Consider the following 230,686-nt stretch of genomic DNA (forward strand, 5'->3'; position numbering starts at 1 on the left):
AATTGCAGTCGCTCTGGACGCAAACGCGTTTACCCTTAAAAAGGCAGCGAAAGCCGGGGCAGACCTTCTTATCACCCACCACACCCTGATCTTCCACCCCGTAAGCAAAATCTCAAAACCTCTCTCTGAAGCCCTTCAAATCGCCCTTGAAAACCGAATTTCGCTTTACAGTATGCACACGAACTACGACCGGGCAGAGGGAGGGATCAACGACGCGCTTGCGGAAAGGCTGGGGCTCCGGGAAATAGAGGTGCTTGATATGGGGAGGATAGGAGAAATCGAACCCTGTTCTCCGGCCGAACTGGCAACTCATGTATCCCGCTGCCTGAAAACCCCCGTTACCTACGCCGGTGAAAAGGAAGAAATCAGGCGCATCATGGTCTCAGGAGGTAGCGGTTTTCGACACGAATCCCTGGCTCTTGCCCGGGAAAAGAGGGTGGACGCCTATATCTCGGCCGAGCTGAAGCATGACGTGCTGCGTTCCGCAGAAGACCTCTGCCTGATAGACGCAACCCATTACGCCACAGAAAACCCTGGAATGGAGGCGCTCTGTCCGAGGCTCCGGGACCTGCTTGGAATCGAGGTGGAGTTTATTGACCAGCCCTCGGGGCTTAAAACGGTTCAGACAGAACTTTGAAAAAATGAGTGAGAAAAAACCAGGGAGGGCGCATAGGTATGAAAAATGAAAAAAGTTCCGGAACCAAAAAAACCGAATCAATAGACGACGAAACCCTGGAACAACTGCTCAAAGAACAGATGCAAAATCAGATCCGTTCCGATTACAGGCGTAGCCTTGGAAAAGAACACCAGAGACGGTATATGGAATAATGCAACGGAACTTCGGGTCTATTACCCCGTACAATCATTCAGCCCGAATATAAAATTTATTTATTCTGTTCATCCGGAGCTTTTATAGACGGGACGCTACGTCCCAATATCTTTTTTACCGTTTCGGGACGCATCATGGTCCCCCCAAGCAGGATAACCCAGCCAAGTGGAAAGAGGAATAGTAGAAGACAGTATATAGCAATGAGGGCAAAGATAGATTTCCCTGCGGTATCTATTATTTTATTGTCCATTCCCGCATTCCTCCAATTTTACTATGAACAGAAAGATCAGAGTGTATTTTGACGGTTGTATGCTGTTGACTTGAAGGCTTTTTAGATACACTGCTAAAACCAGTTACATTAATAGTATGGATGCTATGATATATTAAATTTCTTTAAAGGTATCTTTACCCTGTGTGAGTTGGGAAAAAGGAGACGAAAAGGAAGGTAAAATAGAACAAAAATGGGAACAAGGGACAGTATCCCCTGTTTAAAATTTCCCAGTTTTAAAAGTACCTGTGCGCGTTTTCAACAGCTTTTACGATCAGGTCAACACAGGTCTTGACATCGGCCAGGTCCAGCACTTCCACGGGAGAGTGGATATAACGGGTGGCTATGCTCACGGTGCCGGTTGGAATTCCTTCCCGGGTTAGGTGGATGGCCGTGGCATCGGTGGTCCCTCCGGAGCCGACTCCGAGCTGGTAAGGGACCTTGGCGTCCCTGGCGTTTTCTTTGAGCCATCTGAGGACCTGCGGGTGAGCGATTAAGCCCCTTCCGGAAGCGTCCGCAACCGTTATTACAGGACCTTTTCCAATTTCTAGGCAAGAATCGAGCTTTGTGATTCCGGGGTGGTCTCCGGGGATGGTGGTATCAATCGCAAGGGCAATGTCCGGGTTCAAACCAAAAGCCGCGGTTCTGGCTCCTTTTAAGCCCACCTCTTCCTGCACGGTGCCCACGGCGTAGACATTTGCGTCAATTTTGAGTTCTGCAAGCCTTTTCATGACTCCGATAAGGATTACGATTCCTGCCCGGTTATCAAAGGCCTTTGAGGTCACCTTTCCGTTTGCAAGGGGTGCGAATTCCCGGTCCTGGGATATGGGGGTCCCGATTTCAACTCCCAGCTTTTCGGCATCTTCCCGGTCCTTTGCCCCGATGTCAATGAACATGTCCTCATATTTGACCGGTTTTTTCCGGTCCTCATCCTTCATGACGTGAGGGGGCTTGGAGCCGATTACTCCCACAACCGGGCCGCTTGAGCCGTGGACTATCACGCGTTGGTTCAGAAGAGTCTGGTCAAACCAGCCCCCGATCTTGACAAAACGGAGGAAGCCGTCCTCATCGACGTACTTAACCATAAGTCCAATTTCGTCCATGTGAGCCGCCAGCATAACCGAAGGGCCCTTACCTTTTCGGGTCGCGATCAGGTTTCCCATTGTATCGGTCCGGATCTGGTCAACGTAGGGTTCAAGTTCCTTTTCAAGGAGTTTCCGTATCTCGGATTCCGAGCCTGAAATTCCATGGGCATTGCTAAACTTTTCAAGAGATTTTTGAATTACTTCCAATTCCTGAATATTTTCCATCTTTGCTTCTCTCCTGATGAGATTATCTGAATATATTTTCTAAATATTATATAGAGCTCAATTATTATATGAATTTACTATCCCTCATTGTTCCGATTATCGTTTAAACTTTTGTACGGGGTAATTCAAGGAAAAATCAGGAAAAAATCATGGGATATTCAGGGAAAATTCAGGGAAAATTCAGGGAAATTGACTAAGAGCAGAACCTCCTGCAGAGGCTCAGAAAGACAGAAACATTAAAATCCCTTCAGGTAAATTAGATGACAGGTGAAATAACAAATGTCAGCAGAATTACCTCCACAAATCCAGAACCAGATAGCTCAGTTACAGCAGGTGCAGCAGCAGATTCAGGCACTTGTAATGCAGAAGTCTCAGCTTGAGGCTATGCAGAAAGAGTCAAGTATGGCCCTTGAAGAGCTTGAAAAGCTGGCCGAGGACGCGGTTGTTTACCGCAACGTCGGAGAACTGGTAATAAAAACGAACAAGGATGAGTCCATTGTTAAACTGAAGGACAGGCAAGAAACCGTTTCCCTCAGGCTCCAGTCAATTACAAGACAGGAAGAAAGACTTACAAATCGTTTCAAGCAGTTACAGGAACAGATCCAACATGCGATGGGTGGGACTCCGCAGGCGGAATAATTTTTTATTTTGAATTAACGTACATCTGTATAAGCCCTGTATATACAGTATGTACATATACAATATGTGCATATACAGTATGTATATGTACAGAATGTAAGGCTTGATAAATATAGTTTTAGCTTTAACTGACTGTACCTTAACACCTGTATCTTAACTGACCGTATTATACGTTTGGAGTGGGCCTGGACTTTATTATTCAGGCCCATGAACAGTATCGAATGCATGAACGAAAGTGATGGCCAGAGTGGACAATGGAAGTTGACGAAGTAGAGTTTTTTAACCGACTCCTTGACTATCAGGATATTTTATATTTGTGCCACCGGAATGCAGACCCTGATGCAGTTAGCAGTGCCTTTGCCCTTTCCGAAGCCATCGGAGGCACCGTGGGCCTTGTGGACGGCTGCAACAGGGTAGCATCCATTCTGATCTCAAAACTTGGAATAGAGGTAGTGGATAAGCCTGACCCGGCGGATTACGGCCTTACGGTAGTGGTGGACACCTCGACACAGGCCCAGTTGAACGATATAGAGCTCAGAAATTACTCTGTTCTCGATCACCATATGACAACCGCCCTGACCGTAAATGCCGATTTTTTCCTGCGCAGGAACACGACTTCTACGGTTGAAATCGTTTACGATATTCTGAAAGCCATGGGAGCACCCATAACCCAGCGGGTAGGAATTGGGATGCTTACCGGGATTATTACGGACACCGGGCATTTCAAACACGCAACTGTTGATACCTTTCGCACGGTTGCGAACATCATAGAAAACAGCGGTGTGGAGTACGGGGAAGTACTTGAACTGATGGCTGCCACGCCTCAGGACATCTCCATGCGCATCGCTGTCCTGAAAGCCGCAAGCCGCAACCAGATAGAAAGGGTTGGAGAAATGCTGATAGTGACCTCACATGTAAGTTCCTTCGGAGGTTCGGCATCCTCCATGCTCATCAACATCGGAGCGGATGTCTCTTTTGTAGGGACGGCAAAAAACGGCAGCGTCCGGATAAGCGCCCGCGCTAAAAGGGATGCTGTAAACGCAGGGCTCAACCTAGGCCAGCTCATGGAAGACGTGAGTGTCGAATATAAGGGCACCGGAGGCGGGCATTCCGGAGCTGCAGGTCTCGAGGTGATAGGTGACCTGGATGAAGTACTCTGGAAATGCCGGGAAAAAGCAAAAGAGACTCTTAAAGCTTTGATTCCCGCAAAAATCCCTAAAAAAGTCTATTTTAAAGATGAATCATAAATAAATAGAAGCCCCGGGGCTCAAAAAACCGGGTTTTATTTTTTATCGCAGAGTTCAGGAAGAAATACGAATACTTGCCTTTTTTGACATAAAGAACAATTATTTTTTATAGGATAATCTGGCTTCTTTTCTAACGTTATGCCTTCCGGAAGCTCCGGGGATCTGAAAAACGGAGCTCTGGAGGACGTCAACTGCCTCTGAGCTAAAGATACAGGGGTTTTTTGCTATGTATTATACATAAATAACTAAATAAAAAAATAAATAAATATTAAAATTTCAGTGTGAAAAAAAGAGCGTGAGAATATGCCAGAATACTGGGATCCTGAAATTGAAACAATGCCTGTAGATGAATTGATGAAACTGCAGGAAGTAAAACTGAAAGAACTGGTGCATTACGTGTACGAGAACTCTCCTTTTTATAAGCAGAGGTTTGACGAGCACGGTGTTCACCCCGATGACATTCAGACCCTTGAAGACATCACAAAGTTACCTTTTACATTTAAGCAGGATCTCAGAGACACCTACCCCACAGGAATGTTCTGCGTCCCCAATTCAAAGCTCGTCCGTTTCCACGCATCCTCGGGGACAACAGGAAAACCAACGGTAGTGGGTTATACTAAAAATGACATTGAAGAATGGGCCGAATCCCTTGCAAGGGCCTTCACGTCTGTTGGGGTCGGAAAAGAAGATGTCCTGCAGATCAGTTACGGTTACGGTTTATTCACAGGCGGGCTCGGGGTCCACTACGCCAGCGAAAAGGTCGGGGCCAGCGTGCTTCCCACAAGTTCGGGGAACACCGAACGCCAGCTTGATCTTATGAAGGATCTCGGGACAACGGTTATCGCCTGCACTCCTTCATACTTTTCATACATGATCGAAGCTGCCCAAAAAGAAGGGTTCAGCATTAAGGATGATACTAAAATAAAAATAGGGATTTTTGGGGCCGAACCCTGGAGCCAGGAACTCAAGGAAAGAATTGAAAAAGATGCCGGAATAAAAGCCTACGACATCTACGGGACTTCGGAACTGAGCGGTCCGCTTTTCACTGATTGTATAGAACAGTGCGGCATTCACATCTGGGCCGACAAGTACATTGTGGAAATCCTTGACCCGGAAACCGGTAAGCCTGTACCCGATGGGGAGACCGGAGAACTTGTGATTACCACCCTTACAAAAGAAGCCCTTCCGCTCATCAGGTACAGGATAAGGGACCTGACCAAAAAAATCACAGAGCCCTGCAAGTGCGGAAGGACACACCCGAGGATCACCCGGATTACGGGCCGCTCGGACGACATGCTCATCATCCGCGGCATAAACGTCTTCCCGGGTCAGGTCGAGTCCGTGCTTTTGAAGATCCCGGAAGTCGGGAATCACTTCATGATTATCGTGGACAGGAAAGGGGAACTCGACTCTATGAAAGTGGAGATCGAAATGAGCGAATCCGCGTTCAGTGACCGGATGTCGGACATGATGAACCTGGAGAAAAAGGTGGCTGCGGCCCTTAAGAGTGTGCTCAACCTTGCAGTGAAGGTGGAACTTGTTGAGCACGGTTCCCTTCCCCGTTCAACCGGTAAATCGAAGAAGGTCATCGATAAGAGACCAAAGCTCTAAGCGGGTCAATTACCCCTCCCTAAAATCTTAGCCTTTAGGCTAATATTTTAGAGTAAGGGGCTTGCTTCGGTAAGCCCTAGTTGAATAGCCTTTCGTTATACTGGTCATGATATTCGAGGATACTCCACACGTTCTCGGAGATTTCGATCTGGATTAAACATCCCTGAGAGGTAGGGGAAGTGTTCAGGTCATTAACAAGCCAGTATAACAGTGGCGATGTGGACCCACTCCTGCAAAGGAGGACAGAACATAAGGTCACTGTCAAACAACATTAAGGTTCCCTGTTAAACAAAAAATGGGGGCCTTAGTCTCGACGCATTCATCTCCCACCTGCCAGTTCCTCCAAAGTCGGAACTGTCGTGTTAAACCATAGGTTTAACAGGAGTTTCTAATTTTCAATTAGAAACATCGAGGAAGGAATCTTCTGCTGTCTGAGATAAAGTTCCGAACAAAATATATTTTCGGGCCGGGAAAAGTGCAGGGACTCGATAGGTCGGCTGTCCCCAACTAAAATGGTGGGTACCCCTTCACCTCTCCCTCTCTTCTCTGTCCTCCCAATCAGTAAATATACAGGATAACTTATAATACGGGAAAGAACTTTCTCATCTAAGAAAATATCACAGAAAGGGTTGTGTTGGAATGGAAGAAAAGATCATAAAACAGATTTCCCTCTTTGCAGAGAACAAACCTGGCAGGCTTGCAAAGGTTGCCGATAAACTGAGGACCGAAGGTATAAACATCCGGGCCTTTACAATTGCGGAATCAGGAGATTTCGGGATCATACGCATGGTGGTGGACAGGTCAGATGATGCCCACAGGGTCCTGCATGATGCAGGGTTTACGGTTTCCGAGACCGAAGTACTCGGGATCGAGATGGATGACCTTCCCGGTAGCATGTCCATGATTGCGGAGGTGCTCGGAAAAGCAGATATCAATCTGGATTATGCATATGCCTTCATCACCAGGGGTCAGAAAGCCCTCCTTATCATAAGGGTAAACGATATTAAAAATGCCATCCAGCTCCTGCAGGAGCAGAAGGTCCGGCTCATCGGCATGAAGGAGCTTGAAAAGCTCTGATTTTTAAAAAACATTTGATTTTTAAAAAATATCTGATTGTATCTGATTATTAAGGGAAAGGGAAATAAAAAAAGTCAATTCAAAGGCAGTTCATTCCCATTCCCTATCATTCCTTTTTTAAGACTGCCATTGCCTCGCTGTGCTGGAGATCCTGGGATCTTCATGGATTGCCTGACAATTGAAATATAAAAAATAACTGGAAAAATTAACAATTACAATGAATTGCAGAACTGATAATCCTGAGGCCCTCCTTAAAAGTAAACTGGGAGGATCCCACACCACAATCATAGGAGGCCGGGCAGGGAGAAAGCTCGTAAGGCTTGTAAGCCAGCACCCGGAAGTCAAAAAGATAATCCCGGCCGTAATTTCCGTAAAAGGGACAGCCGGGGGAAAACTTTTTGGGAAACTCTTGCGGGCGGATTCCAGGGGGAATTTAAGGTTGCTCCTCTCGGAAGGCCGGAGCGTCCAGGAACTCCGGCTTGTGACCACGGTAGGGACTGCTGTCGAGGGGGAGAGGATTGTGGATGAACTTACAGAAATATTAAAAAATGAACTGTAATAAAACAGGAAGTGAGTCTGCTTGGCGTTTATAGGGATTGACCACGGTACAACAGCAATGCGTTTTGCCTTGCTTGAAGGGAAGATAGTCCGGACATTCGAGTTATCAAGGACGAAGGCCGCAAGTCTTTCCGAGGCCGAAATTTTGAGGGAATTAGAAAAGAACCTTGAAACGTCCCGGGAAAAGATTGAACTTGTCGGGCTGACCTATTCCATGGGCGACGGTTTTTCCAGTATCAAAGACCTCCGGGCCCTGGAGGGAAGAGGGCTTCAAAGTGTGGAAGGAGCCGGGAAAAAGACCGGGGGAGGCACGAAGGTCTTTGAGGCGATCCGGAACTCGGGCATTCCGGCCGTGGCAATCCCGGGGCTTCATACCAACAGTCGCGTGGATCCAAGGATGAAGGTCTTTTCCCACCTCACAAGCCCGGAAAAACTGGGAATTGCCTATCATATCCACTGCCTGGGCTATGAAGACTTCGTGATGGCCGATATAAGCTCGAATACCGTTACCCTTGCCATTGCGGCAGGAAAGGTGCTCGGAGCAATCGATGCCTGCATCTTTGCCCCCGGCGTGCACCACGGCCCCCTTGACCTGCAGGCAATCCGGAACGTGGACGCAGGCTTGATAAGCGCAAACCAGGCCTTCATAGAAGCCGGGACCTTAAAAATGACCCCCTACGGAGACCGGGACGAGCTACTCGCCGCCGCCGAAAAAGGAGAAGAAGCAGCCCTCCTTGCCCTGGACACCATTGCCCTCTTCGCGGCCATGGAGATAGTTTCCCTCGAACTACTGCTCAGGGACTACGGAAAAGAAGGAGATATTTTCCTTGCAGGCTCAATTGCAGAAGTCTCCAGAGTCCGGGAAAAAATCAACAGACACCTTGGCCGGGAGTGCAAAGCCCTCGGAAAATGGCATGCAGCCATAGGCTGTGCCGAGATTGCCAGAGACGTCTTCGGAGGCGCAGAGGAAATCCTCGGCCTTGAAGTAGAATGGACCTGAAAATAATGTCAACTACCCCCACCTAAAACCTTCGCCTAACGGCTCAGGTTTTTGAGGAAGGGGTCTCCGCTGAGGTAAGATGATCAGGGATCAAAAGTCTCTAATTTTTTAATTTTTTTAGTCCGCTTGAGCAGGCAAAAATAGGATTTGAAGTCCACTTGAGCAGGCAAAAATAGGATTTGAAGTCCGCTTGAGCTCGCGCAGCGAGCGAAACGGACCGCGTGCTGTTGCGATTTCATCGCAACTCCCAGGAAACCTTCGATTTCCTGTGATCCCGAAGCGCAACTCGGGAAGTGCAACTCGGGAAGTGCAACTCGGGTGATCAATGCTTTTCCACATTTTCATCGGAGTCTTTCTCGTCTTCTTCCTCCACAAATTCCGAAACCACGATTTCATCTGCGTCGTAGCTCATTCTGTCCTTGCTCATCAGGATTACATAATCTGCAGAATTTCTGAGGGCCGTGGAAAAGCCGGGTTCGACTCCGAAGAGGATCGTCTCCTTGCCGTGTTCGTTTGCCTTGTTCAGGAGAGGTTTGAAGTCCGCGTCCCTTGTTACGATTGCCAGGGTATCGATGTTGGGGTTGTAGACCAGTTCCATACCCTCGACCGCAAGGCGGACGTCCACGTCACTTGAGCAGATAATAGGCTCGAACCCGTGGTTTTCAATTGCTTCGACCAGCTTGTCAGAAGCGTACTGGTTCAGGAAAACTCTCCCTATCTTGACGTTGCCGTAAGCTTTCAACACGTCTCTGATTTCTTCAAGGTTTACGTCAAACTCCTTCCTGAGAATGTTCGGGCCGTCCACTAAAAGTCCGATTTTCCTTCTCCCTACTTCTTTTTTCGAACGAAGGTACTTTGAAATTGAATCGAGTCCGCTTTTTACAGGTTTCATGCATAACATCCTCTATAAATGTGATAAATAAAAAACCGGAACGCAAAGGCCCACTGTCCCCCTGGCCAGATTTGTGATGATTATATTACAGGAACGCAGCAGAAAGCCTCAGGGCTTTAGCGTGTAGTTGACAAGTTAGGGTCTAATATCTATATTTATATTATATATAAAAACAAATTATAATTTATCGGAAAATACCCCTTTTCTTACTTCCCTAACCAGGTAAGACCCCTCTTTCAGTTCAAAGAGGTTTTCCATTTTTCTCCCTGCTTTTCTCCTGCTGTACTGGATCTCTCCACATTTTAGGAGAAATTCATCGTATATTCTTTCAAACTTCTCAAACTCCTCCTCCGAGAGTTCAATAACCCCTTCCCGGCCCCTTAACCAGTCATAGACCCTGAGAAGTGTAACTTCTCTTACACGTTTCAGGCCTTCTGCTTCAGAGAGATCTGACTCTTCCGAATTCGGTACCTCAAAGTAGATGCTTGTTTTAAGTTCGGGGACCCAGGCCCCGTACACACGCTTAAAATCCAGGACCTGGATGGGTATTTTTTCCCCTTCCGAAGGCCTGGGAAAATATCCGGGAAGGATAAACCTCTCGTTTTCCAACCTTTACCACCTGTTCTGGGACTGCCAGTATTTTTCCTGTATTTTTTTGATCCTGTAGCCCATGTAGAGCCCCACGAAAAGCCCGCTCAGGTGGGCGATATGAGCCACCATGTCCATTGAATGGAGCATGAGGAAGTCAACCAGGGCAAAGAGTACAAGGGCATGTTTTATCCGCATGGGGATAAAGTAGACGTAGACACGGAGTTCCGGCTCAAGCACCGCAAGGGCCGCAAAGATCCCGTAGATGGCCCCGCTCGCTCCGATGATAGGGGCGGGAAAAATCCCGAGAAGGGGAATGCTCATGAAGGTATGCCCGATTGCCGAGAGCACTCCCGCCGTGAAGAAAATCCCGAGCATCTGCTTTTTCCCAGCTCTCTGCTCAATCGCAGGCCCGAAGAAGAACAGGACAATCATATTGAATAAGATATGAGTGAAGTCATTATGCAGGAAGATATAAGTCACAAGTGTCCAGGGCCGGCTCAGCAGGTAGGCAGGATTAAACTGAAAGGTCTGGATGTAAAGGTCCCCCAGGTATGGGGACGTATTTTTTAAGAAAATTTGTAGTAAGAAAGAAAGTACACAAATGGCAATAAGTGCCATTGAAGGACTCGTGGACACGGAACGTTTTATTTTATCCATGAGGTTTCCTTCAGATATATATAATGTGTTATGTGGGGTGTTTTTCTGAAACATGTTTTCCTGTTTACCTTTGCGGTTAATATAGTATAAAACTACCTGAAGTATTCTGCTTCTTTCCTGAAAAAGATATTAGACACGCAGGAGGCCTTATGTGAGGCTTAATGGCCCCCAGACTTTTTGAAAATCTTATTAATAGGCACACCTTGTGGCAATATTAAATTAATTAATATGATGAAATGGGCCATATTTTGGGAAATTACGGACTTTTTTGACTATCTAACAAATATTGGGTCAATTATTTGAAAAAAAAGAAGAATCTGTAGAAAAAACAGTGAAAATAATTCATAATGATATATACAAAGAAAACGATAATGATATTGACTATAAAATGCTGAAAGATCTCATATTAAATTAAGTTATTGGAATTCGTTTACAGTGTTTACTGACCCTTTTTTAGGGTTAATCATCCAATATATATAAATTGTGGTCAGCATAATTATATTATATTTAATATATAAAAAAATAAAATGTATCTAATAATATATATATCACAATTTTTACAGTTTATTTTAATTGCATAAGGATTATTATTATATTCCAAAGGAAATTAAATTATGCAAATCAAAAAATAACATTTATTTTGAATATCGTAACATATAATAATATTTAATAAAAATATTGTATGCAATAAAAAAACAAATTAAAAAAAAACAAGAGTCAGTAGACGGGGATGGGCAACTTTGTAAATGATTATTATGCATTATTCCTTTCTGGTATGAAACCTGATCTACCATCCTCTTCTCCTATCGAAACAGTGTACAACAAATTAGAAAATATTATATAGACATGATACGTTAAGTTCACTTAATTAGTATTTATCAACCATCGGAAACGATCTCTGCTTAAACATAGAGATCAAAATCGTTGGGAAAAACGATTTTTTGAAGAAAAAGGCTTTAAAAACAAATTAGGTAACTATTCAGCCATACTTTGAACAAAGGCAATTTTTCCTCGTTTCGAGGAAAAATTGCATATAAAATAACTCTATCTCTTCAGTATCATGCTTACACGTGAAGAGATTCTTGAAATCTATGAAGAAGGCCCTGAAGCAGTCGTTGCTGTAATTCAGAGACTTGAGACTATCATAGAGAAACAGGCTTCTCAAATTGCTGAACTTGAGGAACGTGTAAGGGTTTTAGAGGCTCGTCTAAATCAAAACAGCCAAAACAGCAGTAAACCTCCTTCTACTGACGTTTTTGTGAATGAAAAACCTAAACCTAAGAGTAGCCGCACAAGAAGTGGGAAAAAACCTGGTGGTCAAAAAGGTCATTCTGGAAGTACTTTCGAAATGGTTGGGGATCCTGACCATATAATATTTCATTCCCCTCACTGCTGTGAAAATTGTGGTCATGATCTTGAAGATACTGAAGTTCGGGACTGTGAACGCAGGCAAGAAGCTGATATTCCTCCTGTGAACATCATATTTACCGAACATCGTGCTGAGTCCAAGAAATGCCCTCACTGTGGGAAAATAAACAAAGGTACTTTTCCAGACTCTATAAAATTCCCTATTCAATATGGACCTCGCCTTTTATCCTCTCTTGTATATTTAAGGAACTTTCAATTGATTCCTTATAAACGGATTTGTGATTTGTCAGAGGACTTTTATGGAATACGTATCAGCCCTGCTACCATAAAAAGAGCTGAAAAGGAATTATTCCAGAAATTGGAACCTTTCGAAAAAGCTGTTTTCGAACATCTACGGGTAGCCTATTCTGTACATTGTGATGAAACAGGAATGAGGGTTTTAGGGACAAAATGGTGGCTCCATGTTGTTTCAAACAGTCTGTGGACATACTATTTTGTACATCCAAAAAGAGGATCAGAGGCAATGAATGCTTTGGGTTTTCTTCCAGAATACAAGGGGGTAGTAGTTCATGATGGTTGGGCATCATACAACAAATATGGATGTGAACATGCTCTCTGCAATGCTCATCTTAAGAGGGACCTCACTGGAGTTGAAGAGAATTTTGAGCAGCAATGGGCTAAAAAAGTAAATGAACTTCTGAGTGAAGTAAAAAAATATACCGACGAATGCAGAGAAATGGAAATTCCAATAGATCCAATAAAAGTCAGGGCATTCGAGGAAATATACGATAAAATAATTAAAGAGGGAATTGAAGAAAATCCACCTCCTGACCTCTCAAAACAGGTTAAAAAAAGAGGAAGACCAGCACAAACAAAAGCAAAGAATCTCCTTGATAGGTTCATAAAATACAAGGATAGGATTCTGAAATTCCTCAATGACCTGAGAGTTCCATTTGATAATAATCAAGCAGAGCGAGACATCAGAATGATGAAGCTACAACAGAAGATTTCGGGAACTTTCCGAAGCATCGAAGGAGCGGTAGCTTTCTGCAGAATTCGGGGATACATATCCACTATTAGAAAGAATAGCTTGAATGTCATGGATGCTATTCGAGCGGCGCTCAATGGAGCGCCGCTATTATCCGATAGTTGCAACATTAGCTGAAACTATGCTTTTTTTATCAGTAGGCTGAATAGTTACCAAATTAGTTAAATAGTAGAAGCCTTAAAAATGATTTTCAGTCTGGCAACCCATAAAAAACGTTTATTTGGGGAAAAACGTTCATTCAGGACTTTGATATTTGGAAAAAACGATTTATTAAAAAAAATGTGTCGTTTAAACCCAATAAAAAAAAACGGGAAATCTACGGAATTATATATAATTAATATTCATTAAGGAATGTGCCGGGCAGATTATAATTTACTACCGTTACAAGTAATAAACAAATATCTATTTAGGAGGTAAAGCTCAGATGAGCAAACTAACTACCGGGAGTTTTTCTATAGAAGATCTGCAATCCGTTCAGATCACTATTGAAAATATTGTAGGTGCAGCCAAAGAAGCTGCCAAAGAGGAAGAAGCCCACCTAATGGGTCCAAGCCCCTTCCCTGGTCTTGCAACCTACAGGGATGACTGGAATTTTAAACTACTCGACCGCTATGAGCCTGTAATCACTCCAATGTGTGATCAGTGCTGCTACTGCACATATGGACCATGTGACCTTTCCAACAACAAGAGAGGTGCCTGTGGTATTGACCAGCTGGGACACAACGGCAGGGAATTCTTCCTCCGTGTGATTACCGGTACGGCATGTCACGCAGCCCATGGTCGCCATTTATTCGACCACCTGATCGAGACCTATGGAGAAGACATACCTCTTGACCTCGGGAAATCCGACGTCCTGACCCCGAACATCACAATTACCACAGGAACCCGGCCAAAAACCCTCGGAGAAATCAGGCCTGCACTGGAGTATACCGAAGAACAGCTCACGCAGCTCCTCGCAACCATCCACGCCGGACAGGAAAGTGCAGAGATCGATTACGACTCCAAAGCTCTCTTCAGCGGCAGCCTGGATCACGTGGGGATGGAAATCTCCGATATTGTCCAGATTGCAGCCCTTGACTTCCCAAAGGCTGACCCTGAAGCTCCCCTCATTGAAATGGGTATCGGGACTATTGACAAGGACAAGCCCTTCCTCTGTGTGATCGGACACAATGTGGCCGGTGTCACCTACATGATGGACTACATGGAAGACAACAAACTTACCGACAAGGTAGAACTCGGTGGGCTCTGCTGTACCGCAATCGATCTTACCAGGTATAAGGAAGCCGACAGGAGGCCCCCATACACCAAGGTCGTCGGTTCCATGTCCAAGGAACTTAAGATCATCCGCTCCGGAATGCCTGACGTCATTGTTGTTGACGAACAGTGTGTCCGTGGAGACATCGTACCTGAAGCCCAGAAGCTCCAGATCCCTGTGATTGCATCCAACGCCAAGATCATGTATGGCCTGCCCAACAGGGACGAACAGGACATCGATGCGACCATCGAGGAACTCAAGTCTGGAGCGATTCCAGGTTGTGTGATCCTTAACTATGAGAAACTCGGAGAAATCTCCGTGAGACTCGCTCAGGAAATGCACCCGATCCGCGAAGCAGCAGGAGTCAGGGAAGTCGCATCCGATGAGCAGTTGATGGAATGGGTTGACAAGTGTGCCGACTGTGGTGCCTGCTATATGGCTTGCCCCATTGAGCTCGACATTCCGGAAGCCATGAAGCATGCCAAGGACAGAGACTTCACTTTCCTCGAGGACCTCCACGATGCATGTATCGGCTGCCGCCGCTGCGAACAGGTCTGTAAGAAGGAAATTCCAATCTTGAGCGTCATCGAAAAAGCCTCCCAGAAGATTATCGCTGAGGAAAAAGGCTGGATGAGAGCTGGCAGAGGTCAGGTATCTGATGCGGAAATCCGTTCGGAAGGTCTGAACCTTGTCATGGGTACCACCCCAGGTATCATCGCAATCATCGGTTGTCCAAACTACTCTGACTGCGCCAAGGGTGTTTACTACATCGCAGAAGAATTCCTTAAGAGGAACTACATCGTTGTCGGTACCGGGTGCGGATCCATGGATATGGGTATGTACAAGGACGAGAACGGCGAGACCCTTTATGAGAGATTCCCCGGTGGATTCGTTTCAGGTGGACTGGTTAACATCGGTTCCTGTGTCTCGAACGCCCACATTACCGGAGCAGCTCAGAAAGTCGCCGGTATCTTCGGTGGCAGGACCATGGACGGCAACCTTGCAGAAATCGCCGATTATGTCCTGAACCGTGTTGGTGCCTGTGGCCTTGCATGGGGTGCATTCTCCCAGAAGGCTTCCTCTATCGGAACCGGATGTAACATCTATGGTATCCCCGCAGTGCTCGGAGCCCACAGTTCCAAGTACAGGAGAGCCCTGATCGCAAAGACATATGATGAGTCCAAGTGGAAAGTCTACGACGCCAGAAACGGCGAAGAGATGGCAATCCCACCAGCACCGGAATTCCTCCTGACAACCGCAGAGACCTGGCAGGAAGCAACCCCGATGATGGCAAAGGCCTGCATCCGTCCATCTGACAACAGTTTGGGTAGGTCCATTAAGCTGACCCACTGGATGGAACTCCACGCCAAGTACATTGGTGGAATACCAGATGACTGGTGGAAATTCGTCAGAAGCGAATCCGATATCCCTCTTGCCAAGCGTGCTTCCCTCATGAAGAAACTCGAAGAGGAGCAGGGCTGGGAAATCGACTGGAAGAGAAAGAAAATCATTTCCGGTCCCAAGATCAAGTTCGATGTCTCGGCACAGCCAACTAACCTCAAGAGACTCTGCAAGGAGGCCTGAACATGGTTGACACTACCAAGAACACCAAACTTTTCACGACCTACGGTGTGACCACCTCAAAGGCGATCAACCCTGACATGGCAGCCAAGATGATCTCCAAGGCAAAGAGACCTCTGCTTGTTGTCGGATCAGGGATCCTCAGGCCGGAACTTCTGGACCGTGCAGTTCAGATTGCAAAGAAGGCAAACCTTCCGATCGCAGCTACCGGTAGCTCCCTCAACGGTTTCCTGGACAAAGACGTGGATGCCAAGTACATCAATGTGCACCAGCTCGGGTTCTACTTAACCGACCCCGCATGGCCAGGGCTTGATGGCAACGGCAACTACGACACAGTAATCGTCCTGGAATTCAAGAAGTACTACATCAACCAGGTACTGTCCGGAACCAAGAACTTCTCCAAAGTAAAAGCAATTTCAATCGGTAGGGACTACATCCAGAACGCAACAATGTCCTTCGGGAACCTGAGCAGAGAAGACCACTATACTGCCCTGGATGAATTGATAGGAAATTTATAAATTAAGGAGGCGAAACGTAAATGGCAGAAGAACAAGAATTCCCATTTGATATTTCCCCTATGTACGAGGGTGAAAGAGTAAGGAAAGACGGTATGTTCGTTGAACTCGGCGGTCCCAAATCCATGGGTCTCGAGCTCGTCAGGGCAGCAGACATGGACGCGATTGTAGACGATCAGGTCACAATCATTGGTCCTGACATCAAGGACATGGAAGAAGGCAAGACCTACCCCTGGGCAATGATCTTTAACATCGGCGGAGAACTGGTCGAAGCTGACCTCGAGTCCGTTGTTGAAAGGCGTGTCCACGACTTCGTAAACTACTGCCAGGGTGTCATGCACCTGAACCAGAGGTACGATGTCTGGATGAGAATTTCCAAGGACACCGCTGGAAAGATTGACTCCCTTGAGTCCTTCGGCCAGGCTGTCATGATGCTCTTCAAGACCGAACTTCCCTTCATTGAGAAGATGCAGGCCACCTTCTACACCGAAGAGGCAGCTGTCAAGGAGCAGATGGACATTGCAACAGATATCTTCAAAGTCAGAGACGCCAGGACCAAGGACCTCCACGACGAAGATGTGGACGTCTTCTATGGCTGCACTCTCTGCCAGGCCTTTGCCCCAACCAGTGTTTGTGTGGTCTCCCCTGACAGGATTGCTCTCTGTGGTGCAATCAACTGGTTCGACGGCCGCGCAGCCGCAAAGGTAGACCCAGAAGGCCCACAGTTCGAACTTGAGAAAGGTGAAGTCATCGATGAACTCAGCGGTGAATACGCCGGAGTCAACGCAATCGCCAAGAAGCTTTCAGGCGGCGAATTCGACAGAATCAAACTCCACTCCTTCTTTGAGTTCCCACACACCTCCTGTGGCTGCTTCGAAGTTGTAGGGTTCTACCTCCCTGAAGTCGATGGTATCGGCTGGATTAACAGGGAATTCCAGGGAGACTCCCCTAACGGACTCGGATTCTCAACCATGGCCGGTCAGACCGGTGGTGGGAAGCAGGTCGTTGGTTTCCTCGGTATCGGTGTGAACTACTTCTACTCCCCGAAATTCATCCAGGCCGACGGTGGCTGGAACAGAGTAGTCTGGCTCCCTGCCTCATTCAAGGCAAAGATTGCCGAAGCTATCCCTGCTGACATCATTGACAAGATCGCGACCGAAGTAGATGCTCCGGACATAAACTCCCTCAAGACTTTCCTTCAGGAGAAGAACCACCCCGTAGTCGCTAACTGGGTAGAGGAAGAAGAGGAAGAGGAAGAGGAAGAGGAAGAAGAAGAGACAGCCGTTGCAGCAGCCGCTCCAATGATGATGCCTGCAGGCAGCTTCCAGATGCCCGCAATGCCCATGATGTCCGGCGGATCCGGTGGCGGAATTAAGTTGACCATCAAGAACGCCAAGATCACCATCGGGAAAATGATCATCAGCGAAACAAAGGCAAAGAAGTGAGTGACTAAATAGGTTCCTGGTCAATTACCCCTCCCCAAAACCTTTGTCTGAGGACTCAGGTTTTTGAGGAGGTGGTCTTTTTGTTTAAGATAAAAATTAAATAATAGACCAGGTCCTGAAACAATTCAAAAACAGTCCTAAAAACAATGGGGTATTCTGTGACAAAAATTATCGCAATAACGGGAAAGGGTGGTACAGGTAAAACAGCGGTATCGGCTCTTTTGATCCGCTACCTTTGTAAAAAAGGTCAGTTCTTGCTGGCAGTTGATGCCGATGCGGACACCAATTTACCTGAGACCCTTGGATGTGAAGTTAAGAAAACAATCGGAGATGCAAAAGAGTTTCTGCAAGAAGTTGCAACCAATCCACGGCCGGACCATCCGGACACGAATAAAGAGTCTTTGCTACAAAGCAAGGTCTATGAGATTATCGAGGAGATGCCCGGCTATGACCTCCTGGTCATGGGCAGGCCCGAAGGTGCAGGTTGCTACTGTTACGTAAACAACCTGCTTCGGGGTATCATGGATAAGCTGGTCCAGAACTATGATGTCGTGGTCATGGACACGGAAGCGGGGCTTGAGCACTTCAGCCGGAAGATCGTTCGAGACATCGATTCCCTGATCGTTGTTACGGACGCGTCCCGCAGGGGCTTCCGGACTGCTGAACGGATTCGCGAACTTGTGGATGAACTGGATGCGAACGTAAAGAACGTCTACGTTATTGCGAACAAAGTCACAGATGTAAACAGGGATCAAATCGAAAAACTTGCCGGGGATCTGGGCCTTGACCTTATAGGCATGGTCCCTCTGGACCCGAAAGTAGAGGAGCTGGATATAGGAGGAATACCCCTCTCCGAGCTCCCGGACGATTCAATTGCAGTCAGGGAAGTAGAGAATATTGCAAAGAAGCTGGGCTTATGAGCCCGGTTTTTTTTGCATCCTTCCTACCAGGACCTGATTGAACCTGATTTTACGAATATAAAAAACGTCACTCATAAACCAACATAAGTGGTGAGGTTTACATGGCACAGAAAATGAAGCTTTCAGAAATAACAAACATGTTTGCGGGCATGAATGTAGAAGCCCTCGAAGATGTTGAGATTGAAGGGGACATCGAGATTGATCTCGGTTCTATGGGAGGTGGCTTTGACCCCATGCTCGCTGCCGCATTAGGACAGGAGAGCGCGGTTCTTGCTCAGCACTTCGCAAGACTCGCAGGCATGTTCGGATGTCCTGTCGGAATCGGCGGACCCGCTATGGCTGCGGCCCCCGGAGCTGCCCTTGCAGCCCCAAAATTCAAGAATCTTATCCCAGCCAAATTCGATGTTGCAAACATGGAGGACTGGGCAACCCCAATCCAGGAAGTCCGGATAGGTAACACCTCCGCAGACGGTGGAAGCCGTGGAAATTCAGTAACCGTTGGTGGCGAGAAGGCCCTTCCGTTCTTCTTCGACGCTGAGATGCCTAACAGGAACCAGGTTACCATTGACGTGTTCGACATGCGCATCGGCCTTGCAAAGGCTGTCAAGCAGAACTACGACGAAGTCATGGATAGCCCCGGAGAATGGGCAAAGAAGAACGTTGACCAGTTCAACGCCGACATGATTACAATCCACCTGATTTCAACCGACCCTCTCATCAAGGACACCTCGGCCAAGGAAGCAGCCAAAACAGTAGAAGAAGTGCTGCAGGCCGTAGACGTGCCAATCGCAATCGGTGGATCCGGGAACCCGCAGAAGGACCCCGAAGTCCTCGCAAGAGCAGCAGAAGTTGCAGAAGGCGAGCGCTGCCTCCTTGCATCTGCCAGCCTGAACCTGGACTATGCCACAATCGCAGAGGCCGCATTAAAGTACGACCACGATGTGCTTTCCTGGACCCAGCTGGACATGAACAACCAGAAGGAACTGAACAGGAAGCTCATGAAGCAGTGCAACGTGCCCAGGGAAAGAATCATCATGGACCCGACCACTGCCGCCCTCGGATACGGTCTCGACTACGCTTACACCAACATGGAGCGTATCAGACTTGCAGCCCTTATGGGTGATGACGAACTGACCTTCCCAATGTCCTCAGGTACCACCAACGCATGGGGTGCCCGTGAGTCCTGGATGGTTGGATCACCACTCAAGGAAGATTCCGATTGGGGACCAAGAGAATACAGAGGCCCAATCTGGGAGATTGTCACCGGTCTGTCCCTTGCCCTTGCAGGAAACGACCTCTTCATGATGATGCACCCAACATCGGTTGCTTTCCTGAAGAAGGCCACGCAGACCCTCTTCGGTTCGATCGATGAAGAGCCTGTTGACATTTCCAACTGGATCGCAGCGGAGGTGTAAACAATGAAAATAAACAGCCCGTTACAAGCATACAAGTTCCTGCCCCAGACCAACTGTGGAGAATGTGGGCAACCCACCTGTATGGCATTTGCTTCCACGTTGATCGACAGATCCGGCAAGACTGCAGATTGTCCACCCCTGGTTAAGGAAAAGAAGTTCGCAAAGAAGCTTGCAGAACTCGATAAACTCCTTGCTCCTGAAATCCGTGAAGTAATCATTGGAGTTGGAGAGAAAGCAGCAAAGATCGGTGGGGACGATGTCCTGTACCGCCACAAGCTCACTTTCTTCAACAAGACGAAGATGTTCTTCGATGTGGCAGACACCATGGATGAAGCTGCCATTGTGGAGAGAGTCAACCAGATTGCACACTTTGGGAAGTTCTATATAGGGGCCTACCTGCTCCTTGATGGTATCGCTATCAGGGCCGTCTCCGGTGATCCCGCAAAGTTCGCCGCAGCCGTCAAGAAGGTAGGAGAGACAACAGATCTCCCCATGATCCTTTGTTCCTTCAACCCTGCTGTCCTCAAAGCCGGCCTTGAAGCATCAAAGGGCAAGAACCCACTGCTCTACGCCGCAAACAAGGACAACTGGAAGGAAGTCGGAGAACTCGCTCTCGAGTACAATGTACCTGTTGTAGTCTCGGCCGTGGACGATCTTGATGCCCTCAAGACCCTCGCAAAGACATTTGCCGAAGCAGGCATTCAGGACATTGTCCTTGACCCAGGGACAGTCCCCGTAGGCAAGGGTCTGAAGAAATCCTTCAACAACTTCCTGAAGATCAGGAGAGCAGGAATCGATGGAGACATCGAGATTGCCTACCCGATCATGGCCCTTCCATTCACAGCCTGGATGGCAGGAATCGAGGACCCAATCAGTGCCTCGTATTGGGAAACCGTGATGGCTTCAATGTTCACCATCAGATACGGCGACATAATGATCCTCCACAACATGGAGCCATATGCCGTTCTGCCTGAGATGCACCTGGTAGACACCATCTACACCGATCCAAGGACCCCTGTAGCCGTGGACGGTAAAATGTACAAGGTAGGAACCCCAACAGCAGACTCCCCGGTGTTCTTCACCACCAACTTCGCCCTTACCTACTACACGGTAGAGAGCGACATCGCCTCCAACGGAATCGACTGCTGGTTGCTTGCAGTTGACACCGACGGTATTGGTGTGGAAGCTGCCGTTGCCGGGGGCCAGCTGACCTCCGACAAGGTAAAGGACGCCTTTGACAAGTCCGACTTCGACATTAAGAAGGACGTCAACCACAACACCGTTATCATTCCGGGTCTTTCAGCCCGTCTTCAGGGTGACATTGAGGACTCAGTCGGTGTAAACGTCATGGTAGGTCCAATGGACTCCGGCCGTATCCCCGGCTGGATGGAAAAGAACTGGCCACCTAAAAAATAAGGTTGATTAAGTAAATCAATTATTAATTGAAAAACGGCATCCGTGTCAATTGACACGGACAGTTATTTTTTATTTCCTGCTTTGTTTTAGATCTCCAGTACAGCTTTGGTTCTGCAGCTCGGAATTAAACGCCAGATTCCGGAAGAGAAACTGCTCTGGAAAAAACGAAAATATTTTCCTCCATTTTTATGAAACTCGTTTTTGCTGATTTTTTCTTCATTGAGGATCTTCTTTGCTTCTAAAAGTCAAAAAAAGAGACTATTTTTAAATAGAAGCAAGATACTCTGGTGCTATAATATCTGAAACTCCGGGAGCTATTGACCTTTTAACCATTTATTAGAGATTCCCCTGCTCAAAAACCTGAGCCTTCAGACGAAGGGGGATAGTTGAAGGTTCTTTGTTTTCCTGAATTATTTCTACAAAATATAAAACCAAACAACTCAAATTGATTAAAAGGATTATAATGAATCTCATAACATGCCCAAAATGTGGAGAAGACTGCGATAGACTCTTCGGCAACGTCTGCAGGGCTTGCTTTTTCAAAAATTTTAAGCTTATTGAAGTCCCCCTTGTCCTGCACCTGAGGATCTGTTCCCGCTGCGGGGCATATTACCGTAAGAACCACTGGGAGAAAATGGGTTCCCTTGAAGAAGTGGTTTTAAAGACTGTGGAAGACGCTCTTTCCATCCATGAAATGGCTGAAAATATCGAACTTTACCTTGAACCCAGAAATATTACCCCCTATCGTTTTATGGTCAGGGCCGAGGTGAAGGCCACGGTTATGGGAGAGCCGGTCTATTCCAAATCCGAGGTGGAGGCGGAGGTCAGGGTCAAACGAGAAGCCTGCGACATGTGCAGCAGGGAAGCGGGCGGGTACTTTGAAGCTATCATTCAGATCAGAGCAAATGGCCGTTACCCGACAGAAGACGAAAAGAAGCGCAGTATGGAAATTGCTGGAGAGGTCGTGCGGCAGATGAAAAAGAAAGGAGACCGTATGGCCTTTATCACGCATGAGCTGGAAATCAAAGAGGGCCTGGACTTTTACATGGGCTCCATGAACGCAAGCAAACATATCTGCAGGCAGCTTTCCTCGGAACTCGGAGGCAGTTTTTCCGAGTCTCCTTCCCTTGTGGGGATGAAGGATGGGAAAGATGTCTACAGGATCACATATTCCATGCGCCTGCCCGAGTTCCGGCCCGGGGACGTGGTCTATTTCCGGGAGAAAGTTATCGAAATCAAAAGTTCGAGCAAGAAGATAAACGGGCTAGACCTCACAAACGGAGGTTCCCGCTTCATCGCGAAAGCCGAGGAATTCAAAGGCGCGGAAAAACTGGCCAGGACCGAGGACGCGGTCCAGGCGGTGCTGATCTCGATAGAAGAAAACGCAATCCTTGTGCTTGACCCTGAGACCTACGAGACCGTGACCGTAAGAAAACCGGCATCTTTTACCGCCGAAGCCGGAAGCGAGATAAAGGTTCTGAAGACTTCTTACGGGCTTTTTGCACTTCCTGAATCGAATTTTAACCGGGAAGGGGCAAAAAGTTAATAAAAACAGCATGAGTAATTTATGAAAAATGTTCTGGTAATAGGGTTTGATACCCGCAATATCGTCTGTTCAGCAAAAAGGGCGGGTTATACCGTCCATTCGATTGACGCTTTCCGGGACTTCGACCTGCAAAAATGTGCAGGAAGCTCTGAACGCTATGAGTGCGAGGATCCTCAGGAGTTTAAGGCGATAGCCCCGGGTTTCATTCGGAAACGCCTGGAGACACTGGAGCCGAAAATCGATTTACTGGTCCTTGGCTCGGGACTGGAAGGACTCGAATGTCGGGGCTTTCCCTGCCCTGTGCTCGCAAGCCGACCGGAGGCTGTGAGGGAGGCTTCGGACAAGGCGCACTTTGCAAAAAAGCTCAAAGCCCTTGGGCTTCCTCATCCCCGCACCTATTCTCCCGAAGAAATGGATTCAATCGAGTTTCCTGTCATGGTCAAACCCACCTTCGGGGGAGGAGGAATCCTGAACAGGGTAGCCAGGGAACGGACTGAACTTCAGGTTTTGCTTGAAAAACTGGGGGAAATGGGAATTAAAGGAGAGGACATAATAGTTCAGGAATTCCTGGAGGGCATTCCCGCAAGTGTTTCCGTGCTTTCCACGGAAAAGGAAGCCCTGGCAGTGGCCGTAAACAAGCAGCTTATAGGAACGCCCTGGCTTTCCAGGCTCCCTTTTGCGTACTGCGGAAACATAACCCCTTTCGAGACCCCTTTTGCGGAGGAAATGGAAGCCATATCCGAGGCCCTTGTGCTTGAATACGGGCTGCTTGGGTCTAACGGAGTTGACTTCCTGCTTACGGAAAAGGGGCCGGTTGTGCTTGAGCTCAACCCGAGGTTTCAGGGCAGCCTGGACACGGTGGAACTTGCAACCGGGCTGAACCTTTTCGAGGCCCATGTCCGTTGTTTTTCTGGAGAACTTCCTGAAAAACCCGGGGCAAAACAGTTTGCAGCCCGAGGAGTCCTTTATTCGGATCGTGAACTTTTTATAGACGGGGGACGCATGGGGGTAATCCTCAGGGAAAACACAGTGGACATCCCGAATGCCGGGGATGTGGCCGGACCGGACGGCCCCCTGACGTCTATTCTTGCAGGTGCTTCGAGTAAAGAAGAGGCACTGGATGCCTTAAAGGCGGGGGCGACCCGCATAAAGGCCGCTTTCGGCATGGAAAAAGGTTGCTGAAGGGTCGCGCGAAAGGCAGAGAAAAGGCCTCACAGAGATGAGAGCCTGGATGTAATATTTAATATGTTATGCGTTGTTTTGTATATGGACTCGTGAGGTGATCACAGTTGGTTGATCTAAAGGATAGGGTTGTTCAGGGCTATATTAAAAGCCTTGTAGGGGAAGACGGGCTTAAGATGATTGAAGGTATGCCCGAAGGTGAAGTTACGGATGAGCAGATCGCGGAAAAAACCGAAATTTTGCTAAACACGGTCAGAAGGGCCCTTTTCATATTATATCAAAATAAACTTACAATTTGCCGGAGGGAGCGGGACTCAAACAGCGGCTGGCTCACCTATCTCTGGCACCTGGACTTTTCGGGGATCGAACAGCAGCTCTCCCGTGAAAAGAGAAGACTGACCAGGAACCTTAAGACCCGCCTCGATTTTGAAGAAAACAACCTCTTCTATGTCTGCCCCATGGGCTGCGTCCGCCTCCTTTTTGACGAAGCTACGGAAACCGAGTTTCTCTGTCCCATGTGCGGGGAAGACCTGACTCATTATGATAACTCTCATTTTGTGGATGTCCTGAAAAAGCGTATTGAGAACCTTGATTCTGCATGAGGTACAGGGAAAAGTGACCTCCGAAGCCGAAGCTATAAGGTTGCTGGAAGAAGCTGGCTGTGCCCCGAAGGTGATTGAACACTGCAAGGCGGTTGCAGTCCTGGCAGTTGAAATCGCAAAAAAGATAAAGGGTGCAGGCAAAGAGGTGGATATTGGGCTTGTTGAGGCAGGTGCCCTCCTGCACGACCTGGGACGTTGCCGGACCCATGGGATTGAACATGCCCTGGAAGGCTTCAATCTGGCAAAAAAAATGGAACTGGATCCCCGGTTGGCAGAGATCATAAAGCGGCATATAGGCGCGGGGATTTCAAGGGACGAAGCAAAAAGTTTCGGGTTCCCAGATGATGATTATTTCCCCCGGAGCCTCGAAGAAAAAATCGTGTCCCATGCGGATAACCTTGTCAAAGGGACAAAAAGGATATCCACGGAGGAAAGGCTTGTCCTCATGAAGAAAAAGGGCGTGAGGGATGAGGCCATACGGCGCACAATGCTTCTTGCCAGGGAGATAGAAGAAAGCTTCTGGAAAGCCCCCAAATAAAAATAAAAAAGATAGGGATTAATAAGCAGAGGAAAAGTTATATATATCGAAATTAATAATCAGGTAGTGTACCGTTTAAACCGGCGTGGTTTAAATCTGGAAACATCCATACTAATCAAAATATTTTTTTAAGTATATTTTCTCGTTTTTAAATTGATTATGAGGGTATGTTTATGGATAGTGATAAGTATTTAAAGGGCACAACTACCGTCGGAGTAGTATGCACTGATGGTATCGTGCTCGCAAGTGAACAGAGAGCTACAATGGGGCATTTCATTGCAAGCAAAACCGCAAAGAAGGTCTATCAGATTGATGACCTTGTAGGGATGACCACCGCCGGGTCTGTAGGAGATGCCCAGCAGCTTGTTCGGGTAATAAGCGTGGAATGCAAACTCTACAAAATGAGACGAGATGAGCCCATAACAATCAAAGGGATAAGTACTCTTATGTCCAATGTCTTAAACGGGAACCGTTATTACCCCATGATGGTACAGCTCGTCATCGGAGGCGTTGACAAGAATGGGCCGTCTATTTATTCTCTTGATGCCCTTGGAGGAAGCATTGAAGAGACTAAGATTACAGCAACAGGTTCAGGTTCTCCAATGGCCTACGGTGTGCTTGAAGATCAGTACACGAAAGATATGAGCATCGAAGAAGGTACGAATCTTGCCATCCGGGCAATCCACAATGCCATGAAAAGGGACTCGGCTTCCGGCGATAATATCAACGTGGTGGTTATCACGAAAGATGCATTCACACGTCTGGATCCAGAGGATGTTAAATCAAAGCGAGCGTTATTCAATTAAATATCTATTTATTAATATTTTAAGAAGCTGATTTATTAATATTTTAAGAAGCTGATTTATTAATATTTTAAGAAGGATTTATTAATATTTTAAGAAGCTGATTTATTAATATTTTAAGAAGCTGATTTATTAAAATATAAATTAACTGGATTTTTAAGCGATTGGTTGAAATATAAATAGACCAATATATATTTTAATTGATTATAATCTAAAACTGACTAGAATTTTAATTAATTGATTAATATATTAATCAATTAATTAAATCTGGCTGTTAACTTTTTATTTGCCCTTCGGGGCAATACATTATAAACGCAACATTATTTTTAATACAATTTTTTTGAAATCCAAAATTTTTTGGTTTTTTAATAAAAAGGGAAGTTTACTAATGCCCATAGAAGACGTTCTTTTAGACCTCAAAAGGAAAATTGAGAAAAACTTGCCCAAAGGAGTTTCAATCACAGATGTCGAGTTTGAGGGGCCGCAACTCGTACTCTATACCGAAGAGCCCCGCAAGTTCGCAGATGACGGGAATATCGTCCGGAACCTGGCAAAAGAACTCAGGACGCGGATTGCCATGCGCCCGGACCCCCGTGTACTTGCAACTCCTGAGGACTCAATTTCTGTAATCGAAGAGGTCGTCCCCAAAGAATCCGTAATTTCAAGTTACTATTTTGACCCGGATTCCGGAGAAGTAATCATAGAGGCTGAAAAGCCGGGACTGGTTATAGGTAAACACGGGGCGACCCTTAGAGAGATTACAAAGCAGATTGGCTGGATGCCAAAAGTTGTCCGTACCCCTCCCATCAAGTCCCGGACCGTGAAAAACATCCGGGAATTCATGAGGAATAACCTGAAAGAAAGGAAGGAAATCCTGAAAACCGTGGGCAGGAAGATCCACAGGGAATGCACCTCAAAAGACCAGTGGGTCAGAGTGACCGCACTTGGAGGCTGCAAGGAAGTGGGGAGGAGCTGTTTCCTGCTCTCGACTCCCGAGTCCAGGGTTCTTATTGACTGCGGGGTAAACGTGGGGTCCGATGAAAACATGACCCCTTACCTCTATGTGCCCGAGGTCTTCCCCCTGAACCAGATCGACGCCGTGATCGTAACCCATGCCCATCTGGACCACCAGGGACTCGTCCCCCTTCTTTTCAAATACGGGTACACTGGACCTGTTTATTGCACCCCTCCTACGAGGGACCTGATGGTGCTGCTCCAGCTTGACTATATCGACGTGGCAGCCAAAGAGGGAAAGAAGATACCCTACGAAGCCAGCATGGTCGGAAAAACGCTGAAACATACGATCCCTCTCGATTACGAAGAAGTGACGGATATTGCTCCGGATATCAAACTTACCTTCCACAACGCAGGACATATCCTGGGCTCCGCTATTTCCCACTTCCACATAGGAGACGGATTGCACAACGTGGTCTTTACGGGGGATTACAAATACGAGAAGACCCGCCTCTTCGACCCTGCGGTTAACAGGTTCCCGAGGGTCGAGACCGTTATCACGGAAGCCACCTACGGGAACTCAAACGCTTTTCAGCCTTCCCTAAAGGATTCGGAAAAGCACCTGCAGCGGGTCGTGAAGGAAACTATTGAAAGAGGAGGACTTGTCCTTATCCCGGCCTTCTCAGTCGGGCGAAGCCAGGAAGTCATGATCGTGCTCGAGGAGTCTATCCGGAAAGGGATTATTCCCAATGTCCCGGTCTATCTGGACGGGATGATCTGGGAAGCCACGGCAATCCACGCCACGCATCCCGAATACCTGAACAACGACCTGCGGAAACTGATCTTCCAGAAAGGGCAGAACCCCTTCCTTGCCGAGTGCTTCAAGCCTGTGGACTCCCACGATATGCGGAAGAAAATCACCGAAAACCCGCACCCATGCGTTATCCTCTCCACCTCGGGGATGATGAACGGAGGCCCTGTTATGGAATACTTCAAGACCTTTGCCGAGGACCCCAAAAATACCCTTGTCTTTGTTGGCTACCAGGCTGACGGGACGCTCGGCCGGAGAATCCAGAAAGGCTGGAAGGAAATTCCCATGGCCGGAAAGAACGGAAGCACCGAGGTCGTCAAAATGAATATGGACGTCCAGGTCGTGGATGGGTTTTCAGGACACTCGGATCGCAGACAGCTCATGGACTATGTAAGGAAAATGCAGCCTCGGCCCGAAAGGGTCTTCACCGAGCACGGGGACGAAAAGGCCTGTGTGGACCTGGCAAGTTCGATCTACAAAAAACTGAAAATCGAGACCAGGGCCCTCACAAACCTTGAAACCGTGAGACTTCTCTGATTAACTTTTTTCCGGTGTGTGGTCCCCCGCTTCCCACCCGCCGGGGACCCCCTCAGTGAATTACTTTTTCAAAAAAGGGGGACCTGGCGGGTTAAAAAGGGGATGCTTAAAAAAAGGAATTACGGAGCCCTTTAAGGGCTTTTTAAATATTTTTTGTCAGATCGGCAAACCCCAGCAAGTGTTCCACGAGTTTGCTGTGGTCCTCAAGGATAAGGTCAGCCCTGTCCAGTTCTTTTTGATCTATATAGGTGGGAACCCCTATGCAGTAAAGTTCCGCTCGCTTTGCGGCCTCTACTCCCAGGATTGCATTTTCTATTACTATACATTCTTCTTTTTCGATTTGTAGAAGCTCGACGGCCTTCAGGTAAGGCTCAGGATTGGGTTTTCCGTGTATCACGTCATCCCCCGTAACAACAGCGTCAAAGATTCCAGGATAGAGTTCTTCCAGAATCTCGTGTACGATCACCCGATCGGTGCCTGAGACTACGCAGAGCATAAAGTGCTTTTTCAGGGCGTCAAGGCATTCCCTCATCCCGTCAAAGGTCTTGAGCTGAAAGGTCTTCCGAAACTCCTGCCGGTACTTTTCGGTAATCTCTTCAAAATCAAAGGTATCGGAATCTTTCCCCGCTTTGTTTATAAGCAGGGGCAGGCCTGTCCGGGGGTTTGAACCCTCAATAGCATAGACATCCTCGTCCCGGATAACCATACCCATTTCCAGAAAAGCATGTCTCCAGGCTGCCGCATGAAAGGGCATGGAATCCACAAGGACGCCGTCCATATCAAAAATAAATGCTTTTAACACAGTTTTGACTCCGGAGCTGGAACTATTAACAGTCCAGCATATTGTTTGAAATACCTCTGCTTTTTGTTAAATTTGATCTTTAGCAGAAGTCCAAAAAATGAGATACTTTTGTATCTTCTCCAAATGTAGGGGTGCAAGAATCATTCATAAAATATAATACTTGTTCCATATGTTAATTCACATGAATGAACGAAAGAATGAATGAAAAAATGGAAGAATGAAGTGAAAGACCCGGATCAAGCCGATTCTTTTTCAAACAATTTTTTCAGGTCTGTCAGGTCAATATCAATATCGAAATTCACAAGTTTGAAGAATTTTTTTGCTCTCTGGTCATCGTCCTCAAGCCGCAGATCACTTTCCACAAAACCGGCCTTTTCGAGCCGTTTGAGGTGAAGGTAAAGGACCTGCCTGGAAACATTTAGCTCTTTGGCAAGCTCATAGATATACCACTCCCGTTCGGCCAGCATGTAAATAATTTTGAGACGAAGGGGGTGGGAAATGGCCTCCCCGGTATTTATGATCTGTTGCATTGTTTTTGCCATACTAAAATCTGAAAATCTGTAGCTCAATCATCTTATTAATAAGTTAAAAGGTTTTAGATTTCTTCGAGCTTTTTCTTGATTTCTTCAACCATTTTTTTTGTTTCTTCCAGGTCTTTTTCCATAAGAACGCAACAGGAAACTCCTGAATCTTTAGCTAAGGGGAGGAATGCGTAAACTTCCCGTACTTCCGTCCTTTGAATTAATGTACTTGACCTGGCCCTCAATCGTTTACAGTTTTTCTTTACATTGACGCTATCTGTAATTTTGTTCCCAAATATATCCATGATTGCAAAAAACCCGTTTGATCGCTTCCCTTTAACGAATCCACTGCCTTTTGAAGTCTCTAAGAAGTCAAATTTTCGAATCCCGTATATTTTACCGGTTGGAATCTTCTTTTCAGATCTAACACCATTTGTCTGCCGGTAGTCCCCGGCTGAAACGTGTTTTTTGTGGTAAACCGTATTATCCAGCTTTACAGTTTTCCGGTCCTCGCAGCAGATAGCAACAGCATCATTATAGTGAGATTTAGGGATATTTAAAAACTGCTCTCTCTTAAATTTGGTCTCAAATCCAAAAGTCTCTTCAAAGTTCCAATCTGACTTTTTAAGCTGGCTTTTGATAATACCCATGTCGGTTGCATGTTTGGTTTTTGATCTATTTTTCTTTAGCTCAAACTCTCCGTCATGGAGTGCCTCGTGGCAGGTTTTACATAATGTGATAAGGTTCTCTGGGGTATCCGGCCCCCCCTTGATCCTGAAAATAATATGATGACATTCTAATCTTTTTTCCTTTGATTTTCCTTTGCAGTGCTGGCATGTGTGCCCGTCCCTACTCAATACAAAGGCTTTGACGTTGTAGAAACCCTTTTGTGTACCTTCCTGATACCCAATACCTGAAACTTCCGGGTTCGTTATTTTGTGAATATCAAAGGAAGCCGTTTCTACTTTCCACTTTGTAACCGGTAAGATGGATTCCACAAAGTTCTTTTCTCTAATGTGAGATTCCAGTTTACTCCTTATTGAAGGAGCCAGTCTCCCTTCTCTCCTTGAAGCTGCTCTATTATTGAACCTTGGAGGTCTGTACCGAGTTTTCCGACCTCTCCGAGTTCTTCTGTACATTGCTCTTTGTTCCATCTTTTTAGAAACATCTTGCCTTAACTGAATTTCTGACTGATATAGCACTTTTCCGTTAGCAATGGCAGCACACCCAATAAATTTCGATCCCGAATCTATTCCGGCAATAACTGGCTGAGTGTACCCACTGCTTCCAAAGAGTAATTTAATTGTAAAAGGTGTAGTTCTCAAAACTTTTGCCATCCCTTCACTCAAAAGCTTTCTTGCCTTTGAGGGTTTACAGGGCATTAGCGGGGTTCCGTTATGGTTTTTTACGTAAACTAACATAGAGTTTACCTCCGTTCTTTGGAGTTATGCGTATCTAGTTTTGTGGAGTAAAAACTAGAGGTAAGTAGCCCGGGGGAATTTCACCCCCAGGCCCTCTCAGAACCGGACTTGAGACTCTCACCTCATCCGGCTCCCATTATCCAGCCACTAAAGGCCTTTTTTTTTTTTTTTTTTGTCCATTGGTTCCTCCCTTGTTGCCAAGGTTGACCGCAGTTCAAAACCGGATAATACAATCCCTTTGCTCCATGCCCATTACAGGCACTTCATCACTACTACGAATTGTTCCGCCCCTGTACATTGCATCGATACTTTCGTCCTTGTGGGTCCACCACTTGGAGTTTTCTCTTAACATCAATGTGCAGGTTCCCAAGTTCCACAGAGAAGCCTGTGCTAAGTTCACGCCACCTTCATACCGGTCACCGTCTGGTCAGTAAACAGGGTATCTTCCAGACTCATCCCAGGTTACCGAATCACCCTGGTTTTGATGACATCATAGAGTTTTCGACACGTCAGCAGTGGTTCATTTGCATTCGTCTCCATAGCACATACCTGACGAAGTCAAGCCTCGCCTTTTCCCATAACGCTCACTACCGTGGCTTTTGACCAAAGCAGCTTATGGTGGTTTGGAATCACTACCTGTATAGCGAATCCGAGGGGCCTACCCTCATCTTCTCTGCAGCATAGCTACACTTCATGAGACAGAACTGTCCATGGGTGCGCTTTCGTGGCACACATCCGGCTTCCTCTTGATCTGATACTGAAAGGTTTGTATGATGCAAGCACTGTCCCTACCTCTCAGGACTGTTTAACCAGCATCCTTAGAGCCTGAAACTGAGGCGGCATTCCAGGGTAACTATAATATTCTTTCGTATCGCTTACAGATTTTCTTTACTCCTATCTGTGATCTGGTCAACTAGGGCTTTAGCAAGCTCCTGAGTCTTTAGCTCAGGGGTAGTTGACTCTCGCAAATCTCTCTTCGTTTCTGGCCCCTGTCCCGGCTCCTCCGTAGCCTGACCTGCTAAGGAGCAACATCATGGCCCCAACAATAAGGAGGATCAGGAGGATATTAAAAAAGAGGTTCCAGAACATTCCCATGCCGCTTCCGTATCCCATTATTCCGTTCAAGTATGATACCTCAGAACACTGATAAACATTTTTTGAAACATACAGCAAGTACATGATCTCAGCAGAATCTCCGTTTTAATTATAAAAATATGCAGCCTTCCCTTTTATAAGTCGCCTATCATAAGCAGCATACTTTGCCGGGAAAACAAATCAAGAAAAAGAGAAAGGCGGCCTTCCGTCCTTCGGGAGCCGCCACATATCAGAACAGTATTTTTGATAACCGGGATCGGTTTCAGTTAAGTCAGGATTTTGGAGGGTGGGGGAGAAGGAGAATATGCTTATTATCTCCTCCATCCAGCCCGTTCAGGCAAGTCTGCCGTCGCAAGAGCCTCTCTGGCCTCCGACCCTGGCTCCTCTCTGGTTGCCTGTCGGTGTGATGTCTTCGGTAACCTCGCCTGTGATAGCGTCTATACGGCCATGTTTAAGGGTCTCGTCTTCAGTATAATAAACGACCCAGCACATGCCTCTCTGGTAGATGTCTTCTGCGGTTACATCATTGCCAAAGTTTTCCTTTGCGATTTCCAGGGCCTGGGCCTCGGTTTCAACCGTCAGTTCGGGAAACTCCCCGGTTTCATAGTAGGGGCAGTCTTCCTGGTTTCCATTCCCTGTGCCGGGGCCTGCCTGGTTTCCTGCCCATTGGGAGCACTGGTTGTATTGAGCGTTATTAGCAGCTGCGGATGCGATTCCGGCAATTCCTCCTGCAAGGAGAAAACCGATAAGGAGCATAACTATGGATTTTTTCATTTTTTACACCTCTATGTTGGCTTACCGATGAATGGAATCCGGATATTCATGAAACCATTCTCCGGTATATGTAGTCAATATGTTACATATGTACATCTAACATATAAGGATTTCTCCGGAATGAATGTTGCGGTTTTTTTCGCTACCTTCCTGAAAAGGAAAGGGGATTGTATAAAAAATATATATATGTAAATACTCAATAATAAATGTTAAATTTGTAATTACGAGTCACGCAGAAATAAGAATGGGAGAGGAATTTATGAATCAGAAAAATTCAGACAGGCCGGAAGGCGAAGTTTTGGACAGGCAGCAGCCTCACTGGGAAAACGTGTTTTCAAATAGTAAGGCCCGTTTTGGAGACGAATCGAGTTATCCGGCCCGGAAGGCAGCCGAGCTTTTCAAAAAAGAGGGTGTCAAAAAAATCCTTGAACTCGGAGGAGGCCAGGGGAGAGACAGTTGTTTTTTCGCGGGGCAGGGCTTTGAGGTAACTGTAATCGATTACACGGAAAACGGGGTCCTGACAATAAGGGAAAAAGCCGAATCTCTCGGGTTTTCGGAATCCGTTACGGTCCTTCGGCACGATGTCCGAAATCCTCTACCTTTTGAGGTCGAAAGTTTTGATGCCTGTTATTCTCACATGCTCTACTGCATGGCCCTGACTACAGAAGAACTCAAAGCTCTCTGTGCTGAGGTCAGGGGGGTCCTGAAACCCGGAGGCATAAACCTCTACACGGCCCGGAACACCACCGATGCCCACTACAAAACCGGCATCCACAGGGGAGAGGACATGTACGAGATCAAAGGTGGGTTTATTGTGCACTTCTTCAGCAGGGAAAAGGTGGAAAAGCTGGCCGCAGGATTTGAAAGTTTCGGGTTTGAGGAGTTTGAGGAAGGGGAACTGCCAAGGAAACTGTATCTGGTGAACATGAGAAAATAAGCAGAGGAAGGGTTCCCTCCCTCTGGAGTTATTCCAGTTTTCCTTTACATTCAATATTCATTTTTTCAGAACTTCTCTCATTTTACAATTTCAGCGTCCGGATAAAAATATTTATACACGAATGAACAAAATAATGAATGCCAGTAAATTAGAGAAAGGGGGTTTTCTTATTATTACTAAAGATACTATCAGAGTTGAGGGTATGTCCGGTGACCACTGCGTGATGATGGTCGGGAGAGCCATTGCCTCGGTGAAAGGGGTGCTGGATGTGGACGTAAGCCTTGGAAATAAAGAGGCAACGGTGGAATACGACAGGAATAAAACAGACCTGGAAGAAATCATGGCAGCGGTCAGGGAGGCAGGTTACAGGCCTCTCGGGAAAGTTGAAAAGCCATCGAGTTGAAGATCCGGAGGGATAAGCATTAGGCATACAGTAAAAGTGGAAGGCATGTCCTGCGGGCACTGCGTCATGGCGGTTAAAAAAGCTATTGAGGCTCTGGATGGGGTCAGGAGTGCGGAAGTAGACCTTGGGAATAAGGAGGCAGTGGTGGAATATGAAGGAGAGAAAACAGGCCTGGTAAAAATCAAGGCTGCTGTGAGGGAAGCAGGGTATAAGGCTTGATTTTTATCCTGGACAGGAAGAAAATAGAAGAAAGGAAGGACGGCAGAGAATATCTTCTCTTGCATTCTTTTTTTCTTTTTCTGGTCGCCAATTCCGAATTATTATATAGAAATAAGGCAGAATTTCATCTATAATTTATGACATTCCAGATAATGGTGTTCCAGGGGGTGGAAACATCAGGGAAACTACACTGGTTGTTGACGATATGGTATGCAGGTACTGCAAAGATATGGTTACAAGTCTTGTTAATTCCATTGACGGGGTTTCAAAGGTGAGGGTTGACGTGCCCGAGCACAGGGTTAACGTGCTCTATGACAGCAGGAAAACCGATGCCTATGTCATTAAGATGACCCTGCTTGAGGCGGGTTACAGGCTCGAAATTTCAGGCTCTAATACTAACCGGTTCTAAGTTAAAAGCTCGAATAGTCAACTACCCGCCATTAAAATAGGGAAATCCTGCTGAAGGGTCTTGACTGTTTTAAAAAAGAAAAACAGGAGTTTTCATGGAAACTGTGATTTCCGTCTATGGCATGACCTGTTCCCACTGCAAGAAATGGATAGCTGATGCCATCTCCGTCCTTGAGGGGGTTGAAAAAGTAATTGTAAGTCTCGAAGCCGAAAGTGCTACGGTTAGCTTTGATCCGGAAAAAATAAGCCTGGATCAAATAAAGGAAGCTGTGCGAAAGGCCGGGTATGAGACTGAAAAAAAGGAAGAATCCTCAAAAAAAGTGCTCGAAAAAGTGCCTGAAGAGGAAAAGCCGGGCGAAGGGAAAGAAGCAGTTGAAAAAGAAATTACCCTGCGGGTTTCGGGGATGAGCTGTGCCGCCTGTGCGGCAAACATCGAGCGGGTCCTTAAAAAGCAGGACGGAATCGAGACTGCGGCCGTGAACCTTCAGCTTGAAAAAGCCCGTGTCCGTTTCGAGCCCTCAAAGATTTCCACTGACGAAATCGAAGCCGCCATAGAGTCCATAGGGTACGGAGTGGAAAAGGACAGCGTGGGCCTGCAACTCCGGGGCATGACCTGTACCGCCTGTGCCGCAAATATCGAGCGTGTCCTGCAGAGGACCGAGGGGGTGGTCTCAGCTTCCGTAAATTTTCCGCTTGAAAAGGCGTTTGTGGAATACGACTCTTCCAGGGTCTCGGCCAGGGATATGATTTCCGCAATAGAAGGCATTGGATACGGGGCTTCGGTGGAGGTCGGGACTCCGGAGGCCGGAGACCGGGAAAGAGAGTTCCGGGAAGCCGAGGTCCGCAGGCAAAAGCTCAACCTGCTTACGGCCCTGGCGCTGGGGGCTCCCATCTTTTTCGGGAATATGAGGATGATGCTTCCCTTCTTTTCCTTCGTGCCTGCCTTTCTCTCAAATCCTTACCTCCTTTTCGTGCTTGCAAGTCTGGTCCTCCTCTTTCCAGGCAGGCAGTTTTTCACAGGGACCTACAGGGGTTTCAAACACGGCGTAACCGACATGAACCTCCTGATCGCCGCGGGCACGGGGGCCGCATATCTGATAAGTGCGGCCGCAACCTTCCTCGACCTCGGGCCTGGCTACAACAGCACCTACTACGATACGGTCTCTTTCCTGATCATCTTCATAACCCTCGGCCGCTACCTTGAGGCAAGAGCGAGAGGCCGGACCTCGGAAGCCATCCGAAAATTAATCGGGCTCCAGGCAAAGACCTCAAGGGTCCTGGTGGCCGGAGAGGAGCGGGAGGTTCCGATAGAAGAGGTTGCCGTGGGAGACATCGTGGTCGTCCGACCGGGAGAAAAGATCCCCGTGGACGGGGAAATCCTGGAAGGTAGCTCGGCCGTGGACGAGTCTATGCTTACGGGGGAGAGCATCCCCACGGAAAAGGGGCCTGGAGATTCGGTTATAGGGGCTACCCTGAACAAAACAGGCTCTTTCCACTTCCGGGCGGCCAGAGTGGGGGCCGATACCGCCCTTGCCCAGATCATCAAACTTGTGGAAAACGCCCAGACCGCAAAGCCCCCTATACAGAGGGTGGCCGACGTCTTTGCGGGCAATTTCATTGTGGCCGTGCACATAATCGCCCTGCTCGCTTTCTTCTTCTGGTTTTTCGTCGGCTACTGGCGCTACGGGGTCGGGGAGTCCGAGGCTCTCCGGGGGATCAGTCCTTTCCTTTTTTCCCTGCTCATAGCAATCACCGTGCTTGTGATCTCCTGCCCCTGTGCCGTGGGCCTGGCAACTCCTGCCGCCGTCATGGTGGGGACTGGCAAGGGCGCGGAAAATGGGATTCTGATCAAAGGAGGAGATGCCCTTGAAATGGCTCATAAACTGGACGCCATCGTCTTTGACAAGACCGGGACCCTGACCGAAGGGACACCGCAACTTACCGATGTGGTGGCAGTTCCCGGGAAATCTGAAGGTCGGGTTCTGGCTGCGGCAGCAGCTGTTGAGAAAGGCTCCGAGCACCCTCTTGGAGAAGCTATTGTAAGGGGAGCCGAAGCTCGGGGAATCAGTTTCGGAGCTGCTAAAGATTTCCGTTCGATCCCCGGAAAGGGGGTGGAAGCCTATCTTGAATGGGAAAGAGGGGTGAAAGGAGAAGGAGAAACAGAAGGGATAAGCGAAAGGGTCCTGCTCGGCACCCGTAAGCTCATGCAGGAAAACGGGATTTCTTATGAGGCTCTGGAAGCTGAAATGAGGGTCTTTGAGGAAAACGGGAAAACCGCGATGCTTGTGGCTATTGACTCTGAAGCCGTGGGTCTGGTAGCCGTTGCCGATACCCTGCGGAAGAGCTCAAAAAATGCTGTTGAGACTCTCCGGAAAATGGGTCTCGAGACGGTCATGATCACGGGAGACAACGCCGTGACCGCAAAGGCCATTGCGGCCGAGGTGGGGATTTCGAGGGTGTTTTCCGAAGTCCTGCCCGAAGGAAAAGCCGGGGAAATAAAGAAGCTCCAGGCGGAAGGAAAGCGCGTGGGAATGGTCGGAGACGGGATTAATGACGCTCCGGCCCTGATCCAGTCCGACGTGGGAATTGCCATGGGGGCGGGGACCGACATAGCCATGGAGTCCGCAAAAATAGTGCTCATAAAAAACGACCCTATGGACGTTGTTGCGGCCCTTCGTTTAAGCCGGCTTACCATTCGCAAGATCAAACAGAACCTGCTCTGGGCCTTCGGGTACAATTCCCTGGGGATTCCGCTTGCTGCGGGCATCCTTTATCCCTTCGTGGAAAGGGTGCTTATCACCCCGGAACTTGCTGCGGCCTTTATGGCCCTGAGTTCGGTCTCCGTAACGACTAACTCCTTGCTTATGAAAAGAAGCAGAATTAAATAAGTTCAGGGGATATATTAAATAAGTTCTATTCTTTTGAATAAGAAAAGTCTTTCTTAAAGGCCCATTTTTTTCCGAGGGGACATATACAATATTTTGGCAATTAACTGAAGAGCTATTCATTAAATCAAAAGAGCCCTTGCTTGATAGGTAACAATTATGGTACAGATAGGCCCCAGAGATAAGAGAACAAGGATCGTGCTCCTTGCAAGTTTTGCCACCTCATTCGTGCTTATAAACATCTTCATGTTAGGAGCGCTCTTTACAAACATGGTCCGGGACACACAGGCCTACACCCTGGTGGATATGGCGGCAGGGGTTGTTTTTGTTTTTGTTATAAGTATGATCATCTCCATGTCCCTCTGGCCCAGGATAATGGATAAGCTGGAAGCAAAGGAAATGGGGAAAGAAAAGCTTGGGAAAGAGGCCTGAAAATCAAAGGCCTGAATCTCATATTTGTAAAGAGTACTTTAAAGTGCTGTATTGCTGGCAGTAATTGCTGGACTTGATTGTTAATTGGCTGTAGATTCTGAGAGGGAGGTAATATGAAAAAATCATTCAGGAAGCTGGGGCTCATAGGCGCAGGCCTCTGGGCAATGACCGAAGAGAAGATCGATGAAATGGTAAAGGACCTGGTTGAAAAAGGGGATATCAACAGGGAGGAAGGCAAGAAGCTTGTTATGGATATGCTTGATGAAAGCAAAAAACAGAAGCTTGACCTTGAAAAGAAAATCTCCGAGAAGCTTCAGGACGCCATTTCAAAAGCCGATGTTTTAAACCGAAAGGACGTTCGGGAACTCGAAGACAGGATAAATACCCTGGAAGAAGAAGTCCGGAAAATGAAAAATAAAGAAAAGATGTTTTTCAAATGAAAAACATTTTTTTTATATGTTTTCAATTATTATCTCTTCCTCAAGGCTCATGTCTTCAAGCAGGGCCTCAAGTTCTATCATATCCGATTCAAGTTCCAGGAGTTCGGGGTCCTGGAGGGCATATTCGGAATCTGTAAGAGTTTCAGAAAAAATATCATCAGTTTCTTCTCCCACGTCCTTCATATGTGTTTCCGGGGTGATTTCCTCGATTTCGGAAGCCTCATTCTCCACGCAGCCGGAGCCTATAAGCCATACCATCAAAGCTGACAGAACAAGTAAATGACTGAATTTTATCATCAAATCCCTCCTCCTGTCCCGGCAGTGCTGTTAACAGTGCTGTTGTCCGTGCTGTTATCCGTGCTGTTATCCGTGCTGTTATCCGTGCTGTTATCCGTGCTGTTATCCGTGCTGTTATCCGTGCTGTCTTCCGTGCTGTCTTCCGTGCTGTTGTCCGTGCTGTCTTCCGTGCTGTTATCTGTGCTATCGGACTCTTCTTCATTTGTGGTGCTGTCTTCCATATCCTCGGAGTCGTCAGAGTCGTCTAAGTCTCCGCTTTCTTTAAGTTCAACAAATATTTCTTTCAGGAGCTGGTTTGCCTCGTTAACATCAGCAAGAGCCTCCTTGAGAAGGGCGTTTGCCTCTGTCAGTTCCTCTTCCGTGGGGTTGTCTTTCTGGTAGATCTCGTCCGCACTTCCCTGCTTTTCTTTTGCCTCTTCTATCAGGCTGGCGTATTCGGTAAGTTTTGCGTCAAGTTCCGCGGCTTTGTCTTTGTCTTCAAGTTCCCCGATTTCTGATTCAAGGTGTTCGGAGAGGGTTCCGGACCTTTCCAAGACCTCAGCCATCTTTTCGCTTACGGTCTGGCCTGCCCCGTACATTGTGGTCTTTTTAGCTTCGTTCCAGGTCCCACGCACGGACTTTACAGCAAGCAGGAAATCTTCCTGGCTTTCGGCATTTTCAATGTTTTCCTTTTCTTCTTCAAGCAGGGCTATTTTCTCCTCGATTGCGACAATTCTTTGCTCCACCCCTGCCCCGTTTGAGTTTTCCAGGTTGCTCTTTACGTTTTCGAGGTGGGCTATCATATAAGCAATACTTGAATTGAGGTATTCCCCGGTAGCATTCAGAGCTTCGGGGTCATTTGCGTTAATTTCTCCTGTTCGGACCTGGGCCCTTATTCCCAGAAAACTCTGCTTTGAGTTCTGGTATACTTCTTTCTGGGCCCGGAGGGTTTCCCTTGTCTGTTTTCTTTCTTCCCTGTACTGGGTTACCCTTTCCCGGATTTCGGATGCGTTATGGTCTTTCTGGTTTATCCTGTCCATATCTCGGACCGGGGCTTTTTCAGACCTTTTATTGTTTCCTGAATCCGCATTGTTTCCTGAATCTGCATTGTTTCCTGAATCCGCACTGTTTCCTGAATCCGCATTGTTTCCTGAATCCGCACTGTTTGCCTGTTTTCCGTTTCCCTGTCCGTTGGAACCGGACGCTGCCAGGGCCCCTGTGGAAAAAATACTGAATATTATCAGTATGATGGCCAGGGACGCCATGCATTTAATAGTCGTGTTGTATTTACTCATAATCTTAATTACCTCCCGTTTCAATTATTTGGTCAGTTCTTTTGTCAATTTTTTTCCAGTTGACTTTTCCTACTTTCTTCTAATTCTCTATTGAGGTTGGGAAAATATAAGCATTCTTTCGGGGAAAACTTGATAAAAAACAAAAAATGATTTTTAAAACTTGATAATGGCTTTATTTCAGTTTTCAAGCTTTATAATCCCTTTAAATTGTGTGGTTTCATGAAGTGACGGTAAATGTTTTAAGGAAACAGGCTCTTTTATACAGCGCGTGATTTTTAAAAAGAGATTTGAAAGTATTCTGGCAGCAGGCTTCACTCTTTTTATACTCTTCCTCTTAAGCACTGGAGGGGCTTCGGCCGCCACAGTGCATGGGACCGTGTACGAATGGGACAGTTTCGAGCCGCTTGAAAACGTATTGATCGAAGTTAATTCCACTCCCGCGCAGTACTATGTTGCAGCGGATGCCACCTATGCTTTTAACCTTTCTTCAGGCAATTACCTGATCACGGCCCGCTATTTTGAAGGAGATTCATTGAAATATACCGCCAGGGAATCCGTCATAATTTCGGAGGACGGAGACTACGTGCTTGATATTCTTCTTTTCCCTGACTACGAGGAACTCCTGGAACAGGCCAGCCTTGACGACTTTGGCAAGGCTTTTGAAGAAGAAATTGTGGCAGAAAATAGCTCCGGAAACTCTGTTTATTCTCCTCTGCTCCCTTTGCTCCCTCTGCTCCCTGTCCTTCTTCTTTTTTCTGTCCTCCTATTTTTGGGGGGGTATTTCCTGAAAAAAGGGAAGGGGAACGAAAAAGTAACATTAAAGGAACCCATAAATTCGGTCGAAGTTCCTGGTAAAATCAAAAAGGAGGTCAGCTCTCCGGAAGAAACTTCCGGAAAAGGAGGACCGGAAATCCCTGGAAAAGTTGAAGAAAGCGGGGCTGTTCTAAAAGAAGCTCCGAAAATTGCTTCCGAAGGCCCTGTTTCTGAAGAACCTGTTTCTGAAGAACCTGTCCTGAAAGCCCCGGAAGCCCATCTACCGGAGGATCTGCGGGAGCTGATGGGCTTTATCCGGGCAAACGGCAACCGCATAACCCAGACAGAACTCCGTAAGAAGTCCCCCTACTCCGAATCAAAGGTAAGCCTTATGCTTTCGGACCTTGAGGAACGGGGGCTCGTTGAAAAATTCAAAAAGGGAAGAGGCAATGTTATCCGGATTCCGGACAGGTATATTTGGCCGCCGGAAGAAAAGCCCGGGAAAACGGAAGTTCTGGAAGGTAGAAATACTCTGGAAAGCAGAAAAACTTGAGAATTTGCGTAAAAATGGTCTATCCGGGGCAGAAATCCGGAAAAGAAGTGACTAAACAAAGGGATATGCAGTCAGGCTTGCAGCCAGAAATTCCGGAAATAGCAAATTATATAAGTAAAATCTGCAACTACACAGAAACGAGAGCTGAACGAATCCAAATATTTTTAAGAAATGCATCAAATAATATCTTAAATTTTTGAAAAATATAATTTCCAGTTATCCCATTTACAAACCTTCCTTTATTTTTTCACTCTAATTAAACTCTTACACTTTAATTGAAATTGTTAAATTTTACACTCTGATTGAAATTTCACTGAGGGACGATATGCGAGTTTCCATGGATCTTGAATTAAAAGACGTACCGGGACAGATGCTCCTGGCCTTACAACCCCTTTCGGAGTGCAGGGCTAACCTGATAACGGTGGTTCACCACCACCAGAAACGGACCCCCAGAAACACCATGCCTGTGCAGCTTGTACTCGAAACAAAACATGAAAACCTTAAACTCCTTAAAGCAAAGCTTGAGGAAAACGGGATCAGGGTCGTAAGAGTCGGAGAGCACCGCTTCAGGGAAAGTATTAGCGTGGTCCTGATAGGACACGTTATCCACACCGGAATTCAGGATACCATTAGCAGGATCGACAAGACCGGCTTTGCGGAGGTCGTGGACCTCTCCCTTTCAATGCCGGGAATTGAAATGCCCTCTTCAGCCCTCATAAAAGTAGATGCTGTGGGAAAAGAGGAGATGAAGCAGGCGCTTGCTATCCTCAAGGACGTTTCAGCGAAAAAGGACCTGCTCATGGTTCTGCCGATAGGCATCCAGGCCTGAAAAATGATATATAAGGAGAATTTTGGTATGAAAACAATACGTGCTTCCATAATCGGTTTCGGAGCTATCGGACAGGGTGTCGCTAAAGTGCTCCTTTTGAAAAAAGAATATTTAGAGGGCCTGGAGCTTGATGTCCGGGTAGTCGCGGTAGTGGACTCAAGAGGCGCAACCGTCAATCCTGACGGGGTGGACCTGGCAGACTGTCTTGCCCGCAAACGAGAGACCGGGACCGTTGCCCTGGAAAAAATAAGCGGGCTTGAGCTCATCAAAAGCCTGGACCATGAACTTGTAATCGAGACCACCCCCACAAACATCGAGACCGGGGGTGCCGGACTCCCGAACATGATGGCGGCCTTTGAAACCGGAAAGGATGTGGTAACCTCAAACAAGGGCCCCCTTACCCTGAAGTACCGGGAACTTCATGAGGCCGCAAAGGCTGCCGGCTCGAAGTTCAGGTTCGAGGCGACGGTTGGAGGGTCCATGCCTGTCATAAACCTTGTTAACGAAGTCCTCGCGGGAAACGAGGTCAGGGGTATAAAAGGGATACTGAACGGGACCTGTAACTATATCCTGAGCCGGATGCTTGAGGAAAAGGCAAGTTATACGGATATCCTGGCAGAATCCATGGAACTCGGAATTGCGGAGACCGACCCCAGCTATGATGTTGAGGGTATAGATACCGCCTGTAAACTCGTAATCCTTGCAAATGCCATTTTTGGGCTGGATGCTACATATAAAGACGTTGAAGTCACGGGTATCACGAAAATCACCCCCGACGCCCTGGAAATGGCCCGGGAAAACGGTTATGTGGTAAAACTTATCGGAGAAGTTAGCAGAGAATGGCTTCAAGTGGCCCCGAGGCTTGTGCCCATTAACCACCCCCTGGCCGTGGGCGGGACTCTCAATGTGGCTTCTATTGACACCGAACTTGCGGGAGAAATCACGGTCACCGGAAAAGGGGCCGGGCCCATCGAGACCGCGAGTGCCGTTCTCAGTGACCTTATCTCTATTTATAGGGAATGCTAAATGCCGGACAAGGCGGGCCTTTCCGGCCGGTGGAATTGCAGGCGAATAAAAAATTAGATATAAATAAACTACCTATTCAAAAACTGAAGACCATGACAAGCTTCAACGAATTTGCGGAAACCTGCAAGGCAATTGAAAAGATCTCGGGCACTATTGAGACTACCCGGAGGGTTGCCGAACTGCTCCGGAAGGTGGATGTCGGGGAACTGCCCGTGACAACCCATTTCATCATGAGCGAGGTTTTTCCCGCCTGGAGCGGGAAACAGCTGGGGATCGGGACAAGCCTCCTTTACATGGCGCTTTCTAAAGCTTCAGGGGCTTCGTTAAAGGGCATTGAGGTCCTGGTCCGGACAACCGGGGATATCGGGGAGACCGCGCTCCTTATTTTAAAGGAAAAGCGGAAAAACCAGGCTACGTTTTCCAGTTTTTTCGAAGAAGAACCGGAACTCTCCATAAGCGAAGTCTACGAGCGCTTCAGGACAGCTTCCGGGGTTTCAGGTAAAGGTTCGCAGAACGTGAAGATCAAGAACCTCCAGTACCTTTTCAACTCCTCAAGCCCGAGGGAAGCCAAGTACATCGCAAGGCTTGCCCTTGAGGAACTGCGCGTGGGCGTGGGTGAGGGAGTTGTCAGAGACGCCATCGCAAAGGCCTTTGACGTGAAGGTGGAGGTCGTGGAACATGCCTATATGGTCACAAACGACCTTGGGATAGTGGCCGCGGCCGCAAAGGAAGGGGGGACCGAAGCCCTTGAGAAGCTTGGAATCGAAATCAATCGCCCTATTAAGTTGATGCTCTCCCAGATCAGTCCGGACGTGGACGCCGAGATCCGGGGTATGAAAGAGGCCGCAATCGAATGGAAGTTTGACGGGGCCAGGGTGCAGGTCCACAAGGACGGGGACTCGGTCACGCTTTTTTCAAGGAAACTCGAAAACGTTACAAATTCCCTCCCTGACCTGGTGGACATCGTTCGGAAACATGTGAAGGCCGAATCCGCAATCCTGGACGGAGAAGCCGTCGCAGTGAACGAAAAGGGAAAACCCAGGGCCTTTCAGGAAATCCTCAAACGCTTCCGGCGCAAGCACGGCGTGGAAGAAAAGGTGGTCAGTATTCCCATCCAGCTCAACCTTTTTGATATAATGTATTTAAACGGCAGGACGCTCATTGACCTCCCCCTCCTGGAGCGGCGAAAGGCCCTTCTATCCTGCGTCGAAAATTCGGTGGAAAACTCCCGTTCAATTGCCGTGGACGAACAGGTAATTACCGGGGACCCGGAGCTTGTGGAAAAGATCTATCAGGAAGCCCTGGAGGCCGGGCACGAAGGCATCATGGTCAAAAACCCGAAATCCCTCTACTCCCCCGGAAAACGCGGGAAAAACTGGCTTAAGAAAAAGCCTCTCATGGAGACCCTCGACCTGGTGGTCGTGGGGGCCGAATGGGGGTTCGGGAGGCGGACAAACTTTCTTGGCTCTTACTCCGTGGCCTGCTATGAACCTGAAACCTCCCGGTTTATGGGAATCGGCAAGGTAGGCACGGGCATTAATGACGAGCAATTAAAGGAACTTACGGATATGGTCCTCGAGCTCATGGGCGAGGAAGAGGTCGGTGGGGTCTTTACCGTAAGGCCGGAGATTGTCTTCGAAATCGCCTTCGAAGAAATCCAGAAAAGCTCGAACTATGATTCCGGCTATTCTCTCCGCTTCCCCCGTTTCATCGGCCTCAGGCTTGACAAGTCCCCCGAGGAAGCCGACTCCGTTCAGCGGGTCGAGAGGGTTTACTCTCAGCAGCGGAAGAGGCTTTGATGGTCAAAAATACTTGAAAAGATCGTCGCGTTTCAGTTCGTGCAGCCTGTCCTTGAGCAGGTTTTTGAGGGGTTTTAACTCTCCTTTTTTGGCGCTGATGGGGGCAATAAGATGTTTCCAGTCCTGCCAGGGAGGCGCAAGCCCCAGTTTTTCCGAGATTCCGTCAAGAACCGGGTCCCACTCTTTTTCTTTCACTTTATCCATTTTGTTTATCGCGAGCAGGGTATCGATCCCCACATCCCTCAGGAAATCGAACATCTCTATGTCGATGGGGAGCTGGCCCCGCGCGTCCCAGCGGTCGGTAATTTCCTCAAAGGAAGGCCCTTCTATGACGAGGACTCCGGTCTTGATCCGGTCGGCGTTGCTTTCGATATAGTGCACGACCTGGTCCTTTACTATGTCCTGCTTCCTGTCCTTGACTCCGCTCATGAAGCCGAAACCCGGAAGGTCGGTAATAATCATGTCCGAGCAGTGGTAATGAAAAGGTCGAAGGGTTACACCCGGGCGTTTTCCTATCCTGACATCTGCTCCGAAAAGTTCCTTCATAATGGAAGATTTGCCCACATTGGAGCGGCCCACAAAAAGGATCTCTAATGATACTCCTTCTTCAACGTATTTGCTGACTTTCATGCGTTTTACCTCTCGTTTTCATACTGTTTTTTCCGCGGTATTTCCTGTTGTTTTTTCCGCGGTATTTCCTGTTGTTTTTCCCGTGGCATTTCCTGTTGTTTTTCCTGTGGTATTTCCTGTTGCTTTCCGATCTCCTTATCGAAAGCATGTAGAAAACGTTCCAGCGAATTTTCCGGGATCCTGGCTCCCGCTGCGAGGGGGTGCCCTCCTCCGCTTCCTCCTAATTTGGGGGCAATGACCCTCAGGGCCAGGTTTACGTCAACAGGCCCGTGGGAACGGATGCTGAGGTCGTAGACTTTCTTTTTTTCCCTGTGCTCGGCGGCGATTCCTACATCCTTTCCGCCGTAGGAGGCGGCATAGATCGCTGCCTTTGAGATGGAATTACTTGTATTTACAACATACGCGCTGTGGGTGAGAACTGTCACATTTTTCCTGACAAGGAACCTGAGTTTTTCCTCGTCCTGGGCGGCGTCCCGGGCAAGGTCGAGGAGGCCTGGAATTTCTGAAGGGATGATGTCTCTGGAGAGGGGACCGAGGAGTGTTCGCTTGAACTCATAGTTTCTCCCGGCCCGGAGGACCGCCTGGATCAGACCCCCTGCCTGGAAGTACAGGCCCCTTTTGTCCCAGTTCAGAAGCCAGTTTTTTATATGGGGGGTGCCGTCACAAAAGTCTCCTATGGCCCCGTAGGTGGCAACCCTCTTCAGGTCTTGACTCAGAAGGGATTCAAATACCCTGTAAGTAAGTTCGGAGGCACAGACACGGGTATCGTGGTAAAGCCAGTCAACGGCCGGACACCACGAGGGCAGGGGGTGGTGGTCGATGTAGTAAAGCCTGCATTTGCCTGCGAGCGTTTCGAGCCTGGAGTAAAGTTTCTTGCAGTTCCTCTCATCAATTGCGAGATCGCATATGATGAGGGTCTCGAAATTATCGGCATAATCCAGTTTTTCAAGCAGGTTTACAGGGCTCGTGAAGTAAACATAGGAATCCGGAAATGCGCTTTTAGCAATCGCTCCTGCGCAGATCCCGTCTGAATCTCCATGAGTCAGGATAAGGGTTTTTATGTCGGGTTTTTTTTTGTGAGATTTCATATGATAATTATATACGCTCTCTGGAAAAAATGCATTTTGCTAAATTTTAAGTGAAATCCGGCAGAGGGTGAACAATAATATGAGATTTTTTGGAGATGTAGGGGGGGCCCGGGACCTGGTAACAGGGGGACGCTTTTTCTCTCCGTATAAAACGTTTTTAAAAAATGGGTGGAAAGAAGGCTATTTCACCCTCCTTGCAGGCTCAGCGCAGTTCCTTTCTCCGGAGCCCGACCACTCCGAAGATGGCCAGCCCCGCAAGGATAAGGCCGAAACCAGGAGTATCTTCTTCAACAGGCTGGGCTGTCCCTACATTGCCCGAGGATGCAGAAGCTACGGTTCTGGCCTGTGAGCTCTTTTCCTGTTCGGACCCCGTCACTCCTCCAGGACCTGAATCGCCGGGGTTTGCGTCCACTTCGATGGGGATTCCAACATATACCGGAAGCGGGCCTTCAGAGTAAACCTCTGCCCTGTAGTCCTCAAGGTCCAGGAAGCTTGCTTTTGCAGGGGGCAACTGGACTTTTCCTTTGCTGTGCATCTGCAGCATGTAAGTTACTTTCTTTGATTCTCCTTCTTTAAGGACCTCTCTGAACCCCGTTTCTCCGCTGATAAACTTTGCTTCCGAAGGGACGGTATCGGATACGGTTACACTTGCATCAACGTTTCCTGTGTTCTTCGCAATAAGTGTGACCGTCAGTTTTTCTCCTACTTCGAGCTGCTGATGGTCAACGGTTTTCGTAAGCTCGATATAGGGGCCGTATATGATGTTCTCCTCGGTGTTGGTCGATTCTATCTCTTCATATTGTCCATTCGGAAGCGTGAAGGCCGCAATGGTTTCAGGTAAGGTATATTTCCCTGGCTTTTTGGGCATGAAGGTGTACTTGAAGACATTGGAGGCGGTTTCTCCTGCTTTCAGGGAAAGCGTCTTCTCCAGTTCAACATCTTCTTCAAGTTCCATTTTATCATTTAGAGAGTCTGTGAGCTTAATCCCGTTAATAGGGCAGATGCCGTCGTTTCGGATATTGACTGTTACGTAAACAATTTCTCCCATATGCCTTTCTTCAGTAGCGCTTTTTGAAACGATGATATCCCATTTTTTCTTAATTTCAACGGTTTCGGACTCGTTCCATTCAAACTCTTTTTCCTTGATGTCCTGGCCCGTTACGCTTACATTAATGTAGTAATCGGTATCTTCCCAGGGTTCAGGTATTCCCATAAGGAGATTAATCGTTTCAACAGTTTCTTCTTTTTCGATGGAATAGTAAGAACGTTTCAGTTTGCCGTCCAAAAGTTCAAGCCCGCCCGTGTCAATGAGCACTTCCAGATCTGCCGCTTTCGCTTTTCCTATGTTTTTAAGAGTAATCGTTGCATTAATGTCCCTGTTAGCAAGGGTTTTCGGGTCATAGCTCTCCTTGCCGGTATTGATTGTTATTTCAATATCCGGTTGTCCCCTCAGGAATACATTTATCTGTATAGTGGGATTCCATTCACCGGTTTTGAACCCTTCTTCGATGGTCACATAGTTCGGTTTGACTTCAACAGCATGGATTTTTATCTCGTCATTGTAAATCAGGTCAATACCGTTTGAGAGGGGGCCTCTCTCCAGTTCTTCTCCATCTTTTGAAATTGAAACAAAGGCCAGTTTCTCTTCGTTAAAATCTTCTGCTTTTATCACGTATCCGTCTAATTCTACGGATCCTCCCCAATCAAGTACTTTACCTTCCAATTTTTGGTCCCATTCAATCACCTCTTCCGCAAGGGAAGGCATACAGGAACTTAAAAGAAAGAAAATTGTGAGCAATATGAGGACTACTATTTTTTTAGCCATAATTGACCCTTCCTGAATTTAATGCTGGTATATGGATATATATTGGATAATTTTAATAATTACGTATCTATTCAGGGTAAGGGTGGCACATTTTCAATCGCCGCATGAAGTGAACTTATAGTAGGTATATTATTCTTTATTAGTGTAGATATGTATCCCCTAATTCTAAAGAAAACATCTGCTCCATGGGGTTTCCTAAAATCTCCCGATATTTTTTGCTGAACTGTTATCATTCTGAGATCTCTTTCTGCTTGGTTGTTACTGAAAGGAACTCTTAGATCCGTAGCAAACCTCAAGATTTCTTTTTCATACTTTGAAAGTCTATCAAGGAGATTTTTTGCATCGCTCTGCGCTTTTCTTCCTCTTTTAACCCCATTGTCTTTCGAGATTTCAGGTGGAGGATTGTCCTCAAATCCTTTCATTAGTATTGACTGATACTTTTCTTTAAAGGTCTTGAGCGTATCTTCATCTATTTGTATGCCCTGTTTTCTGGCAAAGTCTGCGCATTTTTTAATTTCATATAGGAGATCAGACATCTCCTCAGCCCACACTTGCTTGAATATGTTATAAATGTCTTTAAGTTCTCTTTGAATGTGGACATTACATGCCGCATGTTCACATTTGTATTTAAAATAGGGTTTCCAGAAATCGTGGACTATAATTCCTCTATATTTAGGCAACACTCCCATTTTATTCATTGCTTTTGATCCTCGACTCCTATTATGGAAATAGTATGTATATTTTTTTGTAGAGATTAAATGGCAGTATTCCCCTTGACCACCAACGTCGATTCCAGTTTCATCACCATGGATGACATTTTCTTTTATCAGTTGCTTCTTGATGTGGTTTGTAGCACCTTTCAACTTGTGAAATAACTTATTTTCTGCCCTAATTATTGTACCAACGCTTATATCAAATCCAAAGGCATCTTTAAATAATTTCTTGATTCGGTCATAGGGAATCAATTGGTAGTTTCGGAGGTAAATTGCAATTGTTAAAACCATATTGCCATATTGGACAGGTTTTGTAATTGATTTCGGAAAAGCAGCTTTGTTTTTGCGGTTACAATAAGGACATTTTTTGATCTCAGCACGATGTTCGGTCACTTTACGCCTTACAATTATTTCAAATTCTTGTCTCTTCTCGTAATTTATAACTTCAATCTTCTCAATGTTACAACCACAATGTTCACATTTATGTAGCTTATAAATGATTGTTTTATCAGGATTTTTAATCATCCTTAATGTAGAACCAGGATGCCCTTTTTGGCCGCCAGGACGTCTAAAACTTCCTTTTTGTGAACCTTTTGATTGAGGTATTTTATCAGTAGAATTGTTAGTAGAGGGAAGTCGATTTCTTTTTTGGTTTTGGTTATTCTTTTTTAGGCGAGATTCTAACTCATTAAGTCTTTCTCGAAGTTCGGTGTTTTCGGATTCAAGATTTTCATATCGAGATTCAAGCTCTTCGTGTCGAGATCCAAGATCTTCATACCGAGATTCAAGCTCTTCGTGTCGAGATCCAAGATCTTCATACCGAGATCCAAGATCTTCATACCGAGACTCAAGATCCTCAATATATGAAACAATGGATTCAGGGTCTGAACGGCATTGAGTAAGAATCTCTTCACATTTCATAAACCTCATTCCAAAATCCGATGATTTTTATATTAATCTATATGAAAAAAGTAATTGTTGAGTTTATACGAAATATAAGTTAGAAACAGAGGTAGCTGAATAGATACATAATTACTTCTTATAATTACTTCTTATAATTACTTCTTATAATTACTTCTAATAATTACTTCTTAGATATCATTACATATTTGGGAACACATCTTTTAAAACAATTTCTATCAAATTATTTTATATTTTATACTGTTCAAAGCAGAAAATTGCTGGATTGCAGGGGCCCAGGGAGGGGCAGGAACTTCAGTATAGAAGGCATCCGGGAATTAAGGTATTAACAATCGGGTAAAAAAGTTATTCCGTAATCCGGGCCTTATAATCCTTTCTGGGGGAAAAATAGGCTTTAAAAGGTATGTTTTCGTGGGCTATTTTCCCGATCCGTATTTCGAAAGTTTTAAGAACCTAATACATTATGTCTTTGTACCCTTGCAGGGTTTCAAAAAACTGGTTGATTCTTGAAAAGTTGATGCTTTCCCAGCCTGTTTATTTTTCATTTAGAACGTGATACTTATGAGTTTACCGTTGAAAGACTGCCGGGCCCGACCTGCCCGAGAATGCCGATTTGATAGTGACAGTTCCGCTACTGGACGTTCCGGTAGTGATAATTCCAATATACGGACCCATCCGACCCTCTGGATTCAGGGGCAAAGAAGCGCTTCCCTCGCCGGAAAGACCGTCGTGCTCGGGGTAACGGGGAGCATTGCTGCGGTCCGGGTCATTGAACTTGCCCGGGAATTGATCCGGAACGGGGCCGAAGTCCATGCGGTCATGAGCGAAGCCGCACAGCGAATTATCCACCCTGATGCCCTCCATTATGCCACAGGGCACCCCGCGATCACGGGCCTTGGGGGGCGGGTCGAGCATGTGGAATTTTGCGGGCTCAAGGGTTGCGCTGACCTTCTTTTAATTGCCCCGGCTACCGCAAATACCATCGGTAAAATCGCAACCGGTATTGACGACACCCCGATAACTTCCTTTGCGACAACGGCGCTTGGCTCAGATGTCCCGCTCCTGATCGTCCCTGCCATGCACGAGTCCATGTACCGGCACCCTGCAGTTGTGGAGAATATCCTGAAACTAAAAGGCTGGGGTATAGGCTTTGTCGGGCCGAAACTTGAAGAGGGGGTTGCAAAGATTGCCTCAAACGCAGACATCGTCCTCGAGGTCGAGAGGGCGCTTGGAAATCGGGAACTGGCAGGCAAAAAGATCATAATCACAAGTGGCTCAACGGCTGAAAGTCTTGATCCCATCCGGGTCCTGACAAATCGGGCCTCGGGAAAAACCGGCAACGAACTGGCTCTTGAAGCCTACCGCCGGGGGGCCGGGGTCACCCTGGTGCACAGGCAGAGGCTCGGCGCGCCGGGCATCCGGGATGTCTTTGTAGAAAGTGCGGGGGAAATGACGGACGCGGTCCTGGAAGAGCTTGAAAGCGGGTATGACGCCCTTATAAGTGCGGCTGCTATTGCGGACTTCACTTTTGACCCTTCTCCTGAAAAGATCAAGTCGGGGGGAGAGCTTGAACTCAAACTCAAACCCACCCGAAAACTGATTAAAGAATGCCGGACTAAATATCCGGCCCTTACAATAGTCGGCTTCAAGGCCGAGACCGGAAAAGAAGAGTTACTAAAGAGGGCGGCAGCTACCCTGAAAGGGTCAAAACTCGACATGATCGCTGCAAACGATGTTAGCGAAGGCGGCATGGGCACCGAGGACAACGAGCTTTACCTGCTCCGGCGGGAAGAAAGTGAGGCGCTCTGCATAAAAGGTAGCAAAAGGGAACTTGCGGCCCTGGTCCTTGAAGAACTTGCAAAGCTCTTTTCGGTTAAATAATAAAATTCCAAATCATCATTTTTATATAATATATCACCTTGAATTTTCCTAGTATCAGGTTCTTTACAAAAAGGCGTTTTCTATGGATGGATATAATGCGGATGCGGCTGATGTTTCGGCTAAGGCTTACGCCCCGGGACACATAACGGGTTTTTTTGAAATTCATGCCGAGGGAAGTGACCCTCGCAGGAAAGGTTCTACAGGCTGCGGGCTTGTCCTGAACAGCGGAGTGACCACGGAGGTCCGAGTAGGGCCACTTGTAGAGAAAACTGAAATTTTCCTGAACGGGAAAAGGGTAAAAGGCAAAACCACCCGGACCGTGCTCGAGGCGATAACGGCCCTGCCTGTCAGGGTTGAGAGCTGGTCGGAAATCCCGGTTGGCTGCGGTTTCGGGGCTTCCGGGGCGGGAGCTCTGGGGGTTGGCTATGCTTTGAACCAGGCTTTATCCCTAAACTTCACGGCGGATGCCCTGACGGAATATGCCCATGTGGCCGAGGTGCTTAACCGGAGCGGGCTTGGGGATGTCGCCGCCCAGTCCAGCGGGGGGCTTGTGATAAGGCTTAAACCAGGGAGTCCGGAATTCGGCAAAATCGACAGGATCCCTGTCCCGGAGGCAAGGGTATTTTGCATCGCGCTCGGGGAAATCTCCACGGGCTCGGTCCTGAGCGACCCCACTGCGGCCCGGGCAATAAACGCTGCCGGAAAAATTGCAATCTCCCAGCTTCTTGAAAAACCCACACTTGAAAACTTCATGCACCAGGCAAAAAAGTTCGCCCGGGAGACAGAGCTTTTGAGCGAAAGGGCAGGAGACATTATAGAAGCTGTGGATGCTGTCGGAGGGCTCGCGTCCCAGGCCATGCTCGGGGATACGGTCTTTGCAATTTCCTCTTCTGGTGCAGAGTTCCGGCTCTATGAGGCCCTTCAGGAGTTTGGAGATGTCCTGGAATACGGGATAAGTACTTGTATTCCGAAGTTGATGTATGCTTAACTCCGGGGGTTTTTTGCTTTCTTTCCGTTTTCTTTCCGTTGCCTTTCCGCCTCCTCTTCGGGATTCTATTCATCCTGTCCAGGGGCCCCCACCGATTTAGAATATAAATCTATTTCAAAGAGCATGACGTTTCTTTTATGAAGGTATCACCATGGTTATCGATGATGAAGAATGGGATGAAAGGTCAAGAGGGCCTAATATTGACCCACTAAGTAAACTATCTTCCTTGGCGGGCCCGCTGCTCCGGACGATAGCGATTATTTTTGCGATTCTTATAATGTTCTCCGTGGCTTTCGGCTCGATTTTCGTATCGGTTGGCGCCGGGGAAGTCGGGGTAAAGTTCAATCAGTTTGGAGGAGTGCAGGCTGACGAGCTTGGGGAAGGGCTCCACATTGTCCCGCCCTGGATCTCGGTTACGAAGTATTCCGTGCAGAGCCAAGTCTATACCATGAGTGCCAAGGCTGATGAAGGAGTGACCATCGGAGACGACCGGATATATACCCTTACAAAGGAAGGGCTTACCCTGGGCCTGGACATCTCGGTCCGTAACCGGCTCATTCCTTCGGAAGCAAGTGAAGTGCACCAGAAACTCGGGATCGACTATTCCGAAAAGATCCTCCGCCCGACCATCAAGTCCGTGATCAGACAAGTGGTTTCCGGACACACGGCAATGGAAGTCTACGGGCCGGAAAGGGCAATTGTCGCGGCCGAGATGCAGAACCAGCTTGAGGCCCAGCTCAATGAAGATGGGATCATTGTGGAAGAGGTCCTGCTCCGGAATGTGGAACTTCCTGCGAAAGTTGCGGATGCAATCGAGCTGAAACTCCAGGCCGACCAGGAAGCCCAGAGGATGGTCTTTGTCAAGCAGAAGGAAGAACTCGAGGCCGAGAGGAAAATTATCGAAGCCGGCGGGACTGCCAACTCCACAATTATACGGGCCCGTGGAGAAGCTGAGTCCCTGCGTATCCTTAATGAAGAAATCCAGAAGAACCCGGACCTTATCCGCTACAAGTACATACAGATGCTCGGGGACCAGGAAATCCAGACCATGATCGTCCCAAGTGATCAGGGGATCATCCTTGACGCCAGCAGCACATAATGAATTGTTGTATGAGATAAAACGAGTCAATCCCCTCTCCCTAAAACCTTTGCCTAACGGTTCAGGTTTTTAAGGAAGGGGTCTTCTGCTGGAGATAAAAGTAAAACTAAAAAATTACAGGAAAAAAGGAAGCGAACGATATGACAGAAATTCCTCCTGACCATCCCAGGTATGAATCCCTCCTTGCCCGGGAAAAGGTCGTTGATGGTGTAAAAAAGGGATTTACCAGTTTGCAGGGCCTGATTTCTCAGGGCCGGGGCGAGAGTTTTGACTATCTCATAGGGGAGCGGAGCCCTGAATCCGCTCTTTATGCAGAAAGGGCGGCTGTTGCGGCCATCCTGCTTGCCGAAAACCCTGTTATTTCCGTAAACGGAAATGCCGTGGCCCTTGCACCTGAAAGGCTTGTAGCCCTTGCGGACCTGACCGGGGCAAAGCTCGAGGTGAATCTTTTCCACAGGACCGAGCAGAGGGTCCACCTTATCATAGACCAGCTCAAAGCCCACGGGGCCGGTGAGGTGCTCGGGAAAAACCCTGATAAGGAACTGGATCTCCCCCACGCCCGGAGGCTGGTTGAGAGTAAAGGGATCTACAGCGCGGATGTTGTGCTCGTGCCTCTTGAGGACGGGGACCGTTGCGAAAAGCTTGTTGAGATGGGGAAGACCGTGATTTCGATTGACCTCAACCCCCTCTCGCGGACCTCTCGGATGGCCACCATTTCCATTGTGGATAACCTGAACAGGGCCCTTGAGAACATGGCGGAGTTTTCCGGAGAAATGAAGCATGACAGGAAGGACGATCTTATGAAGGTGATTTCTTCCTATGACAACAGGAAGGTCCTCGCATCCGCCCTGTCTGAAATCCAGGAACATCTCAAGAACCTGAGCGCCGAGATGGGCTATTGAGTTTGTAAGCCTAAATGAGGAGGCCTGAAATGGAGCTTATAGAAAAAACAAGGACTTTCGTGGCCTCCGTGCTTGCGGACGAGCCGAGTTCTCACGACATGGCCCATATCGAAAGGGTCGAGGCTCTTTGCCTGGAACTGCAAAAGGAGGAAGGTGGGGACTCTCTCGTCCTCCGCCTCGCAGCCCTCCTCCACGATGTGGGGGTCATCCGGGAGCACGAGGAAGGCGGAGACCACGCTCTTTACAGTGCCGAAATCGCTTCCGAATTTTTGGCCCGTGAGGGGCTTTCCCGGGATCTTATTGAAAGGGTTTTGTACTGTATCAGAGCCCACCGTTTCAGCGGGGGACATGTCCCGGAATCTATCGAAGCCCGGATTCTTCAGGACGCGGACAGGCTTGATGCTCTCGGTGCCATCGGGATTTTCCGGGCTGTGCTCTCAATGGGGGCGCTCCGGATGCTCAAGCATACGAACGGGATTGACAAGGGTGAGTCCAAAAAAACCGTGTACATGGCTGACCCCGTGGACGGGTTCAATGAATATATGCAGTACAAACCCTTCAGGATTCCCGGAAAACTGAATACCGGGGCCGCAAAAAAGATTGCTGAGGAAAGGCTGGAAGTCATGCGCTCTTTTCAGGAAGCCCTGAACAGAGAATTCGGCCGTGGTATGGATAGTGAATAAGTAAAAAACTGCCTGGCCCTTATCGGCCTTTCCGGCTTTTTCATCCTTCTTTTTCGGTTTTCCTTTTCATCCTTCTTTCGACTTTTCCTTTCAAATCTTCTTGCTTATTTTTAACCTCTTATCCCAACCTTTTTTAAAGCCTTAAATCCTTTTAGCCTCATCCCGTATACTCAAACTTTTAAATTCCAGTCAGGCAAAGACCAGCTAAACATTCAATAACTCTTACGTTTCATAATCATTAAAATTCTCAGGTGTATCACATGGCTGACATAATCATAAAGAATGCTTACGTTTTGACAATGGACCCGGAGGCCGGCGACCTCAAAAACGGGACTGTCGTAATCGAGGACGGAATAATCACGGAAATCGGTGAAAATACGGTCGAAACCGCCGACACCGTGATTGACGCAAAAGGTTCGGTTGTGATGCCCGGGCTTGTAAACACCCACACCCACGCGGCCATGACACTTTTTCGGGGCTATGCCGACGACCTGCAACTTGCCGAGTGGCTCCAGGAGTATATGTGGCCTGCGGAAGCCCAGCTCCAGGCCTCCGATGTTTATACGGGGACCCTCCTGGCCTGTCTTGAAATGATTAAGTCCGGGACGACCTCTTTTGCCGACATGTACTTTTTTATGGACGAGACCGCAAAGGCCGTTGAAACATCCGGACTTCGGGCGGCTCTTTCCTACGGTATGATCGAACTCGGAGATGAAGAAAAGGGCCGGAATGAACTCAGGGAAGGGAGGCGCTTTGTCCGGGAATGGCAGGGTGCGGCCGGAGGTCGGATTTCCACCATGTACGGGCCCCACGCTCCCAATACCTGTTCCAGGGAGTTTCTGTCAAAGGTCAGGGAAGCTGCAACTGAGGACGGAGCAGGGATCCACATCCATGTGCTCGAGACCGAGGCCGAGCTTAACGCTATGAAAGCGCAGTACGGGATGTGTTCCGTGAACATGCTTGAAGAACTCGGCTTTTTCGGGCCCGATGTGCTTGCGGCTCACTGCGTTTGGCTCTCGGACGGGGATATCGATATCCTGAACAGGAGAGGCGTCAAAGTCTCCCATAACCCTGTAAGCAACATGAAGCTCGCCTCGGGAATCGCACCTGTTCAGAAAATGCTTGCCAGGGGAATGAACGTGGGTCTCGGGACTGATGGCTGCGCCTCGAACAATAATCTGGACCTCTTCGAGGAAATGAAAACCGCGGCTCTGCTCCACAAGGTCAACACCTTTGACCCGACGGTTTTGCCTGCGCGGCAGGTGCTTGAGATGGCCACCGTAAAAGGCGCTCAGGCAATCGAACCTGAGGCCGGGATGCTGAAGGTCGGGAAAAAGGCGGACCTTATCGTGGTGGACATGAAAAAGCCCCATCTGGCCCCGTGCTTTGACAATGTGCCCTCCCATCTCGTGTACGCGGCAGGTGGCTCTGATGTCCGGACCACAATCGTTGACGGGAAAGTCCTGATGGACGATTACAGGGTGCTTGTGCTGGACGAGGAAAAAATTGTTGAAGATACCCAAAAAGCCGCGGAAGCCCTTGTGGGAAGGGTCAATTCCTGAAGGTTAATTATAGATGGTACAGGATATTAACGTTTATAAGAACGCAGCAGAAAACCCCTGAGTCTTTAGCTCAGGTGTAGTTGACACGGTTTAATCGATTATTTGACCGCTTATTTGACCGCTTATTATTAATCGCTTATCTTAAGTAATGGGATTAACATGGACGAAAAAGAACTCATAGAATCCGGAAATATGAAGATGGAATGGGCAAGAAACCATATGCCCGTTCTGGAAATCATTAGAGATAACTTCATAGAGGAACAGCCTCTCAAAGGCCACACCATCGCAATGGCCCTTCACGTGGAAGCAAAAACCGCCGTCCTTGTGGAGACTCTTGCGTTAGGCGGGGCAAAGGTCGCGATTGCGGGCTGCAACCCTCTGAGTACCCAGGACGATGTGGCAATGGCCCTTGACACCCGGGAAAACGTTTCCTGTTTTGCAAAATACGGGTGCAACACCCAGGAGTATTACGATGCTCTTGATGCGGTTCTTGATTTCGAGCCCGATATCACAATTGATGACGGAGCCGACCTTATTTTCAAGTTACATAAGGCAAGGACCGACCTTCTTCCGAACATCATCGGAGGCTGCGAGGAAACCACAACCGGGGTTCACAGGTTGAACTCAATGGAAAAGGATGGGGCTCTTAAAATGCCGGTCATTGCCGTAAACGACGCCATGACCAAGTATCTCTTCGACAACCGCTACGGGACCGGGCAGTCGGCCTGGGACGGGATTAACAGGACTACCAACCTCCTGGTTGCGGGCAAAAATGTCGTTGTTGCAGGCTACGGTTGGTGTGGCCGGGGCGTTGCCATGCGGGCCGATGGCCTCGGGGCAAACGTGCTTGTGACAGAAGTGGACACCATAAGGGCGCTTGAGGCCCGGATGGACGGCTACAGGGTCATGAAGATGAGCGAAGCCGCAAAGCTCGGGGACATCTTTGTTACGACCACCGGAAACCGGGATATCCTGGTTGAGGAACATTTCAAGCTTATGAGAGACGGGGCAATCCTGGCCAACTCCGGGCACTTTAACGTGGAAATCGACATGGAGGCTCTGGCCGCCCTTGCAAATTCCGTAAAGACCGTCCGGAAAAACATCAAGGAATACGATCTCGGAAACAGGCGCATCAACGTCATCGCTGACGGCAGGCTCGTAAACCTGGCTGCAGGAGACGGGCACCCGGCCGAGGTCATGGACATGAGTTTCGCAAACCAGGCTCTCTGCGTCCGCTATATCGCTGAAAACAAGCTTCTTGACGGCGTCCATAAGGTCCCCCTCGACATTGACACCTACGTAGCAAAGCTCAAACTGGAGTCCATGGGCATAACCATAGATGAACTGACCACCAAACAGGAACGCTACATGAACGGCTGGGAGTTCGGGACATAATTCAGTATTGCTCAAGTACGTTCACAAACCCGGACGTTTGAGCCTTCATCGATCAACGAATTTCCAGTAAGAACCGGACACGGATAAACACGGATTGCAGTCATCCGTGTCCATACGTTTATCAGTGGTTCATTCTTCATTTTTGAATGAAACACTAGATAATTTTAAGAATCGCGAATTTTGTGTCTGGAGATAACTATTTGTAGAAAGGTTTCTGGAGAGAAGTATCTTGAGAAATGTCTCTGGAGAAAACTCTCTGAAAAAAGTATATGATTAAGTATCTGAAAACTAATTTTTGGAGGGTGCTTAATTTTCAGCTACTTTTTTCGGTGATTTTTTTGGAGGATGGATATGTGTGGGTTCTTGAGCATGAGGAATACTTTGAATATGTGGAGAACAGTGGGCATGTGAGGTATGGATGCAACTCACCTGTTTTTCCAATTCAATAATAATTATCTTATTGTATTTTTCCTCTTACATTCTAAAAACTCGGAATCTTCGTACTTATAACTTTCCAGTAACTAGGCTACAAATCCTGCATTCTTATACAACATTGCAAATTATTCTATTTTACATATGGTTTTTTTAGGGGACTCCTACCCTCAACCAAAAATTATATATACTATAATTACAATTAGAGCGTTGCACCGGTGTGAGAGGTGCGCCACTCACTGTTCGAGACTCAGGTGAATTTTACCTGGTACAAAGTCTGATTCGAACGGATTCATGTGTGGGCCCGTAGCTCAGTCAGGCAGAGCGACTGGCTTTTAACCAGTCGGCCTAGGGTTCAAATCCCTACGGGCCCGCCATACTATGTGGGCAATCTTTTGGTATACTTTTTGTATACATTGATTTTTTAATATATTTGGGCAATATATTTTTATCATATCTTTATTTTTGGAGGAAAGGATTTGACAAAGTTCAGCTTGCTCGATCATGAGTCAGTTCCCATACATGAAATCATGTCTGAGGCTGAGTTAAAGTCTGTTTTAAGCAAATATTCCAATGAGAAAGAACATTTTCCCAAGATCAGGATGGACGATCCGGTCGTAAAAGAGATCGGCGCTACTATCGGGGATGTTGTAAGAATCAAGCGTAAAAGTTACACTGCAGGGGAGGCAGATTATTACAGGCTCGTCATTGAGTAATCATGAGGGGCATTTTTTAAGCCGTGTCGAATGGCCTGAGTCTTCCAAAGGCAGTTTTCCAAAAACATGTTTTTCAAAGACAGGTTTTCCAGAGACAGGTTTTTCAAAGGTATTTTTTTCAGGACAGGCTTTCTAAAGATGAGTCTTCTAATGGCTGTTGTTTTCCAAATTCAGATTCCTATTATGCTGTATAATAAATACTGCTTAATTATTTAATAATTTTTATTATCGATTTTCACTTCAAATCAAAGAGGGTGCTAGTATCGCGTTAGATAATAGTGTATTGCCGCGGGCTTATTTTACACAGGATAAGATCGTGCAGCACCATATCGATTCTTTTAACAAATTCATCGATAATGGGCTGCAAAAGATCATCGATGAGCAGAATATAATAGAAACAGATATCGAGGGCACGTACATCAAGCTCGGAAAAATCAGGGTTGAGCATCCGGTGGTGAAGGAGGCAGACGGGGCTATTGAGAAACTGTTCCCGAACGAGGGCCGGCTTCGTAACCTCTCATACTCGGGCCCCCTTTATCTGGAGATGAGTGTTGTCGAAGGTGAGGTGGAGAAAGAGGTCCATGAAGCGAAGATCGGGCAGCTCCCCATCATGATTAAGTCCAAGATGTGCAACCTTCTGGGGCTTAGTGACTCTGAAAAGGTCCGCTACGGAGAAGACCCACTGGATCCAGGAGGCTATTTCATAGTCGGTGGGACTGAAAGGGTTGTTATGACCCTTGAAGACCTGGCTCCGAACAAGATCCTCGTTGAGATCGGAGAACGTTACGGGGATAAAATCGAAGTCGCAAAGGTATTCTCTCAGAATAGGGGATACAGAGCGCTCGTAATCGTTGAGCGGGGCCGAAAGTCCCTCCTGGAAGTTTCCTTCCCATCTATTTCCGGAAGGGTGTTTTTCATTACCCTTATGCGGGCCCTCGGTATTGTGACTGATGAGGACATCGTAAACGCGGTTTCAAGCGACCCCGAAATCATCAAGTTCATGCTCGAAAATCTCGAAGAAGCCGAGGTGGATTCCCAGGAAGCGGCTATCGAGAAAATTGGAGCAAGGGTCGCAGCCGGTCAGGCCAAGGAATACCAGATCAAAAGGGCAGATTACGTAATTAACAGGTACCTCTTCCCTCATCTCGGTAACGAAAGTACTGACAGGCTGGCAAAAGCCCATTTCCTTGCCCGGATGGCCGAGTCCTGTTTTGAGCTGGCGCTTAAAAAGCGTACACCAGACGACAAAGACCATTACGCGAACAAACGGCTCAAACTGGCGGGAGACCTGATGGAAGACCTCTTCAGGGTTTCATTTAACAGGCTGGCCAGGGACATCAAGTACCAGCTCGAACGCGCCAACATGAGGAACAGGGAACTCAACGTTGCGACAACCGTCAGGGCCGATGTCCTCACCGACCGTTTGCAGCATCCTCTTGCAACCGGAAACTGGGTTGGAGGCAGGACCGGGGTATCTCAGTTGCTTGACAGGAATGACTATATCTCAACACTTTCGCATCTTCGGCGTGTAATTTCCCCGCTTTCGAGGGCCCAGCCTCACTTCGAGGCCCGGGACCTGCACCCCTCGCAGTGGGGGAGGCTTTGTCCCTCGGAAACCCCCGAAGGCCCTAACTGTGGACTGGTTAAGAACTTCGCCCAGATGGTGGAGCTTTCTACAGGCATGGACGATTCCGAGAGCCTAAAGAAGATCCTCTACGACCTGAATGTGGAACGCCTGATCATAAAATCGCCGGTAATCCTTCAAGTTTCCGATGAAAGCGTTGTGGATCGGGATAAGGAAGACGAGGAAGAACTTTTCGGAGTAGTGGAAGAAATAGATGTTTCCACCGAAGAGCCAAAGTTAAAAGAAGACGATGATTTATTAGGCGAAAGACTGGATGACGGCGGGTCGATGCTAAATGACTAAGGCAAAGGTATTCATAAACGGTGAACTTGTCGGGACACACGACAACCCTGTGGAACTGGTAAAAGAACTCAGGAAAATGAGGCGGCAGAGCCTCATATCCCGACAGGTCAATATAACCCTGAACAACAACACCAGGGAAGTGGTCATTAACTCTGACATGGGGAGAGCTAGAAGACCCGCTGTAATTGTGGAAAACGGGGTTTCCCTCGTAACGGAAGAGCATCTCGAGAAACTTCAGAACGGGGAAATCAACTTCGATGACCTTGTGAACCAGGGTTGTGTCGAGTTCCTTGATGCTGAGGAAGAGGAAAACACCTTTATCGCTCTTTACGAGTCCCATCTGACTCCGGAGCACACCCACCTGGAAATCGACCCCGAACTCATGCTCGGGATCTGTACGGGTATGGTCCCCCATCCGGAACACAACGCATCCCCTCGTAATACCATGGGTGCGGCCATGATCAAACAGTGTATCGGGGTCTCCACAGCCAACCAGAAACTCAGGCCCGATACGAGAGCGCATGTCCTGCATTACCCTCAGAGGGCTCTTTCAAGGACCAGGACATGTGAATCCATCGGCTTTGACGAAAGACCGGCAGGACAGAACTTTGTCGTTGCCGTTCTTTCTTACGAAGGCTATAATATTGAAGATGCTTTGATTTTCAACAACGGTTCGATTGAAAGAGGGCTTGGAAGAAGCCACTTCCTCCGTACTTTTGAAGGGGAAGAGCGCAGGTACCCCGGAGGGCAGGAAGACAAATTTGAAATTCCTGACTCCGAATTCCGCGGGGCCCGCAGTTCCGATTCCTATGCGAACCTGGACATCGACGGGCTTGTCAATCCTGAAACCCGCGTGGGGCCAAACGACGTGCTGATCGGAAAAACCAGTCCCCCAAGGTTCCTGGAAGAACCTTCCGAATTCGGGACGACCGTGGAGCAGAGGCGTGAGAGTTCAATTACCATGCGGTCCAACGAAAAAGGAATCGTGGACACGGTCATACTTACTGAATCCATTAACGGGACCCGGCTTGCCAAGGTCAAGGTAAGAGACGAGAGGATCCCGGATATCGGGGACAAGTTCGCATCAAGGCACGGGCAGAAAGGGGTTATCGGGCTGAAAGTACCAATCGCTGACATGCCCTTTACGGAATCCGGCTTAACCCCGGACCTTATGATCAATCCCCACGCCATCCCGTCCCGTATGACTGTCGGGCATGTGCTGGAAATGATCGGAGGAAAGGTCGGGTCCATGGAAGGCAAAAGGATCAATGCAACCGCTTTTTCGGGAGATACCGAAGAAGGTATGAGGCAGGCTCTTAAAGATCATGGATTTGCACATACCGGAAAGGAAATCTTTTATGATGGGGCAACAGGCAGGATGATCCCGGCCGATGTTTTTGTGGGTGTTATTCTTTACCAGAAACTGCACCATATGGTCACTTCCAAGATGCACGCCCGGTCTCGTGGGCCTGTTCAGGTACTTACTCGCCAGCCCACAGAAGGAAGAGCTAGAGAAGGTGGTCTGAGGTTCGGGGAAATGGAGCGTGACGTGCTTGTGGGGCACGGGGCTGCCATGTGCCTTAAGGAAAGGCTACTGGATGAATCTGACAAGGTTGTTGAACTCGTCTGTTCCCACTGCGGAATGGTCGCAACCTTTGATAAACAGCGCAATATAGCAGTCTGTCCGGCCTGTGGCGCGGACACGGACATTTTCCCTGTGGAGATGAGTTATGCATTTAAGTTGCTGCTGGACGAAATCAAGTCTCTTTGTGTGGCTCCGAGAATGGAACTGCAAGACGCAGTGTGAGGAGGTGAAGGACAATGGCAAACGTTCCCCCTATTCCTAAAAAAATTTCTGCGATCAAGTTCGGGTTAATGTCCCCGAAAGAAATCCGTAAAATGAGCGCAACCTCTATTGATACGGCTGACACTTACGATGATGACGGTTTTCCCATTGACATGGGACTCATGGACACAAAACTCGGGGTAATCGATCCTGGACTCCGTTGCAAGACCTGTCATGGAAGAGCCGGGGAATGCCCGGGACACTTTGGGCATATTAATCTGGTGGCTCCTGTAGTCCATGTGGGCTTTAACAAGATCATCCGGAAACTGCTGCGGGCTACCTGCCGAAAATGCAGTCGTCTGCTTCTGAACGTCCAGCAAAAGGAACATTTCTTAAGCCAGCTTGCGGCCATCGGGGAAATCGGGCACAGGCCTGATGATGTTATAAACGAGGCCTACAAGGAGGCAAGCAAGGTCAAGGTCTGCCCTTACTGTGGGGAAACTCAGCTTGATATCAAGTTTGAAAAGCCCACTGAGTACCTGGAAGACGGGGAAAAGCTGACCGCAACGGAAATCAGGGGCAGGTTCGAAGGCATTCCTGACGAGGACATAAAAGTAATCGGGATGGACCCTGAAAACGCAAGGCCGGAATGGGTTATCCTGACAGTTTTGCCCGTTCCTCCCGTAACGGTCCGCCCTTCCATTACCCTCGAGTCCGGGCAGCGCAGTGAAGACGACCTGACTCACAAGCTTGTGGATATTATAAGGATTAACTACCGTTTCCAGGAAAATCGGGAAGCTGGCGCTCCCCAGTTAATTATTGAGGATCTTTGGGAACTCCTGCAATATCACGTTACCACCTTCTTTGACAACTCCGTATCCGGAATTCCCCCGGCCAGGCACAGGTCCGGCAGGCCTCTAAAGACTCTTTCCCAGCGTCTTAAGGGTAAGGAAGGCCGGTTCAGGGGAAGTCTTTCAGGTAAGCGTGTGAACTTTTCCGCCCGTACGGTTATTTCTCCTGACCCGAACCTCAGTATTAACGAGGTTGGAGTCCCCATTCCCATAGCAAGAATTCTGACCGTACCCATTACCGTAACTCCCAGGAACATCGAGCAGCTCAAGGTCATCATCCGCAATTCAGGGGTGGTCCATCCGGGTGCAAATTACGTATTCAGGCCGGATGGCAGGCGTATTAAGGTCACCGAGAGCAATAAGGAAGACCTTGTCGAGAAACTCGATTTCAACTGGATGGTGGAAAGACAGCTTAATGACGGAGACACTGTACTCTTCAACAGGCAGCCCTCTCTGCATAAGATGAGTATTATGGCTCATTCTGTAAAGGTGCTTCCCGATAAAACCTTCCGGCTGAACCCGGCCGTCTGTCCTCCCTACAACGCTGACTTTGACGGGGACGAGATGAACATGCACGCCCTTCAGACCGAAGAGTCGAGGGCAGAGGCTAAAATCCTCATGCAGGTCCAGGAAAACATCCTCTCCCCGCGTTTCGGTGGGCCCATTATCGGAGGGATTCACGACCATATATCGGGCCTTTTCATCCTGACCCGTTTCGAGAAAAAGATCTCAAAGGCCGATTCGTTTGACCTTCTCCGAAAGACGGATGTGGAAAAGGTGCTTCCCGAACCTTCAAGTTATGGGGATAACGGAGAGCCTTACTGGACAGGAAAGCAGATCTTCAGCCAGCTCCTGCCCAGGGGCCTGAACATGGGTTTCTCGGCTCAGGTCTGTTCCCACTGCGATACCTGTAAGGAAGAGGGTTGTCCTTACGACTCTTATGTGGTGATTGAAGATGGGGAATTGATTAAAGGTACCGTTGACGAGGCATCCATAGGGGCTTTTAAGGGCAAGATTCTGGAACGGATCATCAAAGAGTTCGGAGCCGGCCAGGGAGCTCGCTTTGTGGACAACTTTACCAGACTTGCCATCCGTGCACTAATGAGATCGGGCCTGAGTTTCGGGATTGCGGACGAAGATATTCCGAAGGAAGCCAGTATCCAGATTAACGAGGTTCTCGGCAAGGCTGAAGAAGACGTTCAGAAACTTATTCAGTCTTTTATTAACAAGGAACTCGAACCCCTGCCGGGCCGGACGCTTGATGAAACCATTGAAATGAGCATCATGCAAAAGCTCGGTAAGGCCAGGGATGAGACCGGTAACATTGCGGACAGCCACATGGGGCTTGAAAACCCTGCGGTTATCATGGCCAGATCCGGAGCCAGAGGTTCTATACTGAACCTGACCCAGATGGCGGCTTGTGTGGGCCAGCAGGCGGTCCGTGGTGAACGTATCCAAAGAGGGTATGCGGGCAGGACCCTGCCTCACTTTGCGGTGGGGGACCTGGGTTCGGATGCCCACGGTTTCGTGAAAGCCAGTTACAAGAGTGGACTGAACCCGACCGAATATTTCTTCCACGCAATCGGTGGTAGGGAAGGTCTGGTGGACACGGCTGTGCGTACCTCTCAGTCAGGTTACCTCCAGCGCAGGCTCGTAAACGCCCTTCAGGACCTGGAAGCCCAGTATGACCTGACGGTTCGGGATACCAGAGGGGTGCTCGTACAGTTCAAGTTCGGAGAAGATGGGATCAACCCGACAAAGAGTGATTTCAGCAAGCCTGATGCCATCCGCAGGATTGTCAGTGATGTTGTGAACAGGGAGGTGGAATGATGGCGATCGGTGAATCTACTATTGAGATCATGACCAGAGACATGCCCCTGCCGGCAAATATTATGAAGACCCTCCGGGAAGAGGTTCTCAAGGCCGGAGTCAATAAAAAACAAATGGAAGAGATCATCGCGCAGGTCCTGGATGAATACAAAGTGGCCTGCATCGAGCCCTGTGACGCCGTGGGCGTCGTTGCCGCCCAGTCTATAGGGGAACCGGGTACTCAGATGACGATGCGTACCTTCCACTATGCCGGTGTGGCTGAAATTAATGTTACCCTGGGTTTGCCGCGTCTGGTCGAAATTGTGGACGCAAGGAAAATCCCGAGTACTCCGATGATGACAATCGCCCTTTCCAAGGAAGACCCGGATGACTATGCTTACAACAGGGAAAAGACTCGGATCCTTGCCTGGGAGATTGAGGCTACTAAAATCGATCACATCGCGGACGTTACGACCGACCTTTCCCAGATGAAGCTGATTCTCGATTTGCACGAAAAGGCCATGGACGGCAGGCACATCACAATTGAACAGGTTAAGGAAAAGTTCAACGATGAGCTGAATGTGATGGTTGCCATCTCCCCGGATATCGACAATCAGATCGTCATAACCCCAAATGAGGCTTCCTATAGGGAGCTGCTCCAGCTTGCTAAAAGTATTCATGATGTCACCCTGAAAGGGGTTGAGGGAATCAAAAGGGTCGTGGTCCGAAAGGAAGGGGAAGAATATACCCTATATACCGAAGGCTCGGCCCTCCGGGAAGTGCTCCAGTTCGATGGGGTGGACAGGTCCCGGACGACCACAAACAACATCAATGAAATCTACGAGGTGCTTGGGATCGAAGCTGCCCGGAACTCGATTATCAAGGAAGCTACCGATACCCTCCGTGAACAGGGGCTTACTGTGGATATCCGGCACATCATGCTTGTGGCGGATCTCATGACCTGTGACGGAGAAGTAAAGCAGATCGGAAGGCACGGAATTTCCGGTGAAAAGGCCAGTGTCTTTGCAAGGGCGGCTTTCGAAGTTACGGTGAACCATCTGCTGGATGCAGGAATGCGCGGAGATGTGGACCTGTTGCAGGGTGTGACCGAAAACATCATTGTCGGGCAGCCGATTCGTATGGGTACCGGAGATGTGCACCTTGTCGCTAAAAAGAGACCGAATGCTCTGGCAGCAAAGGATGATTGAGGGCTTTGAAAAGGGATGTTGAAAACTCCCTGAATAAAGGCCCATAAAAATCCGAAACATTCGGTTATTGGGGTTTTTGGGCTCTGGGGTTTTTCCCCGGATGCAGATCTCATAACCAGAAAATAGATATAAGGAATCAGGTATTTAGAGTACCATATATTCACCGTGATCAGGAAATCCCTTTCGATATGGTTATGTTTGCCAATCATTTCTCGGTATAGGATTGAGTATATATTTCAAGTTCGAGAATACAGAGTTGATGAAAATGGATATTAATGTTGACAAGTCACTTATCAAGGTTATGAGAACAGGCTCCGTTATTATCGGAACCAATCTGACCATTAATGCAGCGGAACAGGGTAATGCAAAGCTGGTGGTGCTGGCATCAAACTGTCCGGAAAACGTAATAGCAAAGATCCAGGCAACAGGGACCCCTGTTCTGGTGTACGAAGGAACAAATGTGGATCTGGGCCCGGCATGCGGGAAACCATTTACAATCGCAGCAATGGCAATCATTGATGTAGGGGAATCCGATATCCTGGCGGCAGTCGTCTGAGAATGAAGGAGTTGCAGCATTTTGGGCGAGATTAAACTTACAGCAGAAAGTATGCAGTTTATTGCCTTATTCGAAAATATGACCAGGGCCCATGTTCAGGACTGCATTGCAGAAGAGGACAGGCTTATTTATGTCATAAAGCAGGGGGATATGGGACTTGCCATAGGGCGTAACGCGGAACACATCAGCCGTGTTAAAAATACCCTTGACAGGCCCATTGAACTTGTTGAATACTCAGGCGATCCTGTTACCTTCATAAAAAATGCCTTCGGGCCTGTAAGCATTAGTTCCGTGCACATCGTAAATAAAAATAGCAAGCGTTTAGCTTATGTAGAGGTACCCAATAAAGAAAAGGGGCTTGCCATAGGAAGAAGCGGCAGAAACGTTGATAAGGTAAAAACGCTTGCCCGTCGTCACCATGACATTGACGATGTGATTTTACAGTGATCCCAAAAGCTGGAACGACTCATTCCATGAGTGCCACTGCTCTGATCGCTAAGTATTATATTGATCACTTAAACCAAATTTGATCGCATCAAATGGAGAATTTAAAATGACAAATGGAAAGTATGCAGCCCATATACTTAAACAGACCCGGCAGAGTGCCCGCTGGAAAGACTCCAGATACAACAGGCGTGTCCTTGGTCTGAACGTGAAAGCTGACCCTCTTGGGGGCGCACCCCAGGGTAGAGGCATTGTTCTTGAAAAAGTCGGAGTGGAAGCCAAGCAGCCCAACTCCGCAATCCGAAAATGTGTCCGTATCCAGCTTATCAAGAACGGACGCCAGGTAACTGCTTTCTGTCCAGGGGACGGAGCAGTGAACTTTATCGATGAACACGATGAAGTTACCGTGGAGAGGATCGGAGGAAGAATGGGCGGTGCCATGGGTGATATCCCGGGTGTACGCTTCAAAGTGATTGCCGTAAACAACGTGTGCTTACACGAAATGGTCATCGGCAGAATGGAAAAACCCAGGAGATGATTATTTTTGTATAAAATTTTCGGAAAGTGGGACCCAACAGAGGTCGAGGTCAAGGACCCTGGAATCAAGCGCTACATCAGCCTTGCTCCTGTAATCATCCCTCACTCCAGTGGGAAACACGCCAAACAACAGTTTCATAAATCAGATATCTCAATTGTCGAGCGCCTGGTCAACAACATCATGAGGAACGGCCAGAATACCGGTAAAAAGCAGACCACCCTCAAGATTGTGGAAGAGGCCTTCGACATTGTGAACAAGAAAACCCAGCAGAACCCCATCCAGGTGCTTGTGAACGCCCTCGGCCAGGCAGGTCCCAGGGAAGAGGTTGTCAGGCTTAAGTACGGTGGAATCTCCGTGCCAAAGGCAGTGGATACCGCCCCCCAGAGGCGTGTTGACTCCGCTCTTCGCTACATCAGCATGGGTACCGTAAATGGAGCCTTCAAATCCAAGCGTTCCGCCGCGGAATGCCTGGCCTCCGAAATAATTGGCGCAGCTAACCGCGATTCAAAGTGTTTCTCCATTAACAGGAAAGACGCAAAGGAAAGAGTCGCAAAGGCAGCTCGTTAATCGAGCAGTTTTCCTGTTATCGGGATTTTCCGTTATGGTTTTTCCCTCATAGGAATTCCTTTATTGGGATTTTCCGTTATGGTTTTTCCCTCATAGGAATTCTTTTATCGGGATTTTCCGTTATGGTTTTTCCCTCATAGGAATTCTTTTATCGGGATTTTCCGTTATGGTTTTTCCCTCATAGGAATTCATTGTTTCGCTTATTGAATTCTTAACCTGTACATAGCTAATACAACAAATAAGAATCAATAGGCATTATTATATTATTTTGGGTACGTAAGTCCCCTCTAAAAAAATGCCTTGTGGACGGGCTATCGGTACTTTGCCGATAATCTTCGATAAACAGGCTTGAAGATAGGTATTGAGTTCTTAGAACCAATACCTGGATGATTCAAGTACTCGAAGGAAGCTCTTTCCTCGATGTTTCTAATTGAAAATTAGAAACTCCTGTTAAACCTATGGTTTAACACGACTCCAAAGGAGGCAGGTAGGGGTAGTTCACTTATTGCTTTACAGGCTATTTGTCTTATTGAATATCCGGCTAATCGCTTGTTTTTAATCATAAATTCAAATATTCAAATTTCTAAACTTAAAGGTTCAATTCAAGGTATTATTATGGGACGAAGGAAGAAAATGGTCGAGCGCGTAACCGCACTTATGGCCAACCCCGAAAAGATCCGAAATATCGGTATCGTTGCGCACATTGACCACGGAAAAACCACATTATCTGACAACCTTCTGGCTGGAGCCGGCATGATCTCTAACGAGCTTGCAGGCAGGCAGTTGTTCATGGACTCCGATGAGGAAGAACAGGCTCGTGGAATCACCATTGATTCCTCCAACGTGTCCATGGTTCACACTTATGGGGAAGATGATTTCCTTATCAATCTTATCGACACCCCGGGTCACGTCGACTTTGGTGGAGACGTTACCCGTGCGATGAGAGCTGTGGATGGTGCGGTTGTTGTTGTGGATGCGGTCGAAGGTACCATGCCTCAGACCGAGACTGTGCTCAGGCAGGCTCTCAGAGAGCATGTAAAGCCTGTGCTTTTTGTCAACAAGGTCGATAGGCTTATCAATGAACTTCAGGTGGACTCTCAGGAAATGCAGGTCCGCCTTGGAAAGCTCATTGACCACGTGAACAAGCTCATTAAGAGCATGAACGAGGAGAAGTACAAGGCCGGATGGAGAGTCGATGCCGCAGACGGGACCGTTGCTTTCGGTTCAGCTCTTTACAACTGGGCAATCAGTGTGCCCATGATGCAGAAGACCGGGATTTCTTTCGGGGATATTTATGACCGCTGCCGTGCCGGGGACATGAAGTTCCTTGGCGAAAAATGCCCTCTGCACGAAGCTGTTCTTGACATGGTTATCCACCATCTGCCAAACCCGCTCGAGGCCCAGAAGGACAGGGTTAAAGCTATCTGGCACGGAGATGAGGAGTCCCCTATCGGAAAGTCCATGGCAACGGCGGACGCCAACGGAGACCTCGCATTCATGGTAACGGACATCTCCACAGACCCCCATGCAGGAGAGGTTGCAACCGGAAGACTGTTCAGCGGTTCCTTTTCCAGAGGTATGGAAGTCTACACATCAGGCACTGCCAAGAAGAGCAGGGTCCAGCAGGTCGGTATCTTTATGGGTCCCGAAAGGCTTGAAGTGGAAAGAATCCCTGCCGGAAATATTGCTGCAGTCACAGGGCTAAAGGATGCATTCGTTGGTTCGACCATCACCACCCTCGACGGCATGATTCCCTTTGAGAGCATCAGGCACGTAAGTGAGCCTGTGGTTACCGTGGCTGTCGAGGCAAAGCACACCAAGGACCTGCCAAAGCTTGTTGAGGTTCTGAGACAGGTGGCCAAGGAAGACCCGACCCTCCAGATCACCCTTGACGAAGAAACCGGGGAACACCTCATGGCCGGTATGGGTGAACTGCACCTTGAAGTCATAGGGCATAGGATCGAAAGGGACAAAAATGTGGAAATCATCACAAGTAAGCCCATCGTTGTGTACCGGGAAACCGTCAAGAATAGAATCGACCCGGTTGAAGGGAAGTCCCCCAACAGGCACAACAGATTTTATATCTATGTGGAACCCCTTTCTTCTGAAATTGTCGATCTTGTCAAGGCCGGCGAAATCTCTATGAGAATGCCTGAACTTGAGCGCAGGGAAAAGCTCCTTGCACTCGGTATGGGCAAGGACGAGGCAAAGGCCATCACCGCCATTTACGGGACCAACATATTCCTCGACATGACCAGAGGTATCCAGTACCTCAACGAAACCATGGAACTTGTGATCGACGGTTTCGAAGAAGTCATGAAGGCAGGGCCGCTTACCAGGGAGCCTGTCTCCAACGTCAAAGTCGTGCTTGTGGACGCAAAGCTGCACGAGGACACAATCCACAGGGGTCCGGCTCAGGTCATCCCTGCCGCCAGACAGGCCATACAGGCCGGGATGCTCCTTGCAGAAGACAGTCTGCTTGAGCCTTACCAGAAGGTCTTTGTCCAGGTGCCGCAGCTTAACATGGGCGGCGCAACCAAGGAAATGCAGGGCCGTCGCGGCGTTATCCAGAACATGACAACCGAGGGTGACCTGGCAATTATCGAGTGCAGGGTGCCTGTGGCTGAGATGTTCGGCTTTGCCGGGGAAATCAGGTCCGCAACCGAAGGGCGTGCCATGTGGAGTACGGAGTTCGGCGGCTTTGAAATCGTGCCGGCAAGTCTCCTTGTCGATATCGTTACCAAGATCAGGGAAAGAAAGGGCCTTAAGAAAGACCTGCCCAGGCCTACTGACTTCGTCGGGCTTTGAATTTAATACGTAAAAGAAAAAAGAAAAGCATCAATTCCGGGCAATCAATGGGGAACGGAGGCTTTAAAGCCTTTTTTCCTATTTTTCGGGCTCTCCGGCTTCCTGAATGGCAGGGTTCTGTCTTATTCGGGAAACCGTCAAATTCAAATATATCTATCAGGTTCAGATATATCCCATTAATTCCGGTGCGAAATTTCCGGTTGATTGGAAAACTTTAAACGTAAGATTGTCTATAATGGGGTGAAACAGCCCTAGCCGCTGGAACTCAGGCTGGTTTTTGCCTGTGCGGAAAATATGTGTAAGGGCTCTGACCAAACAGGTCAATATTGAGTATAAAGAACATATAGGCAGAGTTATTTCAATATTGATGTTTGCCCCAATGTTGATATAGTAATTACCTGATATTGGATACATCCGATATCGCTACTCATCCAGAAATAATATAGGAGTATTTAATATGGCATCAGATAAACCACATCTTAACTTAGCAGTCATTGGTCACATTGACCACGGAAAGTCTACCCTCGTAGGTCGCTTAATGTATGAAGCGGGAGCTGTTCCAGCTCACGTTATCGAGAAGTTCAGGGCAGAAGCAAAGGAAAAGGGTAAGGAATCCTTTGCATTTGCATGGGTTATGGATTCTCTTAAGGAAGAACGTGAGAGGGGTATCACCATTGACATCGCTCACAAGAGATTCGACACCGACAAGTACTACTTTACAGTTGTAGACTGCCCGGGCCACCGTGACTTCGTCAAGAACATGATCACCGGTGCTTCTCAGGCTGACGCAGCAATCCTCGTCGTTGCAGCTCCTGATGGTGTAATGGCCCAGACCAAGGAACACATCTTCCTTTCCAGGACCCTCGGTATCAACCAGCTCATCGTTGCTGTGAACAAGATGGACGCAGTCAAATACAGTGAGGACAGGTATAAGGAAGTCATCGAGCAGGTCTCCGGTATCCTTAAGATGATCGGCTTCAAGCCAAAAGATATCTCCTTCATCCCAACCTCTGCTTTCGAGGGCGACAACATCACCAAGTCCAGCGAAAACACACCCTGGTACAAGGGACCTTCCATCATGCAGGCCCTCGATCAGCTCACAGTACCTACAAAGCCGGACACCCTCCCGCTCAGGATCCCTGTGGAAGACGCATACACCATCTCCGGGATCGGAACCGTGCCTGTGGGCAGGGTCGAGACCGGGGTCATGAAGAAGGGCGATAAGATCATCTTCATGCCTACCGGGATAGCCGGAGAAGTCAAGTCCATTGAAATGCACCATGAAGAAATTGCACAGGCTGTTCCCGGCGACAACATTGGCTGGAACGTCCGTGGTGTCGGAAAGAGCGACGTCCGCAGAGGAGATGTCTGTGGCCACACTTCCAACCCACCATCCGTAGCTGATGAGTTCGTTGGCCAGATTGTGGTCCTTCAGCACCCCTCCGCAATCACCGCTGGATACACCCCTGTGTTCCACAGCCACACCTCTCAGGTAGCCTGCCAGTTCATTTCCCTTGACAAGAAGCTCGACCCCAAGACCGGTCAGGTCAAGGAAGAGAACCCGACCTTCATCAAGGCCGGAGACGCTGCAATCGTGACCTTCAAGCCAACAAAGCCAATGGTCATTGAGCCCGTAAAAGAAATTCCACAGCTTGGCAGATTCGCTATCCGTGATATGGGTATGACAATCGCTGCCGGTATGTGCATGAGTGTTAAGCAGAAATAAACACTCTCCATTTTTATTTTTTAACGGGGATACAAATTATGCAAAAAGCTAGAATAAGACTCTCAGGCATCAGTCCAACCGACCTCGATGGGGTATGCAATCAGGTAAAGTCTATCGCGGAAAGAACAGGAGTAAGCATCTCCGGTCCGGTCCCACTCCCAACCAAGAAACTGGTTGTACCCACAAGAAAGAGCCCAAGTGGCGATGGGACAGCAACCTGGGACCACTGGGAAATGCGCGTGCACAAGCGCCTCATCGACATCGCAGCCGATGAAAGGGCTCTGCGCCAGCTCATGAGAATCCAGGTCCCGAAGGACATCAGCATTGAAATTGTGCTTGAAGGATAATTGCATATGGGTTCAGCTTACAGAATAATTCTGTAACTGATCTTGCAAATGGGTTCAGCTTACAGAATAATTCTGTAACTGATCTTGCAAACCCTTTTCTATGCACGACTTATTTTAAATGCTTATTTTGCATCTTTCTAGCTATTTTTAAACTGTCGCGGGCGGGAAACCGTTCCAGACTGTTTTCCGCTTCGGGAGCACGGTGTCCGTTTCGGCACCCGAGTTCCGCTTCGGCACCCGAGTTCCGCTTCGGGAGCACGGTGTCCGTTTCGCTCGCTTCGCTCACTCAAGCAGACTAAAAACATTTTTCTGTTTTTCTCACTCAAGCAGACTAAAACTTTACTTTCAAAGATGCATGTTTTTCCGTTATCAAGCGGCTTTGTTTGTGTGGGCCTAAGGAATGAATAATCCTACTGATGACGTTTTTATTGGGGTGGCAGGTAATTACCCAAGTTCAAGAAAGAAAATAATGATGCTTGCTTTGTACTCATCTCTTCCAGAATAATATTACACTTATTTGATTCTTTATCCTGGATAACTGCCAGCCTAATTTCGGACAAATTTTCAATTAGTCTTCTCATAGAAAGACCATATCTCTTTGTCTCCCAGGCTAAATATCTGTAGAAAAGTAAGCCAATTATAGACAGAAATACGTGAACTTTGATATTTTCATCTTTGTGGTGGTACACCGGTCCCACAGGGACAAGCAGGTGATCATTCAATAGCTTAAAATCATCCTCTATAGCGCCTTTATTGTTGTATGTTTGCACAATTTTTTTAGTGTGCCAACGGTGCTTATCTGTAAATAGTATATTTTTTCCTAATGAATTTTCGCGCTTATTTTTATTCTCTTCGTCAATCCAGAACTTTAACTGAGGTTTTTTCTTACCTTCAGGAGCATCAGTAATTTCATATTTCACCATACTTCTGTATTTTTTGATAATAATGTCTGCAACCTCTTTTTCTACACTGCTCCTGTTTCTTGCTTTTCCTCTGTTGCTTTCCAGTCTCCTCTGTAGGTCTTCCAGATTCTCAGTTATTTTTGACATATTTGACTCACAAGTTCTTTTTTGAAGTTTGTGAGTTCCTTCATTGAAAGTAATTACTGTTGTAAATTCTGTCCCGTAAAACTGATGCTTTGTCCGATAGCCATAAATTTTGTGGCCTTCTGAGCTTTCATATAAAAATTGATATTTAGATAATGGCACTTCAAGAAGATCATCTGCCTGATTTGCTTTTACAGCCCCTACAAAATTCATCTTTGAAGTTGCTTTTTCAATGTTGTCCTTTGAATTGTTTCCCTTATCAAAAACAAGAACAAGGTCTTCCGAACAAATATTCAATTCGGTTAGACGGTTTACTATTTTGTCAACCAGACCTGAAAATTCCTCTGAATCATGCACATTTCCTGGATATGTCTCGTGAATAAAAGGTAAGTTGTAATCATTAGCAGCCAGCGCTACAGATACCTGATTTTTGTCTTTACGATGCTTTTTGTTATACCCTTTATGAAGCAATTCACTTTTTTCATCATAATTGGTAGCATAAGTGAACCAGTTTGATTCATCCACAAACAGTACTGAAGGGGTTAGTCCTTTTTCGATGAGAACTCGGCACAAATCGTCTTCAATATTTTTCATTGTGTCGGAATCAATGTAATTCATATGATTCAAAAAATTCTGACAATTTAATTTATGAGGGAATTTCCACTTAAAAGATAAGGCCGATTTTTTGAACCATTCCCCAATACCGTTTTCACTTAAAACTCCATGAGATTTCCCCACTATATCAAGTAAAAGATACTCTCCGACACTTAAACCATCGATTGATTTTTTCATAGTGTGCTTGTTCACTATGTCAACGAATCCAAGCTCTTCATTCACATGAAGAAGTGCGGCAAGTTTGCCGTACTCAAAAGATTTCAGTTTCATGTAGGGCAATGATTCACTCTGTTTTTTCATTTCAAATATTTTTTCGGCATTGCCTAAATATATCTGAAATATAGTTTTCACTTTTCCATCAATTCTGCCAGTTTTAATAATATACCAGTATTTTTTACCGTTGATTATTTTCTGTTTTAAAAAAACCATGATATAAATTTAGGTTCTACGTATATAAAGATATTTCTTCAAAAAACAGATACAATAGGCTTTTTAAATGTAATTTAGAACTTAGGCCTTACAAATATTTTTTTTAACGGATCTTCCTTGCCACTGATTTTTGTGGCAAATCAAGGCAAAAATAGCTCTTCTTTGAAAGCTGAGTAAAAACATTGTCCTGTTTTTCTCGCTCAAGTGGACTAAAAAAGCTGTTCTGTTTCGCTCGCTCAAGCACTAATAATTGGAAAACTTAAAAAGTGCCAGAGCAACCATAAATAGTATCTTTCCGGCGTTCTTTTTTCCGTGTGTTCCGTGTGTTCCGTGGTTTAAATCTTAGGTCGAGATTAATGGGATATTCTATGATCAGCGGGCCGATCTCAATATTCCGGGTTTATGAATTTAATTTGGAATCGCAGTAGTAGAGGAAAAAGGCTAAGCGAAGTATTGTCTAAACTGAAGAGACAGGTTGTTGGCGTATAATGTCCAATGCAACTATTTTTTTTTAATTGTTTTCCCATGAATGAGGAATTATCCTGTGAACCCGTTTTTGGTACTCCCGGTATTCGTCACCAAATTGTGACACCAGTCTTTTTTCCCAGTGCAGGGACCCCAGATACAGGTATACAGTGGTCAAAATGTATATGACAAGCAGATTGACGGTCATAAAGGGAGTGAGCCAGATTATGATCAGTCCCGTGAGCAGGAAGGGGTCCCTTATCCAGCGGTAAATGCCCCGGATATTCAGGGCCCCTCTTGCTTCGGGAGTTTTTGGGGCAGCAAGTTGTGAGCGTATTTTGAATCTGTGGGGGGCATCCAGCATAGCTTTGGGGGCAATGATTGCCATAATCACCTGTCCTCCGACCATCAGCCAGCGCCAGGGGGAAGGTACTATATAGAGAATAGGCCCCGGATTTTTGTAGAGCAGATAGACGAGTGGCGCTATCGTTAGCACTGCAATGAGGCTGTATACCGGCATATACAATGTTTCTGCCCTGGAACCCACGATTCGTATGATGAAGCGTTTGAAGGGCAGGCTTGCCGTAAGGCTGTGAATAGCTGCAAATGTCACCAGACTAAAAACAAGAATAATTGTTGACAAAACCAATTCCAATAGTCCCCCTCTTCCATTTAAATTACCTGATATTTAGTATTTGTTACGTGAGGGGGCTGTCAGATCTGGTGTTCATCAATTTTGTGATTTTTCTGAGGGTTTCCGCTTTTGTTTTTTGAAAGTAAAAATTGGAATATTGGAATAATAGTTGACATTTTTGGGCTCTGCCCAAAAACGACAGTTTTAAACATGTTATTCTCTTGAAAGCACCTGCGGAAGATCGGTTTTAATATCTTGTTTCAACGGTATAGGAAACGGTCTTTTCTCCGTCTGCCGGGACCGCTACTACCCATTCGGCCGTGAATGCGTCGGTTTTTTCGTATTCGTCAGAGTTCTTTGTAATTTCCCAGTCTCCATAGAAGTGTTCCATGACTGTGACTTTCTGGGCCCCGGTTTTATGGTTCTTGAGTTTTATTTCGTAGCTTTCTCTTCTTACGTCATCGCTGACCCGGCTATAGTCGGTCTGTGTCCTTTCTCCGGTGACGTCGAAGGCGTTTCCGATAACAACCTCAATTTCCTCGTCTTTCGGGGTGTGGTCTATGTTATCTTCTCCGAGGAACTGGAGCTGGCCTTCGGAGTCGGCTTTGTAGACTCTGACCGTGCCTGCGGGCAGAGGCATTCCAAGGCCTTTTTCTTCTGAGTTTTCCAGTTTCAGGTAGACCTGTACCTTATCGCTCTTCCGGGTATCGAAGACCAGTTCTTTTTCCAGGGGAACAGAGTCCGCGGAGAGGAGGGAGATCTGTTTTATCTGTCTGTCCTTGAGGGTTGTGGGCCTTTCAAGGGTGTAGAGGTGGTACTCAAAAAGGGTTTCCTCGGCGAAACTGTCCCTGGCTGCTCCGGCGTACATCATTTCGTTATCTTCCGCCATGGCATATTTGGGCTGGGGGGTTGCGGTCCTGTGGACTTCGCCTGCGACCAGTTTTAGTTTTGCATCTTCGTAGCTTGTTCCTGCCTGGTTTTCGACGCTGACCCAGCCTGTTATGTCAGCTTTTGTATCGTCTGCACTGGCTTTTACAATATAGTCTGCTTCCCATTCCAGGCCCCCGGTCAGGTAGGAGGTCAGAACATTCCGTTTGCCAGCAGTCGGGGAATAGATTTCCCAGACCAGGGTGGGTTTTGTAAGGAGATCCGCCGAGTCCGGAAACTCGACTTTTGAGGGTTTGTCCAGAGCCACAACAGTTCCGTCTTCCTGCCGGAGTACGACGCCCCCGTCCTGGCTTAAGAGGGTGCCTGTGTAGTCCGTGCCCTCCGCATCGGTTACGGTGATCTCTTTTCCGAGGAACTTTTCAAGGAGTTTCGAGCTACTCACGAGGTCGTATTCATAGTTCTGTTCCAGCACAACAGTGTTTTTATCCGTCGGGTCCTCAAACATGACGGATGTCGGGTCAATGCGGGCCGCAACGTCCGTGTATTCGATATGGTTGACCCCGGGTTTGAGTTCAAGTTCTCTTTTCTCCTTTACCAGGGCCAGGTTTCCGTTATAGACCGTAATTTCTGTATCCCCTTCAAGTCCTGCGGCTTTTGCGCTCAGGAAAGCGAGGGGATTGGAAACCCCGGTTCCGGTGATAACACTCGAATGTGATTCTATGCCGTTTACAGCCAGTTCAGGCTGACCTGTCTGCCCGTTTTCCACGGAAATCTGGGGCAAAAGAGCTGAAAATAGGACTATTAATCCCAGAAATAAGGGAATTAGCCATAAGAAGCGATTTCTAGATTCCATAGTAGAGGATATGGAACTGTTTTATTTATATCTGGCTTTAACTGCGAACTTATCCGTAGTTATGCCCAAAATCAGCTTATCATTCCAAAAAACAAAAATTTCTAAACTAAAAAATATTGTCCTGGATAGGGTATCAGGCCCCTCTCCTCTGATTTTTGCGAATATTTTTGAGTTCTGGGTTTTCAAGTTTCTTGATGTACGGGTTCCAGGCTTCTTATTAGCCGCGACGGCCCGTTTCATTACCGGTTTTCAACCGTATAGGTAACATTCTTTTCTCCGTCCGCAGGGATCGTTACCTTCCATTCGGCCGTGAAAGCGTCTGTTTTCTCGTATTCGTCGGAATTCTTGAGGATTTCCCAGTCCCCGTAAAAGTGCTCCACGACTGTAACTTTCTGGGCCCCGGTTTTATGGTTCTTGAGTTTTATTTCGTAGCTTTCTCTTCTTACGTCATCGCTGACTCGGCTATAGTCGGTCTGTGTCCTTTCTCCGGTGACGTCGAAGGCGTTTCCGATAACAACCTCAATTTCCTCGTCTTTCGGGGTGTGGTCTATGTTATCTTCTCCGAGGAACTGGAGTTGTCCTTCGGAATCGGCCTTGTAAACCCTGACCGTGCCTGCGGGCAGAGGCATCCCGAGGCCTTTTGCTTCCGAATTTTCCAGGTTCAGGACGACCTGTATTTTATCACTTTTCCGGGTATCAAAGATCAGTTCCTTTTCCACGGGCACAGAATCTGCGGAAAGGAGGGCGAGTTGCTTGATCTGGTTATTCCTGAGGGTTGCGGGCCGGTCGAGGGTGTAGAGGTGATACTCAAAAAGGGCCTCTTCGGCAAAGCCTTCCTCAGTCGGGGCTACCATGGCCGTTTCTTCTGCAACCGCGTAGTCGTACATCACCTGAGGAGCCTCATAGACTCTGTGGACTTCGCCTGCGACCAGTTTCAGTTTCGCGTCCTCGAAGGTCGTACCTGCCCGGTTATCGAGGCTGACCCAGCCTGTGATATCGGCTTTCGTGTCATCGGCGTTCGCCTTGAAGATGTAGTCCGCCTGCCAGTCCAGGCCTCCGGTCAGGTAGGAGGTCAAAACATCCCTTTTGCCGGCCACAGGAGAATAGATCTCCCAGACCAGGGTGGGCATTGTAAGGAGCCCTGCGGCATCCGGGTACTCGACCTTTGAGATCTCGTTCAGGCTTACCACAGTCCCGTCTTCTTTTTGGAGCACGGCGCCCCCGGAGTAGCTTAGCAGGGTTCCGGTATAGGCATCTCCCTGGGTCTCGGTTATCGTAATCTCTTTTCCAAGGTATTTCTCAAGGAGCTTGTAGGTGCTTACAAGGTCGTACTCATAGTTCTGTTCGAGCACGACCGTGTTTTTGTTTTTGGTATCCTCAAACATTACGGAAGTCGGGTCAATCCGGGAGGCCACGTCCGTATACTCAATATGGTTTACCCCGGTTTCGAGTTCAAGTTCCTTCTTCTCCTTTACCAGGGCCAGGTTCTGGTTATAGACCGTAACCTCGGTGGCTCCCCCAAGTTTTCCAAGATCCGAACTAAAGATATCAATCGGGTTTGCAGGCTGGGCCCTTGCCACCATACTTAAATGAGACTCGATCCCGTTTGACTCGATTCCATTTGTTTCAAAGCCGATCCCGTCCGCAGCCTGGTTTTCGGCGGGGGCCTGGATAAATTCCGCAGAAAAAACCGCTGAAAATACCGCTATCAACCCCAGAAATACGAGACTGAGCCAGATTAAACGCTTATTCCTTCCCATGCTTGAAATTAGGCATCTGTTTTATTTATACGTGTCTTTAACTGCGGTTTTGTCCGTACTTATGCTCTGCCAGGTTTTCGGGAACTGAGGTGAGAAACTTCCTTTATTTTCAAAAGTGAATTTGGAAAATCAGGCCTCCGGCTTCCCGGCAGTTTCCACAAATTAATCCTCTGATTCTCCCTTATTTCGGTCCGGCAGCTGTTCAAATCCCCTTTTTCCTTTTTGCCAGAGCGTAATCAATGTAGATCTGCAAAAATTCTTCATCGGCCGCCAGCAGCACGGTCTCGAACATGGCCACATGGATTTTTTCTTCCCGGGCGATGTCAAGGAGGACCGTTCTCAGTTCCTCACTATTCGAAAGGGCTGCCATTTGCTCATAAATGTTGATTGCATCCAGTTCGGCGATCATGGCGGTCCTGAGTATTTCTTTGTTCAGGTCTTCAGGTCTGGTTTTCTCAAGATTAAATGGTATTTTTGAGAGCAAACTCTCCCCCCCTTTATCAGGGTATATGAGAGGAAGGATAATGTCTTTTCCGATTGCTCTCTATCAACAAAATTTAAATATTTATAGGAGCTTTATATATATTCAGAAGCCTCTTCAAAATACGATTTCTTCTTTTTCATTACCTATTTATCCAATTCTTCTGAGGAGAATACCTTGAAAATAAGAACATTCGCACTTTTTGCACTCATTCTTATGTGTTTATCGGCTAGCATTATCCTGGCTTCCGGGACAGAGCAGGATTATAATTTATCGGTTGACGTTGGAATTCTGGATTCCGAAACTATAACCCCTAATACCACAGCCATGCTGGTGGATGCTCCTCTGAACCCGGATTTTCTGGAATATAGGGAAAGGAATTCAAGGAGAGTTGTTTTTGCTGAAGCAGAGGCGGAAGCTTCCGGTCTGATCCCTTCTCCTGTGGACTTTAGCAGGCTGAATTCGCTTGTTTTCTCAGCTGAACCTGAAATCCCTTCTGCCTATGACCTGCGGGCTGAAGGCCGGATAACTCCTGCAAAAGATCAGGGACTTTCGGGGGCCTGCTGGGCTTTTGCAAGCTTTGCTTCCCTGGAGTCCAATCTCGCTCCCTCCGAGCTCCGGGACTTTTCTGAAAACAACATAAAAAACCTGCTCTCCTCTCAGTATTCGGATGGGTTTGACCGGCTGCACAGTGGAGGCGGAAACGACCTCATGGCAGCCGCCTACCTGGCAAGGTGGAGCGGGCCGGTGGACGAATCCGACGACCCGTTCAATGACTGGTCCGGGGTTTCCTCAGAGGGGTTTCCTGTGCAGAAACATGTCCAGAATATCTTCTTAATGCCCCCGAGGAGCAACTCTCTGGACAATGAAAATATCAAACTGGCGGTCCTGAAATACGGAGCTGTGTACACGACAATTTACTCCGTAGGTCTTAAAGATTCATATTATGATTCAACGCACAACAGCAGTTACTATCCTTCTGGCAGTATCATCGATCACGCAGTCAGCATTGTCGGCTGGAACGATTCCTATCCTGCGGAATATTTTTCCAACAATCCCGGGGGAGATGGGGCCTTTATCATAAAAAATAGCTGGGGAGATGACTGGGGAGAAAATGGATACTGCTACGTCTCCTACTATGATGCCGTGCTTGGAAAGAAAGCCGAAAATTCGGTATTCCTGCCCGAGGACTCCTTGAACTATGACCGCATATACCAGTATGACCCCTTGGGCTGGGTTTCCCAGACTGGCTATAAGGATACTGAAACCGCCTGGCAGGCAAACGTCTTTACAGCGGAGTCTGCCGAGATTCTCAAAGCCGTGAGTTTCTATACCGTAAATTCCAACACTGAATATGAAGTCAGGGTCTACCTGGATCCCGACTCCGGTCCTCTGAACCGGGAAGGGGTCTATGTACTTTCTCAGAACGGGTCGTTTGACTTTTCGGGATACCATACGGTCCTTCTGGAAAATGGGATTAACCTCAGTTCCGGCCAGAGTTTTTCAGTTGTTGTTAAACTGACCACCCCCGGAGAAACAGCTCCTCTTGCAGTCGAAAAACTGGAGTATTACTATAGCAGCCAGGCAGAAGCCGGACCCTTGGAAAGTTATCTGAGCAGTGATGGAGCTTTGTGGGACGACCTGACTACCTTCTCAGGGCATGAAGAATCCAACTTCTGCATAAAGGCGTTCACCTCCACGGTTCCCCTACCGGAAGCCGCTTTCAGTGCAAACCTGACCTCAGGGGTCCGGCCTCTGACCGTCGAGTTTACCGACAGTTCAGTCCATGCCGAAAGCTGGGCCTGGGACGTGGACGGAGATGGAAACCCTGATTACAACACGCAGAACCTGAGCCATACCTACAGCTATCCGGGCATCTACAATGTTTCCCTGACCGTTTCGAGCTCGTGCGGATCGGATACGGTAACTAAATACGGGTACATCAATGTCTTGAACAGTCTTGCAATCGTACAGTATCCCCCTACAGAAAATCTCTCCACTCTGGAAGGAAAACCCACAAACTTCAGCCTTGAGACTGACGAGCTCTGTAACTTTACCTGGAGCATTGACGGAAAACCTGACCTTAAGGAAACGATGTCCATGGCTTCAGTGTATTCGAACAGCACGGCTTCTCCAGGTACTTACGATGTGAGCGTGGCGGCTGATAGCGGATATGAAACTGTCCGGTATGCCTGGAACTGGATCGTTTTTGACTGGAACCCCTGGGATGAGCCGGGGTCTGAGGAAAATGAAACGGTTACGACCACTGAGGTCCAGGAAGCCATCCACTGCTGGTTGAACAATGAAATAGCCCCGGAGACCGGAGCTGAAGTCATGGACGAAAGGCTGGAAGAACTGTTTAAGGCCTGGCTTGAGGATTAACCTGTAAATTTAAGTAAAAAACGAATATGTTATTCTTTGTTCTCTTCGGACTCGCTTCCGAGGGCCTTTCCCACACCCTCTCCGATTTTCACGTTCATAAGGAAATCGTCCACGGTTGCGAGAAGGGACCCGATTTTTTCCGAGCGAAACTGAACTGAAACTTTTTCGTCAGTTATTTCAGTCTGCATACTGCGAAGGTTGTCCGGGGCAAGCGCCTGCAGGACCTTTGCCGCTCTTTCCCTTGATTCAGGGTCAGGAAACTCAATGCTGCCTCTGATTTTCATGCTTTTTTTCCTTTTTTTTCCTTTTCTTTTTTCTTTCCGTTTTTCTCTTTACTTCAAATTTTATTTTGGCCTCTCAGGCCTTTTTTCCTTCGGTGGGTTTTTGGAGTTGTTCCCCTATAATCTGGTCTACTACACTTAAAAATTCGTCTACGGTTCCGAGGGGGATCGAGGCCCCGGACGCGACACTATGCCCGCCTCCACTCCCTCCTACGGAGCCTGCGGCTTCCCGCAGGGCAAAGGAAAGATCAAGTCCTTTCGCGACCAGTTCGCGGGTTCCCCGACCTGAGATTTTCAAAATTCCTTCGGACTCGTTTATGCAGATGAAGGGCAGCTCCGGATGCACATAGCGGACGACTGTGCTTGCAAGGGCCCCGGTGGAGAGGGCTTCTGCGGTGCTTATGTACCAGATATTTTCTCCTTTCCTTATTTTTTCCAGATTGGCTCTTATATCAAGGACCAGTTCCTTCTGGTGTTCTTTTGAAAGAGCCAGGGCTTCTTTTACGGCCTCCTTATCCTTCAGGCAAAGGGCCAGAGCGAGCCCCTGCATTTTTAGTTTCCCGCAGGTATTCATGATGGAGACAAAATCGTAAACATTTGGCACGAGTTCTTTTTCGAGCACGAATACGTCTCCTATGACGGCATCGATAGCTTCCGGGCTTGCTCGCTTCGCCAGTTTCAGGGCGATTGCGCTTGTCAGTTTTTTGATCCCTTCTTCGGAAAGGCCTTCAATCTCTCCGGAAAGCCCGAGGATTTCCAGAAACTTTGTCACCTTCTCAGAGTCTCCCGTGATATCCAGGAAAGGTTCCATGCTGTAGGTAAGAACCTCGGCCAGGTCCCCGTCCCCTACCTTCAAACCTTTTCGGATTGATACGACCCCTGCTTTCAGGGCTTCGTCTAGGATATAGGCGTTGGCTGTCCGGAAGAGCTGTTTATCCCCGATAGCTCCCGCAATGGCAAGTCCTGCCAGGCCAAGGTTTTTCGAGCCTCCCAGTTCCCTTGCCACCAGGTAACTTGTGCCTGAGGCCGAGATGTCCGTGGCCCCGTCGATTCCCACATCATGGGCGTTTACTACCGTTGCGGGAGACTTTCCCACAGGTTTATGGTGGTCGATAACCACTGCATCGTTCCGAAGCCTGGCAAGTAGTTCGGACTGCCCACTGCCCATATCACAGAAAACCACAAGTTCCCCCTCCGAACTGCTTTCATTAATCTGCTCTATTAAACTCTCGTCAAGCTGTCCGGATATGGTAAGCTGGAAACGGATATTTTCCCGAAGCAGGGCCTGGGCCATGATCCCGGCCGAGGTCAGCCCGTCGGCGTCGTTATGGGATATCAGGCGCACAAAGCTGTAGCTCCGGATTTTTTCTGCCACATTTTTCGCAAGTTTTATTAGATTTTCTATTTCATTCAAGGCCCATCACTCGTAAATTTAATAATAAAGTGTGTAACTCTATATATATAATTTCTCTGAAGGTCCGCAGTTTCTGCAATATATATTTTATGTACTATAATAAATAAAGGCAGACCCGCTTATTGGAGAGTTTCTGATAAATATTTTAAAAGATTGGGGGCTGCCATAAAGGCTCTACAGGCTGAAAATTCTTGAAAAATGCATTATCCTTTCCAGAGATTAAATTAATAAATTATAAACTGTTCGTCATTCTTCTCCTTCCCCCATGTAACAGGTATTATCAGGCAAAAAAGGAGCTATCAGAAGTACCGCAAGCAGCAGGAAAAAGGTCCCCCACATCCTTAGCCGGGTTTCAAAAGTCGCATAAAATATGAAAATCCCCAGCATAATATATACTATAAAACTCAACTGAAGTGCAATTTTAACTCTGTATCTAAAAGCTACACTATCCTCCAAAAAAATCCCCTATTCAGGAAGGAGGGCTGAGAATAAATATTTGAGCATTTTAATAAATATTAAAGGTATTTTGTATCTATTCAGGGTAAGGGTGGCACATTTTCAATCGCCGCATGAAGTGAACTTATAGTAGGTATATTATTCTTTATTAGTGTAGATATGTATCCCCTAATTCTAAAGAAAACATCTGCTCCATGGGGTTTCCTAAAATCTCCCGATATTTTTTGCTGAACTGTTATCATTCTGAGATCTCTTTCTGCTTGGTTGTTACTGAAAGGAACTCTTAGATCCGTAGCAAACCTCAAGATTTCTTTTTCATACTTTGAAAGTCTATCAAGGAGATTTTTTGCATCGCTCTGCGCTTTTCTTCCTCTTTTAACCCCATTGTCTTTCGAGATTTCAGGTGGAGGATTGTCCTCAAATCCTTTCATTAGTATTGACTGATACTTTTCTTTAAAGGTCTTGAGCGTATCTTCATCTATTTGTATGCCCTGTTTTCTGGCAAAGTCTGCGCATTTTTTAATTTCATATAGGAGATCAGACATCTCCTCAGCCCACACTTGCTTGAATATGTTATAAATGTCTTTAAGTTCTCTTTGAATGTGGACATTACATGCCGCATGTTCACATTTGTATTTAAAATAGGGTTTCCAGAAATCGTGGACTATAATTCCTCTATATTTAGGCAACACTCCCATTTTATTCATTGCTTTTGATCCTCGACTCCTATTATGGAAATAGTATGTATATTTTTTTGTAGAGATTAAATGGCAGTATTCCCCTTGACCACCAACGTCGATTCCAGTTTCATCACCATGGATGACATTTTCTTTTATCAGTTGCTTCTTGATGTGGTTTGTAGCACCTTTCAACTTGTGAAATAACTTATTTTCTGCCCTAATTATTGTACCAACGCTTATATCAAATCCAAAGGCATCTTTAAATAATTTCTTGATTCGGTCATAGGGAATCAATTGGTAGTTTCGGAGGTAAATTGCAATTGTTAAAACCATATTGCCATATTGGACAGGTTTTGTAATTGATTTCGGAAAAGCAGCTTTGTTTTTGCGGTTACAATAAGGACATTTTTTGATCTCAGCACGATGTTCGGTCACTTTACGCCTTACAATTATTTCAAATTCTTGTCTCTTCTCGTAATTTATAACTTCAATCTTCTCAATGTTACAACCACAATGTTCACATTTATGTAGCTTATAAATGATTGTTTTATCAGGATTTTTAATCATCCTTAATGTAGAACCAGGATGCCCTTTTTGGCCGCCAGGACGTCTAAAACTTCCTTTTTGTGAACCTTTTGATTGAGGTATTTTATCAGTAGAATTGTTAGTAGAGGGAAGTCGATTTCTTTTTTGGTTTTGGTTATTCTTTTTTAGGCGAGATTCTAACTCATTAAGTCTTTCTCGAAGTTCGGTGTTTTCGGATTCAAGATTTTCATATCGAGATTCAAGCTCTTCGTGTCGAGATCCAAGATCTTCATACCGAGATTCAAGCTCTTCGTGTCGAGATCCAAGATCTTCATACCGAGATCCAAGATCTTCATACCGAGACTCAAGATCCTCAATATATGAAACAATGGATTCAGGGTCTGAACGGCATTGAGTAAGAATCTCTTCACATTTCATAAACCTCATTCCAAAATCCGATGATTTTTATATTAATCTATATGAAAAAAGTAATTGTTGAGTTTATACGAAATATAAGTTAGAAACAGAGGTAGCTGAATAGATACGGTATTTTTTTAATTTTTTCTATTCATTCCCACCCCATTTCCCTAGCAAAGAAATTCAAAAGGGAACTCCAAAGAAATCTAGAAGGATACTCCAAAGAAATCCCCGACAAAGAATGTGGGGGAAGCGGGAAGAGTGAGTTAAAAATTTCCGTTTCCCGTCAAATCCAGATTCTCCTCAAACCTCGATATACCTGAGAAGTTTTTCGCCTTCCTTTACCCTCCTGATAAAATCTTCTTCATCGGCATACGGAACTCCGGAAGCTATTGCGTCTGCGTCTCTCTTTCCTATTCCGGGAAGTTCCCGCAGGAGAGCCGGCGGAGCGGAATTTACCTGCAGAGGATGGGGAATTCCGGTTATCGAACGCATCCCCTGTCCTGTCACGGTCACGTCCGTAAATTGCCGCAGGGGGAGAGGAGCCGGGATTCCTACCAGAAGGGGGTAAGAACCTAACTGGCGTCCGAAAGTAATCCCGTTTTCCCGGACCTCGCACATCACGTCCCTGAGAATTGTACCTGCCGGCACCACGCGCCGGAGCATGGGGAGGTCGATATTTTTCCGGACCTCGGCCTTGTATTTCAAAAAGAGTTTTTTATGCTTTCTCACCAGCCCGTCCTGCCCCCACATGGGTGTTTCCGGAAAGGTCATGACCTGTCGGATATTGATTCTCCTGAGCAGCAGGCCGGAATCAAGCACCTTCTGGAGAAAGTCATAGTTAAGCCTGAATGTATGTTTTGTCTCCCCCATCAACCCATGCACGAAGTTCAGGCCGGGCAAAAACTCCGGCATTCCGTTCGTCCCCCTTCCGGCTCCCAGCCGGTTCAGGAGTTTTATCGCCTCAAAGACCTCTTCAGGGCTTGCTTTCAGCTTATTTGCAGAAATGACCCCGGGGTCCGCGGTCTCCATCCCGAAGGCTGCAACGTCTCCGGGGGTATGGTACTTTATGATCGTCTTTATGATCTCTTCGGCTTCCTCCGGGTAAGTGGCCAGTGTGATGGGGTTTGCGTTGTCCATGTGCAGCACTTTGAGGTCCGGGGCGGCGTTTCTGATTCCCCGGTAGAGCCTTTCGAGAACAGAGGGGTCGGGTTTCGGGATCGGCCCTCCCACATCCTTCCCGTGGTAGGAGAACAGGTCGGGTTGTCTTCCAATTCTGAAATATCCGGCTCCGTGGGAGGCCAGGGCCGAGACTTCCAGTACCACGTCTTCCACGGGCCGGTAATCCGAGGCTCCATAGAAGGATTCGGTGCAGAAAGAGCAGTGGACCTCACGCCCACAGCCCCTGTAGGTCTCAAGTTCACACATGCAGTAAGGAAAATCCGGGTGCTGCCGGACCAGGAAAGCCCCTTTCGGCCCCCAGCGCCCTATCTCGGCCGTTGTCCTGAAGCGGTGGTCCACGGCCTCAGGGGCTTTCAGGCGAAGTTTTCTTCTCTCGGCCCCGGCTTCAAACAGGTCATAGACAAAAGCTTCGAGGTCCAGTCTGGCAAGTATGGCTTCTCCGAGAACAGGGCCGGCCCCGAGGCCCTTTGCCGCTTTTCCGCCTTCTGTCCCAAACCCGAGCCGGATAGGGCCTCCGATGACCTTCAGGCCTCCTGCGCTTCGGAAAATGGTTTCGATTTCTCCTGCGGTGATGGGGGAAGCCCGCAGGTATTTTCCGGGTACGGTCATGCCCGCAATCACGACCAGGAGTTCGGCTTTCCTGACCAGTTCCCCGGCTCCGGGAGGGTTTTCCCGCAGCTGGTCAATGGTAAGGTAGTGTATGTCCTTTTCCGGAAACCCCCGTTCCCGGAGGGCTCCTGCTATGTACCTCGGATAAGGGGAAAGATAAGGAGGAACCCCGAGGCAGGCAGGTTCGTCCACATAACCGTCGATTATAAGCGCTTTCATGGTATCTTTTTGCCAGTTATTTTTCGCAGCTTATTTTAACTCTCCGGCAGGAAGCCCCATTTTCGACTTGAAGGGGGAAGAAGATCGTCCCCTTTAGTTTGAGATAAACGGCAAAATCAAAACAAAACAGGAAAACAGGCCGCAAAAACAAAAGCCTTAGCAAAAAAAAGAAATACAAAAGCCTGAGACAATATGGAAAAAATAAGGAAAAAATGAGCGCAGCATGAATTAGCTGCGATCAATTCTATCTCATTGTTTTCTTCTCAGTACGCAGTACACTGCCCCGATGATTCCAACGGAGAGTATGGCCTCAAAGCCAGGCATGCCTGAGGGCTCCTCTTCTTCAGAAATTTTTTCGGGTTCTGCGGCAGGACTGTTTTCTTCTCCAGTGGCAGATTCCAGGGGTAGAATTTCAGAGCCCTCATCAATCTGTTGCGCTGTTTCTCCTTTCGCAATGATTGCAAAGGGGGAGAGACCAGGTGTACCGGCCTTGAAGTAGACATGGGTGTCATCTTCCCCGGTTTTTTGGGTTTCAAGCTCTTCCCAGCTGTCCGCATAGTGCCAGATAGCAATATCTGACGCCTCAAATCCATTTTCCTTAAGCCAGGCCTTCTCGACCTTGAATCCGATAGCTGGTTTCTCTATATTTTCAGAGCTTGCGAATCCCCCACTTCCTACCCAGAGGTTCACGCTTTTATAGACCGTGCCTGCAGGCATATCGGAGACGAGTCCGGATTGACCTTTCAGCATCTCAGCGATTGCGGTGATCTTCCCGGCAGTTTTCAGGGCGTCAAATTCTACATACTGAATGCAGGTGACTCCCTGTGAAAACTCAAACTTCACGTGTTTCCCGTTGGAAACGAAAGCCCGGGAAAGTTCTTTGACCTCGACATTGCTCTGGGCTTCGGGAGAACCTCCGGCTCCGCCGCCGCCACCACTGGAGCTGTGGCCTCCTCCACTGCTGGATTTAACCGTGATAGAGGAATCAGGAATGGATAAGTTATCTGTTATATTGTACCTCAGTATACCCACGAACTTATACGTGGTCTTAGTTGTCGGGGCTTTTACGATGTAGTTGATGCTGCTCTCGTCAAGGAGGGTGAATGAAATTACGTCTCCTTCAGCACCGGTTAGCACATCATAATAGGGGTGGGTGGTACTAACTAAAGTGAAGCCAGAAGGGATCTTCTCCAGAACCTGGCCACCTGCTCCGTAACCGGCGACGTTGATTGTTACCTGTAAGTTGCTTCCCGGAGAAATCGAAGCCGAAAGCACCCTTCCCGCACTGGCATCCGCGGAAGCCGGCACTGCGGTTATGACCAGGGCCATCAACACTAGAAGGATCTTAATACCTGTTATTTTCTTCATGCTAACATCTCCCCGGTCAATCTACCAGCCCCAGTAGAGCCAGAGCATCGTTATATGTTGTCGGGTAAGCCGCTTCGACGACTGCCGCTGCCACAGCAGCTGAAACGTTTCCGTCCCTGTACTTATCCATCACTTCTTCGACCTCTCCATGCGTTACGTTACCATCTCCGCTGGTATAGTCCCCAACGAAATCATCCTCAGTCCTAACCGTGACATTGACAGTATCAAAGTCAGACTTGCCGGCATCGTTCGTTGCAGTGACGATGAACTCGAATTCACCCGTCAGATTCGTCGTTATGCCATACATGTACTTCAGGCCGTCAGAACTGCTCATCTCCACCCCGGAATCTCCTCCGATTGAAGTGAGGTTAATGGTCACGTTCGTTATCCCCGTTTCTGATGGGTCCGTAACATTCAAGCCGATAATCGACGTGTCGACCGAGTTGTTAAGGATAGACACCGGGACAGCTTTAAGGTCTTCCAGAACAGGAGCAAGGTCTTCCAGAACAGGAGCTGCCATATCGAGATTCACCGTGACATTCTTTGCTGCCTCTCTGTTGCCCGCATTGTCTTCGGTGTAATAGTATATTTTGTAGACTCCATCATCCTCGATATGGATGGAATTTCTAGCATTCCATTCTGCATATCCTTCGAACCTGTAGAATGTATCATTAATGCCGGAAGAAGGATCTGCATCAGTTGCGGTGAAGTTCACCCAGAATGGAGCAAGCTGTCTGCCTTCAGGGGCATCATCACTGGTCACAGGGGTAACGGTGTCAAGCTTGGCGTAAACGGTCTTTGCAGTCTCCACATTTCCCGCAAGGTCATCTGAGTAATATGTGATACTGTGGTTTCCGTCCTCGTTTATCTCGACTGAATTTCCGATTTCAAATGGGCCTTCATCAAGCTTGAAGAAGGTGGCGTTCAAGAAAGAATCCCCGGTATTGTCAATGGCACTGAGCGTTACCGTGAAACTTGAATTTTGCCAGCCTTCTGGGACATCGATTGTTGTTTCCAGGGCGCTGGTGTCCAGTTTTGCGTATACGGTCTTTTCAGTCTCCACATTTCCTGCAAGGTCGTCCGAGTAATATGTTATACTGTGGTTTCCGTCCTCGTTTATCTCGACTGAATTTCCTATTTCAAATGGACCTTCATCAAGCTTGAAGAATGTAGTTTTTGGAGTAAGGTCATCCACATAAAACGTTACTGTGAAACTGGATGTTTGCCAGCCATCAGGAACGTCATCACTGCTTACAGGGGCAACAGTATCAAGTTTTGCGTATACGGTTTTTGCGGCTTCGACATTTCCCGCAAGATAATCGGAGTAATATGTTATACTGTGGTTTCCGTCCTCGTTTATTTCGACTGAATCTCCTATTTCAAATGGACCTTCATCAAGCTTGAAGAAGGTAGCATTCAAAACATAATCCCCGGTATTGTTACTGGCACTGAGCGTTACCGTGAAACTGGAATTCTGCCAGTCCTCGGGAGCATTGGCAGTCGTTTCCGGAGCCTCGTTGTCTACAATTGTTAAATCTAGTTTACGAGGAGAAGTTTCATGATAGTAAACTTGAGTTTCAGTTGCTGTGAGGTTACCTACCATGAAAGTGATGAGTTTTCCTTCATCAGTGCTGGCACCTCTGACAAGAAGCCCGTATTCGCCTGCACCCTCAACAAGTGCAGAACCAGCTAATATACTTCCTATATAAGCCTGAACTTCTATTCCTATGGGGGCATTCTCCTCATTGATTTTTACCGTTCCGGTAAAAATGTTTGGTATAGAGGGAGGATTATTGTCTGCTGTCGCAGGAGGGACAAAAGACATACCCAAAAGGAGGATCATCAGGCATATCAAAATGTGTAAATACTTATTAATCATGAGATCACCATCAATTATTTCAAATTGAAACTGAGGTAAACCTTTTTTTAATTCTCATTTGGTCTTATCGCAGTTTTTTCCTACCTGACATGAAACAAATAAAAATCATGCCCACAAGCGCATAAGCAAAATTAAATCCTGGAGTCCTTGTATCCGTAAGGTCCTGAGGCAGCTCGTCTGAAGAGGTTTTTTCTAGCTCTTCACTGGCTTCTTCTTTTATATTCGCATTTTCGTTGTGTTCATTTGAGGGTGCTGCTTCCACCCCTTCATTCGACTGTGCTATTTTGCCATCGGAACCAGATATTTCCTTGTCCGAACTTACGAATGAAGTCTTTGAAGCTGAGCCTGACGATTTCTTTATTGGTTTGGTTGATCCCTCAACCGCAAGATCCAGTGAATAATCATCAGAATTCAAGGATTTGGATTCAGGAACTTTTATTCCATTTACATAAATGGAAGTTGCTTTTCCCAAATCTTCAGCCTCACCTAAAATGACAAGGGTATATTCTCCTGAGGCCGAGACGGGATCTTCATCAACACAATTCCCATTGATGAAAGCTTCAACGATGGTACCTTCGGGTGCAATCTCCCCATTAATTGTAGCAACGCCGTGGATGGTTATAGGAATGGAAGGTGGTCCAGCCATAACGATCTGGGATGCAAGCACGATGAAAAGAGTGGTCAGAGCTACGCCAGAAACAACACATGCAATTTTTTTACTCATAGGTTTACCTCCTTGCTACTGCCGATGATTAAAAATAATTGTTCAGCCAGTGGCTGAACAGTTACATTTACAGGCATCTGAAATTCATTTTTTAATTCAAGGTTCCTACTCAGTAGTTGTCTACGGATACGTATTTGTCATTATTCTCCATGTGTATCCAGTAGCCCTGGCCAGCTGTCATATTGAAGCTATCCCAGTTCTTGAGTACGGAGTCCCAGCCTACACCCGGCGTTGCATCGTAGCTGAGCAGATTAGAATATCCGTTTTCAATGCTTTTCAGGACATTTGAGTGCTTCATTTCAGTTGTGGAGGTATGGCCGATCATGTTCCAGCCCGACACAAGATCCACAGAAAGTGGAAGTTCACCTACGCCTCCCAGTGGCATTGGTTCAAAAGTGAGTGTAATATCATCTGCAGAGCTGGAGTCTACCCAGTAACCTTTACAGGGTTCGATTACATCCACAAAGTCATAATCCCCGGATGTTGTGTTGTAGTAAAGAACCATGCAGCTTCCAAAGACCTCTACCTTACCTGGATCAAGCAGCCTCTTTGGCACAGATACAAGGTTCCAGCCTTTTTCAACACTGAGGGCCATTTCTTCGTAAGACTTTACAGGTTCGGCCCATTCCAACGTATTATTGTAGTTGCCCACTTCGTCCCTGGTGACTACTGCCACATAATAGTCCAGGCCATTATAGTCCACATTAAGGAAAGTAGAATTCACATCTTTGGACAAAATTATGGACTCAGACTCAACGTCATCAGGTAATTCGGAAACATTTTTGATGGCGTTTGAGGTGCTAAAGTAAACGATATAGTTTTTAAGGTCTTCAGCCTCACTTTCATTCCATTTTACAGTGAGATTTCGGCTCTCGTATTGAGTATCTTTAATGACCAGACCTGTGACATGTTCCGGTGCCTTTGAGTCAATTTTGAACTTATTCGCATTGGGTTGAGCACTGCGACCTGCATAATCAGTGACGTTAACGGTCCAGTTGTAAACAACCCCGTCTCCTTCAGGGAGGTTATCAACCGTTATCGTAACGTTATCTTTTCCCACATTTGCCTTTGTGTCATAAATCGTGCCATTTTTCCACTCAAGCCCGTTGATTAAAAGTTTATAGTTAAGAGGCAAACCAGAGTCGCTGTCACTATAATTGAATTTGAAATCCCCGGAATTTCCAAAGCATTCGGCTTCACTCAATGGCTTCACTAACTCAACTGTTGGTCCATGGGTATCAACGGTGAAATTCGCAGACCTCTTAAGTTCATTGTTTGCATTATCTTTGATTGATACGGTCCAGTTATGAGCCCCATCTGCTATGAAAATATCAACAGTCTGTGGAGCTCCAAGCCCAGTTATTTCACCTGAATCTTCCAATATGGAATCAACATACAGCTCGTAAGTCAGTTTTAACCCATATTCATAGCTAAGACTGTCATTGGCTGTGAAATTGAAAGAAAGGGTATTACTTGTCTTATTCAGGGCCCCCTCTTCAGGATAATTGAGAGCCAGCAGGTTAGGAACTTCCGTGTCTACGTAGAACCCAATATTATTAGGTTTTTTCTCGTTTCCAGCGGCATCCGTAACAATAACTTTCCATTTGTACTTTCCATCAGAAAGAGCCGCGTCATCCTTCAATGTAAGGAGAGTATATTTATCGTTTTCACCGGCTTTAGACTCTGTATAGTTGGCTTTGTTAACAAGTGTATTATCTATATACAGATCATAATTCCAACCCAGAATCGATTCCCAGTTGTCTGAAGCGGTGAAGTTAAAGGTAGGGGTTGAGGTAGCGACGTACTTGTTTGAATTTTTTGGATATTTTAGTGAAGCCTCTGGATTTATGTTATCAATGACAAATGCATCATAATCGATTTCAGGAGTAAATGAATTTGAGGCAAGATCTTTTCCTGTGAAGCTTATGTCTACCGAGCAATTTTCAGTTGAGTTAGGAGAATATATGTAATACCATTCATTGTCTTCCCCTTCTATCATATCCTGATTTAACACAGCAATATTGCCTATAGTGTTAATAACAGCTTCATTGCTACCCGTATCGCTGATGGTGAGCTTGACCTCAGACATGTTTTCCGGGAAGGTTACATTGATCATTACAAAGTCATTCTCATTAAGTGAAAAAGGACTGGTATGGTTGTAGACAGGCCCTGAAATTATCGGAACCGTCGTATCAGCGATCCATACTAAATTTGAATTAAGTTCTTCGGCAATTGGGGAATTAGAGTTGAATGTGAAGGTGTTTTTACCGGCTCCCATATATATTGAGATTGCATCGGCGTCGGTTCCACCGTTATCAGACCAGCTGGAATCAGTCTTCATTTTGATAATAAATTCAGTGCCAGCAGATGAAACGGCATATCCATCAATGTTAAAGATTATAGACTGACCGAGATCAATATTTGTATCATTAACAACGATTTTTCCAGTATCATTAAAAATCGCAATTTCTTTAATATCGTTTCCAGTCACACTTGAGCTAGCTTCATTAAACTTAATTTTGACAGTTTGCAGTAACTCGCCGGCAGTAGCTTTTAATGTGAAGTTTGCCATGTCTATATAGTCACTGTTTGCTTTAACAGTTTGATTTTGCTCAATCATTACAGCTGGTTGCTTTTCTATTGTTACTGCTGCGCTTGCTGATCCTACCAAAAAGAACAGAACGAGCAGTGAACCGACCATTAATTTTATCTTGTTCATAATCTTATCACCGTTTGGGAATTAACCCGATCGTTGAATTATATATAACATTTTATATAATTTATAAGTTAAAAATATGCAACGAAGTCCCCTTCATCAATTAAACATAATTCAGCCTTCCGTCCCAAAATATTGTAATGAAATAGCACCAAAATATATTAATTAAATAATAATGTTTGGCACATACATACCATAGATTACCCCACTGTTTTTGGACACCCCTCCAATATTTGATTAAAATAACCCTTCCCTGTGCAGATCAGCAAATAGCAACCGTATTCCCCAAAATCCCCGTTTTTAAGAGAAACGTTATACAATTATTAGTTGCAAATACCAATCCGTTTTTTAATATATATTGCAAATCAGCAAATTTGCGAATATTATCATTATTCTTTAATAATATCGTTGAACAGATAAGGTATCTAAAGTTATAGAAAGATAAGATATAAATCTTTCTGAAAAATGTTACATATCCGGTTAATTTGTTTATAATGAGTATATTTGCAATAAAAAAATATAAAAAGAAAAAATAACAAATTATATTGTTATTGGAAAAATAGGCATGAGGGAGTCTAGATTAAATATTTTTTATTATTACTTTTAGAGCGTGTAGGGTCACGAATACCCCGTCCTTAAGGTCGGGAATGAAATGAACCCTCGTAAATTTTTTGCGCCCCTCTCAGAGAAATCTGAAAGCAGAGTTTCAATCATAGATTGAAGTTATCCAAACAATTGAGACTCAACAATTTCTGAGTATTCGCGAAACCGAGCATGCGGCCCGAAGCCTACTCTGTTTTTTACAGGCTGTTCGACAATTTCAATTTCAGGGCAAAAAATGATAAAAATAGGTATTTAAAGCCTTTAAATCAAAAAAACGATTTCCTTTATTGTGTTCAGTATAATTTTTTTATTGTCCAGAGGGCCGCTTTTCTGAACATACCTTCACATTCCACGGAAAGGGACCCATCGTTCATGTAGTTGACAGCTTCCTTGAAAGGTTCTTCCGAATCCATAATTTTTCTTACCGTTGCTTCATCCGTTTCCACGACTGCTGAAGCTCCTAACTTCAATTTAGGGTCTTTAAGTGTGTCATAGCTGTAAAAATCCATTACCTTTGCCCCTCTCATTGATAGGGTAATGTTGAGCATTGTGCCGTTTTCCAGTTTGATCTGGCCTGCAATATCCTGGCTGCCCACAAACTGTTTCAAAAGTACGGGCATTTCATCAAAGTTCCTGTTGTAAAGTTCTGCGTTTATGCACAATTCACTGAAAAAGTCGCCCTCTTCCGCCAGTTTCCGGGCATCTTCCGGGGCTTCATAGATAGGAGTCCCGATAACGGATGCGGAATCTGTGGCCGCACCGGCCAGAGGAATCAGTAATAATGAAACGAGTATGAGAGCCAGGCCCATATTTCTTTTTAAGGCACACATGAATGGAAATAAGGAACAGGAATATAAATATCTTCTGATGGGAATATCTTAGGTGGATTCCGGGTTTCGGTGGGGTCTTTTTTGAACAACAGAAAAGAATAGAACAGAACAGGACAGAACAGAACAGGACAGAACAGAACAGAACAGAACAGAACAGAACAGAACAGAACAGAACAGAACAGAACAGAACAGAACAGAACAGAACAGAACAGAACAGAACAGAACAGAACAGAACAGAACAGAACAGAACAGATAAATGAAGTAAAAAAGAGAAAATTATTGTTAAAATATCAGATCAATGATTTTTCCAAGCCCGTTTTTTATGGCAAAAAAGACAATTTCCTTTACGATCCCTACATCCACAAAAATTCAGGCAGGGAGCCCGGTTGCTTTAGCGCCGGGAGGAATGCCGCACTTCTCTGTCGAATATTCATAACCATCTGTTCTCTGTAATACTTTGAAGTATTTTTTATTAATAGAGATCCTTTTCCCCTCTTTGTTTTTGATGTCGAAACTACCCGATTTTCTACAAGCAACGGAACCAAACCATGTCCCTTTGTACTTGCCTTTGGGTACAACCGCCTTGACTGTATCGCCAGTTTGAAAACCAAAAAAGGTTTTTTGCCTGGGAAGGTATGAACGAGGAAAGCCGTACTTATCGAGATTTGTTCTTTTATACTGCCCTCTTCCTTTTGCTTTGATATGCAGGACGTTGTTTGTTGCAAAATTGATTTTTTCTGGAGTGGATTCTCCTACACAAATAGCATCGAAATGATGATCTTTTGGCAGCTCTGCCCTGATTCTGTTCATTTTTGTCCTTGCACCCGTGCCGCATTCTACAGGAAGGCCCGTTCTCGTCAAAACTTCGAAAACTTTTCATCTGGTAGCTGTTACAATCGCGGCATCTTTAAGCGGCTTTTTAACCAGGTTATATACTTCTGGATGTCCAAACTCTTCTGCAGTTTGACTTCCTTTTTTCTGGTTGCATTCTCTACAAGCCAATGTTAAATTGGAGACTCTGTTTGAGCCCCCTCTGATTTTAGGAATAATGTGCTCAATTTCTAAAGGAACGTTTTCAGCTCCACAGTAGACACATTTTCTACCGAATTTTTCAAGCAGATACTCTCTGATCTCATAGCCCTGCAGCTCTCCCTGTTGGTACTCGATTCCACTGATCTCGGGGTTTTGCATAAGCTGTGTGTCAAACTTGCAGTTTTCATAGGAAATATGTGTCAATGGGCAGAGTTTCCTGAGACTTTCGACCCAATTTTCAATGTTATCTACACGGCCTTGCAGGGATGGAGGCAACCAGCCTTCCCGTCTTTTCCGGTTCAGAAACCTCGGTTTTCGATAACGGGTGTTTCGATTTCGCCGTGTTCTCCGCATTGATCTTCTGCTATCCATATTCTTTTTTATGCTTGTTTTGTGGTGCAACTGTGCAACCCAGACAACATTTGAGCCTTTCAGAATAGCAAGACCCGTGTGACGGCTTCCGTAATCTCTTTTCAGTCTAAAAGCCGAATTGTCCTTAGACTCTTTCAGCTCTTTGAGTCGAATTGTAAAGGGATATTTTTTGTGAATAACCGCTTTTCCCGCTTTAAGCAGTTTTCTTGCAACTGCTTCATGGCAGGGACTTAACGGCTCTTTGTTTTTGTTAAGTATAAATATCATGCTGGATTTCTCCTCTCTGCGCTGGAAAAATTTCCATAGCAGGTAACGCAATTTTTAAATTGTCTCCCCTCGCCAATGTTGGAAACGCTTGTCATGCATAGCACACCGTCCCTACCTCTCAGGACTTTTAATACTAAACGATAGAGCTGCAAACTGAGGAAGCATTCGCAGGTATCAGTCGGCTAAGTCGGAGGGATTACTCCCTCTTTCTCGCCTAAGAACTGTACGTGAGACTTTCACCTCATACAGCTCAAGCATCTCTTAACCCGTTAGGGCAGCAGTTATTTGGTTAATAACTGCTTTCGTAAGTCATGACTTGCAGCCTATTAACATGTGTTTTGTTTGTAAGCTTCTCGCGGATTGATTTCTCGATCAGCGTATTTGAATGACTTACATTCATAGGTCATACCTTCATTCTTACGTTTTGATACCACGGAGTAAGTCTGCATCCTTTTGGATTAGGGCAAATTTTGAACCCCTATACAGTTCATTACAAATTGTCATTCGCTTTCTACTCCTTTCCTTTACCCTCTATGTCATTGTCATCCTTTGCAGGATTCCTACCCCGAGGGGAACATATAGGGCTTACCAAGTTCTATAAAATGAATAATTGTGAATACCTTAGAAGCCATCTTTAAACCGAAAATCATATGTCCATTTCCCAATAAGTATGTCAAGCCTTATTGGTCTGATTTCATTACCATTTTGGTTCAAGCGTATCAATCTAATTTCGCTTGTTGTTGGTCACGATTCTTACAATGGTTCACATTACGTTCTTCTTAGAATTCTTATCCTAACAGATGGTTTAGATTAGATTTCTAAACTTCTCCATATTGTCATATGAGCTTCACACCTTGACGTTACCATCAACGCATGTCATAGTAGGATTATCCCAAATGGAAGGGATAGCGTTACCGCAATTCATATTATAGCTTTCTTGTCGCACTGACATTTCCAACGTAGTCAATTAAGACTTAGGCTGGTCAACCAGGGCTTTTACAAGCCCCACTGCTTTACAGGCTGTCCGACAATTACTGTCAGTAATAGCCGAATTCCTTCGTTTTCGATTTAAAGGCTTTATATACCTTTTTTTTACATGTTTTTGCCTGAAATTGAATTGTCGGCCAGCTTCTTTAGCGTGGGGTAGTTGACGGTATCTATTACAATCCTGTCTTCGTCAAGGGCGTCGAAAAAGTCGTTGACCGGGTTGGAGGAGCCCACAATGGAGCGAACGGTGGCCTCGTCACTCAGGACCTTGAGGGTCGGGTCTTTTTCCGAAGGGTCTTCGATTATTTCAAATGTATTGAAACTGGCCTCTTCCCCGACCGTCCCCCATATGTACAGTTTCGTTCCGTCCTCCAGGGTGATGTCGAAAAGGATCTTTTTGTTTTTGGCCATGGATTTAAAAGCATCCGGGGTTGTGCCAATGTTCTGGTTGTATATGTCGATACTCTCTTTTATTACTTTGGGAGCGCGGAGGGTCACGAATACTCCGTCCTTCAGGTCGGGGATGAAGTGAAACCTCGCAGGTTTTGTTGTGCTCCTCCCAGAGAAAACCGAAAGCAGAGTTTTAATCGCATAGATTGAGGTAATCTTAGCAATTGAACAAATGATTTCGGAGTATCCGGGGAACCGCGCGGGCGGCCCATCAGCATACCCCGTCCTTTAGGGCGGGGTGGCCGCACGCAATTTGATTTCAGAAAAAAGGGCTTCTCCCGAATTTCCCGCAGGGGTATTTTCATCCCCTGAACCGGTTTCATTTTCAACAGCTAACGCTGCCGGAGTTAAGAGAATGAAAAAGAGGAATACTACCGTTATTAAATATTTTTTCCATGAATACATACTTAAAAAAGGTAGGCAAAACTATATAACCTACATTCGGCACTAAGACACAATAAGGATAAATTAATGTCCAAAAATGTCAAAATAGAAGGGTTTCCCCCCCTAAAATGACTTATATGTATAGATAAATGTCTCATTTGTGTGTTTCTGCCGAAAGCAGGATATAATACATTTGGAAATCTCTCTTTTCGGAAAGCCGGTACCTATAAATTATGGAAAAACCAAAAACAAAAAAGAAGGTATATTGGGACAGTGTCTTTCCTATACCACAAAATTATCTTTTAGATTCTATTATTAGAGTTTAAGGGAGGGACTGAAAACTTCAGTGCAGTATCTGTCAAATACATCATCTTCAGCCTGGTCGTAAATTTCCCTGTATTTTTTTGATTTGGGATCGTGTTTACTCATGATTCGCTTAACTTCAGCATTCATATTGTCAAGGGTTTCCTGATTAAAACCTTCAGTGTTTTGCATTGTAAACATAAAAACCATTCTCTGTAATTAATCTTTATTATTATTAATAACTATTTATATTAATATGTTTGCATTCCGGTTAGTTTATTCTTATTTATATAAATATTTCAGCTCATTTATATTATTTATGTGGTGTGTCTATTCCAAAATATGATAATAAACCATGGAAAATGGCCTGCTGGCAGTGGATTTCCGGGTTCCTAAAAGAAAGTACATCCTGAATTAAAGGTTATTTAGACCTTAAATGAAGCTCAATAATTAATGATTATAGATATCTTCTAATTTCTTAATCCTATAAATATTTTACATTAGTATTATATCCAGCAGGATATTCTAACGCATTTATTTTATAAGGGATGGGTGCAGGGGTAGAGAATACTCCCTGTCTTTAACCGTGAGGTCAACTACCTCTCTCCATTAAATCTTAATAATCATATTAATATACTATTAAAGACATTCATCTCTTAAGCATGAAACATGGAAACAAATTTTGAGTGTACCCAACAGGGATTCAAAAATATATATTATCTAAACACTTCGAAGCTTTCCGTTTTGTGTATAATCACTTACTTAATATAAGGGAAGAAATATACGATAAGTTTGGGACAACCCTCACAAAAAAACAATTTTGTAAATATATGACGATTCTCAAACATACCCACTTTCCTTGGTCGGAAGATGTTAATTCTCAAGCCGTTCAAGCTGTGAGGGACGAACTTCTCAGCGTTTTTAAAAATATGTTTGAACATGGAAGAGGATTCCCTCAATTTAACATTCAGTTGGGAAATACTATTAGTATTTTAACGGAGGCCGGGGAAGAAGTACCTGAAAAAGTTGAATATTCAGAAGAAACAACTGAGTGTGTTGACATCGGCCTTAAAGAGTATGCGATTCTTTCAACCGGGGAAAAAATAGAAAAACTCAGATACCTTAAAAAATCAGAACAGCGTCTTAAAGTTCACGAGAATGGGTAATTAACAAAGAATTAATATCGCAGAACTAAAGTCGGAATACTAGAATACAGGACGAAATGTGCCGGAAAAACCCTGTTAAAAATAGGACTGTTCAAGCCTTCAACAAAGATATGCAGTGTTTGCAGGTTCCATAATTCAGAGATAACCCTTGATATTCGAGAATGGGCATGTCCTGAATGCGCCTCATTCCATTATAGGGATATTAACCTGCAATCAACATAAAAAAGTTTGCACTTGCTACATAATATTATAGATACACCGCCGGAACGGCGGGAAGAGCCTGTGGACTCGTGGAGATTACTCCGGGGAACGAAGCAGGAAGCCCCTTTCTTGGTGTTTCTAATTGAAAATTAGAAACTCCTGTTAAACCTATGGTTTAACATGACAGCCGAAGGCTGACAGGTGGGGGTAGTTCACTTTGCTAATATTTATACAAAATTATTCGAGTTGATTACAAAGTGCGTCCAATCTCACAGCGAGTAAATACAAAGAAGAACCATGAAAACAGTCCGGACTCCGAGGGAGTTGCCGCCGAACTCCTGGTTCTTAAACCCGAAGGCTACCCGTTAAGCGGCATGATCGAGGACTACCCTGTAATTGAAAACAAAGACGTTTTCGAGTGCTATGCGCGGGAACAGTGGAGTGGCTGCGTGGTTCGTAAAGGTGAATATCTTTTTGACCGGAGGATGTTCCCGGATTTTGCATACAGAATACTTGAAGTAGAGCCCGCAGAGTCCGTAATCGACATGTCAACCTCGATTGTGGTAAGCGAAGAGGAAAACGACCCGCTTGCTTCAACATATATTAAAAACCCGGTCCACTTTGAGTCCGTGGTCGGGCAGGAACTTGCAAAGCAGAAATGCAGGCTTATCGAGCGTTTCCTGGAAGACCCCGAAAGTTTCGGGAAATGGGCCCCCAGAAACGTTCTCTTTTTCGGGCCCTCAGGCACGGGAAAGACCATGCTTGCAAAAGCCCTTGCAACCAAGACCGAGGTTCCGATCATCCCTGTCAAAGCCACCCAACTTATCGGGGAATACGTCGGCGACGGAGCTCGGCAGATCCATCAGCTCTATGACAGGGCGGAGGAGATGGCACCCTGTATCGTTTTCATTGACGAGCTGGACGCAATTGCCCTCGACAGAAGGTTCCAGGAACTGAGAGGAGACGTGGTCGAGATTGTAAACGCTCTCCTTACTGAAATGGACGGAATTGATGAAAGGGCAGGCATCTGTACCATAGGCTCGACCAATCGTGTCCATTCCCTCGACTCGGCGGTTCGGAGCAGGTTCGAAGAAGAGATAGAATTCGTCCTGCCGGGAGTTGAAGAAATCCTGCAGATCTTCGAATCGAACATCGCGACCTTCCCCCTTGAAGTCGGACCCTGCGACTTTGCGGTTATGGCAAAGAAAGCGGTTGGGCTCTCTGGCCGGGACCTGGTGGAAAAGGTACTGAAAACCGCCCTGCACCGGGCTATTATTGAAGACCGAAATACTGTAACGGAAAAAGACTTCGAAGATGCCCTTTCAAAGCTCATTAAAAAAGACGAAAGCCGGAACCCGGACAGTCTGTACGTTTAAGTCTGCAGTCTAAAATTTGTTGGGGTTTTTAAAAGCTTTATACCCCTCACTTTTTTATATAGTGCAGCTGGTTTCGGGAATAGCTTTATAAAATAATATTGGAATTCTACATGAAGTTAATTTATAAAAGGGATCTCACATGAATGAAATAAAAGAAACCGACCGCTTTGAATGTATGGTAATTAATGTTATCAAAAATCTGACCTGGAAAGGCGTCACCGTTGAGGAAAAGGGGACAAAGGGCCGGGTTTATTTTGCAAGAGTCAACGGAGAATTTGACCTCCAGGAAGGGGATGCTCTCTATCTTGGAGTCCAGCCTCTTTACGAAGTCGAAGACAAGAGCATGAAAGTCTTCCTCTACGATGCCGAAAACAACAAACTGGACTGGACTCTGCTCTGAACACTGTTTTTCAATTTTTTTCTTTCAATTTTTTTTTCAGTCATTTTTCAATTAAATTTTCCATGATGTCGACCATCCCTGCTTATTCTTTCCTGTAAGAAAGCTCGAGTTCCATCAGGTCGTCTGCCACCAGTACATTTTCAAAAACTTTTTTTGCATCGTTAAGGACCGGGGCCGAATCATCAGAGTAACGGGAACTTATATGTGTCAGGACAAGCTGCCGGACCCCGGCTTCTTTTGCAAGAGTTGCGGCTTCTCCGGCCGTGGTATGCATGGACTCTCTGGCCCAGTCTGCCATTTCGTCGGCAAAACTCCCGTCGTGGATAAGGAGGTCCGCATCCTTACTTGCTTCAAGCACCGCCTCACAGGGCCTTGTATCACCTGTGTACACCAGGCTCCTGCCTGGCCTCGGGCTGCCCACAACTTCCTCAGGGCTTATGATTCTTCCCTTAACTTCCACAGGCTCCCCCCGCTGGAGTTTCGCGAAAAGGGGGCCGGGTGGGACTCCAAGCTCGATTGCCCTCTCCCGGTTAAACCGACCGGGGCGCATGTGCTCGATCAGGGCATAACCCAGGCTTGGGATGCTATGCTCCGTCCGAAGGGCATGGATACTGTATTCCTCCCGCTCAAGCACGTCCCCGGGGTTAAGGTCCACGCTCCGGACCTCGTACCTGAGCCTGAAATAGCCCAGAGACCCGAAAAGTTCCGTGAACTTTTCCGTACCCTGCGGCCCGTAGATCGTAAGGGGTTCGGTTCTTCCCATGAAAGACATGGTCTGGATAAGCCCCGGAACCCCCAGGAAATGGTCCGCATGAAAATGGCTGATAAAAATGGAGGAAAGATTCATCATCCCGGTCTTTGCTCGCATCATCTGCTGCTGCGTTCCCTCCCCGCAGTCGAAAAGCAGAAGTTCTCCCTTCCTGTTAACCATCACCGCGGAAGGGTTCCTGTTGCGGGTAGGAAGCGAGCCTCCTGTACCAAGAAAAGTTACGCGAAGCATGATAAATGCAATAATTGCGGCCGGGGTATTTATGGCTTACCGCCCCCCTGATTTGAAAAGGCCGGGGGAAGGCGAGCGGTAAGAGCCTGAAACCCGAAATTTTATCTCAAACAGCAGAAGACTCCTTTCTCGACAGTTCCGGCTTTGCCGGAACTGGCAGGTGGGAGATGAATGCGTATAGACTACGGGGGCCGGATTCTATATTTTTTTAACGTGGTACTGATTGTTCAATCCAACAGAATCCTTTGCCGTACTTTACAATTTTAACTTTTTGAATATTTACTACTTTGGATGATTTAATTGCTGAGGCTCGAAGTTTCACATACTTTCCGTAATTTTGTGCTCCAGCTACATAATATAGCTCTCCTTCGTACTCAACTAAATCCATTGGCTGAATTGGATAATGATTTTTCCTTATGCTGTACCTTCCTTTCTTTGTTTTCCTACCCCTATACACTCTCAAATTTTCCCCGTTAAGATTTTTGTTTCTGGTAGTTCTTCCAGAATTTAAGTCCTGTCCGGTTTTTTGAGTGCCGTCCCTCAAATCAATATACTTCGCATCGTAGAATTTCGAGAGGCTTCTGTTATTTCTTCTTATTTGTCGTATTTCATGGGGAGCACATCGAGCCTGAGTTCCCCCTCCAGCAATACAGAAAGCATCGGTTGAATGAGTTTTCTCAAGATTAAGCTCGTACCTTTTCGCTTTTGTGACATATCCGAAAGTGTGCTCAACATCATACTTTTCTTTTAAAATATCAATGAGCTTCCAGCGTACTATATTCATGAATGTAGCATCTTTGAAGCCTCTTACCTTTGGTTTCCATGTTAGAAGGAATCCTTCGTGATTTTCAGGGGTATGACACTGATTGCAGAGTGTAATCAGGTTGTCAGGCCGATCAGAACCACTGTTACTTCTGTACTGGATATGATGCACCTGGAGCAAAGGCTGTTTTGATTTGTTTTTGCAGTCCGGGTTCTGGCAAGAGTATCCGTCTCTGTGCAAAATATAGGCCCGAACGTTATCGTAGCCTGCCTGTTCCCCTTCCTGATACTGTTTGCCTTCAATTTCCGGATTTTTGATTTTTTGAATGTCGAAGTTCGCAACCTCGACAACGATTTTTGTAATGGGTAAGATTTCGGCAAGATCCTCTATTAATCTGATATGGCTTTCAAGCTTATGCGTGATAGATGGAGCCAACCAACCTTCTTTGTTGGTGTTTTTGTTGTACCCCGGTTTCCTGTGTCTTATCTGGTTTCTTCGGTTTCTTCGGTACATTCTCCGTTCATCGTTTCGCTCTGGCATTCCAGCAAGAAGTTTTACCTCTCCTGAAATAAGTTCTTCTTTTTCGGAAACTGTCGAAAATCCTATGTTAAGGAACCCAGTATCGATTCCCAGGGTTATTTCCTGAGTATTTTTTCCCGAAGGATAAAGAAGTTTGATAGTGAAAGGATTCCTTTGTACCACTTCTGCCCCACCTGATTTAAGTAATATTCTTGCTTTCCTCGGGGTCGTGGGCATTAATGGTTCGTTGTGTATATTGATGACAAATATTTTCATAGATTTGTCCTCCTTGATTGGAGTGGGTCCACATCGCCACTGTTATACTGGCTTGTTAATGACCTGAACACTTCCCCTTCCTCTCAGGGATGTTTAATCCAGATCGAAATCTCCGAGAACGTGTGGAGTATCCTCGAATATCATGACCAGTATAACGAAAGGCTATTCAACCAGGGACTTGTCGAAACAAGCCCCCTCCTCAAAAACCTGAGTCCTCAGACGAAGGTTTTAGGTGGGGGTAGTTGACGAAAAAGCGCTCAGGCTTTTTCAGCCCAGAGAATCAGGTCCCCCTCCTTTTTCCCCCTCTCGGAATAATTTTCCGGCACCCGGATCACCACTTCCACAGCTTTCTCTTCTCCTTTGGAAATAAGTTCCGAATACTCAGGCCAGAATAGAAAATCAAGGAAAGTGCCTTCAATGAAAACCGAATCGGAACTATTACTGACCTCGGCAGAGATCTCCACGTCTTCAGTCCCAATATTTTTTATACCCAGAAACTCCGGAGTGCTGTTCTGGCCGGAAAGCAAAGTCCCGAAATCGAGCCTGCTCCTGTTAATCTCTATTGAAACCTCAGGGTCCTCTCCCACAACTGTTATTTCCATATGCACTCCCGAACCGGAAGGCACTTTCACAAGTGGGAAATAATCAAAATCATTTTTATATATATTATAGGGAGAATCGCAAAATCCATCGCCATCCGAATCCGCTACTGTCTCACTGAAGCCTGTCCCGTTCGGGTTTGCCCAGTAATTACCCCCAAGGTACGGGCCTTCTACAATATTCGTACCCAAAGTTTTTGTCGTGTTCCAGATGTTATCTCCATAAACATTTTCAAATTTCACATTTTCCGTGTTATTGAAATAATTGTTGTAAATAAAGGTTGAATCGGAAGAATACAGGTAGATGCCGCATTCCCTGCTTCCCGTTACTTTATTGCCTATCAGGCTCTCCCAATAAGAATCGGCTACCGCAATGCCCTGGCTGCTGTTTGACACCGTATTACCCACTATCATGTTATCTCCGGCATCGTACATGGAGATTCCATACTCGGCGTTTAAAATTGTATTATTTGATATATTATTGCTCCAGCTACTGCTACCAATCCCGATTCCTTCGTAACTGTTTGAAACCTTATTATTGTTTACCGTATTGTAATAACTATGTGCTGTCAGCGAAATGCCAAATCTTGTATCATTAAGGAAATTATCGGTCAGCACGTTGTATGTGGAAAATTCCATAGAGATGCCGCCGTCCGAAAAGCTGTTATTGTTCAGGTCGTTATGAAATGAATATAAAAGAGAAACTCCATTAAGGTTATTTGTGAATTTGTTACTGTTGATTTTGCAATTGTCTACAATATACAGGAATACCCCGGAAGGAAACCCTTCCTCCTCTCCTGCATACTTTTCTGAAAAATTCGAGACAGAATAATCATAGCTCGGGGATTTAGATCTATTGCTTTCATCGTTAAAGTTCTCTGGCTCGCCGGGGGTGGGAATTTCGGAAGGATTAAAATAGATCGCTCCGGCATCTTTTATACTGAACCCACTGATCGTCACATTACTTCTATTTATATAAAACACTGAATGGTTCTGGTTCAGAGCCCGGATAACGGTATCATCAGGGGTTCCGGATTCTGATTTAATAATCAAGCCTGGCAGGTCAACATATATATTTTCAATATACAGCCCCGGGGATACGATAATCATACCTCCTGGAGACGAATTATTAACAGCTTCCTGAATTGATGTATAATTCGCACCCGGATCGTCATCAACGGTAAGAACTGCGGCGGAAACTGTGCTACAAACCGTCAAAAACAGAACTGTGAAAGTTACCAAAAGGCAGATTATTTTATGGTCTATCTTCATTTTGTCCCCCCTCCTATCATACGTAAAAATATATAACGTATCTATAATATATTTTTATATATATAAATGTCTTTGTTAAATAATATATCGATTTTTAAAATTTCAATGAATTGTTGTGAAGTATAATCTGGAAAAGGCCCGGAATGAAGAGCCGAAATCTCGTACATTATTCCCGGGCCTGAAAACTTCCGTTTTTCCCTTCATTAAGTTGTAAACACAATGTATTTATTCAGGTAAAATTCTTTTTTGCAGCAAGTAGTTGTGTGCACAACTTTTATATGTGAACAATTACACTTTACAAGTGGTTGCAATCGCAACAATATGTGCTAATTCTTTGAAAAAACCGAAAAATATGAGTACTGCTATGAAAACTAACAAAAAAATTCATCTTTTTATCATCTGCCTGACGGTCTTCTTCGGGATGGCGTCGGGTGCTCTGCTGGGCCCGGTTTTTCCGGAAATGGTGGGCCCCCTGCACACAACAGCGCAAAATGTAGGTATTCTGATTTCAGCCATAACCTTTTCCACAGCGCTTTTTTCTCTGGTTCTCGGCTCTCTTACGGACCGCATACCGCGAAAAAAAATCCTTATCTTTTGCCTTGTTCTCTATGGTTTTACAGGGCTTGCGGCTTATTTTGCAACGGATCTCGAAACCCTCATTATCCTTCGTTTCCTTCAGGGAATAGGAGTCGCAGGTATGATGCTGCTCTCTATGCTGCTGATAGGGGACCTCTACTCAGGCTCTGAAAGGGTGCATGCCACAAGCAGGGTGGGCATGACGAATGCCATAGGTTCTGTGTTTTCCCCAATTATAGGTGGCCTGCTGGCTTCACATAGCTGGAACCTGCCCTTCCTTTTCTATACCCTTACCCTACCCCTGGCTTTTTTTGCGGCGGTATGCCTTCCTGAAACAAATCCTGTAGGGCCAAAGTACAGAGGAAGAGAAAAAGGAACAATGACCAGATCCAGAAACAAAAAAACGGTTAAGGAATTTTTAAAACCATTACTGGATTTTAAAGTCGTTTACACCTTAATTCTGAGTTTTTCGGTTTTTTTCCTGCTCTATGCGCTGGTAGTGTACCTGCCCTTCATGCTCAAGGCCGAGTTCGGGTATACACCAAAGGAAGCGGGGCTTGCGTTAAGCCTTACGGGAATAACGGTTATCCTGATCGCTGCAAGGGCGAAGGTTCTTGCGCTAAAGTATCCCATGATCTGCCTTGCAGGCGCAGGTTTCGGCTTTGCAGGCCTTGCCGTGGCAATGATAGGAATTACACATTCAAAAATAATACTCGTTTTCCTTTTGCTCCTCTTCGGCCTGGGCTACGGGCTTTCCCAGATCATCGTCGATACCCTGATCCTCCAGATTGCACCGGAAGATTCCAAAGGCAGTATAATATCAGTGTACAATACCATGAAATACCTGGGGCAAACCCTCTCCCCGATTGTATTTGGCTTTGTGCTGGCCATTTCCGGGGTTGAAAAGGTATTTCTGTTCGCCGGGGTCTTCGGGCTGGCAGTTGCAGGCCTTAGCTGGCTTGTAAGGGGTAAATTCAGGGCTGGACGCAGAAATGAAGAATTAGAGGAGAATGTGCGGAAACATGGTAATGTACGGGATCCTGCGGATGCACAAAAACATGAGAATGCACACGAAAGGGGGGTGTGAAACCGGACCTCTGTTTGCGGCAGAGAACTGAGTTTTGTTGCAGTAATATAACCGAATTTTTCAATCGAAAAGTCCGGATATATTTCTCCCGATTCTTTCAAGAAATGCAGCGTTGAGCCGTTTTTCCTCCTCACTGAAACCTGATAACACCATATCATTCCACTTTAAAGCTATTTTATTCATTTTTGCTTCTATGTCCCTTCCTTTTTTACTTACAAAGACATTGTATGCCCTTTTGTCCTCCGCGTCCTGCTTCCTGTAGACATAGCCAGCATCTTCCAGCTTTTTTATTGCCCGGGCAGCCGTGGCCTTATCCATTTTGTATATTCTGGCAAGAGCCTCCTGCTTGACTCCGTCCTTTAAGTAAAGCAACATCATAAAGCTAAACTGCCCGCTACCTATACCGTGGGGTTCCAGTTCCCTATCAAGAAAAATCCGCTGGTATCTGTAAATGTATGAAATTACTTTGCCTATTGGTTCCGGCTTTTCCATTTCAATTTCCTCATCAAGTTGATATTCGAGATTTTTTGATTTTGAGTGGTCTGCTTGCCTGTATTGGCAACGGAGCTACTTTAAGCTACTTCCTGCCGGAAAGGCCCGGGAAGGATTCTTCAGGCCTCTGGAAGGGGTATATTCTCTTAATGAGTTCAGCTCAAATGGGTCCAGCCCAGGCAAGTTCAGGTAAGGGCCAGGCCCTTCTCAAGTTGAAGTAAGATAAATCTGGGCCTCCCTCCTCCCTCCAGGCTCACAGGAAGACATTTTAATAAACATCTCCTTATAATATGATCAGGATTTATTTTATCGGGACAAGGGGATTTAAACAGGAGGGGGATCAGTTTATGGAGGACATGTTCAGATTTGCGGATGAGCTCGGGCCTTTTAAAATTATTCATGTTTACGAACCGTCTGTGGGCTTAAAAGCGGTGCTTGTGGTGGACAATGTGGCAAGGGGGCCTGCGCTTGGCGGGATCAGGATAGCCCCGGATGTAAGTGTCGAAGAATGTTTCAGGCTTGCTCGGTCCATGACCCTGAAAAACGCGGCCGCCGACCTGCCCTATGGGGGTGGAAAAATTGTCATCTACGGGGACCCCAAAATGCCGCAGGAAAAGAAAAATCAGCTCATGCGGGCTCTCGCTTCTGCCTTGAGGAACGACGAGGAGTATATTTTTGCTCCGGACATGGGGACAAACGAGCTCTGCATGGCCTGCGTCAGGGACGAGATTGCAAGAGTCGTGGGCCTGCCCTGCGAGCTCGGAGGAATTCCTCTGGATGAAATCGGGGCCACAGGCTGGGGAGTGCTCCACGCAACGGAAATCGCGCTTCAGTACTGCGACTTCGGACTTGAAGGGGCCAGGGTGGTGGTCCAGGGCTTCGGAGCTGTCGGGAAAAATGTAGCCCGTTTCCTGGCCGAAAGAGGGGCCGTAATTGTGGGCGTGTCAGATTCCAGGGGCACGATCAAAAATCCGGAGGGGCTCGACGTTGAAGCCCTGCTCGCCCTGAAAAAGGCCGAAAAATCCGTAACCGATTACCCGGACGGGGAAACACTTGACAGGGACGCCATTATCGATATCCCCTGTGATATCTGGATTCCTGCAGCCCGGCCGGACGTGATCAACGAGGAAAACATGGACCGTCTGAACACAAAATTAATCGTGGAAGGGGCAAATATCCCGGTCACGGAGGGGGCTGAAAAGGCCCTTTATGAAAAAGGGGTGCTCTACGTCCCTGATTTTATAGCAAACGCGGGAGGCGTTATATGTGCGGCTTCCGAGTACAGGGGTTCCACCCGCTGCGCGGCTTTCGAGGCAATTGAGGAGAAGGTTAGGAATAACACGAAGGTCGTACTTGAAGCCGCAAAAAGCAGGGGTATCCTCCCCCGGGAAGCCGCCGTGGACCTTGCTGTAAAAAGAGTGAAGAGGGCCATGAAGTACAGGCGCTGGTCCCTGTTTTCTTCGGCTCCTGGTTTTGTGTAAACAGTCAGGGAAAATGCCAGTACTTGAAAAACCAGCTGGCTTACAGAAACGCAGCAGAAAGCCCCAAGGCTTTAGCGTGGGGATGAATGCGTCGAGCCTACAGGGGCCGGTTTAAACAGGTTCGGCTGTAAAAAGGTATATTTATATAAGATTGATTATATATACTGGTTTGCATGAAAAAGGGGCTTGTGTACCGGATCTATCCGGCAAATGATGAACAAAAAATCCTAATTGAAAAGCATATAGGGTGTTCCAGATTTATCTATAACAAGCTTCTTGAGTACAAACAAATTTATTATGACAAATTTAGGATAAATATATCTTTGACGGAACTTGAAAAATACATTCCTGTTCTCAAAGAAATATATCCGTGGTTGAAGGAAGTCAATTCACAGTCATTGCAACAAGCCAGAAGGAACCTGCAAGATGCATATACAAGATTTTTCAAAGGCCAAAATGGATTCCCACAAAGGAAATCAAAAAAAGACACTAAACAATCATTCAAGGTGCCCCAACGGTACAAGATTAATCTCACTTCCTCAGAGATATTTTTTCCCGGAATTGGATGGATGAAAATTAAAATCCATCGGGAACTATTAAGTCCTGAAATTATGGATAACCTCATTGAAAAAACGCTAGTCAATGGGGAAACCATAATAGAACAGAACTTAAATTCAAAGTTTTTTAGAACGGCAACAGTTCGAAGAACGCCTACTGGTAAGTACTACGTAAGCATCTTAACTGAGGACGGAGAAGAATATCCAGAAGTTCAAGAATATTCTGAAAGTACTACAATAGGGGTAGATGTAGGGCTAAAAGATTTTGCAATAACTTCCACCGGGGAAAAGATAGAGAACCCAAGATTTCTTAAAAATTCTCTTAAAAGGCTCAAAACCCTTCAAAGAAGAGTAAGCAGGAAGGTAAAAGGTTCAAAGAACCGAAGGAAAGCAGTACAAAAACTTGCAATAATTCATGAAAAAATAAGCAATCAAAGAAACGATTTTCAGCACAAGGTTAGTAATGACCTTATAAGCGAGAACCAAGCTGTAGCGGTAGGTGTGACAAGAAGTTATAACATGAATTGCAGAAATGCTATCTCCTCCATCTGAGATAACCTTACTATGACATGCGTGGCTGGCAACGGCTGGGTGTGAAGCTCATAGGACAATATGGAGAAGTTTGTAAATCTAATACAAACGATCTGTTAAGGTAAGAGTGCTATGAAGAAACGTAAGTTGAACCATCGTAAGAATCGTTAACAGCAACAAGCGAAACTAGATTGATACGCTTGAACCAAAAGGTGTAGAATTAGACCTCAGCGGTTCTATTGACGCTGAGGGAAATGGACATATGATTCTCGGTTTATAGATGGCTTCTAAGGTACTCACAATTATTTATGTTATAGAACTTGGTAAGCCCTATAAGTTCCCACAAGGGTAGAAATCCTGCAAAGGATAACGATGACTTAGAGGGTAAAGGAACGGAGTAAAAAGCGAATGACAATCTGTAATGAATTGTATAAGGGTTCAAAATTTGCCCCAATCCGAAAGGATGCAGACTTACTCTATGGTAGCTCAACGTATGAACGAAGGCATACCCTATGAATGTGAGACATTCAAATACATTGATTGAAGAAGCGGAAGCATTAACCATTAAACTGTTGTGGGAAAACCCTGAAACAGCCAACGGCATAAACATTGCTCACACCAAACCAACCAATGAGAAGCTCACAGACGTTCGACCCTATTCCAGATGGAACAACATCAACTGGAAAAAGGTAGAGGAACATGTCAATTGGATGCAAGTCCGAATTACGAAAGCTGTTAAAAAAGGTAACTGGAATCTTGTCAAAAGGCTAAGCTACCTGTTAACCCATTCGTATTATGCCAAATTATTGGCAGTCCGTAAGACAATACAGAATAAGGGCAAGAGAACCCCCGGAATCGACGGCGAACAGTGGAACACACCTAAAGCCAAGATGGAAGCGGTTCTCTAATTAACGGATAAAAGGTACAAATCCAAACCCTTAAAGCGTGTTTACATCGAAAAATATGGGAAAAACAAGAAACGACCCCTAGGAATCCCTACAATGCACGACCGAGCCATGCAATCCCTATATGCTCTGGCTCTAAACCCTATAGCAGAAGCAATAGCAGACGCAAGATCATTCGGGTTTAGAAAATTCAGAAGCACACACGATGCATGTTCAATAATATTCGGAAATCTTAGCACCAAAAGATCAGCTAAATGGATTCTAGAAGGGGATATTAAAGGCTGTTTCGACAACATTAGTCATCAGTGGTTACTTGAAAATATCCCAATGGACAAATCTGTTCTAAAACAATTCCTAAAGTCAGGTTACGTGTTCAACAAAACCCTATTTCCAACAGTTGCAGGAACCCCACAAGGAGGTATCATTTCCCCAATTCTAGCCAACATGACGTTAGACGGAATTGAAAAACTCCTAGAAGACAAATACCACAGGGGCAAAACTGGAAGGATAACTGATCATCAACGTAGAAAATACAAAGTAAACTTTGTAAGATACGCTGATGACTTTATAATTACTGCAAACACAAAGGAAATAGCAGAAGAGGCGAAGGAACTGATTAAAGGATTCCTAAAGGATAAAGGTCTGGAACTATCAGATGATAAAACTACAATCACCCACATTGACGATGGTTTTGACTTCCTAGGCTGGAACTTTAGAAAATATAAAGGGAAACTTATTATCAAGCCCTCCAAGAAATCTATCCAGAAAGTGGTCGATAAAATCAGCAACACAATTAAAAAGGGTAAAACATGGCCACAAGAAGCCCTAATCAAAACCCTCAACCCTATTATAAGTGGATGGTCGAACTACCACCAAGGAATCGTGGCAAAAGCAACATTCAGCACAATAGACCACTTAATCTGGAAGATGCTATGGAAATGGGCTAAAAGAAGACACCCGTATAAAAACAAAGAATGGATACGCCATAAGTACTGGCATACCTACGAAACCAGATCTTGGATATTCTCTACCAAATATAACACGCTCAAACGACTATCCGACAAAAGGATAGTAAGAAATACCAACCTATCCATTGATAAAAACCCTTACCTTGACAAAGACTACTTTATAAAACGTCAAAGAGATCAAGGCTCGAAAAGACTGTCAGGCATATTTAATACAATTTGGAAAAAACAGGCAGGTATATGTCCATTTTGTGAACTCCCGATAAACATTAACAATGATGCTGAGGAAAGACCTCTACACCACATAAACGGAAATCACAAGGACAACAGACAGACCAATCTGATATATACACACGCTCATTGCCATAGACAACACCATGCAACTTTATAACGACTGCCCCTACAGGGTTTTGAGATGCTTGAGCTGTATGAGGTGAAAGTCTCACGTACAGTTCTTAGGCGAGAAAGAGGGAGCAATCCCTCCGACTTAGCCGACAATCGTTAAACATTGCTGGCATGAAGAAGAACCATAAACTTGCACAGGCTATAAGTGACGCTGCGTGGGGGGGTTTTGTGAGTAAGTTGGAGTACAAAGCCAAAAAGATAGGGAAAACAGTAATCCGTATAGGCCAGTGGGAACCTTCTACTAAAAATTGTAGTGTCTGCGGGTTCCACAATAAGGAAATAACATTAGATGTTAGAAACTGGAAATGTCCAGAATGTGGAACCGAGCACGATAGGGACATAAATGCAGCTATAAATATTAAAAAGTTCGCACTTGCGATCTAAATTAAAGATACACCTCCGGGACGGAGGGAAGAGCCTGTGGACTCGTGGAGGTTGCTCCGGGGTACGAAGCAGGAAGCCCCACTGCTTTAGCGTGGGGTAGTTCACAGGGAGAGATACTGATTTTTTTCCATTTTCTTTTTTACACTTCGTTTTTTCATAGTATAAACATAGATACTGTGTTTATTTAACTTGGCGTCTTTAATATATAAGTAGTAAAAATATATCGTTTGTCAGAGATAGGATTATTCAAAGTTGTTAATTCTGATACCAGGGCAAAAATGGAAGAATGAAGGGTAAAAAATCCTGAAAGAACCTGGGCCGTAAAAACGGGCTGACTCACAAAAATAAGGAGGATATTCCATTTGAAACCCAATTTACCTGAAAAGAACGCAATTGTTCAGAGAGACGGTGAGACCTACGTAATTGCCCCCAGTACCCCTGGAGGGATCGTTGATCCCGCAACCCTTCGAAAGATCGCAGACGTTGCGGAAAAATATGGGGCTGCAACTCTTAAGATGACATCTGGTCAGAAGATGGCCATCGTCGGCCTGAAAGAGGAAGACCTTGATGCCGCCTGGGCCGAACTCGATATGGGTGCCGGGCTCGTAACAGGCCCCTGTATCAAAGGTGTTAGGTTTTGCCCTGGCACCACTTTCTGCAAGAAGGGTCAGCAGGACGCGGTTAGCCTTGGCATGAAACTGGACGCAAAATACACAGGCATGAAACTGCCCTATATGATGAAAATGGCGGTTTCCGGTTGCCCCAGTTCCTGCTCTGAACCTGTAATTAAAGATATAGGGGTCATGGGAACAGCCAACGGTTTTACCCTCATGGTCGGAGGTGCTGCCGGGCTGAAGCCAAGACTTGCGGACGTTGTTGCAAAGAACCTCTCGGAAGAAGAGGTCCTCGAAGCCGTGGAAAGGATCATCGAATTCTTCAAGGAAAACGGACAGCCGAAGAAGAGACTCGGAAAGATGATAGACGATATGGGTCTCGAAGAGTTTAAAAAGGAGACCGGGCTCTGGGAGCGCTAAACCGGCTCTTACGGCAAGCTTCAACTGTCTCAGCAGGAGTCCCCTTCCTCGATGTTTCTAATCGAAGATTAGAAACTCCTGTTAAACCTGCGGTTTAACACGACAGCCGAAGGCTGACAGGTGGGGGAGGAATGCGTCAAGACTACAGGGGCCGGTTTTTTCATCCGACGTTTTTAAATATAATTAACTATATATAATTAGTTGTGAAACAGGTTGCCCCGGTACCTCTTTAGAGGTTGGGCACTCTCACTGAGAGATAACAGCTATAAGATTGGGTCTACAACCTGAAATAGTTCTATAGGACATGATTGTTTGGTAACAAACACGTTGAAATTGCCTTTGAAACGTTTCGATAGAATTGGGTCGCCGTTCTTGAAAGGGAACTGGTGGTTGGCAGCCATTAAGTCAACCGGCCATACGAATAAGATGATCTGAGAACATAATCAGTGATATTCAAGCCCCTTCCTCGGTGTTTCTAATTGAAAATTAGAAACTCCTGTTAAACCTATGGTTTAACACGAAAGCCGAAGGCTGACAGGGGGGGTAGTTGACATAGTGGTATACTCTCTCTAAAACATCTGTTTAAGTCTCAGGTTTTAGAGAGTGTTGACATCTTTTTTTTAAGTAAAAACCGGATTAAGGCCGAAATGGGCCCCGATCTTCCGGAAGACTCTGGTTAAAAAGTGTTAAAGCCAAAGCATGGTTCAGCCTCCTCTTTCTTAAAAACATTCGTCTAAGGGCCAGGGGGGCGTTGACGTGAAACGATGCTTCGGACTTAAAGTGTCTCTTTTTACTAACTAACTAGCTAACTAATTTACTTATTGACTTTCAGGCAAGGCTCTTCAGGCACTGGATGTTATGACGTGCGAGCATGCTTTCAGCTATTATTTTTTCTTCGATCTTGTTGACAATCCGGTCCATGGTCACTGCGAGACGGTACAGCTTAACTGGTCTTCCTTTGCCTTCGGTCCTTTTTTCTTCCCTGATGTCAATCCAATTGTTCTCGCGCAGGTAACGCATCGCAACGCTTACTTCAGGCTGCCTCAAGCCAGACACCATTTCAATGTTCTGCGAGGAGATCTCTTTGCCTTTTGACAGACATGCGATGGTCAGGGCAACAGGCCTGCTGACATTAATTTTTCTAAATAACTGAATCATTTCGTACTCGCACTCTCCAATTTTTACTAGAGTATTCTCTCCAATATTTAAATTCGGTTTGATTCTTAATCCACTTTCATCTATCAATTAAATCACCTGAAGTCGTGGTTATATAATCTATTGATATATATATTTAATGATGAATTTATCCCGTGTCGCAGAATACCCCTAAGTTTTTAGAGGCCATCCGATAATTCAATTTCAGGGTAAATATCTGTGAAAAATAGGGGGTATAAAACCTTTAAATCTTGAAATAAGGGTGTGAGTTACGCACTTGAGATGTAAAACCAAGCACATAAGAGCTTATCAAGAACATTATGCTTTAGACAGTTTGGTGCTTCATGCTACTGGTTTTTTGTTCAACTGCGTAAGTCCTATAAGGGGTTTAATATCTGATCGTAATTATCGGGCAGTCTGTTTAGTTGTGGAAGTAGTCAAAAAAATGAATGATAAGGAAAAAAGGAAACCTATCCCCTGCCGGTAAAAACTCGATTATGTCAGGTAAAATGTCCTGTATCTGGTCGGGGATAAACCCCTGGGGGTATTACGGACCTGAATTCTGCCGCAGTAATTTGAAAATATCGTGTGAGGTCCGAAAACCAGGGCTGGAGTTTTATAAAATGCTTTTGAGACGGTCCAGGCTCTGAAGGATTACCCTGCTCTCAGCCATTATATTTTCTTCAATTCCATTAATAATCGTTTCCATGGGGACAACAAGCTTGTACAGCTTAATTGGTCTTCCCTTACCCTGGTCTTTCTTCTCTTCTCTTATCTCAACCCAGCTGTTCTCCCGCAGGTAGCGCATTGCAATGCTAACCTCAGGCTGCCTGAGTCCCGAGACCATTTCGATGCACTGGGAAGAAATTTCCTCTCTTTTTGAGAGACATGTAAGAGTGAGAGCTACTGGCCTGTTGATATTGAGCCTTTTCAATAATTCCACCATTTCATATTCGGTTTTTCCCATTTCAAAACCGTCATCTTCTATCACTTATTCATCTCCTTCAGCAGGAGGCCCCCTTCTCGATATTTCCGGCTTGCCGGAAATGGCAGTTGAGGGAGGAATGTGTAAAATCCACTCCTGCTTTTTTTATGAAATTTAATGGGGTCGAGCTTCCAAAATGGAAACCAATAATAAGCTTTTTTCCTGCTCTGGCAGGGCAATGCGTATCCGAAACTGTTGGCTTCTATTTTGTGAAGTGGAAATGCTACAGTAAAGCTGCAACAGATTCATCCTGAAATCCATCTTTCTCTCGATCAGATCTGGAAAGGTTTGTATGATGCAAGCCCTGCCCTGATCTCTCAGGGTCGTTTAACCGGTATCCTTAGAGCCTTAAACTGAGGCGGTATTTTCAGAGGCTCCAAATCGGTAATCTGGTCAACCAGAGGCCTGTTAGACAGGTCCCTTATGCTAAAATCGGAGATTTTAGGGGGGTAGTTGACCGAATACAATCCTCTGAAAAGCCTTTTAGCAATTGGCCTGTACTGGATTTCTCATACTTACCTTTTTAAAGAAAAACACTTTCTTTTAATATATAAAAATGCTCATATAAAAAACTTTGGAAAAATCACGGGCCCGGACCCCCGGTTCCGGACACTCCTGCATTCCTTCCCTTACAATGCATTTTTGCCCCTTATGCCCCCCGTGAAAATACCCGATTCCGAAGGGGATGCCCTTCCATTAAGAATGTCTACAGAAGGGTATATCCTATATTGGATATTTTTCCAAAATCATTGTCCGAAATGTGTTATATTATCTCCACAATCGGCAAATCTTAAATAAAAGACCTGAAAATAATGGATATTAGATGAAGGCATCACCCGAAAAAACTGCCGCTTTTATCTGTCATTGTAGCGGAAATATTTCTGATCATATTGATATCCAGTCCTTAAAAAAGGCTCTGAAAGCCGAGGGTATATCTGTTTTTGATTTTGAATACCTCTGCTCCAGCCAGGGACAGGCCCTTATCAAAGACAGAATTTCTCGCCACTCCTTCAAAAAGGTCGTGATAGGCTCCTGCACTCCCTCCAAGCACGGACTCCTGTTTCAGAAATGTGTTCAGGAAGTTGGGTTGAACCCCGCAATGCTCGAAATCGCAAACCTGCGCGAGCAGTGTGCCTGGGTTCACCCTGAGGTTTCCGGGGCAACGGAAAAAGCCCTCTCCGTCCTGAAGGGGAAAATCCGGCGTCTGGAAAAGGCCGAACCCCTGGAAACAGTGGAGGTAAATATCAGGCAAAAGGCAGTTGTTATCGGAGGAGGGATTGCGGGAATCGCAACAGCCCTTTCCCTGGCCGATAACGGCATTCCTGTCTATCTTATTGAAAAGAATACCAGTATAGGCGGGCAGATGGCAAAGATAGGTAAGATCTTTTCCCCGGATAAGATCGCCGAAGAATGCGCCATGTGTTCTCTCAGCCCCCTCATGAACGAGGCGGCAGCTCACCCTGCAATCACCCTGTTAACCTCCGCCGAGGTTGAGGGCCTGAGCGGAAGTTCGGGCAACTTTACGGTAAAGGTGAGAAAAAATCCCCGTTACGTCCTTGACTCCTGTGTTGCCTGCGGCAGGTGCAGCAATGTCTGCCCCGTCCTGGTCGAAAACGAGTTCAACTGCGGGTATAAGGATAAGAAAGCTATCTCTTTACGTTTTTCCCAGTCGGTCCCGAAGACCTATGCCATTGACCCCGGGAACTGCCTTGAACTCGAAGGTAAAAAGGAAGGGGAGTCCTGTGGAAAATGCGTGGATGCCTGTAGAGTCGGAGCAATAGACCTGCGGCAGCAGCCTGAATTCCTCGAACTCGATGTGGGGGCAATCGTTGTTGCTACCGGCTTTGACGAATACGACTGTTCTCAAAAACCCCAGTACGGCCACGGAATTTTCGAAAACGTGGTCACCCAGACGGAACTTGCTCGAATCCTTGGCCTTAATGGGCCCACGAAAGGCAAGCTCATGAGGCCCTCGGACAATAATGTGAAAGTTTCGGCCAATAATATTACAGCCAATAATGTTTCGGCTAATAATGTTCAGGCCAGTAATATTACAGCCCCCGAGGTCCCGAAGAGGCTTGTCATGATCCAGTGCGTTGGCTCAAGGGACGAAAAGGCCGGCGGAAACCCTTATTGTTCCAGGTACTGCTGCATGGCAGCTCTCAAGCACGCAAACCTCATCCGGAAAAAATATCCGGAAACCGAAATCACAATCTGTTATATTGATATGCGGGCCTTCGGGCTCTATGAAAACTATTACCGGGCTGTCCAGGACATGAGCGTTAAATTCCTGCGGGGCAGGCCCGCTGAAGTTATTGAAAAAGAAGACAAAAGCCTTGTTGTGCGGGTCGAAGATACCCTCAAGCAGGAACTTGTGGAACTCCCGGCCGACCTTGTCGTGCTCTCCGCGGCCATGGTGCCCTCGGAGGGGACTCGGGAAATTGCAAGGACTCTGAACCTGAGCCAGGACGAGAGCGGGTTTATCAAGGAAAAACATTCCAAACTCAAACCCGTAGACAGCTCCACGGAAGGGATTTTCGTATGCGGGACCGCCCAGTCTCCCAAAGACATCACGGACACAATTGCCCAGGCCGGGCTTGCGGCCGCAAGGGCGAGAGCGTATATCACGAACAGCCCGAGGACGCTCGAACATGAACTTGCAAACGTAAATCCTCTCCTCTGCACCGGCTGCGGGAAATGCCAGGCCTGTCCCTTTGAGGCTATTTCCTTAAACGAAAGCGGGAGGGTTGTCATAGATCCCCTGCTCTGCACCGGCTGCGGTTACTGTGCCGAACTCTGTGAGAAAGGGGCTATTCAGGTAAGCGGGTTTACAGCCCCCGAGCTCCTTGCCGAAATCGATGGAATACTTGAAGAAGGGGATCTTCTGGCCTTTGTAAACAGCGGGATTGCCTACCTGACCTGTGACAATATAGGAAACAGCGTGCTCAGTTATCCCGCAAACGTCAAAACCGTAAAGGTCCCGACAAATCTGGTGGTGAGCCTGGATATGCTAAAACACGCCTTTAAGAAAGGTGCAACTGCCGTCCTGATGCTGGAAGACGCTCCCGACAACCCGAAAGCCGAGACAATCTACCCGTTTACGGTCGAACATTTTGAAAAGTTAAAAGCCGAACTCGGAGAAAACGGAAAACGCCTGTTTTTCAAAAAAGCCTATGTCCCTAACACAAAAGGCCTTGCTGAGACCTTTGCCCTCCTTGCCGGAGGAGAAATAACAAAATAAATAGGGAAAGTGATGGAATAAACCGGGAGAGATGAGGAAATGACACTGATCCAGATTGACGAATACGACACCCCGGCGGGCAAAAGCCTTGCTGAGACCATAAAGGCCAGTATCCGGACCCCTGATTCTCTCGGGCTCGACCGCTGCATACAGTGCGGGGCCTGCACAGCATCCTGTCCTGCGGCTCGTTTTACGGACTATAACCCGCGCTTGCTTGTAAAAAGGGTACTTGAAAACGACCGGAGTGTGCTTGAGGACGAAACCCTCTGGAACTGTTTTTATTGTTATACCTGCCAGCTCCGCTGTCCGAGAGGCAACAGTCCCGCAAAAATTGTCCAGGTGCTCAGGCAGATGGCCCTGAACGAAGGGATTGGGCTTGAGAATATGGAGTATTTCCTGGAAATCGGAGATTTCTTTGCGGTTCATGGAATAAGCCAGGTCCCGGAACACTACCAGCAGCGCATGAAAAAGGACCTTGGGAGCAGGTGGACCGAATTTAAAAAGGACCTTCTCCCCATCCGGGCAGAACTCGGGCTTGGCCCCCTCGATATAAATGACGAGAGGGGAGAAATCCGGGCTATTCTGGAAGGGATCGGGCATTTCGGAAGGGCCGAAAGCCTGAGAGCCCGGCTTAAAAAATCCGGAGCTTCAGGGGAGATAGAAGATGGAAAACTCCTGAATGAGGCCCTGACTGCTGCCCCTGGAAAAAAGAAAAGTGAGGACATAAAACTTGAAGAAAGTGGAAGATATTCCGGACCGGAAGCTCTTACTGTTTAAGAGCTGCATGGTATCTCAGGAATACCCTGGCATAGAAAGTGCTACAAAGTATCTGTTTGACAGGCTTGGTATTGATTATTTTGTAAGTGAGGAGCAGTCCTGTTGCACCGGAATCGGGCATTACGTGGACCTTTACGGGCAGCTCACGACAACGGCAATTGCCGCCCGGAATTTTGCCGTTGCTAAAAAATGCGGCTACCCCAATATTGCCTGCATGTGCTCAACCTGTTATGCCATTAACAAGGAGGCCTGTGAACTGCTCAATGGAAATGAGGAGGTAAGAGGACAGGTCAATTCGGTTTTCAGGGAAAAGGGCCTTGAAGACCTGGTCTATGAAAAAGGGGACCTTGATGAACGCAACAGTATTTTCCATGTGCTTGAGGTCATCTTCAGTAAAAAGGACCTTCTCCCCGAAATGATAAAAGTTGACTTTTCAGGCCTGAAAGTTGCGGCCCACCACGCCTGCCATTATTACAAGTTCAGACCCGAGGACATGATAGGCAACCCTGAAAACCCCCAGCTCATCGACGGGGTGGCCGAGGCCTGCGGGGCTGAACCTTTGCGCTGGTACGAGGACCGGTCTCTGACCTGCGGCATGGGTTTTTCCCAGCTTCACCTGCACAGGGAGACCTCTCTTCAGGTCACGCAGACAAAACTCGAAAGCCTCAGGAAAGCAGGGGTAAAACTCCTGATTCATATGTGTCCGAACTGCCAGATCCAGTATGACCGCTATCAGCCCGTGATCGAACGAGAATTCGGAAACGATTACGATTTCGTGCACATGAACATCGCTCAGTTCGCGGCCCTGGCGCTGGGGGCGGACCCCTACAAAGTCTGCGGGCTCCAAACTCATTCCGTGCCTCTGGAAAGTTTTCTTGAAAAGTACGGGATAATTTGAAATTTTCTTTTTTTTGGGTCGGAGGTTTTTTGGCCATTTTTTCAGGAAAACAGCCCTGAATTTTTATAACAGTTTTGTTTTAAAAAAGGTTCCTGTCTCAAAGTATCGCCTCTTGCACGCGGGCCCTGCAAGAAGGTCCGGCCCGTTTTCTCGAAAGAAAATGGAATTTTCCTGTATAGTACGTAAAAGTACCCAATAGATATAATTAGTATCCATAATAAATTATATTGTATCAATTATAAAAGCAAACGAAGTGCTCAATCTGCTAAAGGTATCAAGAAATACATTAAGCATCAGAAATATTTGACGAAATAATTTCAATGCTCCATTGCTATTCCATGAAGCATTAAAGTAAAAGAAAAGAAGAAAGGTTAGAAATCGAGGTCGAGCCAAATTGATAATTAAACGTGTTGAGCAAATCCAGTTTCATTCCAGGGAAATAGGGGATTTGTGCCATAAATCCAAAAACCTGTATAACTTCTCTGATTATATTATCAGACAGGAGTTCTTCAATAACGGAAAATGGATCAGGTACAATAAACTTTATGGGCTTGTGAAGTTCTCTGAGCCTTACAAAGAGCTTCCTGCTAAATCTGCTCAACAGACTCTAAAAGTACTTGACCGTAACTGGAAATCTTTTTTCGAAGCTTTAAAATCTTACAAAAAGAATCCTGAACTTTTCACAGGCAAACCAAAGCCTCCAAAGTACCTGGAAAAAAACGGGGAATACCTGTTAATTTTTACAAATCAGCAGGTCAGTATCAAAAACGGAGTGCTCAAGTTTCCCAAAGTAGTTCCGTTATCCATCCAGACAAGACTTCCTGATGATACTAATTTGAGAGAAGTCAGGATCATTCCAAAACACGCAGGATACACCTGTGAAATTGTTTTTGAAAAAGAAATCGAAGATCCCATACCTCTTACTTCCGGTCGAGTCCTGGGAATTGATCTTGGAGTTGTCAACCTTGCAACTATTGCAAACAATTTTGGAGAAAACCCAATTATTGTTAAGGGTGGGGTTGCCAAGTCAGTAAACCAGTTTTACAACAAGCAGAAAGCAAAGCTCCAGAGCACTTATGAGAAACATGGGATAAAGACCGGAAAGGGTGTAGAAGTACTTACCCATAAACGAAACTCACGGATTAAAGACGTACTCCACAAACTGAGCAGGGCAATAATCAACTATGCTCTGGAAATGAACGTGGAGAATATCATTATCGGAAGCAACCCTTTCTGGAAACAGAAAACCAACATGGGCAAGAAAAATAATCAGAATTTTGCTCAGATTCCCCACAGTACCCTTATTTCAATGGTCGAGTACAAGGCCGAAGAGGTTGGAATTTCGGTTGAACGGATCGAAGAATCCTATACAAGCAAATGCTCTTTCCTTGATAATGAGCCGATGGAACACCATGAAGAATATCTCGGAAAACGGGTCAAAAGAGGGCTTTTCCGAAGTGCCACAGGAGTTCTTCTTAATGCTGATGTCAATGCAGCATATAATATGATTAGAAAAGCAATCCCTAATGCCTTTGCAGAGGGGATAGAGGGTGTTGTGCTTCACCCTGTTAGTGTTAATCCACTATACAAAGAACAGTTTATATCACAAATTCATAATAGTTTGTGATACTAATTAGGACTTTTCATAGCATCCGGTTTTTGATACATGAGCTCAGATATCCAGACCCCGGTTTTTTTGATTTTATTTTCAGAAGCAGGCCCTGAATCCTCCGTCCTTTTTGATACACATCCTCCGTTTCTCTACTGATGCGTAACTCCTAACATTTCGAATTAAGTAGCTTAAAAACCGCAAAAGTGGCAAAAGCAGCAAAAGCAGTTTTCTCGGAAGAAAAGGACTTGTAAGGCCTTAAAATCCATTAAGTATATATATACCGGAAATAAGAAGTTTTCCAAAAATCAGTGCATACCTGAAACATTCCCTATATTTTTATCCTCTAATATAATCGAAGATCCTTAAATATTCTTAATAATTATCCTGAATCATCAATATCATCAAAAAGGAGATCACAGAATTGGGCACCATCAGTGAGAAAATATTTACCAGGGCCGTAGGAAAGGAGGCAAAAGCCAGTGACTTCGTGCTTGCAAACATTGACTACGCAATGGCGCATGACGGCACATCTATCCTTGCGGTAAAGTCCTTTAAGGAAATGGAGGTCGAAAAGGTCTGGGACCCTGAAAAGATCGTAATTCCCTTTGACCACATAGCCCCCGCAAACACCGAGACCTCGGCCGGCTTGCAGCATGAGATCCGGGACTGGATTAAAGAGCAGAAAATCCCCAACTTCTATGAGGTAGGGGAAGGCATCTGTCACCAGGTCCTTCCGGAAAACGGTTTTGCAATGCCCGGTAAACTTATTGTTGGGGCTGACTCCCATTCCTGCACCTATGGGGCCTTCGGGGCCTTTGCGACAGGAGTCGGGGCCACGGACATGGCCGAAATCTTTGCTGCGGGCAAACTCTGGTTTCGGGTTCCGGAAAGCATCAGGATGACTGTGGAAGGAAGCCTCGAAAAGGGAGTCCATGCAAAAGACCTGACCCTTTACCTGATCGGAAAGACCGGGATTGCGGGAGCGACCTATAAGGCCATCGAGTTTTACGGAAACGCAATCGAAAAGCTTTCCGTCTCGGGCCGGATGACGCTCTGCAACATGGCAATCGAGATGGGGGCAAAGACTGGCATCGTGCCCCCAGACGAAAAGACTTTCAACTTCCTGAAGGGAAGGGCCGCAAGTTCTTATGAAGCGGTCTATGCTGACTCCGATGCCTCTTACGTGCAGGAAGTCACTTATGACGCCGCCGATATCGAGCCCCAGGTCGCCTGCCCCCATCAGGTGGATAACGTAAAACCCGTCGGTGAACTCGAAGGCACAGAGCTGGACCAGGTCTTTATAGGGACCTGCACGAACGGAAGGCTTGAAGACCTAGAGGTTGCAGCCGATATACTGAAAGGGAAAAAGGTTGCGGTCCGCACCATCGTAATCCCGGCCTCCCGTTCTATCCTCCTGGCCGCAATGGAGAACGGGACCATGCAGACCCTCCTTAAGGCCGGCGTAACTCCCTCTACTCCGGGCTGTGGGCCTTGCCTTGGGGCCCATCAGGGAGTGATCGGGGAAGGCGAGGTCTGCCTCTCCACCGCCAACCGTAACTTCCGGGGCAGGATGGGCAAAGGCGGTTTTATTTACCTGGCCTCCCCCGCAACGGCCGCGGCTTCGGCTCTTACCGGAGAGATTACGGACCCGAGAACGGTTTGAGTAAATTAAACCAGGCTGTTTGAATGGGGAGGGGGGCCTCACCCCTTTTTCTTCATCTCTCGCAAACTTCTAACATCTTTTTGGTAGTTTTCAATTCTTTCTACACCTTCATACTGGCCGGGTACTGGATTATCAGGTCAAATTGAGTTGAGGATGTGGGCCCCCGCGCATAGGGAATTTATACAATGAGTTCCATATATAAATAGGAGGGAATACTTATGAGTGAAGAACTTGACAATAAGAAACTTTCACACTTAATTGACCACTGGGTTGAACATAACGATAGCCACATCAACAGTTTCAGAGAATGGGCTGAACGAGCAAAAAAAGACGGTTTCCTGGAAGCTTCCGAGGACATCCTTGAAGCTGCAAAAAAAGTTGAAGAAGCAAACGACTTACTGACAAAAGCAAAAGACGGCCTGTTCCATCTGGACTGAAATTTTTAGGGGTTTTCGGGAAATTCGGAAATTTTGCAAGTTTTGAAAATTTCTATAAATTCAAAAACTTTGAAAGTTTCGGAAATTTCGGAAATCCCGCCCAGGATATTTTCCGGTACTTTCCTGTATTTTTTTGATGGCTGACATATATAATTATCTTTTAACGTTGCTCTACCTTATGAAGAATTTCTCTAAGCTCTCCTGCAAGCTCATCTGCACTAACATCTTTATCAAGGATCTTTAAAATTTCATATTTCCCTTCATCACCTGAAAGGTCTTCTTTCTTTATATCATCAAGAAGGTCAGATTCAAATGAATTCGTAAATAAATCCGTTTCATCCTCCTGTTCTGTTTCAAATTCTGTTTCAGATTCGTTCACAGGTTTTTTCTTCAGATTTTTTCCTGTCGATTTTGTGATATATTCCTTTTCGTCTTCATCTTCATCACCTTCTCCATAATCTTCCTCATCCATCTCTTCTTCATCACCTTCATCTGAAGCCAGTAATCTTTCAAGTTCAGAATCAATCGTTTTATCTTTTTTTAGTTTTTGCATTATCTTTTTAATTATATTCATAATATCACCCTTTTTCTTCAGAAGTCAAACACAAAGATTTTGCTTACTAATACAGGTACTATAATAAGGACTACTCCTGAGACTGAAAACATGATTGCCCCATAAAAATAATATTTATATTTCCCGCCCCCTTCCGCCACTTTTAGTACCATCGCATTCGAAAGGGTTAGAATAAGTACAGATATAATTGTAAAACTGTATAACAGCTTGAAATTGTCCCCCAATCCAAAAAATCCAACCCCTATATTCATTCCCCCCGGCATACCACCCTGTATATCTTCAAAATAAGTTTCTTGCATTTTATCCATCACGGTACTGAAAGCCCTTATTATCTCAACGATAAAAACAAGAAGGCTTGCCATCACAAGATGAAGCACAATCATGAGGCCGACAAATCCTGAACTTACAAGCTTGCGCTTCATTCTCAAAAGCACAATTGCAAGGCTTGAAGAGGAAACAATTTCTCCAACTTCTGTAGGATCGCCCCCAAGTTCAATTGCGTCATTGAATATTCTTGATGCCCGGTTAACCAGTTCTGACCCACTTTCTCCAATGAATTTTTCCCAGCAAATTTTGGGAGTTAGGTTCAGAGAAAGGCTTAGATGGAGTTTTTCCACAAGAGGTTCGAGAAAGCCAACTGTTTCTCTATCTATTTTTTTCATGGCCCCTGTGGTGGTTATTCCCATAGTGCCTGCAAGGGTACCCAGAGTTTTAATGAAAGTAGGAAGACTAAAATCCCTTTTGTTAACATTTTCGTCATCTTTCATCCCAACAATACCTATGGGAAATATGAAGAGCGATGCTACCATGAGTACGTACCCGAGGTTTATGTGGTAGCATAAAAGCAATATGGTGATAATAAGGTCCAGAGGGACAAGAATCATTTCTAGAGTTCTTACTATTCGCTGTTCTTCTGATTTTCTTTCTAAAGAATGAATAATTAGCTCTGGAGGGGAGACACTCTTTACAGCGAAGACTCCTGTTCCACAGACCAGAATCAGCAGAATAATGACCATAACTATAGTGGTATCAAGGTTACCAATTGGGTAAATCATGGTGGAAATCAGGATAATGGTTACCACGAGGGTTGCTGACACAATCAGGGCGCTATAAGCGTCGGTCCATTTTTTCAGTTCTTCAACGTCTCGCTCGTATTCGTTGGAATACATTTCGGCCATTGTTGTCATTTCTTTTTTCAAAAACTCCTTTTCAGGTTCCCCTGATGACAGAGTCGTTGCAAATCTTCCCAGGAGTTCGGAAAGGTCTGTATTTTTGGTTTTTTTGGAAAGGAGTTTGCAGGCTCTGGTATACTCATATCCCCACTTTGAAGCCAGGATATGGACATATTTGAAATAGACCGAAACTTTGTATTCTTTCTGTTCGGAGGCATATTTGAAAAGCAGACCTCTTTCGATGTCAGCTGTAGCAATAGATGCCATATAAGTTAGTAAAAAAAGGAGGTCATTTCCGGTTTTGTCCTCTTTTTTTACTTCTGTGGGTTTTTCCGTCATATTCTGCGCCTGAAAATGCGGAACTTAATCTATTATCCCCTCTTCTTCGAGCCGGACCATCATAGCAAACAAGTCATAAAAGTTCATCACCTTTGCTTTGTGGAGCTTTTTCAGAACTTTTTCTCTTTTATCAATTTCATTGTAGATTTTTCTTCGGTCATTAGAAGGAATTCCCCACCTGGGCGCAATCTTGTTTTCCAGAAGGTAGGAATTCATATTTCCTGTAAATTTAAAGACATCTTTTGAGGGGTCCCAGGCGAAAATTTCGATAAAAGTAAAGGCATCGGCTGCCGAGTCATACCCCACAATTTCGTTTACGCTTGTGACACGTCTTACAATCCCTTTGCCCGGAAGATGCACGGCATTCTGGCAGATTACAAGGTTGAGGTTATCAACATAGGTTTTAGGAACATTGATGGGGGAACCGGTTAGCCTCTGAATCAGTTTTTCAACAGATGCCGCATGGAAGGTGGACATTACGGGGTGGCCAGTTTGCATTGCCTGAAATGCAATATTACCTTCTTCACCTCTGATTTCTCCAATGAGGATTTCATTTGGGCGCTGCCTCAAAGCGGCTTTCAGAAGGTCAAACATGGACACTTCCGAATTACTGTCATCCCTTGAATTTCTGGTAACTTCCCTGGTCCAGTTTTTCAGAGGGATCTGAAGTTCAGGGGTATCCTCAATTGAGACCACTTTTCCATCAGGCCGCAGGAAAGTCGTAAGGGCGTTTAAGAGGGTGGTTTTCCCGGATGCCGTTTCTCCCGCAACAAAACAGTTCATTCCTTCTTTTATGAGTATCCAGAGGTAAGCCGCAACTTTGTAATCCATACTTCCGAATTCGATTAATTCCAGTATGGAATATGGCACTCCTGCAAATTTTCTTATGGTAAAGTTACTGCCCCTCTTTGAGACATCTTCCCCGTAAACGATGTTTATCCTGGACCCATCCGGAAGTGCAGCGTCTACTATCGGGTCTCTGTAGGTAATGGGTTTCCCGATTTTTTCGGAAATTTTGATTACAAAGGAGTTCAGTTCTTCCATACCCTTGAAAGCGACTGTGGTCTTTAAGCCTGAAAATATTTTATGTTCCACAAAGATGTGCCCGAGCCCACTGCAGGTGATATCTTCAATATAGGGGTCTTTGAGAAGCGGTTCCAGTACCCCCATTCCCACTTTATCTCTCATAATCAGATACTTGATAGCATTGAATTCCTCGAGACTTACATCAAGAGCCTTGAATTTATCAGGCCAGAGTTTTTTTTTCATTTTGTTAAAGCGCTCTGAAATAAATGAAGTGGATTCCCCGTTTTTTTCGGCTTCCTGTTTTATGACACAGACCTTATTCAGGGCTTCATTAAGCAGTTTTCTCTTTTCTTCAATGTCTTCTCCTTTAATTTCCAGAATGTTTACAAAATCTACAAGTGACTCCTCTACCTGCTGAATCAATAGATCTATTTCTTTGAAAAGTATGGGCTCAATGGGAATATAATAATTTCTCACATCGGTTTTGTCGGGGCATATATGGATTGCGATCCCGTTTCCCACAGGATAGAGTATATTTGGGTTTTTGAGTTTTTTAAGATCTCGGGTGAGTTCCGTATAGAAGGTGGGCATCCCTATCTTTTCAAAAGGGATCATGTGCAGGTAGGAAAGGACGTGCCGGTTTTCTCTTTTTTTGAGAAACTTTCTCTCTTCGAGTGGCAACATCCGGTAGAGCCCGCAGTCTAAAAGTTTATCTCCATGAGTTTCTACGGTTTTTGGTTCAAAGGGGAGGTATTCCATCAACTGGCCTCAGGCTTTTGCCCTTGAAATCGGAATGATCCTTAATCCAAAGCCGGGGTCCACATCAAAACTGACAATATTTCCGGTGGTCAGTTGTGCTCCTCTGATCTTTGCAACTTCCATACTTTTGATAAGCTGGTCCCCCACCTGCTCTATTTTCAGGTGGAGGTGGGCATCGCAAATAGAACGAATCCTGACAAAGAGCATTTCCGAAAAGGCGTAATTATGAGCGGTTATAAGTATTGTTTTTCCCTTATCGCAGAGTTTCTTGCATTCTGCAAAAAAGTTAAGAACTTCATTTTCCGTGGAATTTACAACAAAAACAGTAAGAGAATCTATGATAATAACATCTTCTTTTGCAAGACTCATACCCTTTAGCATCAATTTTAAATAATTTTCTGCGGATTTTTCGTCAGATTTTATAAGGGTTTCATGAATTGGAAATATTTTGGCATTCCCTATGATAAAATAGTCCTCGATGCCCAGGGAAAGGCTTTCCATCTGTGTCATCAGACTTTTTATGGTATTTTCAGTTGTAAACGTAAGGCATTTTTTGTGCTGAGTTACAACTCCCCAGAGTATCTGCTGAACGAGTACGGACTTTCCGCTATCGTTTACACCTTCAATTATACACAGGGTGCCCAGAGGAATACCTCCGCCCATTTTTCTATCAATTTCGGAATTTCCGGAGGATATGATGTTTTCTCGAGCTATTTCTTCTTCCGTTTTTTCTACTTCAGTGTCCTCTGCCATGCTCACCCATGACTCCTCCTTTCAGCACATTTTGTATTAACCATCTACTTATCCCATTATTTATATAGTTCTTATTTTTATCCAATTTACAGGTTATTTAGGAAGTACACTGCTTTAGTGTGGGGTAGTTGACTACCTTTTACCCCGTAAAATATTTCGAGGAACTGGCCCCATTTGGAGTAGTAATTTGCAGCCAGTTGCCCGCACTCATGTTTTTTATGGAACTACTTACTTCGATCTGGATTTTCATTTGCTCATCAGGGTCGAAAATTCCGGGGTTTATGCTGTCCGGGGTGATTTCTTCGATGACCCACTCTCTGGATGATGGGGAATCCGCTTCCGAATAGGAAATCCATTCTATCTCAATATCGTCCGGTGGACTGTAATACCAGATGATAGCGTCCATGTGAACATAATTTCCGATCTTGGTGTGTCCGGTGTTTTCGAGGGTTACATAGACATCAAAGTCATCTGAACTGACATTTGTTATTGTGATGCTGCTTTCAAGCTGTTCGGCCCTTTCATTATGACTTTCTCTTGAGGCTTCCGCAAGCGTATCTGCAGTATAAATAGCTCCGGTGGTGAAAACATAAACCGCAAGCAGGATGGCTGTAACAGCCGCAAGAGCGGAGATTATGTTTCCAAAGCCCATGTTTTACACCGTGAAATAATCGGTGTCCGAAATTCCGTTATAGGCGATGAATTTCACGAAATATTCGAACCCGGGTATGAGGGGTGTTTGTACTGTAATCCTGATTGTCTCTCCTTTGTCCCAGCGGGAATCTCCACCATTTTCAATTATATAATTCCAGTTATGGCTCCCTCCGCTTTCGTTGTATGCAAGCCGTATGAAATTCCCTTCTTCTCCAAAGAAAATATCCGAATTCTCGATCACGTTTCCGGACAGTTGCTGGGTCCCCACATTTTTTATCCAGATATAGGTCTCATTTTCTTCGGAGTCGTAGGCTTCATGTATGATCTTGATATCGGTTGTTATCCGGTCTCCCAGGTTGTCTACGGTACGTATTACCGGAGCACTTGCTCCAAGGATAGGAGGATAGACTGCGGCAACAAAAGCAGTGGCACAGATTACGGAGGCTATGGTAAGTATAGCGGCGCTTATGGTCTCCCCGCTCATTTACTTTCCCTCTGAATAATATGGACCTACCACTTCGTTTTCCGCTTCTCTCCAGGGCATGCCTTCAAAAACGAAATGTAAAAGTCTCGGGTCGATTTTTCCCGGGTTAAGGATTGTATTTAACTGAGAAATAGCACGGATATAGTCCTTCATGCCTGTCTTGTATTCCTGTTCTGCATCCTGGTAGGAAATGTTTACGATTTTCAGGATAAGAGTTTTTACGTACTCCGGAAGATAACCCGCAAGCTCATAAAGGTCCAGAGTCTCCTTTAGCTTCTCTTTTTCAACGGTTTTGAGGGTGTGGTCTGTCCACCTCATAAGTTCGATTAGCATGAAAATATCGGTCTTCTGACCGGATGCGGACCCTTTTAAAGCGGACCTTTTCTCATTTCCGGCCCCATCCACCTCACGCACCAGGTTTTCGTGCTGCTTCAGAGAGCTAAGGTCTTCGGCACCGAGTCCGTAATTAGTTTCTACAGAGGATTCAATTTCAGGGTTTTCTTCATTATTTTGAGACCAGCCAGGCTGCGTCTTCAATTGGTTTTGCATCCTGTTATGGGCCCACAGGGCATCCTCAGGGTTTTCCGGATTGGGAAACTCAGACGATGTCTGCGGCATATTTCGCTGCCAGCCAGGGGAATCAGACCCAGGAAAGTTCGGCCCGTTTCCGTATTGAGACTGCATGGGGTTAACAGGCCCTGAGTTTGCCCCGTATCCAGGCTGATCGGGCAAGTCATTTGAGGAAAAAGGCTGGCCACTGTTTCCAGAATTATCGTCTGAACCGGGATTTTTTACTGACCGGACATCATCTTTTTCTTCAATTGTTTCTTTCATATCAACTGTTTTTCTGGAACTTTCCTCCGGCAGTGTAGCCTCCTGGATTGGAAGGGCCTGTACCCTGTAAAACGGATTTTCCGCATTGTTCATCATTTCTCTGAGATCGGTGAGAAGTGTTTTTACCTCCCCTTTCACAACCATTACTTCAGACTCAAGTGTCGCTACTTTTCTTTCCAGTTCCATACTCACCACTTTAAAAAAAGAAGTGTATTTACCTGCAAATATCTTGCAGATAAATAACACCTGTTTATCCAGCTTAATCAGCAGGCTCAGTTCAGCAACATGACGTTATCAATCTGTGGGGGGATCGTCCTTGTAATCGGCAGAGTCGCTCCTACAGGGGGTTTTACCTGAAGGGTGAATTCCGAATTCGTTGCAGTATCTTCGAAGGCAAGCAGTGAGCTGGTTGGTACTGTAATATTAACCTCCACTTTCTCATTTTGTTCCAGAACATCATCATAATCATTATTTCCAATAAACTTCTTATTCCAGCTTACAGCCGACGTATAGTTATTGCTGTCCATGTACGAAACTATCAGTTTTCCATCATCCGAACCGTCCCCGATATCTACAGGAGAACCGCCAGCAGTAAGCTGAAGGGTAAGAACGATATAACCTACTTTATTGGTGTCATTTATGGCAATGACGTCTCCACAGAATTCTACGGAAGAAGTTGCCTGTTGCACACCGGTGTGAATTGTCTCTTTTGCGGTGTCGGATGTGAAAAAACCTGCTCCGAGAACCACGTATGAGAATACGGCCGCAACCACGACAAAGGCAGTCAGGACGATGGCAGCTTCCAGTCCTGTAAAAGCTTTTTCGTCGTTTCTGAATATGTTTAACATTCTATTTTTCAAACTGTACACCTCGGGTTTCAAAAATTTATAATCAGTTAATTATAATTAATATTTTTATATTATATCAGGAGTTATTTTGTACCTCTCTTATATATTAAGCTTATCAAGTCAAAATATGAATAACTGTAATTTCCAGTTAAAGCGCCTAATGATGCTTTTTTTATCGTATACTAATATACTGATGGACTAATCTTTCTTCCATCTACTCATTATTTATTTTTGTTAAGTGGGGGCCCCATAACCCCAGAGATCACGGTTTCAGAGAAATTTACAATATAATTATTATTCAGACGTGTATTATTCAAACCCGGAATGAGAAAAAATAGGAAAAAAGAAGTCCGGGATATATAAACCCCACTTTCATTAAAAAAATTTCTCCATCTCGCCTTTAACTACCTCAATCAAAAACTCCTGTTTAACAAGGGCCTTTTCCCGGATAACCGGGATGAGACTTTCGAAGGCTGGTCGAGTACTTTTGAAAAAAACACCGTTTGGTATTCTCTCTCCCCACTCCAGGGTTTGTTCAAAGGCCTTCAGCCGATCGGCTGGGTCATACCCGTCCTCCAGTTTATAGACCCGGTCCCGGTACCATTTGAAGGTGTTTACCTTGTTGAATGTAACGCAGGGCTGGAGGATGTCCAGAAGGGAAAATCCTTTGTGGGTTATGGCGGCTTTCATAAGTTCCTTTAAATGTTCCTGGTCCCCCGAAAAGCCCCGGGCAACAAAACCGCAGTTTAGGGAAACCGCAAGTGCCAGCGGGTTAAGGGGCTCGGAAAGATTTCCGAAGGGCTGGACTTTGCTATGGGTGCCCTGAGCCGAGGTGGGCGAGGCCTGGCCTTTGGTCAACCCGTAGATCTGGTTATTGTGGACGAGCAGGGTGATGTTTGGGTTCCTGCGAATCGTGTGGATAAAGTGGTTTCCCCCTTCCCCGTAACAGTCTCCGTCTCCGGCGATGACAATGACGTGCAGTTTGTGGTTGGCAAGTTTTGCGGCCGTTGCGACGGGAAGGGCCCTTCCGTGCAGCCCGTTGAAGGTGTGGCCCTTCATGTAGTGTGGGAGTTTGCTGCTCTGCCCGATCCCCGAGACCAGCAGGACTTCCCAGGGCTCGATGCCGAGTTCCACGAGAGCTTTTTTGAGGCTTGAGAGGATCTGGTAGTTTCCGCAGCCCGGACACCAGGAAGGTTCCTGGCCCTCATACGCTTCAAAGGAGGGCATGGACTTCCTCCATCAAATTTTCCACGGTAAAAGGTCTTCCATCATACCTGTTGATCTTCCGGGTAAATTCAACCCCCATCTTGGCCCTGAGCAGTTTTGCGAACTGGCCTGTGGCGTTGTTTTCCACACAGATTGCAAGGTCCGCGTTTTTCAGGAGGGCCGGGTAATCAAGTCTTTCCGGCTCGGGCAGGGGGTAGACTTCACTGAAATGCAGCATCGCTATCTTCCGGTCTTTTGAGAGCATATCGACAACTTCCTTCATCACCCCATAGGTGGACCCGAAACCAACAAGCAAAATTTCAGGGTTTTCGGAGTCCCTGGCCCCGTAATAGAGGGGAGCCTCCATTTCTTTCCTGATGAGAGGCAGCTTTTTCAAAAGGCGTTTTTGCATCATAAGGACCCTTGTTTCCGCGTCCTCGATGATGTGGCCCTCCTCGTCGTGTTCGTCACTGTCCGTAACCACCAGGTGATTTCCGGCTTCTCCGGGTACAGCAAGGGGAGAAATCCCGGTCTCGGAAAAGGCGTGGCGTTTGTATTCAGAAACCTCTTTCAGGTCTTTTTCCCTCAGGCGGTAGTCGTTGTACAGAAGTTTTTCAGGGTCAAAGTCCTCATAAGTCCACTGGGTATCTCCGAGGTACTGGTCGGCCAGGACAAAAACCGGGACCTGGTACTTTTCCGCGAGCTCAAAGGCTTTGTTGGTCAGGTAAAAGGCCTGTTCCGGGGTTCCGGGGGCAAAAATCACTCTCGGAAACTCCCCGTGGCCTGCGTGTAGCACGAAGAGGAGGTCTGCCTGTTCCGTGCGGGTGGGAAGGCCGGTTGCAGGGCCTGGGCGCTGGACCTCGGCAATGATGACAGGCGTTTCGGTCATGGCAGCGAGAGATAGGCCCTCGTTCATCAGGGCAAAGCCCCCGCCTGAGGTCCCGGTCATGGCCCGAACTCCCGCAAAGGAGGCTCCGAGCGCCATGTTGATCGCGGCAATCTCGTCTTCGGCCTGTTCGACGATTATTCCGTATTGCTCTGCCTTTGAGGCTATGAAGTTCATGACTCCTGTTGAAGGGGTCATGGGATAGGCCGAGTAGAATTTGCAGCCGGACATGAGGGCTCCGAGGCCAATTGCCTGCAGTCCGTTTATGAGCATGAAGCCCTTTTTCCCGGGTTCTGCGAGTTTAAAGGCCTCACAGCGCTTACAGTTCTCCCTGGCATAATCGTAGCCTGCCCTTACACAGGCCAGGTTTTTCTCGATTACTTCCTCTCCTTTTTTGGCAAAAGCCGTCTTCAGTATTTCTCCCAGGGTGTCCGGTTCGACTCCCATCATTCCGTGGATAGCCCCGAGCGCCACGCTGTTTGTCATGACCCTCTGCTTTCCGGTTTCAAGGGCGATTTTTGTCAGGGGAATGTCCACGAATTCCGGGCCTTCAAAACTTTTTTTAAGGCTTTCGGAATCATAGAGAATAAGCCCTTTTTTCCCGAGAGAGTCTCTGTGTCTCTCGATTGTTTCCAGGTCCAGAGCGACCAGGATGTCCACCTTATCCCGGGACGCCGTCACTTCCCTGTCCGAGACGCGGACCTGGTAATAGTTATGTCCCCCCCGGACTCTCGACATGTAGTCCTGATGTGTAAAAACGTGATAAGCTTTCCTGGAAAAAACCTTTGCAAGGGCTCCTCCTATTGTTTGCAGTCCCTGCCCGGCTTTTCCCCCTATCCGAAGTGTATAATCCAGAAATTAGACCCCCTTATATTTCCCATATATTATAGTATGTGGATTATATAATATTACTTCCGGGGGCGGAACAACAAAATCACTTTGCTCCACCCGAGGAAAAAAACGTGACATTAAAGTACTTTTGAGATATACGTCAAAAAAGAATACCTGGTATTCGGGCATCACTGCACATATCCGGTAAGCAGATGGAGAAAAGGTTAAAATGGCATTACGTGACTCTATAAAAAGTTTTTTTATGAAGGGCAGAGGCGTTCTGCTCGGTTTTCCTCTGATCTTTTTAGGGGCCCTCCTCTTCAAGTATTACAAAATCCCGGGTGCAATTGCCGTCTTGATGGGAATCATCTTTCTGGCAGCCAGTGATTACTTCATAGAAACCGATGAGGAACTTGACGGCTGATTTTTCCGAAAATCCGCAGTACACACTACAAAAAAACAAACTGTCAAAAAAAATAAAGTGTTTTTGCAAACAGGATAAAACCGGCTATGACCATTCCAAGTACCAGAATTTCCATATGGAATATGGCATACAGTATGAAAAAAATGACGCCAAGGGTAACTGCATAACCCAGTATGTCCACAGGATTAGTCATGAGAACGCCGCATTATTTTTTAAACCTTATGGATAAATCAAGAATCTTTTTTATCCAAGTATTCGCAAAATCAGTCAATCTTTCAAAGTTTACACATTTATTTTAAAAGTAAATCCGTCATGTGGATCCGATATTGGTTTTAGATACCGGGGTAAATAAACATTTCTACTTTGTTCAAAACTTTAATAATATCGTGGAATATACAAATATTAATATTGTATTCCCATGTTCTTTCCTGAAAATAAGGATAAGACTACGAAACCTCATGCTGTGTCTGGTATTCTGGTTGAATCCTTAGGAAAAAGGCGACCAAAAAAATCAAGGGCGAAAACCCTCTAACATAGAAAATTTATATAAAAAGAAAAAAGCTCGGGGAAATTTTAGAACTTTCCTCTTCCGAGCTGGGCATGAGCCCTTGCGAGATGTCCTGCGGCCTGGGCTCCTATGAGGGAAATTTCTCCAGCGAGCACGGCGGCAGCCACGATTTCCGCAAACTTTTTGGCGTTTGAGCCGGGGGGGTCTCCTGCGCCTGCGACTCCCAGGAGGTTCAGACAGTCCCGCTGGGTCCCGAGGCCTGTTCCCCCACCCACGGTTCCGAGGGCCAGGGCCGGGAGGGTTACCGTGCAGTTGACTTCCCCGTATTTTGTAAGTTCCATGCTCGTAATCGCGGTGCTGCCCTCGACCACATGGGCTGCGTCCTGCCCGCAGGCCAGGTAGATTGCGGCTATGATGTTTGCTGCATGGGCGTTGAAACCGAGAGCTCCTGCCCTTGCCGATCCGAGTATGTTTTTGCTGTAGTTTACCTGGACCATGGTCTCAGGGGTGCATTTCAGGGTTTTTTCGACGACATCCGCAGGAATGGTAATTTCCGCAACAACGGTCTTGCCTCTCCCCAGGATCGTGTTAATGGCGGCCGGTTTTTTGTCGGTGCACATGTTGCCTGAAAGGGAGAGAGGTTCTGCTCCGAACTCGTCCTCGATCATGTGAAGGATAGCGTCTGTTGCGATGGTCACCATGTTCATGCCCATGGCGTCTTTCGTGTCATAGGAGAACCTGAGGTAAACGTAGGTCCCGGATACGAAGGGTTTGATCCCCAGAAGTTTTCCGAACCTTGAGGTCTTTTCCGCGGTCTCTTTAAATTGCTCGAAAGCCTCCGGGCTCTTCACCCAGTCATAGAACTTTTTGGTACGGTCTAGGCTCTCCAGTTTGAAGACCGGGGCCCGGGTCATCTCGTCTTCGAAAATCCTTACATTTACCCCTCCGGCCTTCCCGATGGCCGAACATCCCCGGTTTACGCTCGCAACGAGCGCTCCTTCGGTTGTGGCAAGTGGGAGGTAATACTCCGAGTTCGCATACTCCCCGTTCACCTTCAGGGTCCCTGCAACCCCAAGAGGAATCTGCACGGCCCCGATCATGTTTTCGATATTTTTCCTTCCTGCGGCCTCAACGTCCAGAGAAAAGTTCTGGATCTCTTCAAACTCAAGCTTTTCGAATTCCTGAATGGCAAGCCTCCGGAGCTTTACGGAGGTTTCCGGGTCCGTAAATTCTTCAATCCTGCGAAAAGCGATGTCTCCGGCCAGGATTTTCTCAAACAAAAGTTTTTCATCCTCATTTAGTTCATAGTCTTCGGATGGCATGAAATCACCAATATTTAAGTCCTTTAATCAGTTAATCAGCACAAAGCAAGCTTATCATGTGCTATTATACCTATATTAAGATATAATCTGTTCCCCGATTTGCACTTCCCGATTTGCACTTCCCGAGTTCCGCTTCGGGAGCACGGTGTCCGTTTCGCTCGCTGCGCGAGCTCAAGCGGACTATAAACCTTATTTTGGAGAACCGGACTAAAAAAATGCCATTGCAACCTAAAATAGCGTATCCCCATTATTTTTTTCCGTGTGCTTCCGTGATCCAAGTCTTCTTTCGAGATTGGTTCAGGAATTTTGGCAACTGACTATAAGTTTTCTCAGAAACTGAGGGGCTCTGAGTCTGGCTTATTTAATACAGTCGGCGGGTTGACTATTTGAAAATAGGTTGAAAAATTAGCTAAAATCAATAAGTTGGAATTCTAAAAATTAGTTTCAAAAAAGCTAAGGAGTTTTCTGGATTTTGGTGGGCCCGCTGCGATTCGAACGCAGGACCTCACGGTTATCAGCCGTGCGCTCCACCAGGCTAAGCTACGGGCCCAGATTGAAAGGGTTTTTAACAGATGCGCCGATTACGGCTATTCGAGAATAATTCTTCTCTTAATATATATATCTTTTTATTTTGGTGGGCCCGCTGCGATTCGAACGCAGGACCTCACGGTTATCAGCCGTGCGCTCCACCAGGCTAAGCTACGGGCCCAGATTGAATGGTTTTTTTTTCTTTTATCGCAATTGAAAGGCTTAATCTTTAGGATTGTACCTCAGTGCAACACCACTAATAAACAGAGTTCTATATATAACTTTTGCTTTGATTTTTCTTTATACCTTACATGCTCAAAAAGATTATATCGGTCGGCTTTTCTTTACCGAAATATATATATATAATGCAGTGAGTACTGGTGTTGCTCAAGTAAAATAAACTACATGGGCCGGTAGATCAGGGGTAGATCGCTACCTTGGCATGGTAGAGGCCTCGGGTTCAATTCCCGACCGGTCCATAACTTTTTTCATAACTTTTTTGTATGTTTTTTTCAATCAAGTTTAAATTTATACTTTTCTTTGTTTGGTTGTCTGTTTGATTGTTAGGTTCTTACATTTTTTTCAAATCTCTTCCTGTTTTCAAAGACCATTTTTTTTTCTGGAGTATGTACATTACTAAAATATATTTAATGAGTCACATGAAGTTGATTTTCAATCCCACTTTTTTTGTAATCATCAGTACTTTTATTTATTATCCCCTCATTTTCAGTCATTGATTTATATGACAGAGAATGATCTCAAAGAAAATGCTGAAAGTAGTCCGGAAATTATTGTTAAAAACGGGGACTCTGTTTCCGTGGACTATATAGGAAAGCTGGAGGATGGTACGGTTTTTGATACCTCTATAAAAGAGGCTGCTGTCGAGGCCGGAAAATTCAGCGAACAGAGAAACTACGAGCCCCTTTCGTTTACAGTGGGGGCTGGTCAGATGATCAAAGGCTTTGACCTGGGGGTCGTGGGAATGAAGGTAGGGGAAGAAAAGACTCTCGCGATTCCTCCTGAGGAAGCTTATGGAGAATACACCGAAGAGCTTGCAAAGGAAATCCCCTTATCTGCCGTGGATTTCAAACCCGTAATCGGAACCCAGCTCATGACGGATACCGGGGCCAGGGGTACTGTCACTTCCGTGGGTGCTGAAAATTTCGTTGTGGATTTCAACCATGAACTTGCGGGCAAGACCCTTATTTTCAAGGTTACCCTTGTTGCGGTGAATGAAGTATGAAACCAGGTAAATCTCTTGCAGGAAAAACCTTCCTTTGCCTGGTCGGGGTCTTCCTGCTGGGCTGTGTGCTGCTCGGAAGCGGGTGCACTGATACGGGTGAAAATGTAAACGAGTCCGGAGTTGTGGTAAAAGCCGGAGACAGTATCAGTGTGGACTATACCGGGAAACTTGATGACGGTACGGTCTTTGACACCTCAATAAAGGAAACTGCAATTGAAGCCGGAAAATTCTATGAACAGAAGAACTACGAGCCCCTTCCGTTTACAGTGGGAACCGGTCAGACGATCAAAGGCTTTGACGAAGGAGTCGTAGGGATGAAGGTGGGAGAAGAAAAGACCCTTATAATCCCGCCGGAGGAGGCCTACGGGGAATACAGTGAAGAAATGGTCCAGGCGGTCCCTCTCGAACAGCTGAACCTTGAAACTCCCCCTGTGGTCGGCCAGAAACTCAGGTCAATGTACGGGCAGGTCACCGTACTCGATGTGAATGAGACCCACGCGACGCTTGATTTCAACCATGAGCTTGCAGGCAAGACCCTGACCTTCGAGATAAAGCTCATCTCCCTTGAGTCAAACTGAGTTTTCAGGTGGGGTATGTGAGGAAGTTTTCCCCCTCAATTCCCTTCCCTCATTTCTTGATGTTGGGGAAATGTCTTATTTTCGGTTTTTCAGGCAGCTGGAGGGAGGGAGGACCCCCCCGGATGATATGGGGGTCTGGCAGGTGTCTTGCGGATGTCCGGTCCGAGCTTTCCGGAAATTTTAAGAGGTAATAGCATGGAAAATTCAAAAGCCGTAGAAACAGGAGACCATATCCTTGTGGATTACAAGGGAACATTAGAAGACGGGTCCGTCTTTGATACCACTCTTAAAGAATTTGCTAAAGAAGCAGGTATCTATGACGAAAAGAAGCATTACAGCCCCCTTCTTTTCAGGGTGAAATGCGGTCAGGTAATAAAAGGCCTTGATGAAGGTTTGATCGGAATGAAAGTGGGGGAGGAAAAAACCCTCATAATCCCATCCGAAAACGCCTACGGGGAATATAAAGACCATCTGGTCCAGAAAATCCCTCTCGCAAGGCTTGAACTTGAGACAGCCCCGGAGCCGGGTGAGAAAATCACAACTCCCAGGGGAAGGGAGGTCCGTGTGCTTGCTTCCGATGAAAAGAGTGCGACGCTTGACTTCAACGAAGAGCTTGCGGGCAAAACCCTGATCATGAAAGTGAAACTCGTATCCTTCGTGGGTGGAGCGGAATCAGTGGGAATATCCGAAGTAAGTCCCGGAGGAAGACCCGGAGAAGGAACTTTCTGATTAAGAAAACCGGGGGTAGTATAATGGGTATGGAGAAAGAGGAAAGGGTTGTGGTGGCCCTCATCCTCATGGCTCTTATCTCCCTTTCTGTTGCGTACTTCTGCTTCGGCTCCGGCCCGGCAGGAGCGGGGCAGGGGGCGGAGGAACTTACGGCGGGGTCGGCTTTGGGGGACAGGGTTTTTCTTGAAGCCGAAGTCATGAGTAAACGTTTTACTTATAAAGGAGGGCACCTGCTCCTCAGTGTGGACCATGAATCGGAGATTTTCACCGTATTCATACCTGAGGATGCAGGAGTGGAGGCTGTGGATAAAGCCATAGCCGTTGGGGATTTTGTGGCAATTACCGGAACGCTTGAGGAATATGAAGGGAGTCGTGAGATAAAAGTCCTGAATAAAGAGGACATTAAGGTCCTGCAGTAGTAGGGTTCGGAGTTTCCTCCGAATGTTCCTCACAAGGATCTTCAGTATGTTCCTCCGAATGTTCCTTTGAATTCCTGACCACTCGCTGACCTTCCATCCGGAGTCCTGAACCATCGTTAATACTATATTTCTTAAAAACATTTGAGGGAACATGAAAGCATGTATTATGTGCGGAGGTGCAGGGACCCGGCTCAGGCCTCTGACCTTCAAACACCCGAAACCCAGCATTCCTATTCTCAACCAGCCTTCAGTCAGGCACCTGATCGAGCACCTTTCCAAAGAGGGTTTTAATGAGATTGTCCTGACTCTCGGGTACATGGGGGAGGTAATCGAAGAGCAGCTCGGAGATGGACGCATGTTCGGGGTCCACATCGAGTATGTTTACGAGGAGAAGAAACTGGGGACCGCAGGCGGGGTTAAAAACGCGGAAAAGTACCTGAAAAACGAACCTTTTATCGTGCTTGGGGGAGACCACGTCCTGAACCTGGGTCTGAGAGAAATGTTCCGTTTTCATGAAAATCAGGAAGCTCTCGTGACCATAGGGCTCCTGTCAATCGACGATCCCAGGGAATTTGGGATTGCGGATATGGACATCAACAACCGCATCCACCGCTTCCTGGAAAAGCCAAAGGCGGGCCAGATTTTCAGCAACCTCGCAAGCACCGGAATCTACGTATGTGATCCCGATATCTTTGACTGGATCCCTGAAAATACAAAATACGATTTTGCAAAAGACCTTTTCCCGGCCCTGATGGCTTCCGACAGGAAGCTTAACGGTATGCTGGTTCGGGGGAAATGGACCGATGTCGGAAGCGCCGCAGCCTACAGGGAGGCCCAGCGCTGGATGCTTGATTCTCTTCCCGGAACAACCATAGATGGAAATTTCAGCACGAAAAACGCCCGGATAAGGGGGCCTCTGAGGGTGGAAAACAACGTATCCCTGGGCTCCAACTCCTCCCTTGTGGGCCCGATCGTCATCGGGGAAAACACCTTTATCGGGGACAATGTCCTCATAGGGCCCTATTCCGTGATAGGCTCTAACTGCGTTATTGAAAATAACGCAAAGATCTTTTCGTCCTATCTCTTCAACGGGGTGAGAATCGGAGAAAACTCCAACATCTCGGGCGCGGTTGTTGGAGACGAGACCATAATCGGGCAAAATTGCAGCCTGGAAAACGAGACCGTAATCGGGCATAAAGTGATTATCGGGAACGGTTCAACCGTCCATTCGGGAGTGAAAATCTGGCCGGAGGTTATGGTCAATAAAAACTCAAGCGTAAAGGAACTTACCACCAACCCTGATTACGAAACTTCCAATAATGGGTCCTAAAAGTCTCTGAAGGCTCGAAGTCTGTAGGGGAACGGGGTATACTCAGAGTCAACTCCCCTTCCCTTAAATCTCCTATTTTAGGGTTAAGGGGTCTTGTATTGCCGGATATGAAAATAGTAAGTTTGTAATAATTCGTATCTTAACCGAAGAAAAATGGAACAATATTATATATAACAACAGTTAAGAAACAAGCAGCTCTCTATGAACAAGTTTACAAAATGGCTGCTTGCATCACTTTTAATAAGTGCGTTTTCTTTTGTCCTCGTAACCGGCTTTACTTTTAATGTGGAAACAGTTGAAGCTCTCAGGAAGATTAAACCGGAATATATTTTTGCAGCCGCACTGCTGCATATTTTTTCGTATTTTGTCTGGGGTTTCCGGACCCGGGTTCTCTGTAAAGCCCTGGGCTACGATATAAAAATCTCAAAGGTCATTGAAATCGTAATTTCCAGTGCCTTTGCAGCCGGGATAACCCCTTCTTCCGCAGGAGGGGAGCCCCTGAGGGTTCACATGCTGCACCAGAATAAAATACCTCTCGGAAAAGCTACGGCAATCGTTTTCGGGGAAAGGTTGCTTGATGCGGGCCTGATTTTTGCCTCTCTTCCTTTTGCCTTCCACCTGCTGGGAGGCATGCTCTTAAATTATGAATTCGACGTGGCCTTTATGTTTGCAAACCTGCTGGTCTTTGCAATCCTTGTGTTCTTCGTCTACGGGGTCTGGAAACCCCACAAAGTAAAAAAAGCAATGCACCGGATAGTGACTGGGCTTTCCCCTCATTTCGGAAAGCGGACCGATACCGCAGTATCTCACTTTCTGGAACAGCTTGACCTGGAAATCGATCATTTTCATGAAAGTATGTTTTTCCTGCTTTTTGAAGGAAGAAAAGGGCTTTTCAGAGGAATTGCCTATACCTTTCTGTTCTGGGTTGTGGAGTATTCCCTCCTCGTCTTTATCCTGATGGGACTTAACCAGACCCCGTCCATACCAATCGTTTTTGCGGCCCAGGTCCTGCTCTCCGTCATCATGATCATCCCCGCAACCCCCGGGGCAAGCGGGGTTGCCGAGCTTGGGGCAGCATCTCTTTTTTCCGTTTTTGTAAACTCTTCCATCCTTGGGATAACCGTCGTTGCCTGGAGGGCTTTGACCTACTACCTGAATCTGCTCATAGGGGGCTTTGTGAGCCTCAAGCTGCTCAGGGACCTGGACGTGATTAAAAAATTGCTGGGCGATTCCTGAAAAGGGGTTCCGGGGTTTTTGAAGCCCGGAATGGTGTTTAATTAAAAACATATTTTATATTTTTAAATTGCCAGGGCCCTAAAATTTAATAAAGAACACGGTCATTTTCAAAAAATTAAAGAACCGGACTGCACTTACTGTGCAAATAGAAAGTGCAGTTCTTTTCTGGAAACGATCCCCTAATTTGCCCTTAATATATGCCAGGATTATATACAGGCCGGGATTTGCCGGCTTTCTTCATTTTGGGCTTTTGTAAGGCATTCAAGCGTACAATAAACGGCCTTTTCCTCAGCACCTTTAAGGATAAAAAATTCATCCCCACATACCGGACATATTTTTTTTATATAGACCATAGTAACACACTTTTTTGTTTTAATTCGTATTTCGAAAAAACTATTGTTAATTAAACAAATAAGAATACCTTCGATAACATATAAATATTCTTATGAAAATGTGATATATTTAGAGGGAGACATTATTACCATCGGACATATTGCTAAAAATTACGTACACATACCCTGTCGGAATTTTGGATCTTTTGAAAAATACCGTAAAACCGTTCAAAAAAAGAATCATTCCATAAAAAATCATTCCCAAAAATACACATCTCCGAATCTATTTGAGCAATGCATTCTATTTTCTTATGGGAAGAAAAAGAAAGCGGGGGTGCTGAGATAAGGCCACTTATATTCGGAAACGGTCGGATACTTATCTGTGAGGACGAAAAGGGAACTATTCGAGACATCTATTTTCCTTATGTAGGGCTTGAAAACCACGGAAATTCAATAAAGGCCGGGATATGCGACCTTGATTCTCTTTATTGTAGCTGGTTTGATACCTGGGATATCAAACAGCGCTACAAATCGGATTTTGAAAAAACGTTTTTTAAAATGAGTGAGGGAACCTCCGGAAAGCAGAGGGGAGTGAAAGGAGGGGACTTTACCTCTGTATCCGGCCTCGACTCCTGCACCTCTCCAAACTCAGGCTCAACCTTCTCATCTCCGCCGGAAAAAGAGGTTCCGGGCCCTTTCAGGGAAGTGGTCTCGAATATAGGGGAGACGGTTTTCGAAAACTCTGAAATTGGGGTGAGGGCAACAGTCCGGGAGACCGTGCACCCCTCGATGAATATCTTTTACCGGGTCTTTGAGGTCAAAAATACCTCCCGGAAAACAAAACACCTGCGCCTTTTTTTAAACCAGAACTACCGGATTCTGGAAAACAAGATCGGGGAAACCGGGGTAATCGACGGAAACACCCTTATCCACTACAAACGGGACCGCTATTTCCTGCACGGGAGTGAGCCCGATTTTGACCAGTACGCTGTCGGGACTGCCGAATGGAAGGGCCTTGAAGGGACCTGGAAAGACATGGAAAGTAACGCCCACCTGAGCGGAAACCCGGTATCTCACGGCTCAATCGATTCGACCCTGGGCTGGACCCTTCCCGAGATAAAACCCGGAGATGCAGAAAGGGTACATACCTGGATCGTTCTAGGGAAAAAGTACTGCAACGTGCTCAAAAGGCACAGGGGGATAAAGGATAGCAGTAAAAATTCCGTGTTTAACATCAACTTCAATTTCTGGAACTCTTTTACGGAAAGGATCTCCGTACTCCCGGAATTTGCCCGGATGCAGGAACTCCCGGCCGGGGTGACAGAATGCTTTTACAGAAGCCTGCTTGCGGTCGTGGCCCACATGGACATCTCGGGCTCCATTATCGCGTCCTGTGACTCGGACATAAAACAGTTCGGAGCCGACCTTTACACTTACTGCTGGCCAAGGGACGCAGCCTGGGTCTGCCTGGCCCTCGACCGGGCGAGGTATCATCACCTGAGCACGCAAACTTTCGAGTTCTTTTCAAAAATCATCACTCATCGGGGCAATTTCCTCCATAAATACACCCCGGCGGGAGACTTCGGGAGTACCTGGCACCCGGTCCCCATGACCCAGATAGACGAGACTGGGCTTCCACTCTACGCCCTCTACTACAACTGGGAAATTGCAAAAAACATCTGGACCGTGGGCCGCTACTACCGTGACCTTATCCACCCCGCAGCCGAGTACCTCACAAAACACCTGGACGAAACAGGGCTTCCAGCCTCGAGTTTTGACCTCTGGGAAGAGCGAAAGGGAGTGCACACCTACAGCGCCTGCACGGTCTATGCGGGACTGTACGGGGCCTCCGAACTTGCCAGGACTCTCGGAGACTACGCAAAAGCCGAAACCTGGGCCGAAGCTGCGGCCCGGGTCAAACAGGCTGTCCGGAACCGGCTTTATGATGAAAAAGAAAAAAGGTTCCGCCGCTCTCTCGAAGACCCGACCCTCGATAGCTCAACCTTTGCTGTCTGGTATTTCGGAATCCTGCCCCCCGACGACCCGAGGGTCGTCCGGACCATGGAGGCAATAGAACAGGAGCTTATCCGCCCCACGGGAGGAGTTGCCCGCTACCACCAGGACCGCTACTACGGCTATATGAACAGCTGGATCATCTGTACTCTCTGGCTCGCCCAGTGGCACACTGCATGTGGAAACCTGAAACGGGCCCTTGAACTTTTGGAATGGTGCGCCGCACACGCCCACCCCACAGGCCTCCTGCCGGAGCAGGTTGACTCCGAGGGTAAACCCTGGTCCGTGCTCCCTCTTGCCTGGTCCCATTCGACCTATGTGCTGGCCGTACTCGAATACCTGCAGGCCCTGGAAAAGACAGAAGGGAAAAATAAGTAAAGGGAATAAGAAGAAAAGAAAGAAGAGAAAAGAGAAACGAAAAACGAAGGAAGAAAAGATAAAGGAAAGAGAAGGCCCATCATTCTCGCTTTTCAAATTGCTTTTCAAAATAAAGGTAGCCTTTTTCTTCCTTTAAAAAAGTAAAACCCTGTTTCAGGTACATGTCTATAGCTTTCGTAAGTGTGGCATCGGTCTTTAACACAACACTCAAAAATTTTTTTTCTGCAAAGGCCAGAGCCGCCAGGAAAAGTTCCTTCCCGTGTCCTTTGCCTCTGAAATCCTTTTTCAGGTAAATGCGCCTGATTTCACAACGCTGGCCGTTTATGTTCCTGACCGCCGCAGTTCCGACAACCCTGCCGTCCTCCGCAAGCCCCACGAAAAAGGTGCCCCCTTTTTCAAAATAGTAACCCTCGATGTCCTTCAGGTCGGCGTCCTTTAACCTGTCGTACTCAAACCCGTGCTCCAGCAGGACGTCAAGCACAACGTCCCTTACCTCGGCTTTTTTGGAACTTTCATATTTTCGAATGATCATGTCAATGTCTCCCGAGGAAATTCCGAAGTCAACTCCCTGCCCAGATACTTTTCCGGAGAGTTCAGGAAGTCTAGGGCAAGGGTGTGGAAAATCTTTGTGCCTTTCAGGAGGACAGCCTCATCAATATCGAAACTTGAGGAATGGTTGATTTCCAGGATTCCCTTTTCCGGGTTCCGGATACCCAGCGAAATGAAAAGTCCGGGCACTTTCTGAAGGTAGCTCGCAAAGTCCTCGGCCGCAAAGACCTTTTTCATATCAGGATAGATCGTAAGCTCAGGAAAACTCTCTTCCAGTTTTGAATGCGCGGCTTTTGTAAAGTCCAGGTCGTTGACCAGAACAGGGTAGCCGTGGAGGATGTCCAGGTCATAGGCCGGAAAGCCTGAGAACTCCTCTCCGCTTTTTTCGTGTTTTCGCATGACTTTCCTGAGACACTTTTCTATCGTCTCGTCAATTACCTTCGTGGTCTTCTCATCAAAACTCCGGTAACTCCCGAGGATTCCAACCGTATCGGGATAACGGTTGAACTGATCTCCTCCCTGAATCCTCCCGATCCCTATAACGTATTTATCCGGCTCAAGCTTTGCTTCGAGGGCCGGGTAAAGGGCGCTCAGGAAATCCGTTGCCATCCGGACCGGGTCGATGCAGCTCTCCGGTTTTGAGATGTGGCCCCCTTTGCCTTTCATTATGACCTCAAGACGGTTGGTGCTCGCCATGAAAGGCCCTGGCCTGAACCCCGCACTCCCTGACTCGTGGTTAGTGAAGACGTGCATTCCCAGGACTGCGTCAACTCCCTCAAGCCCGCCTTCGGCAATCACCCTCGCAGAGCCTCCCGGAGGAATCTCTTCTGCGGGCTGGAAGATCAGGCGGATCTCACCCGGAAAGTTTCGGTCCTTCAGGAAAAGCCGGCAGGCTCCAAAGAGCATTGCCATGTGTCCGTCGTGCCCGCAGGCGTGCATGACTCCGTCATTTTCGGAAATATATTCCCGGTTCCGTTCCCCGGCTTCCTCCTGGACCGCAAGCCCGTCCGTATCTGTCCTGAGGGCGATGCAGGGGCCGGGTTTTGTCCCCGGGATGCTTGCAAGCACTCCCGTGTCCGCGATTTTTCGGGCCTCGATACCAAGCCCGGCCAGGAGTTTCAGAATTCGCTCCTGGGTCCCGTATTCTTCGAAACTCAGTTCGGGATGCCTGTGAAATTCGCGCCGCAGCCGGATGATCCAGTTTTCAAGGGGTTCTGAAAACGGGGCTGAGAATGGATCGTAAAGTTGTTCTGAAAACGGGTATGAGCTCAAAAATATTACCTCTTTCTCCAGGGTATTTCTTTCTTCAGGAAATTGCCTATTTCTTCAAGTATTATATATTTCTTCATACAGTTTCCGGAATCACTACCGGATATTATTATATACTGTCCCGTGACAATAAATTTTTGCATAATTTACGAATAATGCTTAATAGAGGGATTTCATGCTAAAAACACGTCTTAGGGATTTTATTCAGACAGAGGATGATTGGCTTTTCGCGGTTGTGGACTATTTTCATAAGGACGGGGTCAGGGCCATGCTCCGCTACGTACCGGACGAAAACGGGGACAGGGAGCTAAACGGGATACGGTACAGTAAGTGTGATTTCGGCCCGGCTTTCGAGTTCATGCGAAAGCACCGCCCCGAGTGGATTCAGGACGTGCATGTGGTCCCCGAAACAGCTGTTAAGAAGCTTCTCAGGCCCTCCGACCGGATTCCCGAACTTGTAAAAACAGACAGCAGAGTCGCCGAAATCGTAAAGACCCTCGATGAAGCCGGGATCTCCCGCTCAAGCATGGGGGTTACGGGCTCGATGGTTGCGGGGCTCCAGAATGAGAAATCGGATATTGATTTCGTGGTCTACGGTCCGGCCTGGTTCAAAGCCCGGGATGCCATCGCTGCCGCAAAAAAAGAAGACGGGCCGATTGAAGATATTGATGAGGAAATGTGGCAGAGGATTTACAGAAAAAGGATTCCGGAAATTTCCTTTGACGAGTTCATGCTCCACGAGATCAGGAAAGGTAACCGGGGTATGGTGGATGGCACCTATTTTGATCTCCTCTTTACCAGGGAATGGGAACAGATTAAAGAACCTCTCCTGCGGGGAACAGACACCGTCAAGCTGAAAATCGAAGCCGAGGTCACAAATGCCGATTTCGCCTTTGACAGCCCCTCATACTACAAAGTAGAACACGAAGAAATCGACCATGTGCTTTCCTACACCCACACCTACGCCGGACAGGCCCTTCCCGGGGAAATTATTGAAGCCCGGGGCGTTATTGAGGAACTGGGGGATATCAAAAGGCTTGTTGTGGGCACATCGAGGGAACCAAAAGGCGAATGGATCAGGTCCCTTAGCTGGCTTGAAAAATGCGGACAGATCTGAATAATTTGGGTAATAAAAAAATTGTAGACTTGAAAACAGAACAATAAGCATTATAAAAGAAAAAGGGAGGTTTTTTCCTGAAAAGTGGAAATTCTCAATTCAGAGATTTCCTTTTCATTCTTTTAAATTCCTTTTTATTTTTGGCAGATCATACGGTCCATTTCATCTGCAACCCTGAAGACGTCCTTGAATTCCCTTGCCTCCTGAAGATCAAAGACGAGTTCTTTAAGGCGACCAATCATTAACTTAACTTCATGAAGGCCCTCATACATGTAATCCGTTGAGACCTCGGTGCATTTCACCTTGTCCATGGAGTCTTCTTCATATATCTGCCCTTCCACCATCAGGATCTGGCTGTCCGCGTTTCCCAGGTGCCGGAGCACATTTTTAAATTCGTCTACAGAAAGGGCCTCTATCTCATCAGAGATTTCGGGCAATACTTCCAGGTTGGCCAGGCTCTTCAGGCAATCCACGATCTTTAACATTTTTATCCGGATTGTCTTTAACTGTTCAATAGCACTGTCAACGTCAGGAAGGGCTTTAAAAAATTCCTCAACATATAGAAGCTCGTATTCCGCTTCGTTCAAAAGACCTAGAAGGTTTCTGAGATCTGTCATAATACCACCAGGACAAACTGCCTCAACCGGACAGTTTGAATAACTGTATATACGGCGTCATAACATATATAGTAAATTTTATAATGTTTACGTGGATATTTATTATATAGGGTTAACATTTATAAAATCATCATGATTAATTATAACCATTACAGTGTGAACATTTGAAAATAAAAAATAGATTTTTAAGAACTGTTTGGCTTGCGAAAAAAAGAGAACAAATTCCTAATGTGGTCTGGAGACAGAAACTTCCAGACCACATGCGATTTACCTTCAGAATTCCAATTTTCAGTTTTTCCTTTTCATGATCCTGTACAGCAGGAGACAGAGCATCAGAGGGAGGACTTCAAAGCCCGGCATACTTTTGAACTTATCTTTGGTCCCTGTTTCGGAAGCTTCATCCCCATCTCCTGCAGCCCCGGTCTCGGAACCCGAGGGATTTTCCCCGTCCAGGGCCTGGGTAATATCAGATCCCGTGTCCTGGCTGCCCGTATTCTGATTGCCCGTTATCGCAAAAGGTGAAAAACCCGGGGTTTCGGCTTCGAAATAGAGGTATTTGGTATCCTCACCCACCTGCTTCGTGGGAAGGGAGTTCCATTTCTCCTCACTAAAACGCAGCAGGGTAATTGTAGACAAAGCAATATTATTTTCATTAATCCAGGTTCTATTTACCCGAAAACTGATTTTTGCATTTTCCAGGTTTTCAGGGCTTGAAAACCCGCTGCTACCAACCCAGATGTTCATATTCCTGTAAACCTTCCCGGCAGGAGGAGTCGGAACAAGCGAAGAAGTGTTCTTCAGAGATTCGATTGTTGCGGTTGTTTTCCCGAAACTCTTTTTGGGGTCAAACTCAAGGCCTGTGACATCATTCGTCTCGGCTCTGAAAGCATAGCGGGTACGGGTACCCTTAAAGATCTGCTGGTTTGCGATCTCCTTGAGTTCGATATTGCTGTTAGGTTCCGGAGAGCCCCCGCCACCTCCACCGCCCCCGCCGCCTCCACTGCTTTCGACGGTTGAAGTTTTGCTTACGGTGATATATCCGGTTTTTGTTTCCGTATCGTTCAATTCTCCCCTGTAAACCGTAAGGGAAACATTATACGTCCCTGTCGTTTTAAAAGTGAAGGAGGGATTCGGAAGTCTGGAATCAACGATGTTATCCCCGTTAAAGTCCCATTCCCAACTATCAAGTTCATATAAGGAAAGGTTTGTGAACTGCACGGAAAGAGGAACCGTACCTGAAAGAGGATTTGCGGAAAAGGCGGCAACTGGAGGAGGCATTATGACCTCGATTGCAGGGGAGGGACCCACGACAGAAACCGCAGGAACCTTATATGCGGAGACCTCTCCCGAAATACCGTAGTTCGTAAACTCCACATCTTCAGGTACCGTGACCTTATACACAACGGTTTTGCTCTTGCCCGCAGAAAGGTTTTCGGCCCAGACCCATTCCAGGGAAGCTTCCTTGAAAGTATCGGTATCCCTAAAAACGGCCCCGTCACTCTCAAGCGAAGTCGCACTCCAGCCTACGGGCAGGTCCTCATTCAGAGTGGGAGCCTCCAGGACTTGATTTGCCAGAACCTGATTTGCCAGAACCTGCACGGTCACGTTGAAAGATTCACCGGGGTAAACGCTGCTAGCTGAAAGTTCCCTGCTTGCTGTAATGACGGAATCTTCCGAGGCTGAAGTCGGGGAAGAGAGGGAGGTGACTCCGACCAAAATAGATAACATGAATATAAAAAGCAACGTGAAACAGGGCAGCCTCATAAGGCATTGATTATTCGGGGATTTTATAGTTTGCATGATAATATTCCCTTCTGGCGGTTTTTCAAAGAAGCTGGCCTTAAATTTTCTTATTTCTGCGCCTTCCGTAGTTCAAATCTTCATTTGAAACATTTAAAGTATTCCTATCTTTAAATATATTTCTTATTACGGCACCGAATCCCCAGACAATAGGGATAAGTATATTAATATAATAATCTGTATATAATACAAAACTTATGTGAGAATTATATCATGTTTCAAAAACTTACAGATGAAAACAGTGCCATTGCCGCACAAATTGCACAGATATGTACTGAAATTCAGGACGAGTCCCTGCGGGCAGAGGCCCTCTTCTCAATTGCACCGAAGCTTGAGGGACCGGGAAATGAAAAACTTCTGGAAATATTCCTTGAGGCCTCTTCCGGGATTCAATACGGAGCCGCAAGGGCAAAAGTCCTCTTCTCAATTGCTCCGCAGCTGAAGGGGCCGGGAAAAGAAAGCCTTATGAAAAAAGCCCTTTCCCTCGCCTCCGAGATTCAATATGGAAACGCAAGGGCTGATGCCCTTTCTTCGCTAATTCCGTATCTGGAAGGGCCGGAAAAGGCAAAACTTATACAAAAAGCCGTTATAGCTTCCTCCCACATCCAGGACGAAGCCGCAAGGGCTGAGGTCCTTTCCTCGCTTTCCGGACATTTTGATGGGCCGGGAAAAGAAGAGGTTGTGGAAAATATCCTTGCCGCCACCTTCGGGATTCAATACGGAGATGCCAGGGCTGAAGTCCTTTTTTTGATTGCTCCATACCTGATGGAGTTGGAAAAAGAAAGCCTTATAGAAAAAGCCCTGAAAGCCGCCTCCGGGATTCAGTCCGAGTCTCAAAAGTCCGGGATCATCTCCCTGCTTGCTCCACATCCTTTGTCTGAGTGAAAAGGAAACACAGTTCTCCGGGCCGGAAGTGTATCTTGATAACCTTTTTTTAACAGGCAGGCGGAAATTCGGAGGAAAGGGATTTACCGCCTTCAAAAATTTTACCTCCGTATCAGGGTTTCAGCCGGGCTGGTTTACTTCCGGTTTCATGAAATGCTCTGGGACTTTAGATCCCCGGCTACTCACCGGCCGCAATATATAACAGTCTGAACCCACTTATTTTTTTCATGAATTTACGCCAGAAAAAGATCGCCGTACTCGATTTGACCCACGGTGGGATTCCAATCTCCATCAGGCTTGCGGAACTCGGGGCCGAGCTTACGGCCGTGGACGTTTACGGCACCGTGGCCCCTTCAAAACTTGCCGAACTTGAAGAGCTGCACGGAATAAAGGCCCTGGCCGGGAAAATTTCCTTCCCGGAGGCCGCAGACTTCGACCTTCTGGTAGCTCCTGTCCACCTCGACCCGGCCCAGCCCTGGCTTTCCGGAGCCCGGGAAGCAGGAATTCCCGTCCTTTCTCACCACCGCATAGTCGGGGAAATTCTCACAAAAGACCCCCGGCTCGCCGGCATAAAAACGATAGAAATCACAGGCTCGAAGGCCAAGACCAGCACGGCCTCTATCCTTGCTGACATCCTCTCCCGCAAAAGCGAAACCGTGCTCCACACCTCCAGAGGGCTTGAAAGCTGGAAAGGGGGAGCAGCTTCCCTGGTCCAGCGGGGACTCAGCATCACCCCGGGCAGCATCTTGTTGGCTCTTGACCGGACCTTCGAGGCCGGAATCCGGCCCAGCTATTTTATTTTCGAGACCTCAATTGGGGGCACGGGCTCGGCCGACCTCGGGCTCCTCACAACCCTTCTCCCGGACTACGGGATAGCAAACGAAAGCGGGCTTGCAAGTGACGCAAAACTCCAGCTTATAAGGGACGCAAAGCCCGGAAGCGTCCTCGTGCTCAATGCGGGGGCTAAAAAGGCCCTGGTCTGTGCGGAAGAAGCCGGGAAAAAGACAAAGACAACGGAAAAACAAAAAACAAAAACAAAAGTCGTTAGCTTCAGTGATTCCTTCCTGCCCGGCTCGGAAAATGAGGCGGACCTCGTGTTTGAAAGTGAAAAAAACACGATCTCAATCCGGAAAGGGGAGCTTTTTTTCAGCGCAGAACTCAGGCTTGGCTACAACAGCAGTGCTTACAGGACCGCTTTTTCGGCAGCTTCAGCTGCGGCCCTCGAACTCGGAGTCGAAAGCGGGACAATCAAAAACGTGCTAGAAGAGTTTGAAGGGCTGGCTGGCCGGATGCAGGAAAAGGAACTTGGCCTGCATGAAGGAAAAAGAAAAACAGAACTTACCGTCCCTTTGATCGATAACTCTAATTCCGGTATGGACATTCGCTCAGCCGAAACGGCTCTGGAGTATGCCCTCCTTAAAAGAAAGGACGAGCGCAGGGAAAAGCTCATCCTGGTCCTCGGGGAAGAAGCCGCTCAGGTCTGTGAGGGGCTGCCCCCAGAAGCCGTGCGGGACTTCGTGGCCGAACACGGGAATAAATTTGAGAAAATTCTCCTGGTGGGAGAGAGGATGCGGAGTGTGAAAGCCTTAAACGTGCTCTATGCGGACAGTCTCCCGGAGGGGCTTTCGAAGGCTGCGGAGCTGGCCGGGAAAAATGACCTTGTTATTTCCTGCGTGAAATGCTTCCGATGAAATGTGGAAAACACAAAGTATTAAAATACTGTTAATACTTTTAATGCACCTGTTAATATTTTGATTACTTAGAACTCCTTATCTGCGCTGTTTACAATTAATTGCACGATTTACACTGGGAACGGGTCAGGCCCAGTAGCGGTTCATGTACCCGTTTCTTTTCATCAATAATCTAAGGCATCCCCCGGATATGCCAGGATCTGGATGATCCGGAGAATGGCCCCGAAGCAGGGGAACCTTAAACGGAATATCCGAAAAAAATAACAAATTACGTAAAAGATGATTTACCATGGCTGAAAAAGAAATTTCAATCATTCACCCCCGCCCGAGCTCCATCGTTGCGGCCCTTTACACTCTGCGAGACCTGAACGTTGACGTTGCAATCCTCCACGGGCCCCCTGGTTGCTCCTTTAAGCACGCAAGGCTTCTGGAAGAAGACGGGATCCACGTCGTGACAACAGGCCTTGATGAAAACGGTTTTGTTTTCGGAGGGCACGACAAACTCGTGGCCCTGATAAACAAGTCAATCGAACTCTTCAACCCCAAACTCATAGGAGTTGTCGGGACCTGTGCGAGCATGATCATAGGGGAAGAAATGCACGACGCCGTGCTTGAAGCAAACCCCGACATCCCGGTAATCGAGGTCGAGGTACATGCGGGCTACCACAACAACACAAGAGGCGTGATCTTTGCTCTGGAATCCGCCCTTGATGCCGGGATTATCGACCGTAAGGAGTTCGAGCGGCAGGAACACCTGCTCAAAAAAGCAACTGAAGTCGAAAAGAGAGCCGGGGCAGCAAGCAGGGAGTACCTGGCCCCCTCCCGTGGAGACGTCAAGTACACGGTCGCAAAGCGCATCTTTGAACTCCTGCGAGAAGGCAAACGCGGGCTTGTCATCATGAACGCCAAGAAGGAAACCGGCTACATGTTCGCCGACGTCACCCTTGCCGTAAACGAGGCTGCGGCCGCTCTCGGAAAGGAAGCAAACATCGTCAACATGGCAAACGTTGACGATAGTCTGGGGCTCCCACGGGTGCGCCAGCACGCCAAAAACATAATGAAAGGCTTCAAAGAACACGGGATCGAAATCCGGGAAATCATCGGCGGCATGGACGAGTACCCGATTGCCGGAGATAGGGTCAGCGAACTCATAAAAGAGAAATACCCTGACTACGACTTTGCGGTCATCACAGGAGTCCCGCACGCCCTGCCCATAGAATGTCTCCGGGGCCTGGAACTCTTCTCAGTCACGAACGGGCCGAGGCAGGTCCTCCCTCTCAAGGAAATGGGACACGAGCACGTCATCGTGGAAATCGACCTGCACCCGAAAACCCTCGGAGTCTCGAAAATCATCAATTCCGAATTTGGAGACACCCTCAGGATAATTATGAAGGAAAACCTCTAAGAAAGGATCTTCCTGAAGTAAAGCTCTGAGTTTAATCGAAAAATAAACAAAAAAAGGGGAAAGGCATGAAAAAACAAAAGATCATAGCAATCTACGGAAAAGGTGGCATCGGGAAATCAAGTACTGCATCCAACATGGCCGCGGCCTGCGCGGAAGTTGGGTACAAAGTAATGATCATAGGCTGCGACCCGAAAAGCGACTCTTCAATCACCCTCCTCGGAGGCAAAAGGATTCCCACGATCCTGGACCTCCTGCGAGAAGGCGTGGATGTTAAGGAAGAAGACGTGGTCTTTGAGGGCTACGCAGGGGTCAAATGCGTGGAAGCTGGAGGACCAGAGCCCGGAATCGGCTGCGCGGGCCGGGGAATAATTGTTGCGGTCCAGAAATTAAAAAGCATCTCTTCTGACCTGCTCGAGGAACAGGATCTCATCATCTACGACGTGCCCGGAGACATCGTCTGCGGCGGGTTCGTTGCTCCCATCAGGAAAGGTTTAGTAAACGAGGCCTACGCCCTGACCTCAGGCGAGTACATGACCATGTACGCCGCAAACAATATCTGCAAGGGCTTTTCCAAGATCGGAATGCCCTTAAGTGGCGTAATCTGCAACTCCAGAAACGCGAGCCGGGAAGAAGAACTCGTGAACAAGTTCGCGGAAGAAATCGGGAGCAAACTTATAGCCTTTATCCCGAAGAGCCAGATCGTTCAGGACTGCGAGCGGGACGGTTTTTCGGTGATGGAAAAAGCCCCGGATTCCGACATTGCCGAAGTCTATCGGAAACTCGGAAAAGCCATCATGGTAAACGAAGAGCGTATTATACCGAAACCCCTGAACGACGAGCGTTTAAGGGAACTGACGCGCTGAGTGCAGCAGGCCTGAGCCGGACAAAATCGAGCAAAATCGGACAAAATCGAGCAAAACCAGGTAGTTCCGAGCCGCCGTATCCTTGTTTGAAAAAGTGGATGGAAGGCTGTCCGAAGTAAAATAATAAATGAATAATAAAAAATAAAAAAGAGTTGGGAGCCTATGTCTCAGAATAAGCAAAAAGCATCCGTCCTTCCCAGAGTCCTTATCTCCGCCGACCGTTCCTCCTCCGGAAAGACCACGATTTCCATGGGGCTTATGGCGGCCCTGGCTTCCAGAGGTTTCAGGGTCCAGCCTTTCAAGGTTGCCCTGGACTACATCGATTCAAGTTACCACAGCGAAATCACGGGGCGGTCCTGCCGGAACCTTGACGGCTACCTGATGGACGAAAACAGCATCCTTGACGTATACACCCACGCCTGCGACGCAGCCGGCGGGTCCGATATCGCAATTATAGAAGGAGTCAGGGGACTCTATGAAGGCTTCGAGAGCCTGAGCGACCTCGGGAGCACGGCCCAGATCGCAAAAATTCTGGACTGTCCCGTGGTCCTGGTACTCAACGCAAGGAGCATAACCCGTTCCTGCGCGGCCCTGGTAAACGGCTACAAAAATTTTGATCCTGACGTGAAAATCGTAGGGGTCATCCTGAACAACATAGGGGGCCGCCGACATGCCGAAAAGGCAAAAGAGGCAATCGAATATTACACGGACATTCCGGTAATCGGAATAATCCCGAGAGACCCTTCCATGCAGATTTCCATGAGACACCTGGGCCTCGTCCCCGCCCTTGAAGGCCGAAGGCGGGTCAAGGGTTTTGAGGAGAGGCTTGCGGGAATTGAAAGGATCATCAACGAAGGCATTGACGTGGACCGCTTCCTTGAAATCGCAAAGGATATAGGGCCTCTGCCTGTACCGGAAAACAGCGTTTTTACCAGGAAATTTGCCGGGGAAGTTGACGGGAAAGTTGACGGGAAATTAACCGGAAAAGCGACAGATGAAGAAGAAACAGATAGGGAAAAGCCGAAAATCGGGGTTGCCCTGGACGAGGCCTTCAACTTCTACTACCGGGACAACATCGACCTTATTGAACTCGAAGGGGCCGAAACGCTTACATTCAGTCCCGTAAACGACTCCACCCTCCCCGAGGTGGATGGGCTCTACATCGGAGGCGGCTACCCCGAACTCTTCGCGGCCGAACTGGAGGCGAACGAGTCCATGCGAAAGGCCATAAAAGCGGCCTCTGAAGTCGGTATGCCCATCTACGCCGAATGCGGAGGGCTCATGTACCTGACCGAAAAAATTTCGACAGGAATCCCCGGAAAAGGCACCTACCACGACGCGGAGCTCCCTGAATCCACCTATACCATGGTCGGAGCGCTTCCGGGGCACACCATAATGGGGCAGACCCGGGTTGTCAGCTACAACATAGGGACCCTTGCCCAGGACTGCATTATAGGGAAAAAAGGAAATAGCTTCAAAGGGCATGAGTTCCACCACTCCGAAATCCGGGAAATTCCCGAAGACGCTTCCTTTGCCATAAAAATCTCGCGAGGCACGGGAATAAAGGATGGGCTGGACGGGCTGACCGTCAAAAACACGCTAGGGTCATATGCCCACCTGCACGGGGTAGCCTACAGGGAACTTGCAACCTCTTTTGTGGAAGCGGCGAGAAAATTCAGGAATGAAAATTCAGGGAAGAAAAATCCCGGAAAATGAGATACACATTTATTACACATTTATTGTACAGTCATCAAATATTCATTACACAGTCATCATACAGTCTAATTATTAAAAAGGTGAATTTTATTGGAAGCCAGACTTAAGGGAGACAGGGTCAGGGCCGGGAAAGAGTCGGTCCCCGAGCTCTACGACAAAGGGTATTACGGACGCCCGAAGGGAAAGGAACTCGAACTGAGGTGCGTGGAAGCAGCTTTTCTCCTCTTCAGGGGCAAGCTCGAAATCAAACTTGAAGGGATTGAGCTTGATTTCAGGACTTTTTTCGAGCAGGCCTCCCTCCGGGAAGGAAATTTCGAATTAAAGTACATTGTTTACAAGGACCTCAGGGAAAGGGGCTACTATGTCCAGCCCTCAAGCACGGACTTTAGGGTATATCCGCGTGGCGGGCACCCTGGGAAGAGTGCGGCGAGGAGTTTTGTCTACGTCCACTCCGAGAGGGCCCCTCTCCCGCTAAAGGACCTGCTTGAGTCCGTAAAGGCTGCGGAAAACGTGCGCAAGCAGCTGATCCTCGCAATTGTGGACGAGGAGAGTGACATTACCTTTTACGAGGCAAAAACCCTTAAGCCAAAAGGAGAGATGGAACGCCTTTACCCCGATATTCAGGCAGAAGCAACCTTCCTTGAGGACAGGGTTATTGTCTGGGGTGAAAGTCCCTCAAAAGAGCTTTACTCGGGAGGTTTTTACGGAAAACCGCTGGACTCCGAGAGGCTACAGCTCTCCCTGGTCGAATCCCTCTACCTCCTTGAAAAAGGAGTGCTCACCCTCAGGGACAGGGAAGGAAAGGAGCTTGATCCCGAAACCTTCCTGGAAAAAGCAAGCTTTATAGAAGAGGCCTTCCTCAGGAAATACAAAGCATACAGGGACCTGCGGGACTCCGGGCATGTGGCAAAGACCGGCTTTAAGTTCGGGACCCATTTCAGGGTCTACCGGAAGGTCGAGTCGCCTGAAAAGATTCCTCACTCGGAATACCTGATAAACGCGATTCCTCAGGACTTCGAGTTCCGGCTTCCGGTGATGTCCGGGGCCGTGCGTCTGGCAAACAGTGTCCGTAAGGGGATGCTTTTTGCGATCGAGGACGGGGAAGAAATCGAGTACCTTGATATCGGTAGAGTCAAGATGTGACGTTGTAAATGGATGTACAATTGTAAATGTGGATCTCTTGACTTTTTAAATCAGTGGTCCAAAATTTATTTTAAAATTGAGTGAGACAGATGTGGGATATAATCGCGGTTGACATATCGGGTCGGCACAGGATCAGGGATGGGTACTACCTGGTCTGCGCGGCCGCTGCTCTTTCTATCTCCGCCGATCATATAGAAAAGATAAAACAGGTTGCTATCCTTCCTCGCTGGTTGAAAGGGGAAAAGAAAAGGACCCCGCAGCTTACGGATATCGTGCAGCTTATCGAGGATACGGCAGCAAAACTTGATTACAGTGGCACGATTGTTTCGGAAAAAGGGGATATGTATAACCAGCCGCTGTGGGTTTCGGAAAGCATGTTTTCAGGGGCTTACAAGTATCAGGAATCCATGGCTGAAAGACGGGGTATCGAGCTTGCCCACCATATTTCCCTGAGTGCCCGAAACCTTCTATTAAAAGAACTGAACATTGAGGCCGGACAATAATCCTTACTGAAAAATCGGAAAAGAAGGTAATCCTTGTAAAGAGGGATACCCCCGGTTCAGACCCGGAAAAGAACGAAAACCGTTTCCGCGAACTCAGGGAACTTGCAAAAGCCGCAGGCTACCTCCCCGTGGAAAAACTCAGCCAGGTCAGACACCCGGACCGGAAGTATCATCTGGGGAAGGGGAAAGTCGAGGAACTGGCCGAATTTGTGCAGCTCAGAGGCGCGGAAATTGTCATCTTTTACAACAGGCTTTCCACAACCCAGATCCATAATATCTCGGAAATCTGCGGGTGCAGGGTTATTGACCGCTTCCAGCTTATTCTTGAAATTTTTGCGAAAAGAGCAACGACCCACCGCTCCAAACTCCAGGTCGAACTCGCAAAGCTAATGTACGAACTCCCGAGGGCCAGGGCCACGGTTTCCTTTATGAAAAAAGAGGAAAAGGCTGGTTTCATGGGCCTTGGAGGCTACGAGGACTCTTACGAGCAGGACCTGAGGAAACGGATTTCCAGAATTGAAAAGGAACTGAAGTCCGCGGAAATGGATGATGAATCCCTCCGGATCTACAGGCGAAGGCAGGGCCTTTCCCTGATATCCCTGGCCGGGTACACTAACGCCGGGAAAAGTACGCTTTTCAATGCCCTGGTCGAGGAAAACGCGATAACCATGGATATGCCCTTCACGACCCTCGTCCCCATGACAAGGGCCCTTGATCTGGGGGGCCGAAAGGCTCTTCTGACGGACACTGTCGGGTTTATTGAAGACCTTCCCCACTGGCTCGTGGACGCTTTCAAGTCCACGCTGGACGGGATCTTCCTTTCGGATATTATCCTCCTTGTGGTGGATGTGAGCGAAAAACCCGAACTTGTAAGGCAGAAACTCGACACCTGCCACGACACCCTCTGGGACCGCATAGGCGGGGTGCCGGTAATTACCGTCCTGAACAAGATTGACCGGATAAGCTCGGAAGAACTTGAGGACCTGCTCGATCAAATTGACCACCTGGCCCCTAACTTTGTCTTCGTTTCCGCAAAAGAAGGGACCTGGCTCCCCCAGCTCAAAGCCGAAATCCGCCAGCACCTGCCCGAATGGGAGAGATGTTCCCTTTCCTTCCCGAATTCTTCGGAGGGTATGTCGGTGCTTTCCTGGCTTTATGAAGAGGGAATCGTGCATAAGGTGGATTACGGAGAGCAGATACTCGTTGATTACGAAGCAAGGGCCGAAATCATCTACAGGGCAAAAACTTTTGAAAGGGGCCTTTCGGAGAATATTCCCGATTGATATATTTCGATTGGAAAATTTCGATTGGAATATTTCGATTGAAAAATCCCTATTAAAAAATCTCGATTAAAAAGGCTCCGGTAAGCTTCCAGGAATCGGGGCCGGCGGCAAAATACCGTTTTTCTTAATTTTGCATAAGCTTTTCCAAATATTCTCGTACCTCTCCAATTGATCGTAAACATGTATATTGTTCGCATATTTACGAAATATCTATATAATAAAGAGCTGTTTGTATTAATGCTATGAAAAGTCCTAATTAGTATCACAAACTATTATGAATTTGTGATATAAACTGTTCTTTGTATAGTGGATTAACACTAACAGGGTGAAGCACAACACCCTCTATCCCCTCTGCAAAGGCATTAGGGATTGCTTTTCTAATCATATTATATGCTGCATTGACATCAGCGTTAAGAAGAACTCCCGTGGCACTTCGGAAAAGCCCTCTTTTGACCCGTTTTCCGAGATATTCTTCATGGTGTTCCATTAGCTCATTATCAAGGAAAGAGCATTTGCTTGTATAGGATTCTTCGATCCGTTCAACCGAAATTCCAACCTCTCCAGCCTTGTATTCGACCATTGAAATAAAGGTACTGTGAGGGATCTGAGCAAAATTCTGATTATTTTTCTTGCCCATGTTGGTTTTCTGTTTCCAGAAAGGGTTGCTTCCGATAATGATATTCTCCACGTTCATTTCCAGAGCATAGTTGACTATTGCCCTGCTCAGTTTGTGGAGTACGTCTTTAATCCGTGAGTTTCGTTTATGGGTAAGTACTTCTACACTCTTTCCGGTCTTGATCCCATGCTTTTCATAAGTACTCTGTAGCTTTGCTTTCTGCTTGTTGTAAAACTGGTTTACTGACTTGGCAACCCCGCCCTTAACAATAATTGGATTCTCTCCATAATTGTTTGCAATAGTTGCAAGGTTGACAACTCCAAGATCAATTCCCAGGACTCGACCGGAAGTAAGAGGTATGGGATCTTCGATTTCCTTTTCAAAAACAATTTCACAGGTGTATCCTGCGTGTTTTGGAATGATCCTGACTTCTCTCAAATTAGTATCATCAGGAAGTCTTGTCTGGATGGATAACGGAACTACTTTGGGAAACTTGAGCACCCCGTCTTTGATCCTGACCTGTTGATTTGTAAAAATTAACAGGTATTCCCCGTTTTTTTCAAGGTACTTTGGAGGCTTTGGTTTGCCTGTGAAAAGTTCAGGATTCTTTTTGTAAGATTTTAAAGCTTCGAAAAAAGATTTCCAGTTACGGTCAAGTACTTTCAGATTCTGTTGAGCAGATTTAGCAGGAAGCTCTTTGTAAGGCTCAGAGGCCTTCACAAGCCCATAAAGTTTATTGTACCTGATCCATTTTCCTTTATTGAAGAACTCCTGTCTGATAATATAATCAGAGAAATTGTACAGGTTTTTGGACTTATGGCACAAATCCCCTATTTCCCTGGAATGAAACTGGATTTGCTCAACACGTTTAATTATCAATTTGGCTCGACCTCGATTTCTAACCTTTTTTCTTTTCTTTTGCTATAATGTTTCACAGAATAATAATGAAGCATTGAAATTATTTCGTCAAATATTTCTGATGCTTAATGTATTTCTTGATACCTTTAGCAGATTGAGCACTTTTTTTGCATTTATGGTGGATATTATATAATAGAATCTGGATACTAATTATATCTATTGTGTCGCTTTTACGTACTATACGAACGGACAGTTTTCTGTAAGACAATAAACCCTCCTCATATCCTAAAAGTACCCCCCATCTCAGACACTTTTTAACCCCTGTTTTTCTGTCCGTTCGCGTTTTCTCCATCTTAACAATTCCTCTTATTTTCGATAGCTAGCTCCCCTGTGAACTCTGCCCCCATATCCCGAAGTCCTTAATAAAAGTGGAATTGTTTGAGATTTATCGAAAGGTTTTTATAAAATACTACCGTACCCTTACATGCGAGCGGAGTTTTTTCTTTTTTGGAACCAATACCCCCATAACTATCCCCAAGATCCCCATATCCTAGCCGTTCGCTGACTATTTTTTTATATTTACTTTTTCATACTGCTCCGTGCAAGAACGCCGAAAGGCCCTTTTCTGACCGCGAAAACCTTATAATCGTCCCTTTTCTCCTGTTGGCCAATTTTCAAAATATATATAAATTGTCGGGCCCTTTTAACCTCAAATATGAAATTTGATATTCACATCCATTCGCGTTATTCAAGAGACAGCAAAGCAGAGCCGGAGGCCATCCTCCGCCGCGCCAGAGCTAGGGGTCTTGACGGGATTGCTATCTGTGACCATGATACCGTGGAAGGGGGCCTGGCCTGCGCAGGAATTGCCCGGGAGCTCGGGATCAGCTTAACCGTAATTCCGGGAATAGAGGTCAGTTCCTCAAAAGGGCACATCCTGGTCCTCGGCATAAAGGAAAACATAAAACCCGGCCTGAGCCCGGAAGAAACGATCAGGCAGGCAAGGTTGCTCGGAGGGACCGTGATCATCCCCCACCCCTTCAAGAGCAGTTCTCACGGGATAGGGAGTTTCGAGGGGCTTGATACCGACGCCGTGGAGGTCTTTAATTCCCGCTGCCTCTTCAACGCCCCAAACAGGAAGGCCGGAAAGGAGGCGGAAAGGCTCGGATTTCCCGCCGTCGCCGGCAGTGACGCCCATATCTCAAAGATGGTGGGTCAGGCCCATACCGAAATTGAGGCCGGGGAAAACACCGTGGAAGCCGTACTCCGGGCAATCAGAGATGGAAAAACGATACCTGCGGGCAAAAAGACCCCAACCACGGTAATCCTCTGGCAGATGGGGGGAAGTGTCCGGAGGAAGTTAAAAAAGAAACTTTTAGCAGCCTTCAGCCGGTTAAAATAAACAGGGTTAATAAGTTGGCTCTCAATAAAGGGTAGCAGAAAAGCAGACCTGGAAGAATGGTAAAAACTGAAATTGAGAGTCAGTTAAGCTTTTTTCCGTGTCCTTCCGTGTGTTCCATGCCCGAGTTCCGCTTCGGGATCACAGGAAATCGAAGATTTCCTGGGAGTTGCACTGCAAGTGCAACAGCATGGGGTCTGTTTCACTCGTTTCACTCGCTCAAGCAGACTAAAATATTTTCCGTGTGTTCCGTGTGTTCCGTGTGTTCCGTGTGTTCCGTGTGTTCCGTGTGTTCCGTGGTTATAATTTTGATAAAATGGGAATGAAAAAAGTGAGGGATTAAAATCAGTCGATTTGAAAAAGAAATCAATACCGAAACCGAGATCTTCGCCTCCGCGGACCGGGTCTGGCAGATCATTGCGGACTTTGCGGCCTACTCCCAGTGGAACCCCTACTTTCAGGAAGTAAGCGGAAAAGTGAAACTCGGGGAAAAACTGAAGGTCTTCATGAAACCCGAATGGGAAAAGAAAGGCACAACCCTCAAGCCGCGCATCATCCGGCTGGAGCCTAAAAAAGAACTCACCTGGGCAGGGAGTTTTTTTCTTCCGGGCCTGCTTGACGCGGAACACAGTTTCATAATCGAGGAACTCGGGAGCCGCAGGGTGCGTTTTATACAGAAAGAAGTCTACCGGGGCGTGGCCCTCCCTTTCATTAAGGTCTGGTCAATCGATAAAGGTATGAACCGGAGTTTCGGGGAGATGAACAGCGCTCTTAAGAAAAGGGCCGAAAAAATCCGGTAAAAACCGGCCATCTTTTTGAAGTTATTTCAAAAATACTGGGTGTTTTTTGAATTCGATTATCTAAAGGATCGGCGTACTCACCGGCCGAAGGCCGGCCTTTTCATGACTGAAATGGAAAAGATGGATCTCGAAAGCACACACCGGTTTTTCGAATTAGGTTCTGGCAGGCCAAAAAATGCAGTATGATGATGGGTTTTCATTCGTTTGGACCGGCGGTTTTTAGCGTGCTTTCTGTCTTCATTTTCATTTCGAACCGGCCGGCCTCCTGCGTCGGCCGTTGAGAGCGCCGGAATCTAAAAAAATCGATTCCGCAAAAAGGCCTGCTTCAGTGAGTCTGTTCCCAGAAGTTCAGGGCTGTTTTTAAATCGGATTACTTAAAGAACCGGCGTACTCACCGGCCGTCTTTTTTTCTCCCCTGCAAACTTATTATATAATAAATATCAGTATATTCAAAACAATGACCTATCCAGGATTTTCATCAGTAATGATAGCTGTTTTAATCGTTAACGCCATAATTTTAAGCCTGCTCTTCTATCGGTTGGGGAAAAAGGTCAACAAGACCGGCAAATACACAAAAGGTTTTGGAGATGAAGAAGGGAATGGGATGACTATTGGGATGGGGACAGGTCTGGCTCTGGGAATGCTCATGGGAACCATGACTGATAACCTGGCCATCGGCATCACACTCGGGATTTCCATTGGCGTGGCGATGGGGACGGCGTTTAGCTCGGAGGAAGAAAAAAAGTGAAAATACGTATTCACCTCCAAGAAAACGCTAATTTTCACAATTCTTTCTCCAAAAGTGCATGAAGCTGGCCGGAACAACAAAAAAATAAAAATTAATATTTGAAATTAATATTTCAGTCCACTTGAGCGTAGTAAAACGGACACCGTGCTGTTGTGATTTCATCGCAACTCGGGTGCCGAAGTGGAACTCGGGAAATCAAAGAATCCGGCGTACTCACCGGCCGAAGGCCGGGCTTTTCGTGATTGAAATGGAAATAATGGCTCAAAAGCACATACCTGTTTTTTGTAAAATCTAATCTCAGGCCAAAAAAAGAATGCGGTCTATTGATGGGTTTTCATTCGTTCGGACCGGCGGTTTTTAGCGTGCTTTCTGTTGTTTTTATTTCGAACCGGCCGGCCTCCTGCGTCGGCCGTTGAGAGCGCCGGAATCCAGATCAGCAATACAAAACCCCCCGTTCTTGTGATCTCAAAAACATCTGACACCACCCTCACGGAAATACCTTAATACCAATACGGAACTCCATATAACATAAATATTTAAACAGATGACCAGACGATACCATGACCCGGGAAATTAGAATACTCCATACCGCAGACACCCACCTCGGGTATCGGCAGTACCACAGCGACGTGAGGAGACAGGACTTTTTTAAGGCCTTCGAGGCCGTTGTAAGAGATGCGATCGAGATGCAGGTGGACGTTGTCGTGCACGCGGGTGACTTTTTTGATTCGAGGACCCCGACTCTTGAAGACGTCCTTGAATCGATCAGCATAATCACCCCCCTCAGAGCCGCGGGAATCCCCCTGCTCGGGATTGTCGGGAACCACGAGAGCAAGCAGAATATGCAGTGGCTGGACCTCTTCGAGAAAATGGGGATTGCCCTCCGGCTTGGAAAAAAGCCTTATTTGCTGGGCGAGGCCGCCATTTACGGGATTGACAGTGTGCCCAAATCGAAGATCCCTACCTATGATTACAGCGGTTTTGAAATTCCGTCCGGGGAGGATGGGGCGGAAAAAGGAGTGGAAGAAGGGGCAAAAGAAGGAACGGTAAATGGACCGGTGGAAGAAGGCCTGGAAAACCGCCAGAACCTTGTTGTCATGCACCAGCTCATGAATCCCTTCCCTTACGGGGAATGGGCCTGTGAGGAAGTTATAGAAAACCTGCCTTTCAGGACGGACGCAATTCTTCTCGGGGACTACCACAAGTACGAAAAAATAAAAGTGGGAGAGACCTGGGTCACCTACCCCGGAAGCACGGAAAGGAACAGCGCCTCGGAAAGGGAGCCTCGTTCCTACAACATAATCACTCTCAGAGAACACGGGCTTGAGATCAGCAGGCGGAACATCGAAACCCGGAAATTCCTGTTTATCACAGTGAATCTTAAGGAAAAGGAAAGGCCCTACGAGCAGATCTTTTCGGCCGTTGACGAGTACGGGGAAGAACTTGCAGGCTCGGTCGTTTTTGTGGAGATTTCAGGAGATGTGGAAGCGGCCCTCTCATTCAGTGAAATCGAGGAGTATGTCCTGAACAAAGGGGCTCTTGTCCCCAGGATAAAGGACATCAGGGAAATGGAAGCTCTGCCGCCGGAAGAAGTCCGGGTCAGTTTCTCGGATCCTGACAGGGCGGTTGCCGAAGAGATCAAGAAGCTGAACCTTACGGACGGGGGTCTGATTATTGATGAAATCGTCCGAAGTCCCCTTGTTTCAAAGACAAATGTAGATTCCGATACCGAGAATCGTATAAAGGAATTAATAGAGAAGATTGATTTTAAGGCTCCCGATTTCCGGCTTGAATGTGGAATTCCGGAAAATTCCGAGGTGGTAGAGTCGGAGATACGGGAGAAACGGAAAATACCGAATAAGGATACGGGTATGGAAGCAGAAAAAGAAGAATCCCGGCCCGGTCCGAAACAGGCAGAGAGTATTCAGGTAGAACCGGTAAAACCGGCAACAGAAGAAACAGGAATTCCCGAATCCGTTGAAAATGGGACCTCAGCGGAGCTGGATGAAATAAGCCCTGAGTCAATAAGCCCTGAATCCTTCCTTTCCCGGAAGGCCGCCGATTTGCGGGGAAAATCGCAGCCTGAAATCCGGGCAGCTGGAAAAGAAAAAGAAGAAATGGAAGAAGCGTATAAGCCGGAAAAAATGGAACCGGAACCGAAAAGAAAAGAGAAAAAGACCGTGACTCCGGCCCCCAGGCAACGCAACTTTGGTGATTACTTATGAAACTTAAAAAACTGCACGTCGAAAATATCCGGAGTTACAGAAAGCTGGACATTGCTTTCGAAGACGGAGTCACCGTGATCTCGGGGGTAAACGGGAGCGGAAAGTCGAGCCTCCTTGAGGCCTGTTTCATGGGGCTTTTCGGGAGCAAGATCCTCTCAAAGGACTTCGTACTTGCGGATATGATCTTCAAGGGAGAGGAAAAGGCGGTAATCGATCTTGATTTCGAGCACATGGGGAAAGAATACAGGATTGAGCAGGGCTTTCGGCATTCAAAGAAGAGCAAAAGCGCCTCGAACTCGAAGTGTGTGCTTTACGTGGACGGAGAAAACGTTGTGGACCAGGCCGGCCGGACCTACGAGGAAGTCTGTGCTCTTCTGAGCATGGACGAGGAGGCCTACCAGAACTGCGCCTATATCCGGCAGGGGGAAATCGACGTGCTCATCAACGCAAAGCCGAAGGACAGGCAGCGCATGATCGATGAACTCCTCCAGCTTGGGAAACTTGAGGTGTACCGGGAACGGGTGAGAAGCGCAAAGACCGCGGTCGTAAGGCTTGAGAAGTACACAAAAAATAGCCTTTCGGATAAAAGGGCTGAAATTGAGAGTATAGAAGAAACCGGTCCCGTCCGGGCCCTGAACACCAGCCGGCAAAAAGCAAAGGAAAGTGACGAGGAACTCAAAAAGCTGAAAGACATAAAAGAGCGGGCAGTATCGGGAAAGGAAAAGCTGGACCATCAGCTTGCAGAATATAAGGAGCGAGCAGCGGAAATCGCAAAGCTGAAAGCTGAGACCGAAAAGGCCAGGCAGGAGAAAGGGAAGTGCTTTGGGGAAAAAGAAAAGCTGGACCGGGATATCCGGCAGAAGAGAGGAGACCAGCGGGAACTGGAAGAAGAAAATTCCGTAATTCGGCAGGAAGCCGGTTTCGGAGCCCTCGAAGTTGAAGCCCTGCTCCCCCGGCAGGAAAAGGAGGAAGCCCTTGCTAAGGAGATGCTAAACGGAATTTCAAATGAGCTGGCCCTCGTCCTGAAGGATAAAAAGACTTTCGAAAAGGCGGCCAGAGACCTGGAAAAGGATACAAAAGAGGCCGAAAAGGCGGCCGAAAAGTGCAAAACGGATATTGAGGCCGAAAAAACCGGGATCGAGGCAAAGCAGGGGAAAATCCGGGAACTTGAAGAGAAAAGTTCCGCAATCCGGGAAAAAGCCGGGATCGGAACTGAGGTCGGAACCGGAACCGAAACCGAAACCGAAACAGGAGCCGGGACAGGAGCCGGGACAGAAGGTTCTGAAATCGGGGCCCTTGTAAAGGAAAGAGAAGAAAAGGAAAGTCTTCTTCGGGACCGGAAAAATGAGCTTTCAAACAAATTATCTCTCGCCGGAAAAGAAAAGGAAAGCTCTGAGGAAGCCCTTGCGGCTCTTGAAAAAGAGATGAAAATCTGCCGGGAATCCGTCCGGGAATCCGGAGAAAAGCTTGAAGTTCTGGAACTTGAACTGGAAAAGAATTCCCGGAAAATCCTGGATCTTCAGGAACAGAAGACCAGAGGCTTTGAGGCCTTTAAAGAACTCGGGTTTGACGCGGAAAAGCTGGACCAGCTGGAAGAAATAAACGACCTTTTGCAGGAGAACAAAAACCGGCTTCATGGAAATTCGAAAGAGCTTGAGACCCGTATAAAGGAAGTTGAAAAGACTATCCGCAAGAACCGGAAACTTCTGGCCGAGGGAAAATGCCCGACCTGCGGGCAGGAGCTTGAGGGCTCCGGGGTCTCAGGGACAGTCGAGGAATCGGAAAAAGAAAAGGAAGAGCTTTCCGGAAAACTTGTGGAGCTTGAAGGCCAGCAGACCGAGCTTGAAAAACAGCTTGAGGCCCTGAAAGCTGCCCGGAAACTTGAGAAGCAAATTTCCGGCTACGAAAAAGAGCTTGAGAAACTCCGGAATAATACCGAAAATTCGGAGAAACTGCTTGATACCCACAGGGCCAGAATCGAAGAAGAGGGTCGGAAGCTCGGAGGGTTTGAGGCCAGAAAAGAAGAGCTTGGAGGCCGGATAAATGAACTGCTTTCGGACATTGAGGCCCTGAAAGAGAAGGGGGTAGAGGCGGTAAAGGCTTACCGGGAAAGTGAAACACTCCTTGGGGAAGCCAAAGCCTTTGAGAAAAAGCTTTCCGAGAATGCTTCGGAAATTGAGAAACTCAAAGGAAAAATCCAGGCCGCAGGAACCCTGATTGAGAGCTACGAAAAAAGGACCGGGGAACTTGTTGAGAAGCTAAAGGAGCTTGAGGCCCGAAAAACCGGGGGAAAAGCCGAACTCGAAAAACTCAAGCTGGACATCCTGACCCTGAGGGAAAAAGAAGAGGCCGGGAAAAAGGCCCATGAAGAGAGTGAGAAACTCCTCTCCCGGGCGAAAAAACTCAGGGAAAACCTGCTCGGCATAACAAACATAGAACACCGGATTTCCGGACTTGAAGCCGAAATCCGGAACCTCGGGGTAACGATAGCTTTCCTGGATAAGGAAATTCAGGAAAAGAGCGAAAATGCCCGGAAACTCCTCGAAAAAATGGAGGGGGCCGACCTTCCTGACCTCGAACACAAAAGGACCCTGTACGAAGATGCCCTGAAAAATATCGAGAAAAATATAGGAGATCTCTCGGCGGAAAAAGACGGAATCCTGAAAGAAATCGGCAGGATCGAGACCACCCTGGCCCGTCTCCTGGTCCTCAGAGTGGATAAAAAAGCCCTGGAAAACAAAAGGGCCTACCTTGAAGCCGTGGGCAAAAACGCGGAAGAGCTTGAAAACACCTATATGCGTGTCCGGGCCGACATGAGGGCTAAAAACATAGGGGCACTTTCCAAGCTCCTCAACGACATGTTTTCCTTTATGTACACGAACAACGCCTATTCCCACATCGAGCTGGACCCCGACTACAACCTGACCGTGTACAGAAAAGACGGAGTCCCTCTGGAGCCCAAACTCCTGAGCGGAGGGGAACGCGCGATTTTCAACCTCATCCTGCGCTGTGCCATCTACCGCCTGTTATCCCTTGGTTTCGCAGGGGAAAGAGGCGACAACCTGCCCCCCATGATCCTGGACGAACCCACCGTTTTCCTGGACCGGGGCCACATCCGGCAGCTCCTTAAACTCATCGACCTGATGCGAAACATCGGGGTGGGCCAGATTATAGTGGTCTCTCATGACGAGTCTCTGATCGATTCGGCGGACCACGTCTTCCATGTTGAAAAGGACCCCCTGACCAACATGTCTTCGATCAGCAAAAATTAAGGATCAGCAACAAAATAACCTATGCAACTTATTACTCATTGTAACTTCGATTGATGAGCTCGATCTTGAAAATCAATATGTTCAAGTGAAATATGCATAGGTTTTTTTGTGATAAGTCTTAAGCGAGAGTTGCCCAGCAGGCAAAAGGCGCTAGGTTGAGGGCCTAGTCTCGTAGCCGACCTTCAGCAGATGTTATATAAGCTTAGTTCCCAAATTTTAAGCGCATATAAGTGTATTATTACTAATATATGACCTCAATTGATGCCGATTTTGAAATTCAGTCTAAAAAAACCACGTGCTTATATTTTAAGCACATAATTCAATATCGTGAGACCTTTATGCGCCTAAAAATGCGGAATGCAGGTATCTAAAAATGCGGAATGCAGGTATCTAAAAATGCGGAATGCAGGTATCTAAAAATGAATATTTTTCTTGCTATCGTTTTTGGAGATATTCTCAAAAATTATAAATAGATAAATACCTAATCATACTAAATATTATTGGTGATTAGAAATGAAAAGAATTGCAATTTTAATGGGATTATTAATCTTAATTGGATTAAGTGGCAATGTTATGGCAGCAGCATCAAACGGAGGTCCAGCACCAAATTCAGGAGATGGAGTATCAGACGGTTCAGGAATGGAGAATCCAATCCAGAATGGAGATCCATATCCATATCCAGCAGTAAATAAAGGTCCAGCACCAAACTCAGGAGATGGAATACCAGACGGTTCAGGATTTTAATATATTTTATTATTTTAATAAACATAAACCAACAATCTTAGAAAGCAATCCTTCGTTATCATCTCGACCATGCATAAGGAATCTAGCTGAAGATTCCGATTTTTTCATTTTGTTTGCAATATCCTTTAGTGTGGTTTCTTTATTGATATTAGGCAAAAAAGCAATATTTTCATTTCCAATTCTGAATGGAAAAGATGGGATTCTCTAAAAATTGTCGCTTAATCTAAAATGCTTAAAAAAGCATCCGATTTCATTTTGTACAGTTTTGAACACTTTTTTTGGAGTTTGAGCACTTCCTGTTACTGGATGAATAATTGCACAATTAAATGCTTGAGTTAATTGAATTCCAGTCGACATTTCGACCCCCTGCCAATATGAGATAATAATTCCTGCATATTGGCCATTTTATTGATGCAATCTCAAATAAAATGGCATATTTGTATCATGAATTTGTACATAAATGCTAAGGTTCGAAATGTGAGAACAATCTTACTCAAGTACTGGGTTTGTTGTTGATAATATATTTGTAGGGATCAAAATGGTTTTTAGGGTTCAAGAAGATGGAAAGACGTATTATTGTGATGACTATGTTTGTTCTATTCAATGCCCGGAAGGGTGGAGAGCTTATTCCGAGAATAAGAAGGACTCAAAAGACACGATGTTGGTTTTTGTAGGCCCTGAGGGGGCTACGATTAATTTAATAATTGGATCTACCTATGGCAGGTATGAATCCATAGAAGAGATTGAAAAATACTCCGAGAGGGCTTTGAAAGACTATAATGTTGAGTCCAAAAAGCATATTCTTGTTAAGGAAATTCCTGCACTGGAATTTATTTACCCTTATTTTAGAAGTAAAACAAAAAAAGTTGCGTTTGCCAGATACGGAACGGAATTTTTAATTACATGTACTTCTGTAAAAGCGGAAAAATTTCCGGTTTTTGAAAGCATATTTGATTCCTGTATTGGATCTTTTTGTCTGGATGAATTATTACTCAGTGCCAGGGAAGCCCTGAAAATGGGGCTTAAAGCAACTGATTCGAAAAAAAAGTTTTTCTATTTTTCGAAGGCAATAGAGATTAAACCTGATTTTTATGAAGCCTTTGCTGTAAGAGCTTATGAGTTTGCGAATATTGGAGATTACGAAAGCGCTCTACAGGATTATGAAAAAGCTCTTTTGGAATTTGAAATTGATTTGGAGAAATATAAGAAAGAGGAAGTAAATCCTGAAAAAGCAATATATATTTCTCAGTTATGGCACGGCAGGGGATATGTCTTTCATAAGCTTGAAAGAGAGGAAGAGGCGGTTCAGTGTTATGAAGTATCTTTGAAAATTAACCCTGACTTTGTTGAATGCTGGTATTGTCTTGGCAATTCCCTGTTATTGCTTGGGAGATATAATGATGGTCTTATTGCAAATAAGAAAGTTGTTGAACTGAATCCTGAAGACGTGCGAGCCTGGACCAATATAGGAAATTCCCTGGATTTCCTGGGACAACCTAAAACAGCACTCCGTATTTATGATAAAGCTATAAAGATCAATTCGGGATTCCCTCTGGTATGGTCTAATAAGGCTGATGTTCTTTTTGAACTCCAGGATTATGATGGAGCATTAGAACATTATTATAGGGCGATAGAAATAAAACCTGACTATGTGAAGTCATGGTATAAGTTGAGTTGTGTTTTGTTCGATCTTGGAAGGAACAAAGAAGCAGAAGAAGCATACAGACAGGTATTGAAACTAAATCCTGATTTTAATCCTTCAAAATACAAAGGGGCTTTTATATGGGAGTGAAGCTCCAGCAGTCAACTATCTCTGTTGTCAACTACCTTTTTTTTCGGGTCGTGTCTATGAGTTACTGACAACCATAAGCATAAGAATCTCTATGCATTTTTCCTAAACACGGGGAATGTGCTTGTTTTTTCAGATTTAATCTACGACCAAGGACACGACCAAATTATCAACTTAGATGAGATTAAAGAAAAAATAATAAGGTTGATGGGAAAGAGTTGCGAAAAATACTATTTTTGAGAAGAGTCCACAAGCTCATTAAAGAAAAAATTGAAAGATTTCAAGCAACACGAGTAGCGAATGCTATAGTAGAATTCAAGAGATACGATTCTACAATTACGAAAAAATATAGGTATTGTGAATAATTCAGTCGGTGCTATGTTTAAGTATCAACAAATTTGACATTAACAAAGGTCAATTATTATTAGGCAGTTGATTTTTTAATAAAAATAATTTTATTCTTGTACACATCTGCGGAACGTCTGATGTATGATGTTGGGATTTTGAATTATTAGATTAGTCTTGTAATTAGGATGAATATTAGAACTACAATTCCTAGTCCTTTTCTAAAGTTATTAACTCCTTGGAATATTTCAAGCCATGCCCATGTAAATATTGCTCCAAAAGAAATTAATTCGAATAATGAGTGAACATAATTTAGAATCGGAATTTTTGTTATAATGAAACTGACAAACCAAACAATTAAGGGTAAGTTTGGTTTTTGTGCTAAAATATATTTTTTCGTCATGTTGGTCGTGTCCGTGAGTTACTGACAATAATAGTAACTATTCAGCCTACTGATAAAAAAAGTATCGTTTCAGCTAATGCTGCAACTATCGGATAATAGCGGCGCTCCATTGAGCGCCGCTCGAATAGCATCCATTACATTCAAGCTATTCTTTCTAATAGTGGATATGTATCCCCGAATTCTGCAGAAAGCTACCGCTCCCTCTATACTTCGGAAAGTTCCCGAAATCTTCTGTTGTAGCTTCATCATTCTGATGTCTCGCTCTGCTTGATTGTTATCAAACGGAACTCTCAGGTCATTGAGGAATTTCAGAATCCTATCCTTGTATTTTATGAACCTGTCAAGGAGATTCTTTGCTTTTGTTTGTGCTGGTCTTCCTCTTTTTTTCACCTGTTTTGAGGGGTAAAGGGGTGGATTTTCCTCAATTCCCTCTTGAATTATTTCATCGTATATTTCCTCGAATGCCCTGACTTTTATTGGATCTATTGGAATTTCCATATCTCTGCATTCGTCGGTATACTTTTTTACTTCACTCAGAAGCTCATTTACTTTTTTAGCCCATTGTTGCTCAAAATTCTCTTCAATTCCAGTAAGATCCCTCTTAAGATGAGCATTGCAGAGAGCATGTTCACATCCATATTTGTTGTATGATGCCAAACCATCATGGACTACTACCCCTGTGTATTTTGGAAGAAAACCCAAAGCATTCATGGCCTCTGTCCCTCTTTTTGGATGTGCAAAATAGTATGTCCATAGATCGTTTGAGACAACATGGAGCCACCATTTTGTCCCTAAAACCCTCATTCCTGTTTCATCACAATGAACAGAATAGGCCGCCAATAGATGTGCGAGAACAGCTTTTTCAAAAGGTTCCAGGTTCTGGAAAAATTCCTTTTCAGCTCTTTTTATGGTAGCAGGGCTGATACGTATACCATAAAAGTCCTCTGCCAAATCACAAAGCCGTTTATAGGGAATCAACTGAAAGTTCCTTAAATATAGGTCGTCCAGTGCTGCATGGTTGATGTTTTCATGATCAAATATCCAATGTGTCTTTTGATTGTGTTTTTGGATCCTGGGTACAGGTTGATTCCGGCCGAGCAAAAAATAGAAAAAAGGAGCTTAAGGCCCCATTCTGATTATTCAAAATAATATCAACCGAATACAAATGGACCACCAAATGGTTTATTGGTTTGAATATTGATGATTATTCCTATGACCATGATAGCGTCGCAAAAGTCCTAAACTAATGAATTTATAATTAAAAGTTATGAGTTTCTTTTCTGTTCTCATTCGCGAATCAGCTACATTATATATAATGCTGTCTAATACTTATATCACAGAAAATACATAATTTTTGAGTGATGATATGTATTCCCCCAGAAAAGGAAAGCCTTCTTCGGAACCGGAAAAATGAGATTGCAACCAAACTATCTCTCGCCGGAAAAGAGAAGGAAGGCTCCGATGAATCCCTTGCAGCTCTTGAAAAAGAGATGAAAACCTGCCGGGAGGCCTTTTCGTGATGACAAAGCAAAAGCAGATTCCACACTAAACCGCAGCTGTAATTTCGATTTCCTTTTCTGAAAAACACGGTTTTTCTGTTTTTGGGCAAATATGTCCGCACCCTCCGAATTTTGAAAATGTATTCATTTTGATCAAGGAACGGTGTCAGCTAATGATCTCTCTGATTTCTAGCCATTTAAGAATGATTGAAAAATAACTTCAAGTTTCCACTTCTGGAATGGCTCTATAATTCCATTTCCCCAATAAATCAAATACAATTTTCATGTTTTTTTTGAAGTTTTTACTTGTAATCGAGTTTAGTCATCATTATATATTGGAAAATAAATAATTGGTACTATATATTTGTGATTCCTTAACTTTTCATCGTATATTATTGATTCTAATAGCATTGTTTTCACATTCCTGGCCCTGAAACTCTTGTACCAATATACTTCGCAAAAAGGCCATTTTACTGATATAACTTCATCAAAATGACCTTGAGTCGTGCGTTATTTGCCTATATTGGTAGGGGTTTGAAATGTGCATTGTTTGAAAAAGTTGGCTTGACAGTTGGCAGAAAATAGCAATTGAAATGAATTAATAGAGATGCCTTTCTACAGAGATTTAACGAATGGGGGAGTAAACGATGCCTACAAAAGAAGAGATAGACAGCCAAATTATGCAACTTTGGGATGAAATATTTGCACTTGAAGACAAACGTAGGGAAGAATTAGATATTAAGTATGAAGAATGGCGGAAAGTAGAACCACTATTAGTTAAAGGCATAGATGAAGTGGTAATGCATATAGAGTCAATGACAGGAATTAGTGACGAAAGCCTACTTATCTACAAAGAAGTTAAAGAAATCAAATATAGGTACAAACAAGAGATAAATGAAAAACGTGCAAAAATAGATGCGCTAAATAGAGAAAAGAAATAAGAAATGAGATCATTCCTTAACCGATGACCAATGAAGTTCGATCGATCGAAAAAAGGAGGTCTCCTTGCTCGGTGCTCGTGGAAAAGAACGGCAATTAAAGAGGGGCCGGTTTCTGGAATCGTCAGCTCTAACCGGTCCCCTCACCGCCCGGCCTTCCAGGTGGCTTTTTCGTGATGATGAAGCAAAAGCAAATCCCACACTAAACCGCAGCTGGAATTTCGGTTTTTTCTCTGAAGAACGCGGCCAAATTCGGGTCTGCGACTTTATTAAAAAAGTTAGCGTTCAGGAAGGTTTTCAAAAACAGTTCCTGAAAGGTTCTCGGAAATATTCTTTGAAAGATTTTCAGAAAGGTTCTCGGAAAGATCCTCGGAAATAATTGACTTCTCGCTTACGGGCAGCGTAAAGGTAAACGTGCTGCCCTTTCCGGGTTCTGAATTTACCCAGATCTTTCCCCCGTGCATTTCTACGAATTCTTTGACAAGAGACAGGCCCAGGCCTGTGCCTCCGAATTCTCTGGAGGTGGAAGGGTCGGCCTGCACGAACGGCTGGAATGTTTTTTCGAATTTGTCTTCCGCTATGCCGATCCCGGTATCACTAACACTTATTCTCAAGGCCTTCTTTAAAAAAAGGTCAATTTATAAAAAAACAGAAAGTTTCCAGCTGGTTGACTTTATGAATTTGCTCCGGGGTGTGAAGCAGGAATGAGTCAAATTCTCAAAAAAATCTCAGAGTTATACTCATACAGGTTTGGTTTTCAGAATTATGTTGGGGTGTTGCCTGCATTTTGATGCAAAAATTCCGAATTGTGTTTTTGTTGGTGGAAGCGTTTGGTGTATGCATTCAAACCACGGAAAGTCACGGAAAAGCACGGAAAAAGAATGCAGGAAGACGCCATTTAAGGTTGCTCTGGCTTTTTTGTTCACAGTCGATTCTGAATCGATTATTTAAAGTCCCGGCATACTCACCGGCCATCAGGCCGGTTTCCGTGTCTTTCCGTGTGTTCCGTGGTTGAAAGCTCTCTTGCCAGTGATTTTGAATAGAGAACTTCAAACAATGCAGGTATATTCATACAAGTTTGGTTTTCAGAATTATATTTGGGGTATTGCCTTGCATATTGATGCAAAAATTCCGAATTTTAAAACTGAGTGGTATATCTCAAAAAATTCCCAACAAGTTCTAAAAAACCTGATCAGAGATACAAAGGTTAAATATACAAAAGTTGGGACATGAAGGCCGAAATGCTAATGTTTTTGTCGGGGACGATTGACAATAAATCGAAACTCGGAATTCCGGCCTGATGAATCAGATCACTGTTTCCAGAAACTCGGCCAATTCCGAAATTTCCTCAAGCTCAATTTCCGTTTCTTCCCCTCTCAGGGAAGCTTTGAAAAGTTCCCGGTTTACAGGGATCACAGCGACAACTTTTGAGGGTTCGACCGCGGCCAGCATATCTTCTTTGATGTCGGCCTCGGCCCGGTTGAGCACAAAGTACACTTTGTTTCCGGCCTGTCGGCCCAGTTCCTCAAATTTTCCGGCGAGATTCAGGGATTCAAAGGAAGGGTCCACCACGACCAGAATGAGATCAAAATAGTTGTCAATGCCCCGCCCGAAATGCTCGACCCCGGCAGCCGTGTCCGTGAGCACGAACTCGTCCTTTTCAAGGTCAAGGTTTTCAAAGAATTTTCTTGTCAGGGAACCCATGGGACAGGCGCAGCCTTCCCCGAACTCCTTGATCTTCCCGATGGCCATGAGTTTTATGCCGGATTTTTCTTCCACAAACCCGGCAGGGATTTCGGATAGACTCCAGCGCTTTTCAAAAGGGGCTTCCGGCTGTTTCTGTTGTTGTTTTGGTTGTTGGTTTTGCTGTTTTTGGTTCTGGTTTTGCTGTTTTTCCTGCTGTAGCTTCTTCGGGGCGGTTCTTTTCCCCAGGTCGCTCAAGCCCCCGAGGCCCAGGGGCTTTGGTCCTTTCTGTTTTTCCTTAAAGCCCTGCTTGCCTCCGAAATATTCGAGCAGGTCCCTGGGGGCAGCAAGCCCGAGTTTGCTGTGCAGTCCGTAATTGGACTCATCGATATCAAGGACCAGGACACTGTACTTTTTCGCAAGTTCTTTTGCAAGGAGGGACAGGACAGTACTTTTCCCGCTTCCACCTTTTCCGCAGACTGCAATTTTCATGTTTTGAATCCTCGTTTCCCGGCTTATCATTTACCGGGAATTTTTCTTTCACAAAGTTATCATACGGAACCTTAAAACTGTTTCCGCTATGCTTATCTGAACCGGAAGGTGATTGTAAATAGAGAAATTTGAGGCTTAATTAAGGAGAAAGTCGAGATTATTTAAGGAAAAACAGGATTAACTGGAGCAGGAGGAGAGGAGGAGGCCCTGGAAATGGAACTTGAAACATTGATTCCTAAAGAATATCTTACAGGGCTTGTAATCCTGGCAGTCACGCTTTTACTCTTCCTTGCTTTTAATTACCTGCTCGGCCGGGTCATCCCGGATAAAAAAGAGACCAGGTTCATCAAAACGATTCTCCGTTTTTTAATCATTTTCTTCGGCCTGGCCCTTGTCTTCCTGAGCCTGCCTCTCCCAGAGGAGAGCAAGCAGTCTTTCCTGAACCTGCTCGGGATCATTGCCGGAGCCGCGATTGCCCTCTCCTCAACAACTTTCATCGCAAACGCCATGTCCGGCATGATGCTGCGCCTCATCAAACCCTTCCGGGTGGGGGACTATATAGAAAGCGGGGAGGTCTTCGGCCGGGTAACGGATGTGCAGGTCCTCTATACACGCGTCCAGTCCGTGGAGAGGGACCTTATAACCCTCCCGAACCTGAAATTAGTCTCAAACCCCTTAAAAACAATAAGGACCTCGGGCACGGTTATCAACACGACGGTTTCCTTAGGCTACGATATTCCATGGCAGGATATTGAAAAAAACCTGGTGCTTGCTGCGGAAAAAACGGGCCTTGAAACTCCCTTCGTCCACGTCCTGGAACTCGGGGACTTTTCGGTTACCTACAAGGTCGGAGGCCTTTTAAAAGAGATAGAGGGCCTGATCTCGGCCCGCTCGGACTTTAAGAAAGCGGTGCTTGACACTCTCCATGAGGCCGGTATAGAGATCGTTTCCCCCAATTTCATGAACCAGAGAATCCTGAAGGAGGACACGGTATGCATCCCCCCGAAAAAGGCTGTCGAGTTCGGGGACGGAACCGAAACTGGAGCCGGAGCAGGAGTCGGAGCCGAAGCAGGAGCAGAAGCCAGGGATGGGGAAGGAGCAGAGAAAAAGCCTTCTGAAAAAAAGCCTGAAGAATTCATATTTGATAAAGCAATCGAGGCCGAGGTCCTGGACCGGCTTGAAAAAGTCCTTTCAGGCTGTGAGAAAAGGGAAAAGACCTTTGAGCAGCAGATTAACGTCGTCCCGGACAAAAAGCTCAAAGAGGATCTGATGTCGAAATTGGAATTTTTAAAAAGCCGGAAAGAGGAAGTAAAAGCCGATTTCGAAAAAATAAAGGAGCAGGAGGAAGAAAGCGAGGAAACAAGCGAGGAAACAAGTGATCCCGAATCAAGGTCCCGCCTCCTCCAGAGCCTGAACCTGAAAGCTGACCACCTCTACATCCGCCGCAGAAAACTCGAAAAAGAACTGGAGAAGATAGCGGGAGAAAAAGAGCCGGAGCAGGCTTGAATCTGAAGGCTCAGATTTTTGAGTTCTGTAAAAGCTGTATTTGCTTTAAACGGCCGGTTGCTATCAGGGAATATCGATTGGTCAGATATCAAAGTTAACCTTTAATATCTCACAGGGTGGCATGTTTTTAATTTGTACGCCTTCCGGTGTTCCTGCAAGCTCCATACTATCGAATTCATTTGGACCGCACAGTACGTCCTGATTCGGGTGCGTGCCGGGCCTGATATTGCAGCTTAAAACAGTCTTTTGCCCGGCTGAAACCACTATTGGAAGCCTTGCTGATGCGGGATGGTTTTTTGGAAGAACTATTAATGGGGATCTGATTTCCCGAATCATGAAGAGAACGCATTTAAGTCCTTTTTCAGTTTTCTCGTTCCCCGAAAGCGCAGAAGCGACAATCAGGTCATGGGGTTCGAGCCCGAGTACAATCTCTTCGTTTTCAGTTTCTAAAAAGAACTGTCCACGCGGGCCTACTTTCACAACAGCCACCGTTCCTGCCGTGCCGCGCAGGAGAAGCATTTCACTTTCTTTAAGTGAAATGTCTGTAGAAGAGGTCACTTTTTTCATGATAAAAAAATAATTATAAGTATTTGAAAAATCCAGACGATTATTTGGATTCTTCTACATTTGCAGACTGGCAGGAAGGACACTTTACATTTTTGCCAATGCCTTTGAATTTATTCCCACAGTCCTTGCATACATAATATTTAACCGCTAATTTATCTTTCAGATCGATATCGAATGCATCTCCAACACTACACATTATTGTCACCTCGTTGTTATGGAATCTATAATCTATAATCCTTATATTATTACTTATACTTCTTCAATTAATACCTTTTCACGCCGTTAACTATCCCTCAATGGAGTCTCAGATTTTTGAGGCCTGCAAAAGCTGTTTTTGCTTTATGCGGCCTTTTTCCGTCAGGCGATATTTCTGTTTACTGCTGCGGGGTTTTTCGGGGATGGTCATTTCTACTAATCGGGTTTCAATAAGTGGATTAAGGACCAGTTCCCGGAATTTAGGAATGGCTGAAAAATAACTTCATATTTTCAGGTAGGGAATCACTTTATACCCACACAGATTATATTTTTGTTAATGGAAATGTCTTGTGTGTGCATTCAAACCACGGAACACACGGAACACACGGAAAAAGAATCCCGGAAGACACAAATTAAGGTTGTTCTGGTTTTTTTCGTCCTCTTGAGGGAGCATAGCTCCCGAAAAGGACCCCGTGCTGTTGCACTTGCAGTGCAACTCCCAGGAAATCTTCGATTTCCTGTGATCCCGAAGCGGAACTCGGGTATTTAAAGTCCCGGCGTACTCACCGGCCATCAGGCCGGTTTCCGTGTCCTTCCGTGTTTTTCCGTGGTTAAGAAATGGTAAACAAAAATACTTGATATTATATTTGGCTCATTCCTTAGTCAGATTTGTCCGCCCCACCCACTCCATTAATTCCGTAATTGAATGAGAAACTTCAAAGTTCACAAGTAGTTTCATCTGATCCTGACTTAGTCCCAACTTGGTCCCAACTTGGTCCCACCAGAGGTAACTTCCGTGGTGACTTCCGTGGTGACTTCCGGGGTGACTTCCGGGGTAACTTCTGTGGTGACTTCCGTGGTGACTTCCGTGGTGACTTCCGGGGTTGTACTTCCTGCCGGCCCCGGAATAAATCAGTTTTTTGTATCGGTTTTTCAGGTTATCGGGTAAAATTAATCGATTTTCGATCCCGGCGATCATCACCCGAGTTCCGCTTCGGGAGCACGGGGTCCGTTTCGCTCGCGTTGCTCACTCAAGCGGACTAAAAATTAATCGATTTTCGATCCCGGCGATCATCACCCGAGTTCCGCTTCGGGAGCACGGGGTCCGTTTCGCTCGCGTTGCTCACTCAAGCGGACTAAAAATTAATCGATTTTCGATCCCGGCGCTCTCAACGGCCGACGAAGGAGGCCGGGCTTTTCGAAAGGAAAATGAGGACAGATCACACGCTGAAAACCGCAAAACCGGGCGAAAGAAACCACATCACCGGGACGGGGGCACTTTTGTCCAGTCAGATCTTAGATTCTTCAAAAACTTGACTGTGCTTTTGAGGTCGATTTTGGCTCTTCGCCGTTCTCTGTGGATAAGATGGAATTCAATTCAAGACCGTGTTGGTTTTTATAATGAATAAACACTCAAAAAAGTGAGGAGCCGGAATATCCCGAAGTCGAAGTTATTGGATTTTCTTGTGCATCTACCTTTCAATGATAAGTCTCTTTATAAGTAGGGTGAGCTACAAAGACGATGTAAATTCTATTCAAACAGACCAAAATTAAAAAGTAGGTTAATGGATGGAAATACGTATCCTCTTCAAAATTAGCGGTAAATTTTTCAGCCATGCAAATACTTAATAACTAAATTTCAGAATATTCTAAATTTAATGGGGCGCAAGTTGGTGATTCCCCAACTCATATAATTAATTCTATTTCACTCAAACTCATGAAATTCACGTTGCTACCTCTAAATTTGAAGCGGATACGGAAATACTGTGAATCAATAACTTTTATAAAGGTGTTAACCATATGAAAAAGTTACAAACATTAAAAAGTGTAACTATTCAGGCACCTTATTATGAGCCAATTGATATAGATTTTGTCCATTTGGATAAATCAAGTTCTGGATTTATATCAAAATTGAAAACTGAATCATTAGTATGAGTTACGCACTTGAGATGCAAAACCAAGCACATGAGAGCTTATCAATAATATTGTGCTTTAGACCGTTTAGTGCTTCATGCCACTGGTTTTTTGTTCAACTGCGTAAGTCCTAATTAGTATTGGATAGCTGAATAGTTTCAAAAAAATTAAATTGGAATGAACTAAATGGCAAAAATAAACTTATCTCCTTATACAATTAAAGTTAGAGAAAAGAACTCCAATGAATACCAAAATTTGGATGATTTATTTGGAAAAAGGGTTTCATTATTTAATGAAATTAAAGAAATCAAACATAAGTATAAATTAAAACCTTATAAACAAGATGATAGTAAAAAAGCTTTTAAATTTGAGGATAAAGAACTCATTTTTGATATCGATAATGTAAAAATTATTCAGGACATCGTATACTATGGAGAATATGGAATATTGAGAAAAATAATGAATACAGAAACAGGAGAAATAAATAAAGAGGATATGATCTCTCCTGAAGAATCTCCTGTTTATGATTTGACTTTTACTTATTTCCAAGATACTTTGATCAAGAAACAGGGTTACATTATCGTGCAAAGTTATTCAAAGTTTGCTTATAAAACTGTTTTTAATGAATTGCTTAAGAAGACATTAGGATCTATATTAAAAAGAGATGTGATTGTTGAAATCAATCCAATTATAAGTTCAGAGTTGATACATTTAATCGAAAAGGGTGGAAGAGTTGTCGAAATTGATTTAATATCCAATGATGTATCTAAGGACTCTTCAGATATTTTGTTGGATTCTGATGGAAGTGAGATAGAAATAAAAAATGCAGGAAAAATAAGTTATTCCTTAACTTGTTCTAAAGGTAAGAGTCTAATATCACTTGATAAAGCTAAGTACATATTAGAAAAATTAAAAGAGATGGTTCTGAATTCAGATGCTACACCGTTTTATGAAATGACCAAGTGTAAATTAAATGAAGTAAAGATTAAAATATCAACAGAAATTGTAACTATTCAGCCTACTGATAAAAAAAGCATAGTTTCAGCTAATGTTGCAACTATCGGATAATAGCGGCGCTCCATTGAGCGCCGCTCGAATAGCATCCATGACATTCAAGCTATTCTTTCTAATAGTGGATATGTATCCCCGAATTCTGCAGAAAGCTACCGCTCCTTCGATGCTTCGGAAAGTTCCCGAAATCTTCTGTTGTAGCGTATCTATTCAGGGTAAGGGTGGCACATTTTCAATCGCCGCATGAAGTGAACTTATAGTAGGTATATTATTCTTTATTAGTGTAGATATGTATCCCCTAATTCTAAAGAAAACATCTGCTCCATGGGGTTTCCTAAAATCTCCCGATATTTTTTGCTGAACTGTTATCATTCTGAGATCTCTTTCTGCTTGGTTGTTACTGAAAGGAACTCTTAGATCCGTAGCAAACCTCAAGATTTCTTTTTCATACTTTGAAAGTCTATCAAGGAGATTTTTTGCATCGCTCTGCGCTTTTCTTCCTCTTTTAACCCCATTGTCTTTCGAGATTTCAGGTGGAGGATTGTCCTCAAATCCTTTCATTAGTATTGACTGATACTTTTCTTTAAAGGTCTTGAGCGTATCTTCATCTATTTGTATGCCCTGTTTTCTGGCAAAGTCTGCGCATTTTTTAATTTCATATAGGAGATCAGACATCTCCTCAGCCCACACTTGCTTGAATATGTTATAAATGTCTTTAAGTTCTCTTTGAATGTGGACATTACATGCCGCATGTTCACATTTGTATTTAAAATAGGGTTTCCAGAAATCGTGGACTATAATTCCTCTATATTTAGGCAACACTCCCATTTTATTCATTGCTTTTGATCCTCGACTCCTATTATGGAAATAGTATGTATATTTTTTTGTAGAGATTAAATGGCAGTATTCCCCTTGACCACCAACGTCGATTCCAGTTTCATCACCATGGATGACATTTTCTTTTATCAGTTGCTTCTTGATGTGGTTTGTAGCACCTTTCAACTTGTGAAATAACTTATTTTCTGCCCTAATTATTGTACCAACGCTTATATCAAATCCAAAGGCATCTTTAAATAATTTCTTGATTCGGTCATAGGGAATCAATTGGTAGTTTCGGAGGTAAATTGCAATTGTTAAAACCATATTGCCATATTGGACAGGTTTTGTAATTGATTTCGGAAAAGCAGCTTTGTTTTTGCGGTTACAATAAGGACATTTTTTGATCTCAGCACGATGTTCGGTCACTTTACGCCTTACAATTATTTCAAATTCTTGTCTCTTCTCGTAATTTATAACTTCAATCTTCTCAATGTTACAACCACAATGTTCACATTTATGTAGCTTATAAATGATTGTTTTATCAGGATTTTTAATCATCCTTAATGTAGAACCAGGATGCCCTTTTTGGCCGCCAGGACGTCTAAAACTTCCTTTTTGTGAACCTTTTGATTGAGGTATTTTATCAGTAGAATTGTTAGTAGAGGGAAGTCGATTTCTTTTTTGGTTTTGGTTATTCTTTTTTAGGCGAGATTCTAACTCATTAAGTCTTTCTCGAAGTTCGGTGTTTTCGGATTCAAGATTTTCATATCGAGATTCAAGCTCTTCGTGTCGAGATCCAAGATCTTCATACCGAGATTCAAGCTCTTCGTGTCGAGATCCAAGATCTTCATACCGAGATCCAAGATCTTCATACCGAGACTCAAGATCCTCAATATATGAAACAATGGATTCAGGGTCTGAACGGCATTGAGTAAGAATCTCTTCACATTTCATAAACCTCATTCCAAAATCCGATGATTTTTATATTAATCTATATGAAAAAAGTAATTGTTGAGTTTATACGAAATATAAGTTAGAAACAGAGGTAGCTGAATAGATACGTTGTAGCTTCATCATTCTGATGTCTCGCTCTGCTTGATTATTATCAAATGGAACTCTCAGGTCATTGAGGAATTTCAGAATCCTATCCTTGTATTTTATGAACCTATCAAGGAGATTCTTTGCTTTTGTTTGTGCTGGTCTTCCTCTTTTTTTAACCTGTTTTGAGAGGTCAGGAGGTGGATTTTCTTCAATTCCCTCTTTAATTATTTTATCGTATATTTCCTCGAATGCCCTGACTTTTATTGGATCTATTGGAATTTCCATTTCTCTGCATTCGTCGGTATATTTTTTTACTTCACTCAGAAGTTCATTTACTTTTTTAGCCCATTGCTGCTCAAAATTCTCTTCAACTCCAGTGAGGTCCCTCTTAAGATGAGCATTGCAGAGAGCATGTTCACATCCATATTTGTTGTATGATGCCCAACCATCATGAACTACTACCCCCTTGTATTCTGGAAGAAAACCCAAAGCATTCATTGCCTCTGATCCTCTTTTTGGATGTACAAAATAGTATGTCCACAGACTGTTTGAAACAACATGGAGCCACCATTTTGTCCCTAAAACCCTCATTCCTGTTTCATCACAATGTACAGAATAGGCTACCCGTAGATGTTCGAAAACAGCTTTTTCGAAAGGTTCCAATTTCTGGAATAATTCCTTTTCAGCTCTTTTTATGGTAGCAGGGCTGATACGTATTCCATAAAAGTCCTCTGACAAATCACAAATCCGTTTATAAGGAATCAATTGAAAGTTCCTTAAATATACAAGAGAGGATAAAAGGCGAGGTCCATATTGAATAGGGAATTTTATAGAGTCTGGAAAAGTACCTTTGTTTATTTTCCCACAGTGAGGGCATTTCTTGGACTCAGCACGATGTTCGGTAAATATGATGTTCACAGGAGGAATATCAGCTTCTTGCCTGCGTTCACAGTCCCGAACTTCAGTATCTTCAAGATCATGACCACAATTTTCACAGCAGTGAGGGGAATGAAATATTATATGGTCAGGATCCCCAACCATTTCGAAAGTACTTCCAGAATGACCTTTTTGACCACCAGGTTTTTTCCCACTTCTTGTGCGGCTACTCTTAGGTTTAGGTTTTTCATTCACAAAAACGTCAGTAGAAGGAGGTTTACTGCTGTTTTGGCTGTTTTGATTTAGACGAGCCTCTAAAACCCTTACACGTTCCTCAAGTTCAGCAATTTGAGAAGCCTGTTTCTCTATGATAGTCTCAAGTCTCTGAATTACAGCAACGACTGCTTCAGGGCCTTCTTCATAGATTTCAAGAATCTCTTCACGTGTAAGCATGATACTGAAGAGATAGAGTTATTTTATATGCAATTTTTCCTCGAAACGAGGAAAAATTGCCTTTGTTCAAAGTATGGCTGAATAGTTACCAGAAATTAAAGATTATACAGTAACCATCGTTGCAGATGGATCTGGATTTAAAGAAATTTTACCAATTAATAATGAAGAGGCAATTTCCAAGGATGGAAGTATAAAAAATGGAGAAATACTTATTATTGCAAGGGAATATGCAGGGAGTATATCTAAAAGATATAGATTAAATAAATACTGAGTTATAAAAGAGTGTTAAAATGATATTCAATGTTTTGAAAATATTCAAAGATAATTATACTTTGTTAATTGAAGAGTCTTCTAAATTTCATGTGTATTTTTGGTTATTTATAGTTCCATTAACTATTTCAATTGTTATAACACTTTGTGGTTTTAGATCTGATGATAACCAACTAAGCAATACAATTTCTTTTATTTCTATTATTGTTGGATTCTTGATAAATGCTTCAGTTATATTAATTTCAACCGAAATATCAAAAGGTTCTATTGGTGATGTCTTAAAAAACAGAAGTCATGCCAACATATTTTATACGATATTAGTTGGAATTCTAATAATATTATTGATAATAGTTAAACCGAGTTTTGAACATTCAATTTTTGAACAGTTGCTAAAGATATCATTTACAATTCCAATAATAAATATTCTTTTGGATATTTCCGTAGTATACTATATTATTCTTTATGCGTTATTCATACATTTTATAGTAATGATTTTAGTAATTATAAAAGCATTTTATGCTCTTTATAAATAAATCCAATCGAATAACTTGTTTAAAAATCGATTTCTTACTATTCAGGAAGTTTTCAGCGCCTTTTATACTCATACAGGCTTGGTTTTCAGAATTATATTGGGTTATTGCCTTGCATTTTGATGCAAAAATTCCGAATTTTAAAGCTGGGTGAGTATATACCAACAACGAGATTATATGCTTTATTACGTTTAATGATAGATCGGTAAAGTGCCTCAGTACTCATAGGGTTCATCACGGATCAGCAAAAGTACTCATCACGGATCAGCAAAAGTACTCATCACAGGCACTCATTCCGGAAATATTACTATAATGATACTATTATGCTATTTATTTAAACTTTAAGGATTCAGGCCCCTCATTCTTTCTCCAGCTCACCTTTGATTTCTTCCGCAAGCTTCCGGGCCGCTTCCCTCGGATTCTCGGCCTGGTAGATACCCCCTCCAACAATCACCCAATCAGCCCCGGCCGCGATCACGTCGGCTGCGCTCCCTGATAAAACTGATCGAAAAGCAGAAACGAAAACCCATCTACACCGACTTTGAAGACGAAATGGGCGGCGAGACCGATGTGGATTTTCCGGGTTTTGCCGCAGGGAATTTCGAGAAGTTTCGTGCCAAGACCCGTAATTTCCTCCTGGATCATCAGGACAATCCCGTTATTCAAAAACTCCGTATGAATATTGCCCTGGATGACACTGACCTTGAAGAACTGGAGCAGATACTCTCTGAAAGTGGGGTGGGCAGACCGGAAGAGTTTGCTCACGCAAAAGAAGAGTCAAACGGGCTTGGCCTCTTCGTGCGTTCACTGGTAGGCCTGGACCGGGGGGCTGCAAAAAAATCAATGGCCACCTTCCTTTCAGACAGGACCTTGACCGCGAACCAGATCGAGTTCGTAAACATTGTTGTGAACCATCTTACCGAACATGGTGTGATGGATGCTGCACTACTTTACGAATCCCCGTTTACCGACCTTACCCCACAGGGTCCTGATGAGCTTTTCAGCTCGGCCCAGGTGAATGATCTGATAGGGGCACTGACGCAGATCACGGCAACAGCAATGGCACCCTCATATCAGCAACAAAGCATGGCATGAAGGTTGCTTGAGGGGCCCCAACTGATTGAGAAAAGCAATTATGTTGGATAACTATTAAACATATTTCAATGTACTATTGAGAAATATTTCAGAAAATGAGTGCCTCAGTACTCATAAGAAACTAATATTGAGTGTCTGAAATGTCTAATATTTATAATACCGTTGTGAGTTTCGCGGAAGTTCAGAGCACACCTAAAAGGCTGAATAAAGGCTAAATTTTTTCGATGAACTTTCTAATATTCAATCATCAGCTAGCAAGTTCATGTTTACGTTTACGTTTACGTTTATTTGGAACCAGAGTCCTTCTTTTCTGCATTAAACCGGAGTTACAAAGAATATGCCAAAATCGCTAGTAGAACCTGAAAATAAGAAGTTCAGCAAAATCGATAGCAATATACATAGCTTATACCTATGAATATATCAACTTCGATATCAAGTGCTGCATAATTATAAGAAATTGTTATACCCTACTCATTTCGTTATGCATTGGCATTGTGACACTACATCTTATAAACTCCGGTTAAATTCATTAATACCTTTTGCGGTATTCTCAAGTAGCTTGAAAGCAAGGTCCTGATACGGCCAGAAAGCCAGCCCGCAGTCCGGACTCGCATACTTTATGCGATCCCCAAGAACGGAATAAGCCGTTTCAAGCCTCTTTTTTATGACATCCGGAGTTTCGAGCTCAGTTACGATTTTTTGCATGTACTCCTTTTCCTTCCAGGCATTAATTCCATACTTTTCATTGACAATACCTATAAGACTGGAAATATCGGTTCTCGATACTCCGACTCCTATATAAGTATTTGAATCCTCCAGTACTTTTCTGTCCAGAAGATCCAGGTTGGAAGGAGTTTGCGCATACTCAAATCCAATGACATTGATAGGGGTTTCACATATAAGCTTATATTTCAGGGGGGAATACAGGTGAATCTCCACGTCAGCTCCCTGCTGCCGAGCATAGGTGGAAGCAAGAGTAAGAGCGGAGCTGATATCAGCGTCAGAAAACTTGATCCTATCATTTATCCCGAGGCTGGGTTCATCAAAAGCTATAACCTTTATTTTGAAATTTTTTGCAGTTTTAAATGCCTGTTTAACTTTACTTTCAAAGATGCATGTTTTTCCGTTATCAAGCGGCTTTGTTTGTGTGGGCCTAAGGAATGAATAATCCTACTGATGACGTTTTTATTGGGGTGGCAGGTAATTACCCAAGTTCAAGAAAGAAAATAATGATGCTTGCTTTGTACTCATCTCTTCCAGAATAATATTACACTTATTTGATTCTTTATCCTGGATAACTGCCAGCCTAATTTCGGACAAATTTTCAATTAGTCTTCTCATAGAAAGACCATATCTCTTTGTCTCCCAGGCTAAATATCTGTAGAAAAGTAAGCCAATTATAGACAGAAATACGTGAACTTTGATATTTTCATCTTTGTGGTGGTACACCGGTCCCACAGGGACAAGCAGGTGATCATTCAATAGCTTAAAATCATCCTCTATAGCGCCTTTATTGTTGTATGTTTGCACAATTTTTTTAGTGTGCCAACGGTGCTTATCTGTAAATAGTATATTTTTTCCTAATGAATTTTCGCGCTTATTTTTATTCTCTTCGTCAATCCAGAACTTTAACTGAGGTTTTTTCTTACCTTCAGGAGCATCAGTAATTTCATATTTCACCATACTTCTGTATTTTTTGATAATAATGTCTGCAACCTCTTTTTCTACACTGCTCCTGTTTCTTGCTTTTCCTCTGTTGCTTTCCAGTCTCCTCTGTAGGTCTTCCAGATTCTCAGTTATTTTTGACATATTTGACTCACAAGTTCTTTTTTGAAGTTTGTGAGTTCCTTCATTGAAAGTAATTACTGTTGTAAATTCTGTCCCGTAAAACTGATGCTTTGTCCGATAGCCATAAATTTTGTGGCCTTCTGAGCTTTCATATAAAAATTGATATTTAGATAATGGCACTTCAAGAAGATCATCTGCCTGATTTGCTTTTACAGCCCCTACAAAATTCATCTTTGAAGTTGCTTTTTCAATGTTGTCCTTTGAATTGTTTCCCTTATCAAAAACAAGAACAAGGTCTTCCGAACAAATATTCAATTCGGTTAGACGGTTTACTATTTTGTCAACCAGACCTGAAAATTCCTCTGAATCATGCACATTTCCTGGATATGTCTCGTGAATAAAAGGTAAGTTGTAATCATTAGCAGCCAGCGCTACAGATACCTGATTTTTGTCTTTACGATGCTTTTTGTTATACCCTTTATGAAGCAATTCACTTTTTTCATCATAATTGGTAGCATAAGTGAACCAGTTTGATTCATCCACAAACAGTACTGAAGGGGTTAGTCCTTTTTCGATGAGAACTCGGCACAAATCGTCTTCAATATTTTTCATTGTGTCGGAATCAATGTAATTCATATGATTCAAAAAATTCTGACAATTTAATTTATGAGGGAATTTCCACTTAAAAGATAAGGCCGATTTTTTGAACCATTCCCCAATACCGTTTTCACTTAAAACTCCATGAGATTTCCCCACTATATCAAGTAAAAGATACTCTCCGACACTTAAACCATCGATTGATTTTTTCATAGTGTGCTTGTTCACTATGTCAACGAATCCAAGCTCTTCATTCACATGAAGAAGTGCGGCAAGTTTGCCGTACTCAAAAGATTTCAGTTTCATGTAGGGCAATGATTCACTCTGTTTTTTCATTTCAAATATTTTTTCGGCATTGCCTAAATATATCTGAAATATAGTTTTCACTTTTCCATCAATTCTGCCAGTTTTAATAATATACCAGTATTTTTTACCGTTGATTATTTTCTGTTTTAAAAAAACCATGATATAAATTTAGGTTCTACGTATATAAAGATATTTCTTCAAAAAACAGATACAATAGGCTTTTTAAATGTAATTTAGAACTTAGGCCTTACAAATATTTTTTTTAACGGATCTTCCTTGCCACTGATTTTTGTGGCAAATCAAGGCAAAAATAGCTCTTCTTTGAAAGCTGAGTTTAATGAATTTCTCAATATCCAATGCAAGGATATGATATGCGTCCACAAAAGCTGTTTCCCCGAAAGCCTGAAGATACATATCCGTAGGACCTGCAATACAAACCCTAACTTCAAGAGTCTTTCCTGTCTCCTCTTTATATTGTTTTGCAACCTCTTCAATTATTTCCAGCTCAAGGATCTTTGCATTTTCTTCTTTTAGCACATAGGGTTCATAACAATTCTTTTCTTCTTTGATGATATCCAGGAACTGACCTATCATATCTCTAAACTGAGGATATGTGGGAACGTGTACTCCCACATCAATTTTTCTCCGGAAGGCCTCCCTTATCATGGAAAAGAGTTTTTCGTCTTCATTTCGATTTTCAGCTGCAAGCTTTACCCACTCCCTCGTGATACCCTCAGGTGTGGGAAGGCTCCCTTCATCGATAAAAATAATCTCCCTCATGCCTGGTATATAAGGGAGATGAAGTTTTATAGATATTGGATTCTTTCAGATTTCCTGTGGATCTGGCTTGATCATCATCCATTAGGATGTGCTGCCTATTCTTGCAACTGGTAAGGCACGGCAGAGACTTCAGGAGATGGGAGTGTCTCATTCAAAGAGTTGGATAATTTAAAAATATGACAGAAAATATTAATGTATGGGTAGTAAGGATATTTATTTGTGGATAAAAATTGATCCTGGATTCACCAATTATTGGATTTAGACTGGGGGATTTTAAGCAGACTTTTTGTTTTTTCTTTAATAGCCCAAACGGCCAGGAAAAGAAATTTAGCGAATTCGATTAAAATTATTCAAAAAATATGTATATCGTAGTATAAAAGGGGTTAAATGTAGGAGATTGGTTCAAATGAGTCCTGAAGAATTGGAACAAAAGAAAACAATGGTATTGTCCATGTGTATCTGTAGCACCTGCCCCTCCTGGGTAGAATGCGGTGAGAAAGGCGGATTTTGTTTTCCCACAATTGGTAAAAGCAGCTGCATAACCAAAGAAAAGGGCTGCATCTGCGGTGGATGTCCTGTTACTGAAAAGATGGGATTGAAAAACATGTATTATTGCACTAAAGGCTCTGAAAAAGAGCAAACTGGAATGTAAATCTAAGTAAGGCTCTTCGCCGTCTTCTGTGAGTAAGATGGAATTCGATTCAAGACCGTGTTGGTTTTTGTAAGGGGTAACCATTCAAAAAAGTGAGGAGCCAAAAGTATTTTTGGATATGGAAAAATATCCATCTTTTTTTCATTCAGGGGTACTTATGGAGCGAATTAAGAGGGATTAATGTGGTTAGATACCGATGCAATATCTGTAACGTTTTTGAGTACGATGATGCCCGGGGTGACTCTGTCACCAGCATGAAACCTGGTACAAAACCAGGGGATTTTCCTGATGACTGGAAATGTCCCATCTGCAAATCAGATAAAACCCATCAAATACCCATAAAAGAGGAAGTGAAAGAGGAAAAAGTACAGGAGATCATTACCTGTCCCCATTGTGGTACCAAAAGCAAGGTTACGATATCCTCTGCTAAAATGGAACTGGGGGGATACCTGGGAGAATGGAAACGAGAATCTGATGAACTGGAGACCCATATGGCAGATATTCATAAGATGTCTGTCACTGGAGAATCCATTATCGAACCCATGAGAACCCCTAGGGATGTGATATCGTACGATGATATTCTCATAAAAGGAGCACAACTTGCCAGGATCCCGTTAAACCATGAAGAACCGGTCAATACGAGAACGATCATTGGTCCAAAGGCAAAATATCCCCTGGTGATCGAGACCCCTATCTATATTACCCATATGTCATTTGGTGCATTATCAAAAGAGGTTAAAATAGCTTTAGCAAAGGGAAGCGCTGCTGTTAAGACTGCCATGTGTTCAGGGGAAGGCGGGATATTGCAGGAATCCTTTGATAATGCTTACAAATATATCTTTGAATATGTACCCAACCAGTACAGTGTTACTGATGAGAATCTCAAAAAAGTAGACGCTATTGAGATCAAGATCGGGCAGTCTGTTAAACCGGGCATGGGTGGACATTTGCCTGCTGAAAAGGTTACAAAGGAAATTGCAGAGCTCAGAGGATTTCCTGAAGGGACTGATATTGTGAGTCCTTCCCATTTCGATGATATAAAAAACAAAGATGACCTGAAAACGAAGGTGGATTGGTTAAGGGGAAAATCTGGGGGCAAACCAATAGGTATCAAGATCGCTGCCGGTCATATCGAAGCAGACCTGGAAATTGCAGTTTTCGCTGAACCTGATTTCATCACAATCGATGGCAGACCCGGAGCTACTGCTGCTGCTTTTAGGCATGTTAAACAAGCAGCATCGATTCCAACAGTATTTGCCCTATATCGGGCCAGGAAATTCCTGGATAGTAAAGGTATTACCGATATATCTCTTATCATCACAGGAGGGCATCGAGTATCATCGGATTTTGTAAAAGCATTGGCAATGGGAGCTGATGCTGTTGCTATTGGAACTGCAGCACTGATGGCCTGTGCGTGCCAGCAGTATAGGTTGTGTGATACAGGGAAATGCCCGGTCGGGGTGACTACACAGGATCCAGAATTACGGGCCAGATTGAAGGTGGATATCTCTGCCAGGAAACTGGAAAATTTTCTGCATGTATCCTCAGAGGAATTAAAAGATTTCGCACGGTTGACCGGGAATAATGATGTCCATGCGTTGAACATCAATGACCTGTGCACCACAAATTCGGAGATTTCAAATCATACAGAAATTAAACATATATGACACTGTTTAATTTATTTTGTGGCAACCCAAATTTAGGCTAAATGCGGCAACTACTCGCCACTAAAGAAGCTGTCCGAAAATTCAATTTCAAGGCAAAAACCGGTGAAAAATAAGGCATATAAAGCCTTTAAATCGAAAAAAAAGGAATTAGGATATTACTGATAGTAATTGTCGGACAGCCTGTAAAGCAGGGAGAATCCTGCTGAAGGGTCTTGACCTCATAGTGGCACACCCTGGCCGTCGTTCTTATTCTCATACCTGGGTTTTTGCAGGAGCAGTCCATTGCTCCTGCCGATGCCAATCGATCAATGGGTAGTTCACAATGTAACGCACAGACAATCGGTGTTTAATGGCTTCTGTGCCTGTTATATTGCTGACCTCTTCTGGAGGGGTTGTTCATCTTATTTGCCGGCTTTTGTCTTATTTCCGGTTTTTCAATTACAATCTTCTTCAGAGCGGGTAGTGCCTGTCCCTTAATCTCCACATCATTGTCTTTCAGCACACTCATGAAATTAGCATGGTCACTTTTGGAAAGGATATTTATCGCTTTTCCTTCTGTCCCTGCTCGTGCGGTTCTTCCAATTCTGTGAATATACTGTTTACTTTCCCTGGGAATATCATAATTGTAAACATGGGAAACACCCTGTATATCAAGTCCTCTTCCGGCTACATCTGTGCATACAAGGACAGATATGTTCCCGGAATGGAATTCTTCCATTATGTGAGTTCTTTTGTTCTGTGTCAATCCGCCATGAATTGCCAGGGCATTGATTCCTGTTTTTCTCAGGTTTTTTGCGACTTTATCAGTGTTTCTTTTTGTGTTGCAGAAAACCATCCCGAGGTTTGACTTCTCACTTTTTAGAAGGTGCACGAGCAGAGATAATTTCATGTCATCCTGTACTTTATAAACGACCTGATTCAATTTTTGCGGGTCGATATAAGACTCGACTGATACCTGAACCGGGTTTTTCATGTGCTTTCGGGAAAGCTGGATAACATCTTTTGTAATGGTCGCAGAGAACAAAAGGGTCTGCCTGTTTAGAGGGCATTTCCGGATGATTTTTTCTACATCCACTTTGAATCCCATATCAAACATATGGTCTGCCTCATCAAGGACAAGGGTTTTCACATTATTGAATTTGATGGTATTTCTGCTGATATGATCGAGTAACCTACCGGGTGTTCCCACAACAACATCGGCACTCATTAATGCTTTAATTTGTGGATTGATCCCTACTCCACCATAGATAGATACGATTTTTAACGGGTCGTATTTTGAGAAGTCCCTGAAAGTATTTGCCACCTGCTCCGCCAGTTCTCTCGTAGGAGTCAGGATCAAAGCCTGAATTCCTTTTCCTTTTACGGAATTTTGTAATATGCCGGAAGCAAACGCGAGTGTTTTTCCGGAACCTGTTGCTGATCCGGCTATAACATCTTCCCCAGCAAGTATCAGGGGAATTGATTTTTCCTGGATTGCTGAAGGGTTTTCAAAGCCATGTTCATTTATTGATTTCAAAACAGCATTACTAAGACCGAGTTTTTTAAAATTATTCATAGTTAAACTTTCCATGATTTGTCTGAAAAAGCTACTTAATTGCTTTTTCATATTCATATATTAAGACATATTAAAAACAATTAAGAGCTCTATAAGCACAACTTCAGAAAAGTTAAGATTCATTTACTTCTTAAAAGTTATCAATCGCTTATAACGAAGAACTCTCTTTTATACCTTTGCCTATTTTGATAATGTCAACTGCCCCATGTTAAAGAAGCTGTCCGACAATTCAATTTCAGGCAAAGACAGGTAAAAAAAGGCATATAAAACCTTTAAATCGAAAAAAAAGGGTTTATAATATTACTGGAAGTAATTGTAGGACAGTCTGTTTAGTGGTGGGTATTTGACAGCTGCAAAAGTATAGGAGGAATTATGTTACCAACAACTTTCGCAAACTTTTTAAGTCTTCATTTAGAATTTAATTCACATGCCCTTGCTAAATCTATACTTTCTCGCCTTTGAGATTCTGGTTTTTGTGCTCTTTCTGGCCTGTCTGCAAAATGCCTGGCAACGAGGCCCCTGGGTAGTCTGGCAACTTCTTGCCGGTGTGTTCTTCGGCTTGCTGCTGGAGTGGGCTACAATCCAGCAGCTCAGCGCCTACGAGTACGGACGCTTTCTGGTAATGCTTGGTCCTGTCCCTGTGGTTATGGGGGTGGCCTGGGGAACTATCATCTATAGCGTTTGCTCCTTTTCCGATAAAACCAACCTTCCGGAATGGGCACGACCGGTGCTCGATGGCCTGATGGCCCTGAACATCGACCTTTCCTTAGATGCAATAGCCATCCGCCTGGGCATGTGGGATTGGGGAAAAGTTCTTGATCATCAGTACTTCGGTGTTCCTTTCAACAACTTCTGGGCCTGGTTCTGGGTCGTGTTCTCATTTTCAGCAAGCCTTCGATTGCTATCAAAGTTCCCTGGCTTCTGGGGACGCTGGCTCTCTCCTGCAGGAGCTATAATCTGCGGCACCACAGGCGTGCTTATTACCAACGAGTTTATTACCAACATTCCCAACGACCTGATACACCATGCTACTATCATTGCAGTCTTAGGAGGTGCTCTGCTATTGATATTGGCATTACGCCCAAAAGTCTCGATCCAGTCTCAGGCTTCATTTGTCTTTTTTGTGCCTCTCGGATTTCATGCCTATTTCCTCATAGCAGGATTAGTTTCAGGCACCATTCTGGACCCACCCTTTTTGCTGGTGGTAAGTATAGTCATGAGCATAATAGCACTTGGACTTCATCGAGATGCTCTAAATTACTGGTATCGGTCCAAAGCACCTGGGCTTCATCGAGATGCTCTAAATTACTGGTATAGGTCTAACAGAGAAAACAAGTGATTAGACCACCGACAACCCTTATTTTATGGTACAGTTTCCATCATATTTCGAGAGGATACGGTTCGATCTTAGTGGCTGTCCTCTTAATTACGAAAATATCCGATGTCCAGACTGGGATAGTCTTTGAGCGTATATGCTATGAAAAGTCCTAATTAGTATCACAAACTATTATGAATTTGTGATATAAACTGTTCTTTGTATAGTGGATTAACACTAACAGGGTGAAGCACAACACCCTCTATCCCCTCTGCAAAGGCATTAGGGATTGCTTTTCTAATCATATTATATGCTGCATTGACATCAGCGTTAAGAAGAACTCCCGTGGCACTTCGGAAAAGCCCTCTTTTGACCCGTTTTCCGAGATATTCTTCATGGTGTTCCATTAGCTCATTATCAAGGAAAGAGCATTTGCTTGTATAGGACTCTTCGATCCGTTCAACCGAAATTCCAACCTCTCCAGCCTTGTACTCGACCATTGAAATAAAGGTACTGTGAGGGATCTGAGCAAAATTCTGATTATTTTTCTTGCCCATGTTGGTTTTCTGTTTCCAGAAAGGGTTGCTTCCGATAATGATATTCTCCACGTTCATTTCCAGAGCATAGTTGACTATTGCCCTGCTCAGTTTGTGGAGTACGTCTTTAATCCGTGAGTTTCGTTTATGGGTAAGTACTTCTATACTCTTTCCGGTCTTGATCCCATGCTTTTCATAAGTGCTCTGTAGCTTTTCTTTCTGCTTGTTGTAAAATTGGTTTACTGACTTGGCAACCCCGCCCTTAACAATAATTGGGTTTTCACCAAAATTGTTTGCAATAGTTGCAAGGTTGACAACTCCAAGATCAATTCCCAGGACTCGACCGGAAGTAAGAGGTATGGGATCTTCGATTTCTTTTTCAAAAACAATTTCACAGGTGTATCCTGCGTGTTTTGGAATGATCCTGACTTCTCTCAAATTAGTATCATCAGGAAGTCTTGTCTGGATGGATAACGGAACTACTTTGGGAAACTTGAGCACTCCGTCTTTGATACTGACCTGCTGATTTGTAAAAATTAACAGGTATTCCCCGTTTTTTTCCAGGTACTTTGGAGGCTTTGGTTTGCCTGTGAAAAGTTCTGGATTCTTTTTGTAAGATTTTAAAGCTTCGAAAAAAGATTTCCAGTTACGGTCAAGTACTTTTAGAGTCTGTTGAGCAGATTTAGCAGGAAGCTCTTTGTAAGGCTCAGAGGACTTCACAAGCCCATAAAGTTTATTGTACCGGATCCATTTTCCGTTATTGAAGAACTCCTGTCTGATAATATAATCAGAGAAGTTATACAGGTTTTTGGATTTATGGCACAAATCCCCTATTTCCCTGGAATGAAACTGGATTTGCTCAACACGTTTAACCATCACTTTGATTCGACCTCTATCTCCAGGCGTTTATCTCTTCTTTTACTGTAATGTTTCATGGAATAGCAATGGAGCATTGAAATAATTTCATCAAATATTTCTTCAGAATCAAGCTTCTTATTGCCTATTTCAGACACCACTATTATTTGAGTGCCAAAACGTGCAAACAGGTGAGAGAACAGTTCAAACCCGACTCTGCTTAACCTGTCTTTATAGGCAATTATCAAAAATTCAACTTCGTGATTCAGGATCTTATCAAGCATCTTGAAAAAATCTTTCCTTTTCTCGAAAGAGATTCCAGATGCAACATCAGAGTACACTTCGTCAATTCGATGGCCTGAATTGAAAGCCCAACTCTTCAGCATTTCTATCTGGTTTTCCAGGTCTTTTTTTTGTTTAGAGGTTGAAACTCGTCCATATATAACGGTTTTCCTCATTACGTTTTTGTTGAATAATTTGTAAACATCGTCCTCATTGTAATCATAGTAACCGTTGTGCAGTTTGGTAACTCTTATTTTTCCTTGCTTAACGTAGATGCTTAAAGTATTTCTCGATACTTTCAATAGCTGGAGTACCTCTTTCGCTTTTATAGTATATAATATGTAATATAATATTGATACTATTTATAATTAGTGGATACTTTTGAGTACTATACGTGGAGGAATCATCAAAGAGGCGAATAGTCAGACTAAACATCCAGTACTGCATTATAAGAGGTAATGGGGGACTATTTTTATGGCAGTCAATGAGAAAGAAATGAGGATTAAGATAATCAAAGATGGACCGTATCGGGTTACAGGTGGAGTGCCTCTTTTTGAACAGATAATTGTCACCGACGATGCTGGTCATACCAGAGAATTTATTGATATAAAGGAATACCCCCGGCAGGATGCCTATATCTTATGCCGCTGTGGCTCATCCAAAAACAAGCCCTTCTGTGATGGGACCCACCGCAAAATCGATTTTAACGGTAGCGAAACAGCCAGTCGAAAGCCTTACCTGGAAACAGCGGAAACGTTTGAAGGTCCTGATCTAAAACTCACCGATGCCCCAGAGCTCTGTGATCATTCCCGTTTCTGCCAGCGGTCTGGCGGAATAAGGGATCTCATACAAAAATCAGACGACCCGGAAGCCCGACAAACCGCCATAGAGGAAGCCATGATCTGCCCTTCGGGACGGCTGGTCATGTGGGACAAGAAGACAGGCAAACCCTTTGAAAAAGAATTTGAACCATCTATTGTACTGGTTCACGACGAACAAAAAGGTTGTGAAGGCCCCCTCTGGGTTCGAGGCGGTGTCCCCATTGAATCTGCAGATGGCAGTGTGTACGGATCCCGGAACAGAGTAACCCTCTGCCGCTGCGGGAAGTCAGAGAACAAGCCCTACTGTGACGGCAGCCACTGGATGAACAGCCAGCAGAAGCTCGAGTTCAGGAAGAAGTGGGGCCTGGAATGAGTAAGTTCGTTGACAAATAGAGATTCTTAACTTGCGGAAATAGTAATCTCGCATAACAATCAGGCAATCCAAAAGCCAGAGTGAAAGCAATTAATGGGTGATTCCGCAATATAAAATAGAGAATTCGAGGGTATCCTTCTTTATTTCAATATACCCTCGAACTCCTTTTGCTACAGATGCTGCCAAAGTCTCATCAGCCTGCAGCAAAGTCGTTTGTTTTGAAGATCTTCAAGTCCCTGGAGACGTTGACGCTACGATCAGGCGAGGTCGAAGCGATCAAGGTTCATTACCTTTGCCCAGGCCGCCACGAAGTCCTGGACAAACTTCTCCTGCGCGTCCGCGCTTCCGTAGACCTCGGCCAGAGCTCGGAGCTGGGAGTTCGAACCGAAGATAAGATCGACACGCGTGCCGGTCCACTTGACTTTCCCGGTGTTGCGATCGCGCCCTTCAAACATATCCCCGGCGTCCGATACCTCCTTCCACTCCGTGCCCATGTCGAGCAGGTTCACGAAGAAGTCGTTTGTTAGCGCTTCCGGCTTCCGGGTAAAAACGCCGTGCTGGGTTTGTCCGAAGTTGGTGTTTAGCATGCGCATACCGCCAACGAGCACCATCATCTCTGGTGCGGTCAGCGTCAGCAATTGCGCCTTGTCAACCAGCAACGCCTCGGCTGATACGGTGTATTGGCTCTTGAGGTAGTTGCGGAAACCATCAGCAATCGGTTCGAGTAAGGCGAAGGAGATCACATCGGTCTGCTCCTGCAAGGCATCCATGCGCCCTGGCGAGAAGGGGACCGTCACATCGTGACCAGCGTTCTTCGCAGCCTGCTCGACACCTGCACAACCAGCCAAAACGATCAGGTCAGCAAGTGAGACCTTCTTGCCGCCAGAGGCCGAGCTGTTGAATTCTTTCTGGATACCTTCGAGAGTGTTCAGCACTTTCGCTAGTTTGGATGGCTGGTTGACTTCCCAATCCTTCTGCGGCGCAAGGCGAATTCGTGCGCCGTTCGCACCGCCGCGCTTGTCGGAGCCACGGAAGGTGGACGCCGACGCCCAGGCGGTCGAAACCAGTTGCTGGATCGACAGCCCTGAGGCAAGGACCTTGCCCTTGAGGGATGCAATGTCTTTCTCATCGATCAACTTGTGATTGACCGCAGGGATGGGATCTTGCCAGATGAGCTCTTCGGCAGGAACCTCCGGGCCGAGATAGCGTGTGCGTGGACCCATGTCGCGGTGCGTTAGCTTGAACCACGCGCGTGAGAATGCTTCCGCTAATTGATCCGGGTTCTCATAGAAGTGCCTTGAAATCTTTTCGTAGGCAGGGTCGAACCTCAAGGAAAGGTCAGTTGTCAACATGCTTGGCGCGTGACGCCTGGACGGGTCGTGGGCATCCGGAATCATGTCGGCGCCTGTGCCACTTTTCGGCTGCCACTGATGTGCACCGGCCGGGCTTTTTGTCAATTCCCATTCGTAGTCGAAAAGGATCCTGAAGAAGTTGTTGCTCCACTTCGTTGGCGTGTTGGTCCAGGTGACCTCCAAACCGCTGCTGATCGTGTCACCGCCTTTTCCAGTCCCGAAGCTGCTTTTCCAACCGAGACATTGCTCCTCAATACTGGCCGCTTCTGGCTCAGGCCCGACATGGGACGCAGGGCCGGAGCCGTGGGTTTTGCCGAAGGTGTGACCGCCAGCGATGAGCGCAACGGTCTCTTCGTCGTTCATGGACATGCGAGCGAAAATATCGCGGATATCCCTGGCCGCTGCTATCGGATCCGGGTTGCCGTTCGGGCCTTCGGGATTGACATAGATCAGTCCCATCTGCACGGCAGCGAGCGGATTTTCGAGGTTCCGGTCACCGGAGTAACGTTTATCACCACCCAACCACGTGTCCTCAGAGCCCCAATAGACGTCCTGATCCGGCTCCCAGACGTCCTCGCGACCGCCTCCAAAACCGAACGTTTTGAATCCCATCGTTTCCAGGGCGACGTTGCCCGCAAGAATCATGAGGTCAGCCCATGAAATCTTCCGGCCATACTTCTGCTTGATCGGCCAGAGCAGGCGACGTGCCTTGTCCAGGTTGACGTTGTCCGGCCAACTGTTGAGCGGCGCGAAGCGCTGCTGGCCTCTACCGCCACCTCCGCGGCCGTCACCAGCGCGGTAGGTGCCGGTGCTGTGCCACGCCATGCGAATGAACAAAGGCCCATAGTGGCCGAAGTCCGCCGGCCACCAGTCCTGCGAATCAGTCATCAGCGACGCGAGATCTTTCTTCACAGCTGCCAGGTCGAGGCTTTTGAACTCTTTCGCGTAGTTGAAGTCCTCGCCCATAGGGTTGGACTTGGAAGAATGCTGGTGCAGGATCTCGATCTTCAAATGGTTCGGCCACCAGTCGCGGATCGACATGCTTCTACCGATTTCTTGTTTGTTTTCTCTGTCCGTTACAGGATTCTTTCTATCGTCAGTCATAACGTTACCCCCTCACTCCTAAATATACTCAATATTATACAATCATATACATATAGGTAAGAAAGTATCATCTTTCTCGTTTAATTTTTTAGCACACTAATTTGGGATTTATTAAATCTCCAATATGCTATTCAGCCATACTTTGATCAAATTTAATTTTTCCTTGTTCCGAGGAAAAATTGGATCTAATATTATTCTGTTTCTTGATTATAATGCTTACACGTGAAGAGATTCTTGAAATCTATGAAGCTGGTCCTGAAGCAATTATTGCTTCAATAAAGGAATTTGAGACCATCGTAGATATACGAGATTCTCAGATTATTGACCATAAAAACCCCAGGGGCCTGCCAAAGTGAAACCGAAAAAAAAAGAAAAGGCCCGAATCATCATAAGGCAAGTGTAAATCCTTCAAAGGAGCCTCCTTATAGCTCATTAGTTTTGTTGCTCCTTTTTGATAATTTCCTATAGTTCTGTATGCCATATCAAATCTTTTTTATATGAATGAATGTTTGTGAAATTTATGATTATTCTATGCTATATCGTTTTATTAATAGCAATAGGATTACTAATCGCCTATTTTAAGAAGAGCGCGAGTTGGTTTACTACAATTTTCATATTCTGTATACTTCTTGTTGCTTATATGATTACAGATAATCTTGTGTCGGTATTTCTTGCTTCCGTTGGATTAATACTGACAAATCTTTCATTACTACCTTTTTTTAATCCAATAGCTGTAAAAATAGAATCTAAAGAAAAATTCATAACTTGTATGTATAAAAATGGAAAGTTAAATCCTTTTGATAAAACAAAAGATGTTAGCATTCAAAAACCTGAAATTGATTGCTATGTGCATAATGATGAAATATATACAATCAAACTTCCATTGATACCAATATTCAATAGTATTTCAATTCCGTTTCCTCTAACTAACGAACTAACTTTAGATTATAGTGGAATTATTAAATATGGTACTTCTCCATTTATTGAGAATCCACAAATTAATGGCAACGTATTGACACTTAATTTGAAAGCTTCTGCATGGACTGTAACAGAAATAAATTATCCCATACACTATACTCAAAAGATTTCAGAAAAACCTAATGTTGGATTTGGTCCTACATCATACCTTTATCCATATACTAAGGAAGACAATATAGAAGCAATTAATAAAATGGATGAGTATGGAATTGTTATTTATTTCCGCAATAATGAACAAGTTCCTTTGCACTATATCGAATTTTTGAGTTCTGGGGATGTTGCAGATTCCGTATTTTGGAAAAACTACTTAAAAAATCACTACTCAGAAAATCATTTGCAAGTTACTTATATTAATGGGGATATTATAGGAATTTATAATGGCTATTTTTATTGTCGTATACATAAAGTAGAACGTTTAGAGCAAAGGTATTATTATATTTCTTCAAAAGGGGAAGGCAGGATCTTAAACTACTGAAGCTTTCAAAGGAGCCAGCAAAACAGTTTAATCTGTAGCTCCACCCGGCAGCCAACATCTCCTGAAGAAGCTCACCTTTCCCTCTCTGAAGGCCGGGTTTTCAGAAAGAGTATAACCAGAACTCCACCCCATGAACCTTTGCGCTTCGAGATCCAACCGGCAGCCTACTAAAGTGAAACCGAAAAGAGGCTCCTCGCTTTTTTGAGTGGTTATACCTTACAAAAACCAATACTGTCTTGAATTGAACTCCATCTTACCCACAGAGAACGGCGAAGAGCCGAAGAAAATGATTTGCATCAGATTGAACCAATGATAGAAAATGTAAAGGAAACACTGGGATACAAACCAACAATACTGCTAGCAGATGCAGGTTATTTTTCATATGATAATGTAATATTTTTACTTGACGAAGAAATTGATGCTTACATCCCTGATAATCTTTATAAAGTAGAGGGGAGAGAAAAGACAAAGAAGTTCAGGAAATCTCTCTTCACTTATGATGAGAAAAAATATTGTAATTATTGCCCTGCTGCATTTGAGATGCTATTTACAAGAATCCAAAAAAGAAAAGATAAGCCAGATTTGCGCAATTATGTCTGCAAATATTGTTCTTTGTGTGTGTTAAAAAATGCATGTACTGATAGTAAAAAAAGGACAATCTCAAGAGATCCCAGAGAGTATCTAATGGAGGATATGAGGGCTAAACTGAACACGGAAGAAGGAACCAAAAGGTCTCAGAAAAGAATGTATACTGTAGAGCCTGTGTTAGGTCAGATGAAAGAGGATAGAGGATTCAGGGGATTTCTTTTGAGAGGGACAAATAAGGCAAAAATTGAATTTGTTATGATGTGTACTGTACACAATATAAAGAAAATAGCAAATTTCATGAAAAGAGAAGGTATAAGCCTGAAGGATATTCTGGAAATGATAACAGGGAGGGGAAACGAATGTGGGAATAAACAGGTAGTTACAGCAAGAAAAGCAAATAAGTTATATTGATCAATGAATTTAATCCTTTTTTGTCGAAATGATATAAAAATTAAAATGGGATTATTACCCAATTGTAGAATCCATTTTAGTTTTGATACAACTTGTCAGGGAAATATTTAGGGAAAATGAAGGAATCAGGGTAAAACCCTTTCAATTCCCTCAGTCGTTTAACATTTTCTTGTAGAGCACAAACCAGGGGTTGTCCAGAAAACCGATAACGTTTTTGCTGACAAGCTGCCCGATGAGGAGAGGCAGGACTGGCATAACTCCGTAAAAGGCGATTACGACAAAGATTAAGGAGTCAAGGGTCAGGCTCACAAAGTCGCTTGCCCCTGAACGGAGCCAGATATAGGGGTTGAGCATGATCCCGTGCTTGAATTTCTTTTCCTTTTCGGCAAAGCGTCTCTTGAGGGACGCAAAGATCCAGGCGTCCAGGTTGGAGCAGATCAGGAAGGTGACCCAGCTCGCAAAGGTAATCCGTATGCTAAGGCCAAAAAGGCTCATCCAGGCCTCGTCCAGCTCGAAGAAGGGGGCAGGAGTTAGGGAAGAAGCCATGCCTACCAGGAGCACGAAAAGTACTTGGGTCACAAAGGCTATGAGGATGGAAAGGTGGGTCATCCGCTCTCCGTAAACCTCGTTGATCATATCCACCACCTGAGCGATGAAGGGGTAGACAAAGACCGCGGCCGGGGAATATAAGGTGTAAAAACCGAGGTCAAACTCGATGATGCGGGTCGCAAGGACCTGAGACGCGAGCAAATACACCACATAAAATGCGGTGAGTATTGCAAAGCCGTATTCGGGAAGTTTTTTTATAACGTATATGGAACCGAGGGTGGCAATCGTAAGGCTGACAACCCAGTATAACCAGACTAACATTTTTTATCACAACCGGGAAAGAGGACTCTGAAGAGGGAGCCTGAAATAAGGAATTTGAAATAAGATCTGTCAATATAAGGAACGTTAAGACTGCATAACTATACAGAGAAATTTTGGAATAAGACAACTGATCAGAGAACTTAGACACACTCAATTCTTTATGTACATTATGCCTGAGTTTATTCTGCCTGAATATTCATTCCTGAGTTTCAATAAAGCGGAAGTCCAAAAGTTATAAGATAAAAAAGGCGGTTTCTGGAGATAAGAAAATATAAGTGAAAAAGTGAGTATGGAGTCAGCCCCAGTATGGAAAAAGAAAACCCTGTCCCTGAAGAATTAAAAAACGCGGTACTTGAAAAGATAAAACCCACGGCCGCCGAAAGAAAGCGCCTCCTGGCCGCTCAGGAAGAACTGGCCGAAAAGGTAAACGCGGCCGCCGAAAAACTGGGGGCATACGACGTCTTTGCGAAGATGGTGGGTTCGGCCGCGCGGGGTACTTGGCTGTCCGGGAACCATGATATTGACGTTTTTATCAGTTTTCCGGAGGAGACTTCCAGAAGAGAACTTGAAAGAAAGGGCCTGGCCATTGCCCGGGAAGTTGCGAAATCCGCAACCCGGATTGAAGACCGGCACGCTGAACACCCTTACCTGAACATCGTTTACAAAGGCTTTGACGTTGACCTGGTCCCGTGTTTCCGGGTTCCTTCGGCCTCTCAGCTTAAGTCCGCGGTTGACAGGACACCTTTTCATAACGAATTTGTAAAGGAGCACATAAAAGGGCACGAAGACGATGTGCTCCTCCTCAAACAATTTATGCGAGGAGGCGGAGTCTACGGCTCGGAACTCAGGACTCAGGGCTTTTCGGGCTACCTGACGGAACTTCTGGTCATCAACTACGGCTCCTTCGAAAACACCATCAGGGCAGCATGCTCCTGGAAACCGGGCGGGTTTATCGACCTTAAGGCTCATTCCGAACTGGCCCACCCGGAGCCCCTTATCATAGTGGACCCGACCGATCCCAGGAGAAACGTGGCCGCTGCCCTTTCCCTTGATAAATTCTGCATGTTCATAGCTCATTGCAGGGCCTTTTTAGAAAACCCTTCTCTGGAAGCCTTTTTCCCGGCCCCGGCCTTACCGGTAAACGACCCGGAAATATCCGAAAAAATCAGGGCCCGGAAAAGTGCCCAGATAGCGGTGGTCTTCAAAACCCCGGATGTTGTGGAAGACGTGCTCTACCCCCAGCTTTACAAGTCGGAACAGGCAGCAGCAATCCTTCTGGGGGAATACGACTTTTCTCTGGTCAAAAGCGGGGTCTGGTCAGGGGAAAAAGAGACCGTGATTATGCTGGAACTTATCTCAAAAACTCTCCCAAACGTCAAAAAACACATCGGTCCTCCTGTATGGATCTCCTTAAATGCGGAAAGTTTCAGGGCCAAGTACGAAAAACAGGAAGGAGTTTTTTCCACCTACATCGAAAACGGGAGGTACGTGGCCGAGATTCAGAGAAAATACCCCGAAGTTTCGTTTCTTCTGAAGGACAGGCTCCCGGCCAGTTCTCTTGGAAAACAAATACAGAAAAGCGTCATAAGGGATTTGAAGGTCCTGGAAGACGAGGAAATCCTCGGGCTGGATGACCCCGGTTTCAGGGTGTTTTTGAGGAAGTGGCTCTAAAAAAAAACGGAAGTCGGCCTTTGTTCACGGCCCATTCCCCTGTTCAGTACAGGGTTCAGTAAAGAGTTCAGTAAAGAGTTCAGTACAGGGTAACCAGGCCCTCAACCCTTTTCTGGTAAAAAAGATACTGCTGGGCGTAGCCGCAATAAGGCCCGAAATATTCCCGCCCCCAGTCCCCCATGCGGCTCAGGCTCGAACTGCCTTCGAAGAAATTGTCGTCGATATGGTAGTTCTGGATGATCTGCCGGATATGGGTGTCCACCGGAAAGGCTTCCATTTTCCCGAAGGCAAAAAGGAGGACGCAGTCCGAAACCTTTTCCCCGATACCCCGGAGTTTCATAAGGCAGTCCCGGGCGGAAAAATAGTCCATCTCAAAAAGAGAATCCAGGTCCAGTTCCCCGGAATTTACCAGTTCCGCTGCGGCCTGTATGCGTCCTGTCCGAAACCCCATCCTGCACTGTTCAAGGAGGTCGGAATCGGCTTCCGCGAGGGCTTCAGGTCCCGGGAAAGCGTAATAGCCTTCTTCTATTTCTTCTCCAAAAAATTTGCTCAAGAGAGAAATCCTCTTCTGTATAGTCGGGATGCTCGAGGCTGTTGCCAGCATGTAGGAGATAAGGCACTCCCAGGGGTCCTGCCGAACAAGGCGCAGGCCAGCGTACTTTTCGATTGCCCTGTCAATTAAGAGGTCTTTGTTCATGCTTTCATAAATTGAGGGAAGGTCGTCTTCCAGACGGAAGTAGTGCTCGAAAAAGTCGGAAGAGAGGTTTGAGTCAATAAGGAGGTCTCCGCTTTTCTCTTCCTGAGAAATTCTTGCCACTTTTCCCCGGACAACGCCTGTCCAGAGTTCCCCCTCCCGGTCCCAGCGAAAGACCTGGCCGCAGTCGAGGGTGTGGTTCAGGTTGAAAAGGGGAGTCTTAAGCCTGTACATGCAATTCCAGCCCCCTTAAGAAAAAACTAGAGGTAAAGGTGTCTCCAAGCCCCACGGTCGAAACCGGGTTTTCACAGAGCAGAGTCGGGAGCATACAGAGGGTGTACCCTCCGGAATGTGCAAAAGCGCCTTCCCGGAAAAGCTCTCCCTCAAACGCTTTCAGGAATTCCCCGACCCTGGCTTTTCCGAAATTACTTCTCGAAAGGGAAGCTGTGGTTTTTTCCACAAAATCCCTTCCGTCCAGTTTTCCGGAAGCTGCAAAAGCGGCCGCACATCTGATCCCGAACTCCAGGGCCTCAAATTCTTTTTCCGTCCCAGCCTCAAGCTCCGGTCCCCCTTCTGCTTTTTCCCTATAAACGCTCAGTACGAACTCCCGGGTATGGATGAGGAGGCGGGAAAGCCCGTGTTCGGAAGCGAGGACCAGTGCGGCTTTTGCGAGGGTTTCCGCGTTTCTTTTGACAATAGCTTCCGGCGGGAGTCTGTGGAGGGAATCAAGTATTGCGAGTTCTTCCTCGTTCATGCCAAGGCTGTCAGCAAGCCCGGCAAATTTCAAAAATACGTCATGGGCCACCCGCCTGCTTGAAAAATGCCCCAGTTCCACATGGACGGCAAGCTTTTCGTTTCGGGTTTTCCAGGCCCTGAGTTCCGAGAGGGCTTTTTCGATTCTATCAAGATAGGTCGTCCCTTCGGGGTAGTTTTCAAGTAGTATATGAAAACCGGAGATCAGAACCCCGTCCATCTCCTTTATGTGCTGCAAGGCATAGTCTTCGAAGGCCGGATTGATGAAAAGCCGGAGGTTCAACTCGTCAAAGGTCGCAATGAAACGGTTTTCCCTCGGGACTTTGAATTCTTCCCCGAAAAGGGAAAAATTGTCTCCCCTGGAGAAATCAAAGACGAAATGGATAGGGTCCTCGTTTTGACCGGCCAGCATTTCGGGACTTTCAGAGCGCCCTGGTTTTTTTCCGGGCATTCCCGGGAAGTAAATTGCCTTTTTTGAGAAAAGGGAGAGCTGGGACTTTGAAGGAACGGCAATGTTTGGAATGACCCTGAAAGCCCCGAGTTCCGAGAGCACGTTTGCCATGATCCCGGCATTGCCCCCCATCCGGACAAGGGATTTTTCCAGATAACGGTCCTTCAGGAAATCAAAGACCAGAGGGTCCTGCACAAGCCACTCTGCCCCGAGTCCGTTTTTCATGCAGTACGCAAGACCTGCCACAAAGTCGGAGAGCGAGTTGATGATTCCGGGCGGGTTTTCGATTTTTTCAAGAATTTCAGCCCGGAGCGGAGAGGCCGGGGACCCTTCCCACCCCTCTTCTCCTTTATCCATTCCCTCTTCTTTTTCCTCTCTTGCTATTTCATTAAGTAGTTCGGTAAACTCGGCTCCGCTAATCCTGTACACCGAATCAATGTTCACGTTGTAGCCGCAGAGTATATTCATGGAACCAGTTCCTTTTTCGTTTTAATCGGAAATTAAGCTTCAGCAGAACCTGAAAACTTCTCTAAAGAATGGCTGAAAAATAACTTCATATATTCAGTTTGAAAATTGCTTTATACTTTGTATTTGTGTGATGTGGTGTTTGGTGTGGGCATTCAAACCACGGAACACACGGAACACACGGAAAAGAATGCAGGAAGACAATTTTAAGGTTGCTCTGGCGTTTTTCAGTCTGCTTGAGCTCGCGCAGCGAGCGAAACGGACCCCGTGCTGTTGCACTTGCAGTGCAACTCCCAGGAAATCTTTGATTTCCTGTGATCCCGAAGCGGAACTCGGGTGCCGAAGCGGAACTCGGGTGGTTAAGGAATGGTAAACAAAAATAATTGATATTATATTTTATTCATTCCTAAAGGTCAGAGTTTAGAAACTGGAGTGGACGCTGAGACTCCGGCAGTTTCGGCAGTTTCGGCAGTTTCGGCAGTTTCGGCAGTTTCGGCAGTTTCGGCAGTTCCGGAAGCCTCTGCCTTTCCCGCCATGTTCCGCTTCATCAGGGCCAGCATACCCGTAAAGGCCCCTGCGGAAATTGCGTCCCCTATCCCGACGGTGGCTTTGGGTTTGCTTACCACCTTTGAGGGGATAATAACGGCGTCATGGTCGCGGCCGTAGACGTAGCCGTACTCGAATTCTTCCGGAGTGCATAGCTTTCTGCCCACACAGTAGAGCCTGAAGTTATCAAGGTCTTCAAGTCCTTTCTCGGAAACCGGGACCTTCAAGCTCGCTTCGGTGTCTTCCAGGCTCAGGACTTTTCCTTTTAGGGCCTGGGTGGCCGCAAGGGTGGAGGAAAAGAGCAGGGCGTCCCTGTGCCCCTTTAAGGTCAAGGGGTGGCCTTTGGCAAGCACGCAGATGTAAAAGCCCAGGCAGTGCACATGTACCCTTTCAAGGGAAAGGTCATGCAGGAGCTGGATGGCTCCCTGGTAGAGGGCGATTATCCCGTTTTCCCCTTTTCGTATAACGGCATAGGAAAGTTCCTCATGCCCGAGCACGTTCAGGGCGTTTGCGACCTCCACGGTGTCAAGACCCAGGGAATGGACGTGTCCGGCAACGATGTCTTCCAGGATGGCCCTCCTGATCAGCCGGTTCTGTATGGATGTGAGTTCTACATGGATACGGAGCTCCGGGTTCAAGGCCTTGAGCTTTTCAATGGCCTTTACGGAATTTTTCACGTAGTCCTTATACGTGGTCCCTTCCTCGTACTTTTCTTTGATCATCTGGTAGCCCGAAAGGATCGCCCCGTCAAGCGGTCCGATTGAGTCGAGCTGCTCGTAGAGTTCCTGATCCATGTTCAGGCGCAGCCATTTGGGCCTGGAAGAAATGATCAGCCTGTTGTCCCTCTGGACCGTGAACTTTCCCCCTCCGCAGTCCACCGCAAGTCCTTTTGAGTATTCGAGAATCCAGTTGACCTTGGATTCCATGTCCGGCCTGAAAGCTTCCAGGGGGTGTTTCAGGACAAGTTTTCCCCCTTCTATTTTCGGGTGCAGGAGGTTTTTTGTTTTCGCAAAGTATCCCGCCTGTTCTTCCGAGAGCCAGGGAACATAAGCTACCACTTTTTTTAGTCCAAGCCTGGCCAGCAGGTTGGTGATAATCCCGGCCTGCCCCCCCATACGGGCGTAGTCAAACCCCAGGTTTTCCTTGAGCCAGGTGTGGGTGTCGGCCGTGTACGTGGGGACCTCGGCGGCTTTTCCGTCCTGCATGGAAAGCACAAGCCTTGCGAGAAAATCAAGCGGTTCCCCGACCTCCCTCGGGTAGGCCGCAACCCTTTCATGGAGCGCAGCATCATCAAAAAGTTCGATGAGGTTACACATGTCATTTGAAGTCAAATGCTTGATGGCATCGATATTGCTGTTGTAGGCTACGAACATCCCGTCAAGATAGGGGAGGGCATCCTTTATTTCGAAAAATGCTTCCCTGTGGCGCTGTTCCCATTCTTCAAGATTCACTTAATCAAAACCCCCTGAATGATAAATGAAATTTGGATGATTGTGAAATATAGCACTTCAATTTCAAAGCGATTCATCGGTCAACGAATTTTCAGTAAAGAACCACGGATGGACACGGATAAACACGGATTGAGATCATCAGTGTCCATCTGTGTTTATCCGTGGTTTATTCTCAAATTTTGGAATCGATACACTGGATGAATGAAAATTTTAAAGTGAGTGCGAAAGTGAATAATACTGGAAAAGAGGAATAGAACACGGCTCTAATCCTCATTTAACTTCTTTTTTATCCTTATTTAATATAATCTTGTGCAAACAGGAAAGTTTAGGAATGAGCCAAATATAATATCAAGTATTTTTGTTTACCATTTCTTAACCACCCGAGTTTCGCTTCGGGATCACAGGAAATCAAAGATTTCCTGGGAGTTGCACTGCAAGTGCAACAGCACGAGGTCCGTTTCGCTCGCTTTGCGAGCTCAAGCAGACTAAAAAACGCCAGAGCAACCTTAAAATTGTCTTCCTGCATTTTTTTTTCCGTGTGTTCCGTGTGTTCCGTGGTTTGAATGCACACACAAGACATTTCCATTAACAAAAATATAATCTGTGTGGGTATAAAGTGATTCCCTACCTGAAAATATGAAGTTATTTTTCAGCCATTCCTTAGGTCGTGTATTCGGCATTGATCCTGACGTAATCGTAACTGAAATCGCAGCCCCAGGCCGTTGTGGCTTCCTCTCCGAGTCCGAGGTCCACCGTGATTATGATTTCTTCACTTTCCATAAGCTTTTTCAGGCTTTCCAAACTCCCTGAGGAACCTGAAACCTTTCCGGACTCCACAAGTGTGACCTCTTCGTCTCCACCTGCAAAGGAAAGAGAAATCTTATCCTGGTCAAGTTCGGCCCCCGAGTAGCCGACGGCTGCCACGACTCTACCCCAGTTAGGATCTTTTCCGAAAACCGCGGTCTTGACGAGAGGTGAACGAACAATGGCTTTTGCGGCAAGTTTTGCGTCTTCCGCCGTCTTTGCGCCCTTCACTCTGGCCTCTATCAGTTTTGTGGCCCCTTCTCCGTCCCTGGCAACCTTTTTTGCAAGGGAGGTCAGAACGCAGGTAAGGCCCTCCTGAAACTCATCGAGAGCTTCCATGCAGGGTTTGATCCCGGATTTTCCTGTGGCCGTAAGGAGGACCATGTCGTTTGTGCTGGTATCTCCGTCCACCACCACCATGTTAAAGCTCCTGTCCGTGGCTTTTCTGATAGCCGCGTCAAGCACGTCGGCGGGCACGTCCGCATCCGTGTAGACGAAGGAAAGCATGGTCCCCATGTTGGGCTCGATCATACCCGAGCCTTTGGCAATGCCTCCTATCCTGATGCCGGAATCGAGTTCTACTGCCACCTCTTTCGGAAACGTGTCCGTGGTCATGATGGCCTTTGCGGCCGCAAGGCTGCCCGCGGGGGAGGCTTCAAGCCCTTTCAGGACTTCGGGGATCTGTCCCTTTATCCGGGAAAGGTCAAGCCTGTGTCCGATTACGCCTGTTGAGGCTACCCCTATGGATTCAGGGTCAAGGTCCAGCTTTTCGGCAAGTGTCCGGCCCATGTTCCTGGCGTCCTCAAGCCCTTTTTCACCCGTAAAGGCGTTTGCATTTCCGCTGTTTACGATCACAGCCGAGAGCCGGCCCCGGGCTTCAAGAAGCCCTTTTGTGATCACAACGGGGGCCGCAGTAACCCTGTTTCGTGTAAACATGCCTGCGGCCGAACCTTCTGCCAGGATGACAGCAAGCCCGTATTTTCCTTCTTTTATGCCGTATGCGGAGACCCCGGCCACGGCACAGATTCCGCCTTCGATTTCCTTCATGCAAATTTCCTCTCAGACTCAGAGCTTTGCAAGGCCCTGGATGATATCTCCCCGGGTAACGATGCCCACCATCCGGTCCCCTTCCATGACAGGGAGTCTGTTGATCCTGTGCCTGACCATCAGTTCCGAAGCGTCTTCCACGGAGGTTTCGGGGGACACGGTATAAACGTCGTCTTCCATTATTTCCCGGACCGTTTTTGAACCCACGTCCGAGAGCACCTTTTTAGTGTCTTCCCAGCTCAGCAGTTCCCTTATAGGGACCTCGATGACCTCAAAGGGACTGGGGAGCCAGAGCCCACCGTGTTCGGGCAGGACCAGGAATTTCAGCAAATCTCCCTCGCTTACCACTCCCACGAGCTTTCCGTCTTCAAGTACGGGGGCTCCACTGATATTTTTCTCTTTCAAAAGTTTTGCAGTCTCGCGGACCGTGTCCTCAGGCCCGCAGAAAACCACGTCCCTGTTCATGATATCTTTTATTTGCATCTGTTTCTACCCCTGTGAAAAATTTATAATTGTCAGGCTATTTCCCGACCGGTATCTTCGCTGAAATTCCAGCTGGAACCCCTGCCAAAATTTCGGTTACAGGAAAAACTCGGTGAGAAAGAAAAGCCTGCTGATCTTATAGGTTTTCCCCTCCGCAGCCGAAAACGAACGTTTTTTATCCCGTAATGGGTCCGAGCTGGAGCCAGACATTTGGATCAAAAAAAATAGAGATTGTAGGGGCCTGTAACGTACTGACTTTTGAAAAAAAGTCGGAGCAGGAAGGGAAATTCTTCTTCAATCTCGGACTCGCCCCCAAAGTAGACCCGTTGCACGAAAATCAGTTTTCTGTTTTTGAGGCCGTTACTTTAAAGGTCACTATGGTGCCGGGAATGACATTAAGATGGACCACACTTTTGAAAAATACTACGGTAGCTAAAACAAAAATGAGTATAAGTATAGAAAGTATCAGCAATTATGACTCTTCATATAGATTAGGAAAACTATTTATAATATAAAGTCTACAGTCACTTGCCGATCTCCGGTATAGTAGATAGGAGGAAGATAAATTGAAATTCCTGGAAAAAAAGGGCAAGCTTTTGCTATTTGCCTGTTTAATATTTATGACACTGATTTCACCGGCTCTTGCCGTAACGGCTGAAGAAAACGCCCAATCCATTGCGGACGTTCAGACAGCTCTTACTTTTGTCTGGCTGCTTGTGGCAAGCGCACTGGTGTTTTTTATGCACACAGGTTTCTCGCTTGTGGAAATAGGCTTGACGAGAAGCAAAAATACGGCGAACATCCTCATGAAGAACTTCATGACGGTTATGCTCGGAATCCTGGTCTACTGGGCCGTGGGCTGGGGTATTATGTACGGAGCCGATGCGGCCGGGCTTATAGGGACCGATCAGTTTTTCCTCTCAACCGGGGATAACGGGCTCTGGAACGGCTGGTTCTTCCAGATGGTCTTTGCAGCAACGGGCGCTACAATCGTTTCCGGGGCAATGGCTGAGCGGACGGACTTTAAAGCTTATCTTGTTTACTGTGTGCTGATGGTAGGCCTCATTTACCCTGTTTATGGACACTGGGTCTGGAGCGGGGCTGACATGGCTCTCCTTACCGGGGCCGCAAGTCCGATCGTACAGGCAATCGGGGTGGCTCACCACGACTTTGCCGGGTCCGGAGTTGTACACTCAATTGGAGGATATTCGGCTCTTGCAGGAATCCTGATTGTCGGAGCAAGGATTGGAAAGTTCAAGAACGGAAAAGCCCTTGCAATTCCCGGTCACAACCTGGCTTTTGCATTCGTGGGAACACTCATTCTGGCTCTTGGCTGGATAGGGTTCAACGGCGGCAGTACTCTTGACGGCAACGACGCCTACATGAACCTGGTAGTTGCCAACACCTTCATAGCCGGAGCCGCAGGGGCAGTCGTTGTCATGCTGATTACCTGGGCAAAAACCGGAAAGCCTGATCCTTCCCTTACCGCAAACGGTCTGCTCGGAGGCCTGGTTGCAATCACCGCCCCCTGTGGCTCAGTTTCAAGCTGGGGAGCCATTACAATAGGAATTATAGCAGGTTTCATTATCTATTTCGGAGTTATGTTCAATGAAAATGTCCTCAAACTGGACGACCCGGTTGGTGCGGTTAGCGTACACGGCTACTGCGGAAGCTGGGGCCTGATTTCTGTTGGACTTTTCTCAATTGGAATAGGTAACGGTATCCTTGCTGATGCGGTCTATGCCGCTGAAGTTCCCGGACTCCTCTACGGAGGAGGAGCAAGCTTGCTTGCAATTCAGCTTGTCGGGGTCTTACTGACCATTATCTGGGGCTTCGGGATCTCTTTCATAATCTTCAAGATCATCGACAAAGTAATAGGCCTGCGTGTGCCTGAAGAAGTTGAGATCATGGGCCTGGACATCGCCGAACACGGAATCAGGGCATACCCCGAGTACCTGATGAGAGAAGATTGAGGTGATCTGAATGCGTAAAATCGAAGCAATCATAAAGCCCACAAAGCTGCACGAAGTAAAGGACGCCCTCGAAGAGGCCGGTTTTGTGAGCATAACCGTGAGCGACGTAAAAGGCCGCGGCCAGCAGAAAGGAATCGTACAGCAGTGGAGAGGCAGAGAATACTGCGTGGACCTGCTCCCGAAGACTAAAATAGAACTCGTGGTCGAGGAAAAGCAGGTAGAAGATGTCATTGAACTTATCCGGAAAGTTGCGGATACCGGACAAATCGGAGACGGAAAGATTTTCGTCCTGCCGGTTGAAACCGTTGTCAGGATAAGGACCGGAGAACGAGATAAGGACGCGCTCTAAAAGCGCCCCCTATCTTTCCTGTTCCCTTTTATTGAGGGGGTTGGGTTTGATCCACCGGAATCAAAACCCACCCCCTAAATTATCCAGAGAGTTCCCATATACCGGGCATTCCCGTGTATCGGGACTGAAATTATCAGAAAACAAAAAACAAAAAACGAATTAAAGAGGACATAATCATGACGGATACAATAGTAAAGGAACCGGAACTATTCAAGATTCCCCGCGGATACAACTCGTCCGTAATCAAGCTCTATTTCTGGATAGGGCTCGTATCCGCAGGCCTGCTGAGAATTATAATAATCGCGGACTACTACAATCCTCTTTACGCAAAAGTTATCTGGTACCTCGGAGTTGTGGGATACCTCTGGTTTTTCGCTCACAGATATCACATCGCAAAACGCAGATATAGGGTCATAAAAGACCTTGCCCTGCTTAAAAAAATCCAGACGCGGAAAATGCTGTCTGAAAAAGAGTACGAAGGGCTTGAATACCTGCTCTGGAGCCACTCGGTCTCTAAAGAACGTACAAATTATCTTATTATCTCCGTATTATCTGTAGTTTCGATAATTGCGTCCCTTATATTTGATCTGGGAATCCTGAAGCCCTGAGCTTCAGGTATTCCCCTCCCAAGCATTTCAGTACTTTTTCTCAATGAATGTCGTTTTTCTAACCTAATCTTAATTTCTTACATCAATTTCTTTTTTTCACGGAGCCGCCGCAGCAAACCAGAGTCCTCGGGTTTCATCGAGCCCTAGCATCAGGTTCATGTTCTGGATCGCCTGGCCCGAGGCCCCCTTCACAAGGTTGTCAATTGCCGAGATTACGACCACGCGTCCGGTTATGGGATCCACCTCAAAGCCTATGTCGCAGAAGTTCGTGCCCCTGACCGCGGTTAAGGACGGTAGGGTTCCCTCTTTAACGAGCCTGACAAATGGTTTTCCTTTGTAAAAGTCCCGGTAAAGGGCCTGCACCTCTTCGGTCGAAACCTTTTCCTTCGTAAAAAGGTGAGCTGTCGTAAGGATGCCCCGGATCGACGGGACCACCTGGGGAGTGAAATTGATGTTTTTCAGGTTTGCGTCAAATTTGTTTAACTCCTGGAATATTTCTGCTCTGTGCCTGTGGGAAGTCAACTTGTAGGCGATTACATTTTCCGCCAGGTTGGGGTAATGAGAAGTTGCTCCCGGCTTAAACCCGGCCCCCGAAATCCCGGTTTTCGAATCGAAGACCGCAAGCTCAATCAGGCCAGCTTTTGCAAGAGGTGCCGCCGCAAGGATAGCTCCCGTGGGAAAACAACCCGGGTTTGCTATAAAGGTCTGCCCTGCAACCTCAGAGTGCAGTTCAGGCAGCCCGTAGACCGCATGTCTTCCCGGGTCCGTGTGCTCGACTTCATAGACCTTTTCAAAAACCCCGTCCTCAAGCCTGTAATCAGCGCTGAGGTCAACGACCTTTGTCCTGCCGCCAACAAGCAGGTCCGGCACATAGTTCATTGCCGTCTTGTGGGGAACTGCAAGGAAAACAACATCACATCGTTCCCTGGCCTCTTCCATATCAGGGTTTTCATACTCAAGGTCCAGAAAACCCCGAAGGTGGCGGTGGGTATCCGTAACCGGCTTTCCCGTAAGGCTGCGGGAAGTTGCAAGTACGGGCTCAATGTCCGGGTGGTTGAGCAATAAGCGTAAAAGTTCGCCCCCGGTATATCCGGAAGCTCCTATAATTCCTGCTTTAATCATGGTCACACCTGCTAAGGAAACAGCCCACCCCTAAATTAAAGTTTTTATCCGGAAATGGTCGGAAAAGGGGAAAGATGAAAAAAAGAGGATGGAAAGCTCCTGTGTCTCCGGATATACCTAAAATAGAAAACGAAAAAGTAAATAAATAAAAGAGTAGTGCAAAAGAATTTAACCGTTTTCGTGTTTTTAGTGGTCAAAAAAATCTTAATAATTAAATTTAAAACCACGGAACACACGGAAAATATTTTAGTCTGCTTGAGCGAATGAAACGAGTGAACCAGACCCGTGCTGTTGCACTTGCAGTGCAACTCCCAGGAAATCTTCGATTTCCTGTGATCCCGAAGCAGAACTCGAGCACGGAAGAAAGAACGCCGATATACGCGATTTACGGTTTTTCTGGCGTTTTATTTAGTATCCAAAATAAGGTTTATAGTCCGCTTGAGCTCGCGCAGCGAGCGAAACGGACCCCGTGCTCCCGAAGCGGAACTCGGGTTCAAGAACAGATCGTTTTAAGCCCCCTGAAGATTTCTCCAAGAAGTTCCGCAGGAATTCCAATAGTCATTTCCTCATCTCCAATTTCAGTGTAGGCCCGGCTTCCACTGCAACCGACAGTGATTCCGATTTCTCCGTCCCTGTAGGCCTGAACTACCCCATCAGAACAGACACTCTGTTTACCTGCAAAGCCAACGTTGAGCCTGCCTCCACTTTTATACATAGCGGCCTGGGTAAGCAGCATGATCTGTCTGGGGTTGCAGATAATCACAACGACGTCCGGTTTAAAAGAGGTGTTTTCAAGGGCACTGTAGACCACAGCTTTGCTGGAATTTGGGAGAAGCATGGGGGCATTTTCTATGGTCCTCCTTGCGGCATTAACGTTGCTGAAGTGGTTGAGGACGTTGTAATAGAAATCCCCGCTTGCTACTTTTGTAGGCAGCTGACCAAGGCCCATTGCGGCAGCCCCGCCCCTGCACTGCTGGTCTTCCTTGAGGGTGTAAAACTCTTCCTTTGTCTTCCTGACCCTGTCAATCATCTGGCAGTGTCTCATGGTTTTGTCTACCTGTTCAATTCCTTCAGGGATTTCATTTCCTACAGGAACTATCTTCACCGCAACAGGGGAAGTCTTGAGGTCAAGCATGTTAATGATTTCAATGCTGTATTCGTGAATTGTTTTTAGATCCATTTTGCTCACCTAAATCCATCTTTTTAGGAGAATTATATAATATTCAGAGTTACATGCTAAATTTAAAGACTTGAATAGTTGTTTTGTTGTGGGGTAACTACACACAACCAATATAGAAATAAACAGCTTTAGGATATAAGTATTTCGGAAATATTATATAAATAGCAAAAACCCGGTACAGTTAACGCTGTAATACTCAGTTATTCCAAAAGAAGAACCGGGAAGTTAACGGTCCAATTCAATTTTTTGGTCCCATGTCCGGGGCTTTATTCAAGTTTTTCAAAAATGATTTCCATTTTCCCCATTTTTCTGGCCAGGTTCTTTGAGATCATCTCGTTTTCCAGCCACAGGGCATTCATCACCGTGGCAGGGATGAAGCATGTGGGAGTTAGCGGGTTTTCAAGGGACTTTTTCGCAAGTATGCAGTCCGGCCCGCCCATGAGGTCTCCCATTCCCATATCAAAATGGACTCCCCATTTCCTGACCTTTTTACAGGTGCTCTTTACGTGAATGTGAGTTGTCTTGCCTTCTCTGGTGGCAATTATCGTTGTCTTGTGTCCACAAATAGTGTTCAGTGAAATTTCCGAAACCATGTTCCTGTCTCCTTGTACTTATTAGAATATACTATCCGATTTTTATATATATCCTAATATATATTCCTTGGCATTTGTATTTATATCTTCAGGCGGGAAACCCCTCCCAGGTACTGCGATTTCAAATAATTACCATAAATTTGGACTTTGAAATCGACCTGCATGTCAACGCAAAGAACCACGGATGGACACGGATGGACACAGATTTCGGTCATCCGTGTTTATCTGTGTCCATCCGTGGTTTATTCACAGACTTTAGAATCGATATACTAGACTCCGAAGGAAGCAGGAAGGAGGCGTTGACCCCAATACATAGCTATTTATATCTTTCTTCTTTTAACACTTCATTCTCTATTAGCTGCGTTCTTCCTTAACTGCGGGTATGGAATTCGGACCATTCATGCCGGTTGATCGCAAAGTTCTTATACAATCTTATTTGTAATCATACGACCATAACTAATGCGGTACTTGAGGTATTCTACTAATATACAGGGATGCTTCATTAGAATAATTCTCATTATATTAAAATTATATAATATTAAGGCATTTATTAAAAAATGCAGGGCGGAGGACAGCAGTTCCCTGTCTAAAACCCTTATCTGAAAATAAGAATATTGAGGCTTTTATATGAGATGGCAAGGTAATTCCAGAAGAACAGTAACCGGCGGAAAAGTAACTTCGTCCCGTGGGAAGCGCAAGTTTGAAATCGGGCGCGAATCCGCAGATACACGTATCAGTGAAACCAAGAGAAAGAACATTCCCACCCGTGGTGGCAACAGGAAAGTAAGGCTCCTCCAGTGCGATGTTGCAAACGTAACCAACCCCAAAGACGGGAAGACCGTTCCAGCCTCCATTGAGAACGTGCTCGATAATGACGCCAACAAGCACTACATCAGGCGTAACATCCTGACAAAGGGCTCCGTCATCAAGACCTCCCTGGGAACCGCAAAGGTAACCAGCAGGCCAGGTCAGGAAGGAGTCGTAAACGCTGTACTGATTGAATAAGCAATTTTGAAGATCGGGGCAATTCTGTCGGGTAATTCTATTATCCGATCCAGGCTATCCCTTTCAGGACATTCTTATTCAAAGCTTACCTGTAAAGTATAGGCCTAAATGTCCTGGACCTGGAATAAGCTTTGCCTTTCTTTTACGTTCAGATTATATAACTAATTTTTAATTTTTATAATACATCTGATGCCGGTGGCCAGCATGGATGAAAATATAAGACACATATTGGAAATTCTTGAAAACGATGCCAGAACAAGCCCGGAGGAAATCTCTACCCTTACAGGCATGTCCATTTCTGAAGTTTCCCGGACGATTTCAAAGCTTGAAGAGTCGGGAGTTATTCGACACTACAAGACCATCGTTGACTGGGACCTTGTAGGGGAGAACTATGTTTACGCCATAATAGGGTTGAAGGTTACCCTTGAGCGCAACCTGGGCTACCAGGCAATCGCGGAAAGGATATACAAGTTCCCTGAGGTCCGCTCGGTCCGCCTGCTTTCAGGAGACGATGACATATCATTGACCGTCCGGGGCCGGTCCATGAAGGACGTGGCCTTTTTCGTAGCAGAAAAAATCGCGACCCTTGACCAGGTCCAGGGCACTTTCACCCATTTCGTGCTGAAAACATACAAAGAAGATGGGGTAATCCTGCACGAGCCGGAAACATTCGAAAGGCTGCCGATCTCGTTTTAATCGTTATTTAAATAGTTTTTATATATATATAAAATAGTTATTTAACTATAATAACGATAGGCTGCGACTTTAATAGAAAATAACAATAACAATAACAATAACAATAACAATAACAATAACAATAACAATATTTCTTTCCTTATCGAGGTGTTTTTTTGAAACCTTCATGTGATCCTTCGAAATTTGTAGGGGATAATGTCAAAAGGTTACCTCCTTCCGGGATAAGGCGCTTTTTTGACCTTGTTACCGAACTTGACGACGTCATCTCCCTCGGGGTCGGCGAGCCGGATTTCGCAACCCCCTGGCATATCAGGGAGATGTGTATCCATTCCCTTGAAAAGGGACAGACCTCCTACACCTCCAACTATGGGCTCCCGGAACTCAGAGACGTCCTTTCAAGGACCTACTCCCACAGGTACGGTCTGGACTATAACCCGAAATCCGAAATCCTTGTAACCACCGGAGTCAGCGAGGGCCTGGACCTGGCTATTCGGGCCATCGTCAACCCCGGAGAAGAAGTCGTTGTTGTCCAGCCCTCCTATGTAGCCTATCTCCCGGCCGTGATGCTGGCAGGAGGAATCCCGGTCCCGGTGTCCACCACAGTGGAAGATGAATTCAAGCTGACCGCAGAAGTCCTCGAACCTGCCCTCACCGAGAAAACAAAGGCAATTGTGCTCAATTACCCCAACAACCCCACGGGTGCCATAATGACCCGGAAGGACCTGGAGGAAATTGCGGACCTTGTCGTGGAACACGACCTGGTGGTAATCTCGGATGAGGTCTACGAGTGCCTGACCTATGGGAGCAAGCACGTCCCGATGTCTTCTCTGGAAGGCCTGAAGGACAGAACCATCATGCTCAACGGCTTTTCCAAAGCCTACGCAATGACAGGGCTAAGGCTTGGCTTTGCGATGGGCCCCTCGGAAATCATTCATGCCATGATGCTTATCCACCAGTACACCATGCTCTGCGCCCCCGTTACGGCCCAGGTAGGGGCAATAGAAGCCCTTCGAAACGGCACTGAGGAAATGGAGCGGATGGTCCGGGAATACGACCGCCGCCGGCATTTCGTCATGAATGGTTTTGACAAAATCGGGCTTGACTGTTTCACCCCGAAAGGCGCGTTTTACACCTTCCCCTACATAGGATATACAGGCTTGTCTTCCTCCGAGTTTGCAGAGAGGCTCCTGAATGAAAAGAAAGTGGCCGCAATTCCGGGAGATTCATTCGGAGAGGCCGGAGAAGGTTTCCTGCGCTGTGCCTATGCATCTTCCCTTGAAGACCTCAAAATAGCTATTGACAGAATGGGCGAGTTTGTAAACGGATTAAAACAGTGAAATGAAGCTTCTTTAAAGCTTCGCACTATTTTATATAATGTACTCGCATTTATTCGTATCTATTCAGCTACCTCTGTTTCTAACTTATATTTCGTATAAACTCAACAATTACTTTTTTCATATAGATTAATATAAAAATCATCGGATTTTGGAATGAGGTTTATGAAATGTGAAGAGATTCTTACTCAATGCCGTTCAGACCCTGAATCCATTGTTTCATATATTGAGGATCTTGAGTCTCGGTATGAAGATCTTGGATCTCGGTATGAAGATCTTGGATCTCGACACGAAGAGCTTGAATCTCGGTATGAAGATCTTGGATCTCGACACGAAGAGCTTGAATCTCGATATGAAAATCTTGAATCCGAAAACACCGAACTTCGAGAAAGACTTAATGAGTTAGAATCTCGCCTAAAAAAGAATAACCAAAACCAAAAAAGAAATCGACTTCCCTCTACTAACAATTCTACTGATAAAATACCTCAATCAAAAGGTTCACAAAAAGGAAGTTTTAGACGTCCTGGCGGCCAAAAAGGGCATCCTGGTTCTACATTAAGGATGATTAAAAATCCTGATAAAACAATCATTTATAAGCTACATAAATGTGAACATTGTGGTTGTAACATTGAGAAGATTGAAGTTATAAATTACGAGAAGAGACAAGAATTTGAAATAATTGTAAGGCGTAAAGTGACCGAACATCGTGCTGAGATCAAAAAATGTCCTTATTGTAACCGCAAAAACAAAGCTGCTTTTCCGAAATCAATTACAAAACCTGTCCAATATGGCAATATGGTTTTAACAATTGCAATTTACCTCCGAAACTACCAATTGATTCCCTATGACCGAATCAAGAAATTATTTAAAGATGCCTTTGGATTTGATATAAGCGTTGGTACAATAATTAGGGCAGAAAATAAGTTATTTCACAAGTTGAAAGGTGCTACAAACCACATCAAGAAGCAACTGATAAAAGAAAATGTCATCCATGGTGATGAAACTGGAATCGACGTTGGTGGTCAAGGGGAATACTGCCATTTAATCTCTACAAAAAAATATACATACTATTTCCATAATAGGAGTCGAGGATCAAAAGCAATGAATAAAATGGGAGTGTTGCCTAAATATAGAGGAATTATAGTCCACGATTTCTGGAAACCCTATTTTAAATACAAATGTGAACATGCGGCATGTAATGTCCACATTCAAAGAGAACTTAAAGACATTTATAACATATTCAAGCAAGTGTGGGCTGAGGAGATGTCTGATCTCCTATATGAAATTAAAAAATGCGCAGACTTTGCCAGAAAACAGGGCATACAAATAGATGAAGATACGCTCAAGACCTTTAAAGAAAAGTATCAGTCAATACTAATGAAAGGATTTGAGGACAATCCTCCACCTGAAATCTCGAAAGACAATGGGGTTAAAAGAGGAAGAAAAGCGCAGAGCGATGCAAAAAATCTCCTTGATAGACTTTCAAAGTATGAAAAAGAAATCTTGAGGTTTGCTACGGATCTAAGAGTTCCTTTCAGTAACAACCAAGCAGAAAGAGATCTCAGAATGATAACAGTTCAGCAAAAAATATCGGGAGATTTTAGGAAACCCCATGGAGCAGATGTTTTCTTTAGAATTAGGGGATACATATCTACACTAATAAAGAATAATATACCTACTATAAGTTCACTTCATGCGGCGATTGAAAATGTGCCACCCTTACCCTGAATAGATACATTTATTCTTACTATTTTTTTAAACGTTTCCCGGGTGTGGGAATTCATTTTTCCGGAAAATTTTCTTAATTCTTTTCCGGTAAGGAATGAGTCAAATATAATATCAAGTATTTTTGTTTACCATTTCTTAACCACGGAACACTCGGAATGACACGGAAACCGGCCTGATGGCTGGTGAGTACGTCAGGACTTTAAAAATCAATTCAGAACCTACTGTGAACAAAACGCCAGAGCAGCCGTAATTGGTGTCTTCAGGCATTCTTTTTCCGTGATTTTCCGTGATTTTCCGTGACTTTCCGTGGTTTGGATGCACACACCAAATGTCTCAATCAACAAAAATACAACCTGTATGGGTATAAAATGATTTCTGGACTGAAAATATGAAGTTATTTTTCAGCCATTCCTAAACTTTCTTCATCCTCTTCCGAGGATCCTTCTTCCTCCTCATCCATCTTTATGATGAGGGCGTTCATTTTGTCATCCATCTTTTCTATAAGTTCATTCATCTGCCCGTACCAGTCCTCCACATTTTTCTTGACGATGGATTTCAGTTCCCCGGGCTTGATCCCCACGTACTCATAATAATAGCCCCCACTTTCAATCGATTTGGTTTCCCTGTAAACAAGGCCACATGTGATCAGGTTTTGCAGGGCCCGGTAGGCCGTGCTTCTTTCCCTGTGCAGGATGTCCCCCAGTTGTTCAGCGGTCAGAGGCCCATGGTTTAAGAGAGCTTTATAGGATTCGATGTCAAGAGACTTTAAACCCAGCACACACTTTACCATGTCTTCACATCTGAAGCTTGCTCTGATCATTTCGTGAATTGAATTTGCCATAGCATCACTATTTTAATTTGTCTGTTGCTTGCCTGCATCTACAGGAGAGTAGCGAACACGATTATTATTAATCCTGGAATATTATTAATATAGAAATCAGTTTTTTAGATTATGCGACATTTTTCCTGTATTATTTAATAACAACAACAACATTTTCCCTGCATTTATTAATAACAACAGCAACAATTTTTCTGTATTTTCTATAATGTCAGCAATATAATATATATGAACATTCTCTTATTTATATTAATTATATTTAATTCCGCTTAATTATAGGAATTACTTAATATGTCTTTTTCATTAGTGCTACTTGCACAAAAGCATACATAACCGTCCGGGTTAATTATATATATATTTTC

At 45.7% G+C, this 230,686-nt stretch carries 191 protein-coding genes, 4 tRNA genes and 6 pseudogenes (1 of these 201 cut by a window edge); 117 read left to right on the forward strand and 84 right to left on the reverse strand.

What is annotated here, in order from left to right:
- Both ACZ5QV_RS10330 and ACZ5QV_RS10335 read left to right on the forward strand, forming a co-directional pair.
- A protein-coding gene (locus tag ACZ5QV_RS10330; protein ID WP_464599739.1) for a Nif3-like dinuclear metal center hexameric protein crosses the window boundary here: on the forward strand, positions 1–637 show its 3' portion. It extends 116 nt beyond the left edge of the window; the window shows 637 of its 753 coding nt (coding positions 117–753); the start codon falls outside the window, past its left edge; its stop codon occupies positions 635–637.
- 38 nt (positions 638–675) lie between these two features.
- Complete coding sequence (locus tag ACZ5QV_RS10335) at positions 676–828, forward strand: hypothetical protein (protein ID WP_464599740.1); 153 nt, start codon at positions 676–678, stop codon at positions 826–828.
- Between the two features lie 56 nt (positions 829–884).
- Here the strand turns inward: ACZ5QV_RS10335 and ACZ5QV_RS10340 are convergent, their stop codons facing one another.
- Positions 885–1,079: a hypothetical protein gene (locus ACZ5QV_RS10340; protein ID WP_464599741.1), complete on the reverse strand. Its 195-nt coding sequence runs from the start codon at positions 1,077–1,079 to the stop codon at positions 885–887.
- A gap of 254 nt (positions 1,080–1,333) precedes the next feature.
- Entirely contained in the window at positions 1,334–2,407 is a 1,074-nt protein-coding gene (locus ACZ5QV_RS10345; RefSeq protein ID WP_464599742.1) for a M42 family metallopeptidase, read from the reverse strand.
- Between the two features lie 279 nt (positions 2,408–2,686).
- Here ACZ5QV_RS10345 and ACZ5QV_RS10350 point away from each other — a divergent pair, with 279 nt between their 5' ends.
- The 6 genes from ACZ5QV_RS10350 to ACZ5QV_RS10375 all read left to right on the forward strand — a co-directional run bounded on the left by ACZ5QV_RS10350 (position 2,687) and on the right by ACZ5QV_RS10375 (position 8,539).
- Positions 2,687–3,046, forward strand: coding sequence for a prefoldin subunit beta (locus tag ACZ5QV_RS10350; protein ID WP_464599743.1), 360 nt, complete (start codon positions 2,687–2,689; stop codon positions 3,044–3,046).
- Positions 3,047–3,300: 254 nt separating this feature from the next.
- Positions 3,301–4,293 carry a DHH family phosphoesterase gene (locus ACZ5QV_RS10355; protein ID WP_464599744.1) on the forward strand — a complete coding sequence of 331 codons (993 nt, stop codon included), beginning with the start codon at positions 3,301–3,303 and terminating at the stop codon, positions 4,291–4,293.
- Between the two features lie 303 nt (positions 4,294–4,596).
- Positions 4,597–5,904, forward strand: a complete 1,308-nt coding sequence (locus ACZ5QV_RS10360) for a phenylacetate--CoA ligase family protein (protein ID WP_464599745.1) — start codon at positions 4,597–4,599, stop codon at positions 5,902–5,904.
- A gap of 639 nt (positions 5,905–6,543) precedes the next feature.
- Positions 6,544–6,981, forward strand: a complete 438-nt coding sequence (locus tag ACZ5QV_RS10365; protein ID WP_464599746.1) for an ACT domain-containing protein — start codon at positions 6,544–6,546, stop codon at positions 6,979–6,981.
- Between the two features lie 217 nt (positions 6,982–7,198).
- On the forward strand, positions 7,199–7,540 hold the full coding sequence (locus ACZ5QV_RS10370; RefSeq protein ID WP_464599747.1) for a DUF2103 domain-containing protein: 342 nt from the start codon (positions 7,199–7,201) through the stop codon (positions 7,538–7,540).
- A 21-nt stretch (positions 7,541–7,561) separates the two neighbouring features.
- Positions 7,562–8,539 (forward strand): methanogenesis marker 12 protein, encoded by a 978-nt coding sequence (locus tag ACZ5QV_RS10375; protein ID WP_464599748.1) that lies wholly within the window; start codon positions 7,562–7,564, stop codon positions 8,537–8,539.
- Between the two features lie 322 nt (positions 8,540–8,861).
- On the opposite strand, the gene ACZ5QV_RS10380 is transcribed toward ACZ5QV_RS10375, so the two are convergent.
- The 3 genes from ACZ5QV_RS10380 to ACZ5QV_RS10390 all read right to left on the reverse strand — a co-directional run bounded on the left by ACZ5QV_RS10380 (position 8,862) and on the right by ACZ5QV_RS10390 (position 10,679).
- The gene (locus ACZ5QV_RS10380) at positions 8,862–9,431 is read right to left on the reverse strand and encodes a TIGR00288 family NYN domain-containing protein (protein WP_464599749.1); all 570 of its coding nucleotides are present in this window, start codon (positions 9,429–9,431) and stop codon (positions 8,862–8,864) included.
- 177 nt (positions 9,432–9,608) lie between these two features.
- The gene (locus tag ACZ5QV_RS10385) at positions 9,609–10,040 is read right to left on the reverse strand and encodes a hypothetical protein (RefSeq protein ID WP_464599750.1); all 432 of its coding nucleotides are present in this window, start codon (positions 10,038–10,040) and stop codon (positions 9,609–9,611) included.
- 3 nt (positions 10,041–10,043) lie between these two features.
- Positions 10,044–10,679: a rhomboid family intramembrane serine protease gene (locus tag ACZ5QV_RS10390; RefSeq protein WP_464599751.1), complete on the reverse strand. Its 636-nt coding sequence runs from the start codon at positions 10,677–10,679 to the stop codon at positions 10,044–10,046.
- Between the two features lie 1,060 nt (positions 10,680–11,739).
- Between ACZ5QV_RS10390 and tnpC (ACZ5QV_RS10395) the strand changes: the two genes are divergently transcribed.
- The 13 genes from tnpC (ACZ5QV_RS10395) to ACZ5QV_RS10455 all read left to right on the forward strand — a co-directional run bounded on the left by tnpC (ACZ5QV_RS10395) (position 11,740) and on the right by ACZ5QV_RS10455 (position 28,615).
- Complete coding sequence (gene tnpC / locus ACZ5QV_RS10395) at positions 11,740–13,212, forward strand: IS66 family transposase (RefSeq protein WP_464599339.1); 1,473 nt, start codon at positions 11,740–11,742, stop codon at positions 13,210–13,212.
- A gap of 307 nt (positions 13,213–13,519) precedes the next feature.
- A complete protein-coding gene (gene cdhA, locus ACZ5QV_RS10400) occupies positions 13,520–15,934 on the forward strand; it encodes a CO dehydrogenase/acetyl-CoA synthase complex subunit alpha (protein ID WP_464599752.1) in 2,415 nt (804 codons plus the stop codon).
- A gap of 2 nt (positions 15,935–15,936) precedes the next feature.
- A complete protein-coding gene (gene cdhB, locus ACZ5QV_RS10405) occupies positions 15,937–16,449 on the forward strand; it encodes a CO dehydrogenase/acetyl-CoA synthase complex subunit epsilon (RefSeq protein ID WP_464599753.1) in 513 nt (170 codons plus the stop codon).
- A gap of 20 nt (positions 16,450–16,469) precedes the next feature.
- Positions 16,470–17,891 carry a CO dehydrogenase/CO-methylating acetyl-CoA synthase complex subunit beta gene (gene cdhC / locus ACZ5QV_RS10410; protein WP_464599754.1) on the forward strand — a complete coding sequence of 474 codons (1,422 nt, stop codon included), beginning with the start codon at positions 16,470–16,472 and terminating at the stop codon, positions 17,889–17,891.
- A 158-nt stretch (positions 17,892–18,049) separates the two neighbouring features.
- Positions 18,050–18,811, forward strand: a complete 762-nt coding sequence (locus tag ACZ5QV_RS10415) for an ATP-binding protein (protein ID WP_464599755.1) — start codon at positions 18,050–18,052, stop codon at positions 18,809–18,811.
- 101 nt (positions 18,812–18,912) lie between these two features.
- Positions 18,913–20,226, forward strand: coding sequence for a CO dehydrogenase/acetyl-CoA synthase subunit delta (gene cdhD / locus ACZ5QV_RS10420; RefSeq protein WP_464599756.1), 1,314 nt, complete (start codon positions 18,913–18,915; stop codon positions 20,224–20,226).
- Between the two features lie 3 nt (positions 20,227–20,229).
- Entirely contained in the window at positions 20,230–21,642 is a 1,413-nt protein-coding gene (acsC, locus tag ACZ5QV_RS10425; RefSeq protein WP_464599757.1) for an acetyl-CoA decarbonylase/synthase complex subunit gamma, read from the forward strand.
- Positions 21,643–22,105: 463 nt separating this feature from the next.
- Positions 22,106–23,188, forward strand: coding sequence for a 60S ribosomal export protein NMD3 (locus ACZ5QV_RS10430; RefSeq protein WP_464599758.1), 1,083 nt, complete (start codon positions 22,106–22,108; stop codon positions 23,186–23,188).
- 21 nt (positions 23,189–23,209) lie between these two features.
- Positions 23,210–24,370 carry an ATP-grasp domain-containing protein gene (locus ACZ5QV_RS10435; protein ID WP_464599759.1) on the forward strand — a complete coding sequence of 387 codons (1,161 nt, stop codon included), beginning with the start codon at positions 23,210–23,212 and terminating at the stop codon, positions 24,368–24,370.
- Between the two features lie 107 nt (positions 24,371–24,477).
- Positions 24,478–24,972, forward strand: coding sequence for a transcription factor (locus ACZ5QV_RS10440; protein ID WP_464599760.1), 495 nt, complete (start codon positions 24,478–24,480; stop codon positions 24,970–24,972).
- Positions 24,959–25,510, forward strand: coding sequence for an HDIG domain-containing metalloprotein (locus ACZ5QV_RS10445; RefSeq protein ID WP_464599761.1), 552 nt, complete (start codon positions 24,959–24,961; stop codon positions 25,508–25,510). The genes ACZ5QV_RS10440 and ACZ5QV_RS10445 overlap by 14 nt, the downstream gene beginning before the upstream one ends.
- Before the next feature lie 173 nt (positions 25,511–25,683).
- A complete protein-coding gene (gene psmB / locus ACZ5QV_RS10450) occupies positions 25,684–26,316 on the forward strand; it encodes an archaeal proteasome endopeptidase complex subunit beta (RefSeq protein WP_464599762.1) in 633 nt (210 codons plus the stop codon).
- Positions 26,317–26,701: 385 nt separating this feature from the next.
- A complete protein-coding gene (locus tag ACZ5QV_RS10455; RefSeq protein WP_464599763.1) occupies positions 26,702–28,615 on the forward strand; it encodes a beta-CASP ribonuclease aCPSF1 in 1,914 nt (637 codons plus the stop codon).
- Positions 28,616–28,757: 142 nt separating this feature from the next.
- Here ACZ5QV_RS10455 and ACZ5QV_RS10460 read toward each other — a convergent pair whose 3' ends face one another.
- The 5 genes from ACZ5QV_RS10460 to ACZ5QV_RS10480 all read right to left on the reverse strand — a co-directional run bounded on the left by ACZ5QV_RS10460 (position 28,758) and on the right by ACZ5QV_RS10480 (position 33,228).
- On the reverse strand, positions 28,758–29,417 hold the full coding sequence (locus ACZ5QV_RS10460; protein ID WP_464599764.1) for an HAD family hydrolase: 660 nt from the start codon (positions 29,415–29,417) through the stop codon (positions 28,758–28,760).
- A gap of 236 nt (positions 29,418–29,653) precedes the next feature.
- A complete protein-coding gene (locus ACZ5QV_RS10465; RefSeq protein WP_464599765.1) occupies positions 29,654–29,959 on the reverse strand; it encodes an ArsR/SmtB family transcription factor in 306 nt (101 codons plus the stop codon).
- A gap of 53 nt (positions 29,960–30,012) precedes the next feature.
- On the reverse strand, positions 30,013–31,359 hold the full coding sequence (gene iscB / locus ACZ5QV_RS10470; protein WP_464599766.1) for an RNA-guided endonuclease IscB: 1,347 nt from the start codon (positions 31,357–31,359) through the stop codon (positions 30,013–30,015).
- A gap of 945 nt (positions 31,360–32,304) precedes the next feature.
- Positions 32,305–32,484 (reverse strand): hypothetical protein, encoded by a 180-nt coding sequence (locus ACZ5QV_RS10475; protein WP_464599767.1) that lies wholly within the window; start codon positions 32,482–32,484, stop codon positions 32,305–32,307.
- A gap of 303 nt (positions 32,485–32,787) precedes the next feature.
- Complete coding sequence (locus ACZ5QV_RS10480) at positions 32,788–33,228, reverse strand: PepSY domain-containing protein (RefSeq protein WP_464599768.1); 441 nt, start codon at positions 33,226–33,228, stop codon at positions 32,788–32,790.
- Positions 33,229–33,487: 259 nt separating this feature from the next.
- Between ACZ5QV_RS10480 and ACZ5QV_RS10485 the strand changes: the two genes are divergently transcribed.
- The 7 genes from ACZ5QV_RS10485 (at position 33,488) to ACZ5QV_RS10515 (ending at position 38,952) form a co-directional block, all read left to right on the forward strand.
- A complete protein-coding gene (locus ACZ5QV_RS10485) occupies positions 33,488–34,165 on the forward strand; it encodes a class I SAM-dependent methyltransferase (RefSeq protein ID WP_464599769.1) in 678 nt (225 codons plus the stop codon).
- A 133-nt stretch (positions 34,166–34,298) separates the two neighbouring features.
- Positions 34,299–34,568, forward strand: coding sequence for a heavy-metal-associated domain-containing protein (locus ACZ5QV_RS10490; RefSeq protein WP_464599770.1), 270 nt, complete (start codon positions 34,299–34,301; stop codon positions 34,566–34,568).
- 36 nt (positions 34,569–34,604) lie between these two features.
- Complete coding sequence (locus ACZ5QV_RS10495; protein WP_464599771.1) at positions 34,605–34,787, forward strand: heavy-metal-associated domain-containing protein; 183 nt, start codon at positions 34,605–34,607, stop codon at positions 34,785–34,787.
- A gap of 205 nt (positions 34,788–34,992) precedes the next feature.
- Positions 34,993–35,196, forward strand: coding sequence for a heavy-metal-associated domain-containing protein (locus ACZ5QV_RS10500; RefSeq protein WP_464599772.1), 204 nt, complete (start codon positions 34,993–34,995; stop codon positions 35,194–35,196).
- A gap of 94 nt (positions 35,197–35,290) precedes the next feature.
- Positions 35,291–38,083 (forward strand): heavy metal translocating P-type ATPase, encoded by a 2,793-nt coding sequence (locus ACZ5QV_RS10505; RefSeq protein WP_464599773.1) that lies wholly within the window; start codon positions 35,291–35,293, stop codon positions 38,081–38,083.
- Between the two features lie 156 nt (positions 38,084–38,239).
- The gene (locus tag ACZ5QV_RS10510; protein WP_464599774.1) at positions 38,240–38,512 is read left to right on the forward strand and encodes a hypothetical protein; all 273 of its coding nucleotides are present in this window, start codon (positions 38,240–38,242) and stop codon (positions 38,510–38,512) included.
- A 113-nt stretch (positions 38,513–38,625) separates the two neighbouring features.
- On the forward strand, positions 38,626–38,952 hold the full coding sequence (locus ACZ5QV_RS10515; RefSeq protein WP_464599775.1) for a phasin family protein: 327 nt from the start codon (positions 38,626–38,628) through the stop codon (positions 38,950–38,952).
- Between the two features lie 12 nt (positions 38,953–38,964).
- On the opposite strand, the gene ACZ5QV_RS10520 is transcribed toward ACZ5QV_RS10515, so the two are convergent.
- Entirely contained in the window at positions 38,965–39,249 is a 285-nt protein-coding gene (locus tag ACZ5QV_RS10520; protein WP_464599776.1) for a hypothetical protein, read from the reverse strand.
- The gene (locus ACZ5QV_RS10525) at positions 39,249–40,523 is read right to left on the reverse strand and encodes a chromosome segregation ATPase (RefSeq protein WP_464599777.1); all 1,275 of its coding nucleotides are present in this window, start codon (positions 40,521–40,523) and stop codon (positions 39,249–39,251) included. Before ACZ5QV_RS10525 ends, ACZ5QV_RS10520 begins: the two co-directional genes overlap by 1 nt.
- Before the next feature lie 268 nt (positions 40,524–40,791).
- Between ACZ5QV_RS10525 and ACZ5QV_RS10530 the strand changes: the two genes are divergently transcribed.
- The 4 genes from ACZ5QV_RS10530 (at position 40,792) to ACZ5QV_RS10545 (ending at position 45,483) form a co-directional block, all read left to right on the forward strand.
- Positions 40,792–41,829 carry a helix-turn-helix transcriptional regulator gene (locus tag ACZ5QV_RS10530; protein WP_464599778.1) on the forward strand — a complete coding sequence of 346 codons (1,038 nt, stop codon included), beginning with the start codon at positions 40,792–40,794 and terminating at the stop codon, positions 41,827–41,829.
- A 337-nt stretch (positions 41,830–42,166) separates the two neighbouring features.
- Positions 42,167–42,658 carry an amino acid-binding protein gene (locus tag ACZ5QV_RS10535; protein ID WP_464599779.1) on the forward strand — a complete coding sequence of 164 codons (492 nt, stop codon included), beginning with the start codon at positions 42,167–42,169 and terminating at the stop codon, positions 42,656–42,658.
- 3 nt (positions 42,659–42,661) lie between these two features.
- Positions 42,662–43,684 (forward strand): homoserine dehydrogenase, encoded by a 1,023-nt coding sequence (locus ACZ5QV_RS10540; RefSeq protein WP_464599780.1) that lies wholly within the window; start codon positions 42,662–42,664, stop codon positions 43,682–43,684.
- Between the two features lie 92 nt (positions 43,685–43,776).
- The gene (locus ACZ5QV_RS10545; protein WP_464599781.1) at positions 43,777–45,483 is read left to right on the forward strand and encodes an ATP-dependent DNA ligase; all 1,707 of its coding nucleotides are present in this window, start codon (positions 43,777–43,779) and stop codon (positions 45,481–45,483) included.
- Positions 45,484–45,486: 3 nt separating this feature from the next.
- Here the strand turns inward: ACZ5QV_RS10545 and engB are convergent, their stop codons facing one another.
- The 4 genes from engB to tnpC (ACZ5QV_RS10565) all read right to left on the reverse strand — a co-directional run bounded on the left by engB (position 45,487) and on the right by tnpC (ACZ5QV_RS10565) (position 50,660).
- Positions 45,487–46,113: a GTP-binding protein EngB gene (engB, locus tag ACZ5QV_RS10550; RefSeq protein ID WP_464599782.1), complete on the reverse strand. Its 627-nt coding sequence runs from the start codon at positions 46,111–46,113 to the stop codon at positions 45,487–45,489.
- Positions 46,114–46,118: 5 nt separating this feature from the next.
- Positions 46,119–47,201 (reverse strand): DHHA1 domain-containing protein, encoded by a 1,083-nt coding sequence (locus tag ACZ5QV_RS10555; protein ID WP_464599783.1) that lies wholly within the window; start codon positions 47,199–47,201, stop codon positions 46,119–46,121.
- Between the two features lie 202 nt (positions 47,202–47,403).
- Entirely contained in the window at positions 47,404–49,026 is a 1,623-nt protein-coding gene (locus tag ACZ5QV_RS10560; RefSeq protein WP_464599784.1) for a BatD family protein, read from the reverse strand.
- 71 nt (positions 49,027–49,097) lie between these two features.
- On the reverse strand, positions 49,098–50,660 hold the full coding sequence (tnpC, locus tag ACZ5QV_RS10565; protein ID WP_464599444.1) for an IS66 family transposase: 1,563 nt from the start codon (positions 50,658–50,660) through the stop codon (positions 49,098–49,100).
- Between the two features lie 663 nt (positions 50,661–51,323).
- Here tnpC (ACZ5QV_RS10565) and coaBC point away from each other — a divergent pair.
- The 20 genes from coaBC (at position 51,324) to rpsJ (ending at position 74,885) form a co-directional block, all read left to right on the forward strand.
- Positions 51,324–52,541, forward strand: coding sequence for a bifunctional phosphopantothenoylcysteine decarboxylase/phosphopantothenate--cysteine ligase CoaBC (gene coaBC / locus ACZ5QV_RS10570; RefSeq protein ID WP_464602086.1), 1,218 nt, complete (start codon positions 51,324–51,326; stop codon positions 52,539–52,541).
- Between the two features lie 82 nt (positions 52,542–52,623).
- Positions 52,624–53,529, forward strand: a complete 906-nt coding sequence (locus tag ACZ5QV_RS10575) for a pantoate kinase (protein WP_464599785.1) — start codon at positions 52,624–52,626, stop codon at positions 53,527–53,529.
- A 151-nt stretch (positions 53,530–53,680) separates the two neighbouring features.
- The gene (locus ACZ5QV_RS10580; RefSeq protein WP_464599786.1) at positions 53,681–54,628 is read left to right on the forward strand and encodes a prohibitin family protein; all 948 of its coding nucleotides are present in this window, start codon (positions 53,681–53,683) and stop codon (positions 54,626–54,628) included.
- Positions 54,629–54,768: 140 nt separating this feature from the next.
- Positions 54,769–55,530 (forward strand): 4-phosphopantoate--beta-alanine ligase, encoded by a 762-nt coding sequence (locus ACZ5QV_RS10585; RefSeq protein ID WP_464599787.1) that lies wholly within the window; start codon positions 54,769–54,771, stop codon positions 55,528–55,530.
- 29 nt (positions 55,531–55,559) lie between these two features.
- A complete protein-coding gene (locus tag ACZ5QV_RS10590) occupies positions 55,560–56,213 on the forward strand; it encodes an HD domain-containing protein (RefSeq protein WP_464599788.1) in 654 nt (217 codons plus the stop codon).
- A 260-nt stretch (positions 56,214–56,473) separates the two neighbouring features.
- The gene (locus tag ACZ5QV_RS10595; RefSeq protein ID WP_464599789.1) at positions 56,474–57,775 is read left to right on the forward strand and encodes an amidohydrolase family protein; all 1,302 of its coding nucleotides are present in this window, start codon (positions 56,474–56,476) and stop codon (positions 57,773–57,775) included.
- Positions 57,776–57,934: 159 nt separating this feature from the next.
- Positions 57,935–59,170, forward strand: coding sequence for an adenosylhomocysteinase (locus ACZ5QV_RS10600; protein WP_464599790.1), 1,236 nt, complete (start codon positions 57,935–57,937; stop codon positions 59,168–59,170).
- Between the two features lie 732 nt (positions 59,171–59,902).
- Positions 59,903–59,979, forward strand: a tRNA-Lys gene (locus ACZ5QV_RS10605).
- A gap of 102 nt (positions 59,980–60,081) precedes the next feature.
- Positions 60,082–60,318 (forward strand): DNA-directed RNA polymerase subunit H, encoded by a 237-nt coding sequence (locus tag ACZ5QV_RS10610; protein ID WP_464599791.1) that lies wholly within the window; start codon positions 60,082–60,084, stop codon positions 60,316–60,318.
- A 316-nt stretch (positions 60,319–60,634) separates the two neighbouring features.
- Complete coding sequence (locus ACZ5QV_RS10615; RefSeq protein WP_464599792.1) at positions 60,635–62,245, forward strand: DNA-directed RNA polymerase subunit B''; 1,611 nt, start codon at positions 60,635–60,637, stop codon at positions 62,243–62,245.
- Positions 62,238–64,052, forward strand: coding sequence for a DNA-directed RNA polymerase subunit B (gene rpoB, locus ACZ5QV_RS10620; protein ID WP_464599793.1), 1,815 nt, complete (start codon positions 62,238–62,240; stop codon positions 64,050–64,052). Before ACZ5QV_RS10615 ends, rpoB begins: the two co-directional genes overlap by 8 nt.
- Before the next feature lie 14 nt (positions 64,053–64,066).
- Positions 64,067–66,712, forward strand: a complete 2,646-nt coding sequence (locus tag ACZ5QV_RS10625; protein ID WP_464599794.1) for a DNA-directed RNA polymerase subunit A' — start codon at positions 64,067–64,069, stop codon at positions 66,710–66,712.
- A 41-nt stretch (positions 66,713–66,753) separates the two neighbouring features.
- Positions 66,754–67,899, forward strand: coding sequence for a DNA-directed RNA polymerase subunit A'' (rpoA2, locus tag ACZ5QV_RS10630; RefSeq protein WP_464602087.1), 1,146 nt, complete (start codon positions 66,754–66,756; stop codon positions 67,897–67,899).
- 265 nt (positions 67,900–68,164) lie between these two features.
- A complete protein-coding gene (locus tag ACZ5QV_RS10635; protein ID WP_464599795.1) occupies positions 68,165–68,455 on the forward strand; it encodes a 50S ribosomal protein L30e in 291 nt (96 codons plus the stop codon).
- Between the two features lie 21 nt (positions 68,456–68,476).
- Positions 68,477–68,902 (forward strand): NusA-like transcription termination signal-binding factor, encoded by a 426-nt coding sequence (locus ACZ5QV_RS10640; RefSeq protein WP_464599796.1) that lies wholly within the window; start codon positions 68,477–68,479, stop codon positions 68,900–68,902.
- A gap of 106 nt (positions 68,903–69,008) precedes the next feature.
- Positions 69,009–69,437 carry a 30S ribosomal protein S12 gene (locus ACZ5QV_RS10645; protein WP_464599797.1) on the forward strand — a complete coding sequence of 143 codons (429 nt, stop codon included), beginning with the start codon at positions 69,009–69,011 and terminating at the stop codon, positions 69,435–69,437.
- Positions 69,438–69,443: 6 nt separating this feature from the next.
- Positions 69,444–70,004 (forward strand): 30S ribosomal protein S7, encoded by a 561-nt coding sequence (locus ACZ5QV_RS10650; RefSeq protein WP_464599798.1) that lies wholly within the window; start codon positions 69,444–69,446, stop codon positions 70,002–70,004.
- Positions 70,005–70,619: 615 nt separating this feature from the next.
- A complete protein-coding gene (locus tag ACZ5QV_RS10655) occupies positions 70,620–72,812 on the forward strand; it encodes an elongation factor EF-2 (protein WP_464599799.1) in 2,193 nt (730 codons plus the stop codon).
- 457 nt (positions 72,813–73,269) lie between these two features.
- A complete protein-coding gene (gene tuf, locus ACZ5QV_RS10660; protein ID WP_464599800.1) occupies positions 73,270–74,538 on the forward strand; it encodes a translation elongation factor EF-1 subunit alpha in 1,269 nt (422 codons plus the stop codon).
- A gap of 38 nt (positions 74,539–74,576) precedes the next feature.
- Positions 74,577–74,885 (forward strand): 30S ribosomal protein S10, encoded by a 309-nt coding sequence (gene rpsJ / locus ACZ5QV_RS10665; RefSeq protein ID WP_464599801.1) that lies wholly within the window; start codon positions 74,577–74,579, stop codon positions 74,883–74,885.
- Positions 74,886–75,310: 425 nt separating this feature from the next.
- Here rpsJ and ACZ5QV_RS10670 read toward each other — a convergent pair whose 3' ends face one another.
- The 5 genes from ACZ5QV_RS10670 to ACZ5QV_RS10690 form a co-directional block, all read right to left on the reverse strand.
- Positions 75,311–76,975 carry an IS1634 family transposase gene (locus ACZ5QV_RS10670; protein WP_464599431.1) on the reverse strand — a complete coding sequence of 555 codons (1,665 nt, stop codon included), beginning with the start codon at positions 76,973–76,975 and terminating at the stop codon, positions 75,311–75,313.
- A gap of 511 nt (positions 76,976–77,486) precedes the next feature.
- A complete protein-coding gene (locus ACZ5QV_RS10675; protein ID WP_464599802.1) occupies positions 77,487–78,089 on the reverse strand; it encodes a methyltransferase family protein in 603 nt (200 codons plus the stop codon).
- A 232-nt stretch (positions 78,090–78,321) separates the two neighbouring features.
- Entirely contained in the window at positions 78,322–79,743 is a 1,422-nt protein-coding gene (locus ACZ5QV_RS10680) for a DUF4139 domain-containing protein (protein ID WP_464599803.1), read from the reverse strand.
- Between the two features lie 311 nt (positions 79,744–80,054).
- Positions 80,055–81,575, reverse strand: a complete 1,521-nt coding sequence (locus ACZ5QV_RS10685; RefSeq protein WP_464599804.1) for a DUF4139 domain-containing protein — start codon at positions 81,573–81,575, stop codon at positions 80,055–80,057.
- Positions 81,576–81,777: 202 nt separating this feature from the next.
- Positions 81,778–82,059, reverse strand: a complete 282-nt coding sequence (locus ACZ5QV_RS10690; RefSeq protein ID WP_464599805.1) for a ferritin family protein — start codon at positions 82,057–82,059, stop codon at positions 81,778–81,780.
- Between the two features lie 174 nt (positions 82,060–82,233).
- Between ACZ5QV_RS10690 and ACZ5QV_RS10695 the strand changes: the two genes are divergently transcribed.
- Complete coding sequence (locus tag ACZ5QV_RS10695) at positions 82,234–84,438, forward strand: lectin like domain-containing protein (protein ID WP_464599806.1); 2,205 nt, start codon at positions 82,234–82,236, stop codon at positions 84,436–84,438.
- A gap of 29 nt (positions 84,439–84,467) precedes the next feature.
- Here the strand turns inward: ACZ5QV_RS10695 and ACZ5QV_RS10700 are convergent, their stop codons facing one another.
- The 13 genes from ACZ5QV_RS10700 to ACZ5QV_RS10760 form a co-directional block, all read right to left on the reverse strand.
- On the reverse strand, positions 84,468–84,722 hold the full coding sequence (locus ACZ5QV_RS10700; RefSeq protein WP_464599807.1) for a KEOPS complex subunit Pcc1: 255 nt from the start codon (positions 84,720–84,722) through the stop codon (positions 84,468–84,470).
- Positions 84,723–84,795: 73 nt separating this feature from the next.
- On the reverse strand, positions 84,796–86,133 hold the full coding sequence (locus tag ACZ5QV_RS10705) for a DHHA1 domain-containing protein (RefSeq protein WP_464599808.1): 1,338 nt from the start codon (positions 86,131–86,133) through the stop codon (positions 84,796–84,798).
- Between the two features lie 246 nt (positions 86,134–86,379).
- Positions 86,380–86,520: a hypothetical protein gene (locus ACZ5QV_RS10710; protein ID WP_464599809.1), complete on the reverse strand. Its 141-nt coding sequence runs from the start codon at positions 86,518–86,520 to the stop codon at positions 86,380–86,382.
- A gap of 149 nt (positions 86,521–86,669) precedes the next feature.
- Positions 86,670–88,232, reverse strand: a complete 1,563-nt coding sequence (gene tnpC / locus ACZ5QV_RS10715; RefSeq protein WP_464599444.1) for an IS66 family transposase — start codon at positions 88,230–88,232, stop codon at positions 86,670–86,672.
- A gap of 282 nt (positions 88,233–88,514) precedes the next feature.
- On the reverse strand, positions 88,515–90,221 hold the full coding sequence (locus ACZ5QV_RS10720) for a radical SAM protein (protein WP_464599810.1): 1,707 nt from the start codon (positions 90,219–90,221) through the stop codon (positions 88,515–88,517).
- A 249-nt stretch (positions 90,222–90,470) separates the two neighbouring features.
- The gene (locus tag ACZ5QV_RS10725) at positions 90,471–91,589 is read right to left on the reverse strand and encodes a PGF-pre-PGF domain-containing protein (protein ID WP_464599811.1); all 1,119 of its coding nucleotides are present in this window, start codon (positions 91,587–91,589) and stop codon (positions 90,471–90,473) included.
- Positions 91,590–91,605: 16 nt separating this feature from the next.
- Positions 91,606–93,468 (reverse strand): OmpL47-type beta-barrel domain-containing protein, encoded by a 1,863-nt coding sequence (locus ACZ5QV_RS10730; RefSeq protein WP_464599812.1) that lies wholly within the window; start codon positions 93,466–93,468, stop codon positions 91,606–91,608.
- Between the two features lie 64 nt (positions 93,469–93,532).
- Positions 93,533–94,192: a hypothetical protein gene (locus ACZ5QV_RS10735; protein ID WP_464599813.1), complete on the reverse strand. Its 660-nt coding sequence runs from the start codon at positions 94,190–94,192 to the stop codon at positions 93,533–93,535.
- A gap of 109 nt (positions 94,193–94,301) precedes the next feature.
- The gene (locus ACZ5QV_RS10740) at positions 94,302–96,911 is read right to left on the reverse strand and encodes an Ig-like domain-containing protein (RefSeq protein WP_464599814.1); all 2,610 of its coding nucleotides are present in this window, start codon (positions 96,909–96,911) and stop codon (positions 94,302–94,304) included.
- 893 nt (positions 96,912–97,804) lie between these two features.
- Positions 97,805–98,341, reverse strand: coding sequence for a hypothetical protein (locus ACZ5QV_RS10745; protein ID WP_464599815.1), 537 nt, complete (start codon positions 98,339–98,341; stop codon positions 97,805–97,807).
- 369 nt (positions 98,342–98,710) lie between these two features.
- Positions 98,711–99,202 (reverse strand): hypothetical protein, encoded by a 492-nt coding sequence (locus ACZ5QV_RS10750; RefSeq protein ID WP_464599816.1) that lies wholly within the window; start codon positions 99,200–99,202, stop codon positions 98,711–98,713.
- Between the two features lie 15 nt (positions 99,203–99,217).
- Entirely contained in the window at positions 99,218–100,012 is a 795-nt protein-coding gene (iscB, locus tag ACZ5QV_RS10755) for an RNA-guided endonuclease IscB (RefSeq protein WP_464599817.1), read from the reverse strand.
- Between the two features lie 1,092 nt (positions 100,013–101,104).
- The gene (locus tag ACZ5QV_RS10760; RefSeq protein ID WP_464599818.1) at positions 101,105–101,497 is read right to left on the reverse strand and encodes a hypothetical protein; all 393 of its coding nucleotides are present in this window, start codon (positions 101,495–101,497) and stop codon (positions 101,105–101,107) included.
- Positions 101,498–101,702: 205 nt separating this feature from the next.
- On the opposite strand from ACZ5QV_RS10760, the gene ACZ5QV_RS10765 reads away from it, so the two are divergent.
- Positions 101,703–101,900: a hypothetical protein gene (locus ACZ5QV_RS10765; protein ID WP_464599819.1), complete on the forward strand. Its 198-nt coding sequence runs from the start codon at positions 101,703–101,705 to the stop codon at positions 101,898–101,900.
- A 248-nt stretch (positions 101,901–102,148) separates the two neighbouring features.
- Here the strand turns inward: ACZ5QV_RS10765 and ACZ5QV_RS10770 are convergent, their stop codons facing one another.
- Entirely contained in the window at positions 102,149–102,337 is a 189-nt protein-coding gene (locus ACZ5QV_RS10770; RefSeq protein ID WP_464599820.1) for a hypothetical protein, read from the reverse strand.
- A 485-nt stretch (positions 102,338–102,822) separates the two neighbouring features.
- Between ACZ5QV_RS10770 and ACZ5QV_RS10775 the strand changes: the two genes are divergently transcribed.
- The 4 genes from ACZ5QV_RS10775 to ACZ5QV_RS10790 all read left to right on the forward strand — a co-directional run bounded on the left by ACZ5QV_RS10775 (position 102,823) and on the right by ACZ5QV_RS10790 (position 105,279).
- Entirely contained in the window at positions 102,823–103,302 is a 480-nt protein-coding gene (locus ACZ5QV_RS10775) for a helix-turn-helix domain-containing protein (protein WP_464599821.1), read from the forward strand.
- A 36-nt stretch (positions 103,303–103,338) separates the two neighbouring features.
- Entirely contained in the window at positions 103,339–103,524 is a 186-nt protein-coding gene (locus tag ACZ5QV_RS10780; protein WP_464602088.1) for a zinc ribbon domain-containing protein, read from the forward strand.
- A 236-nt stretch (positions 103,525–103,760) separates the two neighbouring features.
- Positions 103,761–104,879: an AAA family ATPase gene (locus ACZ5QV_RS10785; RefSeq protein WP_464599822.1), complete on the forward strand. Its 1,119-nt coding sequence runs from the start codon at positions 103,761–103,763 to the stop codon at positions 104,877–104,879.
- A 139-nt stretch (positions 104,880–105,018) separates the two neighbouring features.
- Positions 105,019–105,279, forward strand: a complete 261-nt coding sequence (locus ACZ5QV_RS10790; protein ID WP_464599823.1) for a hypothetical protein — start codon at positions 105,019–105,021, stop codon at positions 105,277–105,279.
- Between the two features lie 82 nt (positions 105,280–105,361).
- Here the strand turns inward: ACZ5QV_RS10790 and rnz are convergent, their stop codons facing one another.
- The 3 genes from rnz to ACZ5QV_RS10805 form a co-directional block, all read right to left on the reverse strand.
- Entirely contained in the window at positions 105,362–106,279 is a 918-nt protein-coding gene (rnz, locus tag ACZ5QV_RS10795) for a ribonuclease Z (protein WP_464599824.1), read from the reverse strand.
- Positions 106,280–106,487: 208 nt separating this feature from the next.
- Positions 106,488–107,837 (reverse strand): RNA-guided endonuclease IscB, encoded by a 1,350-nt coding sequence (iscB, locus tag ACZ5QV_RS10800; RefSeq protein WP_464599825.1) that lies wholly within the window; start codon positions 107,835–107,837, stop codon positions 106,488–106,490.
- Positions 107,838–108,094: 257 nt separating this feature from the next.
- Positions 108,095–109,546, reverse strand: a complete 1,452-nt coding sequence (locus ACZ5QV_RS10805) for a right-handed parallel beta-helix repeat-containing protein (protein WP_464599826.1) — start codon at positions 109,544–109,546, stop codon at positions 108,095–108,097.
- A gap of 526 nt (positions 109,547–110,072) precedes the next feature.
- Between ACZ5QV_RS10805 and ACZ5QV_RS10810 the strand changes: the two genes are divergently transcribed.
- Complete coding sequence (locus ACZ5QV_RS10810) at positions 110,073–111,371, forward strand: MFS transporter (RefSeq protein ID WP_464599827.1); 1,299 nt, start codon at positions 110,073–110,075, stop codon at positions 111,369–111,371.
- 60 nt (positions 111,372–111,431) lie between these two features.
- On the opposite strand, the gene ACZ5QV_RS10815 is transcribed toward ACZ5QV_RS10810, so the two are convergent.
- The gene (locus ACZ5QV_RS10815) at positions 111,432–111,863 is read right to left on the reverse strand and encodes a MarR family winged helix-turn-helix transcriptional regulator (protein WP_464599828.1); all 432 of its coding nucleotides are present in this window, start codon (positions 111,861–111,863) and stop codon (positions 111,432–111,434) included.
- Between the two features lie 347 nt (positions 111,864–112,210).
- Between ACZ5QV_RS10815 and ACZ5QV_RS10820 the strand changes: the two genes are divergently transcribed.
- The 6 genes and pseudogenes from ACZ5QV_RS10820 to ACZ5QV_RS10845 all read left to right on the forward strand — a co-directional run bounded on the left by ACZ5QV_RS10820 (position 112,211) and on the right by ACZ5QV_RS10845 (position 118,125).
- Positions 112,211–113,344: a Glu/Leu/Phe/Val family dehydrogenase gene (locus ACZ5QV_RS10820; protein WP_464599829.1), complete on the forward strand. Its 1,134-nt coding sequence runs from the start codon at positions 112,211–112,213 to the stop codon at positions 113,342–113,344.
- Between the two features lie 173 nt (positions 113,345–113,517).
- Positions 113,518–114,453, forward strand: coding sequence for an RNA-guided endonuclease TnpB family protein (locus ACZ5QV_RS10825; RefSeq protein ID WP_464599830.1), 936 nt, complete (start codon positions 113,518–113,520; stop codon positions 114,451–114,453).
- A gap of 491 nt (positions 114,454–114,944) precedes the next feature.
- Positions 114,945–115,340 (forward strand): reverse transcriptase N-terminal domain-containing protein, encoded by a 396-nt coding sequence (locus ACZ5QV_RS10830; RefSeq protein ID WP_464599831.1) that lies wholly within the window; start codon positions 114,945–114,947, stop codon positions 115,338–115,340.
- A 12-nt stretch (positions 115,341–115,352) separates the two neighbouring features.
- Positions 115,353–116,693 (forward strand): annotated as a pseudogene (ltrA, locus tag ACZ5QV_RS10835) (group II intron reverse transcriptase/maturase); the annotation flags it as partial.
- A gap of 104 nt (positions 116,694–116,797) precedes the next feature.
- Positions 116,798–117,091, forward strand: a pseudogene (locus ACZ5QV_RS10840) (RNA-guided endonuclease TnpB family protein); the annotation flags it as partial.
- 362 nt (positions 117,092–117,453) lie between these two features.
- Entirely contained in the window at positions 117,454–118,125 is a 672-nt protein-coding gene (locus ACZ5QV_RS10845) for an NAD(P)/FAD-dependent oxidoreductase (RefSeq protein WP_464599832.1), read from the forward strand.
- An 828-nt stretch (positions 118,126–118,953) separates the two neighbouring features.
- Here ACZ5QV_RS10845 and ACZ5QV_RS10850 read toward each other — a convergent pair.
- Positions 118,954–119,370 carry a transcriptional regulator gene (locus ACZ5QV_RS10850; protein WP_464599833.1) on the reverse strand — a complete coding sequence of 139 codons (417 nt, stop codon included), beginning with the start codon at positions 119,368–119,370 and terminating at the stop codon, positions 118,954–118,956.
- A 526-nt stretch (positions 119,371–119,896) separates the two neighbouring features.
- On the reverse strand, positions 119,897–120,247 hold the full coding sequence (locus ACZ5QV_RS10855; protein WP_464602089.1) for a transcriptional regulator: 351 nt from the start codon (positions 120,245–120,247) through the stop codon (positions 119,897–119,899).
- Between the two features lie 841 nt (positions 120,248–121,088).
- Between ACZ5QV_RS10855 and ACZ5QV_RS10860 the strand changes: the two genes are divergently transcribed.
- The 6 genes from ACZ5QV_RS10860 to ACZ5QV_RS10885 all read left to right on the forward strand — a co-directional run bounded on the left by ACZ5QV_RS10860 (position 121,089) and on the right by ACZ5QV_RS10885 (position 128,893).
- Complete coding sequence (locus ACZ5QV_RS10860) at positions 121,089–123,506, forward strand: FAD-dependent oxidoreductase (RefSeq protein ID WP_464599834.1); 2,418 nt, start codon at positions 121,089–121,091, stop codon at positions 123,504–123,506.
- 39 nt (positions 123,507–123,545) lie between these two features.
- The gene (locus ACZ5QV_RS10865) at positions 123,546–124,283 is read left to right on the forward strand and encodes a 4Fe-4S dicluster domain-containing protein (protein ID WP_464599835.1); all 738 of its coding nucleotides are present in this window, start codon (positions 123,546–123,548) and stop codon (positions 124,281–124,283) included.
- Positions 124,246–125,181 (forward strand): ferredoxin:CoB-CoM heterodisulfide reductase subunit HdrB, encoded by a 936-nt coding sequence (gene hdrB / locus ACZ5QV_RS10870; RefSeq protein WP_464602090.1) that lies wholly within the window; start codon positions 124,246–124,248, stop codon positions 125,179–125,181. The genes ACZ5QV_RS10865 and hdrB overlap by 38 nt, the downstream gene beginning before the upstream one ends.
- 394 nt (positions 125,182–125,575) lie before the next feature.
- On the forward strand, positions 125,576–126,808 hold the full coding sequence (locus ACZ5QV_RS10875) for an RNA-guided endonuclease InsQ/TnpB family protein (protein WP_464599836.1): 1,233 nt from the start codon (positions 125,576–125,578) through the stop codon (positions 126,806–126,808).
- Between the two features lie 415 nt (positions 126,809–127,223).
- Positions 127,224–128,456, forward strand: a complete 1,233-nt coding sequence (hacA, locus tag ACZ5QV_RS10880; RefSeq protein ID WP_464602091.1) for a homoaconitase large subunit — start codon at positions 127,224–127,226, stop codon at positions 128,454–128,456.
- A gap of 218 nt (positions 128,457–128,674) precedes the next feature.
- Positions 128,675–128,893: a DUF8180 domain-containing protein gene (locus ACZ5QV_RS10885; protein WP_464599837.1), complete on the forward strand. Its 219-nt coding sequence runs from the start codon at positions 128,675–128,677 to the stop codon at positions 128,891–128,893.
- Between the two features lie 160 nt (positions 128,894–129,053).
- Here the strand turns inward: ACZ5QV_RS10885 and ACZ5QV_RS10890 are convergent, their stop codons facing one another.
- The 10 genes from ACZ5QV_RS10890 to ACZ5QV_RS10935 all read right to left on the reverse strand — a co-directional run bounded on the left by ACZ5QV_RS10890 (position 129,054) and on the right by ACZ5QV_RS10935 (position 139,283).
- Complete coding sequence (locus ACZ5QV_RS10890) at positions 129,054–129,467, reverse strand: hypothetical protein (RefSeq protein WP_464599838.1); 414 nt, start codon at positions 129,465–129,467, stop codon at positions 129,054–129,056.
- A 17-nt stretch (positions 129,468–129,484) separates the two neighbouring features.
- Positions 129,485–130,978 (reverse strand): archaellar assembly protein FlaJ, encoded by a 1,494-nt coding sequence (locus tag ACZ5QV_RS10895; RefSeq protein ID WP_464599839.1) that lies wholly within the window; start codon positions 130,976–130,978, stop codon positions 129,485–129,487.
- 24 nt (positions 130,979–131,002) lie between these two features.
- Positions 131,003–132,763: a type II/IV secretion system ATPase subunit gene (locus tag ACZ5QV_RS10900; protein ID WP_464599840.1), complete on the reverse strand. Its 1,761-nt coding sequence runs from the start codon at positions 132,761–132,763 to the stop codon at positions 131,003–131,005.
- A gap of 9 nt (positions 132,764–132,772) precedes the next feature.
- Positions 132,773–133,516, reverse strand: coding sequence for an archaellum protein ArlH (arlH, locus tag ACZ5QV_RS10905; protein ID WP_464599841.1), 744 nt, complete (start codon positions 133,514–133,516; stop codon positions 132,773–132,775).
- 139 nt (positions 133,517–133,655) lie between these two features.
- Positions 133,656–134,168 carry a hypothetical protein gene (locus ACZ5QV_RS10910; protein ID WP_464599842.1) on the reverse strand — a complete coding sequence of 171 codons (513 nt, stop codon included), beginning with the start codon at positions 134,166–134,168 and terminating at the stop codon, positions 133,656–133,658.
- Positions 134,169–134,171: 3 nt separating this feature from the next.
- The gene (locus ACZ5QV_RS10915) at positions 134,172–134,654 is read right to left on the reverse strand and encodes a hypothetical protein (protein ID WP_464599843.1); all 483 of its coding nucleotides are present in this window, start codon (positions 134,652–134,654) and stop codon (positions 134,172–134,174) included.
- Positions 134,655–135,674, reverse strand: a complete 1,020-nt coding sequence (locus ACZ5QV_RS10920) for a hypothetical protein (protein WP_464599844.1) — start codon at positions 135,672–135,674, stop codon at positions 134,655–134,657.
- An 86-nt stretch (positions 135,675–135,760) separates the two neighbouring features.
- Positions 135,761–136,348, reverse strand: a complete 588-nt coding sequence (locus ACZ5QV_RS10925; protein ID WP_464599845.1) for an archaellin/type IV pilin N-terminal domain-containing protein — start codon at positions 136,346–136,348, stop codon at positions 135,761–135,763.
- 363 nt (positions 136,349–136,711) lie between these two features.
- Positions 136,712–137,563, reverse strand: coding sequence for a 2-oxoacid:ferredoxin oxidoreductase subunit beta (locus ACZ5QV_RS10930; RefSeq protein ID WP_464599846.1), 852 nt, complete (start codon positions 137,561–137,563; stop codon positions 136,712–136,714).
- On the reverse strand, positions 137,550–139,283 hold the full coding sequence (locus ACZ5QV_RS10935; protein ID WP_464602092.1) for a 2-oxoacid:acceptor oxidoreductase subunit alpha: 1,734 nt from the start codon (positions 139,281–139,283) through the stop codon (positions 137,550–137,552). Before ACZ5QV_RS10935 ends, ACZ5QV_RS10930 begins: the two co-directional genes overlap by 14 nt.
- A gap of 205 nt (positions 139,284–139,488) precedes the next feature.
- Here ACZ5QV_RS10935 and ACZ5QV_RS10940 point away from each other — a divergent pair, with 205 nt between their 5' ends.
- Positions 139,489–139,683 (forward strand): hypothetical protein, encoded by a 195-nt coding sequence (locus tag ACZ5QV_RS10940; protein WP_464599847.1) that lies wholly within the window; start codon positions 139,489–139,491, stop codon positions 139,681–139,683.
- Between the two features lie 573 nt (positions 139,684–140,256).
- Here the strand turns inward: ACZ5QV_RS10940 and hmgA are convergent.
- The 3 genes from hmgA to ACZ5QV_RS10955 all read right to left on the reverse strand — a co-directional run bounded on the left by hmgA (position 140,257) and on the right by ACZ5QV_RS10955 (position 142,222).
- Positions 140,257–141,513 (reverse strand): hydroxymethylglutaryl-CoA reductase (NADPH), encoded by a 1,257-nt coding sequence (hmgA, locus tag ACZ5QV_RS10945; protein WP_464599848.1) that lies wholly within the window; start codon positions 141,511–141,513, stop codon positions 140,257–140,259.
- A 473-nt stretch (positions 141,514–141,986) separates the two neighbouring features.
- Positions 141,987–142,063: transfer RNA gene (locus ACZ5QV_RS10950), tRNA-Ile, on the reverse strand.
- An 82-nt stretch (positions 142,064–142,145) separates the two neighbouring features.
- Positions 142,146–142,222: transfer RNA gene (locus ACZ5QV_RS10955), tRNA-Ile, on the reverse strand.
- A 226-nt stretch (positions 142,223–142,448) separates the two neighbouring features.
- Between ACZ5QV_RS10955 and ACZ5QV_RS10960 the strand changes: the two genes are divergently transcribed.
- The 8 genes from ACZ5QV_RS10960 to ACZ5QV_RS10995 all read left to right on the forward strand — a co-directional run bounded on the left by ACZ5QV_RS10960 (position 142,449) and on the right by ACZ5QV_RS10995 (position 150,299).
- A tRNA-Ala gene (locus ACZ5QV_RS10960) sits at positions 142,449–142,520 on the forward strand.
- A 263-nt stretch (positions 142,521–142,783) separates the two neighbouring features.
- Positions 142,784–143,284, forward strand: coding sequence for an FKBP-type peptidyl-prolyl cis-trans isomerase (locus ACZ5QV_RS10965; RefSeq protein ID WP_464599849.1), 501 nt, complete (start codon positions 142,784–142,786; stop codon positions 143,282–143,284).
- The gene (locus tag ACZ5QV_RS10970; protein WP_464599850.1) at positions 143,281–143,862 is read left to right on the forward strand and encodes an FKBP-type peptidyl-prolyl cis-trans isomerase; all 582 of its coding nucleotides are present in this window, start codon (positions 143,281–143,283) and stop codon (positions 143,860–143,862) included. The genes ACZ5QV_RS10965 and ACZ5QV_RS10970 overlap by 4 nt, the downstream gene beginning before the upstream one ends.
- A gap of 195 nt (positions 143,863–144,057) precedes the next feature.
- Complete coding sequence (locus ACZ5QV_RS10975; RefSeq protein WP_464599851.1) at positions 144,058–144,591, forward strand: FKBP-type peptidyl-prolyl cis-trans isomerase; 534 nt, start codon at positions 144,058–144,060, stop codon at positions 144,589–144,591.
- 23 nt (positions 144,592–144,614) lie between these two features.
- Positions 144,615–145,010, forward strand: coding sequence for an OB-fold nucleic acid binding domain-containing protein (locus ACZ5QV_RS10980; protein WP_464599852.1), 396 nt, complete (start codon positions 144,615–144,617; stop codon positions 145,008–145,010).
- A 151-nt stretch (positions 145,011–145,161) separates the two neighbouring features.
- Positions 145,162–146,340 carry a sugar phosphate nucleotidyltransferase gene (locus ACZ5QV_RS10985; RefSeq protein ID WP_464599853.1) on the forward strand — a complete coding sequence of 393 codons (1,179 nt, stop codon included), beginning with the start codon at positions 145,162–145,164 and terminating at the stop codon, positions 146,338–146,340.
- Positions 146,341–146,541: 201 nt separating this feature from the next.
- Positions 146,542–147,576, forward strand: coding sequence for a lysylphosphatidylglycerol synthase transmembrane domain-containing protein (locus tag ACZ5QV_RS10990; protein ID WP_464599854.1), 1,035 nt, complete (start codon positions 146,542–146,544; stop codon positions 147,574–147,576).
- Positions 147,577–148,202: 626 nt separating this feature from the next.
- Positions 148,203–150,299, forward strand: a complete 2,097-nt coding sequence (locus ACZ5QV_RS10995) for a glycoside hydrolase family 15 protein (RefSeq protein WP_464599855.1) — start codon at positions 148,203–148,205, stop codon at positions 150,297–150,299.
- Positions 150,300–150,378: 79 nt separating this feature from the next.
- Here the strand turns inward: ACZ5QV_RS10995 and ACZ5QV_RS11000 are convergent, their stop codons facing one another.
- Positions 150,379–150,831 carry a GNAT family N-acetyltransferase gene (locus ACZ5QV_RS11000; RefSeq protein WP_464599856.1) on the reverse strand — a complete coding sequence of 151 codons (453 nt, stop codon included), beginning with the start codon at positions 150,829–150,831 and terminating at the stop codon, positions 150,379–150,381.
- A complete protein-coding gene (locus ACZ5QV_RS11005) occupies positions 150,828–152,120 on the reverse strand; it encodes a M20 metallopeptidase family protein (protein ID WP_464599857.1) in 1,293 nt (430 codons plus the stop codon). The genes ACZ5QV_RS11000 and ACZ5QV_RS11005 overlap by 4 nt, the downstream gene beginning before the upstream one ends.
- A 172-nt stretch (positions 152,121–152,292) precedes the next feature.
- Between ACZ5QV_RS11005 and ACZ5QV_RS11010 the strand changes: the two genes are divergently transcribed.
- A complete protein-coding gene (locus ACZ5QV_RS11010) occupies positions 152,293–153,234 on the forward strand; it encodes a nucleotidyltransferase domain-containing protein (RefSeq protein ID WP_464599858.1) in 942 nt (313 codons plus the stop codon).
- 134 nt (positions 153,235–153,368) lie between these two features.
- Here the strand turns inward: ACZ5QV_RS11010 and ACZ5QV_RS11015 are convergent, their stop codons facing one another.
- Positions 153,369–153,851 carry a hypothetical protein gene (locus tag ACZ5QV_RS11015; RefSeq protein ID WP_464599859.1) on the reverse strand — a complete coding sequence of 161 codons (483 nt, stop codon included), beginning with the start codon at positions 153,849–153,851 and terminating at the stop codon, positions 153,369–153,371.
- Positions 153,852–154,139: 288 nt separating this feature from the next.
- Positions 154,140–155,579: a PGF-pre-PGF domain-containing protein gene (locus ACZ5QV_RS11020; protein WP_464599860.1), complete on the reverse strand. Its 1,440-nt coding sequence runs from the start codon at positions 155,577–155,579 to the stop codon at positions 154,140–154,142.
- Positions 155,580–155,864: 285 nt separating this feature from the next.
- Between ACZ5QV_RS11020 and ACZ5QV_RS11025 the strand changes: the two genes are divergently transcribed.
- The 8 genes from ACZ5QV_RS11025 to hflX all read left to right on the forward strand — a co-directional run bounded on the left by ACZ5QV_RS11025 (position 155,865) and on the right by hflX (position 165,140).
- Positions 155,865–156,536, forward strand: coding sequence for a hypothetical protein (locus ACZ5QV_RS11025; protein WP_464599861.1), 672 nt, complete (start codon positions 155,865–155,867; stop codon positions 156,534–156,536).
- A 227-nt stretch (positions 156,537–156,763) separates the two neighbouring features.
- The gene (gene cfbE / locus ACZ5QV_RS11030; protein WP_464599862.1) at positions 156,764–158,227 is read left to right on the forward strand and encodes a coenzyme F430 synthase; all 1,464 of its coding nucleotides are present in this window, start codon (positions 156,764–156,766) and stop codon (positions 158,225–158,227) included.
- 289 nt (positions 158,228–158,516) lie between these two features.
- On the forward strand, positions 158,517–159,632 hold the full coding sequence (gene cfbD / locus ACZ5QV_RS11035; protein ID WP_464599863.1) for a Ni-sirohydrochlorin a,c-diamide reductive cyclase catalytic subunit: 1,116 nt from the start codon (positions 158,517–158,519) through the stop codon (positions 159,630–159,632).
- Positions 159,633–159,697: 65 nt separating this feature from the next.
- Positions 159,698–160,495 (forward strand): Ni-sirohydrochlorin a,c-diamide reductive cyclase ATP-dependent reductase subunit, encoded by a 798-nt coding sequence (gene cfbC, locus ACZ5QV_RS11040; RefSeq protein ID WP_464599864.1) that lies wholly within the window; start codon positions 159,698–159,700, stop codon positions 160,493–160,495.
- A gap of 162 nt (positions 160,496–160,657) precedes the next feature.
- Positions 160,658–162,211, forward strand: a complete 1,554-nt coding sequence (cfbB, locus tag ACZ5QV_RS11045; RefSeq protein WP_464599865.1) for a Ni-sirohydrochlorin a,c-diamide synthase — start codon at positions 160,658–160,660, stop codon at positions 162,209–162,211.
- Positions 162,212–162,301: 90 nt separating this feature from the next.
- Complete coding sequence (endA, locus tag ACZ5QV_RS11050; protein ID WP_464599866.1) at positions 162,302–163,354, forward strand: tRNA-intron lyase; 1,053 nt, start codon at positions 162,302–162,304, stop codon at positions 163,352–163,354.
- A gap of 89 nt (positions 163,355–163,443) precedes the next feature.
- A complete protein-coding gene (locus ACZ5QV_RS11055; protein ID WP_464599867.1) occupies positions 163,444–163,857 on the forward strand; it encodes a DUF2209 family protein in 414 nt (137 codons plus the stop codon).
- A complete protein-coding gene (hflX, locus tag ACZ5QV_RS11060; protein WP_464602093.1) occupies positions 163,857–165,140 on the forward strand; it encodes a GTPase HflX in 1,284 nt (427 codons plus the stop codon). The genes ACZ5QV_RS11055 and hflX overlap by 1 nt, the downstream gene beginning before the upstream one ends.
- A 262-nt stretch (positions 165,141–165,402) precedes the next feature.
- Here the strand turns inward: hflX and ACZ5QV_RS11065 are convergent, their stop codons facing one another.
- The gene (locus ACZ5QV_RS11065; RefSeq protein ID WP_464599868.1) at positions 165,403–166,635 is read right to left on the reverse strand and encodes an RNA-guided endonuclease InsQ/TnpB family protein; all 1,233 of its coding nucleotides are present in this window, start codon (positions 166,633–166,635) and stop codon (positions 165,403–165,405) included.
- Positions 166,636–167,329: 694 nt separating this feature from the next.
- Here ACZ5QV_RS11065 and ACZ5QV_RS11070 point away from each other — a divergent pair.
- From ACZ5QV_RS11070 to ACZ5QV_RS11100, 7 genes are all read left to right on the forward strand, one after another.
- Positions 167,330–168,016, forward strand: a complete 687-nt coding sequence (locus ACZ5QV_RS11070; RefSeq protein WP_464599869.1) for a CehA/McbA family metallohydrolase — start codon at positions 167,330–167,332, stop codon at positions 168,014–168,016.
- A gap of 362 nt (positions 168,017–168,378) precedes the next feature.
- A complete protein-coding gene (locus ACZ5QV_RS11075; RefSeq protein ID WP_464602094.1) occupies positions 168,379–168,813 on the forward strand; it encodes an SRPBCC family protein in 435 nt (144 codons plus the stop codon).
- Between the two features lie 457 nt (positions 168,814–169,270).
- The gene (locus tag ACZ5QV_RS11080; RefSeq protein WP_464599870.1) at positions 169,271–169,561 is read left to right on the forward strand and encodes a hypothetical protein; all 291 of its coding nucleotides are present in this window, start codon (positions 169,271–169,273) and stop codon (positions 169,559–169,561) included.
- A gap of 560 nt (positions 169,562–170,121) precedes the next feature.
- Complete coding sequence (locus tag ACZ5QV_RS11085; protein ID WP_464599871.1) at positions 170,122–171,786, forward strand: metallophosphoesterase; 1,665 nt, start codon at positions 170,122–170,124, stop codon at positions 171,784–171,786.
- Entirely contained in the window at positions 171,783–175,058 is a 3,276-nt protein-coding gene (locus ACZ5QV_RS11090) for an AAA family ATPase (protein ID WP_464599872.1), read from the forward strand. Before ACZ5QV_RS11085 ends, ACZ5QV_RS11090 begins: the two co-directional genes overlap by 4 nt.
- 513 nt (positions 175,059–175,571) lie before the next feature.
- Positions 175,572–175,802, forward strand: coding sequence for a hypothetical protein (locus ACZ5QV_RS11095; protein ID WP_464599873.1), 231 nt, complete (start codon positions 175,572–175,574; stop codon positions 175,800–175,802).
- A gap of 538 nt (positions 175,803–176,340) precedes the next feature.
- Entirely contained in the window at positions 176,341–177,594 is a 1,254-nt protein-coding gene (locus tag ACZ5QV_RS11100) for a tetratricopeptide repeat protein (RefSeq protein WP_464599874.1), read from the forward strand.
- An 814-nt stretch (positions 177,595–178,408) separates the two neighbouring features.
- Here the strand turns inward: ACZ5QV_RS11100 and tnpC (ACZ5QV_RS11105) are convergent.
- Positions 178,409–179,338: pseudogene (gene tnpC, locus ACZ5QV_RS11105) on the reverse strand (IS66 family transposase); the annotation flags it as partial.
- Between the two features lie 362 nt (positions 179,339–179,700).
- Here tnpC (ACZ5QV_RS11105) and ACZ5QV_RS11110 point away from each other — a divergent pair.
- Together ACZ5QV_RS11110 and ACZ5QV_RS11115 are read left to right on the forward strand one after the other, a co-directional pair.
- Positions 179,701–179,859, forward strand: a complete 159-nt coding sequence (locus ACZ5QV_RS11110; protein ID WP_464599875.1) for a hypothetical protein — start codon at positions 179,701–179,703, stop codon at positions 179,857–179,859.
- Positions 179,860–180,485: 626 nt separating this feature from the next.
- Positions 180,486–180,779 (forward strand): hypothetical protein, encoded by a 294-nt coding sequence (locus ACZ5QV_RS11115; RefSeq protein ID WP_464599876.1) that lies wholly within the window; start codon positions 180,486–180,488, stop codon positions 180,777–180,779.
- 275 nt (positions 180,780–181,054) lie between these two features.
- Here the strand turns inward: ACZ5QV_RS11115 and ACZ5QV_RS11120 are convergent, their stop codons facing one another.
- Complete coding sequence (locus ACZ5QV_RS11120) at positions 181,055–181,390, reverse strand: ATP-binding protein (RefSeq protein WP_464599877.1); 336 nt, start codon at positions 181,388–181,390, stop codon at positions 181,055–181,057.
- A gap of 691 nt (positions 181,391–182,081) precedes the next feature.
- A complete protein-coding gene (locus ACZ5QV_RS11125; RefSeq protein WP_464599878.1) occupies positions 182,082–182,951 on the reverse strand; it encodes an ATP-binding protein in 870 nt (289 codons plus the stop codon).
- Between the two features lie 213 nt (positions 182,952–183,164).
- Between ACZ5QV_RS11125 and ACZ5QV_RS11130 the strand changes: the two genes are divergently transcribed.
- Positions 183,165–184,457 carry a mechanosensitive ion channel family protein gene (locus ACZ5QV_RS11130; RefSeq protein WP_464599879.1) on the forward strand — a complete coding sequence of 431 codons (1,293 nt, stop codon included), beginning with the start codon at positions 183,165–183,167 and terminating at the stop codon, positions 184,455–184,457.
- Between the two features lie 81 nt (positions 184,458–184,538).
- Here ACZ5QV_RS11130 and ACZ5QV_RS11135 read toward each other — a convergent pair whose 3' ends face one another.
- The gene (locus ACZ5QV_RS11135) at positions 184,539–185,024 is read right to left on the reverse strand and encodes a hypothetical protein (RefSeq protein WP_464599880.1); all 486 of its coding nucleotides are present in this window, start codon (positions 185,022–185,024) and stop codon (positions 184,539–184,541) included.
- A 304-nt stretch (positions 185,025–185,328) separates the two neighbouring features.
- The gene (locus ACZ5QV_RS11140) at positions 185,329–185,487 is read right to left on the reverse strand and encodes a Fic family protein (RefSeq protein ID WP_464602095.1); all 159 of its coding nucleotides are present in this window, start codon (positions 185,485–185,487) and stop codon (positions 185,329–185,331) included.
- Positions 185,488–187,319: 1,832 nt separating this feature from the next.
- Between ACZ5QV_RS11140 and ACZ5QV_RS11145 the strand changes: the two genes are divergently transcribed.
- On the forward strand, positions 187,320–188,201 hold the full coding sequence (locus ACZ5QV_RS11145; RefSeq protein WP_464599881.1) for a hypothetical protein: 882 nt from the start codon (positions 187,320–187,322) through the stop codon (positions 188,199–188,201).
- 153 nt (positions 188,202–188,354) lie between these two features.
- On the opposite strand, the gene tnpC (ACZ5QV_RS11150) is transcribed toward ACZ5QV_RS11145, so the two are convergent.
- Positions 188,355–189,917 (reverse strand): IS66 family transposase, encoded by a 1,563-nt coding sequence (gene tnpC / locus ACZ5QV_RS11150; RefSeq protein ID WP_464599444.1) that lies wholly within the window; start codon positions 189,915–189,917, stop codon positions 188,355–188,357.
- 90 nt (positions 189,918–190,007) lie between these two features.
- Positions 190,008–191,333: pseudogene (tnpC, locus tag ACZ5QV_RS11155) on the reverse strand (IS66 family transposase); the annotation flags it as partial.
- Between the two features lie 290 nt (positions 191,334–191,623).
- On the opposite strand from tnpC (ACZ5QV_RS11155), the gene ACZ5QV_RS11160 reads away from it, so the two are divergent.
- The gene (locus ACZ5QV_RS11160; RefSeq protein ID WP_464599882.1) at positions 191,624–192,136 is read left to right on the forward strand and encodes a hypothetical protein; all 513 of its coding nucleotides are present in this window, start codon (positions 191,624–191,626) and stop codon (positions 192,134–192,136) included.
- Between the two features lie 355 nt (positions 192,137–192,491).
- Here ACZ5QV_RS11160 and ACZ5QV_RS11165 read toward each other — a convergent pair.
- Positions 192,492–192,626: pseudogene (locus tag ACZ5QV_RS11165) on the reverse strand (orotidine 5'-phosphate decarboxylase / HUMPS family protein); the annotation flags it as partial.
- 59 nt (positions 192,627–192,685) lie between these two features.
- Here ACZ5QV_RS11165 and ACZ5QV_RS11170 point away from each other — a divergent pair.
- Complete coding sequence (locus ACZ5QV_RS11170) at positions 192,686–193,228, forward strand: type I restriction-modification enzyme R subunit C-terminal domain-containing protein (RefSeq protein ID WP_464599883.1); 543 nt, start codon at positions 192,686–192,688, stop codon at positions 193,226–193,228.
- A 507-nt stretch (positions 193,229–193,735) separates the two neighbouring features.
- Here ACZ5QV_RS11170 and ACZ5QV_RS11175 read toward each other — a convergent pair.
- The 3 genes from ACZ5QV_RS11175 to ACZ5QV_RS11185 all read right to left on the reverse strand — a co-directional run bounded on the left by ACZ5QV_RS11175 (position 193,736) and on the right by ACZ5QV_RS11185 (position 196,699).
- Complete coding sequence (locus ACZ5QV_RS11175; RefSeq protein WP_464599884.1) at positions 193,736–194,167, reverse strand: uroporphyrinogen decarboxylase/cobalamine-independent methonine synthase family protein; 432 nt, start codon at positions 194,165–194,167, stop codon at positions 193,736–193,738.
- Between the two features lie 246 nt (positions 194,168–194,413).
- Positions 194,414–196,078, reverse strand: coding sequence for an IS1634 family transposase (locus tag ACZ5QV_RS11180; RefSeq protein ID WP_464599431.1), 1,665 nt, complete (start codon positions 196,076–196,078; stop codon positions 194,414–194,416).
- Between the two features lie 81 nt (positions 196,079–196,159).
- Positions 196,160–196,699, reverse strand: coding sequence for a uroporphyrinogen decarboxylase/cobalamine-independent methonine synthase family protein (locus ACZ5QV_RS11185; protein ID WP_464599885.1), 540 nt, complete (start codon positions 196,697–196,699; stop codon positions 196,160–196,162).
- Between the two features lie 406 nt (positions 196,700–197,105).
- Between ACZ5QV_RS11185 and ACZ5QV_RS11190 the strand changes: the two genes are divergently transcribed.
- Together ACZ5QV_RS11190 and ACZ5QV_RS11195 are read left to right on the forward strand one after the other, a co-directional pair.
- The gene (locus tag ACZ5QV_RS11190; protein WP_464599886.1) at positions 197,106–197,351 is read left to right on the forward strand and encodes a DUF2769 domain-containing protein; all 246 of its coding nucleotides are present in this window, start codon (positions 197,106–197,108) and stop codon (positions 197,349–197,351) included.
- A 182-nt stretch (positions 197,352–197,533) separates the two neighbouring features.
- A complete protein-coding gene (locus ACZ5QV_RS11195) occupies positions 197,534–199,018 on the forward strand; it encodes a glutamate synthase-related protein (RefSeq protein ID WP_464602096.1) in 1,485 nt (494 codons plus the stop codon).
- Positions 199,019–199,364: 346 nt separating this feature from the next.
- Here the strand turns inward: ACZ5QV_RS11195 and ACZ5QV_RS11200 are convergent, their stop codons facing one another.
- Complete coding sequence (locus ACZ5QV_RS11200) at positions 199,365–200,630, reverse strand: DEAD/DEAH box helicase (protein WP_464599887.1); 1,266 nt, start codon at positions 200,628–200,630, stop codon at positions 199,365–199,367.
- Positions 200,631–201,000: 370 nt separating this feature from the next.
- On the opposite strand from ACZ5QV_RS11200, the gene ACZ5QV_RS11205 reads away from it, so the two are divergent.
- The gene (locus tag ACZ5QV_RS11205; protein WP_464599888.1) at positions 201,001–201,912 is read left to right on the forward strand and encodes a carotenoid biosynthesis protein; all 912 of its coding nucleotides are present in this window, start codon (positions 201,001–201,003) and stop codon (positions 201,910–201,912) included.
- 158 nt (positions 201,913–202,070) lie between these two features.
- On the opposite strand, the gene ACZ5QV_RS11210 is transcribed toward ACZ5QV_RS11205, so the two are convergent.
- Complete coding sequence (locus ACZ5QV_RS11210) at positions 202,071–203,300, reverse strand: RNA-guided endonuclease InsQ/TnpB family protein (protein WP_464599889.1); 1,230 nt, start codon at positions 203,298–203,300, stop codon at positions 202,071–202,073.
- On the reverse strand, positions 203,300–203,890 hold the full coding sequence (locus ACZ5QV_RS11215; protein ID WP_464600711.1) for an IS607 family transposase: 591 nt from the start codon (positions 203,888–203,890) through the stop codon (positions 203,300–203,302). The genes ACZ5QV_RS11210 and ACZ5QV_RS11215 overlap by 1 nt, the downstream gene beginning before the upstream one ends.
- Positions 203,891–204,035: 145 nt before the next feature.
- Here ACZ5QV_RS11215 and ACZ5QV_RS11220 point away from each other — a divergent pair, with 145 nt between their 5' ends.
- On the forward strand, positions 204,036–204,755 hold the full coding sequence (locus ACZ5QV_RS11220; protein ID WP_464599890.1) for a CDGSH iron-sulfur domain-containing protein: 720 nt from the start codon (positions 204,036–204,038) through the stop codon (positions 204,753–204,755).
- Between the two features lie 257 nt (positions 204,756–205,012).
- On the opposite strand, the gene katG is transcribed toward ACZ5QV_RS11220, so the two are convergent.
- Positions 205,013–207,211 carry a catalase/peroxidase HPI gene (gene katG, locus ACZ5QV_RS11225; protein ID WP_464599891.1) on the reverse strand — a complete coding sequence of 733 codons (2,199 nt, stop codon included), beginning with the start codon at positions 207,209–207,211 and terminating at the stop codon, positions 205,013–205,015.
- Positions 207,212–207,423: 212 nt separating this feature from the next.
- On the opposite strand from katG, the gene ACZ5QV_RS11230 reads away from it, so the two are divergent.
- From ACZ5QV_RS11230 to ACZ5QV_RS11240, 3 genes and pseudogenes are all read left to right on the forward strand, one after another.
- Positions 207,424–207,567 (forward strand): hypothetical protein, encoded by a 144-nt coding sequence (locus ACZ5QV_RS11230; protein ID WP_464602149.1) that lies wholly within the window; start codon positions 207,424–207,426, stop codon positions 207,565–207,567.
- A 284-nt stretch (positions 207,568–207,851) separates the two neighbouring features.
- Complete coding sequence (locus ACZ5QV_RS11235; RefSeq protein WP_464599892.1) at positions 207,852–208,664, forward strand: hypothetical protein; 813 nt, start codon at positions 207,852–207,854, stop codon at positions 208,662–208,664.
- Positions 208,665–208,943: 279 nt separating this feature from the next.
- A pseudogene (locus ACZ5QV_RS11240) lies at positions 208,944–209,663 on the forward strand (transposase); the annotation flags it as partial.
- 150 nt (positions 209,664–209,813) lie between these two features.
- Here the strand turns inward: ACZ5QV_RS11240 and ACZ5QV_RS11245 are convergent.
- Positions 209,814–210,533 (reverse strand): queuosine precursor transporter, encoded by a 720-nt coding sequence (locus ACZ5QV_RS11245; protein WP_464599893.1) that lies wholly within the window; start codon positions 210,531–210,533, stop codon positions 209,814–209,816.
- Between the two features lie 306 nt (positions 210,534–210,839).
- On the opposite strand from ACZ5QV_RS11245, the gene cca reads away from it, so the two are divergent.
- Positions 210,840–212,204: a CCA tRNA nucleotidyltransferase gene (gene cca, locus ACZ5QV_RS11250; protein ID WP_464599894.1), complete on the forward strand. Its 1,365-nt coding sequence runs from the start codon at positions 210,840–210,842 to the stop codon at positions 212,202–212,204.
- Between the two features lie 79 nt (positions 212,205–212,283).
- Here the strand turns inward: cca and ACZ5QV_RS11255 are convergent, their stop codons facing one another.
- The 5 genes from ACZ5QV_RS11255 to ACZ5QV_RS11275 all read right to left on the reverse strand — a co-directional run bounded on the left by ACZ5QV_RS11255 (position 212,284) and on the right by ACZ5QV_RS11275 (position 218,898).
- The gene (locus tag ACZ5QV_RS11255; RefSeq protein ID WP_464599895.1) at positions 212,284–213,132 is read right to left on the reverse strand and encodes a DNA-3-methyladenine glycosylase family protein; all 849 of its coding nucleotides are present in this window, start codon (positions 213,130–213,132) and stop codon (positions 212,284–212,286) included.
- Positions 213,119–214,570: an ADP-dependent glucokinase/phosphofructokinase gene (locus ACZ5QV_RS11260; protein WP_464599896.1), complete on the reverse strand. Its 1,452-nt coding sequence runs from the start codon at positions 214,568–214,570 to the stop codon at positions 213,119–213,121. The genes ACZ5QV_RS11255 and ACZ5QV_RS11260 overlap by 14 nt, the downstream gene beginning before the upstream one ends.
- 410 nt (positions 214,571–214,980) lie before the next feature.
- Complete coding sequence (gene pfkC, locus ACZ5QV_RS11265) at positions 214,981–216,564, reverse strand: ADP-specific phosphofructokinase (RefSeq protein ID WP_464599897.1); 1,584 nt, start codon at positions 216,562–216,564, stop codon at positions 214,981–214,983.
- Between the two features lie 660 nt (positions 216,565–217,224).
- A complete protein-coding gene (gene argJ, locus ACZ5QV_RS11270) occupies positions 217,225–218,415 on the reverse strand; it encodes a bifunctional ornithine acetyltransferase/N-acetylglutamate synthase (RefSeq protein ID WP_464599898.1) in 1,191 nt (396 codons plus the stop codon).
- Between the two features lie 18 nt (positions 218,416–218,433).
- A complete protein-coding gene (locus tag ACZ5QV_RS11275) occupies positions 218,434–218,898 on the reverse strand; it encodes a CBS domain-containing protein (protein WP_464599899.1) in 465 nt (154 codons plus the stop codon).
- A gap of 620 nt (positions 218,899–219,518) precedes the next feature.
- Here ACZ5QV_RS11275 and ACZ5QV_RS11280 point away from each other — a divergent pair.
- From ACZ5QV_RS11280 to ACZ5QV_RS11290, 3 genes are all read left to right on the forward strand, one after another.
- Positions 219,519–220,871 carry an ammonium transporter gene (locus ACZ5QV_RS11280; protein WP_464599900.1) on the forward strand — a complete coding sequence of 451 codons (1,353 nt, stop codon included), beginning with the start codon at positions 219,519–219,521 and terminating at the stop codon, positions 220,869–220,871.
- Between the two features lie 10 nt (positions 220,872–220,881).
- A complete protein-coding gene (locus ACZ5QV_RS11285) occupies positions 220,882–221,220 on the forward strand; it encodes a P-II family nitrogen regulator (protein WP_464599901.1) in 339 nt (112 codons plus the stop codon).
- Between the two features lie 176 nt (positions 221,221–221,396).
- Positions 221,397–221,828 carry a hypothetical protein gene (locus tag ACZ5QV_RS11290; protein ID WP_464599902.1) on the forward strand — a complete coding sequence of 144 codons (432 nt, stop codon included), beginning with the start codon at positions 221,397–221,399 and terminating at the stop codon, positions 221,826–221,828.
- Between the two features lie 96 nt (positions 221,829–221,924).
- Here the strand turns inward: ACZ5QV_RS11290 and argC are convergent, their stop codons facing one another.
- The 3 genes from argC to ACZ5QV_RS11305 all read right to left on the reverse strand — a co-directional run bounded on the left by argC (position 221,925) and on the right by ACZ5QV_RS11305 (position 224,723).
- Positions 221,925–222,950, reverse strand: a complete 1,026-nt coding sequence (argC, locus tag ACZ5QV_RS11295; protein WP_464599903.1) for an N-acetyl-gamma-glutamyl-phosphate reductase — start codon at positions 222,948–222,950, stop codon at positions 221,925–221,927.
- Between the two features lie 493 nt (positions 222,951–223,443).
- Entirely contained in the window at positions 223,444–224,130 is a 687-nt protein-coding gene (locus ACZ5QV_RS11300; protein WP_464599904.1) for a DUF169 domain-containing protein, read from the reverse strand.
- Positions 224,131–224,396: 266 nt separating this feature from the next.
- The gene (locus ACZ5QV_RS11305) at positions 224,397–224,723 is read right to left on the reverse strand and encodes a DUF6951 family protein (RefSeq protein WP_464599905.1); all 327 of its coding nucleotides are present in this window, start codon (positions 224,721–224,723) and stop codon (positions 224,397–224,399) included.
- 627 nt (positions 224,724–225,350) lie between these two features.
- Here ACZ5QV_RS11305 and ACZ5QV_RS11310 point away from each other — a divergent pair.
- From ACZ5QV_RS11310 to tnpC (ACZ5QV_RS11325), 4 genes are all read left to right on the forward strand, one after another.
- Complete coding sequence (locus ACZ5QV_RS11310) at positions 225,351–225,728, forward strand: 30S ribosomal protein S8e (protein ID WP_464599906.1); 378 nt, start codon at positions 225,351–225,353, stop codon at positions 225,726–225,728.
- 204 nt (positions 225,729–225,932) lie between these two features.
- Positions 225,933–226,424 (forward strand): Lrp/AsnC family transcriptional regulator, encoded by a 492-nt coding sequence (locus ACZ5QV_RS11315; RefSeq protein WP_464599907.1) that lies wholly within the window; start codon positions 225,933–225,935, stop codon positions 226,422–226,424.
- A 155-nt stretch (positions 226,425–226,579) separates the two neighbouring features.
- Positions 226,580–227,761: an aminotransferase class I/II-fold pyridoxal phosphate-dependent enzyme gene (locus ACZ5QV_RS11320; protein WP_464599908.1), complete on the forward strand. Its 1,182-nt coding sequence runs from the start codon at positions 226,580–226,582 to the stop codon at positions 227,759–227,761.
- 162 nt (positions 227,762–227,923) lie between these two features.
- Positions 227,924–229,486 (forward strand): IS66 family transposase, encoded by a 1,563-nt coding sequence (gene tnpC / locus ACZ5QV_RS11325; RefSeq protein ID WP_464599444.1) that lies wholly within the window; start codon positions 227,924–227,926, stop codon positions 229,484–229,486.
- Between the two features lie 394 nt (positions 229,487–229,880).
- Here the strand turns inward: tnpC (ACZ5QV_RS11325) and ACZ5QV_RS11330 are convergent, their stop codons facing one another.
- Entirely contained in the window at positions 229,881–230,327 is a 447-nt protein-coding gene (locus ACZ5QV_RS11330; RefSeq protein ID WP_464599909.1) for a helix-turn-helix domain-containing protein, read from the reverse strand.
- Positions 230,328–230,686 lie beyond the last annotated feature (359 nt).

The organism is Methanosarcina baltica, assembly GCF_055394095.1.

Bases quoted from the DNA above. Each gene is read 5' to 3' on its own strand.
- ACZ5QV_RS10335 (WP_464599740.1), top strand. From the start codon at position 676: ATGAAAAATGAAAAAAGTTCCGGAACCAAAAAAACCGAATCAATAGAC.
- ACZ5QV_RS10340 (WP_464599741.1), bottom strand. From the start codon at position 1,079: ATGGACAATAAAATAATAGATACCGCAGGGAAATCTATCTTTGCCCTC.
- ACZ5QV_RS10345 (WP_464599742.1), bottom strand. From the start codon at position 2,407: ATGGAAAATATTCAGGAATTGGAAGTAATTCAAAAATCTCTTGAAAAG.
- ACZ5QV_RS10350 (WP_464599743.1), top strand. From the start codon at position 2,687: ATGTCAGCAGAATTACCTCCACAAATCCAGAACCAGATAGCTCAGTTA.
- ACZ5QV_RS10355 (WP_464599744.1), top strand. From the start codon at position 3,301: ATGGAAGTTGACGAAGTAGAGTTTTTTAACCGACTCCTTGACTATCAG.
- ACZ5QV_RS10360 (WP_464599745.1), top strand. From the start codon at position 4,597: ATGCCAGAATACTGGGATCCTGAAATTGAAACAATGCCTGTAGATGAA.
- ACZ5QV_RS10365 (WP_464599746.1), top strand. From the start codon at position 6,544: ATGGAAGAAAAGATCATAAAACAGATTTCCCTCTTTGCAGAGAACAAA.
- ACZ5QV_RS10370 (WP_464599747.1), top strand. From the start codon at position 7,199: ATGAATTGCAGAACTGATAATCCTGAGGCCCTCCTTAAAAGTAAACTG.
- ACZ5QV_RS10380 (WP_464599749.1), bottom strand. From the start codon at position 9,431: ATGAAACCTGTAAAAAGCGGACTCGATTCAATTTCAAAGTACCTTCGT.
- ACZ5QV_RS10390 (WP_464599751.1), bottom strand. From the start codon at position 10,679: ATGGATAAAATAAAACGTTCCGTGTCCACGAGTCCTTCAATGGCACTT.
- tnpC (WP_464599339.1), top strand. From the start codon at position 11,740: ATGCTTACACGTGAAGAGATTCTTGAAATCTATGAAGAAGGCCCTGAA.
- cdhA (WP_464599752.1), top strand. From the start codon at position 13,520: ATGAGCAAACTAACTACCGGGAGTTTTTCTATAGAAGATCTGCAATCC.
- cdhB (WP_464599753.1), top strand. From the start codon at position 15,937: ATGGTTGACACTACCAAGAACACCAAACTTTTCACGACCTACGGTGTG.
- cdhC (WP_464599754.1), top strand. From the start codon at position 16,470: ATGGCAGAAGAACAAGAATTCCCATTTGATATTTCCCCTATGTACGAG.
- cdhD (WP_464599756.1), top strand. From the start codon at position 18,913: ATGGCACAGAAAATGAAGCTTTCAGAAATAACAAACATGTTTGCGGGC.
- acsC (WP_464599757.1), top strand. From the start codon at position 20,230: ATGAAAATAAACAGCCCGTTACAAGCATACAAGTTCCTGCCCCAGACC.
- ACZ5QV_RS10430 (WP_464599758.1), top strand. From the start codon at position 22,106: ATGAATCTCATAACATGCCCAAAATGTGGAGAAGACTGCGATAGACTC.
- ACZ5QV_RS10435 (WP_464599759.1), top strand. From the start codon at position 23,210: ATGAAAAATGTTCTGGTAATAGGGTTTGATACCCGCAATATCGTCTGT.
- psmB (WP_464599762.1), top strand. From the start codon at position 25,684: ATGGATAGTGATAAGTATTTAAAGGGCACAACTACCGTCGGAGTAGTA.
- ACZ5QV_RS10455 (WP_464599763.1), top strand. From the start codon at position 26,702: ATGCCCATAGAAGACGTTCTTTTAGACCTCAAAAGGAAAATTGAGAAA.
- ACZ5QV_RS10465 (WP_464599765.1), bottom strand. From the start codon at position 29,959: ATGGCAAAAACAATGCAACAGATCATAAATACCGGGGAGGCCATTTCC.
- iscB (WP_464599766.1), bottom strand. From the start codon at position 31,359: ATGTTAGTTTACGTAAAAAACCATAACGGAACCCCGCTAATGCCCTGT.
- ACZ5QV_RS10480 (WP_464599768.1), bottom strand. From the start codon at position 33,228: ATGAAAAAATCCATAGTTATGCTCCTTATCGGTTTTCTCCTTGCAGGA.
- ACZ5QV_RS10485 (WP_464599769.1), top strand. From the start codon at position 33,488: ATGAATCAGAAAAATTCAGACAGGCCGGAAGGCGAAGTTTTGGACAGG.
- ACZ5QV_RS10490 (WP_464599770.1), top strand. From the start codon at position 34,299: ATGAATGCCAGTAAATTAGAGAAAGGGGGTTTTCTTATTATTACTAAA.
- ACZ5QV_RS10500 (WP_464599772.1), top strand. From the start codon at position 34,993: ATGGTATGCAGGTACTGCAAAGATATGGTTACAAGTCTTGTTAATTCC.
- ACZ5QV_RS10505 (WP_464599773.1), top strand. From the start codon at position 35,291: ATGGAAACTGTGATTTCCGTCTATGGCATGACCTGTTCCCACTGCAAG.
- ACZ5QV_RS10510 (WP_464599774.1), top strand. From the start codon at position 38,240: ATGGTACAGATAGGCCCCAGAGATAAGAGAACAAGGATCGTGCTCCTT.
- ACZ5QV_RS10515 (WP_464599775.1), top strand. From the start codon at position 38,626: ATGAAAAAATCATTCAGGAAGCTGGGGCTCATAGGCGCAGGCCTCTGG.
- ACZ5QV_RS10520 (WP_464599776.1), bottom strand. From the start codon at position 39,249: ATGATAAAATTCAGTCATTTACTTGTTCTGTCAGCTTTGATGGTATGG.
- ACZ5QV_RS10525 (WP_464599777.1), bottom strand. From the start codon at position 40,523: ATGAGTAAATACAACACGACTATTAAATGCATGGCGTCCCTGGCCATC.
- ACZ5QV_RS10535 (WP_464599779.1), top strand. From the start codon at position 42,167: ATGGATCTTGAATTAAAAGACGTACCGGGACAGATGCTCCTGGCCTTA.
- ACZ5QV_RS10540 (WP_464599780.1), top strand. From the start codon at position 42,662: ATGATATATAAGGAGAATTTTGGTATGAAAACAATACGTGCTTCCATA.
- ACZ5QV_RS10545 (WP_464599781.1), top strand. From the start codon at position 43,777: ATGACAAGCTTCAACGAATTTGCGGAAACCTGCAAGGCAATTGAAAAG.
- engB (WP_464599782.1), bottom strand. From the start codon at position 46,113: ATGAAAGTCAGCAAATACGTTGAAGAAGGAGTATCATTAGAGATCCTT.
- ACZ5QV_RS10555 (WP_464599783.1), bottom strand. From the start codon at position 47,201: ATGAAATCTCACAAAAAAAAACCCGACATAAAAACCCTTATCCTGACT.
- ACZ5QV_RS10560 (WP_464599784.1), bottom strand. From the start codon at position 49,026: ATGGCTAAAAAAATAGTAGTCCTCATATTGCTCACAATTTTCTTTCTT.
- tnpC (WP_464599444.1), bottom strand. From the start codon at position 50,660: ATGAAATGTGAAGAGATTCTTACTCAATGCCGTTCAGACCCTGAATCC.
- ACZ5QV_RS10575 (WP_464599785.1), top strand. From the start codon at position 52,624: ATGGATGGATATAATGCGGATGCGGCTGATGTTTCGGCTAAGGCTTAC.
- ACZ5QV_RS10580 (WP_464599786.1), top strand. From the start codon at position 53,681: ATGGTTATCGATGATGAAGAATGGGATGAAAGGTCAAGAGGGCCTAAT.
- ACZ5QV_RS10585 (WP_464599787.1), top strand. From the start codon at position 54,769: ATGACAGAAATTCCTCCTGACCATCCCAGGTATGAATCCCTCCTTGCC.
- ACZ5QV_RS10590 (WP_464599788.1), top strand. From the start codon at position 55,560: ATGGAGCTTATAGAAAAAACAAGGACTTTCGTGGCCTCCGTGCTTGCG.
- ACZ5QV_RS10595 (WP_464599789.1), top strand. From the start codon at position 56,474: ATGGCTGACATAATCATAAAGAATGCTTACGTTTTGACAATGGACCCG.
- ACZ5QV_RS10600 (WP_464599790.1), top strand. From the start codon at position 57,935: ATGGACGAAAAAGAACTCATAGAATCCGGAAATATGAAGATGGAATGG.
- rpoB (WP_464599793.1), top strand. From the start codon at position 62,238: ATGACTAAGGCAAAGGTATTCATAAACGGTGAACTTGTCGGGACACAC.
- ACZ5QV_RS10625 (WP_464599794.1), top strand. From the start codon at position 64,067: ATGGCAAACGTTCCCCCTATTCCTAAAAAAATTTCTGCGATCAAGTTC.
- rpoA2 (WP_464602087.1), top strand. From the start codon at position 66,754: ATGCCCCTGCCGGCAAATATTATGAAGACCCTCCGGGAAGAGGTTCTC.
- ACZ5QV_RS10635 (WP_464599795.1), top strand. From the start codon at position 68,165: ATGGATATTAATGTTGACAAGTCACTTATCAAGGTTATGAGAACAGGC.
- ACZ5QV_RS10645 (WP_464599797.1), top strand. From the start codon at position 69,009: ATGACAAATGGAAAGTATGCAGCCCATATACTTAAACAGACCCGGCAG.
- ACZ5QV_RS10655 (WP_464599799.1), top strand. From the start codon at position 70,620: ATGGGACGAAGGAAGAAAATGGTCGAGCGCGTAACCGCACTTATGGCC.
- tuf (WP_464599800.1), top strand. From the start codon at position 73,270: ATGGCATCAGATAAACCACATCTTAACTTAGCAGTCATTGGTCACATT.
- rpsJ (WP_464599801.1), top strand. From the start codon at position 74,577: ATGCAAAAAGCTAGAATAAGACTCTCAGGCATCAGTCCAACCGACCTC.
- ACZ5QV_RS10670 (WP_464599431.1), bottom strand. From the start codon at position 76,975: ATGGTTTTTTTAAAACAGAAAATAATCAACGGTAAAAAATACTGGTAT.
- ACZ5QV_RS10685 (WP_464599804.1), bottom strand. From the start codon at position 81,575: ATGGGAAGGAATAAGCGTTTAATCTGGCTCAGTCTCGTATTTCTGGGG.
- ACZ5QV_RS10700 (WP_464599807.1), bottom strand. From the start codon at position 84,722: ATGAAAATCAGAGGCAGCATTGAGTTTCCTGACCCTGAATCAAGGGAA.
- ACZ5QV_RS10710 (WP_464599809.1), bottom strand. From the start codon at position 86,520: ATGCTGGGGATTTTCATATTTTATGCGACTTTTGAAACCCGGCTAAGG.
- tnpC (WP_464599444.1), bottom strand. From the start codon at position 88,232: ATGAAATGTGAAGAGATTCTTACTCAATGCCGTTCAGACCCTGAATCC.
- ACZ5QV_RS10720 (WP_464599810.1), bottom strand. From the start codon at position 90,221: ATGAAAGCGCTTATAATCGACGGTTATGTGGACGAACCTGCCTGCCTC.
- ACZ5QV_RS10725 (WP_464599811.1), bottom strand. From the start codon at position 91,589: ATGAAGAAAATAACAGGTATTAAGATCCTTCTAGTGTTGATGGCCCTG.
- ACZ5QV_RS10730 (WP_464599812.1), bottom strand. From the start codon at position 93,468: ATGATTAATAAGTATTTACACATTTTGATATGCCTGATGATCCTCCTT.
- ACZ5QV_RS10735 (WP_464599813.1), bottom strand. From the start codon at position 94,192: ATGAGTAAAAAAATTGCATGTGTTGTTTCTGGCGTAGCTCTGACCACT.
- ACZ5QV_RS10740 (WP_464599814.1), bottom strand. From the start codon at position 96,911: ATGAACAAGATAAAATTAATGGTCGGTTCACTGCTCGTTCTGTTCTTT.
- ACZ5QV_RS10745 (WP_464599815.1), bottom strand. From the start codon at position 98,341: ATGTGTGCCTTAAAAAGAAATATGGGCCTGGCTCTCATACTCGTTTCA.
- iscB (WP_464599817.1), bottom strand. From the start codon at position 100,012: ATGATATTTATACTTAACAAAAACAAAGAGCCGTTAAGTCCCTGCCAT.
- ACZ5QV_RS10770 (WP_464599820.1), bottom strand. From the start codon at position 102,337: ATGTTTACAATGCAAAACACTGAAGGTTTTAATCAGGAAACCCTTGAC.
- ACZ5QV_RS10790 (WP_464599823.1), top strand. From the start codon at position 105,019: ATGAATGAAATAAAAGAAACCGACCGCTTTGAATGTATGGTAATTAAT.
- rnz (WP_464599824.1), bottom strand. From the start codon at position 106,279: ATGCTTCGCGTAACTTTTCTTGGTACAGGAGGCTCGCTTCCTACCCGC.
- iscB (WP_464599825.1), bottom strand. From the start codon at position 107,837: ATGAAAATATTTGTCATCAATATACACAACGAACCATTAATGCCCACG.
- ACZ5QV_RS10805 (WP_464599826.1), bottom strand. From the start codon at position 109,546: ATGATTATCGTATCCCCGGGGCTGTATATTGAAAATATATATGTTGAC.
- ACZ5QV_RS10810 (WP_464599827.1), top strand. From the start codon at position 110,073: ATGAAAACTAACAAAAAAATTCATCTTTTTATCATCTGCCTGACGGTC.
- ACZ5QV_RS10815 (WP_464599828.1), bottom strand. From the start codon at position 111,863: ATGGAAAAGCCGGAACCAATAGGCAAAGTAATTTCATACATTTACAGA.
- ACZ5QV_RS10820 (WP_464599829.1), top strand. From the start codon at position 112,211: ATGGAGGACATGTTCAGATTTGCGGATGAGCTCGGGCCTTTTAAAATT.
- ACZ5QV_RS10825 (WP_464599830.1), top strand. From the start codon at position 113,518: ATGAAAAAGGGGCTTGTGTACCGGATCTATCCGGCAAATGATGAACAA.
- ACZ5QV_RS10830 (WP_464599831.1), top strand. From the start codon at position 114,945: ATGAATGTGAGACATTCAAATACATTGATTGAAGAAGCGGAAGCATTA.
- ACZ5QV_RS10855 (WP_464602089.1), bottom strand. From the start codon at position 120,247: ATGGGAAAAACCGAATATGAAATGGTGGAATTATTGAAAAGGCTCAAT.
- ACZ5QV_RS10860 (WP_464599834.1), top strand. From the start codon at position 121,089: ATGAAGGCATCACCCGAAAAAACTGCCGCTTTTATCTGTCATTGTAGC.
- ACZ5QV_RS10865 (WP_464599835.1), top strand. From the start codon at position 123,546: ATGACACTGATCCAGATTGACGAATACGACACCCCGGCGGGCAAAAGC.
- ACZ5QV_RS10885 (WP_464599837.1), top strand. From the start codon at position 128,675: ATGAGTGAAGAACTTGACAATAAGAAACTTTCACACTTAATTGACCAC.
- ACZ5QV_RS10890 (WP_464599838.1), bottom strand. From the start codon at position 129,467: ATGAATATAATTAAAAAGATAATGCAAAAACTAAAAAAAGATAAAACG.
- ACZ5QV_RS10895 (WP_464599839.1), bottom strand. From the start codon at position 130,978: ATGACGGAAAAACCCACAGAAGTAAAAAAAGAGGACAAAACCGGAAAT.
- ACZ5QV_RS10900 (WP_464599840.1), bottom strand. From the start codon at position 132,763: ATGGAATACCTCCCCTTTGAACCAAAAACCGTAGAAACTCATGGAGAT.
- arlH (WP_464599841.1), bottom strand. From the start codon at position 133,516: ATGGCAGAGGACACTGAAGTAGAAAAAACGGAAGAAGAAATAGCTCGA.
- ACZ5QV_RS10910 (WP_464599842.1), bottom strand. From the start codon at position 134,168: ATGGGCTTTGGAAACATAATCTCCGCTCTTGCGGCTGTTACAGCCATC.
- ACZ5QV_RS10915 (WP_464599843.1), bottom strand. From the start codon at position 134,654: ATGAGCGGGGAGACCATAAGCGCCGCTATACTTACCATAGCCTCCGTA.
- ACZ5QV_RS10920 (WP_464599844.1), bottom strand. From the start codon at position 135,674: ATGGAACTGGAAAGAAAAGTAGCGACACTTGAGTCTGAAGTAATGGTT.
- ACZ5QV_RS10930 (WP_464599846.1), bottom strand. From the start codon at position 137,563: ATGCCCTCCTTTGAAGCGTATGAGGGCCAGGAACCTTCCTGGTGTCCG.
- ACZ5QV_RS10940 (WP_464599847.1), top strand. From the start codon at position 139,489: ATGGCATTACGTGACTCTATAAAAAGTTTTTTTATGAAGGGCAGAGGC.
- hmgA (WP_464599848.1), bottom strand. From the start codon at position 141,513: ATGCCATCCGAAGACTATGAACTAAATGAGGATGAAAAACTTTTGTTT.
- ACZ5QV_RS10965 (WP_464599849.1), top strand. From the start codon at position 142,784: ATGACAGAGAATGATCTCAAAGAAAATGCTGAAAGTAGTCCGGAAATT.
- ACZ5QV_RS10970 (WP_464599850.1), top strand. From the start codon at position 143,281: ATGAAACCAGGTAAATCTCTTGCAGGAAAAACCTTCCTTTGCCTGGTC.
- ACZ5QV_RS10975 (WP_464599851.1), top strand. From the start codon at position 144,058: ATGGAAAATTCAAAAGCCGTAGAAACAGGAGACCATATCCTTGTGGAT.
- ACZ5QV_RS10980 (WP_464599852.1), top strand. From the start codon at position 144,615: ATGGGTATGGAGAAAGAGGAAAGGGTTGTGGTGGCCCTCATCCTCATG.
- ACZ5QV_RS10985 (WP_464599853.1), top strand. From the start codon at position 145,162: ATGAAAGCATGTATTATGTGCGGAGGTGCAGGGACCCGGCTCAGGCCT.
- ACZ5QV_RS10990 (WP_464599854.1), top strand. From the start codon at position 146,542: ATGAACAAGTTTACAAAATGGCTGCTTGCATCACTTTTAATAAGTGCG.
- ACZ5QV_RS10995 (WP_464599855.1), top strand. From the start codon at position 148,203: ATGCATTCTATTTTCTTATGGGAAGAAAAAGAAAGCGGGGGTGCTGAG.
- ACZ5QV_RS11000 (WP_464599856.1), bottom strand. From the start codon at position 150,831: ATGATCATTCGAAAATATGAAAGTTCCAAAAAAGCCGAGGTAAGGGAC.
- ACZ5QV_RS11010 (WP_464599858.1), top strand. From the start codon at position 152,293: ATGCTAAAAACACGTCTTAGGGATTTTATTCAGACAGAGGATGATTGG.
- ACZ5QV_RS11015 (WP_464599859.1), bottom strand. From the start codon at position 153,851: ATGACAGATCTCAGAAACCTTCTAGGTCTTTTGAACGAAGCGGAATAC.
- ACZ5QV_RS11020 (WP_464599860.1), bottom strand. From the start codon at position 155,579: ATGTTATCTATTTTGGTCGGAGTCACCTCCCTCTCTTCCCCGACTTCA.
- ACZ5QV_RS11025 (WP_464599861.1), top strand. From the start codon at position 155,865: ATGTTTCAAAAACTTACAGATGAAAACAGTGCCATTGCCGCACAAATT.
- cfbE (WP_464599862.1), top strand. From the start codon at position 156,764: ATGAATTTACGCCAGAAAAAGATCGCCGTACTCGATTTGACCCACGGT.
- cfbD (WP_464599863.1), top strand. From the start codon at position 158,517: ATGGCTGAAAAAGAAATTTCAATCATTCACCCCCGCCCGAGCTCCATC.
- cfbC (WP_464599864.1), top strand. From the start codon at position 159,698: ATGAAAAAACAAAAGATCATAGCAATCTACGGAAAAGGTGGCATCGGG.
- cfbB (WP_464599865.1), top strand. From the start codon at position 160,658: ATGTCTCAGAATAAGCAAAAAGCATCCGTCCTTCCCAGAGTCCTTATC.
- ACZ5QV_RS11055 (WP_464599867.1), top strand. From the start codon at position 163,444: ATGTGGGATATAATCGCGGTTGACATATCGGGTCGGCACAGGATCAGG.
- ACZ5QV_RS11070 (WP_464599869.1), top strand. From the start codon at position 167,330: ATGAAATTTGATATTCACATCCATTCGCGTTATTCAAGAGACAGCAAA.
- ACZ5QV_RS11080 (WP_464599870.1), top strand. From the start codon at position 169,271: ATGACCTATCCAGGATTTTCATCAGTAATGATAGCTGTTTTAATCGTT.
- ACZ5QV_RS11085 (WP_464599871.1), top strand. From the start codon at position 170,122: ATGACCCGGGAAATTAGAATACTCCATACCGCAGACACCCACCTCGGG.
- ACZ5QV_RS11090 (WP_464599872.1), top strand. From the start codon at position 171,783: ATGAAACTTAAAAAACTGCACGTCGAAAATATCCGGAGTTACAGAAAG.
- ACZ5QV_RS11095 (WP_464599873.1), top strand. From the start codon at position 175,572: ATGAAAAGAATTGCAATTTTAATGGGATTATTAATCTTAATTGGATTA.
- ACZ5QV_RS11100 (WP_464599874.1), top strand. From the start codon at position 176,341: ATGGTTTTTAGGGTTCAAGAAGATGGAAAGACGTATTATTGTGATGAC.
- ACZ5QV_RS11110 (WP_464599875.1), top strand. From the start codon at position 179,701: ATGATATGTATTCCCCCAGAAAAGGAAAGCCTTCTTCGGAACCGGAAA.
- ACZ5QV_RS11115 (WP_464599876.1), top strand. From the start codon at position 180,486: ATGCCTACAAAAGAAGAGATAGACAGCCAAATTATGCAACTTTGGGAT.
- ACZ5QV_RS11125 (WP_464599878.1), bottom strand. From the start codon at position 182,951: ATGAAAATTGCAGTCTGCGGAAAAGGTGGAAGCGGGAAAAGTACTGTC.
- ACZ5QV_RS11130 (WP_464599879.1), top strand. From the start codon at position 183,165: ATGGAACTTGAAACATTGATTCCTAAAGAATATCTTACAGGGCTTGTA.
- ACZ5QV_RS11135 (WP_464599880.1), bottom strand. From the start codon at position 185,024: ATGAAAAAAGTGACCTCTTCTACAGACATTTCACTTAAAGAAAGTGAA.
- ACZ5QV_RS11145 (WP_464599881.1), top strand. From the start codon at position 187,320: ATGGCAAAAATAAACTTATCTCCTTATACAATTAAAGTTAGAGAAAAG.
- tnpC (WP_464599444.1), bottom strand. From the start codon at position 189,917: ATGAAATGTGAAGAGATTCTTACTCAATGCCGTTCAGACCCTGAATCC.
- ACZ5QV_RS11160 (WP_464599882.1), top strand. From the start codon at position 191,624: ATGATATTCAATGTTTTGAAAATATTCAAAGATAATTATACTTTGTTA.
- ACZ5QV_RS11170 (WP_464599883.1), top strand. From the start codon at position 192,686: ATGGGCGGCGAGACCGATGTGGATTTTCCGGGTTTTGCCGCAGGGAAT.
- ACZ5QV_RS11180 (WP_464599431.1), bottom strand. From the start codon at position 196,078: ATGGTTTTTTTAAAACAGAAAATAATCAACGGTAAAAAATACTGGTAT.
- ACZ5QV_RS11185 (WP_464599885.1), bottom strand. From the start codon at position 196,699: ATGAGGGAGATTATTTTTATCGATGAAGGGAGCCTTCCCACACCTGAG.
- ACZ5QV_RS11190 (WP_464599886.1), top strand. From the start codon at position 197,106: ATGAGTCCTGAAGAATTGGAACAAAAGAAAACAATGGTATTGTCCATG.
- ACZ5QV_RS11200 (WP_464599887.1), bottom strand. From the start codon at position 200,630: ATGAATATGAAAAAGCAATTAAGTAGCTTTTTCAGACAAATCATGGAA.
- ACZ5QV_RS11205 (WP_464599888.1), top strand. From the start codon at position 201,001: ATGCCCTTGCTAAATCTATACTTTCTCGCCTTTGAGATTCTGGTTTTT.
- ACZ5QV_RS11210 (WP_464599889.1), bottom strand. From the start codon at position 203,300: ATGGTTAAACGTGTTGAGCAAATCCAGTTTCATTCCAGGGAAATAGGG.
- ACZ5QV_RS11220 (WP_464599890.1), top strand. From the start codon at position 204,036: ATGGCAGTCAATGAGAAAGAAATGAGGATTAAGATAATCAAAGATGGA.
- katG (WP_464599891.1), bottom strand. From the start codon at position 207,211: ATGACTGACGATAGAAAGAATCCTGTAACGGACAGAGAAAACAAACAA.
- ACZ5QV_RS11230 (WP_464602149.1), top strand. From the start codon at position 207,424: ATGCTTACACGTGAAGAGATTCTTGAAATCTATGAAGCTGGTCCTGAA.
- ACZ5QV_RS11235 (WP_464599892.1), top strand. From the start codon at position 207,852: ATGATTACAGATAATCTTGTGTCGGTATTTCTTGCTTCCGTTGGATTA.
- ACZ5QV_RS11245 (WP_464599893.1), bottom strand. From the start codon at position 210,533: ATGTTAGTCTGGTTATACTGGGTTGTCAGCCTTACGATTGCCACCCTC.
- cca (WP_464599894.1), top strand. From the start codon at position 210,840: ATGGAAAAAGAAAACCCTGTCCCTGAAGAATTAAAAAACGCGGTACTT.
- ACZ5QV_RS11255 (WP_464599895.1), bottom strand. From the start codon at position 213,132: ATGTACAGGCTTAAGACTCCCCTTTTCAACCTGAACCACACCCTCGAC.
- ACZ5QV_RS11260 (WP_464599896.1), bottom strand. From the start codon at position 214,570: ATGAATATACTCTGCGGCTACAACGTGAACATTGATTCGGTGTACAGG.
- argJ (WP_464599898.1), bottom strand. From the start codon at position 218,415: ATGAAGGAAATCGAAGGCGGAATCTGTGCCGTGGCCGGGGTCTCCGCA.
- ACZ5QV_RS11275 (WP_464599899.1), bottom strand. From the start codon at position 218,898: ATGCAAATAAAAGATATCATGAACAGGGACGTGGTTTTCTGCGGGCCT.
- ACZ5QV_RS11280 (WP_464599900.1), top strand. From the start codon at position 219,519: ATGACACTGATTTCACCGGCTCTTGCCGTAACGGCTGAAGAAAACGCC.
- ACZ5QV_RS11285 (WP_464599901.1), top strand. From the start codon at position 220,882: ATGCGTAAAATCGAAGCAATCATAAAGCCCACAAAGCTGCACGAAGTA.
- ACZ5QV_RS11290 (WP_464599902.1), top strand. From the start codon at position 221,397: ATGACGGATACAATAGTAAAGGAACCGGAACTATTCAAGATTCCCCGC.
- argC (WP_464599903.1), bottom strand. From the start codon at position 222,950: ATGATTAAAGCAGGAATTATAGGAGCTTCCGGATATACCGGGGGCGAA.
- ACZ5QV_RS11300 (WP_464599904.1), bottom strand. From the start codon at position 224,130: ATGGATCTAAAAACAATTCACGAATACAGCATTGAAATCATTAACATG.
- ACZ5QV_RS11305 (WP_464599905.1), bottom strand. From the start codon at position 224,723: ATGGTTTCGGAAATTTCACTGAACACTATTTGTGGACACAAGACAACG.
- ACZ5QV_RS11310 (WP_464599906.1), top strand. From the start codon at position 225,351: ATGAGATGGCAAGGTAATTCCAGAAGAACAGTAACCGGCGGAAAAGTA.
- ACZ5QV_RS11315 (WP_464599907.1), top strand. From the start codon at position 225,933: ATGGATGAAAATATAAGACACATATTGGAAATTCTTGAAAACGATGCC.
- tnpC (WP_464599444.1), top strand. From the start codon at position 227,924: ATGAAATGTGAAGAGATTCTTACTCAATGCCGTTCAGACCCTGAATCC.
- ACZ5QV_RS11330 (WP_464599909.1), bottom strand. From the start codon at position 230,327: ATGGCAAATTCAATTCACGAAATGATCAGAGCAAGCTTCAGATGTGAA.